The following is a 204,738-nucleotide window of genomic DNA, read 5'->3' as shown; positions in this document are numbered from 1 at the left end:
CTATTTATAAACTCTTTAATTGTAATTACTAGATATTATATCTAAATTTTTTATAAAAGAGCTTCAAATAGAACTAAAGTGCGCAAAAATGTGGAAAATTTAAAGTTATACACATAGTGAATAAGTAGTGAATAATTTTTTTCTTTTAAATAAAATTATATTATGAAAATACGATTATATCGAACTTTATTCTATGTGAATAAAAAATAAACAAAAAGAGTGAAAAGTTGAAAATATTAGGAATTGACCCAGGAACTAGAAACTGTGGATATGCAATTGTTGAAAAGAATGGAAGGGATTTAAAACTTATTGAAGCAGGGCTTATAAAAATCAAAACAAAGATTTTACAAGAACAAATTGTAGAGATGACAGAAGGGTTTGATTTGTTATTTCAAAAACATAAAATTGATGAAGTCTCAATTGAAGATATGTTTTATGCCTTTAATCCAAAAACGGTAATTAAACTTGCACAATTTAGAGGAGCAATAAGTTTAAAAATTTTACAAGAGTTTGGAAATTTCGCTGAATATACACCTCTTCAAGTAAAACAAGCAGTAACAGGAAATGGAAAAGCTACAAAAGAGCAGGTGGCATTTATGGTTAAAAGACTTTTAGGAGTTAAAAAAGAGATAAAACCTCTTGATATAACAGATGCAATTGCAATTGCTTTAACCCACGCCCAAAGATTGTAAACTAATTTTAGTTATAATCCAAATTTTAAAAAGATTAGGATAAATGATGACAAAAAAAATTGGAATTTTAGCTTCATATAATGGTAGTGGATTTGAGACAATTCAAAAAGCTATTGAAAATAAAATACTTGATGCAAAAGTTGTAGTTGTTATAACAAACAATACAAATGCAGGAGTTTTAGAAAAAGCAGAATCTTATAATATTCCATATTTTATTATAAATGATAAAAGATACCCAGGTCAGGATATTGATGACAAAATCACAAGATTACTTTTAGAGTTTGGTTGTGATTATATATTTTTATCTGGATATATGAAAAAAATCGAATCAAAACTATTAAATGCATATCCAAATAAAATAATAAATACTCATCCCGCAATTCTTCCATCTATTTATGGTGGAGTTGGAATGTATGGTAGATTTGTACATGAAGCTGTAATTAAAAACGGTGAAAAAGAATCAGGTGTAACAATTCATTATGTAAATGAAGTTTACGATGAAGGTGAAAAGATTTTAGTAAAAAAAATAAGTTTAGATGAAAATGAAACAGTTGATAGTTTAGAAGAAAAAATTAAAAATTTGGAAAAAGAGGCTATTGTTGAGGCATTTAAAAAACTATTAGCTTAAAAGCTAATAGTTTTTATTTAAAAGTAGCAGCTAAATCTTCAGCTGTTTTAATAAATTTTACATCAGTAATTTTAGAGTTATCTAAAGTAATGATTGTAATTTTATCTTCTTGCACAGGAAATAAAGCTTTGTTATCTTCATCAATTAATAAAATTGGGAAAGAGTAATTTTTCATTTTTGGAAGAGCAACAAATTTAGAAATCAGACTTGGCATTCCTGTAATATCTGCAACATAAGCAATATTATTTGTTGTTAAAAAATCATTTCCTTTAGAGTTTAAAAACTCTTTGATTGTATTACTTTCTTCTTTTGTTGCACTAAAAATTATAGTTTTAATTTTTGCATCAACAGTGTGGTCTTTTTCAAATTGATCTTTGATTGTAAGAACTGGAAGATTGTTTCCAACTGTTAAAGAATTAGCAAAAGCACTTAATCCTAAAAATATTGTAAGTAGTAATTTTTTTATCATTTTTTTCCTTTGGTATTAAAATTGTGAGATTCTATCTATAAAAAGTAAACAAAAAGTTAAGAGAGTTTTGGCAAGTGCCATTTTCTATAATATGCAAGTAATCTTAAAGCAACTCCAAAAATAAAAACAATTGTAATTGTTCCTAAATTTCTTAACTCAAGAACTTCTAAAATAAACATAATAGAAGCGATAATTAGTGCAACAGTGGCATAAAATTCTGAAACTAAAATAGATGGAACTCTATTTATTAAAATATCTCTTATTGTTCCCCCACCAACTGCTGTTAAAAAAGCAAGAATTAAAACACCTAAGAAGTTAAATTCATTTTGAATAGCAACAATTGAACCTGTAATTGAAAAAGAGACTAAACCAATTGCATCAGAGATTATAAAAGCAGTTTTCCCTTCTAAATCATCAATTTTATGAAGTTTAAAAAGTAAAGCAATTAAAACAGTAAAAACAACTAAAATAACAGGTAGATTTGTAGTAAAAACGTAAGGAGTTCTATCTGCAAGTACATCTCTAATCATTCCACCACCAAGGGCAGTTAAAAATGAAGAAATAAATACACCTAAGATATCAAGTTTGTAGTGAACAGCAATTAAAAAACCACTCAGTGCAAAACAAATAATTCCTATAATATCAGCTATTTCCAATGCACTCATAAATTAAATTCTCCAAAAATTGATATAAATTTTGGGATTATACTCTATTTGAGTTAAAAGATTGAAAGACCAGTTTTTGTAGTAAATAACTCTAAAGCTTTTGTTCCAATAAGTGAGTTTCCTTGACTATTTAATCTTGGAGAGTAAACACAAATTGCCATTTTTTTAGGAACAATGGCAACAATTCCTCCACCAACTCCACTTTTTCCTGGAAGTCCAACTTTATATGCGAAATCACCACTTGCATCATAGTGACCACAAGTAAGCATTAAAGAGTTAATTCTTTTTGCTTTTGATTCAGTTAAAATAGTTTCATTTGTAAGAGGATTTACTCCATGATTTGCCAAAAAAAGTACAGAACGTGCAAGTTGAGCTGGACTCATCATAATAGAGCATTGTTTAAAATAAGTTTCTATTACATCATCTATTTGATTATAAATATTACCAAAACTCTTTATCATATTTATAAGTGCATAATTTCTAAACCCATGCTCTAATTCAGAGTGAAAAATCTCTTCATCAAAATTTATTGTGTCATCATTTGCAACAGTTCTTATAAATTCTAAAATTTGATTAAAAGTATTATCTTTATAAATTGAAACTAAACTATCAGCTGTAACTATTGCACCTGCATTTATAAATGGATTTCTAGGGATTCCATTTTCATATTCAAGTTGAACTAAAGAGTTAAAGGGATTTCCAGAAGGTTCATGACCAACTCTTTTATATAACTCTTTTCCATAATAGTTTAAAGCTAGTGTAAATGTGAAAACTTTTGAGATACTTTGGATAGAAAACTTTTTATTCACTTCTCCAACTCCAAATGATGTTCCGTCAAACATTTGGAGTGAGATTGAAAATTGATTAGGATTTACATTAGCAAGAGCTGGGATATAATCAGCAACTTTACCTTCACCAAAAAGAGGTAAGATTTCTCTTTCTATTTCTTCTAAAATTGCTTGATAATTCATTACTCTCCTAATAATTCTTTCATTGCCTCTGCTGTTTTTCTAATTTCCCATTGAGCATGAGAATCAAGTCTTAATTTGAAATAATTTTCAAGTTGAGTTGGTTGGAAACCTCCCCAAATTTGTGAATATCCAGCTTGTGGAATTATTCTTCTTGCTTCTTGAGGTTTTACACCATCTTCTAAAGCTTTATAATAGTGTTCTAAACAGATATCTAAAATCTGCTCAGTTGTTCCACCTTCACTTGTTACATCTTTCATTTTTTCAGATATATAAAATTCAAAAGGTACTCTTTTCCCACTTACATATCTTCTACTTAATTCTTGCCAATTAACTCTATGTCTTACCATTTGGCTTCTTGTTGGGAAATCAACTTTAAATAAAAATACTTTGAAATGTTCTTTGATAATTTTACACTCTTCAGGTGTGTTATAAGTGGTTCTAATATCAAAACTATATGCTTTTGGATTATTTTCAAAATCATAAACTAAAGCTCTATAATTTGTAAGGAGATATTTTCCATCACAAATTAATTCACCAAATTTTTTAGTGTTTGAATATTCTGGTGCTAAAATCTCTTTATGTTTTTCATTTTTTGGGTCAAGTAAAACTGGAACAAATTCAAAAGATGAACTTGGCAATCCTTGAGATTCTGCCATAAGTCTGTTGTATAAAGATTCACTTCCTAATGCTTTTGGTGATTGATAACAAATTGAAGCAACTTGAGTAATAGCTAAGATTCTATTCTCTTCATTTAGGTTTGCAGTTGAAAAATCCCAGTTTTCCACAAAAGCAATATTATCTTCAAAGATATTCTCTTTTTTATTTATAAGTTGAATCATTTTATACCTTTATATATAATTGGGAGGAATTATAAAAAAAAAGTACTTAAATTCATCAATCAAAGGTTTTTGTATATATTTCTGAATATGTTTTTTGATATTATAAACTATTATTTTTTATTAAAATTAGGTGTTAAAGTGAATATAAAAAAAATTGTAAAAATTAGTTTTATAATTATCTCATTTATTGTTTTGCTTATAGGTATGATTAATACAACAATTATTTATCAAATCAGAGAAAATAATCTTACTAAACAATTAATTAATGATTTAGTATCAATGCAAGAAAAAATGAATGAATTATTAAAAGATACAACTTTAGTAACTTCACTTGATGAATTAGAATCTAAAAAAGCAAGTTTTATAAAATATGAATTAGAGTTTGAAGAGATTGAAAAAATTTTTAGTTTAAGAGATGAAAATGATTTTGTAGATTTTTTTATCTCAGATATTCACAAAGATAAAATTATCTCTTCAAAATTACAATTATTGTATGAAAGTGAAAAACAAATTGAAGAGGCATTTGACACAATTTATGAGTTAGAAAAAGAGAAAATCAACTTAAAAAATCAATTTGATATAGATTATCCAATAGAAAATGATATTAGAAAAAGTATTGATTTAAAAATTCAAGAATTAAAAGATTATGAATTATATCGATTATTTAGTGATGTAAAATATTATAGTAAAGAGACACTTTATCAATATAGAAATCAAATAACACTAGATAAATGGCTAAAAAAAATAGAGTTATTTAATGAAAAATATAATCATCAAGAAATAGATGAATATAAACAAATAGTTACTAAAGTAGGAAATCAGGTTGTTTTATTAAAAAATATTGAAGATAAAGAGGATGATTTACGAAGCAAAATTTATAATGTAGTTAACCAAAATAAAATATATAGTTCTGAAATTGAAAAGAAAATAGTAGAACTATCAACGAATTTTATAAATCTTACATATTTTGCAATTTTACTTTTAGTTGTTCTAATCATTTTATTTATAACTATTTTGGGATATAAAGTTTATAAAAATGTTGGTTTATCTGTTGATGAAATTGAAACAAAAGTACAAGAGGGTTTAGAAGAGATAAAAAATCTAAATCAAGAGATTGAAAAAACTCAAAAAGAAGTAGTTTTTACAATGGGTGCTATTGGAGAAAGTAGAAGTAAAGAGACAGGAAATCATGTAAAAAGAGTTGCTGAGTATTCAAAACTTTTAGCTTTATATTATGGTTTAGATGAAAAAGAAGCAGAGATGTTAAAACAAGCAAGTCCAATGCATGATATTGGAAAAGTTGCTATTCCAGATGCAATCTTAAATAAACCAGGTCGTTTTGATGAAAATGAACGAGAAATTATGAATACCCATGCAGCTTTGGGATATGAAATGCTTAAACATTCAAATAGACCATTATTAAAAATGGCTGCAATTGTTGCAAATGAACACCATGAAAAATGGGATGGAAGTGGATATCCAAGAGGATTAAGTGGTGAAAATATTCATATTTATGGAAGAATTACAGCACTTGCAGATGTATTTGATGCACTTGGAAGTGATAGAGTTTATAAAGCTGCTTGGAATGATGAAAAAATATTTAATCTTTTTAAAGAGGAAAGAGCAAAACATTTTGACCCAAAACTTATAGATATTTTCTTTGAACATTTAGATGAATTTTTAAAAATAAGAGAGACTTTTAAAGATAAGTTTTAATAAAGGGAGATACCCTTTATTTTTGTATTAAATATTTAATAGTTGGACCACTACTATCTATATTTAAAACCTTATATCCATGATTTTTTGCATCAATTGGAATATTATTTATACTTTGTGGACAATCACTAATTATTTCTAAGATTTCACCTTTTTGTAAACTTTCCATTGCTTCAAGTGTTTTAACAGCAGGATATGGACAAGGTTCACCTTGCATATCAAGTCTATAATCTGGAATAATATTTTCTTTCATAGATTAATTTCCTTTATTTTTTAGTTTTTGTTTGTAATTTCTTTCTAGTTTTAAAATTAATAAAAATAGTAAAAATAGCAAAATATAATTCATAAATAATCCGCCATAAGAACCAAATGATTCAAGAAGATTTATTTTTGGCCAAGAAGTTGCAAGTGATATTGAAAAACTATCCCAAGTAAATGCAAGAAAAGTTGCTCCTATTACATTTCCAATTCCAACAATCCAAAAGTGAACTTGTCCTTCAACAGCTCTATACATCCAACCACATTCACAACCACCAGCTAAAACAATTCCAAAACCAAACAATAATCCACCAAGTATTGCATTTGGTCCTGCCCACATAATTTTTGCAGGAGTTCCAATCATAATATAACTAAATACACCAATTGTAGAAACAGCCATTCCAATTACAATTGCAATTGCAAGTTCATTTCTTCCAGTTGTAAAAATATCTCTAAATGCAGATGTAAAACAAATTTGAGCTTTTGCAATCAATAAACCAAAAGCACATCCAAAAAGTACGGCAATACCAAGTTTTTGGCTATTTGCAAAAAATATTAAATATAAAGCCCAAATAATTGCAGCAATAAATACAAAAGTACCAAATTTAAAAAATGAGTTTATTTGTGTTTCATCTTTTTGCAACTCTTTACTACAAGATACCTTTTGAAGTTTGATTTTTGATTGGAAAAAAGGAAGCATAGTTACTTTTGTCCCTAAATAAACACCAACAATCATAGCAATTGTAAAAAACCAAGCATGTACTGAAAATTGAGGAATACCCGTAAATAAACTAGCTAAGTTACAACCCATTCCAAGTCTTGCTCCAAATCCTGCGATTATTCCACCTATTAAAGCTTGAGCAATCCTGATGTTACTTGCAGGCATTCTAAGTTTTACATTATTTCCCCAAAAAGCAGCAGCAATACAACCAGCAAACATACCAATAATCATTACTCCATCAATACGAGTTAGGGAAGTTCCTTCCATCTTCATGATTTTGTAATATCCCCAATTGCTTATATCAACACCAAAAAATTGTAAGATGTGGCCTCCCCATCTTGTAAACTCTCCTGTAACTGCCCAATATGTTCCAGTTATACCAAAATAGTAAGCTGCAAGCACTCCCAGTGCTATAACAGCAGGTGTTGGACGCCAAAAATTAACCATATAGGTTTGTCTAAATTGCTTGAAATAATCCACGCAAAATCCTTTCAACATTATGTTTTGATTTTGAAATTTTTTGGATAATGCTTTTTCTTAAAAGTATTACTATCCGAAGTTTGAGATTAAAAAGTAATTGTCTCTATTTGTACCACAAATCTAAAGGCTGAAATGATAGTTAAAAATTACTTATAATTGTTTGAAATGGTAAAAATTTATTTACCATTAGTGAAATGAATTTTAAAAATATTAAACTCATTTTCATAAGAATATAAAAGTTGGAAATGATGTTTATCAACAATTTTTTTTACAATACTTAATCCCAAACCAAAACCATCTCTTTGAGAGAGTTCTTGAGTAAAGGGTTTTAAATAATATTCAAACTCTTTAGAGAGTGATTTCCCTTTATTTAAAACGCAAATTTCATTTTTATCTACTTTTATTATTATTGGAAATGAAGTTGCATATTTTAGTGCATTGTCAATTAAGTTTTTTAGTGCAATTGAAAGGTAATATAAATCGGCATTTATTTTAAAATCTTCATTTATCTCTATTTGGATTTTTGATTCATCATCTAAATATAGTTTTCCTAAAGATTCTAAAACTAAAGTTTCAGCACTAAATGTTGTTGGATTTAATTTAGTTAGATTTAGTTTTTCAAGTTCAATTAACTCATTTGTCAAAGTTTCTAAATCAGAAAAAATCTTTTTTAGTAACTCTTTTTGAGAAAAATCATCTATTTTTTCAATTGCAAATTTTCCTTTTGCTATTGGAGTTCGCAGTTCATGTCCAATATCTCTTAAAAGTTCTTCCCTTGTTTTTATAGAGTTTTCTAGTGAACTTGCCATATTATTAAAACTATTTGCCAAAGTTCCTATTTCATCATTTGAGTTTATATCTATTCTTGTTGATAAATCACCAGATGCAAAATTTTTTATATCTTTTGTAATAGTTTTTAGAGGTGATAAAAGTTTTAAAATATATAAAAAGATTAATAAAAGAGTAAAAATATCTAAAAATACAAGAAGATTTAAAATAGTTTTATCATTAAGATTTTCTTCATCGGCAGTTTTTAAAATATACTCTTCATCTAAATAGTTTATTTTTATAATAAACTCATCATCAAAAGTTTTTTTTAAAATAAGAATATGTCCAAAAGTATAGTTTTGTTCATAAATTATCTCTTCATTGGAAATTTTGAAATCTTTTAAAAGTTCTAATTGATTTCTTTGAAATATAGTATTTATATAGTTTTTATTTTCAATATTTCTAAAAATATCTTCTATTACTTTTAGGTATTTCTCTTTTACTAAATTATCCATTCTTTTTGAATTTATATTATCAATCCACGAACCAATGGTAATCATCAAAATAAAACTCAAAACAAATAAAATAGATATTTTTTTTAATATTGACATAATTTATCCAACAAACTTATAACCAATTCCCCAAACAGATTTTATATATTTAGGGTTTTTTGAATCATCACCAATTTTAAATCTTATGTTTGAAATATGCATATCAATAGTTCTATTTTTTGTATTTATATCTAAAGAAGTTGCATTTAAAATCTGTTCTCTTGAAGAGATTTTATTTTGATTTTCAATTAAAAACAGAAAAATTTCAAACTCAATTTTTGTAAAGTCAATTGGATAATTATCCATAAATACAGTACGATTTTCCTTATCAATTACAAAATCACCAATATTTATAGTTTTGTTAAAACTTTTTTTCAAAATATGTTCAATTCTTAAAACCAATTCTCTTGGTTCATAAGGTTTTGCAAGATAATCATCAGCTCCAAGTTCAAAACCATGGATTTTATTTCCAATATCTCCTCTAGCACTTGAGATTATTATTGGAGTATTTTTGATTTGTTTTAATTTTTTAAACAGATCAAATCCATCCATTTCAGGAAGCATCAAATCTAAAATTATAATTGAGTAGTCATTTTCTTTAAAATTTTCAATGGCATCTTTTGGTTGGTCAAAAGCAATACAATCAAATCCATAATCTTTTAAATATTCGATTATAAATTTTTGCATTTGTAAATCATCTTCAATCAATAAAACTTTTTTATTCAATTTCCCACTCCTCTAAATAATCAGCAAACTCTTCTTTTTGTTTTTCATTTAAAACTTCATGGATTTTTTTGATTCTTTTTACTTCAAGTTTTGTGGCTTTTGTTTTTAAATCCATAATAGTTCTATAATATAATTCTTCATCAAAATTATCTGCTTTTATAATATCTTCTAAAATATCTTCTTGTTTTTCTTTGTATTCATAAAAATCTTCATAATCTTTTTTTAACTCAACTAAAGCCTTTTTTATAGCTTTTGCTTGTTCATTAGTTAAATCTAAATAATCAAGATTTTTGTATGAGTGTTTATATTTATGTTTATCTTCATCGGCATTTAGAACTAAAAGTAAACTACTTAAAATCAGAAATATCTTTAATATTTTCATTTTCAATTAATCCTTTTTCTATATCACTATGACAAGCTTTGCAGTTTGCTTGGCTTTTAATTTTTTCATTTTCAAAAATCTCTTTTGGAATATTTTTGTGTTTTCTTTTCCAATAATCTGTTTGACTTAAAGCTATTATATCTTTATTATTTATTGAATTCAAAAAATTCCAACTAGCTTTCATAGTTGAAGTTTCAGCACTATTTTTTACTAAAAATGCCAAAATCTCTTTATTTGTTTGCATATCAAGTGAAGCATCATCTCCAAAATGATTTTCTAAATCATTCATTATAAGTTCCCATGATTTTTTAGGCAAAAGATTAGCAGGGTATAGAGTATGGCAACTTCCACACTCGGTTACAAAAACTTCATTTTGTGTCTTATAATCTATTGGTTCAAACTTTGAAGCAATAAGAACATTTTTTGGTTCTATTAAATTAAATATCAAAAATCCTATAAAGAAAATAAACATTAAAAGAGCAAAAAGTTTTTGAAAAATATTTAATTTGATATTTTCACTCTCATTTGTTATTTTATAACCTGTAACTATTGAATTTAATGTTTCATGTTTTTTATGTAAAAATTTATCTACAATCACACCACTTACATGAGCAACAATTAAAGCTATAAGAATATTTGCGAATATTTCATGAATCTCTTTAAATAGTTTCATCTCTTTAAAATAAGAGTTATTTAAAAAAGATAAGATACCTTTTCCTTCTTGTATTCCAAAGGCTAAAATCCCTGTAATAATCGCTAAAAAAGTCACAACTAACATAGTTATCATTACATAAGAAGCAAGAGGATTATGTCCTAAATATTTTTGATTTTCTTCAAAAAGATTATTTAAAAACTCTTTTACATTTTGTTTACCAGTTGGAAAATCTTTAAATCTTGAATATTTAGGTCCAAAAAAGCCCCAACAAACTCTAAAAATCAAAAGAATTAATATTGCATAACCAATAACTGCGTGATAGTTTAATAATTTATCATCATCTGTTAAAAAAACTAATAATATAAAAACTGCAAACAAAGAGTGAAACACTCTTGTTGGCAATGACCAGATATATGATTTTTCCATAATTTATCCTTTAATCATCTTCCCATTTACCAAAATTTGGGATTTTTATATCTCTTTCACTATAAATTCCTTTGTCTGCTGTTGTATGACAAGCTATACAATTAAACAGACCTTTTACCTCTTTTTGAGTAATTAAATCTTTTCTAATTTCTCTATGTTTTTTTATCATATAAGGTGTTGTTGAAATAGAATCAGCAATTTGTCCAGCTGGAATACTTGAAACTATTCTATTACTTCTTTTATATTGCATATTTTTTTCTGCACTATTATCGTTTAAATATTTTGATAAAGTTTGAAAAGTTTTATCATCAAGTGTTGCATCACTATTAAAGTGATTATCTAAATTTGCCATCATTTTTTCCCAAGCATTACTTGGAAGTAATCCTGGTTGATAAGGAAAGTGACAACTTCCACACTCTTTTATATATAAATCATTTTTAACAGGTGCTACATCTGGTGTTGAAGAATATCCTTCAGCAAATAGGGCGTTTATCATTAAACCTAAAAAAATTAAATATTTCATTTTTTATCCTTTATTGATTTATGATGTATGTAGTTACATCACCTTTTTCAAGTGCTGTTCCTTCACGATTGTAAACATCATTGAAGTTTCTTTTCATCCATTTCTCAATAGTAGCAACATCTGTAAATCTCTCTTTATTAGCCTTTGGAGAAAGTGGTTCTATAACTTTTCCTGTAAAGATATTTTCACCAGATTTTTGTAAATTTGTTCCATGACAACTTGTACATGAAATCTCTTTGCCTTTTTTCCCTATATGTTTTGAAGTGAAAATCTCTTCACCTCTTTTTGCATCAAAACCTTTAAAAGATGGATTTTCTTTTAAAACTTCTTGTTTTAGAGAGTTTAAGTATTCATCAACTGTTGCACTAAAACTTAAACTTGCAACTAAGGCTGTAATAATTAAAGCTTTCATAATTCCTCCTAATATTTTTATTATTAGAAGTTTAGAGGAATAGTTTAAATTTTTGTTGTTAAGTTAATTGACAATTTCTTGACAAAGTTTAAAAAATATCTATTAAAATAATAAGCCAAGTAATTACAAAAATAAAAATACTTAAAAACACAATTGCACTACCAACATCTTTTGCTCGTCCTGCCATATCATGATGTTCTAAAGTTACTAAATCAACAACACGTTCAATTGCACTATTTGTTGTTTCTGCTAATATCATACCCATTAAGGTAATAAACATTAAAGCTTTGTTTGTTAGAGTTGTGTCTATAAAGATGATAACTGGTAATAAAATAAGAGTAATAATCAACTCAATTTTAAATGAAGTTTCCGTTTTTATTAAATCAACTAAACCTTTTAATGCGTAAGATGTATTTTTAAAAAAATTATATTTTGGTTGGTTTCTCAAGAATTTGCCTTTGTTTAAATGAAATGAATTTTACAATTATTAGAATAATAATCCAAGCTAAAAGCATAGTGATTATAGTATGACTTAGAAAATGGTCTCCTAAAAGCATTTTATATGTTCCCATACTCCAAGCTAAAATTATTGTTCCAATAAGAGCAATTTTTTGATGTTTTGGTTTTTTAAATAAAAAAAATAGTGACATTAAAGCAAAGCCACCACTTGCATGACCTGCTGGCCAACATTTTGCTTTTGATTTTTGGATAAAATCTTCAGGATATTTATCAAACACTTTTATATCAGGATAAGTTCCTCCAAAATTTATAATATTGCAAGGACAAGGAGTATTTGTAATAGCCTTTAAAGTTCCAACAATACTTGGAATAAAAATAGCTGAAAGTAAAATTATCAAAAGACCTTTTTTATACTCTTGAATAATTTGCTTTTTTCTAAAAAATAGTAAAGCTATTAATATTAAAACATTAAAAATAATAATAGCTTTTTTTAATCCATCATATAAAAAGAGTTTTAATATAGGTTCATTTTTATCTATTAACCAATTTTTTGATTCAAAATCATAAAAAAATGATTGAATAAAAATATCAAGATTTGTAAATTGAAATAGACAAATTACAACTATTAATAAAATAGTTGTAAGTAAAATCTGTTTATTCAGGTTTTCTTGAGTCATTTAAAATATCCATATCTTTTTTATAAACATCTGTTTCTACTTCAAAAAGCCCTAAAAGTGTATGAAATAGATTATCTTGTGAAAACTCTTTGTTTTTGTAAGTGTTTAATTTTTCAATATTATAATCCTCTTTCATTTCTCCATCGCCTAACCATAAAAGTGAAGCTATGTGTTTTTGTTCATTTGGAGCAATCATATATGGCATTCCATGTAGATAAAAACCATTTTCTCCTAAGCTTTCCCCATGGTCACTCATATAAAACATTGCTGTTTCATGAGTATTTGAATATGGTTTTAAGAAGTTGATTACTTTTGATAAGAAATAATCAGTGTATAAAATCGCGTTATCATAAGCATTACTTACTTCTTCTTGTGTACACTCTTCAAGTTGATTTGTTTTACAAACAGGAGTGAATTTTTCAAACTCTTTTGGATATCTTTTATAATAAGCAGGCCCATGATTTCCCATTTGATGAAGAACTATTAATATATCTTTATCTTTGTGATTTTTGATATATTCATCAAGACCTAGTAGCATTCCTTCATCTCTACACTCAACATCATCACACTTTGTATTTGTTTGTGAAGTTCTATAATCTTCAAAATCAACTCTTAATGCAACTCCTTTTGAATCAGAGTTATTATCTCTCCATAAAATGTCTATATTGTTTGTATGTTTTAAAACATCTAAAACATTTTGTGTTGAAATACCTTTTTTATAATCATAATCAGCTTTATCAAAAATAGAAAACATACAAGGAACAGATTGGGCAGTAGCTGTTCCACAAGAGTACATATTAGGGAAATTTATAATCTCTTCTTGTTTTAATAAAGGATTAGTATCTTTTTCATATCCATTTAATGAAAATCTATCAGCTCGTGCTGCTTCTCCTACAACCATAATAATTAACTCTTTTTTTTCTTCCTCTTCAATAGTTTTTTCAGGAATTACTTTGGCATCTGTTCCTATCTCTTTTAAAACAATAGGACCACTATTTAAAGATTTATTTATATAATTACCAACACTATAAATCCAATAAATAGGATTTACATGAAATCTTAAAGGTTTATGTTCTCTAAAAAATGATGTATAAAATTTATTGAAACTAAATAGAATAATTAAAATTACTATGATAGATAAAACAACTGTTTTTAATTTTGAAAATAACTCTTTTCTAAATGGTTTATATTCAATTTTTATTTTATAGATAAAATAACTAGGAAGAATTGCTAAAAAGAATACATATAAAACAAGTTTGAAACTAAATAAATCTGATGATTCAGCTAGATTTGTTTGTAAACTATTTCTAATCATTTCACTATCAATTACAACGTGGTATGTATCCATAAAATAAGCAGTAAATGCTGATATAACCGTAGTGATTAATAAAATAGGTTTTGTTGTATATTTTGAACTTAATATCGTAAAAAATAGAGTTAAAAAACTAATTAATAATATAGCAGTTGATAATACATAGATTTTATTAAAACCTTGAAAACTATATGTGTTTACAACATTTGTAAAAAATGAAAAGTTGTAAAAAAGTGTGAAAAAAAGAGTACTTAAAAAAATAAGCTTATATTGTGAAAAATTTCTCAAAAAATACCTTTATATATAAATTTTTGAAAGTATAAATATAATTAATGAATAAAAGATGAACAAATTATGAATTTTTGTTCATATTCCTAAATTTTTCTAAATATAAGATTTTAAGCTATTTTTTAGTATAATCGCGAAAATTTATAAAAAGAGAACCAATGAGAGACATTAGAAATATCGCAGTAATTGCACACGTTGACCACGGAAAAACAACACTAGTTGATGAATTACTAAAACAATCAGGAACTTTTTCATCACACCAAAACGTTGATGAAAGAGTTATGGATAGTAATGCTATCGAAAAAGAAAGAGGAATTACTATTCTTTCTAAAAATACAGCAATTGATTACGAAGGTGTAAGAATTAACATTATTGATACTCCAGGACACGCCGATTTTGGTGGAGAAGTTGAGAGGGTTTTAAAAATGGTTGACTCTGTTTTACTTCTTGTAGATGCACAAGAAGGGGTTATGCCACAAACAAAATTCGTTGTTAAAAAAGCATTATCTTTAGGACATAGACCAATCGTTGTTGTAAACAAAATTGATAAACCAGCAGCTGAGCCTGATAGAGTTGTTGATGAAGTATTTGACTTATTTGCACAAATGGATGCAAATGAAGAGCAATTAGAATTCCCAGTTATTTATGCAGCAGCTAGAGATGGGTATGCAAGATTTGATGCAAATGATGGAAATATGGATTTAAAACCATTATTTGAAACTATTTTAAAAGAAGTTCCAAAACCTCAAGGTGCTGATGAAAATGGATTACAACTTCAAGTATTTACATTAGATTATGATAATTTCATTGGAAAAATCGGAATCGCTAGAATTTTTAACGGAACAATTTCTCAAGGTGAAACAGTTCTTTTAGTTAAAGCTGATGGTGAAAAAGTAAAAGGAAGAGTTTCTAAACTTATTGGATTTAAAGGTTTAGAAAGAATAGATATTAAAACTGCTGGTGCTGGTGATATTGTTGCTGTTGCTGGTTTTGAAACAATTGATGTTGGAGATTCTTTATGTGATCCATTAAATCCAATGCCACTTGACCCAATGCACATCGAAGAGCCAACTTTATCTGTTACTTTTGCAGTTAATGATTCTCCACTTGCTGGAACAGAAGGTAAATTTGTTACTTCAAACAAAATTGATGAGAGATTAAAAGCAGAGATGAACACTAATATTGCTATGGGTTATGAGCAAATTGGTGAAGGTAAATTTAAAGTAAACGGAAGAGGTGAGCTTCAAATTACTATTCTTGCTGAAAATATGAGAAGAGAAGGTTTTGAGTTCTGTATTGGAAGACCTGAAGTTATTATTAGAGAAGAAAATGGTGTAAAAATGGAGCCATTTGAGCATTTAGTAATCGACTTACCAGATGAATTTTCAGGTGCAATTATTGAAAAACTTGGAAAAAGAAAAGCAACTATGACAAACATGGTTCCAATGGGTGAAGGTTATACAAGACTTGAGTTTGAAATTCCAGCAAGAGGATTAATTGGTATTAGAACAGAGTTCTTAACTGAAACAAAAGGTGAGGGTGTTATGAATCACTCATTCTTAGAGTTCAGACCATATTCAGGAACAGTTGAAAGTAGAAAATATGGAGCATTAGTTTCTATGGAAAATGGAGAAGCTTTAGGTTATTCAATTTTTAACTTACAAGATAGAGGGGTAATGTTCATTAAACCTCAAGATAAAGTTTATGTTGGAATGGTAATTGGACAACACGCAAAAGATAACGATTTAGATGTAAATCCTATTAAAGGAAAAGCTCAATCAAACGTTAGATCTTCTGGTGCTGATGAAGCTATTAAATTAGTTCCACCAAGAACGATGTCTTTAGAAAACGCTTTAGAGTGGATTGAAGATGATGAATTAGTTGAAGTAACTCCTTTATCTGTAAGAGTAAGAAAAAGAGAATTAGACCCAACAGTTAGAAAAAGAACTGCAAAAAAAGAGAAATTCGCTTAATAATAGAATAAATTTTTCTTAAGCGAAACTTGAAGCTTTAGCTTCAATGTTGAGAAAAAAAGAGAAATTTGCATAATATAAAATAGTTTTATCAAAAACTATTCAAAAGGGAGAAGATTATACATCTTCTCCCTTTTTTTATGGTTTATAAATTAAACAAAATAAAATGTTTATTTAATATACAATAAAAAGAAAAAAGAAAGTAATTATTTAGTAATTTTTCAGACAATAAAGACTAGAATTTATTAGTTTAGGAGGTGTGAGTTGCTAGATATAAAAAATGAGAAGAGTGAGTTGTTTTGGGAAATATTTTCAAAACAAGATAGATTGAAGATTGATGAATTTCAAAAGTATATGGACAAGTTTGCAGTAAATTTCAACCTTTATAAAGATGGAAATTTTATTGAAAGATCGCTTCCTTTTGACGTTATTCCAAGAATAATTGATTCAAAAGAGTTTGATAAGATGGATAAAGGTCTATCTCAAAGAATTAAGGCTTTAAATCTTTTTTTAGAAGATTTATATACAGATAAAAAAATTATCAAAGACAAAGTTATTCCAGAAGAATTTATTTTTCAAGCCAAAGGTTATTTAAAAGAGCTTGAAGGTTTCTCTCCAAATAAAAAAATCAGAACACATATAAATGGTATAGATTTAGTAAAAGATACAATCACTGATGATTGGGTTATTTTAGAAGATAATTTAAGAGTTCCAAGTGGAGCTAGTTATCCTTTATCAGTTCGAGATACTTATAGAAAAATTTATCCAGATTTTTTTGAAAAACTAAAAATAAAACCAATAAAAGGTTATCCCTCTATTTTAGAAGAAGCTATGAATTATGTTAGTTGCGGAGGAATAAATGTTGTTTTAACTCCAGGAAGATTTAATTCAGCATATTATGAACATGCTTATTTAGCTAGAAAAATAGGTGCTCAACTTGTAAGAAACGATGAATTAATAGTTAAAGATAAGATTTTATATTTTAAAAATTATAATGGTCAACTAATCAAAGTAGGGGCTGTTTATAGAAGATTGGATGATGAATTTTTAGACCCAAAATTCTTTAATGAAGAGAGTCTAATAGGTGTTCCAGGAATTATGGAAGTATATTTAGCTGGTAATGTAGCGATTATGAATGCACCTGGAAATGGTATTGCTGATGATAAAGGTATTTACTATTTTGTACCAAAAATGATTGAATATTATTTAGGTGAAAAACCAATTCTAAGAAATGCACCAACATATTTACCATATTTTGAAGATGATAGAAAATATGTATTTGAGAATATGCATAAATTAGTTATTAAAGATGTGGCTGAAGCTGGTGGTTATGGAGTTATGTTTGGTCATGCTATGTCAAAAATTCAGTTAGATGATTTAAAAACAATAATTAGTGCAAATCCAAGAAGATTTATTGCTCAAGAGTTAATAGAGTTTTATGATGAAGAGTGTTATATAAATGATGAAATTGTTCCAAGAAAAGCTGATTTTAGGGCTTATGTTGTTATGGCAGAAGAACCAAAAGTTTGGCAATGTGGATTAACAAGATATGCAATGGAAGCTGGAAATTATTTAGTTAATTCATCTCAAGGTGGTGGATTTAAAGATACTTGGGTAATGGAGGATTAAGATGGAGCAATTATTAACTGCAAATGTAGCAAATAATCTTTATTGGTTTGGAAGATATTTAGAGAGAATTGAAGCCACTTTGATTGAAGCTGTTTATCATTTTGATAGAATAATTGATATAGATAAAGATTCTGGAAAAACTTTTTATAAAAAACTTGGAGTTGATTTAGAGTATGAAAATGCTAAAGAATTTTTAAATGTGGCAGTATTTGGAAATCATAGTGCAAATGTTTATAATCTAATCTCTTATGCAAAAGAGAATGCAATTATAAGTCGGTCTAATATGGATACAGAAGCCTTTGGTTCTGTAATTGAATTAGCAGATTTATTAAAACATTCAAGTCATTCAAGTTTTAGTATAGATTGTAGATATATTGATTATGTTTTATCTTTGATTAGTGAAATTTGGGGAGAGTTAACAAGACGTCAAAAAAGAAATAATAGTGATTATTTTATAAGACTTGGAAAGCTAGTTGAGAAGGTTGATTTTCATCTAAGAATAGAAAAAGATAAAGAGTTTTCACTGGTTCTTATGGAAGAAATTGATAAAATCGTAACAAGATTGGCTCCTGATGCTAAATTCAAACAACATGATGAAAATGAGTCTTATGAAACAATTTTGAATTCGGTAAACAATAAAATAAAAAAAATAATAGTTGAGGAATAATGATAATAGAAGAAATCTTCACATCAAATTTACCTGTTGGTGAAAAACTTGCTATAAAAAGAGCTAGATTTGAATCTACAGAAATAAATGATAACAAAAAAGCTAAAAGAATTTCAATTGTTAGTGGTATTCATGGCGATGAATTAGAAGGACAATTAGTTATTTATCTTTTAGCTGATTGGCTAAATAAAAATAGTGAAAAACTAAGGGGAATAGTCGATTTATACCCTGCTGTTAACTCTTTGGGTGTTGATACAATTACAAGAGGATTTCCTTTATATGATGTTGATTTGAATAGGGCATTTCCAGGAAGTGCACAGGAGTTTCTTCCTGGTCAAGTTGTTCATGCCCTTGCAAATGATGTAAGAGGAAGTGATATAGCTATTGATATTCATTCAAGTAATATTTTTTTAAGAGAGATTCCTCAAATTAGAATAAATAAAGAGTTTTCAAAAGATACTTTACCTTTAGCAAAAGAGTTAAACTGTGATTTTATTTGGATACATGATGCGGTAACAGTTTTAGAAGCTACTTTTTCACATACTTTAAACTCAATGGGTACAAAAACACTTGTTGTTGAAATGGGTGTTGGAATGAGACTTACAAAAGAGTATGGAAACCAACTTTTAATAGGTATTTTAAATCTTATGAAAAAAGAGAGAATTATTGAGTGTGAAGAGAATTTTGATGTAAGAGTTCCTTTTAGTTCAGAAATTGGAGATGTTTTTTATCTAAATGCTCCAAGAAGTGGACTTTTTGTTCCTGCTCTTGACCATTGTGCGATTATAAAAGAGGGGAATAAAATAGGAGATATTGTTGACCCATTAAGTGGAACAATATTATCTACATTATTTGCTCCTAATGATGGAATTTTATTTACATTAAGAGAGTATCCAGTTGTTTATGAAGGTTCTTTAATAGCTAGAATTTTTGGAGAAAAAAGTGGAAAAAATTGAGATTTTAAAAATAGAATCACTTAGTCGTGCTCCTTTAGTAGTTGAGGGATATTTATTTAAAGGTTCAAATCCAAAAGCTCCAAGAGTTGCTGTTGTTGGTGCAATGGAAGGAGATTCTATACTTCCTTTATATTGTGCTTCATCATTGGTTGATTTTTTTAAAAATAAAATTGAAGAAGAGAAAATAAAAGGTGATATTTTAATTATTCCTTCAATAAATCATTATGCTTTGAATATTGGGAAAAGATTTTGGCCTTTGGATAATACTGATATAAATATGATGTTTCCAGGATATGAATTTGGTGAAACAACTCAAAGAATTGCAAAAAAAGTTTTTGATGCAATAAATGGTTATGATTATGGAATAATCCTAGAAAGACGTCCAGATCCAGCTACTTGTGTACCATATATAAAACTTTATAAAAGTGGATATGAAGATTTATTAGCCGCAAAAAGATTTGGTTTTAAACTAATTCATCATAGAACTATGAAATCAATAGATACTGTAACTTTACAATATAACTGGCAACTTTGGGGAACAAAAGCATTTTCTGTTATTTGTCCAAGTGATAATCAAGTGGATAAAAAAATAGCAAGCCAAATAAATCAAGCAATTATTAGATTTATGGACAAAAGTAAAATCATTAATTATCATATCTTCAATGGTTATGAATCAACAATAATGGATAGAAATACAATAAGTATAGTAAAATCACCAAAAAGTGGAATTTTTATACCAAAAGAATTAGCTGGGAATTATGTATCAAAAGACCAAATAATAGGGGAAATAGTTGACTCTTTAGAAGGTAATATAATTCACCAATTTTTAGCTCCTTGTAATGGAATGATTACTTGTTTTTACAGCAACTCACTTATTTATGAACATGCAGTTACATTTAGAATAGCAAGAATTGGCTAAGCCAATTTTTCTATTTTTTTAAATAGCTATTGACAAGTTAAAAAAAATAAATTATAATTTCACCAATTTAGTAGGTGATAAATGAAAGTATCAAAAAAAACTGATTATGCATTAAGAGCTTTATTTGCAATTGCAGAACAAAAAAATAGTTCTATTTCAATTAGAGAGTTATCTGAAAGTACAGATGTTCCAAGAAGATTTTTAGAAAACATAATGCTTGAGATGAATAAAGCAGGTTGGGTTAGTAGTATTCCTGGTCGTTATGGTGGATATGTTTTAGCAAAAGCTTCAAATGAAATAACTTTAGGTGAAGTTATTAGGCATTTTGAGGGAATGATAGCAATGATTTCTTGTGTATCAGTTTCTAATTATGAGCCTTGCTCTCAAGAGAGTAAATGTTATTTTAGAAGAGTCTTTTTAAATATAAGAAATTTGACTGCACAAATTTTGGATAAAACAACAATTGCTTCTTGTTTGATGCAAGAACCAATAAAAAAAGAGGATATTTTTAAAGAAGAATTTGTAGGTGGATTAGGAATCTAATCAAAACACCTATATTTTTTTTTGATTTTTAATATTCACCAATTTAATGTATATTATATAGAAGGAGATAATTATGATGTGTGATATGTGTATGAAAATTTTTTTATCAAAATAAGGTGAGATTTTTTAAAAATCTTTAATAGTTCACACATTTAGTGTATGTTAATTAAAACAGAGGAAATTTAAAATGAAAAAAGTAGTAAAAGATATTAAAAAATTAGTTTTAGCAGGTCTATTAATTCCTGCATTTGCGATTGCAAATGATAATTATGATTATAAAGCTGAAGCAGCAAAAAATAAATTAGAGATATTAAATGTTTCTTATGACCCAACAAGGGAGTTATATTCTCAATATAACAAAGATTTTGCAAAATATTGGAAAGAAAAAACAGGACAAGAGATAATTATAAAACAGTCACATGGAGGAGCTGGAAAACAAGCACGAGCTGTGATTGATGGATTAAAAGCAGATGTAGTTACTTTGGCTTTAGCTTATGATATTGACAAAATTTCACAAAGTACAAAATTATTTCCACAAGATTGGCAAACAAGACTTGAAAACAATTCATCTCCTTATACTTCAACTATTGTATTTTTAGTAAGAAAGGGAAATCCAAAAGGTATAAAAGATTGGAATGATTTAGTAAAAGAGGGTGTTGAAGTTATTACTCCAAATCCAAAAACATCAGGAGGTGCAAGATGGAACTATCTAGCAGCTTATGCTTATGCAATAAAACAAGAGTTAGGAGATATTACTAAAGTAGATAGAAACTCTGAAAAGTTTAAAGAGGCTGATAAAAAAGCAATTGAATTTGTAAAAAAAGTTTATAAAAATGTTCCTGTTCTTGATTCAGGTGCAAGAGGAGCTACAAATACTTTTGTTCAAAGACAAATTGGAGATGTTTTACTTGCTTGGGAAAATGAAGCTTTTTTATCTATAAATGAGTTAGGTGTTGGTGAGTTTGAAATAGTTGTTCCAACTGTATCAATTTTGGCAGAACCTCCTGTAACTGTTGTGGATGAAAATGCTAAAAAGAATGGAACTTATGAAGTATCTAAGGCTTATTTAGAATATTTATATTCACCTTCAGGTCAAAAATTAGCAGCTAAAAACTATTATAGACCATATAAACCAGAATTTGCAGATAAAGAAGATATAGCAAGATTTCCAAAACTTGAACTTTTAAAAATCAATGATGTTTTTGTGGATTGGAAAACAGCACAAAAAACACATTTTGATGATGGTGGAACATTTGACGCAATTTACAGATAATAAAGAGTTTGAGATTAATCTTCCAAATAGAAAAGAGTTTTTAGAAGATAACAAAAAAAATAAATTTAATAAAGTAGCTATTTTTGATGTTAATGGTTTTGGAAATATTAATCACTATTATGGATACGATTTTGGAGAAAAAGTATTAAAAATAATCTCTTTAAGATTAGAAAATAGATTTTTAAATAGCAAAATCTATTATTTAGGAGCAGACATTTTTGCGTCTGCTTCAAGTGAAGATATTTCAAAAGATAGGTTTATCCAAACTATAAAATCAATTATTTGGTATTTTGGTTATTCACCTATTGAAGTTGATGGATTTAAAGTTTATATACCTTTGAGAGTTGGTGTTGCTATAAATTATCCTGAACTTTTGTTTACTGCTGAGTTTGCTTTAAAACAAACAAAAGTAGTAAAACATAATCTAGTGATTTACGATGCTGAACAACACCATATTTGTCATCCAAATTCTTTATCAATAGAACAAGATTTGTATTGGGAAGGGCAAATAATAGAAGCAGTAAGAAAAGATAAATTTGAAATTTTTGCACAGTTAATAAGCAATCAATTTGAAAAAAAATATGAGATCTTAGTTCGTATGAAAAACTCAAAAGGTGAAGTAATAAGTCCATATTTTTTTATAAATAGAGCAAAAAAAATCAATTTATATAGTGAAATTACAAAAAAAGTAATTCAAAAATCTTTTGAATATTTTGAAAATAAAAATATAGAGTTTAGTATAAATCTCTCAATTAGTGATATTTTGGAAAAAGATGTTGTAGATTTTCTGATACAGAAAATTTATGAGTTTGATATAGGACATTCTTTAACAATAGAAATTACAGAGAGTGAAGGTATTGATAATATTGAAGAGGTTATCTCTTTTATAAAAATTGTCAAAAATCTTGGGGTAAAAATAGCAATAGATGATTTTGGAACAGGTTATTCTAACTTCTCATATTTAGTTAGATTACAAGCAGATTTCATAAAACTTGATGGTTCTATTATTCAAGATATAAACAAAACAAAATCAGCAAAAGCAGTTGTTGAAGCAATAGTTTTTTTTGCTAAGAAAATAGGAATAAAAACTGTTGCAGAGTTTGTCTCTTCAAAAGAGATTTATGAAACTTGTAAAGAGTTGGAGATAGATTATTTTCAAGGATATTGGTTTGATGAGCCAAAAAATGTTAAAGAATTAAAATAAGGGAGTTTTAAAATGAGATTGAATTTTGGAGTATTAAAAAGACCAAAATCACCAATACCAGGGTTTGGATTAACTATGGGATATACTGTGTTTTATCTTAGTATCATAGTTATCATTCCTTTAATAGCACTTTTTACAGAGGCTTTTAGTTTAGGTTGGGAGGCATTTATAAACGCAACAACAGAAGCTAGAGTAGTTGCAAGTTATAAACTAACATTTGTTACTTCACTAATTGCTGCACTTGTAAATACTTTTTTTGGACTTATCGTTGCTTGGTGTTTGGTTAGATATGAGTTTTTTGGAAAAAGAATTTTTGATGCAATTGTTGATTTACCATTTGCACTTCCAACAGCAGTTTCAGGAATTGCTCTTACAACTCTATATTCGTCACAAGGTTGGTTTGGACAATATTTAGAACCACTAGGAATTAAAGTTGTGTTTACTCCTATTGGAATTACTATTGCTTTGATTTTTATAGGACTTCCTTTTGTGGTGCGAACAATTCAACCAGCACTTGAAGAGATTCAAATAGAACAAGAGGAAGCTAGTGCATCTTTGGGAGCGAGTAGATGGCAAACCTTTTATAAAGTGATACTTCCTACAATTTTTCCAGCACTTTTAACTGGATTTGCTTTGTCATTTGCAAGAGCTTTAGGTGAATATGGTTCGGTTGTTTTTATTGCTGGAAATATGCCATTTAAAACAGAGATTAGTACACTTTTGATTATTACAAAACTTGAACAATACGATTTTGCAGGAGCAACAGCAATTGCAGTTGTGATGTTAGTAATCTCTTTTGTGATGTTGTTATTAATAAATATGCTTCAAAGATGGAGTTCAAGAAGAAGAGGAATGGAGGCTATATGAAAACAAGAAGTAATTCAAAATCATCGTTAGATGAATCAAAAGTTGTTAAATATTTATTAATTGGAACTGCTGTTAGTTTTTTGATGATTATGTTGGTAGTTCCTTTGATTACTATATTTGCAGAAGCTTTTAGAAAAGGTGTAGAAGCCTATTTTGAAAGTTTTAATGATGAATATGTTCTTCAAGCAATAAAACTAACTTTAATTACAGCTGTTATTGCTGTTCCTTTGAATTTAGTTTTTGGAGTATGTGCATCTTGGGCGATAGCTAAATACTCGTTTTTTGGAAAAAGTTTTTTAATCACTTTAATTGATTTACCTTTTGCTGTAAGTCCAGTTATTTCGGGATTTGTGTATGTTTTATTATTTGGAGCGCAAGGTTGGTTTGGTTCTTGGTTAATCGCAAATGATGTTCAAATTATTTTTGCAGTTCCTGGAATTGTGTTAGCAACTATATTTGTAACTTTTCCTTTTGTGGCAAGAGAGTTAATTCCTTTAATGCAAGAACAAGGAAACGATGAAGAACAAGCTGCACTTCTTTTAGGAGCTAGTGGTTTTCAAACATTTTGGAAAGTTACACTTCCTAATATAAAATGGGGACTTCTATATGGAGTTATTTTATGTAATGCAAGAGCAATGGGTGAATTTGGGGCAGTTTCAGTTGTTTCTGGACATATCCAAGGAGTAACAAACACTATGCCTTTACAAGTTGAGATTTTATATAACGAATATAACTTTGTAGCTGCATTTGCAGTTTCTACACTTTTAGCCATACTTGCACTTTTAACTTTGGTTTTAAAATATATTTTAGAGTGGAAAGTTCAAAGAGAATTAGAAAAATTAAAAATAGAAGAATAGACAAGGAATAATAAAATGAAAATTGAAGTAAAAAACTTAACAAAATATTTTGGAAACTTTGTAGCCCTTGATAATATAAATTTAGAAATAGTTGAGGGTGAACTTTTAGCACTTTTAGGACCATCAGGGAGTGGAAAAACAACACTTCTAAGAATGATTGCAGGACTTGAAACAGTAGATGACACAGATAAAGGTGAGATTTTATTTAATAATATTGATGTTTCTAAAAAAGATATAGGTGATAGGGATATTGGATTTGTATTCCAACATTACGCACTTTTCAAACACATGACAGTTTTTGAAAATATCGCTTTTGGTCTTAGAGTAAAACCAAAAAAAGAGAGATTATCAAATGATGAGATAAATAAAAAAGTTACAAAACTTTTACAACTTATTCAACTTGATGGTTTCGCAAACAGATTTCCTTGGCAATTATCTGGAGGTCAAAGACAAAGGGTTGCATTAGCAAGGGCTTTAGCCGTTGAGCCAAAAGTTTTATTACTTGATGAACCATTTGGTGCTTTAGATGCAAAAGTGCGAGCAGATTTGAGAAAATGGTTAAAAGAGTTACAAGAAGAGTTGAAAATAACAACAGTTTTAGTAACACATGACCAAGAAGAAGCACTTGAAGTTGCTGATAGAATTGTGGTTATAAGTAAAGGAAAAATAGAGCAAGTTGGAACTCCTGAAGAGGTATTTCATAATCCAGCAAATGAGTTTGTAATTAACTTTTTAGGAAATGTAAACCTGTTCCATGGAAGAGAGGAAGATGGAAGATTAAATATTGATTCATCTTTAGAAAATCAAGATAATAACTCTAAATTTTTAATCAGACCACATGAATTAGAGATAGTTTCAGTAAATGATAAAGAGGCAATTTTACAAGCAAAAGTAAGATATATCCAACTTGCAGGTTCACAAGTAAAAGTAGAATTAACACATTTGGAAAATGAAACAAAAACAGTATTGGTTGAGATTTCTCACTATGAATTTAAAGAAAAAAATATAAATAAAGGTGACATTGTAGGAATCCGACCAAGAGCATTAAGAACATTTGAAGATGGAGCAGGGATATAAGTTGTACACAATAAAATTATTTTTATATAAAAATGTAATTAAACTACACAAAACAAATAAGAATAAGCCTTATTATGTAAGAATTATGTAGCTTATAATTAATAAAAGAATATAATAACGAAATAATTTGTAAATAAGGAAAACTTATGCTAAAGAATTTAAGTACAAAGATGAAACTTCTATTGTTTCCTTTAATGTTTATAGCAATTGTTATTATTTGTGCAATAATTTACGTAAATAAAAGTAATTTTGCAGAAAAAAGAAATGAAATAGCAATTAAAACTGAAGTATTAATTCAAGAACTTCTAAAAGGAAGAATAGCTGTTTATCAATATATGAGAAATCCAAGTGATGATACAGCACAAAAAGTAAAAGATACTTTTAAATCATTGGATAATGAAGTAACAACATTAAAAAGTATATTAGTAATTGAAAAAAATAAAATCATATGTGATGAGATTCTTGACTCTTCAAAACAATATATTTCAGGTTTTGAAAGTTATTCATCAAAATTTACTAAAGACCCACAAGAAACACCTGAATTAAAAGAGATCATAGCAAATATGGTAAAAGTTGGAGGAGTTTTAGAGAGTAAAATTAAAGAGATAAATAATACTGCAATTGAGTCAAGAATCGCAGCTTATGAGTCTTTAAATACAATTTTAAGTATTGTAGCAATTGTAGCAATTCTTATTTTTATTTTAATCTCTTTATTTATTTCTAAAATAGTTGCTAACTCTTTAGACAACTTCAAATCAGGATTAATATCGTTCTTCTCATACTTAAATAGAAGTTCAAATCAAATCTCTTTATTAGATGATACAGCAAAAGATGAGTTTGGTGAAATGGCAAAATTTGTTAATGATAATATCAAACAAATTGAAAAAACAATCAACCAAGATAACTTATTAATTGATGATGCAAAAGTAGTAATGAGTAGAGTAAATAATGGTTGGTATGGACAATTTATTGAAAAATCAACGTCAAATACTTCATTAGAAGAGTTTAAAAACAATGTAAATAAAATGATTGAAAGTACAAGAAAACGATTTGAAGAGGTTGATGTAATCTTAGAAGAGTATGCAAGATTAGATTATAGAAAAGCATTAAGAATGCATCCAAATGATGAAAAAGGTGGAGTGTTTGAAAGATTAGTTGTAGGTATTAATACTCTACAAACTTCAATTACTCAAATGCTAATAGATAATAAAACAAATGGATTGACTTTAGATGCAAGCTCGGATATTTTACTTGTAAATGTAGATAAATTAAACCAAAGCTCAAATGAAGCAGCAGCCTCTTTAGAAGAAACAGCAGCAGCAATAGAACAAATAACTTCTAATGTAAGAAATAATACAGAGAATATTGCAAAAATGGCTAAACTTTCAACTGAAGTAACAAACTCAGCTAACCAAGGTGAAAAATTAGCAAATCAAACAACTCAAGCAATGGATGAAATCAATAATCAAGTTAACTTAATCAATGAAGCAATTACTGTAATTGACCAAATAGCATTCCAAACAAATATTCTTTCTTTAAATGCAGCAGTTGAAGCTGCAACTGCTGGAGAAGCAGGAAAAGGATTTGCAGTTGTTGCACAAGAAGTAAGAAACTTAGCATCTCGTTCAGCAGAAGCAGCAAAAGAGATAAAAACAATAGTAGAAAATGCAACTTCAAAAGCAAATCATGGAAAAGAGATAGCTGATCATATGATAGATGGATATAAACAATTAAATGAAAATATTTCTCAAACTATAAATTTAATTTCAGATATTCAAAACGCTTCAAAAGAACAATTACTAGGAATTGAACAAATAAATGATGCAGTAAATCAATTAGACCAACAAACACAACAAAATGCAATGGTGGCAAGTCAAACACATGATGTAGCAGTAATAACAGACCAAATAGCAAAATTAGTTGTAACTCATGCAGATGAAAAAGAGTTTAATGGTAAAAATGAAGTAAAAGCAAAAGATATGAATCTAAAAAATACACAAAAAGAGATTTATGTAGCACCAATTAAAAAATCAGTACCAAAACAACATACACAAACAGTATCAACAAATAAAGATACAAAAGTAATCACATCAACAAAATCAAATGATGATGAGTGGGAAAGCTTCTAGGCTTTCCTTACTCTTTTATTGCTTCAACATTTACTTTAACTTTTAAAGTACTTCCTCCACTACTTTGAACAACACCTTTTAGAGGTGAAATATCTAAATAATCTCTTCCATATCCTAAGATTATATACTCTTCATTTGGAATTTTGTTATTTGTTGGGTCAAAATCTACCCAACCAAAAGTAGGAATATAAATAGAAAACCAAGCATGAGAAGCGTCTGCCCCAAAAAGTTTTTCTTTTCCTTCTTCTGGAATAGTCTGAATATAACCACTTACATAACGTGTTGGAATTCCAATACTTCTTAAAGCTGAAATTGCAAATTGTGCAAAATCTTGGCAAACCCCTTTTTTCTCTTTAAAAACTACTTCAATAGGAGTTGTAATATCTGTAAATCCTGATACAAAATCAAAATCATTAAAAATACGTCCCATAAATTCATAAGTAGCATTAAATAGGTTCTTTTCATCACTAAAAGATTCTAAGATATACTCTTTTATTTGTGAAGAAGGTGTTGGAATAGACTCTGTTTCAAATAAAAAGAGTTTTGCAAGAACATCATCTTTATAATATTTATTAAGTCTCTCTTTTGCTTCACCAACTGTAATAGTGATATTTTTTAAAGACTCAAGCTCTTTGTTTATTTCACTCTCTATTCTTTCAACTTTTGATTTTGCAATTACTTTTAGGGTTTTATGTGATTCTCGAATTAACATAAAATTATTAGTATTTTCAAAATAGTCAATAAATTCAGAAGTTTCATATGGTTTTGGCTCAATATGTAATGAATACTCCAATAGTTTTTGAGTTGTTGAATTTTTTGGTTTTAGTCTTGCAATATTATGACTAAAAGTTACAAGTGAGGCATAATCAAATTTTGTTTCGTGGTATATTTCATAAATCATAATTACTCGTTATAGTGTGAAAAATATGTTTTTGTTAACTCTTCAGAAGTTTTGCTTAATAAATCAGAAATTATTGAAAGGAAATTTTCTAACTCTTTATATATAAATTCATCTTCTTTTATCTCTAAAAGTTTATTAGAGTTTGCAAGAGTTATCATTGAAAAGGCTTTAAAAACAGGCTCTTCAAAATTACTTAATCTTGATGAATGACTATTTTTTGGTAGTTCTTTTAAATCTTCTAATAATTGAGTGATAATATAAATTAGTGATTTTGGGTATTTTGTATTAAAAAGTAAAAAATCCAAGACATTTTTTAAATCTAATGATGATTTATAATAGGCTCTATATGAGTTGTAACTCTCATAAGAGTTAAGCATAGAATCTAAAACATCATACTCTAAAAGTTTATCAAGTTTTAAAGTAAGTAATGACCTTAATTTAGAGATTAAAAGTTGAGAAATCTCAATTTTACAGCCGATATCATAAAGAATTAAACCTTGTTCTTTGAAAATACTCTCATCAATCAACTCTTTATATGCCATTAGATAAATTAAAAGTTTATCAAGCTCATTTATATGGTCTTTATATGATAAAACTTCTCTTTTATTATAGTTATTCCACTCTTTTTGCATCTTTTCATAAATACGCCAAGCTTCCATTGTAAGAAGATTTTTTACACTTGCATTTAGGTTTGAAAGTAAACTAAGTGAAAAAGAGAGACTTCCTACTCTATTTTTATCTTTTATTAGTGAAATAATTTCAGCAAGTGGTTGTTTTAACTCTTCATCTAAAAATCCAGGATAACACATTGTTAGGTGAGTAAGTGCTGTATTTAAGATTTTTGTTGTTTGTTTTGAGTTTGTATTATCATCATATCTGTTGATATTTAACATTGATTTTAAATTAAATCTAATCATTCTAGCTGTAGTAATAGCTCTACTTAAATATCTTCCCATCCAAAATAGATTTTCAGCTCTTTTTGTAGAGATATTTTCAAGTCTTGAATCAAAAAAGGCTCGGTTTTTAAAGATATTATTTCCAATAAAATCCTCATCTTTTCCTAAAATCCATAAATCTTTACTTGCTCCTCCCTTTTGATTTGAAACAACTAATGAATCTTTTGATGGCGAAACACGGATTAATCCACCTTGTAAAACTTGATAATCATCTTCATCTAAGTAAGAAAAAGCTCTAATTACAGTATTTCTTGGTTCAATTTTTCCTTTTGAATATGAAGGTGTTGTTGAAAAATCAATAATCTCTTGACCAACGTAATAGTGTGGATTTTTTTTGATTTTTTCACTTAACTCTAATAATTGTTCTTCATCAAATTTATTTGCAAAATATACTTCAATATTGTCAGTTCTATCAATCTTTTTTACTATTAGATTTTTTAGATTTTCTAATACAAAATCCAATTCTTTTTTTTGTCCACACCACCAAGTTGCAATTTGTGGAAGAAGTAACTCTTCATCTAATAAAAATTTTGCGATATTTTTCATAAATGGATTTAAACCAATATTCTCAAGTATTCCTACTCCAATTGGATTAATCATAGATAAATTATCTTCTCGCATTACATTTACAAGACCAGCAACTCCCAAATGAGAGTTGTTTTTTAATTCAAGTGGGTCACAATATTGTGCGTCAACTCTTCTAATCAAAGTATCAACCCGCCTTAAACCTTTTAAACTTTTTAGCCAAAGGTGATTATTTTTTACAAGTAAATCTTCACCTTGAACTAAAGTTAAATCTAAATATGAACTAAGATATGAGTGCTCAAAATAGGTCTCATTTAGTGGACCTGGAGTTAAAAGAGCTATTAAAGGATTCTCTTGATTTGAAGGAGATAAAGATTTAAGCATATTTTTATAACCCTCTATAAATTTAGCCATCTTCTTTATTTCAACATTTGGATATAAGTCATTTGAAATTGAGTTCATTGTAAGACGATTTTCTATTGCATATCCAAGACCTGATGGTGATTGAGTTCTATCATTTATAACCCAAAACTTACCATCTGGACCTCTACTTATATCACTTGCATAAAATCTTAAAGAGTAATAATCTTTGTTTTTAAAGTTAAAAACTTCAGGAATAAAACTTTTATGACCAAAAACTATTTCAGCTGGAACAATTCCTTCTTTTATTAATCTTTGTTCAGTGTATAAATCTTTAAAAATTAGATTTAGAAGTTTTGCTCTTTGTCTTAATCCTTTTGAAACCTCTTCCCACTCTTGGCTTGTTATAACCAAAGGAATAGGGTCAAGATTCCATCTTCTATTATTTCCTTCTGGGTCATTATAAATATTATAAGTAACCCCATTATCTTCAAGTCGCCAATCAATCTCTAGTTGTTTTTGTTCTAATTGTTTGATTCCTGCATTTTCAAGTCCAGCTATAATATCTTTCCAGTGAGGTCTAATATTACATTCATTATCAAACATTTCATCAAATGATGATTCTAACCTACAACTATCAAAAATTGACATCTAATTTTTTATCCACCTTTGTCTTAAATCTAATGTATGAGGATACTCTTTATTTTTTGGCATTTCATGGAAGTATAATTTTTTACTTCCAGTTCTACTTGTCATAACTCTTGCTGCTTCAACTGCAAAAACAGAGTTTGCTTCACCTGTGATTTTTGGCTCATAAGGTGTTACTTCCCCTTGAGAGTGATTAAAATCCCAATATCTGTTTATTCTTCTTGATTCAGCTTCATAAGAGTTTACAGGGAAAGTATCATAACTTCTTCCCCCTGGATGTGTAACAAAGTAGTTAAATCCACCAATTGATCTTGTATTCCATTTATCTATTATATCAAAAGTTAAAGGTGTATCTACTTTAATGGTTGGATGAAGGGCTGACCAAGGTTGCCAAGCCTTGTATCTTACTCCACTTACATACTCTCCTTCAACTTCAGTTTTTGTTAGAGGAACTTGAACACCATTACAAGTTACTACATATCTTTCTTCATTGAAATCTTTTATTTTTATTTGTAGTCTTTCAAGTGAAGAGTCCACATATCTTGCTGTTCCTTGAGAACTTGATTCTTCTCCTAAAACATGCCAAGGCTCAATTGCAGCTCTAATTTCTACATGCATTCCATTTATCATAGTCATTCCATATAATGGGAACCTAAATTCAAAAAATGGGTCAAACCAATCAAGTTTAAACTCATATCCTTCATCATTTAGATACTCAACTACACTTTTTAAATCCTCTTTTACATAGTGTTCTAGTAAGAATTTATCGTGAAGTCTTGTTCCCCAACGAATAAGATTGTGTTTATATGGTCTTTTCCAAAAACAAGAAACTAAAGCTCGAACTAATAACATTTGCAAAAGGGCCATTTGTGAATGTGGTGGCATATCAAAAGCACGTAATTCTAAAATACCAAGTCTTCCACTTGCACTATCAGGTGAATAAAGTTTATCTATACAAAACTCACTTCTGTGGGTATTTCCTGTAATATCCGTTAACATATGTCTAAATAATCTATCTGTTAGCCAATAAGGAACATCTCCACTTTCAGGTATTTGAGAAAAGGCAATTTCTAATTCATATAGATTTTCAACTCTTCCTTCATCAACTCTTGGTGCTTGAGAAGTTGGACCTATAAATGCTCCTGAGAAAAGGTAAGATAAACCAGGATGATGTTGCCAAAATGTGATTAAACTTCTAAGTAATTGAGGATTTCTCAATAGTGGTGAATCACTTGGTTCCATAGCTCCAATAGTTACATGGTTTCCACCACCAGTTCCTGTGTGTCTTCCATCAATCATAAACTTTTCAGTTCCAAGTCTACATAATCTTGCATCTTCATAAAGTGAAAGTAGGTTATCACTTAACTCTTTCCATGAACTTGTTGGTTGAATATTTACTTCAATTACTCCTGGGTCGGGAGTTACTTTGATTCTATCTGTTCTTAAATCATGGGGTGGTTCATATCCTTCAATAATAACAGCTAAGTTTAATCGTTTTGCTGTTTCTTCAATAGAGGCAATTAAATCCAAAAATACTTCTGTTTTTTCAATAGGAGGAAGAAATATACAAAGTTTATTATCTCTTATTTCAACACTTAAAGCTGTTCTTACAAAAGCATTATATTTATTTTTTAAAGTAGTTTTTTTGCTCATTTTTTTAGCACGTTTTTCAACTGCACTAATATAATCTCCTAAAGCAGGATAAGAAGCAAATAAATCAGGTTCAAAATCTTGTTCTAATTCAACTTGAGGTTTAACAATAAGTGATTCAAGTGGAAGTCTAAGTCCAATAGGAGAGTTTCCTGCTCCTAAAAACAGATGACCACGTCTAAACTCCCATTTTGAAGTAATCCATTTTGAGATTCCAAAACTAACAGGAAGTACATATCCTACTTCATTATTTAGTCCATAAGTTAATTTTTGAGCAATAGTTTTTCGCTCTAAAGGGTCTTTTAAATCATATTTTAAAGGGTCAATATCAATAGGAAGTTCAGCTTCTTTCATAATATAATAAATAGGGTCTTCAAAGGCTGGAATTATATTTTCATCACTAATCCCTAAAATTAAAGATAAAGTAGAGATAAATTTTTTTGCATCAGCTATTGAGTAATCATAACTTTTATTCATATCAGCTAATAAATCTGGATTTTTCCAAACAGGTTTTTTATCTTTTCTCCAAAAAACAGTTGTTTGCCATCTAGGAAGAGGCTCTCCTGGATACCATTTACCTTGAGCATGATGTAATAATCCACCATTTGTATTTGTTTCAAGTAATCTTCTTGATAGATTATTTGCTAATTCTCTTTTATGAGGTCCATCTGCTTCACTATTCCATTGAGCTGATTCCATATCATCAATAGATACAAAAGTTGGTTCTCCTCCCATAGTCAAACGAACATCATTTTTTACTAAATCTTCATCAACTTTGAAACCTAAATTATAAATAGCTTCCCATTGCTCATCTTTATAAGGTTTTGTAACCCTTGGTGATTCAAAAATTCTTGTAACAGTGTTTTCAAAGAAAAACTCTGTTTCACATTTATCACTAAATCCTTCAATAGCGTGAGCGCTATTATAGTGTGGTGTACAAGCAAGTGGTATATGACCTTCTCCTGCAAAAAGTCCACTTGTACTATCAAGTCCAATCCATCCTGCACCTGGAATATAAACCTCTGTCCAAGCATGTAAATCCGTAAAGTCATTTTCAGGACCACTTGGACCATCAAGTGATTTTACATCTGCTGTTAATTGAACTAAATATCCTGAAACAAAACGGGCAGCAAGTCCTAAATGTCTTAAAACTTGTACAAAAAGCCAAGCAAAATCTCTACAAGAACCAAGTTTTTTCTCTAAAGTAGTTTTACAACTTTGCACACCAGCTTCAAGTCTAACTGTATAGTTTAAATGTTGATTGATTTTTTGATTAACTTCAACTAAAAAATCGATAATAGGTTTCTCTTTTTTATCTAGTTTTTTAACAAACTCTTTTAGTAATTTACCTTTTTCTTCTATTTTTAAATAAGGTTTTAATTCATGTTTTAAATCTTTTTTATATTCAAAAGGGTAGTTTTTAGCACTATCTTCCACAAAAAAGTCAAAAGGATTTATTGTAATCATATCTGCAATAATTTCTACATCAACACAAAACTCTTTAGTTTTTTCTGGGAAAACTAATCTTGCTAAATAGTTTCCAAAAGGGTCTTGTTGCCAATTTAAGAAATGATTGTCAGGTTTTATTTTTAATGAATAGGCTTCAATAGGTGTTCTACTATGAGGAGCTGGACGTAACCTTATAATGTGTGGAGACAATGAAATGGCTCTATCATATTTATAGTGGGTTTTATGGGAAATTACGACTTTTAAAGACATATTTTAATCCTTTTTTTGAATTAAAATCATTATACAAGAAATAATAATAAGTTAGTTATTAAATTTTGTATATAAGTAATACAATTGTAACTAAAACTTATTGTTTATATTTTAACATTTAATTTTAGCACTATTTGTTAGTTAGTGCTAGATTATAATATCTATATATAAAATTTAATAAAAATATTAGCACTATATATTGACAAGTGCTAAAAAATATGTTAATATTTCACTAACTTGATAAATAATAAGTCAAGTTTATAAGAAATTAAGGAGTTAGAGATGTTAATAACAAAATTTGACCCATTTAAACAATTAAAAGAGCTAGAAAAAAATTTTTATAATCAATCGAAAAATGAAGGTGTTGGTGCTTTCGTCCCAGTTGTAAATACAAGGGAAGGAGAGTTTGCTTATCATGTTGATGTTGACTTACCTGGTGTAAAAAAAGAAGATATTAAAGTTGATATAAATAAAGGTGTTTTAACAATCAGTGGAGAAAGAAAACTAAAAGAGGAAGTTAAAGAAGAGGATTATTATAAAGTAGAAACATATTTTGGTAAATTCTCAAGAAGTTTCACACTTCCTGATAATGCTGATATAGAAAATATTGAAGCAAGCAGTGATAATGGAGTTTTAGAAGTAATTATTCCAAAATTAAAAGATGACAATACTAAAAAAACAATTACAGTAAAATAAGAGGGAGTGAAAACTCCTTCTTTAAAAGGAGATTTCAATGGAAAAGAACAATACAAATAAAATCGATTATATTATTTTGATGAGTATTTATACTTTATCAATTTTAAGTTCATTTTTTATTTTACAAAAGTAAAAACTTAAGAAGATAATTTTAAAATAGTTATCTCACTTGAAGCCCCCAATCTCATGGGTGGTCCCCAAAATCCTGTTCCTTTATTAACATAAACTTGAGTTGAATCACTATGTTGATTTAAACCTTTTACATATGGTTGTTGAAGTTTTACTAAAAAATTAAATGGAAAAATTTGTCCACCATGAGTATGTCCACAAAGAATTAAATCTATATCTTTTGTGTCAATTTCTTCAACAAATTTTGGCTGATGAGCTAATAAAATAGTTGGTTCATTTTGAGTATTTTCTAAAGCTTTTTTTATGTTAGGTTGGAAAGAACCATATCTATTTCCAAATCTATCATAAACACCACAAAGATAAAATCCTTTATTTTTTTCTCCAATATAAACATTTTCATTTTCAAGTGTTTTTATATTTAGAGTATTTACATAATCTATAATTGGTTTAACTCCATGAAAATACTCATGATTTCCAACAATAAAAAAGTTTCCATATTTTGAATTTATGTTTTTTAATTCATCAAGTGCAGGTTTTGCATACTCAAGTTTTGTATCAACTAAATCACCAGTTATCACAACAACATCAGGATTTAGAATATTTACTTTATTTACTAAATTTTTTATAAAATCTTTTGTAATTAATCCACCAATATGAATATCACTTAATTGAACAATAGTGTAAGGTAGTTTTAAATTTTTTATTTTTACATCAACAACTTCAAGTTCAATATCTCTTGCATTATCAATTGCTTTTGCATTTGTTGCAATTACAGCAGAAACTATACCAATATCTAAACTTTTTTTGAAAAATTCTCTTCGGTTTTTTGTATATTTTGTTTTAGATAAACCAAATGAGATGAATTCATGGAATAAAGTGATTATAAATGTTAAAAAAATCACCCCAATTGGTAAAGAAAGGAGAAAATAGAGCCAGTTAGGCACTATTGGGAAGTATCTAGCTATTGGGTACATTAGTACCCCAAAAAATGTAAGATATAGTAAAAAGCTAAGATACTTTTTTGTTTTATAATTAAAATCCAGTTTATTTATAAGACGTTTTTTTATTACCCAAGTTTGGAAAGCAAAAACACTTAAAAAAACTGAAAAAAATATTATAAAACTCATGGGTGAATTGTAGACATTTTAAGTTAATGAACTTTAAATGGAATGTTTACTTTTTGTGTAGTGAAAAAAACTTCGAAAAATAAATAATTGTTACTAAATAATATATAAATAAATGTTTTTATTATAAAAAATAAAGAAAACCTAAAAAATAGTCTTTTATGAGTAATTTATTGGTTAGTATTTCAGCAATAATATGTATTTATACATTATTAAATAATTAACAAGGAAAAAATAATAAGAAAATCATTAGTTATGACAAGTTTAGTTTTAGCAAGTACATCAATGATGGCTATGGACTTACAATACTTTTTAGGTGCAGGTGTTGAAAGAGTAAATGCTGATGTAAAAGGAACATTTGATTATTCTATTGATGGTGAGTCAGGAAGTTTTTCGGGAACAGAAAGTTTTAAAGATACAGGTTTATTATTAAAAGCTGGTGTGATTTTAGACAAAACACATAGAGTATCTTTATCTCATAGAAAATTTTCGAAAGATGAAACAGATGCAACAACAATTTTAGGAAGTTATGATTATTTAATCCCAATGAATGAACAATTTAGATTGTATGCAGGAGCACATTTAGGTAATACAAAAGTTGATTTTAATTATATGGACTTTGATATGTCAGGATTAACTTATGGAGCACAAGTTGGGGCAATTTATGATATTACAAAAAATGTAGAATTTGAATTAGGATTTGCATATTCTAAATACAACGTAGATAAATCAATATCGGTATCAGAAGGAGCAGATTTTTTAGATGCAAATTTAGAACTTGAAGATTCAACATCAATGTTTGCAGGTTTAAATTTCAAATTCTAATTTTTGAAATTCTCCTAGTTTTTAAATCAAAAGGGAAATCGAAATTTATTTTGTTTTCCCTTTTTTATAAACTAATTTACAATTTTTTTAATACTCTCAATCAAATTTTTAATATCTTCTTTTGTTTGTGAAAAATGAATAGAAATCCTAACCCATCCTGGACGATTATTTATATCAAGCTCTTTTATTCCAAGTAAATCATGTCCATAAGGTCCAGCGCATGAACAACCTGCTCTTGTTTGAAAATTATCAGTTGAAGATAAATTATTACATAAATCATAAGGGCTTAAACCTTTTATATTAAAAGAGATTATCCCTATATTTTCAACTTCCTGATTTCCATAGATAATACAATTTGGAATCTCTTTAAGTTCACTAATAAAATACTCTTTTAACTCATTTTTTCTATTTTTTATAAAATCAAAACCTATTTCATTTCTTAGTTGATAAGCTAAGCTAGCTCGAATAAATTGTAAAATAGGTGGAGTTCCAGCATCTTCTCTTATTTCTACATCTTTTTGATAAAGTTGTAAATCTTTATTTACATATTCAACTGTTCCACCACCTGCAAAAGAGGGGGGAATAGAAGTATCTATTAAATCTTTTTTAATGATAAGTAATCCACAACTTCCAGGACCTCCAAGAAGTTTATGTGGAGATAAAACTAAAGCATCATAAAGCTCACAAGGTACATTTATATATGGACTAGAAGCTGCTGCATCAAACAAAACTTTTCCACCATAACGTTTAATAAGTTTTGATATCTCTTCATAAGGAGTTATTATTCCAGATACATTTGAAGCTATACAAAAACAACCAATTATTTCTCTATGAGTATTTTCTTGCAAAACTTCTTTTAATTGAAAAAGGTCAACTAATCCATCATTTGTTAGTTTTATTCTTATAACTTCACACAAAGCTTCTCTATAACTTACTTCATTTGAGTGATGTTCATAAGGACCAACGATGATTAGAGGAAGTTTCTTTTTAGCTACAGTTATTCCAAATCTTTTAACTGTTGCTGGTGGAATATATATTCCTAATAACTCTTGAAATTTTTTTATAGCAGCAGTTGTTCCACAACCACTTGGAAGTATTGCAAACTCATCATTTAATTCCAAAGATTTTGCTAGATTTTTTCTTGCAAGTTCATAATAATTTGATGTGGTATCAGCATTTGAAGCCTCTTTTGAGTGAGTATTTGCATAAGTTTCTAAAACATCAAAAATTCTATTTTCTATTTGTCTAAATGCAAGTCCTGAGGCAGTGTAATCAAAATACTCTTTTTTATTTTTTCCAATTGTGTTGTATCTAATAAAGTCTAAAATATTTGTATTTTCATTGAAAAAAGGTCTAAAAATATTTTTGTTCATAAATTTTTACTCTTTATAATTAGTTATTGTTATTTGTTTTATAATTTTAAGTTATTTAGTATAAGAGTTGGCTTCAATAAAAAGAGCTTATTAAAAAGCTCTTTTTTAAATAAAAGGATTAAAGTTGATTTTTTCCAACTCTTTTGCTAAGTTTTCTGCACTACTTGTTGGAACATCAAGAATGATGATATTTCCTTTGTGTGTGATTTTTACTCTACTTGCTTCATATTTTTCAAGTAAAGAGGATAGGGTATCGATATTTGTACTTTTAATAGTTGAAGAGCCAATTCTGCAACCAATATAACTTTCACCTTCGATTTTGCTTTTATTAATTCCAAGTCTAGGTTTTCTTGGTACGATATTTTCAATTTTATTTATATTTCTTTGAATTTTATAATTTATTGTTGAATTTAAAATATCAGAAAATTTATTGAATCCCCAATTATTTACTAGATATTCAAATGTACTTCTTTTAGGATTTTCTCTATCTCCAAAATCTTTATAAATATTAGCAATTGCTTTTGCTGTATTAATAACTTGTGCAGGAGTTATATATCCAATAATTTTGTCCAAAATTTTAACAGCAAAAATAATTTTATCTTTTTCATCTTTTGTTGCATTAAAACTAACATCAGGAGTAAATCTCACATCACACCCTTCTTCATAACCACTTATTGCAATTTGAAGTTTATTTGGAAGATTTTCAAAATTTTTATTTCCAATAAATGTTTCATTTAACTTATTTGCAAGAGGTTCAACATCCAAAAGTTGAGTATGGTCTATTCCATTTACTGGGCAAGTTAAAACTCTTCTTACTGTATGTCCTGCTTCAAAATAAGTGTTTAATTTTATCTCTTGAAGTAGCTTAAAAATCTCTGGTAAATCAAAAACTTTTAGATTTGTAAGTTCTATTTTTTGTTCATCTGAAAAAATTAAAGTTTCATTACTATATTTTTTAGATATTAAACTAAGAGTTTTTAATTGAATTAAATTTAACTCTCCCATAAACAAAGGAATTCTTAGTTTAAAATAGTTTTGTTGTTCATCTTGCGCATAAAGTCCATACCATTTGAATCTTTCTAAATCTTCAAGACTCATTTTTTCACCAAAAACAGCATAAAAATAGATGTCTGCTAAGACATCTATTCCACTTTTTTCTTTTTTGATTTTCTCAATATTTAATGCTAGGTTATTAGACATTAGATAGCCTTACAATCCCATTCAGGATAGTTTCTTCTAATAAATTCATTTAATTCAATTTCAGCTTTTGAATAAACTTTTTTATTTTCTTCTAGTTTTGCAAAACCTTCAATAGAAGAGATAATCATACCTGCACCAACAGTAGAGTTGTTATATTTATCAATAATGATAAAACTTCCAGTGTATCTATTTTCATGGTATGGATCAACTGCAATTTCTCTATCAAGTGATAATGTACATTTTGCAATATCATTTAAAGCTAATTCACTTGCATCAACTTCATCAAAAGTGTTGATATTTTTCTTAAATTCAATTGCGTTAAATGCACCATTAATTACAGATGTTGCTCTTTTAATCACATAATTTTGATTTAGTTTCATTGGAGTTTCATCCATCCAAACTACCATAACTGAAAGGTGATTTGATACTTTTGGAATATCTCCAGTTTTTACTATCATATCACCTCTACTTATATCAATCTCATCTTCAAGTGTGATAGTTGTAGCCATTGGAGCAAATGCTTTTTCTACTGTTTCAACAGTTTCATCTTTTCCAATTGGTCTTAAATCTTTAATATCATTTGATACTATTGATTTAACTTTAGATGTTTTTCTTGATGGTAATACAGTTATTTCATCACCAACTTTGATTTCACCACTTGCAATTGTTCCACTAAACCCTCTAAAATTTAAGTGAGGTCTTATTACATATTGAACAGGAAGTCTAAATGATGAAGACTCTTGTTTATGAATAGGAATAGTGTCTAATAATGGCATTAAAGGTAAACCTTTATACCAAGAACATTTTGGAGAATTTGTTAAAATATTGTCTCCATCAAGTGCTGAAATAGGTATAAACTCTATGTTTAAGTCATTGTGATGAGGTAAAAATGAAATAATATCATTGTAATCTCTTTTGATTTTTTCAAATACCTCTTGGCTAAAATCAACTAAATCCATCTTATTAATAGCAACGATTAGGTTTTTAATTCCTAAAAGTGATGCAATATATGAGTGTCTTTTAGTTTGAGTTAAAATCCCTTGTCTAGCATCAATTAAAATAATAGCAACATCAGCTGTTGAAGCACCAGTTGCCATATTTCTTGTATATTGTTCGTGACCTGGAGTATCGGCTATGATGAACTTTCTTTTTTCTGTTGAGAAAAATCTATAAGCAACATCAATAGTAATACCTTGTTCTCTTTCACTTGCAAGTCCATCAACTAAAAGTGCTAAATCAATTTTATCACCAGTTGTTCCAACTTTTTTACTATCTTTTTCAATAGCTGCTAATTGGTCTTCAAAAATCATTTTTGAATCGTATAATAATCTTCCAATTAGAGTTGATTTTCCATCATCTACACTTCCACAAGTAATAAATCTTAAAATCTCTTTGTTTTCATGCTCTTTTAAATATTGTTCAATATTTTGCGAAATTAAATCTGACTGATGTGCCATCTTAAAAATACCCCTCTTGTTTCTTTTTCTCCATTGATGCGTCACCATCAGAGTCTATTAATCTTCCTTGTCTCTCACTTGTTGTACAAATAAGCATCTCTTGAATAATCTCAGGTAATGTTGTAGCAGTTGAATTTACTGCTCCAGTTAAAGGATAACATCCTAAAGTTCTAAATCTTACCATCTCTTTTTTAGCTGTTTTTCTTAATTCTTCAGGCATTCTATCATCATCAACCATGATTTTTGTACCCATATATTCTACAACATCTCTCTCTTTTGAAAAATATAAATCAGGAATAGAGATATTTTCTAAATAGATATATTGCCAAATATCAAGTTCTGTCCAGTTTGATAATGGGAATACTCTAATAGACTCACCTTTTGTGTGTCTTCCATTATAGATATTCCATAGTTCTGGTCTTTGATTTTTTGGGTCCCATCTATGGTTTTTATCTCTAAAAGAGTAAATTCTCTCTTTTGCTCTTGATTTCTCTTCATCCCTTCTAGCTCCACCAAACACTGCATCAAACTGTTGGATGTTTAACATATTTTTTAAACCCTCAGTTTTCATAATATCTGTATGAAGTGCCGAACCATGAGTAAATGGAGAGATATTCATCTCTTGCCCTTTTGGATTAGTATAAACAATAAGTTCCATACCAACTTCTTTTGCTCTTTTATCCCTAAACTCAATCATCTCTTTAAATTTCCATGTTGTATCAACATGAACTAAAGGTAATGGAGGAGGAGCAGGATAAAATGCTTTTTGTAAAAGATGTAACATTACAGAAGAGTCTTTTCCAACACTATATAACATTGCTGGATTTGAGAACTCTGCTACAACTTCTCTCATAATATGCATTGATTCAGCTTCTAGTTGTTTAAGATGAGTTAATCTATCTTTACTTATCAATTTTTCTCCTTTTATTTTTTATGTAATCCACACTCTTTATGTTCTGGGTTTTCCCACCACCATCTTCCAGCTCTTATATCTTCACCTTCTTTTATAGCTCTTGTACAAGGAGCACATCCAATACTAGGGAAACCTTTGTCGTGAAGTTTGTTATATGGAACTCTATTTTCTTTTATATAATCCCAAACATCTTTTTCACTCCAGTTAATCAAAGGATTTACTTTTATAACTTTGAAGTTTTCATCCCATTCAACTAAAGGCATATCAACTCTTGTAATACTTTGAGCTGCTCTTAAACCAGTAATCCAAACTTCAACATTTTTTAAAGCTCTTTTTAATGGTTCAATTTTTCTGATATTACAGCAGTTTTTTCTATTTTCAATACTTTCATATTGACCATTTACACCTTGAGTTTGATAAAGCTCTTGTACTTTTTCACTATTTGGAAAAAATACATCAATTTTTACACCATATTTTAAATTTGTTGCATCCATAACATCATAAGTTTCAGGATGTAATCTTCCTGTATCTAATGTAAATATTGTTGCATTCTTATCTTGTTTTAAAATCACATCAGTTAAAACTTGGTCTTCTGCTGCTAAACTTGAACTTAAAGCTACATTTTTAAATTTTGTTAAAAAATAAGATATTACTTCTTGAGTTGATTTATTTTCTAACTCTTTATTTATATTTTCTATTAATTCTTTACTCATTTTTATAACCTAAATTTGATAATCATTTTCTACTGGTTTTACTTTTCCAAAAGATAGTTTATTCCAAGCTCTTTCGTGAAAATAGTATAAAATCATTTTTGTAATAACTTCTATTGAACCAATTGAAGCTGCCATTACTAAGCTTCCAGTTACAAAATATGAAACAATCATTGTATCAAGTGTTCCAACTGTTCTCCAAGAGATAGTTTTAACAACTGACCTATAAGGTTTTTCGTGCATTTATTTCCTTTTTTATATGGATGAAGAGTTCTTACTCTTCATCATAATTGTATAAACCAGAACTTAAGTATCTCTCACCTGTGTCACATAAAATTGTAACTATAGTTTTACCTTTATTTTCTGGTCTAGCTGCTACAAGTGCTGCAACATGAGCGTTTGCACCTGCACTAATTCCTACAAGTAATCCTTCTGTTAATGCAAGTCTTCTTGAACTTTCGATTGCATCATCATTTGATACTTGAATTACTTCATCATAAATTCCAGTATTTAATACTGCAGGAACAAATCCAGCTCCAATTCCTTGAATTTTATGAGGTCCTGGTTTTCCACCACTTAATACAGGTGATGCTTCTGGCTCAACTGCAATAATTTGTACATTTGGATTGTGAGCTTTTAAAACTTCACTTGTTCCTGTAATTGTTCCACCCGTTCCAACAGCTGCAATGAAAATATCAACTTTACCATCTGTATCAGCTAAAATTTCTTTTGCTGTTGTAAGTCTGTGAATTTCAGGGTTTGCAGCATTTGCAAATTGTTGTGGAATGAAAGAGTTTGGAGTTTGTGCATGTAACTCATCAGCTTTTTCAATAGCACCTTTCATCCCTTTTTCAGGAGCTGTTAATACTAAATCAGCACCTAAAGCTTTTAATAATCTTCTTCTTTCAATACTCATTGATGAAGGCATTGTAAGAATTAATTTAATTCCTAAAGCTGCACAAACAGAAGCTAATGCAATTCCAGTGTTTCCACTTGTTGGTTCGATTACTGTTGTCTCTTTATTGATTAAACCAGCTTTTAAAGCAGCGTTTATCATGTTTGTACCAATTCTATCTTTTACTGAATGTGATGGATTCATAAATTCACATTTTCCTAAAACTGTTGCTCCACTTGCATTACTAGCAGCTTGTAATTTTACTAAAGGTGTATTACCAATTAATTCTGTTATGTTATTTGCGTATTTCATTTTTTGCCTTCCTTAAATATTGTAATGTAAAAATTCGTTATATTTATCTTGATATTCATCTAATTTAGATAGCTGAATATCAAAGATTTTTTTCATACTATTTTTTGACTCATCAAAAAAGATATTCAAAATTGGATTATCTGTTTTTGTGTCAATAATTTTTATATCATCTTCTAAAGCTATCAAAATATCAACTACTTTGATCTCTTCTGGACTCTTTGCAAGGGTGTAACCACCTCTTGCTCCTCTTATACTTTTTACTAAATCAGCTCGTCTTAGTTTACTTAAGAGCTGTTCCAAATAATTTTGAGGAATGTTAGCATTTGCAGATATTTCCTTGATTTGCATGGGACTATCTTCTTGATGCTTACTTAACTCGTACATGGCAGTTAAACCATATACACCTTTTGTTGATATTAGAGGCATTTTTTAGTTTAATGCTTGATTTAGATCTTCAATAAGATCAACAGGATTTTCTAAACCAATAGAAAGCCTAACAGTCACAGGATTAACTCCCGCTTTTACTAACTCTTCTGGACTCATTTGAGAATGAGTTGTTGAAGCTGGATGAGTAATTAGTGATTTACTATCTCCAATATTTACAACAACGCTAAACAGTTTAACGCTATCGATAATTCTTTTTGCTTCTTCAAAAGATTCAACATCAAAGGAGATAAGACCAGATGCTTTTCCACCTTTGAAATATTTTTGAGCTTTATCATAATATTTATTAGATTTTAGCCCTGGATAATTTACCGCTTTTACTTTTGGATGTGACTCTAAGAATTTTGCAACTTCTAAAGCGTTATCAGAGTGTTTATCAACTCTTAATCCTAAAGTTTCTAATGTTTGAATTAAAAGCCAAGAGTTAAATGGAGCTTGAGTTGCACCTATATCTCTTAATAATGCTAATCTAATTCTTAAACAAAAGTTTGGAAGAGGAACATCTGTATAAACTAAGCCATGATATGACTCATCTGGTGTTGTAAAATGAGAATATCTGTTTGAATTTGCTTTGAAAAATTCTGCTAATCCATCTCTTTCTACAACGATTCCACCAATTGCAGTTCCTTGACCATTTGTATATTTTGAAGTTGAATGAACAACAACATCAACACCCCAAGAAATTGGGTTAAATAAAGCTGCACTTGCAACTGTATTATCACAAATTGTTAAAACACCATGTCTTTTTGCAATTTCAACTACTTTTTCAACGTCAGTAATTGCAATTTGTGGATTTGATAATGATTCAAAGAAAATTGCTTTTGTTTTATCATCAATTAACTCTTCTAAATTAGAAGCATCATCACTTTTAAATACTTTTGCACTAATTCCAAATCTTTTAATAGTATGAGTTAAAAGTGTAACTGCTCCACCATATAATTTATCAGAAATAATGATATTATCACCAGCTTCTGCAACGTTTGCAATCGCATAGAAAATTGCAGCTTGTCCTGAAGATGTACAAATAGCTGCTGCTCCACCTTCTAGTTGTGCAAATCTTTGCTCTAAAACATCTGTTGTTGGGTTTGTTAATCTTGTATAGATTGGTCCTAATTCTTTTAATGCAAACAGATTTGCTGCATGTTCACTATCTCTAAACGCATAAGCTGTTGTTTGAGAAATTGGAACAGACATCTCTCCGTTACCTTGTTTTTTATTATATCCTGCATGTATTGCAATTGTTTCTTTTTCCATGTATCTTAATCCTTTTTAAATTAATCAACTTTAATTATGTTGAAATTATAGAACATTTTTAAATCAATGTCAAGTAGTTTAATCAAAATTAATATAATTACCTATAAATAAGTGGTGTATAATTAACTTGATTAAATCAATCAAGATTATATCACATCATTATAAGAATTTGGGTAAAATACCAAAAAATCAATATTTTAGGAAAAGATTTTAATGGAAAAATATAACATCTTTGATGAAATCCTAGTAGATAAAAATGAAGAAAAATTTTTTGAAATTTTTAAAAATGAGAAGATAAAAATAGAAAAAATTGTTTCAAATGGTCAAAAATCACCTGAAAATTTTTGGTATGAGCAAGAAGAGAGTGAATATATTTTGTTACTTGAGGGTTTTGCTATACTTGAATTTGATGATTATGAAGTTGAGTTAAAAAAAGGTGATTGTTTAAATATAAAAGCATTTGAAAAACACAGAGTAAAGTTTACAAGCCAAACAGAGCCAACTATTTGGTTTGCAGTTTTTTATTAAAAAATCACAATTGACCTTCCAAAAGGGATTCTATCTTTTCTATTTGATAAAGCCCAAAGAACTTCATACGATGGAGGAATTCTTGGGAAAATCCCATCACCATCAGTAAAATATAAAAGCATACTACTCATTGGAAAGTTCGCATCTATATAGTCAAATACTGGACGATAATCCGTTCCTCCACCACCTTTTAAAACAAAATCAATATCTTGGGCATTTTTAAAACTATAGTGACCTTGTATTTTTGCATCAGCTATTAGAAGTTCTATATTTACTGCTGGAAAATTTTGCATGATTGTTTTAAACTCTTCTACAAAAGCTGCTAAAATATCCTCTTGAATAGAACCAGATGTATCAATAGCAACTATAAGACTAAGTGTATCACTTGTTAGTGATGGCAGAGCAAAACCACGATATAGATGTTTTTTATTTGGTGGCATAAAAGCATAGTTGTTTCTCATGTGTCTATTTATGGCATTGTATAGTTCAAATTTCCAATCGATATTTTTTGCTTCTACTTTTTTTGCTAATCTTTCAAAACCTAAAGGCATAAGTGATTTTCTTATAGCTACCTCTTTTGCTAAAGTTGAAGCATATTCCCACTGTTCTTCGTCTCTTTCATCTAAGTTTTCTTCTATATTTTTTACTTTTGTAAATTTATTTTCATCATTTTGTTCTTGCTCTTTTTCTTTTTCATCTTCTTCATAAGCATCAAGTCCAGCTTCAATTCTCTCTTTTTTCAAATCTTCATAAATCTCTTCAGCGTACATATTTTTGTATTTTTTATCAAAATTTGCACCTTTTGGGATTTTCATTCCATTTTTAAAAAGGAGATTATTTATAGCAAAATCAGTTGCAAGTTGCCAAAGAAAACCTTTTCTTTTTAGTTTTCTTTGTTGGTGAGATAAGATGTGATGCATAACGCAGTTAGTCAAAACAAAAGACAACTCTTCAATACTACAACTTTCTACAAAAGAAGGATTATATAAAAATCGTTTTCCATTACTAGCATATGCTCTTATATTTTCATTTTCTTCATGTTTTAGTCTTGATGCTAACATTCCAAAATATGGATATTTTGTTGTTAGCTGGCTTTTTGCTTTTGTTAGTAAAATATCTGCGTTCATAATTTATCTAAGCAAAGTATTAAATTTTTTCATCCACAAAGGCCAAGATTTTAGATAATCAAGTTCAATATTTCTTTGTCTTAAATCTTGGATTATCATAACCGCAAACTCTCCTGGAAGATTTAAAGAGTAAGTTACTAGATTGTCTAACTCTTTTGTTCTTGTTTCATCATTTACTTTTAGTGTTAAAGCTGTACATAAAATATGTAAAGCAGAAGTATCAGTTGGAGTTTCAGTCGTTGTTCCTTCAAAAATTGCGTTCATATCTGGTAAATCTTTTACCACAGATTTAAAGCCTAAAAATGAAGCAGCTAACTCTTCACCAATTGCTCCACTAATAAGTGGCATAAGCAGGTCATCTTCAGGTGTTGAAAGTAAAATCTCATTTACATAAGCCCAAGTTCTTGGAGTTGCAAAGGCTTTTGAATCACTGTGAGTATTAAATGTAAAAAGCGCATCAGGTCTATATGAGATAAATGAAATTATTGATAAATCAATATTAGAACTAATTGCCCAACTTCTCCAATCATCTACATTTACTTCCATATCAAGGTGGATAAATCTATTTGCAAGTGGTGCAGCCATTCTAAAAACAACACCTTTATCACTTTCTCTATTTCCTGCTGCAACAATTGCCCAACCATCAGGAAGTTTATATTCTCCAATTTTTCTATCTAAGATAAGTTGATAAGCAGAAGCTTGAACCATAGGTGCAGCAGTATTTAGCTCATCTAAAAACAGAATTCCCTCTTTGATACTACCATCTGGTAAAAATGAAGCAGGTGCCCAAATAGCTGTTTGTGCATTTGCATCAAAAAATGGAATACCTCTTAAATCTGTTGGGTCAAGTAGTGAGAGTCTTAAATCTATACAAGCAATACCTTTTTCACGTGCTATTTGAGAGATTATTGATGATTTTCCAATACCTGGAGGTCCCCATAAAAATATAGGTACTTTTCGCTCACATAGGTGTTCAACTGAACGTTTTATCTTCTGTGGATTCATATTTTATCCTTTATTATTGGCTAAAAAGAATGCAATTTATGTTCCTCATATTTTGAAAGAGTCTAAAAGAGTTCATTGGCTATAATCAAAAAAATGATTTAGGAAATAGTATTGAAAATAGCGATTATTGGCTGTGGAGCAGCTGGAATTATGGCTGCAATTACAGCTAAAAGATTAAATAAAAATTTACAAATAGATATGTTTGATGCAAATAAAGGTATTGGGAAAAAAATCTTGGCTAGTGGAAATGGAAGATGCAATATCTCAAATAGCAAGATAACTTCAAAAAATTTTATAGGAGAAAATCCTGATTTTGTAAATTTTGCTTTAAAAGAGTTTGATTTTAAAGCCTTTGAAAAATTTTGTAAAAGTATTGGACTTTTACTTGATGAGAAAGAGAGTGGAAAAGTTTATCCACTTTCAAATGAAGCAAAATCAGTAACAAATCTTTTGGAGTTGGCTTTAAAAAATTTAGATGTTAATGTTTATTTAGAACATTTCATAAAAGATATAGAAAAAGTTGAAGATAAATTTGTAGTAAAAACTCACGAATTTGAATACAAAAACTATGACAAAGTTCTAATCTCAAATGGTTTAGGTGCAGCTCCTCAACTAAATGCAAACGAGAGTGGTTTAGATTTTGCTTCAAAATTTGGACACTCATATAATCCAACTTATCCATCTCTTGTGGGACTTCAAACTGATAATAACTACAATGGAAAACTTCAAGGAGTTAAAAAAGAGTGTTTAGTAAGTCTGTTTGTAAATAACAATTTAGAGCAAGAGATATTTGGAGATGTACTTTTTACAAGTTATGGAGTTTCAGGTTTTGCGATACTTGATATATCCCAACTTGCAGTTTTAAATCTAAGCTCTTATCAAGATGTAAAAATAGCTATCAACTTCTTTCCAAAAATAAATAAAAATGATTTATCCGACCAAATACAAAGTTTACTAAAAACCGTACCAAATCAAAGAGTTGTAGATATTTTAACTGGAATGGTTTCAAATAAAATAGCTCCTGTGTTACTTGATATTTGTAAAATCAATCTTGATACAAAAGCAAATGAAATAAATGCAAAACAGATAAAAGCAATAGCTTATCAACTAAATCAATGGAAGATGAAAGTTGTAGATACTCAAGGTTTCGCTCACGCAGAAGCAAGTGGGGGAGGTGTAAGAACTGTTGAAGTTGATAATAAAACTTATGAAAGTAAGTTAGTGAAAAATCTATATTTTGCTGGTGAAGTTTTAGATATAGTTGGAAATAGGGGAGGATTTAACTTACACTTTGCGTGGGCGAGTGGGTATCTTGTTGGGAAAAGTTTAGCTAAGTAAAATAGTTCTTTTGCTAAATTTCTGCGTTATCGTCAAAATTGAAATAGTCACATACTTTGTAGTATGCTCCTACTTCAATTTCTCCTCTTGCCTTGAACTTTAACAAAATTTACTATTTTACAAATTTTTCTAATATTTGTTTTCTTTCTTCTTCAGATAATTTTTTAATACCATTTTCAAATTTTTCTGCATAAATTTTTAAATGGTTATGTTCTTTTTCTTCACTTAATAAGTCTTCAAGAACAATCATAAAATCTTGCTTTCCAATTCCAATAAAATCTAAATCTTTAGAAAAAGTAGTTTTAGATAATTTAAAAGCACCTAGTTTAATCAAATAATCTGTCCATGAACAAGTATTTGGGTCAATTTTTGTAAGTTCATCTAATTTACTTTCTTCTGCTAGATAATTTTTATTTTCATTTGAAGGTGATTTTAATACGAGCTCAAAAAATTCAATAGCATTGTATTTATGTTCTATATTATCTAATTTGTTTTCTTGTTGCTCTGGACTGTATAAAACTTTTATCATTTCTTCTAGTTTTTCACTTGATGTTTTCAATGTAGTTAACATAAAGTTTGCTGCATTAACTTGTTCTTTTACTTCTCTATTTTTAAGAAATTCAAAAAACATTCCAGCCCATTGTTTTTTAAGATGTATTTCAATTTCATTTGCTGTTTCAAAAGTTTCAAAAGCATTATTTGTTTTAGATTTTCTAACTTGGTCAATAAAATTAAAGATATTTATTGCATATTCTTGATTTTCTATATTTGGAAAATCTATTTTTTCAGCAAATTCTTTATTTTTGTTTGCTTGGTAGGTATGATGATTATCATATACACCTTTTTTATATAAGTAAAAACAGGGATATTTAATTGTCTAGCAGCATCATATTCAGCATTAGTTATCGATTTTTGCTTATCAATATCATAAGTACCACCGAATCTTCCACCAATTATTAAAATAAATAATTGGCAATTTGAAACTTCATGGATACAAGCTTCATGAGTATGTAAATCAGGATGATAAAAAACGTCTCCGTGTTCACTAAGTATTGGTTCAAATCCAAAACTTTTTATAAATCTACTAATAGAATCTCTAACTTCTTTTAAATCAAAACATGTTGAACTAACAAAAACTTTAGGTGTTGCCATTGATAACCTTTTAATAATTTATTTATTATAAAAAAATAATATTTTATCATGGCTTATAATCTATGAAAAATATTATTAAAAGAATAAAGTTTCAAAACCTTTCTTTCAAAATCACCAACTTCCTAATCTTCCCAAACTCAAAAACACCTTTATCACTAAAAAGTCTATTTTCATCGTCTAGTTTCAAAGGTTTTACATTTTTATAACTTTTGTTTTCATAACTAAAATTAATATAGTTTTTATCAGCTATTGCTTTTTGTAAAAATTTGTATTCTATGTTCATTTATAATTTAGCCTTTGATTTTTTCAATATGTTTTAAAAACTTTGGATTCATATGTTGTGCGTATGTTTCTATTGTATGTCCTTCAAAAATCATATCTATATTTGCACCTGATTTTAAGATGTTTAAAAAAGCATTTAGGTCATTGTTTTGTATTGCATATAAAAGTAAAAAATCAATAGGTGTATTTTCACTTCTATTAAGATTTTTTGAAACATAGATTTTTTTTACAAAAAGTGAAATCTTTTTCAAAATATAAAAAGTTAAAAAAGCTGCGATTATCGCTACAACTATTGGTAAATATAATTTTGTTTCATGGATATAAAAAAGTAAATCTTTTGTGCTTGAATAAAATAAAGCAAGATAATCTTTTAGTATCTCATTTAGATAATTTAAGTGATTAAAATTCATAACTAAAAAATAGATTGATAAAACTAAAGAGGCAAAAACTAATATCAAACTAAAATATTTACTAAAAAAAGAGACTTCGATATTTTCAGGCGATTTTTCAATTTTATAAATATGTAAAATCCTATTTATTGTACTTGGATGGGTTGAAAAACTACTATTAAAAGTATTTCCATTTAAAGCCATTAAAGAGTTCAAACAAAGATACATCGATTCCCAACTTAGAGCTTTTGCACTTTGGTAATCTGAACGATGTTCTATTACTCTTCCAAAAAATCTTTCAATAAGTAAATAAAGAGGTTGTAAAATAAAACTATAAATCATATTTAAACAAAATTGTAAAAATAAAAATATATATGTCACTATAACTGCAAAAAGGGATACAATAGGAATTATAGAGATAATTCTTATTACTAGAGTTGAAACAAAAGTTAGGATATTTGATAAAATAACGGCAACAACTTGTCCTGAAAGAAGTATTAGATTTGGAAGAGAATCCCAATTTATAAGATGTGATAATTCGTGTGCGATTAAACCTTGAAATGCTTTATCTTGTGCTTCTTGGGTATCAAAACTTTTTAAAATATGTTCAACCATTTCAGTTGTAATAATCACATATTTTTTTCTCAAACTCAAAACTGCAAAAGCATTTATCTCTTTACTCTCTTGTAATAAAAAAGTTACGTTTTTTAAATCAAAATTTTTTATTGTTTCATCGAAATTTTTTTGAAGAAAATCTAATTCAGGAATAGTCTTTATTTCAAGACAACCTTTAATAATAGTTTTTATGGTAAATCCATAATAAAAATCCAAACACAAATAAATCAAAGTAAAAATAAACATAAAAATCATTGTGTAAATAAAAATATTGTTTGATAGGTCAAAATTGGATTGGGAATCTAAAAAAAGAATCAATGTCACATGAAAAGGCAACAAAATTACTAAAAAGTTTATAAAAGTAAACAGTGTAGCAATAATCACAGATAGTGGATTTACAAGATAATTAGATAAGATTCGCAATTTTTTAACCTCGAATTTTTTAACTAAAATAATATCAAAAGAGATAAATCTTGTAAATAGAAAATAAAGAGTTTAGAAACTTCTTCCCTCTATATTTTCTTCTATATTCTCATTTCCACCAAGTGCGCCATATAAAGTTATTTGGTTTGTTAAATCTTCAAGATAGGTATTTATAAGTGTTTGTTTTGCATTTATTTTTGTTCTTTGATTAATTAAAACTTCTAAATATGTACCAATACCAACTTTGTATGAGTTTAAAGAGATATCATAACTTTTTGATACAGAATCAACCAACTCTTTTTGTTTTTGGATTTGTTCATTTATTGTTGCTTGGGTAATTAGTGCATTATTTACTTCTTTAAAAGCAGTTTGAATAGTTTTTTCATACTCTAAAAGTGCAATATCTTTTTGAGCATAAGAGTAATCTAAATTTGCACTATTTTGACCACCATCAAAGATTGGTAGAGTTATACTTGGAGCAAATGACCAAACACCAGTTCCTCCATCAAAAAGATTTGATAAACTTTTAGTTGCTATTCCACTACTTGCAGTTAAAGAGATACTTGGGAAAAATGCAGCCCTTGCTGCTCCTATATTTGCATTTTTTGCTTTTAGTGTATATTCTGCTTCCATAACATCTGGTCTATTTAATAAAACTTGTGAAGAAAGACCAGCTTTTACTGGAATTAACCAAGTTTGATAATTCTCAAAACCTTTTGGTAAAAGCTCTTTTGGTAAAGGTTGGGCGATTATTAGCTCTAGTGCATTTTTATCTTGTTCTATTTGTTTTGTATATGAAATTTTTGAAATCTGTGCTTCTTTTAAAGAAGCATTTGCACTTAAAACATCAGCTTTTGAAATAACTCCTGCTTTATATTTTTTTTCATTTAACTCATAAACTTTTTGTAGATTTTCTACGGTTTCATTTGCTAGTTTTAGTTGTTCCATATCATTTGCAAGTGTAATCCAAGCAGTTATTGTTTCGTTTATAAGTGTTATTTTTGCGTTATTTGCTGCATATTTTGTTGATAAATAACTGTTTAATGCACTCTCATTTAGGCTTTTTATTTTTCCAAAAAGGTCAATTTCGTAAGAGGTACTAAGATTTGCATTGTAATTTTGTGAGATTGAAGTTGTGTTTGTTGAACCTAAACTTTTTGCTCTTGTTGTATTTGCGTTTGTGTTGATTGTAGGAAAATTATCTGCTTTTGAAACTCTATATGTTGCCCTTGCTGATTCTATATTTAAAATAGCTATTTTTAAATCTTTGTTGTTTTTTATAGCTAATTCAACTACTTTTTTTAGAGTTTCATTTTGAACAAAATTTTCCCAAGAGGGTTTTATCTCATTAATATTTGAGGTTGAATTATTTTCTATTTTTGTATTCCACTCTTTTGGAATTACATTTGAATCAACAGGTTCTAACTTTGGCTCTAAAGAGGCACATCCATTAAAAATAAGGATTGAAAGAAGTATTGAAATATTTGTTTTTAACATCTTAAATTACCTCATTTTTTAATTGTTTTTCATTCGATGAAAATATTTTTTTGATTAGAACATAAAACAGAGGAACAAAAAATATCGCTAAAATGGTTGCACTTAAAGTTCCACCAACAATTCCAGTTCCTATTGAAATCCTACTATTTGCTCCAGCTCCCGTTGATATTGCCAAAGGTGTAATTCCAGCAATAAATGCAAGAGAAGTCATAATTATTGGTCTTAGTCTTAAAGTTGCTCCTTCGATTGCTGAACTAATAAGAGGTTTACCATTTTTATAAGCAGTATCAACAAACTCAATAATCAAAATTGCATTTTTTGAAACCAATCCTATGGTTGTTAAAAGTGCAACTTGGAAATAAACATCATTATCTAAACCTCTAAAATAAACAGCCATAACTGCACCAACAACTCCTAAAGGAACAACAAAAAGAATTGAAAATGGCACAGACCAGCTCTCATAAAGTGCAGCTAAACATAAAAATATAATCAAAATAGAAACAGTATATAAAAGTCCTGATTGACCAGTAGAAAGTCTTTCTTGATATGAAACTCCACTCCATTCGTGCATTGTTCCTGATGAGTAGTTATTTGCTATTTTTTCTATCTCATCCATAGCAACTCCTGAACTAACTCCAAGTGCTGCTGAACCTTGGATTTGATATGAAGCAAAACCATTATAACGAGTTAGTTCTTCTGGACCAAAATCCCATTTTATATTTGAAAATTCTTCAAATGAAACCATATCTCCATTTGAGTTTCTTACATTCCAAGCATATAAATCTTCAGGTTTTGACCTAAATGGTGCATCACCTTGAATATAAACTCTTTTTACCCTTGACCTATCAATAAAATCATTTACATAAACTCCACCCCAAGCAGCACTTAAAGTATCATCAATATTTGATAAAGAAAGACCTAATGTTAAAGCTTTTTGTATATCATAATCGATTTTTAGTTGTGGTGTACTGTTTGTTCCATCTGCTCTTACTGAACTAATTTTTTCATTTTTTGAAGCATCTTCTAAGATTTTTTCTTTTATTTCATTTAGCGCTGTTCTTGAAGTCATAGCATCTGCTTGAAGTTGAAACTCAAAACCATCTGTTGAGCCTAACCCTTGAACAACAGGAGGATTCATAGAAATAACTCTTGCGTCTCTTATAAAATAAGGAGATTTTGGATTAGAAAAAGTTTTCATGGCTCTTTGTCCTATAACTTCTGAACGATTTTCTTCACCTTTTCTTAAATCCCAATTTTTTAAAGAGATAAAAGCTGTTCCAACATTTTGACCACTACTTCTACTACTAAAACCTGAAATTGTAAAAATATTATCAACATTTGAAGCTTCTTCTTTTAAAAAATAATCTTTAATAGTTTGGGCAACTTCAACTGTTCTTGAAGTAACTGCACCTTCAGGAAGTGTGTATTGAATCATTAGTGAACCTTGATCCTCTTTTGGTAAAAAACTTGTTGGCAGTTTTATAAAAACATATGCCAAAGCACCAATAATAACACTATAAAAAACCATCCATTTTATAGGATTTTTTAGTATGCTACTTAAACTATTTTTATATCTTAAAGTAAAAGTTTCAAAGAGATTCCCAAACCAAGAGATAAAACCTTTTGAGTTCTCTTCTTTATGTGGTTTTAAAATTGTTGCACATAAAGCAGGTGTTAAAGTTAAAGCAACAACAACTGATAAAACCATAGAAGAGATAATAGTTATTGAAAATTGTCTATAAATAACTCCTGTTGAACCACTAAAAAATGCCATTGGTAAAAATACAACAGATAAAACAGTTGCAACTCCAATTAAAGCACTAGTGATTTCTTGCATGGCTTTTATTGTTGCTTCTTTTGGTAAAAGATTATACTCTTTCATATTTCTTTCAACATTTTCAACTACAACAATAGCATCATCAACTAAAAGACCAATAGATAAAACCATACCAAACATAGTAAGAGTATTTATTGAATAACCCAAAATATTTAAAATTCCAAAAGTTCCAAGTAAAACAACGGGAACAGCAACCGCTGGAATAAGTGTTGCTCTATAATTTTTTAGGAAAATATACATAACTAAAACAACTAAAATAATCGCTTCGATTAGAGTTTTTACAACCTCTTTTATAGAAGCTTGTATAAAAGCTGTTGTATCTCTTGGATATGTGATTTCATATCCTAAAGGAAGATTTGGTTCATATTTTTTTAAAAACTCTTTAATTCTATTTGAGGTTTTAATAGCATTTGCACCTGATGCTAATTGAATTGCAATACCAGTTGATGGAAATCCATTTAGATTTGTGATATTACTATATGATTGACTTCCTAATTCAATCCTTGCAACATCTTTTAGTTTTACAAATGAACCATCACTATTGTTTTTAACTATTATATTTTCAAATTCACTTACAGTTTTAAATTTTGATCTAGCTGTTACAGTTACAGCTAATTGTTGGTCACTAACAACTGGTAAACCTCCTAAACGACCTGCTGAAGCTTGTGAATTTTGAGTATTTATAGCTGATTGTATATCTGAGGGCATTAATTTAAAGTTTTCAAGTTTTTTAGGGTCTAGCCAAATTCTCATGGCATATTGTCCACCAAAAACTTGAACTTCTCCAACACCATCAATTCTTGAAATACTATCTTGTAAATTACTTACTAAAAAGTCTGCAATATCCTCTTTATTTGCTTTTCCAGTTGAATCATATAAAGAGGCTAAAAGTAAAAAATCTGATTGTGATTTAGTTACTCTTACTCCTTGTCTTTGTACGTCATCAGGTAGTCTTGAAAGTATTTGTTGCACTTTATTTTGAACTTGAACTTGAGCAATATCAGGGTCTGTTCCTTGCTCAAAGGTAACACTTATTTTTGAATTTCCCGAAGAACTACTACTTGAAGAAAAATAAATCATTCCATCAAGACCTGTTAGTTGTTGTTCAATTATTTGAGTTACACTATTTTCAACCGTTTGAGCAGATGCTCCGGTGTAAGTTGTTGAAATATTTATTTGAGGAGGAGCAATATCAGGATATTGTTCCACTGGAAGTGTATATAAAGAGACAGTTCCAGCTATCATAATAACTAAAGAGATAACCCAAGCAAAAATAGGGCGATTAACAAAAAAACGAGCTATCATTTTATTAATCCTTTTTTATATCTATATATTTTGTAGTTACATCAATAGGATTAACTTTACTTTTTGCAGTTATTTTATTTAAACCTTCAATAATGATTTTATCTTCACTTGAAATACCATTTGTAACTAACCATTTATTCCCAACAGCTCTTTCAATAGTAATTATCTGTTTTTTTACACTATTGTCATTTTGAATAATTGTAATAACTGGATTTGCTTTTTCATCTCTTGAAACAGCTTGTTGTGGAACTAAAAATGCTTTTGTATCAATAGCTGAATCAATAACTGCTTTTACAAACATTCCAGGAAGTAAAATATTTTTTTCATTTGGAAAAGTTGCTCTTAATGTCACACTTGCTGTACTCTCATCTACAAAAACCTCTTGAAGTTGTAAAGTTCCTTTATGTTCATAAGTTGTGTTATCACTTAAAATCAGGCTAACATCAGAACTCCCTTGTATTACATTATCTTTAGTTAGTAATTTTCGTAAAGTTAAAAGTTGAGCTTGTGATTGACTTAAATCCACAAAAACACTATTTGTATCTCTAATTGTTGTTAAGGCTTCAGTTTGATTTGATGATACAAGTGAACCTAAAGTTATAGTTGAAACACCAATATATCCAGAAATAGGTGCTTTTATATTTGTTCTTTCAAGGTCGATTTTTGCACTTTCTAGTGCTGCTTTTTTCTCTTCAACATTTGCTATTGCTTGAAGATATGAAGCTTTTGCATCATCAAGTTCTTGTTTTGAAATACCATCAAATTTTAATAACTCTTCATATCTTTGCACTTTTAATTTAGAACTCTCTATTTGTGCTTTTGCACTTTCAAGTGATGCTTTTGCTTGATTGTAAGAGGCTTGATAAGAAGTAGAATCAATTTTATATAAAATATCCCCTTGTTTTACCTTTGAACCTTCTGTAAAAAGTTGCTTTTTTATAATTCCACTAATTTGTGGTCGAATTTCAGAAACAAATTTGGCTTTAACTCTTCCTGATAACTCTTGTTGTAAGGCAATAGATTGCTCTTTTAGTGAAATATATCCAACTTCAACAGCTTGAGGTTGAGTATTTGTAGGAGTTTTTTTTTCACAGGCTGTAAATATAAAAAGAGTTGTTAGAGTAAAAATAATGAAATGTAGTTTTTTAAACACAAAAAAATCCTTGAAAATAAATTATAAGATTTTAATGTATGAAGTTTAATTGAATATTAATATAACAAGTAGAATAAGAGAGAAAACTCTCTCTTATATAAAAATTGGTAATTATTTATCCATAACTTTTTCAGAGCAAATAGCAATAGCTTCTTTTACAATTGTGCTATCAATATTTGCGATTGATTGAACAGTTGAAGCTTGAGAACATAACTCTTTTGCTTTATCCATAGAAGAAACAGTAGTATTATTTGATTTTACAGTTGTTGCTAATTTTTCTCCTAAAGCTTCAGAAGTTAATCCAGCTGAACCAGCAGCAGTTTTTGAAAGTGATTTTACATCTGTATCACCGTTTAATGCAGCAGTTCCAGCAGCTGTACCAGCATTTTTTAAAGCACCACCAATATCAAAAGCTAATAATGTGCAAACAGATAATGCAGATGCTAAAATAATTTTTTTCATAATAATAATCCTTAAAATAAAGTGTGAGATTGTATTATTTTATTATAAAAATAAACTAAATTGATTTTGCCCAAGTTATGATTTTTCTATCTTCTTGAATAATATGTTGAACAAGTGCAATATCAATAAGTTTTGCAAGCTCTTTTTCAAATAACTCTTCATTTAAACTAGGAAGTCTTCTTACTAAACTATTTATATCTTCAATTATTTTATGATGAAGTTTTTTATGCTCTTTTATATTTGGATAATTAATCTCTTGCATATACTCCTCTTCATGTTTAAAATGAGTTTTCATATAATCATAGAGTTTAGTTAAAACATTTTTTATTTTTTGTGCTTTTTGCTGAGGTTCAACTTCTATAAACGCTTCTTGTGCTATATCAAATAGTTTTTTATGCTCAGCATCAATTGCAGGATTTTGTACACTATAAATCTCTTTCCACCCAAAGTTTTTCTTTAAATCATCAAGATTAGTATTCCAAAGTTGGATTTTTTTATCTTCTAAAATAATATGTTTTATAAAATATTCTTCAATAAAGTTATATAAAGATTTTTGTATTTGTTCTAATTCCATAGTGTTTAGTTCAGAGACTAAGTTTGTTAGCATATTTAACATATTTTTATGTAAAAATTTATGTTCTTCAATATCTGGATAACTTATATTTTCCATATATTTTTGTTCATTATTAAAATGAGTTCCAACATAATCAAAAAGTTTTGTAATAACTTTTTTTAGTTTATCGATCTGGTCTTTGTCATTTTTTAGTTTTGAAGTATTTAAAGCTTCCCTTGCAATAGAAAATAGATCTTGATGTTCTCTATCTATTGTAAAGTTGTTTATATTGTATTCAGATTTCCAAATAATAGAAATATTATTAGTTTCTTGTTTCATAATCTACCTTCTGTTAGTGAAAATATTATATAAGATTAAATATTAAATATAAGAATAAAAAAGATTTTATTATTTTATTGAAACTTAAAAAATAGCTAAAATAAATTTGTTTATATAAATATTACAAGTTTTATTTTAAAAAAGTTGAATATAATACGAAAAAACTAGGAAAGCATTTAAAAATGAGCAATATAAATTTAATAGAAAAACCAATAACAACTGAACAAGAAAAATTAGTTCAATCAGAATTTAATACAAATGTAGCTTTTTATGTACACTTAAAAGCATATGATAATAAAGTAAGAGAAGAGTTAGAAAAAAGAATTACAGAAGTTTTCTTTTTTACAAGAGGAATTGACTGGAAATTTGATAGTTTTGGAATAGAAAAAGCAGGTTCAAGAGGAACTGAAGTTTTAGGATATTTTATTTTTAGAGCAGTAGAAACTGAAAAATTACAAAAACTTTTTGTTGAAGAGTTTAAAGATTATGATAATGCGATAAAAATTACTTGTTCTGTTGCAAAATATCAAAAAGTTGAAGAATCATTTTTTGATTTAGAAGTGTAAAGATTAGGAAAACTCCTAATCTTTCAATAATTTATGAACTAAAAATTTCACCAAAGGTGAAATAATAGTAATAACTGGAAAAGCTACAAAAAAGGCTTTAACCCAAGCTTCGAGCCAAATTAATATAAATCCATCAATAAAACCTAAATTTATAAATGTAATTACAAAACTCATGATGAAACTCATTATAAAACTCATTACAAAAGCAAAAACTATTCTTTCATATTTTCTTTTTATTATCATTAAAATCCTTTTATTTATATGTTCTAATAATCAAAAATGAGATTATAGAAATGAATGTTATACTTAAAGCAATAGGTAAAAAAGTATCATTGTGATAACTTAGTGCTATTGAAGAGATAATCGCTCCCAATCCAAACTGTAAAACACCAATTACTCCAGAAGCAACTCCTGCATTTTTAGGAAAGTGTTCTAAGGCTAATGCCATACAATTTCCAAAAATAAATGCCATCATACTCATATAACTTGCAATTAAAATTACAATTAAAATCAAACTAATATTTTCTTGAGTGAAGATAAATATGATTCCAACAACTATTTGTACGAAAATAGCTGTCTTTAAAATAAGTAAATCATTATATTTTTTTAGTAAGTTTACATTTACTTTTATCATTAAAACCAATAAAATAAAATTTATTCCAAAGAAAAAAGGAAAATAATCTGTTGGGATTTTAAAATGCTCAATATAGATAAATGAAGTCTTTGCAATAATAATAAAAAATCCACCAAAACTAAATCCAAGTGTTAACATAGCTTTCATTGCTGTTTTATGGGTTAATACTATTTTATATGATTCAAAAATATTTTGTTTCACATATGTATAACTTTCAGGTAAATCTTTATATATAAAAAATGCAACTACTAAAGCATAAAGTGTTAAAAATATAAATACAGCTTCCCAAGAGAAAAAGTGAATAATAAACGCTCCAATAGCTGGTGCTAAAAGTGGAGCTAAACTTCTTACAATTCCAATTAGTGAAAATACTTTTGCAGCTTCTGCTCCATGAAATCTATCTCTTACCGCAGCAGCTGCATTTACAACTACAATTCCTCCAAAAAATGCTTCAAAAAATCTATAAATCCATAACTCATAAATTGTTGTACTAAAAATTATTATAAAACTAAAAAGGGCATAACCTAAAAGACCAAAAATTGAACTAAGTTTTCTTCCATATTTATCAGAAATTGGTCCACCAAAAATTTGTCCAATTGAAAAACCTATTAAAAAGATTGATAAAGATAACTCTATTTTATCAATACTAACATAAAGTGATTTTGCAATTTCAGGAATCGAAGGTAAATAAGTATCAATTCCCATTGGTGCAACAGATGATAAAATGGACAATAAAACTATTAAATATAAATGATTAATTGATTTTCGCATTATAACTCTTCAACATTTGATGCAACTTTTTCAAGTAAATTAACAAGTACATTTACTTCTTCATTTTCTAAATTTGAAAATAGGGTAGTTCTAAACTCTTTGACTTGAGTAGCACTTTTTTCTAAAATCTCATTTCCTAGTTTTGTAAGTTCAATTAAATTTGTTCTTTTATCTATTTGTTTTTTTAAAATAAACTTCTTTTTTTCTAAAGTAGCAAGAGTTCTACTTATAGTTGTTTTATCTTTTCCTAAAATATGTGCGATTTTTGTTTGATTTACATCTTTTTCATATTTAATAATTTCAAGTGTTGCCCTTTGTTCAGGGGCAATATCAAATTGATTTAATAAGTGTGTAAATTTATTATTGATTTTATTTGCTGCTTGGTTTATTTTAAAACCAAGAGATTTTTGTAATTCATAAGCCATAATTATTCCTTTAATTGTATATGCAATAGTTGCATATACAACCTTTAAGAATAATTAATTTTCTAGTGTAATAATCTTATCAAGTCTAATTTCGATTCCATTTGCAAGTATCAAAAACTCTTCTTTATTTTTTGTTCTAAAATCTACAATAAAATCCTCAACAACTTTTTCTTCATAATAATCAAGATAAGTAATTTTTGTTTTAACTTTTTTTACAGCTAATTCTTCAAGTTTATCGTATAATTGACATGCAATTGGAATATATTTATCTGCCACGTAAATCCTTTATATTTATAAAACTTTTATTTTTTTACAATTTCTAAAATATCCAAAGGGTGTTTTACTATAAAATCAGCTCCATGTTCATTTAGTTCTTTTTCATCTCTAAATCCCCATAAAACACCAATAGCTTTCATATTAGCACTTTTTGCAGTTTTCATATCAACTAAAGTATCTCCAACAAAAAACACTTCTTCACAAGGAACATTTAAAGCCTCAGCAATAGCTATCGCTCCAATTGGATGTGGTTTTCTTGGAACTTCAACTTTTTGTCCATGAACCTCTTTGAAACCATAATCTTTAAATAAATAATCTACATATTGCACTGTAAAATCATGAGGTTTATTTGATAAAACAGCAAGATTATAATCAAGCTTTTTAAGTTCATCTAATAACTCATAAATGCCTTCATAAGGTTTAGTATTTTCATGAAGTTTTTGGTCATACTCTTTTTTAAATCTTTTTAAAACTTCATTTTTTATCTCTAATGAATGACCTTTTAATGCATTTTCAACTAAAACATCAACACCACTTCCTACGAAATATTTATAATCATCAATTTTGTGAATAGGAAGATTTAACTCTTCTAAAACTTTATTCATACATACTGCAATATCTTCTAAAGAGTCTATTAATGTTCCATCTAAATCAAATATAATTGTTTTTTTACCAGCCGCCACTTGCGCCTCCTCCTCCAAAACTTCCTCCGCCACCAGAGAATCCACCAAATCCACCACTTGAAGATGAAGATGAGCCAAAACCACCAAATCCTGATGAACTGTTTGAGCTATTTGTATAATTCTCTTTTGCAAGTTTATCAAAATCTACTTTTTTTGAGATTATAAAATTAAATACAAAAACCATTACAAAAATAATAAGTGCAACTAAGAAGTTATAAGTTGTAAATGGTTGAGAACTTACATAAGCAAAAAATCCAAAGAAAGATGAAGGGATAGATGATTTAGTAACTTTATATAAAAACTGACTTCTTAAGGCTTTTGAGATACTATTTGCAATCATTGAAAGAAATATCAAAGCAAAAAAAGCTAAAGGAATAATTGCGTTAAAAACAGAGTTAAAGTCATCTCCTGTTTTAGCTTTTGCAACATATTCGCCTTTTATTGCAGCTTTTATCTCATTTAAAGCTTTTAAAATCCCAAGTTCATATTGATTTGCTTTAAAATTTGGTTTAATTGTGTAATTGATAATTTCATGGGAAATTTTATCAGTTAAAGCACCTTCAAGTCCATAACCAACCTCTATTCTAATTTTTCGTTCAGCCATAGAAATCACAAGTAAAACACCATTGTTTTTATCTTTTTGACCAATTCCCCAAAATCTTCCAAGTTGATATGAATACTCTTCGATTGTATATCCGTTTAAAGAGTTCAGAATTACAACAACAATTTGATTTGAGCTTTTCTCTTCTTCCTCTTTTAAAATTAAATCTATATCTTTTTTAACCAAAGGAGATAAAAGATTTGCTTCATCAACAACTCTTCCCTCTAATTTTGGGAAATATTGTGTAATATCTGCATTTAAGAAACTGAAAATAAAAAGTAAAATTAATATAATTTTTTTCATTTTAACTCAATTACTTCATTTGATAATTCATTTTTATCATTTTCTTGAATTGGAAAATGTTGAATTAAAATAGCTTTTGATGTTTTTAGGGCTTTTAAATATCCATTTAAAAAATCTTCTTTTTTTACATCATCTATAAACTCTTGTACCAATTGTTGCCAAAATTCATCAGGTATTTTTTTTGAAATCTCTTTATCAGTAATAATCTCAACATATTTTTCATCAAGACTAACAAAAAACATAATAGCTTGTTTTGTTTTTGTTCTATTTAGTCCTAAATTATTAAATTGTTCTTTTGCATATAAAGAAGCTTTTTGATGTTTATAATTTTGAGGTAAGATTTTTAAAACCAATTTTTTATAATTTTCAAATAATAAATTTATTCCTACAAAAATCAAAAGTTGATATTGAAGTAGTTCTAAAATTGATAACTCTTTTAAAAAATATAAAATAAAAGAAGAGAAAAAAACAAAAAATATTGAAATTAATAATCCTGCATATTTATAGTTTGAACTTTTTTGAGTTATAACAGCAACTAATTCAGCAGAAGAAAATCTTTCAAGATTTTCTATCTCCTTTGAAATTAGTTCTTGTTCTTTTTCATTTAAAATCATTAGAATTTTACTTTTGGAGCTTCTTGCTCTGTTGGACTTGCTGTAAAAGTCTCTTTTAACTCTGCTTCTGGATGAACTATTGCAGCTACAAGTTTTCCAGGCATAGTTCTTAATTCTAAATTATAAAGTTTAACTGCTTCAATAAAATCTTTTCGTGCTACAGAAATTCTATTTTCTGTGCCTTCAAGTTGTGATTGAAGTGCTTGAAAATTTTGATTTGCTTTTAATTCAGGATATTTTTCAACTACAACCATAAGCTTTGATAAAGCACTACTTAATCCTGCTTGAGCACTATCAAATTGTTGTAAAAGTGCTGGATTATTAAGTGTATTTTCATTGATATTTATAGCAGATACTTTACTTCTTGCTTCTGTAACTTCCACAAAAGTACTTTTTTCATGTTCTGCATAAGCTTTTACTGTTTCCACAAGATTTGGTATTAAATCAGCTCTTCTTTTATATTGGTTTTGTACTTGTGACCACTTTTCTTTTACATTTTCATCTAGTTTTGGAATGTTGTTATAATTTGTAACAATCAAATAGAAAAAGGGTAAGACTATTACAAGTAACAAAATTAGTAAAATTTTCTTCATAATGTAACCTTTTGTTAAATATTGAATTATAGTATACAAAATATTATTAATATTATCTAAACTATATGGGGTAATATGGTTATAATATTAAGTGTTAATCAACTATAATTCGCGAGTTGTATAATAACAATACAAAGTATCATATTCAAAATAAAATATTAGCGTGATTTAATAAGAATTAAATAGATATAGAATGTGATTATCAATTATTATTTTTAAAAATTAATGGAGACTAAAATGAATGCATCAGAATTATTCATAAAAGCATTAGAAAACGAAGGTGTTGAGTATATTTTTGGAATTCCAGGTGAAGAAAATCTTGATTTTCTTGAAGCCTTAAGAACTTCAAATATTAAACTAATTTTAACAAGACATGAGCAAGGTGCAGGATTTATGGCTGCAACTTATGGAAGATTAACAGGAAAAGTTGGAGTTTGTATCTCTACACTTGGACCTGGAGCTACTAACTTTGCTACAAGTGCTGCTTATGCACAACTTGGTGGTATGCCAATGATGATGATTACAGGGCAAAAACCAATCAAAAAATCTAAACAAGGTAGATTCCAAATCGTTGATATCGTTGGTATGATGAAACCAATGACTAAATATGCTAAACAAGTTGTAAATGGAAACAACATTCCATCAATGGTAAGAGAAGCATTTAAAATCGCAACTACTGAAAGACCAGGTGCTGTACATATTGAATTACCAGAAGATATTGCAGCTGAAGAAGTTGAATTTAATATCTATCCAGTAAAACCTTTCAAATATCCAACTGCTTGTGAAGCAGCTGTTGCTGATGCAATTAAAATGATTGAAGGTGCAAAAAGACCATTATTATTAATTGGAGCAGGTGCAAATAGAACAAGAATTGGTACAGCTTTAACTGATTTTGTAAACAAAACTGGAATGCCATTCTTCTCTACTCAAATGGGTAAAGGTGTTATTGATGAAAATCACCCATTATGTTTATCAACTGCTGCATTATCTAAAGATGACTTTATTCACTGCGCAATTGAAAGAGCAGATTTAATCATCAATGTTGGTCACGATGTAATTGAAAAACCACCATTTTTTATGGAAAATAAACCAGATGCTACAAAAGTTATTCACGTTAACTTCTTCCCAAGTGAAGTTGATGATACATATTTCCCTCAATTAGACGTTGTTGGTGATATTGCTGGAAGTATCCAAGAAATTACTCAAGCAATTACTCCTCAAGCTCACTGGGATTTTGATTACTATGCAAGATTAGCAGATGAAATCAGAACAAGATTATCAAAATATTTTGGTGATAATAGATTCCCAATTTTACCTCAAAGAGCGGTACGTGCAATTAGACAAACATTAAACCCAGAAGATATCGTTACACTTGATAATGGTGTTTATAAAATCTGGTTTGCAAGAAATTATAGATGTGCACAACCAAACACATTATTACTTGACAATGCATTAGCAACTATGGGGGCTGGACTTCCTTCTGGAATGGCAGCTAAAATGATAAATCCAGAGAAAAAAGTTGTTGCTGTTTGTGGTGATGGTGGATTTATGATGAACTCTCAAGAGTTAGAAACAGCTGTAAGATTAGGATTAGACCTAACAGTTATTATCTTAAATGATAATGCATACGGTATGATTAAATGGAAACAAACAGGAATGGGATTCGAAACATTTGGTTTAGATTTAGGAAATCCTGATTTCGTTAAATACGCTGAATCATATGGTGCAACAGGACACAGACCAACTTCAGTTGAAGAGTTTGAAAAAACTTTAGATGCTTGTGTAAATGGTAAAGGTGTTCACTTAATTGATTTAGCAGTAGATTATTCATTAAATCACGCTATTTTAAATGAGCTTTTAGCAAAAAAACAATGTTTAATATAAAAATTTGAAAGGGAAATTATGAGTACAATAGAAGTAACATCACCATTTGACGGAAGAGTTGTTGGATCAGTTCCATTTACAACAGTTGAAGGAGTTCAAAAAGCTATCGATACTGCTTATGAGAGATTCTTAGATGTAGATAACTGGATTCCAAAATACAAAAGAATTGAAATTTTAGAAAACTTGATGAAGATTATGTCTTCTCAAGTTGAAGAATTAACAATTCTTTGTGCAAGTGAAGGTGGAAAGCCATATATTGACTCTAAAGTTGAAATTCAGAGAGCTATTAATGGTGTAAAAATTGCTATTGAACAAATTGGATTACAAGAAGGTCAAGAAATAGCTATGGGTCATACTGCTAGTTCAGCTAACAGAATGGCTTATACTATGAAAGAACCAATTGGTGTAGTTGCTGCAATTTCAGCTTTTAATCACCCATTTAACTTAGCAATTCACCAAGTAATTCCTGCAATTGCTGTTGGTTGTCCAGTTATTATTAGACCAGCAACTCAAACTCCAATGAGTGCATTAAGACTTGTTGAATTATTAAAAGAAGCTGGACTTCCTGAAGGTTGGGCACAAGCTGTTGTTTGTGATAGACAAGGTGGAGAACTTTTAGTTACATCTCCAAAAACTGCATTCTTTACATTTATTGGTTCAGGACCTGTTGGTTGGTACTTAAACTCAAAAGCAAGTGCTGGTACAAGAAGTGCGTTAGAACATGGTGGAGTGGCACCAGTAATCGTTGAGCCAGATGCTGATATTGAAGCTATGATTCCAGACTTAGTAAAAGGTGGATTCTACCACGCTGGTCAAGTTTGTGTTTCTGTTCAAAGAATTTTTGTACATGAATCAATTGCTGATACTGTAGCTTCTGAAATTGCCCAAAAAGCTTCAAAATTAGTTGTTGGTGACCAATTAGACCCAAAAACTGAAGTTGGGCCATTAATTAACCACAATGAAGTAAATAGAGTTGAAGAGTGGGTTAATGATGCAGTTGCAAAAGGTGGAAAAATTTTAACTGGTGGAAAAAGAATAGGTGATTCTTGTTTTGAACCAACTGTTATTGTAAACCCATCTGATGATGCAATTATCTCTCAAAAAGAGATTTTTGGACCAGTTGTTTGTGTATATTCTTATAAAACTTTAGATGAAGCAATTAAAAGAGCAAATCAATTAGATGTTTCATTCCAAGCAGCGGTATTTACAAAAAATCTTGATACAGCTTTAAAAGCAGTAAAAAGATTAAATGCAACAGCAGTTATGGTAAATGACCATACAGCATTTAGAGTTGACTGGATGCCGTTTGGTGGAGCTAAAACTTCTGGTTTAGGATTAGGTGGAATTCCTGATTCTATGAGAGAAATGCAAAATCAAAAAATGATGGTTATCAAATCACCAGTTTTATAATAAATAATTTTTGATTTTTTCAAAGCTAAGGTTTTAAAGCCTTAGCTTTTTTTATTTTTAAATATTAGGAAGTACGATGACTTGGGAAGATGTAATAAATTTAGAAAAAGAAAAAGAGTATTATGAAAAGCTAAAAAATGAGATTGATAAAAGATATGAAACATCTACAGTTTTTCCAGAAAAACAAAATATCTTTAAAGCTTTTAGTTTAACAAAACTTGAAAATCTAAAAGTTGTAATTTTAGGACAAGACCCATATCATGGTTTTGGACAAGCACAAGGTTTAGCATTTTCAACTCCAAGTAATATTAAAAATCCTCCTTCTATGGTAAATATTTTAAAAGAGATAAATGATGATTTAGGTAAAAAATCTATTTGTGAAGATGGAGATTTAACATCTTGGGCAAAACAAGGAGTAATGCTTTTAAATACTATTTTAACAGTAGAAGAAGGCAAACCAAAATCCCATCATAATTTGGGTTGGGAAATATTTACAGATAATATCATTAAATATATTAGTGATAACAAAGAGAATGTAATCTTTATTCTTTGGGGAAGTCCAGCAATTGCTAAAACAAAATTGATAAATAAATCAAAACACCATATTTTAACAGCTCCACATCCAAGTCCACTTTCATCTTATAGAGGTTTTTTTGGGTGTAAACATTTTTCTAAAACAAATGAAATTTTGACAAATCTGAAAAAAGAGGCAATCAACTGGTAATTAATTAAAAAGATTAATTACCCTTGATTTTATTTTTCCCAAAGATAATTTAATTGCCGAGTATTTCATAACTCTTGCTGTCTCTTTCCAATTTTCTTTTTCATAACAAGGATTTGGACATTTTCTACATCTTGGTTTTATTTCGTGTGGACAAGCTTGCAATTTTTCAAAAGAGTAGTTGATATTTTTAAAACAATTTTCACAAAGATTTAATTTTATTGAAAATATTTTATCTTTATAGATTAATTCAAAAGATTTTTCTTCTAAATCTTTATGTTTATCTTTACAATAAAGTTCATAAAATTTTTTAAGTGTATTTATTTCAATTTCAAATTTTTCAGTATTCATAATTCTTCTTTTAATAATTAGGATAAAATTTATCTTATTTAATTTACTTTTTTGAAATTTTTGCATAAAATACGAAATTAAACCTTGACGACTGTCAATAAAAGAGTAGATATGACAAAGAATACCATAGATGATTTTTATTTTTTTAATTTCTTAAAAGAAGAAGAAAAAACAAGATTAAAAGAGATTTCAATAAAAAAATTTTTTAATAAAGATGAAATTCTGTTTTACAAAGGAGATGAGCCAAAATATCTTCATTTGTTGTTAAAAGGAATTGCAAAACTTTATACTTACGACCATAAAGATAATGAAGTTGTAATTCATAATCTAATGGCACCTTCATTAATAGCTGAAATAGTTAATTATGAAGATTTGAGATTTCCTGCAAATTGTACCTTTGAAACAAATGCAGAGGTATTATTGATTGATTATGAAAAATTTAAAAATGAGTTTTTATTAAAACCTGAAGTTTCAATGTTTTTTATAAAATCTTTAACAAGAAAAATAAAGGCTTTAGAGAGTTTTATAAATTATAATGTGAGTTCAAATAGTATAGAAAAGATTGCGAAGTTTTTATATGACAATGAATCAATTTTAATAAATCTAAAACAAGTAAAAATTGCACAACTATTAAATATAACACCTGAAACATTTTCAAGAAAATTAGCGAAATTAAAAAAAGAAAAAATTATTCAAAATGACAAAGGTTATATAAAAATCTTAGATTATGCAAAACTAAAAAGTTATATAACAGAATAAAAGAGTTAAATTATTTTTTTAACTCTTTTAGTAAAGCTAGTGTATTTCTTTTGTTTATTTTGTCAAGTTGAACATAAATTATTGCAACAATAATCACATTTAGATGAATCATAGCATCTGAAACAGGAAGATAAATAAATAAAATACCTACTGCTAAAATAAAAATAGGATTTAGTATTTTCACAAGATTATCTGCTTTTTCACTTTTTTCTTTAAACTCATTTATATTTTCATCAATATAATTGATATCTTCTGGAGTTAAACTATTTTCTGTTTTTAAAGAATCAAGTTTTTTGATTACTTCAATTCTTTTTTTCTGTTTTAGATAAGAAATAACAAGAACTATAACTAAGATTATAGAAGCAAGATTAGATAAAATCTCTAATGGAAGTTGAAACATTCAGAACCTTTAATTTTATTTATAGATTAGCATAAAATTCTATAAGAATTAATTTAATAAATAATTAATTTAATAACTATATAAATTATCTTTAAATATAATAAATTAAATTATTTTAAGGAGTTGAAGGATGAAAAAAGTTTTTGCATTTATTTTGTTATGTGGAAGTTTATTATTTGGAGCAATTAATTTGCAAACAGCTACTAAAGAAGAGTTGATGGCTATAAAAGGAATAGGTGAGAAAAAAGCTGAACAGATAATTGAGTATCGAAAAACTAATAAAATAAATTCAGCTGAAGATCTTAAAAACATTAAAGGTTTTGGAGATAGTATTGTTGCAAATGTAAAAGCAGAAAATAAAATCAATGAGAAAAAGATAGATAATAAAGTTTTAGATAAAGCTTCAAAAAACTAAACAAAAGCGAGATTTACTCGCTTTTGTTTTTACTTCATTTATGATAAAATCAGCAAAAATTTTATAAAGGTAAATTTTGAAATTTTCTGTAAATGAAAGCTGTCCTTGTGGAAGTTTAAAAAAATATAAAAAATGCTGTAAACCTTTTCACGATAAAATTACTTTCCCTAAAACTGCATTAGAACTTATGAAATCAAGATATAGTGCATTTGCTGTAGCAAATAGTGATTATATAATTTTTACAACTCATCAAAATAATCCAGATTTTACAACTGATTTAAAATCTTGGACAAATGATATTTTAAATTTTTGTAAAAATACAAGATTTGAAAAGCTTGAAATTCTAGAATTTATTGATGGAGACCTTGAGAGTTTTGTTACTTTTAAAGCAACACTATTTCAAAAAGAAAATGATATTTCATTTATTGAAAAAAGCAGATTTTTAAAAGTTGAAGGAATTTGGCTTTATGTTGATGGAAAATTTATAGATTAAGGATAAAGATGAAAATACTTTTTTCTCCAAGTGAAACAAAAAATTCTGGAGGTATTGAAAAACCATTTGATAAAAATAGTTTTATATTTCCAGAATTATTTGAAAAAAGAATGGAAATAGCAACTCAATACAATGAATTTGTTAAAAATGCCTCAAAAGATGAGTTATCAAAAATCTTTGGAACAAAAAAAGAAGATGTTATAAATCAATATAAAAAAGATATTTTTAATTCACCAACAATGAAAGCAATACAAAGATATGAAGGTGTTGCTTATGATTATCTAGAATATAATAATTTAAAAGAGAATGAAAAAGAGTATATTGATGAGAATGTACTTATTTTTTCAAATATCTTTGGAGTGATTAAATCAGGTGATAAAATTCCAGATTATAAATTAAAGCAAGGTGAAACCTTTAATAATTTAAAAATAGAAAAGTTTTATATGGATAATTTTTCAAAAGTTATAGACGAATATTTAAAAGATGAAGATATTATTGATTTAAGAGCTGGATTTTATGAAAAGTTTTACAAAATAGAAAAACCATATGTAACAATGAAATTTATAAAAGATGGAAAAGTTGTAAGTCATTGGGCAAAGGCTTATCGTGGAATTATTTTAAAACTATTAGCAAAAAATTCTATTTCATCAATTGAAGAATTAATGAGTATGCAAATAGAAAATCTAAAAATTGAAGAGATAAAAAAACAAAAATTAAAAACAGAAATAGTTTACTCAATAATATAAAGGATAAAAATGCAAAAAAATCATCCAGTTAGAGCATTTTTACTTGATAAAAAAGGTTCTGCTTTAGAATTAACTTATGAAGAATTAGATGGAATTGATAGAATAGATAAAATTTTATGGGTACATTTTGATTATTCAAGTAAAGAGGCAATTGAGTGGATTAGAAATAAAAGTAATATTGATTCAGTTGCTATTGATGCACTTTTAACTGAAGAGACAAGACCAAGAACAACGGTTTTAGGTGAAGCCTTACTTATTGCGTTAAGAGGTGTAAACTTAAATCCAAATTCAAAACCTGAAGATATGATATCTATTCGATTATATATTTCGCCAAATATGATAATTAGCACAAGAAAAAGAAATCTTTTATCTGTTACAGAAATAATAGAAGATTTAAAATCAGGAATTGGTCCAAAGAGTTCTTCTGAATTTTTAGTTCAATTAACGCTTAGAGTTACTGATAGAATGGATAATGTTATTGATGAAATTCAAGATAGAACAGATTTTTTAGAAGAAAATTTAATAGATTCAACAACTACAGAGTTAAGAAATGAAATTTTATCAATAAGAAGAGAAACAATAGTTTTAAAAAGATATCTAACTCCACAAAAAGAGGCCTTAGTAAAACTTTATAATGAAAAGATTCCTTGGATAGATGAATATCAAAGAATAGAATTACGTGAGACAAATGACCAATTGATGAGACATATTGAGGAACTTGATACTATTAGAGATAAAGTTATATTAATTCAAGAAGAGTTAGCAAATAGTATGAGTGAACAGATGAATAGAAAAATGTATGTTTTATCAATTATTTCAGCAATTTTTTTACCACTTACTTTTTTAACTGGACTTTTAGGAATAAATATTGGTGGAATTCCAGGAGCTAATAATGAAAATGCTTTTTTAGTATTTTCATTATTATTGGTAATTGTTGTAACTATACAATTTATAATATTTAAAAAGAAGAAATGGATTTAACTTCTTTTTAAATGAACATCCATTTGAGGGAAAGGTATTTCTATATTATTCTCTTGTAGAGTTTTATAGATAAATATTAAAAAATCTGACATATTAGATGAACCAACTCCATTTTCATCTGGATTTTCACTAATCCAAACAAGTAACTCAAAATCAATTGAACTTGCACTCATGGCTGTCATTCTTACTTTTGCAGCTTTTTCAGGAAGATTTCTTAGATAAATTAAATCACTATTTCTTAAAGAATCAAGAATAGTTTTTATAACTTCATCAATATCTGAACCATAAGCTACTCCAAATGGAACATTTAATCTTCTTATGTCATCTGAAAAAGTTAGATTTATTACATTATTTTGAATTAAAGTTGAGTTTGGAATAATAATATCAATATTATCAAAAGTCGTAATAACACTACTTCTCATATTTATTTGAGTAACTTTTCCTCTAAGTCCAGTTCCAATTTCAATTATATGTCCAACTTGAATTGATTTTTCAAATATTAAAATGATTCCTGAAATAAAGTTTGAAACAATATTTTGTAAACCAAACCCGATACCAACTGATAAAGCCCCAACTAAAATTGTAAGAGAAGATAAGTCAATACCAACAGATTTTAGACCAAAAACAAAAGTTATTGCAACTAAAAAATAGTATCCAAGATTTGCAAGCATAGTTCTTGTTGCAATAGTTGTATTTTTTAAATAATGAACTGTTCCATTTGTGATTTTTTTTCTATAAAAAGTTGCAATAGAAAAACCAATAATAAAAATAAGAAGGAATTTTGTAATTGCTAAAATAGAAATTCCTTCTCCAATAGGAATAATTGGATTGTTTATCTCTTGCCATGTGTATTTTAAAATATCTAAAAAACTCTCTTTAGTATCTGCAAAAGTTGTTTTCGTAACTCCAAGATGTTCTCTTGATAAATATTTTAATAGTTCAATTAAAGAGTTATAATCTTCATTATTAGATTGAATAAACTCTTGTAAACTTTTACTATAATCAAAATATTTTGATTTTTTATCTTTAAGTGATGGTAGAAGTTCTTCAATTTTTGTATAAATTATATTTTCTATTACTTTAGATTTTTCATTTTTTAATTGAGTTATATCATTTCCTAAAGATGTAATTTTTGACTGATTTTCACTTATTTGAGCTTTATCTAAAGCTAGTAATAATCTTTTTTCATCTTTTAATATCTGTTCATAACTATTTTGAAGTTTAGTTAGTTTTGTTGTTAAATCCTCTTTTGTAGAGATTTTTAAAGTTTCTAAACTTGTCAGAAGTTTTTTCTTGAAATTCTCTTGGAATTTTGCATATTCATCTAATATTTGTCTATTTTCTTTATTTTTCAAAATATAGTAAGCATAAAGTAATTGAGAATTTATTGTTGAGAAACTCTCTTTTTCTGTTAATTTACTAATTTGTTCATCTAAAATTTCAATTTTTTTATTTGTTTCTTCAAACTCTGTTTTTTTATTTGAAAAATCAATTTCAGTTTTAAGATACTCTTTGATTTTTTTTATGTAATCATCTAAATCTTCAATTTGTGTTACTTCTTTTAGAGTAAATTGATTATCTTGTTTTATAAAATTTGAAAGCTTTTTTAAAAGAAGAAGTTGATAATCTAACTGCTCTTTTTCTTCTTGTGATACATTAGCTTTTAATGAATCAGCTTTTTTTATCTGTTCTTGATATAATTTTTCTAAATTCTCATTAGTTCCTTCATACCAGTTTTTGTCTATTGCTATTGCAAAAATATTTGAAATTAAAAATAAAATCAAAAATACTATTCTCATCATAATCCTTTTAAAAAATTGAATTTTACTATTTTTTTATAAAATATAGTGAAATAAAAGATAACAGAGCAAATAATGCACTATATAAAAATAAAAACTCTCCATAAACTGCACCTGCTATAAAAGCACCAATAAATCCACCTAATCCATATGCCACACCATACATAAATTGTTGAGCCAGTTTTTTATTTTCATAAAGAGTATATAAATAAATTATCACAGTGCTATGATAAAGTCCAAATGAAAAGGCATGAAGTGATTGAGTAAAGAATGTAATACCTAATGAATCAGGATATAAATATAATAAAAACCACCTAAAAATAGTAATCCCTACACAAATCTTTATAAGATTTAAAAGATTGTTTTTTAGTAAAGGTGCTTGAAAATATAACATTAAAATTTCACAAATCACTCCAAATGACCATAAATATGAGGTCATTTCTAATGAGATATTGTGTTCAGTTTCATAAATAGTGAAGAAGTTGTAAAACCCTCCAAAACTCATTTGCATAAAAAATAGACTCATCCAAAATGGCCAATATTTCAAAAATGAAAATGGTTCATTATTTTCATTTTCGATTTTTTGTACATCATATTTTAAAAGTAAAAGAGCAAATATAACTGTTAAAATATTTAAGACTAAATAATAATGTACAGCAATAAATGGTTGAGTTAAAAATTTTGCTAAAACTAAAGAGATAATCATAAATCCAATAGAACCATAAAGTCTTGATTTCCCATACTTTTCTTTTCCTAATGTAGAAATTGCTGTAACTTCAAGATATGGTAAAATCAAAGATAAACAAGCTGCTAAAATAGCATTATTTATCATAAAAAGGAAAAAGTTCTCAATAGTTAAATAAAAACAAGCAGATGAAAAAACAGAGATATAAAGAGCTGATTTAAACATCTTTTGGTCAAGTTTAATATGTTTTAAAAATAAAAAAGGAGTAATAAATCTCATTAAAGGAGCAAGAGCAAAAATAATACCTATATCAAAAGTACTATATCCAATATCATGAAGTACCTTTGGTAAAAATATTATATAAACACCAACAGCAGCAAAATAAAAAAAATAAAATGCTGAGAGATTAAAAAATAGCATTATTTTTCGTTAATAATTACAGTTTTTGAAATAATATCTTGAAATGTTTTTTTCTCTTTATTAAAAAATGGAACAAAAAGTAAAAAGAATGAAATCATCGCAAAAATAGTCGCAAAGTACCTAATTATTGCTTGAAAAAAAGAGATTCTATTAAAATCATTATTAACAATTTTTAAAGAGTAAGCTTTCATTCCAGGAGTTTGAAATTTAACATACCAAAAAAATGTAATTATAAATGCAGTTGAACCAAGAATTAGGCTCCATCCAAAAACTCTATTATCTGCAAAAGCAGTTCCTCCACCTAAAATCAGGTACATTACAATATAAGTAATTGGAGTAGTGATTAAAAAAGAGTCAGTTAGAAAGGCTTTAAATCTCGAGGGAAGAGATGCTAAATCATTTTTTTTTGATTTAACATTTGATTCAAAACTTTTTTCATTTTGAATTCTACTTTGTTTAACATCTCTCCATTTAGCCATTAGTTTCCTCTGCTTCCTGGTTTATAGGCTATGCTTCCTTCTTTGCACATTGGGCAATCTTCAGGAGAATACATTTCAAATGCAAAATCTTCTAATGCAAAAAGTGGTTTATCAAGTGGTAATTTACAATTGTCTTTTCTTTCAATTGAACTTCCAACTCTTTCACAGAAACCTCTATTTGCTAAAGCAGCATAAGCAACTACAATTCCACCAGCTTTTTCGATTTCACGTGCTGCTTCAAGTGCGCTTCCACCTGTTGTGATAATATCTTCACAAACGATATAAGTTTCACCTTCTTTTACTTCAAAACCTCTTCTAATCGTCATTTCACCATCAGCTCGTTCAGCAAAAATAAATCTTACATCAAGTGCAGTAGCAAGTGCAAATCCAGCGATTAATCCACCAAGTGCAGGAGAACAAACAGCATCAACTTTGATACCTGAGTTTTTAATTTGTTCTGCAAGTGCATCAGCTAATAATTTAGCTGTTTTAGGATCTTCTAAAACTTTCGCAGATTGTAAATAAAATTTCGAATGATTTCCACTACTTAATTTAAAGTGACCTTCAAGTAGGGCAGAAGCGTCTTTATATATTTGTTCTACGTTCATAATTATACTTTTAAGATTTCTGCTTCTTTAGCTTTGAATGTATCATCAGCTTTTGAAACATATGAATCAGTAATTTTTTGAATTTCATCTTGAGCTTTTTTACTTTCATCTTCAGTAATAGCTTTATCTTTCAAGAAATTTTTTATTTTTGTATTAGAATTTTGTCTGATATTTCTAATTGCAACTTTTGCATTATCAGTCATCCCTTTAGCTTGTTTAGCTGTTTCTTGTCTTTGTTCAACAGTCATTGGTGGGAAGAATAGTTTTATTATAACTCCATCATTATTTGGATTAACACCAATATTTGCAGTTTGAATAGCTTTTTCAATTGGTCCTAAAAGATTTTTTTCCCAAGGGCTGATAGTAATTGTTGTAGCATCTGGTGCTAAAACAGAACCAACTTGACTTAAATCAGTAGGTGTTCCATAATAATCAACTTTAATACCATCTAAAATATTTGTGCTAACTTTACCTGTTCTTAAAGATTTGTAATCTCTTTTTAAAGCATCGATAGCTTTGTCCATATGTTCTTTAGTTTGAGCATATAATTCTTCTAACATTTATTCTCCTTTATTTGATTAGTAACTTATTTGAAATAGTGTAATAGTCAGTACTTATGGCTATTCTATTTCTGTTTAGATTTAGTTTTTTATCTAATTTGATATCTATTATACCATTTTTAACTTTGATATCTTGCCATCCATAAGTTGATATAAACAATTTTGCATTTTTTATATCTTTATTTACTTCAACTTTTATATGTTTTAGTATTCCATCTTTTGGATAAACTTGTGGTTCTATCCAATTTGCTTCAAGTGTTTTATATTTTATTTTTTCTTCTAAATTTATTTTTCCAACAAGTGCAATTCTGTTTAAATCAAATAAATCACTTTTTTCATTTACTGAACCATTATTTTGATTCATTATATATTCAAAACCAAAGTTTTTTATCTCATTTTTTACTCTTTCATCATATTCACCATAAGGATAAGAGTAAGCTTTTGGTTTAAAGCCTAAGTTCTTTTCAAATATTTCTAATGCTAAGTTAGTATCTTTAATAATCTCTTCATTAGTTAATTTTACAAGTTGTTTATGTGAATATGAATGAAGTTCAATCTCTCCATATTTAGATGACTCTTTAATCTCATCCCAAGTCATAAAATCAGGATATTTTTTTTGAGTTGCTTCAACATAAACAAAAAGATTAAAAGGATAATTATACTTTTTAAATAGTTCTAAACCATTTTGATAAAAACTTTTATAGGCATCATCAATTGTAAATGCAACCCAATTATCTGGTATTTCTTCTTTGTTTTTTAGTTTCTCAACTATTTTTGAAACAGTAACAACTTTATAATTATTAGCTTTGAAATATTCAAACTCTTTTTCTAATTCTTGTAAAGATGTATTTGTACTTTCATGTTTTGAATCACCAAATCTATGATAAACAAAAATGTGAGCATTTGCATTTAGATAAAGATATGATAAACAAAGAAGTAAGAAATACTTCATATTTCTTTATTCTTTGTAATTATTTATTTTCAGGAACTGTAGGTGTTGGAGTAGCTGTTGGAGCAGCTGGAGCTGAATCCGTTGTAGTTACTGGAGTAGCTGGGATTAAAGAATCAGTTTTAATTGAGTCAACAGCACTTTGATTTCTTTGTTGATTATATAAATATCCTAATGCAACAGTGTTTATAACAAAAACTAATCCTAAAGCCATTGTAGCTTTTGTTAAGAAATTTGCTGGACCTTTAGCACCAAATAATGAATCATTACTTCCACTATATGCCCCAAGACCTATGCTTGAACTTTTTTGAAGTAATACGATTATAGTTAATAAGATTGCTAAAACAAACTGAACGATTAAAAGTGTAGATGTCATTATCTATTTCCTTTTTAAAAAATGGTAATCATTTTATCTAATACTTATTAAAATTAAGTTAAAATGAATTTTAAAACATGATTTCAGTCATTTTATAAAGAGTAAAATTGTCAGTAAAAAATCAATTCTCAAAATATGCAAAAGAGTATAAAAATCACAATATAATCCAACAAATTGTTGCAAAATCACTTGTTCGTGAATTAAAATTTCAACCAAAAAGAATTTTAGAATTAGGTTGTGGTTCAGGTCAAGTTTTTAATCACATTTCATGGGAAGTAGAGTTTTATAAAGCAATAGATGCTTCAGCATCAATGTGCGAATTACACCCAAAATCAGTAAATATAGAAGTAAAATGTCTAAATTTTGATACACAAGATTTTATAAATGAGATTAAAAATGATAGTTATGATATTGTATTATCATCATCAGCTTTACAATGGTCAAATGATTTATCAAAGATTGTACAACATCTTTCATATATTACAAAAGAGATAAATGCAGTTTTATTTACTTCTAATACATTTAAAACAATTCAGGAAATTACTAAAACTAAATCACCTATTTTGGATGAAGATTCTATAAAAGAAGCTTTTTTAAAATTTTTTAATTGTGAATTTGAAACAATTTTATACAAATTAGAATTTGATAATAAAAAAGATTTATTTGATTATATAAAAAAATCAGGTGTAAGTGGAGAAAAATCTCTTTCTTATAGTGATTCTAAAAAACTCTATAAAGAGTATCCTTATAATTATTTAGAATTTGAAGTTATTTTTGTTAAAACAATTTCTAAATTATAAAGTTCATATCTTATATATTTGAAGTTTTCACTATCTTTTATTGAAGTTAGTTTTGTAAATTCTTCTAAGACTCTAGCACTCTCTTGTGCTCTTTTGAAGTTTGCTATTAATATAGAGTATAAATCTGTTCGATTTTGTTCACTTTTTATTGAACTTCTTAAAACATCATTTTTTACATCTCTTGTTTCAAGTAATTCTATATAGTTGTCTAATCTTGCTAAGTGTCTAAGTGATTTTAATTTTAAGGCAGTTTCTTTGTCATTGTACATATATCTAAAAATATCTTCAATTACACGAATTCCTTCCCGTAATCTATTTAGATTTGCATCAATAAGTCTTAAAGTGTTATTCATTTAAAAAAGTGGAGTAAGACTAAAAGTCTTACTCTTTGTCTCCACTATTCATAATTCCAAGAATTTGTAATAATGAAATAAATAGATTAAAGAAATCTAAATATAAAGATAATGCAGCTTCAATTGGAGAATCATAGTGACCTTTAATTATATTTTGTGTGTCATATAATATGAACGCAGAGAATAATAAAGCACCAACACTTGCTATTGCTAATTGCATCATTGAAGATTGAATAAAGATATTTGAAATACCAGCAACAATCATAATGATTAAAGCAATGAATAAAAATTTCCCCATTGAAGAGAAATCTCTTTTAGTTGTCATAGCAAACATTGAAATTCCACCAAATGCAACTGAAGTCATTAAAAAAGCTTGTCCAACAATAGAAGCACCACTAGGCATCGCAAATATTGAAGCTAATAAAGGAGCAATTGTTAATCCTGTAATAAATGTAAATGCAAATAATACAGCTAAGTTAACACCTGGAGTATGTTTTACTCTCGGAATAACAAAGAATATTAAAGCAAGTTCAACAGCAAATAAAACCCATTTAACTGGTCCCATTAATATAGATACAATTCCTAATCCAATATAAGCACCAGCAGTAGCTGCTAATAATGAACCAGCAAATAATTGATAAGTCGCTTTCAAAAAGCTCATTAATTGAACTTGAGATGATTCTTGTGCATATTGAGACGACTGATTTGATAGATAATCTCTATTATACATTTTTCTTTCCTTTTTATAATTTACTAATAATATAACATAATTATGAAATATTATAGTTATATTTAAGTTCATATAATAGACAAAAAAAGTAAATAGAAGATTAATAATATAAAAAAGACAAAACAATACAATAAAAACCTAGTAAAAGAGAAAATGGGAGAGAAAAAGGCAATAAAAGAATAGTAAAAAGCATAAATTTAAAAATTTTAGCTAGATTTAAGCTGTAAGGTATTGACAAGTAAATAAAAATCTATTATAATTCCCGTCCAATTTGACTGGAACGCTTCAAACGAAAAGCTTGAAGAGAAACGATTCAATCGAGTCTGGAATGATCTTTAAAAATGAATGAAAGTTTGTAAAGTAATCTTTATAAACCGAATATAGAACTCTTATAAAAAATCTATGTTTATTTAGATTAAAAATAAGAATAAATGTTAAAAAATATAAAAACAAGAAAATTTGGTAAAACAAATACTTGTCTATAAAATTTGAGTGATAATTTTGTAATTGAAGAGTTATAAAATTTGTCAGTTTCAAAAACTCTATAATTTATGGAGAGTTTGATCCTGGCTCAGAGTGAACGCTGGCGGCGTGCTTAACACATGCAAGTCGAACGAGAACGGATTATAGCTTGCTATAATTGTCAGCTAAGTGGCGCACGGGTGAGTAATGTATAGATAACCTGCCCTTAAGAAAGGAATAACAGTTGGAAACGACTGCTAATGCCCTATATGCCTTTAATACATAAGTATGCAAGGGAAACGCTTTAGTGCTTAAGGATGGGTCTGTATGGTATCAGCTTGTTGGTGAGGTAATGGCTCACCAAGGCTATGACGCCTAACTGGTTTGAGAGGATGATCAGTCACACTGGAACTGAGACACGGTCCAGACTCCTACGGGAGGCAGCAGTGGGGAATATTGCACAATGGACGAAAGTCTGATGCAGCAACGCCGCGTGGAGGATGACACATTTCGGTGCGTAAACTCCTTTTATATAGGAAGATAATGACGGTACTATATGAATAAGCACCGGCTAACTCCGTGCCAGCAGCCGCGGTAATACGGAGGGTGCAAGCGTTACTCGGAATCACTGGGCGTAAAGAGCGTGTAGGCGGGTATATAAGTCAGAAGTGAAATCCAATAGCTCAACTATTGAACTGCTTTTGAAACTGTATACCTAGAATGTGGGAGAGGTAGATGGAATTTCTGGTGTAGGGGTAAAATCCGTAGAGATCAGAAGGAATACCGATTGCGAAGGCGATCTACTGGAACATTATTGACGCTGAGACGCGAAAGCGTGGGGAGCAAACAGGATTAGATACCCTGGTAGTCCACGCCCTAAACGATGTACACTAGTTGTTGTGAGGCTCGACCTTGCAGTAATGCAGTTAACACATTAAGTGTACCGCCTGGGGAGTACGGTCGCAAGATTAAAACTCAAAGGAATAGACGGGGACCCGCACAAGCGGTGGAGCATGTGGTTTAATTCGACGATACACGAAGAACCTTACCTGGACTTGACATAGTAAGAACTTTCTAGAGATAGATTGGTGTCTGCTTGCAGAAACTTATATACAGGTGCTGCACGGCTGTCGTCAGCTCGTGTCGTGAGATGTTGGGTTAAGTCCCGCAACGAGCGCAACCCTCGTCCTTAGTTGCTAACAGTTCGGCTGAGAACTCTAAGGAGACTGCCTACGCAAGTAGGAGGAAGGTGAGGACGACGTCAAGTCATCATGGCCCTTACGTCCAGGGCTACACACGTGCTACAATGGGGTATACAAAGAGCAGCAATACGGTGACGTGGAGCAAATCTCAAAAATATCTCCCAGTTCGGATTGTAGTCTGCAACTCGACTACATGAAGTTGGAATCGCTAGTAATCGTAGATCAGCTATGCTACGGTGAATACGTTCCCGGGTCTTGTACTCACCGCCCGTCACACCATGGGAGTTGAACTCATTCGAAGCGGGGATGCTAAAGTAGCTACCTTCCACAGTGGATTCAGCGACTGGGGTGAAGTCGTAACAAGGTAACCGTAGGAGAACCTGCGGTTGGATCACCTCCTTTCAGAGAGAGAAGTAAGATTCGTTTCTTACTTCCAGAGATTTTATATTCGGTTTATAAAGATTATTTAAATAGGTAGTAAAGGGGCCTATAGCTCAGCTGGCTAGAGCGCTCGACTGATAATCGTGAGGTCTCAGGTTCAAGTCCTGATAGGCCCACCATTAAATAATCTAGTAAAGATTAATTTAGGTTGGGGAATTAGCTCAGCTGGGAGAGCGCCTGCTTTGCACGCAGGAGGTCAGCGGTTCGATCCCGCTATTCTCCACCACCTATAACTAATAAGTTCATCAGATTTAAGAAGTTAAATATAAGTTCAATAAGAGATTGAATTTATATTTGATTTTCAAAATCAAAACGATATTTAAAAATATAATGTTAAAGTCTTTAATTTTTTCGTAAGAATTAAATAATAGATATAAAAAGAGATTTTTATATAGATTAAATAATTTAAAACAAAAAAAATTTCATATCTAAGAAATTAGATAGAACACAACATTATTTTATTGGATATATTTTAAATAATATGTTTAATAAGATAGTAGCCAAAGAATATTATCAAAAATGCGATAGAGTTTAACTCTATTTATTAATAAGCTATTAAGGGCTAATGGTGGATGCCTAGACTGTAAGAGGCGATGAAAGACGTATTAGGCTGCGATAAGCCTCGGGGAGCTGCCAAAGAGCTTTGATCCGGGGATTTCTGAATGGGGCAACCCAGCATATAGAGATATATGTTACCCTACGGGGAGCTAACCTGGTGAAGTGAAACATCTCAGTAGCCAGAGGAAGAGAAATCAAACGAGATTCCGTCAGTAGCGGCGAGCGAAAGCGGATTAGGACAAACCCAATGCTTGCATTGGGGGTTGTAGGACCATAACGTGAGACTAAAGAGGATAGATGAAATACTTGGAAAAGTGTAGCATAGAAGGTGAAACTCCTGTAATTTAAATTCTCAATAGCTCTAATGGTATCCTGAGTAGGTCGGAACACGTGATATTTTGACTGAAACCGGGGGGACCACCCTCCAATCCTAAATACTACTTACAGATCGATAGTGAACAAGTACCGTGAGGGAAAGGTGAAAAGTACTCCAGCGAGGAGAGTGAAATAGAACCTGAAACCATTAGCTTACAATCATTCAGAGCCCTATGATTTATCAGGGTGATGGACTGCCTTTTGCATAATGAGCCTGCGAGTTGTGGTATCTGGCAAGGTTAAGTCAAGTACGAAGCCGTAGCGAAAGCGAGTCTTAATAGGGCGATTTAGTCAGATGCTGCAGACCCGAAACGAAGTGATCTATCCATGAGCAGGTTGAAGCTGGTGTAAGAGCCAGTGGAGGACCGAACCGATAGGCGTTGAAAAGTCTCCGGATGACTTGTGGATAGGGGTGAAAGGCCAATCAAACTTCGTGATAGCTGGTTCTCTCCGAAATATATTTAGGTATAGCCTTGTGTTGTAGCATATGGGGGTAGAGCACTGAATGGGCTAGGGCTGCTTACCGCGGTACCAAACCCTATCAAACTATGAATACCATATGTGGAATCACAGGAGTCAGGCGGTGGGTGATAAAATCAATCGTCGAGAGGGGAACAACCCAGACTAACAGCTAAGGTCCCTAAGTTACATCTAAGTGGAAAACGATGTGGAGTTACTGTGACAACCAGGAGGTTGGCTTAGAAGCAGCCATCCTTTAAAGAAAGCGTAACAGCTCACTGGTCTAGTGATTCTGCGCGGAAAATATAACGGGGCTAAGATGTACACCGAAGCTTTAGATTCAATTTTAATTGAGTGGTAGGAGAGCGTTCTATTCAGCGTAGAAGATGTACCGGTAAGGAGCGTTGGAGCGGATAGAAGTGAGCATGCAGGCATGAGTAGCGATAATTGAGGTGAGAATCCTCAACGCCGAAAACCCAAGGTTTCCTACGCGATGCTCGTCATCGTAGGGTTAGTCGGGTCCTAAGTCGAGTCCGAAAGGGGTAGACGATGGCAAATTGATTAATATTTCAATACCAACATATAAGCGCGATGTGGGGACGCATAGAGTTAATCGAGGTCACTGATGGAATAGTGGCTCGAAGGACGTAGGCTGTTACTTAGGCAAATCCGGGTAACGTTAGGCCGAGATCTTACAGGCTCTTGACACTCTTCGGAGGAGATGGAGAATCGATGATACTGTCGTGCCAAGAAAAGCCACTAAGTATATTATATGTTGCCCGTACCGTAAACCGACACAGGTGGGTGGGATGAGTATTCTAAGGCGCGTGGAAGAACCCTGGTTAAGGAACTCTGCAAACTAGCACCGTATCTTCGGTATAAGGTGTGCCTACTTTTGTATATGAACTTGCTTCAAAAAGCGAAAGAGGTTGCAACAAAGAGTCCCTCCCGACTGTTTACCAAAAACACAGCACTTTGCTAACACGTAAGTGGATGTATAAGGTGTGACGCCTGCCCGGTGCTCGAAGGTTAACTGATGATGTCAGCGCAAGCGAAGCATTTGATTGAAGCCCGAGTAAACGGCGGCCGTAACTATAACGGTCCTAAGGTAGCGAAATTCCTTGTCGGTTAAATACCGACCTGCATGAATGGCGTAACGAGATGGGAGCTGTCTCAACCAGGGATCCAGTGAAATTGTAGTGGAGGTGAAAATTCCTCCTACCCGCGGAAAGACGGAAAGACCCCGTGCACCTTTACTACAGCTTGACACTGTAGCTTGGATATTCATGTGCAGGATAGGTGGGAGGCTATGATGACTAGACGCAAGTAGAGTCGGAGCCATCCTTGAGATACCACCCTTGAATATTTGAGTTACTAACTGCGTACAATTATCTTGTATCAGGACAATGTCTGGTGGGTAGTTTGACTGGGGCGGTCGCCTCCTAAAAAGTAACGGAGGCTTACAAAGGTTAGTTCATGGCGGATGGAAATCGCCAGTTGAGTATAATGGCATAAACTAGCTTGACTGTGAGACATACAAGTCGAACAGAGACGAAAGTCGGTCATAGTGATCCGGTGGTTCTGTGTGGAAGGGCCATCGCTCAAAGGATAAAAGGTACGCCGGGGATAACAGGCTGATCTCCCCCAAGAGCTCACATCGACGGGGAGGTTTGGCACCTCGATGTCGGCTCATCGCATCCTGGGGCTGAAGTAGGTCCCAAGGGTATGGCTGTTCGCCATTTAAAGCGGTACGCGAGCTGGGTTCAGAACGTCGTGAGACAGTTCGGTCCCTATCTTCCGTGGGCGTAGGAAAGTTGAAGAGATTTGTCCCTAGTACGAGAGGACCGGGATGAACGTACCACTGGTGTACCAATTGTTCTGCCAAGAGCATCGTTGGGTAGCTACGTACGGATGTGATAAGAGCTGAAAGCATCTAAGCTCGAAGCCAACTCTAAGATTAACTTTCCCTGAAGTTCCCAGCAAGACTAGCTGGTTGATAGGCTGGATGTGTAAGCGTTGTAAGGCGTTTAGCTGACCAGTACTAATAGAACGTTTGGCTTATTTACAAATTCTTTGGTTTACTATCTTATTAAATGTATATCTTATATATTTGATAGACAAAAATTGTGAAAGACTTTAACATTATTTTTTCTTAACTCCTTACGAGTTGAGTATTAAGTTTATTTTTTTTAGATTTAATACTCAACTTTGCTGGTGGCTATAGAGAAGTGGAAATACCCAGTCCCATTCCGAACCTGGAAGTCAAGCACTTCATCGCCGATAATACTGCCGGGTCCCCTGGTGGAAACGTAGGCCGCTGCCAGCTCTTGAGTTTTTTACACACAAAGCTTTTTCCAATTTGAACTCCTTACTCAAGTTCTTCTTGGAAGAAGCTTTTTTTTTTACACCTAACCTTTTTTTGCTTTTATTTCTTTTGCTTTTTTATTAAATAGTATTTAATATCCAATACTTTACCTTTTTAGACTTTTTTATTTATATTTGAACTAATATTATATATTTTCATTCTTTTACTCTTTTTGAGCTATCTATTGGAGATATATAGGTTTGTTTCTTGGAAATGGATTAATTATTTTTATCAAAAATATATTTAACATTAATAGTGAAAGTTTTTGGGCATAAAAAAAGGTTCGATTTCTCGAACCTTTAAGCGATATGCTTTAATACTACAGTCTTGATTCGTATCTTCTAAGCATATATAATCTTTTAAGCATTTTCTTTCTAGCAGAAATTTTTTGTTTTTTTCTGATTTCTGTCATAGGTTCAAAATATCTTCTTGCTCTTGTTTCAGTAACTATTAAGTTTCTGTCACATTGCTTTTTAAATCTTCTATACGCTTCATCGAAAGATTCAGTATCTTTAACTTTAATACCAGGCATGTAATCACCCTCTTTCTTTTTAAATTTGAACACTGATTATATTTAAAGTTTACTTAATTCTTATTTAACTTATATTTTAATAAAATAAACTTTTAAAATAAAGGAAAACTTTGGAATTAACTCATTTAGACAATAATAATAGACCTAAAATGGTTGATGTATCAGATAAAAATGAAACGAAAAGAGTAGCAATTGCTTCTGGTGAAATAAAAATGTCTCAAGACGCTTATGATGCGATTATTTCTAACAATACTAAAAAAGGTCCAGTTTTACAAACAGCGGTTATAGCTGCAATTATGGGTGTAAAAAAAACATCTGATTTGATTCCTATGTGCCATCCTTTATTATTAAGTGGAATAAATTGTGATATTGAAGAACAACCAAGTAAACCAGGTTTTAAATTAATTGTTACGGCAAAGTTAAATGGTCAAACAGGAGTTGAAATGGAAGCTTTAACAGGTGTTTCTGTCGGATTATTAACTATTTATGATATGGTTAAAGCAATTGATAAATCAATGGTTATCTCAAATATTCAATTAGAGAGTAAATCAGGTGGCAAAAGTGGAGATTTTAAAAGAGAGCAAATATGATAGATTTAAGTAAAGAAAAATTAGAACTAGATTATCCATGTAATTGGGAATATAAATTAATAGTTTTAGAGCATATAAATATTAAAACTACTGTTACTGAGGTTATTTCAAATAGAGAACATAAAGTTAAAGAATCAAAAGTGAGTAGTAAAGGTAAATATAAAAGTTATACTTTAGAAATGTTGGTTCATAATGAAGATGATAGAAAAGAAATTTATAAAATGTTAGGTGACCACTCTCATATTAAAATGGTTTTATAGGTTTAGTATCTTTTATTCAAAAGATACTAACTCTTTTTTAATTTTTTCTTGATTTAACTTCTTTTTTGCAACTTTGTAATGCTCATTGATTTTTTCTTCATCTTCTTTTGTTAAAGCTTTTATTTCATCAAGTGATTTTCCATCTTCAAAAGCTACAAAAACTTTATACTCTTTTTTTGTAAATTTTCTTTTTAAAACTTCTTGTAATTCATCTTCTGGTCTTAAAGTACCAACAAGTTTATCAATATGTTTTAATAAAGATTCTGTAAAATTCATAAAATTCCCTTTTATTTAGTTAACCAATTTTCCATTGATTTTATATCGTTATAAGAAGTCATATCAAGCATAATTGGTGTAATTGATACATAATTTGCTTTAATTGCTTCAAAGTCACAATCTTTATTTTGTGATTCTCTCCAAATTAGTGGATGTAATCCAATCCAATAATACTCTTCACCTCTTGGATTTAAGTGTCTATGAGTGTCATTTCCATATTCTCTATATCCAGCTTTTGTAACTTTTATCCCATTACATTCATTGGCTTTGATTGGTGGAATATTAACATTTAAAAACTTTCTTTCATCTAATGGGAAATTATTATCAAATATTTTTGTTACAAGTTCTACAATAGTCTTTTTGGCTAATTCAAAATCCCAATTATTTTGTATATCTTGACATCTATCACGACATACTTGAGAAATTGCAATTGCTGGTATTCCATGAATTACAGCTTCCATCGCTCCAGCTGCTGTTCCACTGTAAGTTATATCTTCACCCATATTTGCACCAATATTTATTCCACTTATTACTAAATCAGGTTTATAACCCTCTTTAAATAGATTACTAATAGAAATAAATATACAATCAGTAGGACTACCATCATCAATTTTATAAAAATCATCTTTTAAACAATCCATTCTAAGTGGTTTATCTAAAGTTAATGAGTGACCACAAGCTGATTTATTTTTGGCAGGTGCTACAACTATAATTTTTGCAATAGGAGTTAAAGCTTCAATTAAAGCTTTTAATCCAACTGCATCAAATCCATCATCATTTGTTAGTAGTATCTGTTTCATCTACTATATAAGCTCCTTCTATTTTATGTATTAAATTTTCTATATTTGATGTTACTTTAAAACCTGTTTCAAGTTCTAGGTCCGCTAATTTTGATTTTATTAGAAGTTTTAATTCTCTTTTTCCTTGATTCTCAACTACTATTTCTAAAAGTTTGTACATTATGTTTTCATCATTTGAAAAATGTAATGCAATTGTTAACGGTGGTTCTTGAATCTCTTTTTGTTTTGTTTTTACTTTCTCTTTTTGTGCATCTAAAATAGTTTCAATTTTCAAGATATTCATTCTTGTAAAATTTTCATCTTTTGAAATTCGTACTTTAAATGCAATAGGTTCTTCTAAATTGTACTCTTCTTTTAACTCTTTTAACCTATCTTCAAAAAGCATAAGTTCAATTGTTCCATGGAAATCCATGATAGTTGCAATCCCAAATTTATTACCTTTTTTAGAGATTTTTTCAGTAATATTTTCAATTTTTCCTACAAATAAAGCCTGACTTCCATCATCAAGTTCATCAATTTGAGAAGATAAAGTATAATTGATTTTATCAATTTGTTCTCTATATTCATCAAGTGGATGTCCAGAAACATAAAAACCTAAAGAGGCTTTTTCAAGTTCAAGTATATCTTTTGAATCAAATTCAGGAAGATGCTCAAGTTCAATATCTATTTTTGTTAACTCATCACTATCTCCAAAAAGTGAACCTGTCGCCATTTTTTTTGCTGTTGCTGCTTTACCTACTGTTTCAACAATTTTTTCAATTTGTTCAAGTAAAGCACGTCTTGAGTAACCAAAACTATCAAAAGCTCCAGCTTTTGTAAGTGATTCAATTACTCTTTTATTTACTTTACTTCCATCAATTCTTGAAATAAAATCAGCTAAATCAGCAAATAATCCACCTTCATTTCTAGCTTTTAAAATAGAATTAATTGCCACATCTCCAGCACCTTTAATAGCACCCATTCCAAACATAACAACTTCTTTTCCATCAATTTTTTTAGCACTAAAAACTAAATCTGATTTATTTATATCAGGTGGGAATAAATCAAGTCCTAGTCTTTTTACTTCATCAACATATTTTACAACTTTATCTGTATTATCTTTTTCAAGTGTTAAAAGTGCTGCCATAAATTCAGCTGGATAATAACATTTTAAATATGAAGTATAAAATGTTACAAGGGCATAAGCTGCTGAATGAGATTTATTAAATCCATATCCGGCAAATTTTACAATCAGGTCAAATAGTTCTTCACAATGTTCTTTAACAAAGCCTTTTTTAACTCCACCATTTGCAAATTCGCCTTTTAGTCTATCCATCTCTTCTTTGATTTTTTTACCCATTGCCCGTCTAACTAAGTCGGCTCCTCCAAGTGAGAAACCTCCAATAGATTGTACGATTTGCATAACTTGCTCTTGATAAACAATAACTCCATAAGTTGTTTCAAGAATTGGTCTAAGTGGTGCATCAAATTCATCATAAAAATAGCTAATTTCTGCTCGACCATGTTTCCTATCAATAAAGTCATCAAGCATTCCTGATTCCATCGGACCTGGTCTATAAAGTGCAAGAACGGCGATAATATCCTCAAAATTTGATGGTTTTAATCTTTTACATAAATCTTGCATACCATCAGACTCTATTTGGAATAATCCAATTGTATTTCCTGTTTGAATTAGGTCATAAACACCTTTGTCATTTACATCTGTTGTAATAAAATTTACACGTTTTCCATGACGTTGTTCTATTAGTTTATTTGCTTCTTCAATTACTGTTAAAGTTTTTAGACCTAAAAAGTCGAATTTGATTAAGTCAACATCCTCTACATATTTTCCATTATATTGAGTTGCAAGTGTATCAAGTCCACTTGGTTTAAAAAGAGGAGTTTTTTTCCATAAAGGTTCATTTGAAATTACAACTCCAGCTGCGTGAGTTCCTGCATTTCTATTTAATCCTTCAAGTGCTAAAGCATATTCCCAAACCCTTGCAGCTTGTGGGTCAGCTTCACAAAGCTCTTTTATTTTTGGTTCTTTCTCCCAAGAGTTTTTTAAATCTATTCCTAATTCATCTGGAATTAACTTTGCCATGGCATCAGCTTTTGCATAAGGCATATCAAGAACTCTTGCAACGTCTCTAATAACCCCTTTTGCTAAAAGTTTACCAAAAGTGATGATTTGTGCAACGTTGGCTCTTCCATATTGTTGAACAACATAATCGATTATTTCACCCCTTCTACTTTGACAAAAGTCCATATCAATATCGGGCATTGAAACCCTTTCTGGATTTAGGAATCTCTCAAAAAGTAGTCCATAAGGAATGGGGTCAATATCGGTAATTTTTAAAGAAAAGGCAACTAAACTCCCTGCTGCTGAACCCCTTCCTGGACCAACTGGAATACCCATTCTTTTTGCAACAATAACGAAATCCCAAACAATTAACATATATCCTGGGAATTTCATATTATTTATAATTTCAATTTCAACTTCAAGTCTATCTCTATACTCTTGATGTCGTTCTGGAGGAACAATTTTTAATCTATCTTCTAATCCTATTCGGCATTCATGTATAAATAAAATTTTGTCATTTTCAAGAGAATATTCAAGTTCTGGTTCAGGAAGTGTTAAACCAGCTTCTGCAGATTTTTGTCTTGTAAATTTAAAATTTGGAGGAGTAGGATTTCCTAGTTTGATTGTTAGATTGCATTTATCTGCTATCTCTTGTGTTGCTTCAATAGCTTCAGGAATATCTGCATAAAGTTTTGCAATTTGTTCTGGAGATTTTAAATAAAACTCATGAACACTATGTCTTAATCTATTTGGGTCATCATAAAGTTTATTCATAGCAATACACATAAAAGCTTCATGTGCATCAGCATCTTTTTGTTCTAAGTAGTGTGTATCATTTGTAGCAACAACTTTTATTCCAGTCTCTTTTGAGATTCTTAAAATTTGGTCATCAACAAAATGTTGGTCTGAAATTCCATGACGCATGATTTCTAAATAAAAATCGTCACCAAAAATCTCTTTATATTCTAAAGCAATTTTTTTTGCTTCTTCATAACCTTTTGCACCATTTTTTACATTTCTTTCGTTTTGTGTGTTTAGATGCCAGTTTACTTCACCTTGTAAACAAGCAGCACTACAAACTAAACCTTCAGAGTTTTCACGTAAAAGCTTTTTATTGATTCTTGGATAGTAGTAAAAACCATGCATATAAGCTTGAGAGCTTAAAAACATAAGATTTTTGTATCCAATATCATTTTTTGCATATAAACATAAGTGATACCTTTGTCTATTGGTTTTATCACCAATATCATCACTATTATGAATGTATGCTTCCATTCCAATGATTGGCTTTATTCCTTCATCTCTCATAGCATTATAAAAAGCAATGGCTCCAAACATGTTCCCATGGTCTGTCATGGCAACACTTGTCATTCCCATTTTTTTAACTTTTTTAGCTAGTGGTTTTATCTTATTTGCACCATCAAGTAATGAAAATTCTGTATGTAAATGTAGATGGGTAAATTGAGGTATTTGTGACATAATATAAATCTTTATAATTTTTTATTTATAGTATATCTAAAAAATGTTTTTGAGCCTCTTTAAAGCCAAGTTGGAAACACTCTTGCAACTCTTTAAAAGTAAAAAGTGAAAACTCTTTTATGTGGTGTGTTCCTATATAATGATTAGTGTTTTCTATTGTATATTTATGATTTGTGTGTAGTTGTTTAAATAAAATCTTTTTTGCATTTTTTATTGGATTAATTCTTTTTTTTACATTCTCTATATTTTTTGCAAATAAATCTAAAGTATGAATTTCATAACCTTTATTTTCAAGTGGTTTTATTGGCAAATTATCAAATAAGCCACCATCAATTAAATACATATTTTCATAAGTAACAGGTTTGAATAAAGGAATTAATGCACTTGATGCCATACATAAAATGATTGTATCTCCACTGTTAAAATAGTGAAGTTGATTTTTTTTTATATCATAAGCACAAACATAAACTGGTTTTGGAATATCTTCAAGTCTTTCAATAGGAAGAAGTTCTTTGATGATTTTATTTGAAGAGTCAATTTTTAATAGACCATTTCTAAAAAAATTAAATTTTAGAGTTTGTTTTATATCTTTTGATGAGAAGATTTTTAGTTGTTCTTTTGCTTTTATTCCACTTGCATGAGAAGCACTTATAATTGCACCAATTGAAGAACCACTGTATGCTTTTATATCAATATTATGTTGTTCACAAAAATCTAATACTCCTAGATGAAAAGCTCCACGTGCAGCTCCTCCACCTAAAACAAATGCAATATTATTTTGATTCATGTTTTTCTAACCAATCAATAATTTTAAATTCTCCCTCAAAGGTTTCAACAATTGCAGTACAAGATTCAACCCAGTCACCACAATTTAGATATTCAATTTCATCGATATATCTTATTTCAGCTTTGTGAATATGTCCACAAATAATACCATCAAAACCTTTATTTTTTGCATGGCTTGATAATACTTGCTCAAAATCATTAATAAATGAAACGGAAGATTTTACGCTATCTTTTACATATTTTGAAAGTGACCAATATTTTTTTATCCCAAATTTTTTTCTAAAGAAATTTAAGACTGAATTTAAGTGAAGAAGTAAATCATAACCATAATCACCTAATACAGCTAACCATTTTTTGGTCATTGTAATAGAGTCAAAAAAGTCTCCATGGGTTATGTAATATTTTTTTCCATTAATACTTTCATATTCAAGTTCATTTGAAATATTTATAGAATTTCCTAAAATCAAAGGAACAAAGGGTCTTAAAAATTCATCATGGTTACCTGTAATAAATGTGATTTTTGTACCTTTTCTTGCTTTTTTGAGAATTTTTTGAATAACATCTGAGTGTTCTTGTGGCCAGATTAATTTCCTTTTTATTGCCCAGCCATCTATAATATCACCTACTAAAATCAGGTGCTCGCATTCATTATGTTTAAAAAAATTTAGAAGAACTTTTGCTTTAGAGAAACGAGTTCCCAAGTGTATGTCGGAGATAAAAATGCTTTTATATTTCATAAAAGCATTTTAAATCCTTTTAATTACAATTTGATTTCTTAAACTGCTAATAAACCATTTTTTACATTTAGATATGTCTCTTCTCCACAAAGAATATTTACAATCTCTAATGCAAAACTCATAGCAGTTGCTGGACCTCTGGAAGTTATTACATTATCATCAATAACAATCGCATCATTTTTATGGTAGCCATTTATTCTTATTTTTTGTTCAAAACTTGGATAACAAGTGTAATTTTCATTTAAAACACCTGCTTCATGAAGAGCAAATGGAGCTGCACAAATTGCTCCAATATGTTTATTTTTATCTTTAAACTCTTTTAGTAATTTTTGCACATTTTTATCTTTTGCAAGAGTGTAAGCATTTGGAAGACCACCTGGTAAAACTATCATATCAAAATCATCAGAATTTATATTTTCGATTTTACAATCAGCTTCAATTTTTATATTATGTGCTCCAATAGTTTGGATATTTTCAACACCAGCTATTGTAACTTCAATATTTGCACGTCTACAAATATCAATAATTGAAATTGCTTCAATTTCTTCAAAACCATTTGAAATAGGAACTATAATTTTTGCCATTTAATTACCTCTTTTTAAATTATTGTAAATATTATATACAAAGAAATTTAAAATAGTAAAGAAATAATAATTTTAAAGCTTTTAAAAAGCTGATTATTCAAGGATATATAAGCAAACTTTAAATAAAATCTAACCAATTATAAAAAGGGGTTTTTATGTTTAAAAATGTTTCTAGAATAAGTATTTTAGCAACTTTACTAATGCTTTTTATGTCAGGTTGTTCATATAAAAAGATAGTTTCAAATACTGCGGTTAGTGATGATGTTATTAGAGAATACAGTAAAGTACAAACAGCAAAACAGCATTTAGAAGTTGCTGAAGATATGCAAAAAAATGTAACTACACAAAATTCTTTGGAAGCTACAATTGCATCTCTTTCAACTCAAATCGCTCAAAATAAAAAACTTGATACTAATAAACCAGTACTTATTACTTCATTTGTTAGATTAGATAAGTTAAAAGAAACATCAGAATTTGGTAGAATTATTGGTGAAAGTTTAATCAATGAATTATCAAATAAAGGTTTTAATATCATCGAATATAGAGGACAGATGGCTGTTTCTATAAATGAACAAGGTGAATATTTTATTTCAAGAAAACCCCACGAAATAAAAAATCAAGCACTTAGTACATATATTGTTGTAGGAACATATTCAAGACAAAATGGAAGAGTGATTTTAAATGCAAGAGTAATTGATAATATTACTGGTAAAATTATTTCAAGTGCAAGATCAACATATCATCATGGTTTAGTAAATGATTGTATGATGTTTGGTGATTGTGCACCTGCAAGAACTGTAAAAATTATTAAAGAGCGATAATATATGGCTTACAAATTATTAGGAATTTTGAAACTTTCTTTTGTTTCAATTTTCTTAACACTTTTTTTTAACTCTTGTGCTTATAAAAATCCAATAAGTGGTTCTACAAATTTTCATTCATTAATTTCTGGAATGGTTGATGATTCAGCAAATAAAATCAAAAAGAATGTCTCTGTTGGAGAAGTTGTTTTAGTTTCAGATTTTGTAAATCTTGATAAATTAAAAAATAGATCACAACTAGGCTTTTTACTTTCAAGTATGTTAAAAGATAAATTATCTTCACTAGATATTATTGTAAAAGAGATTGAATTAGGAAAAGAGTTTGAATTTGGGCCATCTGGATTTAATCTATTAACAAGAGAAAAAGAGAGAATTATAACAAATAAAGTTAAATCTAAATATGCTGTTGTTGGGACATATTCTATCTCATCTAGAAGTTTAAATGTATTTATAAGATTGATAGATATTCAAACAGGAAATATTTTATCTTCTTCGTATGGAAGAACAGATATTGATGATGAAATTTTAGGTTTGGAAGGAAGTAGTGGAGGGGTAAATCAAAAATCATCACCTCCTGCACAAAGACCTTTTTTAGTTTTATAAAATATCTTGTATTAAAAATTGAGGAGTAACTTCTCCTCTAAACTCATTTTTTGCTACTGAAACTATTAAATCAAAATTTTTAGAAAAATTAATATTTGAGTCATTAAATTTTAAAGCTTCAAAAACAACTCCATCACTATTTAGAGTTAATTTTAAATGATTTTTATCTTTTCCAATTAAATCATACTTCACTAAAGTTGTATTAGAAATTTTAAAAATAGGTCGATGATTTTCTAAACCATAAGGTTCAAATTGTTCAATTATAGATAAAAACTCTAAATCAACAGAAGCAACATCAAGTTCACCTAAAGTAATAGGTTCTATGTGTAAACTCTCTTTATAGTTCTCTAACTCTTTATTTATAATAGATTTGAACTCTTCTAAATTCTCTTCTTTTAAAGATAATCCAGCAGCATTTTTATGTCCACCATAACCTAATAATAAGTGATTGGCTTTTGTAATTAAATCATAAAGATTAACATCAGCATTTGCTCTTGCACTTCCTTTTGCAATTCCATTATGAATAGACAATATAAAAGCTGGTTTTTTATGTGAATTTGAGAGTTTAGAAGCAACAATTCCAATCACACCTTCATGCCAATTTTCTCCCCAAACTACAACTGCATTATCATCTTTATTTGTTTTAGAGTCTGCTTTTTTAGAAATCTCTTCTTGTAGGGTTTTTCTATAATTATTTAGTTCTTCAAGTAAAGATAAAGTTTCGTTTGCATTTTGTGAATTTTCTGATAATAAAAATTCTAATGCAATACTTGCATCATCCATTCTTCCTGCGCTATTTAATTTTGGTGCAATAAAAAATCCTATATCATCTGAAACCAAAGATTTTTTAGCCATTATTTCATTTAATATTTTGAATGCTTCTCTTGATGATGATTTAATTTTTTTTAAACCTTGTTTTACTATTGTATAATTTAGTGTTGTCATAGGCATAATATCAGCAATTATTGCAACACAAAGTAAATCAAGATAATCACCCATATTTACATCTAAATTCATCTCTTTTTTTATGGCTGCACATAAATACCAAGCAACTTGCGCTCCACAAATATCTTTGAATTCAAAATTACAATCTTTTTGTTTAGGATTTATAATTGCAAGTGCAAGGGGAATTTTATCTCCAACTGTATGATGGTCTGTGATAATTAAATCAATGTTTTTTTCTTTTAATTTCAAAGAGGCTTCATAAGCTGAAATTCCATTATCAACAGTTATTACTAAACCTTCATTAATCATATCAACAATTTTTGTAGATAATCCATATCCATGTTCAAATCTATTTGGAATAATATGATTAACTTTTACATTGATAGTTTTGAAAAAATCAAGCATAATAGTAGTTGAAACTACCCCATCAACATCATAATCTCCAACAATTGTGATAGTCTCTTTTTCTAGGATTGCTTTTTTTATTCTTTTGCAGGCTTTATCAATATCTTTGAAATTTGTAGGACTTGGAATATCTGCAAGTTTTGAATAAGGATTATTCAAATGCCTTGCAGAAAGTAGTTCAAGAAGTCTATTTTTTGTTATTTTAGACATTATTTTGATTTATTTGCTTGTTTTACAAACTCTAAAATAATTGGATTTGGCGTTTCTAAGTGTGAAGTAAATTCTGGGTGGAATTGAACTCCAACAAACCAAGGATGGTCTTTTAATTCAACTGCTTCAATCAATCCATTTGATTGTCCTGAAATAATCATACCAGCTTCTTCTAATTGTGCTTTATATTTTGGATTTGCTTCGTATCTATGTCTATGTCTTTCATAGTAAACTTCATCATTTCCATAAGCTTTTTGTAATTTTGAACCTTTTAGTGGTTCAAATGGATATTCACCTAATCTCATAGTTCCACCCATTGGTGATTCATGAGTTCTTAGTTGTTTATTTCCACTTTGGTCAATAAATTCATCAATTAAATAGATTAATGGATTTTTTGTTTCAGGATCAAATTCAATTGAGTTTGCATCTTCAATACCTAAAACGTTTCTAGCATACTCAATGATAGAAAGTTGCATTCCTAAACAAATTCCTAAATAAGGGATTTTATTCTCTCTTGCATATCTAATAGCTTCAAGTTTACCTTTAACACCTCTGTGTCCAAATCCACCAGCTACTAAAATACCATCAGCATTTCCAATTATGTCAAAAACACCTACATCTTCAATTCTTTCACTATCGCACCAGTGAATATTAACTTTTGTATTTAAGTGAGCTCCGGCGTGAATTAAAGCTTCAATAAGTGATTTATAAGACTCTTTTAAACCTAAATATTTTCCAACAAATGCTATTGTAACTTCATCTTGAGGAACTAAAATATTTTTTACTAAAGTATCCCATTTTTCCATATTTGGTTTAATTTTGATATTAAAATGGTCTGATAATGGAGTTAAAATTCCCTCTTTTATAAAATGAAGTGGAACTTGATAAATTGATTGTGCATCGCCAGCTTCAATAACTGCATTTCTATCAATATCACAAGATAAAGCTAATTTATCTTTTAAATTTTTTGGTAACTCTTTTTCTGTTCTGCAAACTAACATATGAGGAGTAATACCAATTCTTCTTAACTCTTGAACAGAGTGTTGAGTTGGTTTTGTTTTTAATTCACCAGCTGCTTTGATATATGGAACTAAACTTACATGAATATTCATTGTATTAGTTTTTGGTTGTTCATGTCTAATTGCTCTAATTGCTTCCATAAAAGGTAAACCTTCGATATCTCCAACTGTTCCACCAAGTTCAATGATTAAAAAATCATTTTCATCAGCTGCTGCGTAAATTCTATCTTTAATTTCATCAACAACATGAGGAATAACTTGAATAGTTTTACCTAAATATCCACCTTCTCTTTCTCTTTTAATTACGCTTTGGTAAACTTGACCTGTTGTAAAACTATTTTTTGCAGTTAAAGTTTTATCAATAAATCTTTCATAGTTTCCTAAATCAAGGTCTGTTTCAGCACCATCAGCAGTAACAAAAACTTCTCCATGCTCAAGTGGACTCATTGTTCCTGGGTCTACATTTAAGTAAGGGTCAATTTTTAGCATACTCACTTTAAAGCCTGATTGTTTTAATATTGTTGCAATAGAAGCAGAAGTTATACCTTTTCCTAGTGAACTAAGAACTCCACCCGTTACAAAAATGAATTTTGTCATAAAAATTACTCCATAAAATTGTTAATAAATATATAATCGCGATTGTATCTAAGTTTTGTTGATAAGTAAGTTAATTGGATGAGATAAGAAAAACTCTTATCTCATAGGGATTTATTTAAGTTTATCTAATCTTGGATAGATAAATACAGCTTTTCTAAATACTTTAACTTTTTCTGGGTCTTCTTTAGCGTAAGCTTTTAAAGTTATAGTAATAGGTGTATCTTTTGTATTATCACTAACTAAAACTTTGTCTGTTTCAAGAACAAGAACTTTTTTAGCAAGTTTTCCAGGACTTAATGTAAATGGTTCAAATCTTTCAATTCTAATATCTGGATTATCTACAATTTCTAATACATAAGTTAGAGGAACTGATTCTGTATTTTGGAAAAGTAATACAAAATTATTTGCAACAACTTTATTTTCTTTTACTTTGTATAATTCAGTAGTTTTATTAACATTTAAAAGCATGTTCTCTTTTTCACCACCCATAACAAATAAAAGACCAATAACAACTAATAATGCAACAAAATACATAACAGTTGATTTTCTAACCATTTTTGTTGGAATATTGTTTTTAATAGCATTTGTACTAGACCATTGAACAAGTGAAGGTTTACCTAATTTTCCCATAACAGTTGTACAGGCATCAACACACTCTAAACAGTTAATACATTCAAGTTGTAAACCTTTTCTAATATCAATATGTGTTGGACAAACCGTCACACAAGATTCACAAGTTGTACATTCATTTGAGGCTTGCGGTAAATCTTTTGCTTTGAAAATGATTTTTTCTTTATTTTCATTATAGATTTCTCCACCTCTGTTTGTAGAGTAAATTGCTTGATATGTATCATTATCATATAAAACAGATTGAACTCTTGAATAAGGACAAATATAAACACAAAAATCTTCTTTAAGAAAAATTACGTCATAAACTAAAAATGCAGCTATACATAAAACAAAACCAATTAAAAACATATGCTCAGTTGGATTTTGTAAATAGGCAAAAAAGTCTTCAGGAGGAACAAAATACCACATAAAATCAGATGCTGCAATTAGTGCTAAACATGTCCAAATAATAATACCAATAACTTTTTTAGTTTTATTTTCTGCTTTTGATAAATCAGGTTCTTTTTGTTTGTTTTTGATTCTTCTTAAACCTAAAAGTTTTGATTCGATTAAATCTCTGTAAATTACCCTAAAAATAGTTTGTGGACATGCCCAACCACACCATGCTCTTCCACCAAGTGAAGTAACTGCAAAAATTCCTAAGAATAATAACATCAATAAAAATGGCATTAAATAAAGTTCTTGCATATCAAATGCAATACCTAATAGATGTAATTGTTTTTTATCAAATGACAATAAAAAAATATGATTTCCATCAATTCTAATAAATGGTAATCCTAATGCAACAATAGTTGCAATCACATATCCGTAATATCTTTTAATTCTAAATGGAGTTTTTTTTAAAAACTCATTTTCCTCTTTCATCTTAAAACCTTTGTGATTTTTTTAAAATTTTATATAAATCAACCTTATAATTTGCATAATTAATTATAAGATTTGATTATATATAAATATTTAAGGTTTTTATGATTGAGTTAATTTATTAAATAATTCTACTTTTTGTTTTATTTCCAAAATAACATTATCAAGAGGAGTTATTTCAAAATTGTTAATTGTTGGATAATCTTTTATAAGATTTTCAAAGTTAGAAATTAATTCATTTATATTTGTATATTCAATTACTGGAATATTGTATTTTGATATTAGTTCCTCATTGTACTCTTTATCAATCCTTTTAAATAAAACTGGATAATTTCCACATGCTAAAGATTCAAAAGCTGTTTGTAAAGAAGCTGTTAAAAGATATTTTGAATTTTGAATAGTTGAAACATAATCTTCTTCATCAATAACTTCTGAAAAATGATTTTTAAATATTTTTTCATTTCCTAAGAAAAAGTAGTGTCCCATCAAAAGAGAGATATTATTATTTGAATCTTTTACTAAATCTAAAAGTAAGTTGTAATAATCATCATCACCAAAGAATAAGGTTTTTTCAATTGTTGGATTAGTAACTTTTGTATATAAAGTTGTATCAACAATAACTTCTTTTATATCTGTTCCAATTTCATAAAGTAATGAACAAAACTGTTTCATTTCGGATTTCATATCCTCATTTGCTTCTTTTGAATCAAAAATTAAGATGTCTTTTCTTTGCATAATATTTGTAAGATTTCTTAAAACATCAATATTTACATATTTTTTAACTTCTAAATTCTCTTTAGCAAAAGCTCCAGCTCTAAAATCACTTGTACATAAAATAGGATTAAACTCTTTTAGTGCATTTGCAATTGCTGCACATCTTTTTGTTGACTCAAGACCAACTGTATGCCCACTTTTTGCGTATAAATAAACTTGCATATTATAAACCTTTAAAAAAAATAAATTATTAAAATTAGTTTTATTTTATAAAAATAAAATAAATAAAAGCCTTAAAATTACAAAATTGTATCTAAAAGAAAAGAATAAAAATAAATTTATTAAATTTATAGATATTTTTGAGATATTAATGTTTAATTAAATAGAATTTATAAAAATAAAATAAGGAAAAATTATGAAAGTATCATTTAAAAGAGTTATTATACTTTTATTTATAAGTGTATTTTTTAATATGAGTATAAATGCTCAAGAAGGGAAAATCGTAGGTGGTTCAATGCATGAAATACCAAGTTGGTTTAAAGAGAGTTTTTTGGATATCAATGAAGATATTGAAGAGGCAAAATCTAAAAATAGACATTATATGATATTTCTTGATTTAGAAGGTTGCCCTTATTGTGCAAAAATGTTAAAAGAAAATTTTATAAAAGAGAATAAAACAAGTGAATTTATAAAAAAATATTTCGACGTAATTGAATTAAATGTAAAAGGTAGTAGAGAAGTTACTTGGATTGATGATACTACATTAACAGAAAAAGAGTTAGCAACAAAATTAGAAATCCAATATAGTCCAACTATTTTATTTTTTAATGAAAATAAGGAAATAGTTGTAAGAGTAAATGGATATAGAAGTCCAAGTGATTTTAAATATATTTTAGAATATGTTCAAGGTGAACATTATAAAAACATGAGTTTAACAGAGTATGTAAACAAAATAGAGAAACAAACTCTTTATACATTTAAAGAGAATAAAATGTTTAAAAATATTAATGATTTATCAAAAATAACTTCACCACTTGCAGTAATTTTTGAAGATGGGAGTTGTACTCAATGTGATTATTTTAATGATAAAGTTTTGAAAAATAAAGATGTAATAAATGAATTTAAAAAATTCACAGTTGTAAGATTAGATGCAAATAGTACAAAAGAGATTATTGATGTTGATGGAAATAAAACAACACCTAAAGAGTGGGCTCAAAAAATCAATTTAGATTATAGACCAGGCGTTTTACTATACGATAATAAAAAATTAATATCAACAATAGATGCACTTTTATATTCATTTCATTTTAAAGAAGTGCTTAGATATGTAAGTGGTAAATTTTATGAAAAATATCCAAAAAGCTATTTGGATTATTTAAAAGTTAGACAAGATGAACTTTTAAAACAAGGTATAAATATAGATTTGGCTGAGTGAAAATAAATAACACTTCAAAAGAAGTGTTATTTTATGCTTTTTTATTAAATATGTCATATTCATTAAAATTTGAGAATGTATTTTCATATTAAGTTTGCCTTTTATTGCGATTATATATTGTTATTGTACGATATAATAAGTTAAATTTTCTATATTAATATGTATACTAAAAAATGATAATATGATTTATCCTAAGTTAGCAGAGAATTTTATATAAAGTACAGGTAATAAAATTAGAAAATATTCATTATTAAATTAAGTATTGATAGAATTGTCTGTCTCTATTGAAATAAAGGTATTTAATAAATGCAAAAAACATCATGTGAATTAAAATTAGCTATTAGTTATATTTTAAAAATTTTAATTGAAAATATTGTTAGAAACATTAATTCATATCAACATAATAGATTTTCGGAAGAATATTTAGTGATTTCTCAGTTAGAAGAAGTATTACATCATAGATATATTTGTGAAAATAGATGTAAAGGATGCTTAGACTATCAGTTAGTTAATAAAATTATTCTTAATTTCTCTGATGAGATCATTCGTATAAATGATTTGTATAAAACATTTATTGAAGATGTTCTAAAAGAATTAAATTTGAGTGATTTAGTTCATCATATAGAAATAGCAATAAACCTAGTTTCCAATCCAGAACATGTAAAAAAGCACTTAAACAATAGTAAAATAAATGTATATAATAAATATTTTTCTGAAATAAGTAGTAGTATCACATTTTTAAAACTTGCTTTTTATAACCATAAAATCATAGAACTTCATGATGTGATTTTAAATCATTCTGAATTACCTCAAAAGCAAAAACTATCACAAAATATGGTAGTATTTGCAGAAGAATATACAACTTTTTATATAGACCAAAATTTTATAGGTGAGTATATTAAAAATAATAGTTTAAAAAAACAAATTAAAAATATTAAGGAAAAAGCTAAGTACCAATTTATTTTTAGCCCTTATCTCATTGAAGATGGAATAAAAATGAATAAAGTTTTTTTAAAAGAATATTTTGAACATATTAGTTGTCTAACAAATAATATTTTATTAGCTAAATATAAAGATAAATTAAGTTATGTATCTGAAGAAATAGATTCTATAGTTAATCGAGTACTTTTATGGCAAGAAGTAACAAGAGCTGCTGAAAGTTTAAAGCTCTATTGGTTTTTATATAATCAAAATGCATATCCAAATTTCAGGAGAAATGAAAAGAATCCATTTTATCAAAAAATAAATGCTAATTTAAAAGCCTTTTTTGAGAATATTGATATTAAATCTTTAAGTTCAAGAAATAGAAATGAAAAGACAATTGAAGAAGAATTATCTAGTTATATTAAATTTAAGAATTATTCTTTTGGCTTAGAAGAATTAATATCAGGTTATATCAAAACAAATAATGATTTTGATTGCATTGATAAAATAGATAATTTGTGTGAAATATTAGATTTTATCAATTTTGAGACGGATACTGAAGAACAAAAAATAAAAAGTAGCTATCAAGATACTGAGCATTTAAAACACGCTTGGAAATGTAAGTATTTTATTACAAATGATAAGAAATTAATCAAACGTGGAAAATTTATTTATTCTTTATTAAATATTGATACAGAATTTCTTACTATTTCTGAATTTAAAGAAATGATAATTAGTCCATATAAAAAATGAATTAATTTTATGTTGATTGTTTAAGTATTTCTACAAATAATATTTAAATTTATTTATCCTATTATAAACTTATTAGATATAAAAATACTAGTTTATAAAATTCTGGATTTTATTTTACATGAAATTAATTTTCTTTTAACTTTTCTAATAATTTATTCAATTCTTCTAACAAAAAAATTGTATTTTCACATTCTTCTTTATAGATTTCTGTCTCTGAATCATTATGTGAACTAGGGTTCATTAAAATATTTTTATAAAATTCGGTTCTTTTCAATAAGTGGTAACTTTTCTCAGTACCATCTTCTATTTTGAATGTAATTTTATTATTTTTAATAGCATTTATTTTATTTTTGATTTGGCGGATTTTTGCATCATCGGGTTGTTGAGTATTTTGAAACATATTTTCAAAATCTTTAATCAATGTTTCTAATACTTCATGTGGAGTATCATAAAAATAAGAATCGTCATTCTCTAGCGCTTCCAATACTTTTTGCAATCTTTCCACTTTTCCAATTTCTAATAGTTGTTCAAATTCATTTACAATACCTTCAAATGCTTTTCGTAATAAGTTACCTGCAATTGCTAAATCATAATTAGGAGTATTTATAAAATTTTTTGCTTCTTCAATATAATTATCATTTTTATCTTTTACTTTTGCAACAATTAAATCATCTTCTTTCATTGTAAATAAAATTTTTGTATCCCAACGTGTAGGGTTAATCATCTTTTTTAATAAATTATTAAATTGTATATTATGAGTTAAAATAATAATTTGATATTCTTCAAAATCATCAATAATAAAACGTGCAATCTTTTTTCTATTTGCCATATCTAAACTAGTAAGAAAATCATCAAGTATTAAAAGTTTTAATTCATTTTGTGTTTGGTTCTTTTTTACAAGTGCAAAATAAACTGCAATAGAAATTAGTTTTAATTTTGCCTCATTAAAATGATTTCTGAAATCTCCTCTATCATCAATATTCATAATCTTAAAATTTATAAGAGGTGAATGAAATTTTTTATTTATGTCTATATTTGATTCTTTAAAAGAATATTCAATTTTAAAGTCACATAATAAATTATTCTCTAAAATACTATTAATTAAAGTAAAAGGAATTAATTCGTTTAATTTAGTCTTACAAAGCTCATCTGCTTCTTGTCTTTGTTTTATAATTTCTTCATTAATTTGCTCGGCATCTTTTAATAAACTTAAAGACTTATTTACATCTTTATAGCAAGAGATAACTTTAGATAATTCTGGAAAATGTATTATCAATTCATTTTCAATAATATTGAAAAAATTGTCATCAGTTATATTTCGTAATACTTTTTCATTTGCAAAATAAACATTTGCTTTACCTTGTTCAGGATTACTTTCTGGTTCCAATAAAAGAGTGTCATTACTTAAAGTTTCATCTGTTCTATTAAAATTAATTGAATTATTAAATAAAATGTTTACTTTAAAATTTCCTGATGGAAAATCTCTATGTAAAAAAGTATCTCTAATCTTAATTATTCCATTAGCTATTTTTTTATTTTTGTAATAATAGAAATTTGAGTATAATGCTTCATAAATTGAACTTTTACCAGAACCATTTTCACCATAGATTAAGCAATTGTTATTGTTTCTAATTTCAAATTCTAAATGATGATGAAATTTAAAATTTTCTATTATTATTTTTTTAATTTTCATTTTGATTCTTTAAAAAATTCAATAAATCTATTTTTTAATATTTCTTGACGTTCTATGTGATTATTAATATTCCAATCATTAAAATTATGTCTTAACTCATTAATATCTTCAAATTTAGATGTTTTATCACTATCTAGTATTTCTTTAGGTGTTAAATCTGTTGCTATAATATTACCTATAGTGTCAAAATTCCAATAATCTTCATTCCAAAAATTAACAATATCTCTCATCCTTTTTAAATTATATGGATAAACAGATTTCTGGTTAGGATTTAAATATGACCCCAATAGACCAAATCCTTTATATAACCTACCCAAATATTTATAACTTCTATCATTTAAATTACTAGGATAATATTCTTCCCATTCATTATGAATAACTTTTATAGTTAAATCATAAATATATTGTTTAATATTTGTAGTTGCTCCTTGAAAGTAACAATACCTTACAAGACTTTTAGAAAAACGTATAGTATCATTAACAAAATTATCTGTATTTATTTTATGTGCAAGATAAACAATCATTAAATCTTTTGGATAGTTATTTGTATAAATATCAATTAATTGGAACCATTTTGGCAGTTCATTTAATCCTTCAGTTCTTTTAGTTGTATTGAAAAATTCGACTGCTTTAACTATACTAAATAAGTCATCCATAATTTCATTATATTTTTTATATTTAAATGGGGTATATTCAGTTTTTTTAAAAAAATCTCTTAATCCTATTTCTGAACTTTTTATTCCTCGTTGACCTCTTATTTGATATGAATAGATTTTAAAAATTCTCTCTACATCATAACCAATATTATCACAATCACTATCAAGTCTTTTCCATCTATTAATAAATTCATCTTGCTCTAAATTATTTAATGCCATAGCGTATAAATTCGCTTTAAATATATCTGAATTTGAAAGATCTTTACCTCTATTATTAATTGTTTCAAAGATTTTCAATGCTTTTTCTCTAGCATTATCTTGATTAGTGTCTTCTGATTCTATTGGTAATAGGGATACATTATCTAATAAGAAATCTGAAAAATCTTCTATATTGTTTGCTTTTGAAAATTTTGTAATTTCTGAATAAAAATATAATATATTTTTTTTAAAATTATTGTCCTTTGTATCATCAAATTCATAGATTTTATCTAATGGAGTTTCTATAACATTTTTAAGAAATAAAGAATCTTTTTCCTCAAATACATTTGTTTTTAATCTTGTTTCTGGAATATCATTTGATTTTTTACCAGATATGTAAATTGCTTCTTTTAAATAGGTGCTATCAGGATTAAAATGAAGTAATACTTTTATAAGTAAGGTAATAGAAATTAATCTTTGTTGACCATCTATAACTTCTAATCTATTTTTTTCTTCTCTACTTTTTGCGATTACTATATTCCCTAAAAAATAACCTTCATCTTTATTCGTTAAATAGGCATTTTTTAAATCTTCCCATAAAGCTTCACATTGCTCTTCTTCCCATGAATATGCTCTTTGATAAGGTGGAATAACATATTGTTCTTTACCGCTTAATATTTTTGTAATTTCTTTTTGTTCTGCATTTAATGAAAGTGCCATATCTCTCCATTTATGTAGTAAATTATTATTGGTTAATTTTAACCAAAAAATTCAATCTTTTAGCTTTATTTAATATAAATCAAGAATACGAAGAAATATTTTAATATTTATATAAAAGACTATTTATACTATAATTTATCAAAATTACTTTGGATACAAAAAATGTATGATGATGCAATAACTTTTGGACAAAGACAAATTAAAAAAAGCTATCGTTCCGTAACAGGACATTTCCCAAGTGTTAAAAATAATAGATCTATTGGGTTTGACTCTTCACTTGAAAAGACACTTTTTCTTTATTTAGAATTTGATGATACTGTAGAAACTTACCAAGAACAACCTAGAATAATGATAATTAAAAATGCTAAACCACAAAAGTATGATGTAGATTGCTTCGTTAGAAGATATAAAAAATCAAATCTAAAAGATGCACTTATCGAAGTTAAATACCTAAGTGAATTTGAAAAATTTAAAGATACATATGAAAAGAAATTTAATGCTGCAAAAATAAGATGTGATGAAATAGGTGTAGATTTTAAATTTTTAACTGAACTTGATTTTAATGAAATTTATATATCAAATATTGATTTTCTATATAGATTTATTCTTCATCCATCTGAAGATAAGTATGATGATATTATATTAGATGTCTTAAAAGATAAAAAAATATCAGCACTTGAACTTGCAAATTTAATTATGAAATCTCAAAGTGAGTATCAAAGAGTTTCGAATAATATCTGGAAACTTGTGGCTCAAAATATTTTAAAAACTGATTTAGAAAATGAGAAAGTCACAATGAAATCTTTTGTGGAGATAAATAATGGGAGTAATTAAATTTAATATAAACTCAAAAATATTTTATGAAGATAATGAATATATTATAAAAAGTTATCCTTCTGCTGATAAAGTTTTATTAAAACAGACTATTAGTCCCTATGAAGAAATAATTGTAAAAGTAAATGATTTAATAAAAAATTCTAAAAATTCAAATGAACCTGAAAAATCACAAGTAGAATATGGAGATAAAGCTCTAGATAAAGCAAAAGAAAAGTACGAAATAATTAAACCTTTACTTGAAATGGAGAATAGAACAGCTAAAGATGTAGAAAAACGAGCTAAAAAATTTAAAAAAAGTATGGCAACTCTTTATAGATGGATTGAAACTTTTGAGAAATATGGAACAGTTAGTTCCCTAGCTGGAAATAGAGAAAATTGTGGAGGTAAAGGAAAATCTAGATTTCCTCAAGAAACAGAGGAAATTATAAATACAATAATTAATGAAGTATATTTAGATGAGCAGCAATTACCATTTTCAAATATTTACAATGTCATTGTTAATGAATGTAAAAAATTTAATGTTCAAATTCCTAAAAAAGGAGCTATAAGAAATCGGCTTAATAACATTAATCCTAAATTAATTGCAAAACATAGAAAAAATCTTAGTGTAAGAGAAACCAGAGGAATGCCTGGAAAATTCCCTGAAGTAAAATTGCCTTTAGATATTATACAAATAGATCATACTAAAGTTGATGTAATTTTAGTTGATGAAGAAACAAGAGAAGAAATAGGAAGACCATTTATTACTGTTGCTATTGATATGTATAGTAGAATGATTTATGGATTTTACATTTCGTTAAATGCTCCAAGCTATTTTAGTGTAGGTCAATGTTTTTTAAATGCAGTATTACCAAAGGATGATTTCTTGAATCAACATGGTGTAAAAGGAGAATGGCCAGTTTATGGGCTTCCACGTAAAATCCATATGGATAATGGAAAAGACTTTAGGTCGATAAGTTTACATAGCTTTTGTAGTGAATTTGCTATTGAGGATATCTATCGTCCAGTTGCAAGGCCTGAATTTGGTGGTGCAGTCGAGCGTGTTATCGGTACTTTTATGAAAAAAACACATCAATTACCAGGAAGTACTTTTTCAAATATATTTGAAAGAGGGAAATATAAGTCTGGTAAAAAAGCAGCTGTAACAGTTTCTGAATTAGAGAAGTGGTATGTTGATTTTATAGTAAATGTATATCATAAAACCGTACATAGTTCTTTGGGAATGACACCTGAAGAAAAATTTTATCAAGGTTTACTTGGAGTTGGAGATGAAAAAGAAATACCATTTTTACCAATAGTACCTGCTGATACTATAAAATTTAGAATGTCATTACTACCAAAAATAAAAAGAAGTGTTCAAAAAAATGGGATAACTATTGATTACATTACTTATTTTTCCGAAACTCTTAGAAAATATATAATTCCAACTCAATATAAAAAATTAAAACCTGATTTAATAAATGAAGTAGAGTGTAGAAGAGATCCAAGAGATATTAGTAAAATCTATGTTTATGATGAAGATATTAAAGATTATATAATAGTACCATATGCAGATATAAGAAGACCAGCTATGGATTTAACAGAACTAAGAAGATCTATAAGTGAAGCAAAAAAAGCTATTACAGGAAGGGAACTTGAACCTCATGATATTTTTGAAGCACATGAAAGATTAAATCAATATATTTTAGATGCTAAAAAAGAAACTAAGTCTGTTAGAAGACAAAAAAGTACAAAAAAACATCAAGAGAAAACAATGGAATATGAATCAAAAGTATTAGATGTCACTCCTAAATCTGAATCTAAATTAAATTTAGAAAAACAATTTAATGAAGACGATGATAGTGATTATGAAATCTATCCAATAGGCTAATTTATGAATGAAAGAAATTTAATACCTGAAGCTTTTGAATATTTAAGTAAAAGTGATGAAGAAAGAATTATATATTGTAAAAAAGACCATTGGATTGGATATGGTTCAGCTGCAAAATTAGTAGAGATTTTAGAAGATAAATTTTTAGACCCACCTCAAATGAGACATGAAGGGCTACTTATTTATGGAGATTCAAATAATGGAAAAACAGCTATTCTAAAAAGAATGTATGAGCTACATAAAACAAAACTTGATTATGTCACAAAAGATGGTGAAGCAATTTATGAAATACCTATAATATATTTTCAAGCACCAACTATTCCAGATGAAAGTAGATTGTATAGTCTTATTTTAGATGAGTTATGTGTACCTCAAAATAGAATAGAAAAAGTTGCTATTAAAGCAAATCTTGCAAAACATTTTTTGAATAAACTTGGTACGAGAATGATTTTAATTGATGAAATACATAGTTCATTAAGAGGAAATCTAAATAAACAAAGAACTTTTATAGATGATTTAAAACAGTTAAGCAATAGTTTATCTCTAACAATTGTTTTAGCAGGTACAAGAGAAGCATATTCTGCTTTATCAATAGGAAATGAAACAAGTACAAGATTTCCAGCACTTGAACTTCCTAGATGGAATAATGATAGAAAATTTAGGTCATTTGTGGCAACTTATGAAAAATGTTTACCTCTCAAAAAAGCTTCAAACATGGCTGATAATACTGAATTATTAAATGCTTTATTTTATCAATCTGAAGGGCTGATTGGTAAGACTGTAAATTTATTAAAAAAAGCAGCTATAAAAGCAATTAAATCTAAAAGAGAATATATCACAGTTGATGATATAGAGTATTTACCAAAGTTGTAACATGGCAAAGAAAAAAAGAAATAATGCTTGGGTTCAAGACTATTTCTTTTTAATAATTCCACAACCTTTAGAAGATGAACTTTTAAGTTCTTGGCTTACTAGAGTTGCTATTGAACACAGAAGACAGCTTCCAATTTTTTTAACTCTTTTTGTAAAAAAAGAAGGAAATCAAGTTTCAAGAAGGGATTTAGATTTTATATTTGATGAAAAGTTTTTAGAAAATTTAGCCAGTAAAAGTAATCTAAAAATAGAAGATATTTTTAAAATGTCTTTACGAAGTGAAGAGGGATACTTATTCTCTTGTAATGAGTGTTTGTATCCACCCTTGCAAATTAGAAAATTAACTGATAAAAGAACACATAATGGTTTGATGTATTGTCCAAAATGTTTATCTGAAGATAAAATTCCATATTTTAGAAAAAAATGGAGATATGAATTTTATAATGCCTGTCCTAAACATAAAGTTTTTTTGACTGATAGATGTTGGAGATGTTATGAAAAAATCAATTTTGCAAAAATAAAACATTTTAAAGAAATATGTATATGTCATAAGTGTGAGAAAGATTTTAGAGAAAATCTTGTTATAAAAATAAATTCAAATTTTGAATATGGATTAAAAGCAATTAGTTGGTTTGAAAAAGGTCTGAATGATGGATATTTTATTATTGATGATGAAAAAATAAATTCACTTTATGTGTTTGAAAGTTTCACAGCTTTGAGAAGTATAGTTGATAAAAAAAATGAATTAAATTTAGTAGACTTTCCTTTAATTGAAGAGTACAAAATTATTTGTGAAAAACTTGAAAAATATAATTCAAAAAAAGCCTTATCTATTCAGAAAGAGTTCTTATTAACTTCTTTAGTTTTTTATCTTTTTGAAGAATTCCCAAATAATTTATTGAAATTTGTTAGTAACAATAAATTAACACATAGAGATTTTATTCATGGATTTAAAGATATAACTTTTTGGTATAAAGAAATCATTGATAAGCATATTCCAATGGAAAATAAAATAGGTAGAGAAATAAATGAAAGTGAAGTTTTAGGAGCTATAAAATATTTAGAAAGTATAGGTGTACGAGTAAATATTATAAATGTTGCTGAAATTGTTGGTTGTCATGCGAGTATTCATAAGGGATTTATACATATTTATAAAAGAATTATTAATAGTTAAATATATTCACTTTTTTTCAATGCTTTTATACATAATTGGGATAAAGACAACCCTTCTTTTTCTGAAATTATTTGTAAATTTAATTTTTGTTTTTCAGTTAAATTTACAAATACTTTTGCGCTCTTTTTTTTATCTTTTGAGCTTGTAGGTCGACCAATTTTATTATTTCCCATTTTAGATCCATTTAATTTTTTACAGTATTTAATTGTATTATAATGTATTTTATAGTAAAATATTATAAAATACCCTTAGGATTTATAATGGATATTATTGAAATTATTGAAAATAATAGAATACAAGCTACAAAAGATGTAGAAATTTCTAAGCAAAAGTTATATGAACAGTATTTCACACCTAGTGACATAGCAAATTATATGAGTAACTTATTTTCTAATTTCGAGAAAGAAAATATATCAATTTTAGATGCGGGTGCGGGTGTTGGTAATTTAGGTGCTATCTGTTCATTAAAATATTTAAATTCAGGGAAAAATTCTTTTGTAAGTTTAACTTCTATTGAATGGGATAAAAATCTTCTTGAATATTTAAAAGGAAATATTCAAGAAATTCAAAATAAATATATAAATTTTCACGCTTCAATTTATAATGAAGATTTTTACTTCATAGCTCAAAAATTATTAACAGAAGGGATTTCTTTTGATAGAATTATCATTAATCCTCCATATAGTCTTATTTCAAAAACGAATAATGAACAATTAGAAATACTAAAAAAATTAGATGTTTCTACTCCTAATACATATAGTAATTTTATTGAATTATGTTATAGACTACTTTCTGATAAAGGTGAGTTAGTAGCTATTGTTCCAAGAAGTTTTTGTAATGGAACAAGATTTACTAAATTTAGAAAAAAGATGTTGAAAAATGTAAAAATTGAGTTTATTCATTTGTTTGAATCTAGAAAAGAAGTTTTTAAAGAATATGGAGTTTTTCAAGAAGTAGTCATAATTAAATTAACTAAGAAAAAAATAAAAAAAACAAAAATATGTATATCTGATAAATTAAATGATAATTGCTGCGAAAAATTTAATTTTGATCAGATTACTTTTAAAAATGATCCATATAGTTTTATTCATATACCATCAAAAACTGATGATTTAGAAATAGTAAATAAGATTTCAAAGTTATCATCTAGTTTAAATGAATTAGGGCTTTCAATTTCAACAGGAAAGGTTGTAGAGTATAGAGAAGAATATTTAACTGAAGAAGATTACATTGAAAATGCAAGAATTCTTTATCAACGACATGTAAGAAGTGATGAAATTGATTTAAGTGTATATAATCCAAGTAAACCCTTTTTAAAACAAAATGAGATAACAAAGAAAAAAATGATTCCTAAAGGAAATTATATAATTATCAAACGTATGAGTTATAAAGAAAATAAAAAGAGAATAAATACTGGTATTCTAAAGAAAGAACACTTTGATAGAACTCATATGACAGTAGAAAACCATTTAAATTATATACATAAGGATAGTTGTGGATTGGATGAGAATTTAATTTATGGACTCAATGCTTACTTAAATTTAGAAATTGTTGATAAATATGTTCGTAGATTTAGTGGACATACACAAATTAATGCTTCTGATATTTGTAGCTTGCCAATGCCAAATATTGAAGTATTAAAAAAAGTTGGAGAAAAAATAATGAATAAAAAAAATAATGATTATTCTATAGAAGAATTATTTTTTAATAAATAAAACAGTAGAATTTGTTATAAAATAATTAGGAATTTATATTATGCCTTCATTATCTTTTACTGTTTCTGCTAGAACAGCAAAGCTTATTGGTCAAGAAAACTTTGCAAATGCTCAAGGTGCTATAATAGAACTCGTTAAAAACTCTTATGATGCTGATGCTACTTTTTGTATTATTATATTTGATAATGATATACTTTATATGATTGATAATGGTTCTGGAATGACACTTGATGTTATAAAAAATGAATGGATGACTATTGGAACAAATTTAAAGCAAAAAGACCATACTAGCACTGAAGGAAGAGTCAAAACAGGAGCAAAGGGCATAGGGCGTTTTGCTTTGGATAGATTAGGTACAAATAGTACAGTATATACTTATTCAAAAAAAACAAATAAACCATTAATTTGGAAAGTTCAATGGAATAACTTTAATAAAGAAAATATTGTAATTAATGATGTAAAAGCACGAATACGTGAAATTGGCTCAGATAATACTTTAAAGGTAACAGTCAATAGAATGTTTCATAATAAACCTGAGTTAATTAGCTTTTTTAATAATATTAATGATGAAGAATTAGTTAATGGAACAATATTAAAAATTGAGAATCTAAAAGATATATGGGATTTTAATGAATTAGAAAATCTTTATAAAAGTTTAGAAGTACTCATGCCTCCTCAAGAATTATCAACAGAATTTGATATAAATTTATTTTCTACAAAATTTTTACAAGATTTTGGTAATGTTAAGAATCCAAATATTGAGGGATATGATTACAAATTAAAGGTTGAATATTCTCCTACTCAAGGAGATAGTTTAAGAGTTACATTAATTAGAAATGAATTAAATAAAGAAAAGGTATTAACAGACTATTCTGAGATTTTTAATGATGAAGTTATGAAAAGAGCTGGCATAACAAAAGAAAAATTCATACAAGAAGAAGATATATATTCAATAAATTTTAGTGAATTAAAAACTTTTAAAAATGTTGAAAAAAGATTAGCTAAAGAAATTGGTGAGTTTTCATTTGTATTTTACTTTTTTAAGATAACACAAGGGGAAGAAAATGAATCCTCTCTAGTTAAATATCCTTATAAAGATTTTATATCAGCTGAAAGAAAAGAATTTTTAAAGAAGTTTGGCGGTATAAAAATTTTTAGAGATAATTTTCGTGTTAGACCATATGGTGAGAATGGTGATGATTGGTTAAATTTAGGGCATAGACAAGCAAGTAATACTTGGGGGGTTGGACAAAAATTAGGTGGATATAAAGTCAAACCAACACAGGTTTTAGGAGTAATTAATATTTCAAGATTAACTAATATTAAATTTGAAGATAAATCGGGCCGAGAAGGAATACAAGAAAACAATACATTTGAATTATTTAAGAATTCTATCATCGATATTATAAGTATTTTTGAAACAGATAGAAATATAATTATGCACAGTTTATATAACTTAGATAAATCACGTAAATCAGATATAAATGCAATGGCTTCGGCAACAAATGCTGCTAAAAGAGTATTAAGAAATAAAACTTCTACTATTACAGAAAAAGAATATAATCATATTGATATTCAAGACAAAGAAACATTAGCAAAAGCTGCTTTAGCATATGAATTAAAAGTAAAAGAACAAGATAGTGAAATACGTATGTTAAGAAACTTAGCAAGTGTAGGTTTAATTATATCTTCTTTTGCTCACGAAGTACATAATTTGAGAATGAGAATAGTCCCTAGACATAGACATTTAAAAAGGTCATTACATAACTTAATTTCAGATGATGTTATAAGTAAATTAAATAAATATGATAATCCTTTTTTTATGATAGATAGTTATGAACAAGATGATATTAAACTTAAACATTGGCTTGATTATTCATTGAATACTCTTCAAAAAGATAAAAGGAAGAGAACAAATATTAATCTTGTTAACTATTTTAACTCTTTTATTTCAAATTGGTCAAGAGCATTAACTCAAAGAGGTATAACTATAAAATTAACTAAAGAAGAAACTTTATCTTTTGAATTAAAGTCATTTGAGGTAGATTTAGATGTTATATTTAATAATTTACTTTCAAACTCTATTAATGCATTAAAACAAATAAAAACTAAAAATAAAGAAATAAATATAGAATTAATAAAAGAGGATAGTGATATTATTATAATATTTAGAGATAATGGTATTGGATTAGGGAAAGAGTATTCTAATAATCCTGATAAAATTTTTAATGCTTTGGAAACCTCAAGAACTGATAAAAATGGTAATTTAATTGGTACAGGATTAGGACTTTACCTAGTGAAAATAACTGTAAGTGAATATAAAGGCTCAGCTGTAAAAATATTGGAAACTAAAGATAGTGGTTTTGCATTATTTTTTAAATTCAAATGTTTTAATTAGTGAGAGAGGAGAAGTATAATGAAATTAGGGTTTGTAGATGATGAAACGAGTTCAATTATTAATTTTAGAGGTTGGTTTGTTGACGATTATATCTTAGAAATATTTGAAGTTGATGATTCTATTTCTGCTGAAGAAATAGCTCAAAAAGTATTATTATCTAATTTAGATATGCTTATTATTGATTTTAAATTGGATGAAAATGGAAACACTTCAATTGATGGCAATAAGGTTGCTACAGAAGTAAGAAAGTTATTACCAAAATTGCCATTAACTATTTTAACTTCTCATGAAAGAGATGCTGTATCTCATGTAGATGATGGTATGTTATTGCGAAGTAAAGATGAATTATCTGAGGAATATATAGATATTTTTAAAATGAAAGTTTTTAATACAATTAACAATTACCAATCAGCAGTTAGAAAAAATAAGGATATTGTAAAGGAGTTATCTGAAAAAAAATTAGAAATATCACTAAATGAAAAAGAAGAAGAAGATTTATTCAATGCTTATCAATTTTTAAATGAGATTTATCCAAATGATCCAACTTTAAAAGGATATTTAACAAGACCTGGAGAATTACATACTTTAGTAGATTTACTTGAAGAATCAAGAAAAATGATTGAGAGTTTAAAAAAATGATTCCTTTTAGAAAAAAGAAACCATTAAGAAGAGATAATGTTCCCATAGTTTCGACATATAAGCAGCATATTTCATTTTTAATGGAAGATTTTAATAATAAATGTGGATATTGTGATGATTCCTATACTTGGCGAACAATGTGGTATGAAATAGACCATTTTATTCCTCAAAAAAAATTCCCACATAGAGATCCAACGGAATATAAAAATTTAGTTTTTGCTTGTCGTTCTTGTAATAATTCAAAAAGAGCTAAATGGCCAACCTTAAATGAAAGTTTATCCCATGATGGAATTCAAGGTTTTATTGATCCTTGTGATGAAGAATATGATAAACAATTTGAGCGAAAAAAAGATGGTTCTATTAAATTTAAAACAAATTTAGGGAAATGGATGTTTCATAATTTAAAATTACATAGGCCTCAACATCAAATCATTTGGCTTATTGAACAATTAGATCAAAATATAAGTGAATTAGAATCTTTGTCAGTTAGTATTTCCGATGAACAAGTAAGAGCTAAAATTCAAGATAATTTAAATAAACTTTTATTGTCATATAGAAAGTATACAAAAAGACTTGGAGAGATATAAAATTATCTAATGCAATTAGAAAGTCTTAAAATCTATTTTCCAAAGAAATTTTTCATACTCATAATTTTTATTAATTTGAGTATGATATCAAATATTGGATTTTTTAATTATTATGAGTATTGTTGTTTTATTTAAAAAAGTTTAGTGATTTTCTCAGATATTTCATTTTAATGTAATAATTTATCTTATAAAGTCATAATCTAATTTTATGAAACTATTTAAATAATATTTTTCTTTTTATTGTTAATTCATTCATTTTATTAAAAAACATAAAAGATAATATTAATATTTTTCCTAATTAACTTTCCCTAACAATCCAGCATACCATTTCCCAAGCTGGATTTCATTTAAATTTTCATCTCTCTCATGATTCTTTTTAGTAAATTTAGGATTAGTTTTAGAATGTTTTTTTAATATATTATCTATTCCTATATCTTCTTTAAAATATAGATTCATAAAAAATTCAAAATGTTCAGTTTCAATTGGTTTATTAGAAATTATTACCCAAGTAGAATTTCCAGAAGAAGGATTGTTTTCTAATTCTAAAAGTCCAACATAATAATTTTCATATTTAAATGTTGCTGTTAAGTATTGTCTAGGTCTTTTTTTTATTTTACATTTTGGATTTATTTTTACTTCACCATTATTATCTTCAAGTGTATATTGTGGTAAATCTTTTTTCTCATTTAAATGAAAATCTTTTATGTCAGGACGTTCTTGTAGAAAGTTTATATATTGATTGAAAACTACAAAATTATCTATTTCAGTTAAAGGTTTAGATGAAGATTCTTTTACAAACTCACTTGAAATAACAACTTTTCTAATAGTACTATTTCCTTTAGAAGATGATTCTGTTAAGCTTTGATCAGTTATATCATCTGTTTGCTGTTCATTGAAAATTTTTAGTAAATCATTTATAATATCTCTAGTTGAAGATTTTTCATCTACTGGAATATCATTTAAACTACCACAACTTTTTTTTCTATCTTTTTGATGATATATTTGAGTATTTCTTTTACTTGCATGTGTTATTTTTAATACTTCAGATGTTTCATTTGGAATGTCTTTTTCTACTTTTGGAAGATTGTCTATATCTCCCAAATTTAAAATAAGTTTATTTTTTTCTATAATTTTTGTTAGTTTTTCAAAACCTATATCTGAATAATCGTTTGTGATTTCATGAATAAAGTAATATTTTTCATTTGTTTTTTTATTTGTAACAAGTGAACTTCTAGTGTCAATTTGAAATTCTTCTTTTGTTGGGAAATTAAATTTTAAATGCATTTTATATAAATCTCTATCATAATTCTTTTCTTGCATATATTTTAGATAATTGTGTATATATCTAACTACATTATCAAACTCTTTAATTGCACTCTTTTGACAAGCATATCTATGTATAAAAGCAGCATCTTCATCTGTTCTATACGTAGGTAAAACTATCTTTGCATTAGTTCTATCATCATCACAAATAATATATAATTCATTTAAAGTAGAATCTAAAACAGCTTCTCTTAATTGTGAAAATCTAAAGTAATAATATATTCCTATAGCAAAGTGAGGGATGATTATTTTAATATCATCTTGCTCAACTAAATAACAATTAATATTTTTGACATCTTTAAGAAATTTATAGCTCCATCCTGATAAAGTTCCAATGCTTTCTTTATCTAGAATATCTTTTAGTTTTTTTTCATTATTTTTATTAATAAATTTTGTATTTATTTTAAAGCTTTTATCTACAATATCTTTATTTAAATATTTTTCAGTTTTTTCTCCATTTTTAAATGATTTACAAAGAGGATAGTGAGTAAATAAAAGTTCGGGAGATACTCTGTAAGTAAATATTTGATTTTTAGACATATTTTTAACAACAACTTCGTAGTGGCTATTACCAAATTTATCTTCATCAAGTACAATTTTTAGGGGAAATAGAAATTGAAAAGTATCATCTGGATTATTAACCATAAATTCAGGAATGATACTTTTCTTCTTTGCCATGTTAGATTAAACTCCCATTATCAAATTTTAATGTACATATTCTCAATTTTTAATGTCCATTCTCATTTTTTAGTGTTTGTGACAAAATAAATTTAAGTTTAAGTGAATAATATCTAAAGCAGCTGGTGTAATTCCAGAAATTAGACTTGCATTAAAAAGTGTAGGTGGTCTGTGCTTTTCTAGCTTTTCAATTACTTCATTTGAAAGACCTGGTAATCCTTTATAACTAAATTCATTTGGAATTGTAGTTTTTAACATTTTTTTCATTTTTTCAATTTGTTTTTGTTGTTTTTGAATATATCTATAATATTTTGCTTCAATGATTATTTGCTCTTTTAAATAATCATCAAGTGATGATAAAGAAGGAACTAATTTATCAAGTTTCGCAATATCAATACTATTTCTTCCAATTAAATCTACAAGTAAAACTTTATCATTGATTTTTTCTTCGCCAATAGATTCAAGTAGTTCTAAAGTCTCTTTTTTTGAAGTAACCCACTCATTTGCCATAAATTCAATTGCATCAGCTAAAACTTTTCTTTTATTTTCAACTTTTGCCATTGTATCATCATCTATTAAACCAAATTCATGACCATATTGGCTTAATCTTAAATCAGCATTTTCTTCTCTTAAAAGAAGTCTATATTCAGCACGTGAAGTAAACATTCTATATGGTTCATTAGTTCCTTTTGTAACTAAATCATCTATTAAAACACCTAAATATGCTTCGTCTCGTCTTAAAATAAATGGTTCTTTTTCATCAATTGCAAGTGCTGCATTAATTCCTGCCATTAGACCTTGGCTTGCTGCTTCTTCATATCCTGTTGTAGCATTGATTTGTCCAGCATGGTATAGATTTTTTACTTTTTTAGTTTCTAAAGTATGTTTTAATTCAGTTGGGTCAACATAATCATACTCAATTGCGTAACCATATCTGATGATTTTTGCATTTTCTAAACCTTTGATAGAATGAATCATCTCTTTTTGTACATCTATAGGTAAAGAAGTAGATAAACCATTTATATAATATTCTGTACACATTTCTGTTTGAGGTTCTAAAAATAGTTGATGTCTATCTCGCTCACTAAATCTATTTACTTTGTCTTCAATACTTGGGCAGTATCTAGGTCCTAATCCTTCAATTTGACCAGTAAATAAAGGTGCTCTATAGAAATTTGATGAAATAGTTTCATGTGTTTTTAGATTTGTATATGTTATGTAACAAGGATATTGAGTTGGTGAAAATTTTGATTTGTCAGTTCTAAATGAAAATGGTGATGGATTTACATCTCCACCATGCATGTCCATAACTGAAAAATCAATTGAATTTGCATCAATTCTTGATGGTGTTCCTGTTTTTAATCTTCCAACTCTTAATCCTAACTCTTTTAATTGTAAAGATAGAGTAGTTGAAGGTAACTCCCATGCTCGACCAGCTTCATATTTATTTTCACCAATATGAACTAACCCTCTCATAAATGTACCAGTTGTTAAAATAACTTTTTTAGCTGTAAATTGTTCTGTTAGTTTTGTTTTTACACCATAAACTTCATTTTCATTTTTTACTAAAAGAGCAGTTACTTCATCTTGATAAACTTCTAGATTTGGAGTATTATGACAAACTTTTCTCATATAAGTTCTGTATTTATCCATATCAATTTGAGCTCGACTTCCTTGAACGGCTGCACCTTTGCTAGCATTTAATATTCTAAATTGAATACCTGCATAATCAGTACAAAGACCCATCTCTCCACCAATAGCATCAAGCTCTCTTACTAAATGCCCTTTTGCTAAACCTCCAACTGCAGGGTTACAACTAGCAGCTCCTATTTGTTCTACTAACATAGTAATTAGTAGAGTTTTTTTACCCATTCTTGCACTTGCTAGTGAGGCTTCAATTCCAGCATGCCCTCCACCAACAACGATTACATCATAATCCATATTATTCCTTATATATCTTTTTCGTGATTTTTATATTTGGGAAATTTCTTAGATAAATGTTTTCTTCCACTTATCTAAGAAATTTACTTAAAGTAGTTAAAATTAGCTTCTTAACAAATTTTAGATATTATACCTAAATTTTAACAAAAGGTTTTTTAAGTGTTTACAGGACTTATAAGAGAAATGGCAAAAGTTGTTAGTTTTAAAAACAATTTTTTAACTTTAAAAGCAAAATATCATCCAAAAATCGGAGATTCAATTGCAATAAATGGAGCTTGTTTAACTGTTGTAAAAGTTACAAGTGATACATTTACTGTTGAATTATCTCCAGAATCTCAATCTATTTTAGCAATGGAAAATTATAAAGATGAGGTACATATGGAACCAGCAATGATGATGGGAGATAGATTTGAAGGTCACATTGTTCAAGGTCATGTTGATTGCTTAGGAATAGTTAAATCAATAAAACAAAATGGAAATTCAACAGACTTTTTTATTAGTTTACCTAGTGAATATTTAAAATACATTATTCCAAAAGGAAGTGTAACAATAGATGGGGTTTCTCTTACTGTTAACGAAGTTTTAAAAGATAGCTTTAGACTTACAATTATTCCTCATACAATTGAAAATACACTGTTTAAAAGATACAAAGTTGGAACAAAAGTAAATCTTGAAACAGATATGTTTGCTAGATATATTTATAATATGTTTAAAGGAAATAAAGAGAAAAAAGATGAATTATCGTGGGGAGATGTAGATAAAATAATGGCTAATTATTAGTTAGCTTTTTCTTTTTCAGATTTTTCTTCGATAGTTTTTTCTTCAAACTTTGAGTTATTTATGTTTTTATATGAGTAAAAGTATTTCTTTTTTAGTACATTTATATAAGGTTTTACGGTTGCTATTTTCATATCTGGAAGATTTGTAATCTCAACAATTTTTCCAACTTTTAAACCTTCAAAAAAGATATTATCCATTCCTGAAGTTATTACTTCATCACCTTTATTTATTTCAGACCAAATAGGGATAAATTTGATTAGTAATTCATCCGGATTATTTCCAGCTGTTATAATTCCAGGATTTTTACCTTCACCAATAAACACAGCATATGAACAATCTTTATTTCCATTTAATAAACCAACACTTCTACCATTTTTATTTACTAAAATTCCAGCAGCATTATTTTCTGTGATTAATCCTAAGATTTTTTCATCTTGAGGAACTTTATCTAACCAAACTTTTGTAAAGTCATTGAAGTTTATATATGAAAGAACTTTAACAAGTTCTATTTCTGGTTTTATTTCATTTACATCAACATGAACTAAAAACTCTTTTATTGCATCAAGTTGTTTTTGTGTTGTATTGTATAAAATTTTATACTCTTTAAGTTCGTTATTTTCAGCTCTTAGATTGTCAATTGTAGATGCTTGATTAAAATGCTTTTCAATACTTGTAGAGATATTTATCACTTTATTTATATATGCAATTTTTAAATCATTAAAAAAAGTAAATTTTTTAACTAATAGTTCATCTACCTCAAAAAGGTAAGATAAACTAGCAATTACAAATAGAAAAATAAAGAGAAATTTACGCATTAGTTATTTGTAATAAGTCTTAATAATTCCGGCTCATCAAGAACTTGGCTTGTTCCATATGCTACTGATAATAAAGGCTCATTAGCTATTTTTACAGGAAGTTTAATTATGTCTGATAGATAAGTATCTAATCCTCTAATTAATGCTCCACCACCTGTTATTATTACACCATTATCAACAATATCACTTGCTAAATCTGGTGGCATATTTTCAAGAACACTTTTAATAGCTGAAACTATTTCTTTTAATGGTTCTTTAAGAGCAGTTCTTACACCTTCACTTCCAAGTTCAATAGTAGAAAGTAATCCTGAATTATCTCTTCCTTTTACTTTCATTTTTAATTCAGTATCAAGTTTGATTGCTGTTCCAATTTCTATTTTGATATTTTCAGCTGTTCTTTCACCAATAAATAAATTATAGTTTTGTCTAACATACTCAACAATTGATCTATCAAATTTATCTCCAGCAACTTTAATCGATTTACATAAAACTAAACCACCTAAAGATGTAACTCCAATTTCTGTTGTTCCACCACCAATATCAACAACAACATAACCAGATGGGTCAGAAACAGGAATTCCTGCACCAATTGCTGCTGCCATTGGCTCTTCAACTAAGAATACTTCTCTTGCTCCTGCACTCATTGCAGATTCTTCAACAGCTTTTTTCTCAACTTGAGTTATTCCATAAGGGATACAAATGATGATTCTAGGTCTAACAAATGATTTTCTTGAATGTGCTTTTTCAATAAAATATCTAATCATTCTTTCTGTCATTTCAAAGTCTGCTATAACTCCATCTTGCATAGGACGAACAGCTTGAATATTTAAAGGAGTTTTTCCTATCATTTGTTTTGCTTCTTGACCAACAGCTAAAATTTTATCTTTACCTTGTCTGTCACTTTGTACTGCAACTACTGATGGTTCGTTGATTATAATTCCTTTACCTCTAACAGAAACGATTGTATTTGCAGTTCCTAAATCAATCGCCATATCATTTGAAAAGAGACCTATTAATTTATCTAAAAACACTTTTATATCCTTTTTATGCTACTTTTGGTTCTTCAGTTTTTTGAACAACTTCTTTTGTGATGGTTACCGTTTTATTTTTATATTTTGGAAGATCAAACATTATGTCAAGCATAATATCTTCTAAAATTGATCTTAATCCCCTTGCTCCTGTTTTTCTAACAATTGCAAGTTTTGCTAACTCTTTTAATGCATCTTTTTCAAATTTAAGAGTTACATTATCCATTTGGAAAAGTTTAATATATTGTTTAATTAAAGCATTTTTTGGTTCTGTTAAAATATGAACCATATCATCTTCTGTTATTTCATTTAATGTTGCAATCATATGTAATCTTCCAATTAATTCTGGAATTAATCCATATTTTACTAAATCATCAGTTTCAACTTTTGAAATAATTTTATCTTGCTCATTTTTTGTTTTTTTATCTTGATTAAATCCAAGTACATTTGCACCTTGTTTTTTCTTGATAATATCTTCTAAACCATCAAAAGCCCCACCACAAATAAATAAAATATTTGTCGTATCAACTTGAAGTGCATCTTGTCCTGGATGTTTTCTTCCACCTTTTGGTGGAACATTTACCACACTTCCTTCAACAATTTTTAATAAAGCTTGTTGAACTCCTTCTCCTGAAACGTCTCTTGTTATACTTCTATTTTCACTCATACGTGCAACTTTATCAACTTCGTCAATAAAAATAATTCCACGCTCAGCTTTTTTGATATCTCCATCTGCTGCTTGAACAAGTCTTGTTACAACATTTTCAACATCATCACCAACATAACCAGCTTCTGTTAAACTTGTAGCATCAGCAATTGCTAAAGGAACATCAAGATATTTTGAAATAGTTTGTGCTAAAAGAGTTTTTCCTGAACCTGTTGGTCCAATTAATAAAACATTTGATTTATTTAATTCAGTATCATCATCAATTTCATTATGTCTAAATATTCTTTTGTAGTGGTTATAAACAGCAACTGATAAAACTTTTTTTGCTCTTTCTTGACCAATAACATATTCATCTAATATTTTTTTTAACTCAGCTGGAGTTTTTATTTTTATCTCTTTTTCTTGAGCAGGATTTTTAGTTTTATCTTCTTCTACTGGAAGGTTACCACTCATTATTTCATGGGCTGCATTTACACAAGCTTTACAAATACAAGCATTATCACCAGCAATTACTGGATTATCTCTTGTATCTGTTGCTCCACAAAAATCACATATTATTTTACTCATTTTTCACTCATTTTATTTTCTATTAAAAGGAATACCTCTTTTTGTATTTAATACAAAACTAGCTAATTCTTTTACATATTTATTATTATCATTTTCAAACAATTCACGAGCTACATCTTGTAGAGGTTTACCTGATTCAAATAGTTCTTTATAAGCATGTTTAATTGCATCTATATCTTCTCTATTATCAAACCTTCTTCTAAGCCCCGTTAAGTTTAATCCCCTTAAAACTGCTTTATTTCCTTCTGCTAAACAAAAAGGAGGAATATCTTGAGCAACAGCACTTGCTCCTCCAATCATAACTTGAGTTCCAATTTTACAAAATTGATGAATTGGAGTTAATCCACCAACTACTACAAAATCATCACACTCAACATGCCCAGCAAGAGTTGCTCCATTTGCAAAAATACAATTATCACCAATGATACAATCGTGTGCAACGTGAACATAACCCATAAACAAATTGTTACTTCCAATTCTTGTTACACTTCCTCCACCGATAGTTCCTGGATTAAATAGAGTATATTCTCTAATTTTATTATTATCTCCAATGATTAGTTCAACATCTTCACCATTGAATTTTAAATCTTGAGGAATAGTACCTATACTTGCATGTGAAAAAATATGGTTGTTTTTACCAATAGTAGTTTTTCCATCAATTAAAGTGTGAGAATCAATAATTGTTCCATCACCAATTTTTACATCTTTTCCAATAATTGTAAATGCACCAATAGTTATATTGTCGCCTAAAATTGCACCATCTTCAATTATTGCTGTTTTGTGAATGTTATTCATTTATTTGCCTATTTATCAACTATCATAGCTTTTAATTCTGCTTCAGCTGTTAGTTTCCCATCAACATAAGCTTTTCCTACTAGAGTCATTAAAGAACTTTTCATTCTAACAACTTCTAGTTCGTAATCTAATCTATCACCTGGTCTTACAGGATTTCTAAATTTTGCTTTATCAATACTCATAAAATAGATTACTTTTTGTTTCATCTCTTCATCTGTCATATCAGAACTTTTTAGCGCTAAAACACCACCACATTGAGCCATACCTTCTAAAATAAGTACACCTGGATAAATTGGATGACCTGGGAAATGTCCTTGAAACGCAGGTTCTGAAATAGAGATGTTTTTAAAACCTTTAATAGATTTTTTTAATTCCATATCTGTAATTCTGTCCACAAGTAATAATGGGTATCTATGAGGAAGAATCTCTTGAATTTGCATAATGTCTAACATATAATATCCTGATTTTTTTATTAAGTGGCAATTATTATATCTAAAATATAATTAGTTTTGAATTATCCGAGCTACATTTTGTGAACTTCCATTTTTTAGATACTCTCTTAAAAATTTTGAATTTTCAAAAAATAATTTTTTATCTAGATTTTTATAATCATTTAAAAGATTTTCCACATTTACATCTTCTTGTAAAAATTCACTATGAAGTGGTTTTTTACCCATTTTTTCAAAGAAAATATTTGCAAGTCCAACAAAATTTAGTTTTACAAACATTTTCCCTATAAAAAAATCAAACTTTTTTGCAATATATGAAAGTGTAAATGGAGTTCCAATTAGAGCTGCTTCAAGTGTAGCTGTTCCAGAACAAATAAAAGCATATTCTGCTTCTTTTAAAGTTTCATGGGTGTTTCTTGAAATAGAAAATTCACTTATATCTCCATAAATCTTTTTTATGTAAGAGTCATCAAATTTTGCAGGAATAATCAAAATATACTCTTTATTTGGTATCTTTTTTACTAATTCTTTAAAAATTGGCATAAGATTTGTAATTTCTGTTTTTCTACTTCCTGGCATAAAAGCAATTTTATTTGTCTCTAAAAATTGTGTTTTAAACTCTCTTATTTCATCTAAAAGAGGATGTCCAACATAAGTGATTTTATTTTTATCATTATAGATTTCACTCTCAAAAGGAATAATTGAACAAAGTTTTGAACAATAAGTTTCAAGTTTTTTAACTCTTCCTTTTTTCCAAGCCCAAGCTTGAGGTAAAATATAATAAATAATCTCTTTATTTGGATAAGTAACTCTTAGTTTTTTAGCAAGTGGAAGATTAAATCCTGAACTATCCATTAGTAAAACTTTGTCACAATCTTTTGCTAATGATACTAGTTCATCACGAAGTTGGAAAAAGAATCTTAATTTTTTTAAAGCATCAACAAATCCCATGATAGCTAATGAAGTTAAATCATAAAGTGGATTTCCAAGCTCTTTATCAAAAACTCCAACAAGTTCAATATCCTCATTTAAATATTTTTTTAACTCTTTTAAATGAACATTTGATGAAGCTTCCATGGCACAAACTAATAGTTTCATATTATCTCTTCTTTTATATCTTCATAAGTTATGGCATTTATTTCTATCTCATATTTTTCATCAATGATTTCATTAAGAACAATTAATGCACTCAAATCATAAGGATTTTTTATAATAAGATTTCTAATTTCTAACTCTTTATAAAAATCAAGTGGTTTGTACATTAACTCTTTTACATCTTTATATGAAGTTCCTGCAAACAGATTAAAAGTTTGTATATCTATAATTTTTACTTCATCACGATTAAGATAATTTATACCATCTTTACTATATTCAATTCTTCCATTTGTGTTGTTTCTATTGATAGTTGAATAACACATAATATATGAAGGAACGATTTTTTTTGCAACACTTACTTTTCCACCCAAAAGTCTATAGTTTAAAAATCTCTGTTTTATAAGTTTATACTTTTCTCCTGCATCTTCTAAATCATTTCTTCTTTGATAAAGTTCAAGTCTCTCTTCTATTGATTCAGGCATTATTTGATTTGAAATTGGATTAAACATCTCATCCATAATCTTTTTTTGAATCTCTCTTTGTGCACTTAATCCAAACAGACAACCACAATAATTTTGTCTATATAAAGAGTTTTCTTTTACACGTTCTCCTTGAACAGCTCCACCATTTCCACTTCTATAATCTCTAAATATAAAATTTACACCAGTTTCTTGTGTCAATTTTTCTCCAATTTTTTCTAATTTTTCTTGAGATTTTTTTGGAGAAATTAAAAGCGAAGTTGTAAATTTATCATGTCCTAATTCTATTGCTTTTTGAACAGAAATATCTAATCTATCATCATAACAAACTGTACATCTATCACCTTTTTCAGGTAAATGTTCCATTCCTTTTACTTTTTTTAACCACTCTTCAAGGTTATAAGGTCCTTCTAAAAGTGGAATTCCTAATTTTTTACACGAGTATTCAACATCTAAATATCTAAGTCTATATTCACTATATGGATGAATATTAGGGTCATAAAAGTAACCAACTAATTTTTCATCGGGAAATTCTTCTTGTATTTTTTCTAAAAAATAGTGACTATCAACTGCACAACAAATATGTACTAACAAAAAATTCCTTTAATTATATAATTTGATATAATTATAGTAAAACTTTTCAAAACAAAGGATTAGCCATAAAAAATTTATTTATTATAATTTTTTCCATATTTATTTTTACAGGATGTTCTAGTAAAAATGAACCACAGCTTAGCTCAAATAGTGCAACAATTTTATTAAAAACACCACAAATGAAGTTTTATGACAAAGGATTTATTTTTAAGTATAAAGAGTACACTCAAGTACAAATTTTTAATGCAGGAACTGCAATTTTAGATATGAAAATTTATGAAGATAAAGTTTGTAGAAGCACTTTTAAATGTCAAGATTTAAAAACATTTAATAAAGAAAACTTAGCTTCGTCTTATCCTGATAATTTTTTAAAAGAGTTATTTGATAGAAATGAAAAGGAAGTCTCTTTTAAAGATAAAGAGAATGGAGTTTTTATAAAAATAATAAGAGATTAGAAAATCTAATCTCTTATTTAAAATTTGATAATTCCTATTTCGTTTAACATCAAAACAAAAATAGCAATTGGTGCAACTATTTTCATAGTAAATAACCAAATTTTGTAGTAAGTTTCTCCCATAAAAGGAATAAGTGCTTTTCTTGAAACTTCTTTATCTAACACATAACCAACAAATAGGGCAATTAAAATTCCACCAATAGGCATTAATATTGCTGAACTTATAAAATCAAACCAATCAAAAAGATTTTTACTACCAAATGTTAAAGCAGTTGAAAAAGATTCTGTATTTGATAATAGTGCTAAAAGTCCTAATACATAAGCAAGTAATGCCACACTATATGTTGCATTTTTTCTTGACATATTTTTTCTTTCAACTAGATACATTACAGTTGGTTCTAAGATTGAAATAGCTGAAGTAATTGCTGCAAAGGCAAGGGCAATAAAAAATAGAAGTGCTAAATAAATACCAATAGTTCCCATCTCATTAAAAATTGCAGGAAGTGTAATAAATACTAAACCAGCACCTTTTCCTGGTTCTTGTGCAGCTGTAAAAACAATAGAGAATATTATAAGACCAGCAACAATTGCAATTAAAGTATCCATAATTACAACTGTAATTGATGCTCTTACAATATCTACATTTTTATCTAAAGATGCAGCATAAGTTAAAATAGTAGCCATACCAATAGATAGAGTAAAAAATGCATGTCCTACTGCAACAATTATTGAACTTGAATGGAATTTTTCAAAGTTGGGATAAAACATAAATTCAACTGCTTTGTAAAATCCATCAAGTTGAATAGAATAAATAAGTAAAAAAGTTAAAATGAATATTAATGAAGGCATTAAAATATTATTCATTTTTTCAATCCCTTTTTTTACACCTTTTGAAATTGTATAAGCTATAAGAACACAAGCAAGTGTGTAATAAAAGATTTGAGACAAAATATCATTTTTCAAAAAAGACATAAAAAGATTTTCTGATTCTTTAAAATTTGAAGGAAGTGAACTAACTGAAACAACCATATAATTAAAAATCCAACCAATTACAACGGGATAAAAAGTTAAAATAAAAATACCAGTTAAAAAGGTAAAACCTGTATATTTCCAATATTTCTTTTGTGGTGGGGATAAAGTTTCAATAGTAGTAACTGCATTTTTATTTGTAAGACTTCCTAATAAAACTTCAGCTATAAATATTGACATTCCTATGAAAAATACAGTTGCTAGATAAACTAGAACAAAGATTCCTCCTCCATTTTCTCCTGTAATATAAGGAAATTTCCAAATATTTCCAAGTCCAACTGCACTTCCTGCAGCTGCAAGAATAAATCCAATTCTAGAAAATCTGTTTTTATGCATAAATACCTCTTTTTTTGAAACTATAATAAGTTAGATTTTATCACTAATCTTTTTAATTTCTGTAATAAAATGTGTAATTTTTATATAATTTATTGAATTTTTTGAAGGATTGGGAAAAAAGACTAATTTAAAGGTGCAAGAATTATCAATTTTTATTGATAATTAACTTTGCCTTTATACTAAAAATTTACATTCTTTTTAGTTTTGCATAACCTTTTTTGATTAATTTAATTAATGGTTTTCTATATGAACTAAATACATATTTCTTAATTTCATAAGCAAGTCTTCCTTTTACAGTTAGTAATCCATAAATATCACCTGCTGCGTATTGTCCACCAAGAGCAATTAAAATACCATCAAGTTTTGGGTCACATTTTTGTAAAGATTTTCCAGAAATTAGATTTAATACATTTTTACCTGCATTTGTTCCACTAATTCTTGCAACAGTTACATTTGGAGGCATTATTTCACCTTGAAGATTTCTAATTTCAGCGATATCTCCAATAGCAAAAATATTTTCATATTTATCTGTTTGCATAAATTCATTTACAATTAGTTGTCCTCTTCCATTTTTTGCAACATCATCAAGTTCTGAAGTGATAGTTGAAGATTCAACCCCTCCTGTGAATACAACAAATGAGTGATTGATTTTTGTTCCATTTGATAAATAACAGTAACCATCTTCAACTTTTTGAAGTTTTGTGTTTGTAATAATATTTATTCCTAAAGCTTTTAATCTTTGTTGAGAAATATTTATAAGGTCTTGTTTTAATCCAGGAAGAATAGATGCTGAACTACTTATTAGTGAAATTTTTAAATTATCACAAGAGAAATTTCCCCTTTCAAAAAATTTATTTGAATAGTAAGCCATTTCAGCTGCAATTTCAACTCCCGAAAGTCCAGCTCCAACTACAACAATATGTGTATCTGCACATTGTTTAGCTTCATCTCTGATTTTTTCAAAAAGTTGTCTTTCAAAACTTTGTTTAAATGTGATAGCTCTATGAAGTTTTTTAATATCATCTGCATTATTAAGACCAGGAATACTTGAAGGGAAAAATGTTCTTGTTCCTGCTGCCATGATTAAATAATCAAATTCTACTATTTCTTGTTCTTCTGTATAAATTTTTCTTGTATGTTGGTCGATTTTTCTTACTTTTAAGTTTTTGAATTCTAAATGGTTATGATTAAATCCTCTACATAAAGTTGTTAAATCGATTGTAACATCTGCAAAAGTTGATTTATTTGCAATTAAATCATAAACTTCAGGTTGTAAGTTATGATATGTATGTTTATCAATCAACGTAATTTTTATATTTTTATTTTTTACTAACTCTCTTAATGCATAAATTCCAGCATAACCACCACCAATAATAACAACTTTCTTCATATAAGATTCACCTTTTAACAATTTTATTTAATTTTACTGCAAAATAATCTATTTTGCATATTTTATTCCCAATAATAACATTTTAAGTATATTCTGTTTGAAATTTTACAAAAAATTTATAGCCTACATATAGCATATAATAAATTAGCATTATTCTATACTTAGCCTTTTTAGGATAATATAAAAATTGAGAAAAGTTGAAAAATTTATTTGCTAATGTTTATAAATGTTACTTTTAAATATAATCACAAAAACTTATGAATATATATTCATCAAAAAATATTAAAAAATCATCAAAAAAAATAGGAAAAATTATGAAATTTGTTGGAGCTCATGTAAGTGCTAGTGGTGGAGTTTATAATGCTCCAATTAATGCAACTCAAATTGGAGCAAAAGCTTTTGCTCTTTTTACAAAAAATCAAAGACAATGGACAGCTAAAGAGTTAGATAGTAAAACAATAGATAAATGGTTTAAAGAGTTAGAAAAATCAAAAATTCAACCAAAACATATCTTACCTCATGATAGTTATCTAATAAATTTAGGACATCCTGAAACTGATGCAAGGGCAAAATCTTTGGATAGTTTTATTCATGAATTAGAAAGATGTGAGATTTTAGGTTTAGATAGATTAAATTTTCATCCAGGTTCACACTTAAGAAAAATATCTGAAGATGAGTGTTTAAATAATATTGCAGATTCAATGAACAGAGCAATTGAAGCTACAAAAGGTGTAAAATTAGTGATTGAAAACACAGCAGGACAAGGAAGTAATCTTGGATATAAATTTGAACATTTAGCTTATATCATAGATAAAATTGAAGATAAAAGTAGGGTTGGTGTTTGTATTGATACTTGTCATATGTTTACAGCTGGTTATGATATAAGAACAAGAGAAGCTTACGATAAAACTTGGACTTTATTTGACGAAATTGTAGGTAGAAATTATTTAATGGGAATGCACATAAATGATTCAAAACCAGAACTTGGTAGTCGTGTAGATAGACATGATAGTTTAGGTGTTGGAAAAATTGGTTGGGATGCTTTTAAATTTATAATGAATGATGAAAGAATGGATGATATTCCTCTTGTTTTAGAAACAATAAACGAAGAGATTTGGGCTGATGAAATTAAAGCTTTATATGATTTAGTGGAAAAATAAATTTAGGGAATAAGAAATGTATAGGCTATTAAAAAACTAAGGTAAAAAATGAAAACAAAAGTTCCTTTTAATCCAAATGATTTTGATAGTTTTATTACAGTTAAAGAACTAACAGAAAAATTTCCACAGCTTTTAACACAAGATTATAAAAAAATAAGTCTTGCGAATGAGATAATATCTTTAAATTATGAAATAATCTCAAAGGATTATGTTGATTTCTTTTCTAGCAACATAAATGACTATTTCCATTTTGAAGTAGATGCTGTAATATAAAAGTAAATTTACTTTTATATTATATTTTTTGAGTAGTATATTGCTTCATCTAAATTGTTTAAATTTGTCAAATATTTTTCATTAAATAAAAAATTTGCTTTTTCTAATTTTCTATAAATTCTATTATTTAAACCACAAAAAATCAGTCTTTTCTTTTGATTTTTAAAATTATCAACAATAGATTTTAAAGCTACAATAGCTGTCATATCAATCATTGTTACATTTTGCATATTTAAAATTACAATATCAATATCTTCATTTGTATTTAAAAGAGTTTTCAAAGCATTTTGAGCAGCTCCAAAAAACATTGGACCATTAATATCATAGATGGAAATATTTTCTGGGATTTCAGGATGGATGTTTAAATTTTTTGTATTAACTAATTCTATAGAATATAAATCAATAGTTCTTTTTATAAATAAAATTGAGGCAAGTCCAATACCAACTGCAACAGCAATTTGCATATCAATCAAAACTGTTAAAATAAAACAAGTTAATAATACATAAACATCATTTTTTGGAGCAACTTTTATAATATTTATGAAGTGTTTAACCTCAGACATATTCCAAGCAACCATTAATAAAAGTGCTGAAAGTGAAGCCATTGGTAAATATGAAAGATATGTTGAAATAAAAGTTATTGATACTAAAATAAATAAAGAGTGAACAATAGATGATTCTTTTGAAGTTGCTCCTGATTTTATATTTACAACTGTTCTTGCAATTGCTGCAGTTGCTGGAATTCCTCCAAAAAAAGGAACTACAATATTTGTTATTCCTTGACCAATTAACTCTTTATTTGGATTTGTTTTATTTCCTGTCATTCCATCACTAATAACAGCACATAATAAAGATTCTAAAGCTCCTAATATTGCAATTGCAATTGCATGGGGAAGAAGTTTATAAATTAAATCAAGATTTATCTCTTCAGGTTTTAAAAAAGACCAAGGAAGAGAAAATTGAAGCGGAATTGGAGGAATTCCATTTCCTTCAAGTTCTCCAATTTTATAATGAAAAGTTGATGAGATAGTTGCAATATCAATATTTGGAATATAAATATTTAAAAAAGTCACAATTAGTGTTGAAAACAAAAGAGCGATTAGTGCTGCTGGAATTTTACTTTTTGTTTTTTGCCATAAAATTAGTAAAAAAAGTGTTAAAGCTCCTGTAAAAAATTCAGCAAATTCTATTGTGTGAAAAGAGTTAAAAATCAAATAGATTTTATCTAAATAGTGACCATCAAAGTTTTCAATTTTTAGACCAAAAAAATCTTTTATTTGAAAAGTTGCAATTACAACAGCAATTCCTGAAGTGAATCCAACCGTTACAGGATAAGGAATAAGCTCTATTAAAGTTCCAAGTTTTAAGACTCCAATAAAAACTAAAATTATTCCAGATAATAATCCACATAATAAAAGACCACTTATTCCAAACTCTTGAACAATTGGTATTAAAATAACTACAAAAGCTGCAGTTGGTCCTGAAATATTTATTTTACTACTTCCAAAAACAGCAGCAACTATTCCTGCAACTATTGCTGTATAAAGTCCAAGTTGAGGAGGAACTCCTGTTGCAATTGCTAAAGCCATTGATAAAGGAAGAGCAATAATTCCTACTGTTAATCCAGATAAGATATTATTTTTCATTTTTTTCTTACTTTCGATTTTCTTGTAGTATTTATCTTATATTTACTATTTTTTAGTTTATCTATCATAGAAGAAGAGATTTTATACATTTTAGAAATATTATCTTTTAAATGGGGATTTTGTTCGTTGTTTCTAGCCATTTCATAAAAACTAAGTAGTCTTAAATAATCAAAGTTTTTTAAAAAAGGATAAAAATCAATACATTTCTCTTCTTCTAAAATCCATTCACTAAGTAGGGATAAAATTATTTGTTCAGGAATCCAAAGAGCACCTTCAATTAGGTGGCTTTCAATTTGTTTTACAAGGGCATTATAATAAAAAACTAAAGCTTCATCATTTGGTAAAAGTTTGTTGTTTTTATTTTTAAATTGTTGATACGAAATAAAAGCTTTTAGTTCATACGCATTGATAATTGTTAAACTCAATTCATTGTTTAGATTTCTTATATTTTCTTCTATCTCTTTATTAAAATCTTCATATCCTAAATCTATTTTATAATCATTTTTTTTTATGTTTTCAAGAAGTTCTTCAACAACTGTTTTAATATAGATTAAAAGAGCATCAGTTTTTATATCTCTTAGAAGTTTTATTTTTATTTGTGGATTTAAGTTCATTATAATCCTAGGTTTTTAAAGTGAAATGGATTTTAAATCAATTATCCTTAATAATGAATTAAGTTCAATTAATTAATTATTGTTCATTTCTTAATTTAATAATAAATAAATTATAATCTCAAAAAAAATATGGATATAAATGAAAAATAAAATAAATGACGAATTAAACAAAGTTAAAAAAGATTTATATTTAAAAGCTGCAGCTGATTATTTTGATAAAAGTGGTTACAAAAATTTTAAGATATCACATTTGGCAAAAGAGTTAGAAACATCGGTTGGAACTATCTATAATCTTTTTAATTCTAAAGATGATTTATATTTAGAGTATTTGATTTTAAAACTACAAAATTTTTTAGAGAAATTAAAAGAGAAAGAGACCTCTAATCCAAAAGAGAATTTAGAAATTTATCTTGAAAGTAAATATGAAATTTTTATTCAGATTGATAAAAATAGAGATGAAACCTTGACAAATGACCCATATTTTTTCCATAAATTAGATATTTCAAATCATAAAATTGTTGATGAGATTTATGATTATTTAATTAGACAATTTAAAAAATTATATCCTAATGAAAATATGAATTATAAACATATAGCAACACTATTTAAAAAGTTATCAGATGGATTTATTGAGAGTTATTTAATTGAAAAATATGATACAAAAAATATAGTAAGTGATACAATAGAGCTTTTTTTCCATGGTTTGGAAAAAAAGTAACTCTAGTTTTTAGAATCTGTAGATTTTGTAGTTAGTATCTTCTACATTTTCTTTGATTTTTTTCTGCCAAAATTCAACTTTTACTTGGTCTTTTACTTGTCCAAATAATCCAGTTTTATAAGTATTTACAAGAATCTCTTGTGCTGGAAGAACATTTTTTGAAGCTGCAAAATTTAGTAATTCAATACCTTTTTCATTATCAATTTTTGTGTTAATACCTTGAAGATAAAATCTTGATAATTGATAAGCTGCAATTGGGTCAATATCACTTGATTCTTTTAATAATTCAAAAGATTTATCTAAATTTTTTGTAACACCTTCACCTTTATAGTATAAAAATGCAATAGGAAGATTTGCATAGATATTTTTATTCTCTTTTGCTTGATTTAGATATTTTAGAGCATCTTTATACTCTTTTTTATTTGCATAATAAGTTCCTAATCTAATTTGAGCAAAACTATTTTTATTTTCAATATTTTTGTAACAGCTTAATTTTGTAGCTTCATTTTCAATTTCTTGACAACTATTTGCTTCTTTTAAAATCAAAGCATACTCATCTGAATCTGAAAAAGAAAACCAATCAAAACTTGGCATTTTAAATGAACAAGCTGTAAATAAAAAAACAGCACTGATTGAAAGGATAATTTGTTTTAACATTTATTATATTCCATATATTTTATTTATAAAATTTTCAGTTCCCTCTTCATGTTGAGTATTCCAATAAGAACTTTTTTCTAAATCTGGTTCAATATATTGACCATTTGAGTAAAGAATAGCTAATTGATTTTGAGCATCTTTTACACCATTTTCAGCTGCATAAGTAAGTAATTCTAAAGCATCTTTAACTTTATCTTTTGATAGATAATAAAATGATAGTTTAAATGCTGCAACTGGGTCAACATTTTTAACATCTTCTAATAAATCAATCATTTTATCTTCATCTTTATTTACACCAAAGCCGTTGTTATATAAATCAGCAATTAGTGAATTAGCATAAAAGTTACCTTTTTCTTTTGCAACATTATATCTTTGTAATGCTTCTTGGAAATTACCTTTATATTGAGCATATAACCCAAGTCTTAATTGGGCAAAGCTATTTTTATAAGAAATTAAATCATAACAATCCATTTCAAATTGTTTATTTGGATTTCTACAATCATCTGCAATAGATAATTCATTTGGCAAAACTTTCATTGCTTCATTATGATTTGAACAACCATTTAGTAAAAAAAGTAGTAGAGAAAATTTTGCTAAATAAGTAATTTGCTTAAACATAACATTCCTTTTCATTAATTTGGATACATTTTAGCATTTTTTTATTCATTTGTAGTTAAGAGATGTTGCTGTATGATATTAAATTTAAAGGAAGTTTAAATGATTTTTATCGGATTGTTTTTAATAATAGCAATTGTTGTCATCTCTTTAAATATTCACAATCACTCAAATTTAGACAAAATTGAAGAATATCTAAATAGTACAAATTGTAAAGAGTATATCTATTCTCGTGGTTCATATAAAGCTTTATGTGAAGATAGTTTAGTTGAAATAGAGAATAGTTTTGTAGTTGATGTGAATAAAAATTTGAAAACTATAAAGTATAAAGATATTAAAAATATAGATACAAAAGAGACAAAACTTATGGTTGATGATTTTGTTTTTGAGTTTAAAGATAAAAATGATTTGAATCTCTTTTTAGAAAAATTAAAAGGGAAATTATAGGAGAAGAATGAAAGAAGTAATTAATTTTATAAAAGCAGCTGATGTCGAAAAAACAAACTTTTTTGCACAATTAAAATGCTCAGTTGAAGAGGCAAAAATTCTACAATTTATGTCAAAAGAGTATGTAAATGGTAGAGATACTTTAGGTGTAATTGATATTTTGGCTGAGTTTTATGATATAAAAAATTATAAACATTTAGAAAAATTGGATTTAATCAAATCTCTTTTAGAGTTTGGATGGTTAGTTCAAGTATCGTTTGACCAAGTAAAACTTAGTGAAGTTTCAAAACTAGAACTTATAAATTCAAGTGTATCACTTTCTAGTGCTTATTTAAAAATGTTAGAAAATGGAAGTAATGATTTTGTTCTTCCTGAAATAAAAAATTATAGTGACCACTTAGAGTATTTACAAGACCAATTTTTTAGAATTGATTTAGCTCAACAATTAAATGTAGTTAGAAAAAATTTTGATGTAAATAGCCCAAGTTCAAATAGATTAAAATCAAAATTAATTTTATTGGAAAATAGAATTAAAGAGAGAATTAAAGTTACAAGTAACTCAATTATGCTTGAAGATTTTTTCAAAGATAATGGTTTAAATGAACAAGAACAAACTCTATTTTTAGCCTTATTAAAAGAGGAATATTCAGGTGGAGATGGTAGTTTAAGAGATATGAACTCTTTGATTGAGTTAATCTCAAGTGATGATTATGAAAAAATAAAATATAGAAGTTTACTTGAAGAGAGTTCAACTTTAGTTTCAAAATCTTTGATTGATTATGATGAGGTTTTAACTCCATTTGGTGGAATAAATAGAAATTTTTATATTCCTGATGAGGTTTTATATAAAATCTCTCATCCAACTAAAAAAAGTGCAAGTGTAGGAAAAATCAAACTTGATACAGTAATAAAAGAACAAGATATGTTTGAATTAATTTCAACAAATAAATCTTTAGATGATGTAATTTTAAATGAAAAAACAAAAGAGACTTTAGATGCACTTTTAAAACAAGTTGATAAAAATGTAATCAATAGATTAAAACATTGGGGAATTAAAGATAAGAAAAAAGGAATTGAAGCAAAAATAATTTTTTATGGTGTTGCTGGAACTGGAAAAACTCTAACTGCTTTAGCTTTAGCAAAATCACTTAAAAAAGAGGTTATTAGTTTTGACTGTTCAAAAATTTTATCTATGTATATTGGTGAAAGTGAAAAAAATGTTAGAAATATTTTTGATAAATATTATGAACTTAGAACTCAAACAAAATCAGAGCCTGTATTGTTACTAAATGAAGCAGACCAATTTTTAAGCTCACGTGCACAAGGTGGAATGAGTAGTAGTGATAAAATGCATAACCAAATGCAAAATATTTTTTTAGAACAAATTGAAAGATTTGATGGAATATTAATTGCAACAACAAATTTATTAGAAAATTTAGATAAAGCATTTTCAAGAAGATTTAACTATAAAATAGAATTTGTAAAACCAAATAAAGCCCAAAGAATTGAACTTTGGAAAAAATTATTACCTTCAAATCTTCCAATTGAAAAAGATTTTAATATTGAAGAGTTGGCTAAATATGAATTAACTGGTGGGCAAATTGAATTAGTTATCAAAAATACTGCTTATAAAATTGCAATTAGTGATGAACCTCTATTTAGATTAGAAGATTTTAAAGAACAAATTACTAAAGAACAAAAAGGTCAATTTGACAGCGAAACAAAAGTTGGATTCTTCTAACTTTTGTTAAAAATATACTCTCTCTATTTTTTATTTTGATTTTATCTTTAAAAGATATAATTACATTTATTTTTTAAATAAATTCTAAGAAAACAAAATCATAAGATATTTCATCTATAAAATTTAAGTTTAGATTTAGTGTTTCTTTTTGTACCAATTTATATTGAATACTTAGAGAAACATTAAGCTTAAAGCTAATTTTTTATTAGGTTTAAATATTATCTATTACATTTTTATGACTATTTTTCTTGTGAAATTATTAATTTTTACAAAAAAACAAAACACTTTTTAGCTTTAAAAGGATAGATTAAATGACACATATGGAATTTGCCCATCCCTATTTTGGTGCATTTGTAATGTTTATTGTGACATTTGGTGCATTTGGTGCAACAGTATGGCTTTCAAGATACATTAGTAGAAAAATTGCAAGACTAGATACTGAGAAATTAAAAACAACTCTTTATGAGTGTGGACCAGAAGTTACAAAACAACCAAATAGAATTTCGGCTCAGTTTTATCTAACTGCTCTTCTATTTATTTTATTTGATGTTGAAATAATTTTTATGTTTCCATGGGCTGTTAATTTTAAGATACTTGGATGGTTTGGTTTTATTGAAATGATTTTATTTATCATTTTATTAGCAATTGGATTTTTATACGCATGGAAAAAAGGAGCGCTTGAATGGCACAGCATAAAATAAATTATTTGCAAGATAATGGTGCTGCTGTTAAATTAACTACAATTGATAAGTTAGTTAACTTTGGTAGGTCTAACTCTTTATGGCCAATGACTTATGGATTAGCCTGTTGTGCTATTGAAATGATGGCAACTGGAGCTTCAAGATATGACTTCGATAGATTTGGAACTATTTTTAGAGCAAGTCCAAGACAATCTGATGTATTAATAATCGCTGGAACTTTAACAAAAAAACATGCTGAGTTTATGAGAAGATTATATGACCAAATGCCTGATCCAAAATGGGTAATTTCAATGGGAAGTTGCGCAAACACAGGTGGAATGTTTAATACTTACGCAACTGTCCAAGGTGCTGATAGAATTATTCCTGTTGATATTTATCTTCCTGGATGTGCTCCAAGACCTGAAACTTTACAATATGCCCTTATGACACTTCAACAAAAAATCAGAAAAGAATCAATTTTTAGAGCACATAAGAAAAAGAGGTTAGTATAATGAGAAAATATACACCAAAAGATAATGTTCAAAGACAAGCTTATTTCTCAGATAGATTTTTTGTTTCTCCTCCAGTTCCAAGATATGAAATAAACGAAGATGAGATTTTTTCAAAAGATTTAGAAAAAATTTCTAAAGAAGTAGAAATTAAAGAAGCGTATATTGAACACACACATTTAGTTTTAATTATTAACAAAGATGAAAATCTAAAAACATTAACTTTTTTAAAAGAAGAGCTAAATTATGAAATGTTGATGGAATTATCAGCAGTTGATTATATAGCTTCAAAAGATGGTTATGAAGTTTTTTATGAGATGTTATCTTTAAGTAAACATAAAAGATTAAGAGTTAAATGTTTTGTGCAAAGAGATGAAGCTATTGAATCAGTTACGTCAATATATAAATCAGCAAATTGGTCTGAAAGAGAAATGTATGATATGTTAGGTGTAAAAGTAGCAAATCATCCTAACTTAAAAAGACTTATTATGCCAGATGATTGGTATGACCATCCACTTAAAAAAACTTATCCATTACAAGGTGATGAAGTTGCATCTTGGTATGAAGTTGATAAGATTTTTGGAAAAAGTGCGAGGGATATAATAGGACCTGAACAAAGAGATCCAGCTGCAATTGATAGATATGATACTACAAGATTTGCAAGACTTGGACATGAAGTTCCATTCGGGATGGATATTTCACAATTTGAACCAGAAACTCCAATTTCTTATGAAGAAGAGGGTGGAAATACTTTAGTTAAAAAATTAAAACCTGAAGAATCAGTTGTTTTAAAAAGAAGAAGGTAAGAAAATATGCAACAACCAAATAGATTAAAACCTTTTTTTGAAAATATTCACTTTGAGCGTGAAGATAATACTATGATGGTAAACTTTGGTCCTCAACATCCATCAGCTCACGGACAATTAAGACTTGTATTGGAACTTCAAGGGGAAGAAGTAGTTAAATCAAGACCAATGATTGGATACCTTCATAGAGGTATGGAAAAAATGGCAGAAAATATGATTTATAATGAATTCTTACCTACAACAGATAGAATGGATTATATTGCTGCAACTTCAAATAACTATGGATATGCTTTAGCAATCGAGCAATTACTTGGAATTGAAGCTCCAAGACGAGCTGAGATTATTAGAACGATGTTACTTGAATTAAATAGAATTATTTCTCATCTATTTTGGCTTGCAACTCACGCTCTTGATGTTGGTGCTATGTCAATGTTTTTATACTGTTTTAGAGAAAGAGAATACGCAATAGATTTAATTGAAGATTATTGTGGTGCTAGGCTTACTCATAGTGCAGTTAGAATTGGTGGAGTGCCTTTAGATTTACCAGCAAATTGGATTGATGATTGTAAATCATTTTTAGAAATTTTAGATAAAGAGTTAAAAACTTATGAAGGTCTTTTAACTGAAAATAGAATTTGGAAACTAAGACTTGAAAATGTTGGAGTAATAACTCCTCAAATGGCACAAGATTGGGCATGTTCAGGTGTAGCTTTAAGAGGAAGTGGTATTAAATGGGATTTAAGAAAAGAGATGCCTTATGGATTATATCCTGAATTAGATTTTGATGTACCAGTTTCAGATACTTGTGATTCATATGGAAGATATAAAATTTGTATTGCTGAGATTAAAGAGTCTGCAAAAATTTTAGAGCAACTTTTCCCAATGTATTATGAATCAGATTCTCAATTAATGGCTCATGCTCCAAATTATATTTCAGCTCCAAAAGAGCAAATAATGACACAAAATTACTCTTTAATGCAACACTTTGTACTTGTAACTCAAGGTATGAGACCTCCTGTTGGTGAAGTTTATGTGGCAACTGAATCTCCAAAAGGAGAACTTGGTTATTTTGTGGTTAGTGATGGAACTCCTTATGCTTATAGATTAAAATTAAGAACTCCAAGTTTCCAACATACGGCAATTTTAGAAGAGTTATTAGTTGGATGTCAATTGGCTGACGTTGTTACAATAATTGGTAACTTAAATATAGTTTTTGGTGAGATTGACAGATGAAAAGATTTGATTTAAGATTTTTAAAAAATGATTTTTACGACAGAATGTTGGAACTTTTGGATAAACAAATTGCTCCTGAAGAGACAGCAATTATTATGTTTGAAATTGGTGATTTTTCAAATATTCAAAAAAGTGCAGATGTGATTTATGAAGCTGGATATACTTTGATGAACTCTATTAAATTCAATGAAGTTGATTGGACTTTAGTGGTTAAAAAAGTAAAACCTGAACCAAGAGTTGTTGAGGAAGTTGCTGAAAGTGGAACAAATGAATAAAATAGAGACTATTTTAAAAAGTGATTTTATATTATCTTTTGGAACTTATTTTGAAGATAATCAAGAGTTAAAAAGTTCAATTTTAAATAATAAATCAAAATTTGTTTATATGTTTCCAATTGATAATCCTAATTTAAAATCAACTTATTCACAATTTATAAAATATGAAGTTGGTAGTGAAGAGGGAATTTGTGCCTTGTTATTAGCAACTTTTGCAAAAAATTGTGATGAAGCAACAAAAGAGTTTATTGAAAATTTAGACTTAGGATATATTTCTGCTGAAAGTAGTGCAGGGGAAGAGGAGTTTGAGGAAGCAAAAGAGGCTTCTTTATCTTCACAATCTAAAGTTTTAATTGTTGGAAATGATATAAAAAATCACGAAAGAGTTGAAAATATCACAAAAATTTTGGCTTTAATCAAAAAATATACAGATTTTAATTTAGTAGTTTTAGATGAAGATTTAGAACAAAAGATAAATTCTCATAAAGATTTAGAACTTGATGAGATTGAAGATTTAAAATCATTTAATGGAACTTTGGTTTATAAATTAGTTGGAAAAAAATGTGAGGAATTAATTGCTAGTAAAACTTTTGCAAATATAGCAAAAGTTTCAAACAATGATGAGATTTACATAAATTCTAAAGATGAAAAAATAAAAAGAGTTTTAAAAGTTGATGAGTCATTAACAGGAACAATTGCGATTTTAGAAGTTTTAAATGAAGATGATATTTTTAGTGGTTATAAATATAAACAAGTGAAAATTGAAAAGGTAGAAGCATAATGAGTGATATGATTACACTAACAATTGATGGAAAAGTTGTTGAAGCAAAAGATGGTGAGTCTATATTAAATGTAGCACGTGCAAATAATGTTTTTGTTCCTGCTGTTTGTTATTTGACAAGATGTTCTCCAACACTTGCCTGTAGATTATGTTTAGTTGAAGCTGATGGAAAACAAGTTTATGGCTGTAATACTAAAGTAAAAGCAGATATGAATATTTCAACTTTAACTCCAAATATTGCACTTGAACGAAGAGCAATTATGGAAGTTTATGATGTAAATCACCCTTTACAATGTGGTGTTTGTGACCAAAGTGGAGAGTGTGAATTACAAAATTACTCTTTATATATGAAAGTTGATTCTCAATCTTACAGTATAAAAGATATTCATAGACCAACTCAACATTGGGGAGTTATGAATTATGACCCAGCTTTATGTATTGTTTGTGAAAGATGTGTAACTGTTTGTGAAGATATGGTTGGTTCAAACGCTTTAGATACTGTAAAAAGAGATTCAGACAATATTGATAAAGTATTTAAAGATGAGATGCCAAAAGATGCATATGCAATGTGGAATAAACTAAATAAATCACTTATTGGTTATGATGCTGATGCCTGTACAAACTGTGGAGAGTGTATTAGTGCTTGTCCGGTTGGAGCATTAGTTTCACATGATTTCCAATATACTTCAAATGCTTGGGAACTTAAAAAAATACCTGCAGCTAATCCTCATTCAAGTGATTGTGCTTTTATGTATTATGAAATCAAACATGATTCAATTGATAACCACAAAACAAAAAGAATTTATAGAGTAACAAATGAACCACACTATTCAACTTTAAATGGTGCTGGAAGATTTGCTTATGACTTTGAAAATAAAGTTCAATCAAAAGATAAAACTAAATTTGAAAAAGCAGTAGAAGCTTTTAAAAATGCAAAAAATATAAAATTTAATTCATTTATTACAAATGAAGAGGCTTTAATTTTACAAAAAATTTCAGAATTTACAGGTGCAAAACTTGTAAATGAAGATGCAAGAAGATACCAAGAGTTCTTAAAAAATTACTCAAAAACTTCTGGGCAAACTTTATACTCTTCAAAATTAGCAGATGTACATAATTCAAACTTTGTAATTTCTGTTGGAGCTTATTTAAAATCAGATTTACCAAATGCAAGATATGCCTTTAATAATTCTGTTGTTATGAATAAAGGTGCGGGATTATATTTTCATCCAGTAGCTGACCCAGTTATGGAAAAAATTGGAAAAATTGGAAAAACAACAGATTTTATTTATCATGCTCCAATGGCTGAAGAGTCAATTTTATATTTCATTTTATATAAATTTGGAAAAAACTTACCAGCAGAAGTTCAAGCATATATAGATTCTAAAAAAGAGACTAAAACAAAAACTGTAACAGAAGTTGTAAAAGAGAATGTTGTTGAGATGGTTGTTGATGAAGCAACAGGAGAAGAAAAAGAGGTTAAAAAAGTAGTTTCTAAAAATGTATCAACAGAAGTTTCATATGAGATGGTTTCATTTGTTGAAGATTTTGGAAGAGATGAAAAGTTCCTTGATTTAGTTGATGAAATGTTAGCTAAAAAAGATGCCTTCTCTTTAATGGTTGGAGAAGATTTAATCACTCATCCAAACGCTGAAAATCTAGCAAAACTGTGTGGATTAATTGATGCTTATACAGATTTTAATGTAGTTATTATTCCATCTCAAACAAATACTTTAGGTGTTGCACAAATTTGTACACTTTCAAGTGAAGTTGATGGCTTTAGTGTTGGATATAACATGAAAGCTGATTTTGAACTTTCTGCTTTAGGTGATGGTGATTTAGATATTCCTGCACTTAATCAACAAGAAGGAACTTTTACAAATATTGATAAAAAAGTAATTCCTACAAATGCTGCTTTAGAGTTTAAAGGTTATACTTTAAATGAAGTTGCAAATGAAGTTTTAGCTTGTGATGTAGAATATACTATTGATTACACAGTTAAACTTCCAATTGATAAAGGTTATAAAACTGTTAAGTTTGATGATTTACCAAATCATTTTGGAAATGACCAAGTTGAATATAGAGGTTATGAAATAAACTCTTTTGAAGTATTAAAAGAAGAGAGTGTAAAAGAAGCAAGTGCTGAAAGATTAGTTTTAGAAGAAAATGAAATTGTAATTTATAAAGCAAATCCAATTAATCAATTTAATGAATTTACTTCTGTTTCACATGAATTTAAAGAAAAACTTCAAGATGGAATATTCTTTTCAAAAGAGTCTTTTGAAAAATTAGCTTTAGTTGAAGGTGATAAAGTAAAAGTAGTAACAAATAATCAAGAGTTAGAGTTAAATGCTTATGTTGATATTCAAATAAAAGGAAATATTGCTTATGTTTCAACTTTTATGAAAAATAGCCCATCAAATGCACTATTTAATACTTACAGATTTAATAAAGCAAAAGTAGCAAAGGTATAAAATGGAAACAAGTATCATAATAGAAACTATTGTAAAAGTAGTAGTTGTACTTGCAGTTTTTTCAGCACTTGCTGGATTTACAACTTATATAGAGAGAAAAATTTTAGCTTTTATGCAAAGAAGATTAGGTCCAACTAATGTTGGTCCTTATGGATTATTACAAATTGCAGCAGATGGAATTAAACTATTTTGTAAAGAGGATATTATTCCTGCAAATGTAAATAAACCAATATTTATGGTTGCACCAATTATAACAGCAGCAACTGCTTTTATAGCAATGAGTGCAGTTCCATTTTTCCCTGAATTTGAAATGTTTGGATATACAGTTCGACCAATTATTTCAGATATTAATGTGGGTGTTTTATTTGTAATGTCAGTTGGAGCAGTTGGACTTTATGGACCACTTTTAGGTGGTATGAGTTCTGCAAACAAATGGGCATTACTTGGAGGTGCAAGAACTGCAATTCAACTTTTATCTTATGAGGTTGTATCAGGACTTTCACTTTTAGCTCCACTTATGATGGTAGGAAGTCTATCTTTAATTGATATTAATAACTATCAAGCAGGTGGAATTTCAAACTGGATTATTTGGTCTCAACCTTTAGCCTTTATTCTATTTTTAATTGCAGGTTTTGCAGAAACAAATAGAACTCCATTTGACTTACTTGAACATGAAGCTGAGTTAGTTGCAGGATATGCAACAGAGTATTCAGGTATGAGATGGGGGATGTTTTTTATTGGGGAGTATGCGAACTTATTTACAATTTCATTTTTAGTTTCACTTATTTTCTTAGGTGGATTTGAGCCTTTATGGTTTATTCCTGGTGGTTTAGCAATTGTTTTAAAAGTTATGTTCTTGATTTTCATTTTCTTATGGACAAGAGCTTCTTGGCCACATGTTAGACCTGACCAATTGATGTGGTTATGTTGGAAAATATTAATGCCACTTGCAGTACTAAATATTTTAGTTACTGGTTTTGTGATGATGGTTTAGGAGTTAGTTATGGAACTAAAAGAGTTTAAAAATAGAAATATTAGTGAAGATTATGTTGTAGTTCAAGAGGATAATTACCCTAAAACTAACTGGGATGCTTTTAAGCAAGTTTTAGCAAGATCTATAAAAGGTGAACTGTTTGTTGGAATGAAAATCACTTTTGGAATAATGTATAGAAGTTTATTCAAAGGTGAAATGGCAACAGTTCAATACCCAAAAGAGAAATTACCAATTGGTCCAAGATATAGAGCAGTACATAAACTTTTAAGACTTTTAGAGTCAGGTGAAGAGAGATGTATTGGTTGTGGACTTTGCGAAAAAATCTGTATATCAAATTGTATTAGAATGGAAACTAGAATTGATGAAAATTCTAGAAAAGAAGTTATGCAATATACAATTAATATGGGAAGATGTATTTTCTGTGGATATTGTGCTGAGGTTTGTCCAGAACTTGCAATTGTTCATGGTGGAAGATATGAAAATGCAAGTGAACAAAGAGCACACTTCTCTTTAAAAGAGGATATCTTAACAAGTGCAGATGGATTAGGAATGCAATTAGAATTCGATGGTTATGGTTCAGTATCTCCTGATGCCGATAAAAAAATTAAAAAAACACCATTATCATACTAAGGAGATTGAATGTTTGAAATTATAGCTTTTATAATATTTTCTATTTTAACTATTGGTATGTTTAGTATTGTAGTTTTAACGAATAATTCACTTTATGCCTTAAGTGCATTGGCATCTGGAATGATTTTTATTTCAGGATTTTTCTTTTTATTAAATGCTGATTTTTTAGGTGCTGTTCAAATTGTAGTTTATACAGGTGCAGTTATGGCTTTATACGCTTTTGGTATGATGTTTTTCGACTCTTTATCTGAGGTAAAAGAGAAAATCAATAATCCAAGATTGGTATTTTTATTATCTGGAATGATTGCAGTTATAGTTGTTATTGTTTTAGTTGCCCCAATTATTGGTCAAAATGTAGAAGCAGAGTTTCCTATTCATCCTGAATATGGAAATACTGTTGATGTTGGAGTTGTTTTATTTACAAAATATTTACTTCCATTTGAACTTGCAGCTTTAATGCTTTTAGTTGCTTTAGTTGGTGGAGTTGTGTTAGCAGGGAAAAAAATGAATATATCATTTTCAGAAATGAAAGAAGACGAGATAGATGAGTTGATGAAAAAAGAAGAATCATCTACAAAGGATATTTAATGACACTAAATGCTTATTTAATACTTTCAACAGTTCTATTTTGTATAGGTTTAATTGGTGTAATTAGAAGAAAAAATGTATTAATGCTTTTTTTCTCAACAGAAATAATGTTAAATGCAGTAAATGTTGGACTTGCAGCGATTTCTAAATTCCATGGGGATTTAACAGGACAAATGTTTGCATTTTTTATTATTGCAGTTGCTGCAAGTGAAGTTGCAATTGGTCTTGGACTTTTAATTCTTTGGTATAAAAGAACAGGGTCTATTAATTTAGATGATATTGCAGGAATGAAGGGATAAAAATGGAAAAATTTATATATATTGCACTTTTTGCCCCTTTAGTTGGTTCTTTAATTGCAGCACTATTTTCAACGCAATCAAAAATGGCATTTACAGGTTGGTTTACTTCGTTTATGTTAGCTGTTTCAATGTATGCTTCTTTAAACTTATTATATTTTGTTTATACAGAAGATGTAACTTTACATGTAAATCTATTTGATTGGATAGTTATAGGAAATTTAGATATTCCTTTTGGATTTGTTGTTGACCATGTAAGTGTTGTAATGATGAGTGTTGTTACAATAGTTTCAACAATGGTTCATATTCATTCAATTGGATATATGGAACATGATGATGGATTTAATAGATATTTTTCATATCTATCTGCTTTCGTTTTTTCAATGTTAGTTTTAGTAATGAGTGATAACTTTGCTGTTTTATTTATAGGATGGGAAGGAGTTGGAGTTTGTTCTTGGCTATTAATTGGATTTTGGTATAAAAAAGAGTCTGCAACTTGGGCAGCAAATGAAGCCTTTATAATGAATAGAGTTGGAGATTTAGGATTATTACTTGGAATGTTTTTGATTTACTGGAATATTGGAAGTTTACAATATGATATAGTATTTGCACAATTTTCAACACTTGAAAATTCAACACTTATTTGGATTGGAGCTTTATTATTCTTAGGAGCTATGGGTAAATCAGCACAATTTCCATTACACACTTGGCTTGCAGATGCAATGGAAGGACCAACTCCTGTTTCAGCTTTAATTCATGCTGCAACAATGGTAACAGCTGGAGTTTATTTAGTAGTTCGTTCAAATGAATTATATACATTAATTCCAGAAGTAGGTTATGCAATTGCTTGTTTAGGAGCATTTGTTGCAATTTTTGCTGCAACTATGGCATTAGTAAATAATGATATGAAAAGAATCATTGCGTATTCAACTCTATCTCAATTAGGATATATGTTTGTTGCTGCTGGTCTGGGAGCTTATTGGGTTGCACTATTTCATCTAGCAACTCATGCTTTCTTTAAATCAGTATTATTCCTTGGAGCTGGAAATGTTATGCATGCAATGCATGATGAACTTGATATTAGAAAAATGGGTGGACTTCATAAAGAGATGAAAGCAACTTCATATATTATGATTATTGCTTCTTTAGCATTAGCAGGAATTTTCCCACTTGCAGGATTCTTCTCAAAAGATAAAATTTTAGAAGCAGCATTTAATGCAGATGCAACAATTTTATGGGCAATTTTATGGATAACAGCAGGTTTAACAGCATTTTATTCATTTAGACTTGTGATGAAAATTTTCTTTGGGGAAGCAAATTACAATAAAAATTCACATCCGCATGAAGCAAAAAGTTTTGTTATTGCAGCAATGATTCCACTTGCTGTTTTAGCTGTAATTGCTGGTTGGTTTGAACACTCATTTATAGAGTTTGTAACTCAAATTTTACCAACTTGGGAAGCATCTAATCTAAATCATTCAACAGCTTGGATTTTAATTTTAATCACAAGTGGCGTTGCGATTTTTGGTATTTTATTTGCAGTTTATAAATATAAAAATGGTGGATTTAGTAAATCATGGGAAGATACATTTGTTTATAAATTATTAAGTAATCAATACTATATTCCAAAATTTTATGAAGTTTGTATTTCAAAACCATATTATGCAATTTCAGTATGGGTATGGAAAGTAATTGAAATCAAATTAATTGATGCTTCAATTGATGGTTTAGCTCATTTTATAAATAAATTGAGTGTAAAAGCAAGACCAATTCAATCTGGAAATTTATCATCATCTTTAAGACTAATGAGTTTAGGACTAATTTTAGGATTAGTTTTTGCCTTAGTTTTATCGGTACTTTAAGGGGTTATGTAAATGGAAAATATTTTAGCGATGTTGATATTTTTCCCTGCTGCAGCTGCGGTTGTTGGATTTTTAATTCATAAAGATTCAATGAGACAATTCGGGGTTGTGGTAACGGTTGTTGAATTTGTGTTATCACTTTTAATGTGGTATCACTTTGATACAAATGTAGCAGGAATGCAGTTTAGTCAGAACTTTCCACTTATTAGTGCCTATGGAATTAATTATATAGTTGGAATTGATGGTATTTCATTGTTTTTGGTTGTTATGATTACATTTATGACAATGATTGCAGTAATTGGACTTACTGAGAAAAAAGATATAAAAAATCTAATTATTACTATGTTGTTCCTAGAAATGACAATGGTAGGTGTTTTCGTCTCATTAGATGTGATTATGTTCTATGTTTTCTGGGAATTAACTCTTATTCCAATGTTTTATGTTATTGGATTTTGGGGAGCAGAAAAAAGATTTTATGCTGCAATTAAATTCTTCTTATATACATTTACAGGTTCTTTAATCATGTTAATTGGTATCTTGTATTTTGGATATGTATATTTTCAAACAACAGGTGTTTGGAGCTTTAGTTTGATGGATTGGAATTCAATAGTTTTACCATTTGATTTACAATTATGGTTATTTATTGCATTCTTTATGGCATTTGCTGTAAAAGTTCCAATGTTCCCATTCCATACTTGGTTACCACTAGCTCATGGACAAGCACCAACAATTGGTTCTATTATGCTTGCAGCTGTGTTATTAAAAATGGAAACATATGGATTTATAAGATTCTCTTTACCATTATTCCCTGATGCTTCTGTTTATTTTGTACCATTTATGGCAGCACTTGGATTAATTGCAATTATTTATACAGCAATGGTAGCTTATGCACAAGAAGATATGAAGCAGATGATTGCATATTCATCAGTTTCTCACATGGGTGTAATTATTCTTGGAGTATTTGCTTTAAATATTGAGGGAATTTCAGGTGGAGTTTTCCTAATGATTGGACATGGCTTAGTTTCAGGTGCATTATTTATGTGTGTTGGAGTTTTATATGATAGAAGACATACAAAAATGATAAAAGAGTTTGGTGGATTAGCTCATAATATGCCAGTTTTTGCTGTTGTTTATGCAGTTGTTTTAATGGCATCTATTGGTTTACCTTTAACAATTGGATTTATTGGGGAGTTTTTATCACTTTTAGGATTCTTTAAATTCTCTCCTGTATTGACATTTATTGCAACTTTAACAATTGTTTTAAGTGCAGTTTATATGTTATCAATGTATAAAAGAACATTTTATGGAAAATTAGTAAAACCTGAAAATAAAACAATTAAAGATATCTTTGGAAGAGAGTTAGTTGCTCTTGGTTCATTGGTTGTTTTAATTATAGCTTTAGGAATTTATCCAAAATTGATTTTAGAACCATTAAATGGGTCAGTAACACAAGTAATAAATGTTATGGAAATAAAAGCTGTTAATGATGATACAAAAGAGAAATTAAAAGCTTTAAATTCTATAGGGGAGGTTAAATAATGCTTGAACCTATTAATATAAGTTTAGAATCTCTAAACCTAGGAACAATCGCACCAATGTCAATCGCAATTATTGGTGCATTAGGTATTTTATTAACAGATATTTTTAATAAAAATAAACACAAATCTCTTTATGTGATATTAGTTGTATTATTTTTAATTTTTGACTTATTTACTCTTTTAGCATTCAATGGTGATGAAAGAGGAATGTTTGATGTAATGTTAGTAGATGGAATTGCTATTTTATCTCAATGTATCATAATAGTTGGTTCAATAATGTTCGTTTTATTGGGCTTATCAAAACTAAGATTCCAAGAGTTTAGATATGCAGAATATTTTGCTTTATACTTACTTGTAGTTGCAAGTTTACAGTTTATGGTAAGTTCTGATTCTTTAATTTTGATTTTTGTTGGACTTGAAACATCATCTTTATCTTTGTACACAATGATTGCAATGCATAATAGAATGGTTTCTATTGAAGCTGCTGTGAAGTATTTTACAATGGGAGCGTTAGCTGCTGCATTTTTTGTATTTGGAGCAATGATTTTTTATGCAACAACAGGAACATTAGAATTAGCACAAATGGCTCAAGTATTATCACAAGAGGGATATTTAACTACATTAAATTATTCTAATTATGTTTTAATCTTAGTTGGATTTGTATTTATGTTTGCTGCAATTGGATTTAAACTTTCTTTATTCCCATATAATATTTGGGTTCCTGATGTTTATCAAGGTTCAACTTCAGCAATGGCAGGATTTTTATCGGTTATTCCAAAAATGGCAGGATTTGTTGTAGCTTTAAGATTTTTTGAGATTTTTATTCATCTAAATGACCCAATAATTCAAACTTTACTTTATGTTACTGTAATTTTAACTATGACTATTCCAAATTTAATTGCTTTACAACAAAAAGATATAAAAAGAATGTTGGCTTATTCATCAATATCAAATGCTGGTGTAGCAATGGCTGCAATTGTAATTGGAACACATCAAGCAACAGAAGCTCTGTTTTTATATTGGATTTTATTTACAATAACAAACTTTGGAGCATTTGGAATGCTTTGGTTAAATAGAGGAAAAGAGTATGCAGATTATAACTCTCCATATACTTTCAAAAAATTCTCTGGATTGGCTCAAATTTCACCATTTACAGCTTCAATTTTAGGATTATTCTTTTTTGCATTAACAGGTCTTCCTCCATTTGCACTATTTTGGGGAAAAATGTACATAATTGGAAGTGCTGTAAATGCAGGTCATATTGCTTTGGCTGTAATTATTGCATTAAACTCAGTAATCTCTGCGTACTATTATTTAAGACCAGTTTCATATATGTTCTTAAGAAACCCAGAAGAGGGAATGAATACTAAATTTATGCAAAATGCAACAACTCCAATGAAATCAATGATTGGATTAGCTGTATTTTTAACAATTATTTCTATTTTATTAATCGAGCCTTTATTAAATATAATAAATATGTATGTATCTAATTCTGGTTTTTAAACTAAAAAGTTCTAATCATTTTGAAAAATGATTAGAATTTTAGTAAACTTCTTTTATGAAAAAAATTCTACTTCTAATTTTATGTATTTATAATCTTGCTTTTTCAAACTCATTAGGATTAACAAATACAGATTTAATCATATTAAAAAAGATTAAATCTCTAACTGATGATAAAATGATGAAATATACTTTAATGGCAATTGCCATAAAAGAGTCTTCAGTTGGGAAAAAACAAATAAATTTTGAAAGTAATGATTATGGACTTTTTCAATCAAATATAAAAAGTGTGTTAAGAAGACAATATGTGGAAGATAACTATTATAATAGAAGATATTTTGCTTATAAACTTTTAAATGATGTTGCTTTTTCAACGGCAAATGCAATTGTTGAAATAGATTATTGGCGAGAAATTCATAAAGAGAATTGGGTAAAGGTTTGGGCTAGTTATAACGCTGGCTGGCGATATAATAGTAATGTTGGAGTTTTATATGCAAACTCAATATTTGATATTATAAAAAAACTAAGATTTGAATATAACTTATAAATTTAAAGTTTATCTCGCTAAAATCCCCAAAGAATTAATAAAGGAATTATTTTGAAAAATATTAGTGTAGGACATTCACCTGATGCAGATGATATATTTATGTATTATGCAATTAAATTTGGTTGGGTGACTCCAGATGATGCAAAATTTGATAATATAGCTTTAGATATAGAGACATTAAATCAAGCTACATTAAAAGGTGAATATGATATTTGCGCAATCTCTTTTGCTTTGTATCCTTTTGTTAAAGATGATTACGCACTTTTAAAAACAGCAGTATCTTTTGGTGAAGGTTATGGACCAAAACTTATAAAGAAAAAAGGAACAGTTCTTAAAAAGAATTTTAAAGTAGCTCTTAGTGGAGAGTTTACAACAAATGCACTTTTGTTTAAAATCGCTTATCCAAATGCAAGAATCACATATATGAATTTTTTAGATATTGAAAATGCTGTTCTTGATGGAACAGTAGATGCAGGTGTATTAATTCATGAATCAATATTAACTTATGACAATGAGTTAGAAGTTGAACGTGAAATGTGGGATGTTTGGTTAGAACTTAGTGGTGGAGGTTTACCATTACCACTTGGTGGAATGTGCTTACGTCGTTCAATTCCTCTTCATAGTGCAATAAATTATGAAAATACACTAATAAAAGCTGTTGAAGTTGCAAATAAAAATAGAAAAGTTTTAGCTCCAATGCTTTTAGAAAAAGGTTTAATTAGAGTTGATGCGCCAACACTTGATAAATATTTAGATTTATATGCAAATGATAATTCAGTAAAAATGAGTGAAATACAATATAAAGCGCTTGATAAACTATTTGAACTTGGATATAAAAATGGTTTTTATCAAAATTTGATTAAAGCAGAAGATTTTTTAATCCCTAGTGAATATGAAGAGTTAAGAGCAAGATAATAGATGCAAAATAGTATTAGAACAATAGATTTTACAAGATATTCATCAATAAGAATTGGACCAGTATTAGATGTTTTAGTAATTAATGAAATAGGTGATTATAGTGATTATCAAATTATAGGTCGAGCAAATAATTTATTAGTTTCACAAAATACAAATAAAAAATTTGCAATTTTGGGTGAAGAGTTTGACTATATAAAACAAGAAGGTAATAAACTTTATGTTGGTTGTGCAACAACATCAGGAAAACTTTTAACATATACTAGAAAAAATGATATAAAAAATTTAGAATTTTTAGCAAAACTTCCAGGAAATTTAGGTGGTTTGGTAAAAATGAATGCAGGATTAAAATCTTGGGAAGTGTTTAATTATATTGATAGTATAAAAACAAAAGATGGTTATATCAAAAAAGAGGATATAGATTTCTCATATAGAGAAACAAAAATTGATACTATAGTTTATGAAGTGGTTTTTAACATTGAGTATGGGTTTTCAAATGAAATGTTAAAAGAGTTTACTAAAATGAGAGATAATCAACCAAGTGTTGCAAGTGCAGGAAGTTGTTTTAAAAATCCAAAGGGTGATTTTGCAGGAAGATTAATAGAAGCTGTTGGTTTAAAAGGAATCAAAAAAGGTGATATGAGTTTTTCTGAACTTCATGCAAACTTTTTAGTAAATTACGGTAATGGAACTTTTGATGATGCAATTTATTTAATAGATTTAGCAAAACAAAAAATAAAAGATGAGTTTAATATAGATATAGAAGAAGAGATTATAATTTACAAGTAAAATTAATTTATTTATGTTAGAATGCAAACTCAAAAAAATGTTAAGGTACTTTTAGTGAAAAATTTAGTTATAGTGGAGTCCCCAGCAAAAGCAAAAACAATATCAAAATTTTTGGGTAATGATTTTACCGTTATGGCTTCGATGGGACATGTAAGAGATTTACCAAAATCTAGTTTAGGGTTTGACCCAGATGATAATTTTAAACCAAAATATATGGTTACTGCTGATAAGAAAAAAGTTATAAGTGATTTAAAAAAACATATTACTAAAGATACCACAATTTACCTAGCAGCCGATGAGGATAGAGAGGGAGAAGCCATAGCTTGGCACTTAATTCCCGCACTAAAAATAGAAAAAAATCCTATAAAAAGAATTGTTTTTCATGAAATTACAAAAGATGCAATTTTAAAAGCCTTAGAAAATCCAAGAGATGTTGACCAACATTTAGTTGATGCTCAACAAGCAAGACGTATTTTAGATAGAGCAGTTGGTTATGAACTTTCTCCTTTATTATGGAAAAAAGTAAGATATGGTTTAAGTGCAGGAAGAGTTCAATCTGTTGCTGTTAGAATTATAGTTGATAGAGAAAATGAAATAAGAGCATTTATTCCTGAAGAGTATTGGAAAATAAAAGCTGATTTTATAAATCCAGAATTAAAATCTGAACTTGTAAAAGAAAATGGAAAAACTGCAAAAATTGAAAATGAAGAACAAGCTTTAAAAATTGAAGCTTCTTTAAAACAAGGTATTTATAAACTTGTTGATATTGAAGAAAAAGAGAGCACTAGAAATCCAGCAGCTCCATTTACAACTTCTACTTTACAACAAGAGGCTTCAAGAAAACTTGGGCTTTCAGTAAAACAAACAATGGTTATTGCTCAACAACTTTATGAAGGAAATGTGGGAAATATTCCAAATCATACAGGTGGTTTAATCACTTATATGAGAACAGATTCTTTAAATCTTTCAACAGTTGCTACAACAGCTGCAAAAGCTGTAATTGAGGAAGAGTATGGAAAAGAGTATTCTTTGAGTAAACCAAGAGTTTACAAGTCAACTGCCAAAGGTGCACAAGAAGCTCACGAAGCAATAAGACCAGTTAATTTAGCATTAAAACCAAGTATGATTAAAGAGTTTGTTGAACCAGCTCAATATAGACTTTATAGTCTTATTTGGAAAAGAACACTTGCAACTCAAATGGCACAAGCAAAAATCGCAAATACAACATATAAAATTGAAGCTGGACGTAATAAAGAGTTTGAATTTCAAACTAAAGGTCAAAGAATTATTTTTGCTGGGTTTATGAAAGCTTATACAGAAGGTAGTGATAATCCAGAAGCTGCACTTGATAGCACTGAAAAAATCTTACCAAATATTAAAGTTGGAACGGTTTTAGAGTTAGAAAAATTAGAAAGTGAACAAAAATTTACACAACCACCTGCAAGATATACAGAAGCTTCTTTAGTTAAAAAATTAGAGAGTGAAGGAATCGGAAGACCTTCAACTTACGCTCCAACTATTTCAACTATTCAAGCAAGAGAGTATGTAACAAAAACAGAGGATAAAAAACTAATTCCTACTCAAACAGGTGAAATTGTAAATAGCTTTTTAGTTGACCATTTTTCTGATATTGTAGATTTAGGTTTTACAGCTAAAATTGAAGAAGAGTTTGATGAAATTGCCCTTGGAAAAATAGCTTGGGAACAAGTAATGAAAGATTTCTATGGGAATTTCAAAAAAACAATTGATGAAAAAGAAAGTAGTGTCCAAAAAGAGGATTATTTACAAGTAAGAGAAATCGGAATTGACCCAAAAAGCGGAAAACCAGTTAGTGCAAGAGTTGGAAGATTTGGTCCTTTTGTTCAAATTGGAACAAAAGATGATGAAGAAAAACCAAAATTTGTAGCAATTCCAGACCATCTTAATATGGATACAATTACTTTAGATGAAGCTTTGTTTTTATTTACACTTCCAAGGGTTGTAGGCGTTGATAAAAATGGAGATGAAATTAAAGCAAATATTGGAAGATTTGGACCATATTTACAAGTTAAATCAAAATATTACTCTTTAAAAACAGATGACCCATATACAGTTGATTTAGCTAGAGCAGAAGAGATTATAAAAGAGCTTGATGAAGCTAAAGAAAAATCAACAATTAAAACTTTTGATAAAGAAAAAATCCAAATTTTAGTTGGTCAATATGGACCATATATAAAACAAGGTAGAAAAAACTTTAAAATACCAAAGGGAATTGAAGCAAATGATTTAACACTTGAACAATGCCTTGAAATTATTGAAAAAGATTCAAAAGGTACAACAAAAAGAACTACTGTTAAAAAAGCTTCAACAGAGAAAAAAACAACAGCTAAAAAAACTACTAAAAAGAGCACTGAGAAAAAGTGATTAAAATTGGTATTTTGTCGGATAGTCATTTAAAAAGTGACTATACGAAAGAAGTTATTGATTTTTTAAAAGCACAAAAGTGTGAATATTTAATTCATGCAGGTGATTTATGTATAGAAAAGAATCTTCAACTTTTAGAAGAATCAGAACTTAAATATATAGCAGTTTTTGGAAATAATGATAGAGCTTTACTCTCTTTATCCTCAAAATATAATATAAAAGCTGAGCCATATTACTTTAAAATTCAAGATTTAAAATTTAAACTTATGCATTTACCTTATCATTTAACTCCTGATAGTGATATTGTGATTTTTGGGCATACTCACGAATTTGAATGTGATTATAAAAACAAAACGTTATTCCTAAATCCAGGTGAAGTTTGTGCACGAGAAAAGCCACTAATTGAATGTGCGAAACTAGAGATTAATGAAAATGAGTATATAATCACACGCTATTATAAAAATAAAAATGAAGAAAATTTTAAAAAAGAAGAGATAATTTATGAAAAATAATGATGAGATTTTTTTATGTGCTATTTGTAATATTGAAAGTGGTACATGTAATGAAGACTGTAAATTCTGTACACAAAGTGTAAAGTATAAAGCAGATATCCAAAGATATAAACAAAAAGAGATAGCTCAAATTGTTGAAGAAGCAAAAAGAGCAAGAGCAAATAATGCAAATGGTTTTTGTTTAGTAACAGCTGGAAAAGGATTAACTCCAAAAAGATTAGAGTATGTTTGTGAAGCAGCAAAGGCAATCAAAAAAGAGAATTTAGGTTTAATTTTAATTGCATGTAATGGTATTGCAACAGTTGAAGACCTTCAAACTTTAAAAGACGCTGGAGTTGATGCTTATAATCATAACTTAGAAACAGCAAGAGATTTTTATGATGAAATCTGTACAACTCACCCTTGGGATGATAGATATCAAACTTGTTTAAATGTAAAACAAGTTGGTTTAAGACTTGTATGTGGTGGAATTTTTGGAATGGGGGAGACTCAAGAGCAAAGAATTTCAATGCTTGAATCAATTGCTTCTTTAGAGCCTATGAATGTTCCTTTAAACTTTTTCCATCCAAATGAAGCTTTACCAATTGTAAAAAATACAATTACAAGAGAAGAGGCTTTTGAGCTTATAACACTTGCAAGAAAGATGATTCCAAATGCAATGAAAATTATGGTTGCAGGTGGACGAGAAGTTATGTTTGGTGATGAACAATATAAAATCTTTGAAAAAGGTGCAAATGCCTTTGTTATTGGTGATTATTTAACAACACAAGGAAAAACACCTGCTGATGATATTGCTGAACTTGAAAAACATGGATATAAAATAAAAAGAGAAAGAGATTAATAAGGTAGATTATGAGTGAAGAAATATTAATAATTATCTCAATATCTTTAATAATATTTACTTCACCATTACTCTCAAAATTTTTAAAACTTCCTACAATTCCTGTAGAAATTATGCTTGGAGCAATTGCTGCATACTTTGCTTTTATTGTAGAACATCCAATTTTTCACCTTGTTGCTGAACTTGGATTTTTATATTTGATGTTTTTAGCAGGTCTTGAAATAGATTTGAAAAAACTTTTTTCTATTTCTCCTACAATGCTTAAAAAATCACTTTTATACAATGTTGTGCTTTTTTCAACTTCATTTTTTGTTACTTTATATTTTGATTTATCAAAAATATTTATTGTGATTTTCCCTCTTATATCTATTGGTGTATTAGCTGCACTTAAAAAAGAGTATGGTGATACAGAGTGGATAAAAATGGCATTTATTGTAGGATTAATTGGAGAAATAGTTTCAATTTTTGCTTTAACAACAGTTTCTGCAGTTTTGGAATATGGACTAGGATTTGATTTTTATAAGATTATGGTTCTGTTTTTATTATTTATAGTTACAATGATAATAATTTACAAACTTTTTCATAATCTTATTTGGTGGTTTCCAGAAATTAAAAACTATTTAATGCCAGAAGTTGACCATCAAGAACAAGATATAAGAATTTCAATGGCAATATTTTTCTTAATGATTACAGTTATGATGTATTTACATTTAGAGATTGCTTTTGGAGCTTTTATAGCTGGAATTTTTATTACAACTTTCTTTGAAGAACATAATAAACAACTACCACATAAACTAGAACATTTTGGTTTTGGTTGGTTAGTTCCTATATTTTTTATTTCAGTTGGAGCATCACTTGAAATCGATGCTTTATTGGATTTAGATTTGATTATAAAAGCCTTACTAATTACATTTGTTATGATAATTATTAGATTATTGGCATCTTTATTATTTGTAAATGAAATGGGATGGAATAGATTTTTTATGTTAGGTTTATCTCATGCAATGCCATTAACACTTTTAATTGCAGTTACAACTATTGGATACAATAATCATTCAATTTCACAAGAGTATTATTATGCGCTGATTTTAGCAGCGATATTAGAAGTATTACTTGTTATGGTAATAATTAGAGTAATTACTACTCTAATTAAGTTTAGAAATAGTAATTAAATTATCTTTATAAGTTACATTATAATTTGTAGGTTTTGTAGTAACTTCAATTGCAACTCTAAAGAAACCTTCACTTTTATGATTTCCTACAGCAATTTTTTTGAAGTTTTTAGAATCAATATTCTCATTTTTAGTATTAAAATTTAGTTTTGCTTTATAATCAATTACGATTTTATTCTCTTTTATAATATTAAATTTTTTAGAAACACTATTATCTGTGTGAATAATCAATTTATTATCACTATACTCTATTTTTAAAAATGGAAGAATCTCTTTTGCAACTAATGCATCTTCTTCACTAATATCAGCTCTTGGTTTTACATATACAATTTGTTCAGGTTCTGCAACTTTTGTATTTGCTAACTCTTTTTTTACTATCTCTTTAGTTTTTTGTTCAGTTTGTTTTTTTGTTTTTTGGATTAATGAATCAACTTCTTGTTTTGAATAAGTTTTTGTTACAGGCTTTGTTTCTTTTGGAGTAGTTGTATCAACACTATTTCTATTTGCATTTGACATTTTTTGTTGCATTTCTCTTATATATTGAGCTTCTTGCAACTCTTCAGGTGTTGTTGGTCTTTCATTTGGTTCAATCATTCTTCCTGTTTCTTCTTCAAAAACATCTGTCATAGAAAAAGGATTTTCTCTAGCACTAAGATTTAATGCTAAAACAACTGATAATGTAAATAAAAATAAAGTTTTCATTCTTCTGGCTCCAAATTTTTTAATTCAAAATACTCTTTTTGTAAATAAGCATTTTCCCTTTGCAGTCTCGATATTTCATTTTCAAGATACTCTTTTTTATATTTTAATGAATTATAAACTTGTAAAGAGTTATCTCCAAAAAGAACAATAACTGCATGATAAGATAAAAATATAGTAGCAATCAAAGATATGATTACTACTAATATGAATTTCTTATATGCGTTTAGGTGTTTCATTTATTACTTATTTTTTAGAAAAAGGTTGTTTCCCTAAATATTCAGCATAACCGATTTCAGCTCCAATTTCAAGAAGTCTGTTATATTTTGCAATTCTATCGCTTCTTGCTGTTGAACCTGTTTTAATTTGACCACAATTTAATGCTACAGCAAAATCTGCAATAAATGCATCTTCACTTTCACCTGATCTGTGAGACATAATACAATTGTAGTTGTTTCTTTGTGCAAGTCTAATTGTTTGCATTGTTTCAGAAACTGAACCAATTTGATTTGGTTTAATTAATACTGCATTTGCAATACCTTTTTTAATACCTTCAGCAACAATTGATGCGTTTGTAACAAATAAATCATCTCCAACTAATTGAACAGTTGAACCTAATCTATCAGTTAAAATTTTCCATCCATCCCAATCATCTTCACTTAATCCATCTTCAATAGAAACGATTGGATATTTTGAACATAAATCAGCATAATATTCAACTAATTCAGCTGAAGTTAATTCTCTATTTTCTGAATGTAATTCATATAAACCTTTTTCATTTATTAATTCAGAAGCAGCAACGTCTAAAGCAATAGAGATTTGTTCACCTGCTTTATATCCAGCTTTTTCAATAGCTGTCATAATAACTTGAATTGGTTCTTCATTTGATTTTAAGTTTGGAGCAAATCCACCCTCATCACCAACTGCTGTACTTTCACCCATTGCATCAATAACTTTTTTTAAGTTTTGATAGATTTCTGCAACAGCTCTTAATCCATCATTGAAGTTTTCAAATCCAGTTGGCATAATCATATATTCTTGGAAATCAACAGAGTTATTTGCGTGCTCTCCACCATTAATGATATTAAACATAGGTACAGGCATAGTCATAGCATTTGCTCCACCTAAATATCTATATAATGGAATTTGTAAAGAGTTAGCAGCAGCTCTTGCTACAGCCATAGATACCCCTAAAACAGCATTTGCACCAAGATTTGAATAGTTATGAGTTCCATCAATATCTTTCATTGTTGCATCAACTTCAGCTTGATTAAATGGACTTAATCCAATTAATTCATTTGCAATAGTTGTATTTACATTTTCTACAGCTTTTAAAACGCCTTTTCCTAAAAATCTATTATCACCATCTCTTAATTCTAAGGCTTCTCTTTTTCCTGTACTTGCACCACTTGGTACAATTGCACTTCCTTTTGTACCATCACTTAATATTACAGTTGCTCTTACAGTTGGATTTCCTCTTGAGTCTAATACTTCATCAGCGTAAACATTATCAATAAATACCACTTAGGTCTCCTATTTTCATAATTTGTAAGATTATAGCTAAAAAAGATTTGTTATTTGCTTTTGTGTTTTTTGTTGAAGGAAATTTTGTAGTATTTGTAATCAAAGGAAAAGTTTCCTTTGATTTTTTATGTTATTAATCGTCTAATTCTGTCATATCATCCATATCATCAGCACCACCACTAATGATTGAATCATTTATTCCCATAGATTCAAGAATTTTATTTTCTATTTCACGTGCTATTTCTGGATTATCTTTTAAGAATACTTTTGCATTTTCTCTTCCTTGACCAATTTTTTGGTCACCATAACTAAACCAAGCTCCAGCTTTATCAACAATATCAAGTTTTACACCATAATCAACAAGTTCTCCAGTTTTAGAGATACCTTCTCCAAACATAATGTCAAATTCAGCTTGTTTAAATGGTGCAGCAACTTTATTTTTTACAACTTTTACTTTTACTCTGTTTCCAATTGAATTTTCACCTTGTTTTAGTGTTGCAATTCTTCTAATATCAAGTCTTACAGATGAGTAGAATTTAAGTGCATTTCCACCTGTAGTTGTTTCTGGACTTCCATAACCTGTCATTCCAATTTTCATTCTTATTTGGTTAATAAAAATTACTGTACAGTTCATTTTATTTAATAAACCAGTAATTTTTCTAAGAGCTTTAGACATAAGTCTTGCTTGAACACCCACTTGTTGGTCATCCATATCACCATCAATTTCAACTTTTGGAGTAAGAGCAGCAACTGAATCCACAACGATTAAATCAACAGCACCACTTCTAATAACAGTTTCTAAAATCTCTAAAGCTTGCTCTCCAAAATCTGGTTGAGAAACTAATAAGTTATCAGTATCTACTCCAATATCTTTTGCATATTTTACATCTAAAGCATGTTCTGCATCTATAAATGCACAAACTCCACCAGCTTTTTGTGCTTCAGCAATTGCATGAAGTGTTAAAGTAGTTTTTCCTGAACTTTCAGGTCCATAAATTTCAATAACTCTTCCTTTTGGAAGTCCTCCAACACCAAGTGCTAAATCAAGTCCTAAAGAACCTGTGCTAATTGTTTCTGTTGGAATAACAACTTTATCTCCTAATCTAATAAGAGTTCCTTTCCCAAAAGTTTTGTCAATTTGTTTTATAGCTAATTCAAGTGATTTTTTTTGATTCTCATCCATATTATTTCCTATGTTGATTTGTTTTGTTATATTTTATGTTGGGATTTTAGCAGATATTTTTTAAAGTTCTAATTTTTATTACAATTTGTAATATTTTTTATTTTAAAATATCATCAATCCCATCTTTTTCTATCTTTTCGATAGTTTCAATTGTTTTTATGTGAGCATTTACTCTTTTTTTCATTGTATGTGATTTGATATGTTTTGCAAGTATTTTTGTATATTTTTTATAATTTCTTGAATCTTTCTCAAAAGAAGCAAGTTTTTTTTGTATTTTGATTATGTCTTCTGGAATTGTACTATTTTGCATTTTTTACCTTTAATAAATGAAATAATTTTAACAGAAAATATTTAAAATGATATTATTTAAATATTATCTTTGGTAATATAAAAATAAATTTTTATGGATATCGTATGATGAATACATTAGCACTAATAGGAAGAACAAATGAGTTATTTGTGGAGGATATAAATAATTATGAGAAAGAACTTTCTAAAATAGTATCAAATTCTACATTTTTAGTTATAGGTGGGGCTGGTTCTATTGGTCAAGCTGTAACAAAAGAGATATTCAAAAGAAATCCTAAAAAACTTCATGTTGTTGATATATCAGAAAATAATATGGTTGAATTAGTTCGAGATATTAGAAGTAGTTTTGGTTATATTGATGGAGATTTTGCTACATTCGCACTTGATATAGGAAGCTTTGAATATGATGCTTTTATAAAAGCTGATGGTAAATATGATTATGTTTTAAATCTATCAGCTTTAAAACATGTAAGAAGTGAAAAAGACCCATTTACACTTATGAGAATGATTGAAACTAATGTTTTTAATACAGATAAAACTCTTCAACAATCAATAAAAAATGGAACTAAAAAATACTTTTGTGTAAGTACAGATAAGGCTGCAAATCCTGTAAATATGATGGGTGCAAGTAAAAGAATTATGGAAATGTTTGTAATGCGAAAATCAAAACAAATAAATGTTTCAATGGCAAGATTTGCGAATGTTGCTTTTAGTGATGGAAGTTTATTACATGGCTTTAATCAAAGAATTCAAAAAAATCAACCAATAGTTGCTCCAAATGATATAAAAAGATATTTTGTAACTCCTCAAGAAAGTGGTGAACTTTGCCTTATGTCATGTATTTTCGGTGAAAATAGAGATATCTTTTTCCCAAAATTAAGTGAAAATTTACATCTTATCACTTTTGCAGATATTGCAGTTAAATATTTAAAAAATTTAGGATATGAACCATATTTATGTAAAGATGAAGATGAAGCAAGAGAATTGGTAAAAACTTTACCATTAGAGAGTAAATGGCCTTGTTTATTCACACCTAGTGATACAACAGGTGAAAAAGATTTTGAAGAGTTTTTTACTGATAAAGAAGTTTTAGATATGGCTAAATTTGAAAATCTTGGAATTATTAAAAATGAAGCTTTATTTGATGAAGATAAATTAAATCATTTTGAAAAAACTATTAAAAATTTTAAATCAAATTTATCTTGGACAAAAGAAGATATTGTTAAAGAATTTTTTACGATGATTCCAGATTTTGGGCATAAAGAGACAGGTAAATATCTTGATGGGAAAATGTAATATGCAAAAAACAGTTGATTTTATAAAAGAAACATTTAAAACAAATGAGTTTATACCCTTACATGAACCAAGATTTATTGGTAATGAAAAGAAATATTTAAATGATTGTATAGATTCAACATTTGTATCAAGTGTTGGAAAATATGTAGATACTTTTGAAAAAGAATTTGCCAAAATAGTGGGAAGTAAATTTGCAATAGCAACTGTAAATGGTACCGCTGCTCTTCATATTTCTTTATTATTAGCAGGTGTAAAAAGAGATGATGAAGTTATCACTCAACCACTTACTTTTATAGCAACTTCAAATGCAATAAGTTACCTTGGTGCTAAACCTATATTCATAGATGTTGATTTAGATACGATGGGTTTAAGTCCAAAATCACTTAAAAACTTTTTAGAAACAAATTGTGAAGTAAAAGAGAATATTTGTATAAATAAGACTACAGGAAAAACTATAAAAGCTTGTGTTCCAATGCATACTTTTGGGCATCCATGTAAAATTGAAGAGATAAAAAAGATTTGTGATATTTGGAATATTATTCTAGTAGAAGATGCAGCTGAAAGTTTAGGTTCATTTTATAAAAACAAACATACTGGAACTTTTGGAAAAATCGGTGCATTTTCTTTTAATGGGAATAAAATCATAACTTCTGGTGGCGGTGGTGTTATCGTAACCGATGATGAAGTATTAGCAAAAAGAGCAAAACATATCACTACAACAGCAAAAATTCCCCATCCATATGAATATGTACATGATGAGATAGCATACAACTATAGACTTCCAAATATAAATGCAGCACTTTTAGTTGCACAGTTAGAGCAGTTGGAAAGATTTTTAGTTTCAAAAAGAGAATTAGCAACAAAATATAAAGAGTTTTTTTCAAATTTAGATATAAATTTTATAGAAGAGCCAAAAGATTCAAAATCAAACTATTGGCTTCAAGCTATTTTGTTGAATGATATAAACCAAAGAAATGAATTTTTAGAGTTTTCAAATAAAAATGGTGTTATGACAAGACCTATTTGGAGACTTATGAATGAACTTGAAATGTTTAAAAATTGCCAAAAAGATGATTTAAAAAATGCAAAATATCTTGAAGAAAGAGTTGTAAATATTCCAAGTTCGGTGATTTTATAATGAAAGAAAAAATAGTTCTTATTGGTGGTGGTGGACATTGCCATAGTGTTATTGATGTGATAGAGCAAGAAAATAAATATGAGATTATTGGTATAGTTGATACTAAAGAGAATATTGGTAAAAAAGTTTTAGATTATGAAATTATTGCTTGTGATGATGATTTAGAAACTATTTTCCAAACTTGTAAAAATGCACTCATAACAGTAGGGCAAATTGAATCAAATAAAATAAGAGTTAAAATCTATAATAATTTAAAACAAATAGGTTTTAATTTACCTACAATAATTTCACCTTTAGCATATGTGTCAAAGCATTCATTTATAGATGAAGGCACAATTATAATGCATCAAGCATTTGTAAATACGAATGTAAAAATAGGAAAAAATTGTATAATAAATACAAAAGCTCTTATTGAACATGATTGTGTAATAGGAGATAATTGTCATATTTCAACAGCTAGTGTAATAAACGGTGGTGTTACTGTAAAAGAAAATAGTTTTTTTGGAAGTAATGCGACTTCTAAACAAAGTATAGAAATAGATGGATTTATAAAAGCTGGGAGTCTAGTAAAGTGAAAAATAAATTTGAAAAAGTATTTATAATAGCAGAAGCGGGCGTAAATCATAATGGTTCAATTGAGCTTGCTAAAAAATTGATTGACGTAGCAAGTGAGAGTGGAGCTGATGCCGTTAAATTTCAAACATTTAAGGCTGAAAAATTAGTTTCAAAAAATGCACAAAAAGCAGATTATCAAAAACAAACTACAGATATAAAAGAATCTCAATTTGATATGATAAAAAAACTCGAACTTGATATGGATACCCATAAAGAACTTATGGCTTATTGTAAAACAAAAAATATTATGTTTTTATCAACTCCTTTTGACCATGATAGTATAGAACTTTTAAATGATTTAGGACTTGAAATATTTAAGATACCAAGTGGGGAAATCACAAATTTACCATATCTTAGGCATATTGGAAAACTAAATAAAAAAGTGATTTTATCAACTGGAATGGCTGATATTGGCGAAATTGAAGATGCTTTGGATATTTTGATAAATGCTGGAACAAAAAAAGAAAATATCACAGTTTTACACGCAAATACTATGTACCCAACTCCTATGGAAGATGTAAACTTAAAAGCAATGGTGACTATTGGGAATACTTTTGACATAGCTTTTGGATATAGTGACCACACTTTAGGAATAGAAGTTGATATTGCAGCAGTTGCCTTGGGTGCTTGTTGTATTGAAAAACATTTTACACTTGATTGTACGATGGAAGGACCAGATCATAAGGCAAGTTTAGAACCAGATGAACTAAAAGCTATGGTAAAAGCTATACGAAATATAGAATTAGCTCTAGGAAGTAGTATCAAAAAACCTTCAAAAAGTGAAATGCCAAATATGCAAATAGCTAGAAAATCTATAGTTGCTAAAATGGATATAAAAAAAGGGGATGCTTTTAATGAAAATAATCTTACAATAAAAAGACCAGGAAATGGAATAAACCCTATGCGATGGGATGAAATAGTTGGAAGTGTTGCTACAAAAGATTATAAAGAGGATGAATTAATATGAGTAAATCTTTAGTTTTTAATAAAATACCACTTGAAGAAATCGAAATTGGAATGAGTGTAAGCTATTCTCAAACTATTACAGATTCAGATATAAAATCTTTTGCAGGATTATCAGGAGATAGAAACCCTGTACATTTAGATGAAAATTATGCAAAGAATTCAAGATTTAAAAATAGAATTGCTCATGGTATGATGACTGCTTCTTATTTTTCAGCTTTATTTGGTACTAAAATACCTGGTGAAGGGTGTGTTTATACACATCAATCATTAAATTTTAAAAGACCTGTTTACATTAACGATACAGTAGAAGCTATAGTTACAGTAACAGAAGTCGATATTGAAAAAAGAAAAGTGAGGTTTAAAACTGTATGTAAAGTTGATAACAAAATAGTAACAGATGGAGAAGCAGAACTTTATGTTCCTATTGAATTTAAGAAAATCATGATTAACGATAAAAATGAGTTGCTAAAGTATAAAACTCAAATTTTAGAGTTATTTGAGCATAGTTTTGGTACTCAAATGGATGAAAAACTTTGGAATTGGGCATATATCGATAATCCTAATGGAAATCCAATAATTTCACTTTATTTTGATGATGAAAGATTAGTTGGGCACTATGCTGTAATTCCCATAAAGTTTATACACAACCAACAAAATTTAAATGCTGTTCTTTCAATGACAACTATGGTTGATTCTACTTATAGAAAATATGGTGTTTTTATTGAACAAGCAAATGAAGTTTATCATAAAGCAAGTGAATTAGGTTATAAATTTGTATGTGGTTTTCCAAATAAAAAATCAGCTCCAGGATTTAAAAAACGATTAGATTGGATACTTGAAGAAGATTTGTATGTAGCTAACTTTTCTTATGATGAACTGCAACAAATAGAAAAAAAGAGTTATCTAAATGCAATATCTTTTAATACAGAGGATAAAGAAAATTTAAAATGGAGACTCGGTAAACCAAATCAAAATTACTTTAAGAAGAGTAACCATATTCTTAAAGAGTTTGAAGGGAATTTTGACATAGTTTTTAGTGGAATTGATTTTACAAATCTAGAAAGAGATAAAAAATATAACTTATTGTTAGACCATAGTTTAGTTGAATATTTAGATAAAAAAGAGTTTGATTATATATTTGGTTATAGGTTGTTTGATGCTTCTTTAGATGGTATTGAGTTTAAAAAAGATTTGATTATGTCGGATGTATTTTAATGAAAAAGATATTAGCTTTTAGTTCCATTCGGTCTGATTACGATTTAATGTCACCTCTTTATAGATTACTTCATGAAGATAAGGATATAGATTTTAAAATCATAGTTAGTGGAACTCATTTATCTCATAGCTTTGGTTATAGTGTGGAGCAAATTAGAAAAGATGGTTTTGATATTATACTTGAAATAGAAACTCTTTTAAGCTCAGATACTGGATTATCGAGAGTAAAGAGTGCTAGTTTTTTACTTCAAAATAGTTTAGAAACTATTGCAAAGTTTAATCCAGATTTGATGATATTTGCAGGTGATAGAGAAGATGTACTTATGTATGCGATGATTGGAGGATATTTAAATATTCCAACTATTCATGTATTTGCAGGGGATCATGTGGAAGATGGATATATTGATAATCCTATTCGACATGCAACTTCAAAGCTCTCATCAGTTCATTTTGTAACACTAGAAGAACATAAAAAAAGATTAATTCGGATGGGAGAAGATAAAAAAAGAGTTTTTGTGACGGGAAATATTTCTTTGGATAAATTTGTTCAGTTTCAACCATTAACAAAAAGTGAACTTAAAAATCATTTTAACTTACAAGATATATTTGAAGAGTTTGCTTTGATGATTTTTCACCCTGTTACAGAAGAGATGCCTAATGTTGATACATATTTTGAGAATATTTTGAAAAATTTAGAACAACGAAATATTAATACTTTTGTAAGTTATCCAAATGTAGATCCTGGAAATCAAAAGCTTTTAAAAGTAATAGATAAGTATAAAGAAAATAAAAATTTTATTTTTTATAAAAATCTTGATAGAGATATCTTTATGTCAATTTACAAACATTCAAAATTTATTATTGGTAACTCATCATCTGGAATATGTGAAGCTGCAAGTTTAAAAATACCCGCTATAAATGTTGGGCTTAGACAAACAGGAAGATATGCAGATAAAAATGTAATCTTTTGTGATACAAGTTATCAAGATATAAGTGATGGTATAGATAGAGCTTTATCAAGAGAGTTTTCGAAGAATTTGAAAGATTTAAAAAATTCTTATGGAGATGGAAATAGTGCAAAAAAAGCTTATGAGATAATAAAATTAACTGATTTTAAATCTATGATTGCAAAAGTTGAAGACCCATTAAAGGTAGAATTAATATGAAAAATAAAGTCTTAATAGTTGCAGTTCATCCAGATGATGAAACTTTAGGATGTGGCGGAACTTTATTAAAGCATAAAGCAAATGGTGATGAAATTCATTGGCTTATTTGCACAACTATTGATAAATCAAATAATTATTATGAAATAAGAGAAAAAGAGATAGAAGAAGTATCAAACCTATATAATTTTGATAGTGTAAATAATTTAAGATTAAAAACTATGCAAGTAGATGAATATACTATGAGTGAGCTTGTAGGAAGAATATCAAAAGTGATAAATGAGGTTCAACCAAATATTATCTATCTTCCTTTTAAAGGAGATGTACATAGTGACCATAGAAAAATATTTGAAGCAAGTTATAGTTGTACAAAATCATTTCGATACTCATTTATAAAAAAAATATATATGATAGAAACACTAAGCGAAACAGAGTTTGCTCCAAGTACTAAAGAAGATAGTTTTATTCCAAATGTATTTGTAGATATTGGTGAATATTTTGATAAAAAAATAGAGATTATGAAAATTTTTCAAAGTGAAATAGCAGAGCATCCATTTCCCCGAAGTGAAAGAAATATAAAAGCACTAGCAACTTTTAGAGGAGCTATAAGTGGATGTGAATATGCTGAAAGTTTCATGTTATTAAAGGAAATTTTATGAATATAAATACATTATTGATTACTGAAAATACAAAAATAAAAGAAGCTTTAAAAGTAATTGATAAAGGAGCTATTAGAATAGCTTTAGTTGTAGATGAAAATAATAAACTTTTAGGGACATTAAGTGATGGAGATATTAGAAGAGGGCTTTTAAAAAATTACACATTAGATGATTCTATAAAAGATTTATATTTTAAAAATCCTACAGTTGCATCAAATAGTGAGTCGAAAGAAAAGATAATTCAAAAAGCTATAAAAAATCAAGTCTATCAAATCCCAATAGTTGATGAGAATAATTGTTTAGTAGATATTGTAAATTTAGCAACTTTATTAAATGTGAGTAAAAAGAGAAATAGGGTGATTTTGATGGCAGGAGGACTTGGAACAAGACTTAGACCTCTTACAGAAGATCTACCAAAACCTATGTTAAAAGTTGGGAATAAACCAATTTTGGAAACTATCATCAAAAACTTTGCCTCTCATGGTTTTGTAAATATTACAATAAGTTTAAACTATAAAGCAGAAATCATAAGAGAATATTTTAAAGATGGTAGTGATTTTGGAGTTAATATTGATTATGTAGAAGAAAATACAAGACTTGGAACAGCAGGAGCATTAAGTCTTTTAAAAGAGCAACCAAATGAGCCATTTTTTGTGATGAATGCTGATTTATTGACAGATGTAAATTTTTCAAATTTATTAGATTTTCATTGTTTTGGAAATGCAAATGCAACTATGTGTGTTAGAGAGTATGAATATCAAGTTCCTTATGGAGTTATTGAAATAGAAAATAGTAGCATAGTTTCAATCGTTGAAAAACCTATTAAAAAGTTTTTTGTAAATGCAGGAATTTATGTTTTATCTCCAAATATTTTTGAATTTATTCCAAAAAATGAGTTTTTTGATATGCCAACACTATTTAATATTTTAATAGAAAAACAGAAAAAAGTTTTATCGTTTCCTATTCATGAGTATTGGCTTGACATTGGAAGAATGAGTGATTTTGAACAGGCTCAAAGTGAATATTTTAGGATATTTAATGAATAAAACTTTTTTAGCAATAATTCCTGCTCGTGGTGGAAGTAAAAGATTGCCTCGAAAAAATATTTTAGATTTATGTGGCAAACCACTTATTTCCTATAGTATTGAAGCAGGACTAAAAAGTAAATATATATCTAAAGTAGTAGTTACAAGTGATGATAATGAGATTTTAACTATATCGAAAGAATATGGTGCTGTAACTATTAATAGACCTGAATATTTAGCAAATGATACGGCAACAACTTTTGATGCCCTTGAACATACTATAAATAGTTTAGAAAAATATGACTATATTGTTCTTCTTCAACCAACAAGTCCATTGAGAAATGAAAAGCATATTGATGAAGCAATAGCGTTATTAAATGAAAAAGATGCCAATGCTGTTATAAGTGTTTGTGAAACTGAACACTCACCATTATGGTGTAATACATTGGATGAAGAGTTAAATATGTCAAATTTTTTATCAAAAGAAATTTTAAACAAAAGAAGTCAAGATTTACCCAAATATTATAGAATTAATGGCGCTATTTATATATGTAAAACAGAGGAATTATTGAAAAATAAAGGTTTCTTTTTAAAAGATAAAGTTTTTGCATATATTATGGATAAAAAAGATTCAGTTGATATTGATGAAGAAATAGATTTTATTATAACTGAAAAACTAATGTATATGGATGAGATCAATTAATCATATCTTTATGGCTTTGATAAATTTTGATTAATTGATCAGAAACAAATTCTTGATTTGAACCAATATATGGGTGTCCTATTACAGAAGAACAAACTAAATAAAAAAAAGATTCCATTAATAATTTGGGTTCCATATTATTTCGTGTATAATTATTTATATTTGCTTCAAAAATTAAAAAAAAGTATTTAAGAGTTAATCTAAAAAATAAACTTATGAATAAGCTTATTTTTTCTCCATCAGTTTTTAAGTTTGTAAATTCAACAGCTTGTTGAATAGCATCTCTAAAAGATAAGAATTGATTTACTCTTTCTCCGTAACCATATAACCCAATATGTGCAGATGCAACTTTTGAACTTCCATTTTCAATTAATGTTTGTTCTGCATGACGCTCTAAAACGGATACTTTTGAAGTTGTTATAGCATCAAATTTTGCAGATACTAATAAATCAAAATAAACATGAGGATATGCTTTATGTGAAACAATATTTTCACCTAAAATAGTTAATAAATTACTTTTTTTAATAAGATCTAAATTGTAAATTACACCTGAGATATAATTTCCGATAAATGAAAAACCATTTAAGGCAGAACCTCCAGCTAAAAAATAATTATTTGGATAAATTACACTATTACCTGGATTTTTTAAATCTTTATGAGGTGCAATTGATGGTCTACATACACCAACATTTTTATAATTATTTAAATCAATTAATATAGATTCTAATCCATCAAAATTAACAAAATCCTCATCACTTAAAATCATAATATATTGTGATTTTGCGTAATAAAAACAAGATTTAAAATTACCATGAACTTGAAGATTAGTTTCGTGTTTTATATAGAATAATTGATCATTAGTTTTTGATAAAAGTTCAATTTCCTTATAATCTTCTGTTCCAATAGTTGAGCCATTATCTAAAACTAATACGCACCAATTATGTCTAATGTTTTCTAAAATATTTTTAACATTTTCTAGCGCTCTGTTACCTCTATTGTATGTGATTATACATATTGAAATTTTAAAATTCATAAAAAACCTTTCACAAATATTTACACTTATAGTTAAATATATTATAATTGAAATATTATAAAATGAAAGTTAAAGGTTAATCAATGAAGGTGCTTATTTTAGCAGGAGGATTAGGAACGAGATTATCTGAGGAAACAGAATTAAGACCAAAACCAATGGTTGAAATCGGGGGTAAGCCTATTATTTGGCATATTATGAAAATTTATTCGAAATATAATTTCAATGAATTTGTTATATTACTTGGGTATAAAGGTTATTATATAAAAGAATATTTTATGAATTATTTTCTTCATCAAAGCAATATAACTCTTGATATTCAAACAGGAAAAATGGAAATTTTGGATAGTTCAAGTGAACCATGGAAAATTACACTTCTTGATACTGGAATTAATACTATGACTGGTGCTAGAATAAAAAAAGCTGAAAAGTTTATTGGAAATGAATCTTTTATGTTAACTTATGGTGATGGCGTAGGTGATATAAATATTGAAGAGTTAGTAAAATTTCATAAATCACATGCTAAAACTATTACTATGACTTCTGCTCAACCTGAATCAAGATTTGGAGCGTTAAATATTGGTAAAGAAAACAATGTAACAAGTTTTCAAGAAAAACCAAGAGGAGAAGGAGGTTGGGTGAATGCTGGATTTTTTGTATGCGAACCGAAAATCTTTAATTATCTAACAGAAGATGATAATTTAATATTTGAGCAAGAACCACTGCAGGATTTAGCAAAAGATGGTGAACTTTTTACATATAAGCATCATGGTTTTTGGAAACCTATGGATACTTTAAGAGATAAACATTCGCTTCAAAATATGTGGGAACAAAATAATGCTCCTTGGAAAGTATGGTAATGGATAATCTTTTTTCTGGTATTTATAAAAATAAAACAGTCCTTCTAACTGGACATACTGGTTTTAAAGGTTCATGGCTTAGTTATTGGTTAATACAAATGGGAGCAAAAGTAGTTGGATATTCGCTTGAAGCTCCAACTTATCCAAATCATATAGAACTTTTAAATCTTGATATGATTTCTATTACTGGGGATATAAGAGATTTAGAAAAGTTAAAGCAAACATTTAAAATTTATAAACCAGATATAGTGTTTCATTTAGCTGCACAAGCACTGGTGAGAATGTCTTATGAAAATCCTATTGAGACATATGAAACAAATATAATAGGAACTTTAAAAGTATTTGAAGCTTGTAAAATTGCTAATGTAAAGGCAGTAGTAAATATTACAAGCGATAAAGCTTATGAAAATAAAGAATGGATTTGGGGTTATAGGGAAAACGATCCATTGGGTGGGTATGATCCTTACAGTTCTTCAAAAGGTTGTGCGGATTTGCTTGCAAATTCTTATAGAAATACATTTTTTAATTTAAAAGAATATAAAAAATCACATAATACACTACTTGCAACCTGTAGAGCTGGAAATGTAATTGGTGGAGGTGATTGGGCAAAAGATAGGCTTATATCTGATATTATGCTTTCAGTTTCTAAAGGTAAAAAAGTAAGTATTAGAAATCCAAAAGCGACAAGACCTTGGCAACATGTACTTGAACCATTAAGTGGTTATTTACAAATTGGACAAAAACTTCTTGAAGAAAAAGTTGAATTTGCAGAAGCTTGGAATTTTGGTCCAGCAGATGAGGGTAGTATTACAGTAGAAGAAGTGGTAAAAAATGTCAAAAAACATTGGAATAAAATAGATTATGAGATTGATAGTGACCCAAATCAATTACATGAAGCAAATCTTCTTAAACTTGATTGTTCAAAAGCACATATTCTTTTAAAATGGAAAGATGTTTGGGATAGTGAAACTACATTTGAAAAAACTGTAAAATGGTATAAATCTTATTATGAAGAAGATAAAAATATTTTAACTAAACAAGATTTAGAAAGTTATATTAAAGATGCAAAAATTAGAAATATAGTATGGACAAAATGAATATATTAATCGTTGGTACAAGTTCTATATTTGCAAAGAGACTTATTTCCGCGTTAGAATCAAAAAAGAATTATAATACTTTTTTAAAAAAACATAATATAGAAGATATTTTTGATAAAAGTGGTAAATATTATTCAATTAATTCGATAGATATTGATATCTTAATAAATATAAGCACTTTGAAAAAAGGACTTGATAGTGAAATTTATTATTCTAATATAATATATCCATTAAGAATAATAGAAAAACTAAATTCTAATTTATTAATCATAAATATTGATACAACAGCTTATGAATATAGATATAATTCTTATTCCCATTCAAAAAAAGTTTTTAAGGATTTATTAAAAATTAAGAAATGTAAGTCAATAAATTTAAGAATTGAGCATATTTATGGCTATTATCCTTCAGAAAATATAACATCTTACTTAATAAAAAAAATGATAAAGAATCAAGATATTGACTTATCTTCTGGTGAACAAATTAGAAATTTTATTTATATTGATGATGCGGTTTCGGCAATTATTAGATGTATAGAAAATATTAATCAATTAAATTATAATTCAACTATTGACATTGCTTCGGATGATTATATATCAATAAAAAAATTGGCTAATTTAATAAAAAAATTAATAGCCTCTAAAAGTACTTTGAATTTTGATAGAATTATTATTGATAAAAATGAATTTAAACCAATTACTTTTAATAATACAATATTAAAAAGATTAGAATGGGAACAAAAAATTGGTTTAGTTGATGGTATAAAAAAAGAAATAGATGAGGTTAGAAATGAAATATTCAAAAGATAGATATATATTAAATATAAATGATTTAATAAAATTAAAAGAAATATATATCTATGGTACAGGAGTCAGCTCTAGAAAGTTGAAAGATTTAATTGAAAAAAACAATATTGATTTAAAAATACTAGGATTTGTAGATTCATATAAAGAAACAAGTATATCTGATGATATAAAAATTTACAATATTAAAGATTTTAAAGATTTTAATAAAACAATTGTAATTTGTACTTATTATGAGGAATGGATTGATGAGATAGTTAATTTATTGAAGAATATGAATTTTAATAATTATTTTATAAATATGATTATATTAGATTCTATGTATTACTTAAATCAAGAAAATTATATATTATTTAAAGATAAAATAAAATTTATAAATGAACATTTACAAGATGAAATAGATCGTGAGATTTGGAATTCAACAATTAACGCACTTAAAAATAATATGGATAATCTTCTTCTTTTTGAAAATTATTATTTGTATGGAAATGAACAATATTTAGATTGTATTAAAATTAATAAAAGTGATATTGTTATAGAAGGTGGTGTTTTTGATGGTATTACATCTTTAAAAATAGCTGATTATTTAGGTAGTGATGGAAAATTATATGCATTTGATCCATTAATAAGCAATGAAAAGAATGAGTTATTTTGTAATGATAGAATAGAAATAATAAAAGAAGCACTTTGGAGTGAAAATAAAGATTTATATTTTATAAATAATGGTGCTGGTTCATATGTATCTGAGAATTATAGTGAAAATTTATCTTTTGAAGATTGTATTTTAGTAAAATCTTTAACTGTAGATTATTTTATTAAAAGAAATAATTTAGATAAATTTGATTTCTTAAAGTTAGATGTGGAAGGAGCTGAATTAAATGTATTGCTTGGAGCAATAGATTCTATTAAAAAATATAGACCTAATCTTGCAATATCAATTTATCACTCATTGGAAGATTTTTTTAATATTCCATTTTATTTAATGAGTGAGCTTGATGATTATGATTTTAATATTAGATTGTATTCTGGAGCATTAAAGGATACAGTTTTATATGCTATTCCAAAAAAATATAAGGAAAAATTATGACAGAAGCACAAATAGAGTTACAAAATGCACTTACAACAACTTTCTTAGCAAATCTTGTCTTTTTAAGTGAATATGATAAAGAGCTTTATCTTAAAGTAAATGAACTATCAAAAATGATAGAAAATGGTACCTATAAAGAGAAATATGCATTAGAGTTTATTATGAAAAGTGGAGATTTTGATATATATGATATTGTAAATGATAAATATTTATATAATAAAAAACCAAAGAAAGTAAATGATGATTTAGTAAGAAAAGTACAATTTGATGAAAAGTATTCTATTTTTGATTTACCTGAATATTTTCTTTTTAGAGAACAAACAAAATTAGATTTAGATAAATTTAATCATGAAAAGGGAAGTGATTCTATTTTGACAACTAAAAATAAGATGTGGGAATATTCAAATGTATTAAATGATTTTCTTGATAAAAAGAAAAGAAAGTTAAAGAAAATAAAAAAATTTGTATTCCTTGGTACTTTGTTGGGGAGACATATACCTAGAATAGCAGAAAAAATTGATGCAGAGATGTACTTAGTATTAGAAAGAAATCTTGAAATATTTAGATTGTCTTTATTTACTGTAGATTATACAATACTTGCAAATAAAGGAGTGATTTTTTCTATTATGGATAATTCTTTGATAGAGGAAAATAAGATACTAAAATTTATTAATCTAGAGAATTTAGAAAATTATTTAATTAAAATTTCATCTACAGGATTTAATATTGATCGTTATATAGATATTTTATTGAGTTCTTTGCATTCAGTTAGACCTACGGCATATGATTATATAAGAATGCTATATATTCATGTTAATAGAACAACAAAGATTTTAAGTAATGATTATAAAATATTACATTTAAATAAAATAAATAAAAATAAAGAAATATTTAAAGATATCCCAATTTTATATCTTGCAGCAGGTCCATCGTTAGATGAAAATCTTGATTGGATTAAAAGAAATCAAGATAAATTTTTTATAGTAACAATAGGTGCAGCATATAAAAAATTGTTATCAAATGATATAAAGATTGATTTAATTTCTACTATTGATGAGAGTGATATTTTAGAGAAATTACAATTTGATGATGAAAGTGTTTCTAAAATAAACAAAAAAACAATAATTCTTGCTTCAGTAATGACTAATGAAAAAATATTAAAGAAATTTAATCAGGAAAAATTATTTTTATTTGAAATATTTACACCATTTGAGATTAATAACATTGTTTATGATGGATATAGTGTAGGTGAAATTACTTTAGCAATTTTGATGAATATGAATCCTAAAAAGATATATTTAATAGGATTAGATTTAGCTTTGAATCAAATTACTGGTGAGTCTCATTCTAAAGCATCAAATTCTATTATACAAGTAATTGATTTGAATAAAGAAGAGAGTAGAGAAACATTTAGTCTTGATGAAAGTTTGATTAAAGTAAAAGGTAATATGAAAGAGGAAGTTTTTACTACGTCTTTATTTTATAGTTCAATTAAGAGTACTGAAATTAAGATTGCAAAAAAAGAGGATAATTTAGAAATTTATAATTTATCTTCTCATGGTTCATATTTTGAAGGAACAATACCAAAAAAAATAAATGACTTAAATATTAAGGAATTTACTAAATTAAAGTTAAAAAGAGATGAGTATATTTCTTTTTTGACAGAAAATTCATTTAAAGAATTATCTTTAGAATCAAAAGAGTATTTTAGTAAACAAATAGATTTTTTAAGAAATGATATTAAAAGTATTTTGATGGAATTAAAGAACGATAAAATTGAATTTTATGAAGAATTTTATGAAAAAGTATTTCTAATACCATCTAAAATTTCCCAAAATAATGCACCAATTTTATTTCAAATATTTGCAAATTATTATCAAATGGTAATACCATTTTTATCTTATCATTTTAATAATCTAAGAGTTAAAAATGAAAAGAATAAAGTGAAAAAGATAAAAGAAATTTTTACAAAACAAATTGAAGAAATAATTGACGATTATATAAAATGTCTACAAAGAGTTATATAAAGAGGGTCTAATCCCTCTTTATATTCTTCAACGTTATTGTAATAATCTCAATACATTTTGCTGTACAGCATTTGCTTGGCTGATTGCATAAGAACCAGCTTGAGAAATAATGTTTTGTTTGTTGAAGTTTGCAGATTCTTGTGCATAATCAACATCTCTAATAATAGACTCTGCCGCCTTTACGTTAGTAGACTGAGTCATCAAGTTTCTAACAGCAGATTCAACTTGATTTTGGGTAGAACCAATATCTCCTCTATAACCATTTAATTTTGAGATGGCATCATCAACTGATTTTTGTGTAGCTGAGATAATAGTTTTTCCAAAATTAGTTTTAATCGCCCCTGCAGTTGTAGCGGCTGCAGCACTAACCTTTGTTTTAAGTGTAGTTAATTTAAGACCTGTTGTATTAGCTTGAATAGTTTTAGTTTTAATTAAATCTTGTCTATCTTCACCAACTTGGAAAGATAATCCTTTTTGCCCTTGAGCACTTCCCCTACCTGCTTGTAGCAAACTTGTTCCATTATAATTTGTTTGTTTAGCAATATTATTTAACTGATCTAAAAGTTTATTAACATCCTTTGCAATAGATAATTTACCATCATTAGAAGTAGTATCTGTATTTGCTTGAATTAATTTAGCCTTTATTGTATCTAAAATGTTTGATTGTTCAGCCATTGATTTATCAGCGATTTGTAATAAAGAAACAACAGAGTTACCATTTGCAATACCTTGATTAATTGATGTTGCCTGAGTTCTTAATTTATCTGCAATTGCAAGACCAGAAGCATCATCAGAAGCTTTGTTTATTCTAAGACCAGTAGAAAGTTTTTCCAACGAATTAGTTAAAGTTTTAGTTGTATTTTGTGCAGCTTCTTGAGCTGTTAAAGATGAAACGTTTGTATTAATTCTCATAATAAATCCTTTTTAATTATGACACATTGTGACCTAATGAAATTAAATCACAGCCTACAACATTCTTGTATCACCAAGCATAGAGAGGAAAGTTTTTCATCTCTTCGGAATCCATTGATCCCTAATCTTTATATTGAAATTATGACACTGCATTTCTTAAAATTAGATTAAATTATCTAATCTTTTTCAAAATTACACCACTTTCAATATGATTTGTAAAAGCAAATTGATCAAATAGTGCAAATCTTACGATTTCATGGGTTTTTGTTAACTCTTCTAAGTCTCTATGTAAAGTTTCTGGATTACATGAAATATAGATAATGTTAGGAAAATCTTTTGCTAAAGCTCTTGTTGTATCATCAAGACCTGAACGTGGTGGGTCCATAAAAATAGTGTCAAATTCATAATCATCTAAATTTATATCTTTTAATCTATTAAAAGCTCTTACTTTATTTAATCCTTGAACAAACTCTTCAGCACTCATTCGAATGAAGCTAATAGTTGAAATATCATTTAACTTACAGTTTCTTAAAGCTGATTTTATAGAAGTTTTTGAAATTTCTGTAGCTAAAACTTTTCTAAATTTTGTAGATAAAGGAATTGTAAAATTTCCACCACCACAATATAACTCACATAAATCTTTTGATGAAGCTTGAGTGTTATTTAAAACCCATTGAATCATTTGAATATTTACTTTTGTATTTGGTTGAGTAAAACCATTTTCTTCATAAGCAAAAAAGAAATCTTGATTAGCAATATTTAAAGTTTCATTTATATAATCATTTGTTAAAACAATTTTTTGTTTTCTACTTCTTCCTATGATTTTTATGTTTAATTTTTGTTCAATTTCTTTTGCTTTTGTTAGCCAACTCTCTTCAAGTTTTTTATGATAAATCAAAGTTACCAACATATCATTTGTTGAACTTCCCAAAAATTCAACGGCAAAAAGTTTATAAGAGAGTTCTAAATCACTTTCTAACTTAGTTATAAGTTTTGGCATAAGCTCTTTTATATGAGGGCTTACCATTTCACATGAATCAATTTTTAAGATATTTTTTTTGAAGTCATTCATAGCATAAGATAAAATCTCATTTCCATCTGCATCTTTTTCCCACCAAATTCTAAACTCTGCACGATTTCTAAAATTTGACTCACTACTTTTGATAATATCAAATTCCATTGTTGTAAAGTTAGAAAATCTCTCTTTTTCCCTTTGAATTTTGTAGTTTAGTTGTTCTTCATAAGTTTTATCAAAAAGTGTACAAGATGCACAAATGCCAAAATATTTACAATTCATTAATGTCCTTCAGTTATTTAAACTTGTATTATATTCTATTGTATATAATACGCCTATGAAAGAAAATTGGCAAGAACAACTACAAACCTTATTAAACTGTGATTTAAAAACTTTATATCCATTAGCAAGAAGTCTAAATCGAAAACTAGAGTTTTATGTAGGACCTACAAATAGTGGGAAAACATATAATGCAATGCAAAAATTAAAAGAGGCAAATTCTGGACTTTATTTAGCACCTTTGCGACTTTTGGCACTTGAGGGATATGAGGATTTAAAAGAATCAAATATCAATGCTTCATTAATTACTGGTGAAGAACAAATGCTAAATGAAGAAGCAGCACATGTTTGTTCAACTATTGAAATGTTAGATTTTGATTTAGATGTGGATGTTGCTGTTATTGATGAAGTTCAAATGTTAGAAGATGCTGATAGGGGTTGGGCGTGGGTAAATGCGATTATTGGAGTTCCTGCTAAAAAAGTGATTATGACAGGAAGTGTAAACGCCCTTGATGCAATAAAAAGAATTGCAACTTATTTGGGTGAAGAGTTAGAAATCATAAAACATCAAAGAAAAAATGAGTTAAAAGTTTTACCCAAATGGACTCCTTTAGAAAAACTTGAAGATGGAACAGCCTTGATTGCATTTTCAAGAAGTGATGTTTTAAAATTAAAACAAAAACTGCAAAAGAAATACTCTGTTTCTGTTATTTATGGAAATTTATCTCCTGAAGTAAGACGAGATGAAGCAAAAAGATTTAGAGAGAAAAAAAGTCAAATCTTAATAGCAACAGATGCAATTGCTATGGGATTAAATCTTCCAATTAAAACTATTTTATTTACAACAGATGAAAAATTTGATGGAAAAAGTAGAAGAAAGATAACAGTTAATGAAATAGTTCAAATAGCAGGTCGAGCAGGAAGATATGGACATTTTGAAGCTGGTTATTTAGGTGCAACAAGAAGAGATGTTTTAGCTTATATTTCTCAAGAGTTTGAAGCCCCTATTAGAACTATAAAACCACCATTTAAAGTAAAAATAAATAATAATCAACTAGAAGCTTTAGCAAGTCACATAAAAACAAACTCTTTAACAAAAGTATTAAAATTTTTTGCTGATAATATGTATTTTTCAGGACCTTTTAGAGCTGCGAATATTTCATCTATGCTTGAAGCAGCAAAGATAGTTGATACACGATTTAATCTAAAACTTGAAGATAAATATCTTCTTGCACAAGCTCCAATTACTACAAAATCAACAATTATTTTACAAGCATATGAATCATATATTGCAAGTGTAATTAAAAAAAGAGTTTGTCATTATAAACCATCTATTACTTTGCCTAAAAAAGCAATCACTCAAAAAGATTTACTTTTGGTAGAAGATGAAGTTAAAAAAATCTCTTTGTATCTTTGGCTTTCATATAAAATGCCTGAACTTTTCCCTGACCACGATAAAGCTTATATTTTAAGAAATTCTTTTAATAGTTTTATTGAAAAATCTTTAAAAGGGAATTTGGTAGAGGAGGATAACTCTGAAAAAACTTTTAGAAAAAGAAAACCTTTTGGAGAAAAAAAAGAAACAGAAAGTAAAAAAAATTTCAAACCAAGAAGGCGAAAAACAATTTAATCAAAAATTAGCTAAAATGTATAGTTTAACAAAAGTCATAATATATAAAGGAATGTTTTAGTGTTTAATCTTTTTAAGGTAAATGAAGACCTTTTTTATAAAGAGTTATTCTCTGAAAATTTAGATGTAAATAAAATCCAAAGATATATAAATAGAGGTATTGATTTAAACAAAAAAGATGAAAAGGGAAGAACAGTCCTTTTTTCTTTATCTGCAAAAAAGAAATTAGACGCAATTAGAATCTTATTAAAGAATGGTGCTAATTTTTATATTGAAGACAACTATGGAAAAACTGTTTTAGATGATGCTTGTGAAAGAACTGATGGGATTATGGTTAGATTTTTCCTTGAAAATGGTTTTGACATAAATAGAAAAAATAGTTCAGGAAGAACTATTTTACAAGATATAGCTTTGCTTGCTAACTTAAGAATGTTCCAAATTCTAATGACATATAATCCAGATTTTAATATAAAAGATGGTTATGGAAAAACTGTTTTATTTGATGCTGTTGAAGGCGAAAATTTAACTATTTTAAAAGATGTTGTTAATAATTTAGATACTTTAAATACTTTAGATGAAAATTATCAAACAGCACTTTTCAGAGCAGTTTTAAAAGAAGATATAAATATTGCTCTAACTCTTATTTTAAATGGAGCAAATGTAAATTTTTTAGATAAAAATGGACAAAATATTCTTTTTAATGCTATTTTACAAGGTTCTAAAGCTATTCCATTAATAGAGCTTTTACTCAAAAAAAATATAAATATAAATCTTGTTGATAATTTTAATAAAAATATAATTGATGAACTTTTACATATAGTGGATTTACAAAAAAATGAACAAAAAGAGTTAGAGGGGAAATATAAACTTATCACTTCTGATAAGGATTATTTGCCTTTAGCACTTTTATTTATTGATAATGGTTTAGAAATAGATAAAATTCATGAAGATGGTAAAACTACATTACAAAGAGAAATAGAAAATAAAAATTTCTCAAATGCAGAATTTTTGATAAACTGTGGTGCAAATCTAAATTTTAGTGATGAAGATAATAAAAATATCATTTATAAAGAGATTTTAAAAGGTTATTCAAACTATAAAATGATAGATTTTTTAGTCTCTAAAGGTGCAAATCTTGACGCAAGAGATTTAGATGAAAGAAGTGTTGTTGATGATATAGTTGAGATAATTGCGATTAATAAAGGATTTAAAAAAGCAAATCCAAGATTGACTCTTTTGATAAAAGAGGATGAAAAATATGATGTTTTATTAAAAAAAATATTGAGTTATAGACCAAATATTGAAACTCAAAGATTAGATGGAAAAAATATTTTATTTGATATTGTTTTATACAATGATTTTGAGACATTAAGAACAATTATAAATTATGGTGTAAATCTGAATATAACTGATAAAAATGGTTGTACACCTTTGATGTATATGGTTGAAGAGGGTTTGAAATTAAAAGAAAAAAGAGAAAGAGAAGCTTTTATTGAAAGATTGGTTAATTTTTTAAAATATAGAGTAAATATTGATATCCAAGATAATGACGGAAGAACAGTAATTCATAAAGCTGTAATTGCAGATGATTTGGTTGTTGTTGAAAAACTTTTGACAAAAAAAGCTGATTTAACAATAAAAGATATTCATGGAAGAACAGCTCTTCATCATACTCAATGGCATGGAAATTATAAAATAGCAAGATGGCTTATCTCTGCTGGTGCTGATATGAATCAACCTGATAATTCAGGATTTACTTTATTAAATTATGCAGCAATTTTTGGTCATGCAAGATTGGTAATTGCTTTAGTTGCATCTGGAGTTTTAATGTATAATAGAAATCCAAAAAATAGAAAAGTTGCACAATTTTTCAAAGATAGAGAAAAAAATTTGGATAAATTATTAAGTGCAAATGTAAATGATAGTAAGATGAAAAATGCCTTGGAAGAGGTTGTTGAAAATTTAAAAAAAGAAGTAAATGAAGTATTAATTTAGAAGGAAAAAAATGTTTAATAAATCAATAATTATACTTGCAGCTGGGCAAGGAACTAGAATGAAATCAGATACTCCAAAGGTATTACATAAGATTTCTGGAAAACCAATGTTATATTATTCAATAAAAGAGGCTTTAAAATTAAGCGATGATATTACAGTGGTTTTATTTCATCAATTTGAAAAGGTAAAAGCTGAAATAGAAAAATATTTCACAAATATAAATTTTGTAATTCAAGACCATAAAAACTATCCAGGAACTGGTGGGGCTGTTATGGGAATTACTCCAAAATATGAAAAAGTTTTAGTTTTAAATGGAGATATGCCTTTAATTCAAGCAAGTGAGTTGGAAAAATTTGAAATTGATGCGACAATTGTTATGTCAGTTTTAGAATTAGATAGTGCTGATGGTTATGGAAGAGTAATTATTGAAAATGGTAATGTTAAAAAAATAGTTGAACAAAAAGATGCAACACCTGAAGAGTTAGCAATAACAACTGCAAATGCAGGGATTTATCAATTTGAAACAAAATTTTTACTTGAAAATCTTCCAAAATTAGACAATAACAATGCACAAAAAGAGTACTACATCACAGATTTAGTTGAAATGGCAATAAATCAAGGATTAGTTTTAAAACCTCTTGTTGTAAATGAAGAGAATTTCAAAGGTGTAAATTCAAAAGTAGAACTAGCTGATGCTGAAGTAATTCACCAAAATAGAATTAAAAAAGAGTTTATGAAAGCTGGTGTAATCATGAGATTGCCTGATACTATTTATATAGAAGAAGGCGTTGAAATTGAAGGTGAATCTATCATTGAAAATGGTGTTAGTTTACTTGGAAATTCAAAAATTATAAACTCTCATATCAAAACAAACTCTGTTGTTGAAGACTCAATCGTAAAAGATAGTGATGTTGGACCAATGGGAAGAATTAGACCAGGAAGTGAATTAAATAAAACTCACATAGGAAACTTTGTTGAGACAAAAAAAGCTATTTTAAATGGAGTAAAAGCAGGTCATTTATCATATCTTGGTGATTGTTCAATAGATGAGGGAACAAATATTGGATGTGGAACAATTACTTGTAATTATGATGGAGTGAATAAACATCAAACAATAATTGGAAAAAATGTTTTTGTTGGAAGTGATACACAGTTTGTTGCTCCAGTTAATATTGAAGATGATGTTCTAATAGGAGCTGGTTCAACAGTTACTGGAAATGTTAAAAAAGGTGAGTTATATCTTACACGTGCAAAAGCAAAAACTATTGATGGTTATTTTTATAAACATTTTTCAAGTAAAAAGAAGTAAATAATGCTTTTAAAAAATAAAAAAATATTGGTTGGGGTTACAGGTTCAATTGCTATTTATAAAACTTTGGAACTAATTAGACTTTATGTAAAAGCAGGTGCACAAGTTAGAGTTATTATGACAGATGGTGCAAAAAAGTTTATAAATCCAATTACCTTTGAAGCAATTTCACAAAATAGAGTTTTAGATGAAAGTAGTGAAAATTGGGACAAAACTCAAGATTATAATCACATAGATATTGGAAAATGGTCTGATATTTTTGTGATTGCACCAGCGAGCGCTAATACAATAAATGCTTTAGCAAATGGTTTAGGAAATAATTTACTTTTACAAACTGCGCTTGCATATCCAAGAATCAAATTAATCTCTCCAGCAGCTAATACAAATATGCTAAAAAATCCTATAACTCAAGCAAGTCTTAAAATGCTAAAACTTTGTAATTATGAGATTATCTCTTCACAAACAAAAGAGTTAGTTTGTAAAGATGTTGGTGATGGTGCAATGGCCGACCCTGTTGATATTTTTGATGCTACTTGTAAAGAGTTACTAAAAGATGAGTATTGGATAAATAGAAGAGTTGTTTTAAGTGGTGGTGGAACAGTCGAGAAAATTGATGATGTTAGATATCTTTCAAATTTTTCTTCTGGAAAAATGGCTTCAAATTTGGCAAAGGCTTTATATTATAAAGGTGCAGATGTTTGTTTGATAAGCACTAGAGGTTATGAAAATTTACCAAAAGATATTCATCTAATAAAAGTTCAAAGTTCAAATGAAATGTATGAATATTTGGTTGATTCTCTTAGAGTTGCTAAAAAAGGAGTTCTTACAAAACCAACTTTGATGGATAATTCAACTCCAACTTTGATATTAAAAAAACCATTTTTATTTATGGTAGCAGCAGTTAGTGATTATGTTCCAGCCTTTCCCCAAGAAGGAAAATTAAAAAAAGAGTTGATTGGAACTTCTTGGAGTTTAGAGTTAAAACAAAATATGGATATTTTAAAATCACTTGATAAAGAGGGGATTGTATCGATTGGTTTTAAAGCTGAAATGGATGAAACAACAGCAATGAACAGTGCCTCAAGAATGTTAGAAAATAAAAATCTTGATGGAGTTTGTCTGAATATTTTAAATGAAGAAAATAGTTTTGGAAGTGAAAATAACAATATAGAACTGATTTTAAAAAATAGTTCTTATGAGTTTAAAGGAACAAAGTTAGAAGTTTCATTAAATATTTTAGAAAAATTACAAGATGAGTTTAATCAATATGAGTGATATAAATATTCCTTCACATATTGCTATTATTATGGATGGAAATGGAAGATGGGCAAAAGAGAGAGGTTTAAATCGAACAGCAGGACATGAAGAGGGTGCTAAAACGGTTCGAAAAATTACTTCATATTGTGCAGATATAAAAGTTAAATATCTGACTTTATATGCATTTTCAACAGAAAATTGGCAAAGACCAAAACTTGAAGTTGAGTTTTTGATGAAATTACTTGATAAATATTTAAAAAATGAGTTAAATGTTTATTTAGAAAATAATATTAGATTTAAAGCTATAGGTGATTTAAGTAGATTTTCAAAAGCTTTACAAAAAACTATAAAAGAGACAGAAGAAAAGACTTCAAAATGTAGTGGTTTAACTCAAGTTTTAGCTTTAAACTATGGTTCAAAAGATGAAATAATACGAGCCATAAAAAAGTTAAATACTTTAAATCTTGAAGTTACGGAAGAAAATTTAGAATCTTGTCTTGATACAGCAGGAATGCCAGATGTTGATATTTTAATTCGTACAAGTGGAGAGGTGCGACTCTCTAACTACTTATTATGGCAAAATGCTTATGCAGAGATGTTTTTTACAAAAACTTATTGGCCTGATTTTAATGAAGCTGAACTAGATGATATTTTAAGTGATTTTACAAAAAGAGAGAGAAGATTTGGAGGTATTTAGTTTTATTTTTGGTGCTTTTATTGGCTCATTTTTAAATGTTTTGATATTAAAACTTCCTTTAAATGAACCGATATTTACAAAAAATAGAAGTAAATGCCCCTCTTGTAATCATACAATTTTTTGGTATCACAATATTCCACTTCTTTCATATCTTTTTTTAAAAGCACATTGTGCTTATTGTGGAGTTAAAATTTCTAGTTTATATTTTATTGTAGAGTTAATTAGCGCAATTTTAACACTTTTTATTTTTTTAAAACTTGGATTTTCAAAAGAGTTTTTTTTGATGAGTTTATTGGTTTATGTGTTAATAGTTTTATCTTTTATAGATTTTAAATATAAAGCTGTACCTGATTATTTACTTTTGATAGTTTTGGTTTTATCATTTTTTGTAACAAATTTTTCTATTGCAGAAGCTTTGAAAAATGCTTTTTTATTTAGTGGAGCAGTTGTTTTATTAAATTTTATAGTTACATTTTATATTCAAAATATAAAATCAAAACTTTTAAAAGATGAAAGTTTAAAAACTCAAGTGGCTTTAGGTGAGGGAGATATTCCTATTATTGCAATGATTGGAGTAGTCTTAGGATCAACAGGTGGAATATTAGCTATATTTTTAGGTGCTTTTTTTGCTATAATACCTTCAATCTATTCAAATTTAGTAAAAAAAGATATTCAAACTCCATTTATTCCTTATTTAGTTTTAGGTTTTTTAACTGAATATTTTTTTAAATTAGAAACATTTATAAAGGTCCTTTATTGAAATTAAACCAATACTTATATTCTCAATTAGCAGTTACATTTTTTCCTATATTTTTAGGACTATTTTTTATTACTTCAATCGTTTTTTTAGTAAAAATCGCTTCTTTAACATCTGTAATTACAATGGATTTTTTTGAATTATTTAAACTTTATGCTTATGTAATTCCTCAAATTATATTTTATACTATGCCAATATCTTTTTTTATCTCATTGGTTATTACTTTAGCAAAACTTGCAAGTGAGTATGAATTAACAGTTATTACATCATTTGGACTAAATCCTGTAAAAATTTTAAAAGTTTTTTTACCTATAACTTTTTTATTATCGATTTTACTTTTGATTATTTCAGTAGGATTAATTCCAAAAACGAAGTTCTTAACAAAACAATTTTTAGATGTAAAAACAAAAGAAGCAAATTTCAATATAAAAGCTAGTGAATTTGGACAAAAGTTTGGAGATTGGCTTATATATATTAGTGGAAAAGATGATAAAGTTTATGAAGATGTAAAACTATTTAAAACTGATAAAAAAAACGACCAATTTATAGTTAGTGATACAGCGATTTTAAACAATGATAACGGAAGTCTTAGTTTTAAATTATTAAATGGAAAAGCTTTTATTATTGATGAAAAAGAGTTTAATCAAATCGATTATGAATCAATGTATATAAACGATTCAATAGCTGATAGTAAAATAGGAATTTTTACAAATACATATGAATATTGGAAAAATAATATCAAAAAGAATATTGATATTGATGATTTAACATTTTTTATTTTAACTTCACTTTTTCCACTAATTTCACTATTTTTAGTGATTACTTTTGGATATTTTAATCCAAGATATGAAAAAAATAGAGCAGTTCTTTTCTCTTTAGTAGCGGTTGTTTTATATTATGTTTTAATAAAAGCAATTGGAGATAAAATACTTTTACATGCTTTATATGTAATTCCAACTATTTGGCTAATTGGAACTTATATTTTATACTCTAAAACAATCAAAAAAGAGTATTAAATTTTATGAATCTAAAATTTACTGTTGCTTATGATGGAAGCCTTTATTTAGGAAGTCAAAAGCAACCAAATAAAAATACAATTGAAGATGAACTTCTAAAAGCTTTTAAAACTCTAAACATAGAAACTTCTATTGTTTTAAGTGGAAGAACTGATAAAGAAGTTCACGCAACAGGGCAAGTTTTTAACTGTATAATTCCAGATTTTTGGACAGATTTTTTTAAACTACAAGAGATTTTAAATAAAAGATTACCTAGTTCTATACAAATTAGACATATAGTAAAAGTAGATGAAAATTTTCACTCAAGATTTCATGCAAAAAAGAGAGTTTATAGATATTTAATCACCACAAAACCAACAACTCCATTTAATGATAAATTTATTACTTATGTAAAAAGTGTAGATGAAAAACTTTTAAAAGAAGCAATAAAAGAGTTTATCGGTGTTTATGATTTTAAATATTTTCATAAAACAGGAAGTGATAAAGATATAACAATAAGAGAAATATTTGAAACAGCTTTTTATAAACATAAAGATATTTATGTTTTTAAATTTGTTGCAAACTCTTATTTACGTTCGCAAATTAGATTGATGGTTGGATTTTTATTGGCAATTAATGATAAAAAGTTAACTATTGAAGATTTAAAAAAACAGTTAAGATGTGAGAAAAATATATTTAAAATACCTATTAAAGCAAATGGATTGTATTTAGCTAAAATTAAATATTAAGGGTAAAAATGTTTTTTAAAAAAAAGAAGTTTTATACACTTTTAGATATAAAAAATAAGATAATTTATACCCCTTTAATATTTGTTTTAATACTTTCTATTATCTCATTTATCTCTATTTTTTTATTTTTAGAATATGAGAAAAAGAATAGAATAAATACGCTTATTCAAAATGAAAATTTTTATAAAAACGATGTTTTAAAAACTTATATTTCAAGTATTAAATACAATACAAGTGTAAATTTTGATGATATAGAAAATGATTTAAGTAACTCAATTTATGAGATTATTGGATTTATAAAAGCAAATCTAAAAGCTGGAAACTCTTTTAATATGAGTTTTTTAGAGCCATATTTAAAACAAATAGAAAAAGAGAAAAATATAAATTTTTTACTTTTTGATAATATAAATTACAAATTATTACATGGTGAAAAACTTCTAAATAGTCTAACTGAACTTACAAATTCTGAAAATAGAACTGCAAAATTCAAATATTATATGCTAAGAAATATTGAATATATTGGCGATAATAATCTAATGTATAGTATTGATAATCAAAAAAGAAGTATTCAATTAAGTTACATAAAATATATTGATTTCTTAAATATTTATATTGGGGCATATTCAAAAATTGATGATATGAAAGTTCTTACAAAAAAAGCAATTCTTGATTCCATAATTGCAAAAAGTAAAACTTTGAACAATTCACATTTTTATTTTTATGATGTTCATGAAAATAGTGTATTCAATTATAAAATGAGTGGAAAAATCCAAAACATAGAAGAAATAGATGATTTTAAAGAGAAAAGTTCAAATGATTTTTCATATACATTTCCTAAATATCAATACAAAATTTTTATAAGAACAAATGAAAATAATCAAGAGAAGAAAAAAATTGAAGAGGAGTATGAAACAAAACTTATAGGTTTTTATCTTTTAGTTACTTTTATTGCTTTATTACTTATTACCTCTTTTAATATTTTTGGAAAATTTATAAACACAATTTTTAATAGATATAACAAAAGATTAGAGAGAAAGAATTTTTTATTTAAAAAGTGGAAAGAGAGATATGAACTTGCCATTATTGCTTCAAATGATGGTTTGTGGGATATGGATTTAGAGACAAAAAAAATCTTTTTTTCAAATAAATGGCTTGAAATGTTTGGATACAAAAGAAATGATATTCAAACTTTTGATGAATGGTTAAGTTTAATCCATGAAGATGATAAACAACGAGTTTTAGATGAGTTTGAAAGACATATAAATAAACAAAGTGAACATTTTATTTGTGAATATAGATTAAAAGATAAATGGAATAATTTTAAATGGATTTTGGTTAGAGGAAAAGAGTTTAATTCAAATAGAATTTTGATGATGTCAATGAATATTGATGAAAGGATTAAATTAACAAAAGAGTTAAGAGATGTTGAATTATTAACTGAATATGGAAGAATAGTTGTTTTTAGATGGGAAAATGATGAAAACCTAACTGTAAAATTTGTTTCAAAAAGTATTAATGGTTATGGGTATGAAGTAAATGATTTTGAAAATAAAAAGAACTTTTTTAATTTTGTTTATAAAGATGATGTAAAACCATTAAAAGAGATTATCAAAAAAGCTATACAAGATGATAAAGACTCTTTTAACTATATTTATAGAGTTTTAGATAAAAAGAATAATATAAAATGGGTTTATACAAGAGCTATTTTAATTAAAGATGATTATTCAAATGTAATAGGTTTTTATGGTTACTTAAATGATGTTACAAAACTTAAAATGAATGAAGAGGAACTAAAACAAAAAGTTCAACAACAACTTGAAAAAAATCTTGAAAAAGATAGATTATTAGTTCAACAAAATAAACTAGCTTCAATGGGAGAAATGCTTGGAAATATTGCCCATCAATGGAGACAACCACTAAATAATATAAATCTTTTAATCTATTATATCCGTGATTCTTATGGATTAATCTCAAAAGAAGAGTTAAATGAAACAATAAAAAATGCAAAATTACAAATAGATTTTATGTCTCAAACTATTGATGATTTTAGGAATTTTTATAAACCTTCAAAAGAGAAAAAACTATTTAATATAAAAGATTCAATTATTCAAAGTTCAAAAATTGTCAAATCCTCTTTGGAAAGAAATTCAATTGAGTTGAAAATTGAAGCAATAGAGATTGAAATAGAAAATTATGAAAATGAGTTTGAACAAGTAATAGTTAATATTTTAAATAATGCAATTGATGCAAAAATTATAAAAGATAAAACTACAAAATTTAAAGCAAAAATAGAGATAAAAATTTATAAAGAAAATGAAAATATATTTATCTCTATTTTTAATAATTGTGGAAATATAGATGAAACAATAATTGAAAGAATTTTTGAACCATATTTTACAACTAAATTTGAAAATCAAGGAACAGGAATAGGACTTTATATGACAAAAGTAATCATAGAAAAGAATATGAAAGGTAAAATCGAAGCAACAAATAAAGATGATGGAGTAGAGTTTCTAATAAAATTAAATGCTTAAAATCATTTTAGATATAATCAAATAGAATAATATATTTAAAAGAGAAGAAATGCAGAATTTTAAAACAAAAGTTTTATTAGTAGAAGATGAAGAATTAGCAAGAAAAACGTTGGCTTTTTATCTAAATACAATTTTTGATGAAGTTGTTGTTGCTTGTGATGGTGCTGATGCACTTGAAATTATTAAAAAAAGTTTTGATAAAAAAGAGAATTTTGATTTGATAATCACTGATTTGAATATGCCAAATGTAAATGGTATGCAGATGATAGATGAGATTTTAAAACTAATTCCTAATCAAAGATTTATAATTGTAAGTGCCCATAAAAACGAGGAAGATTTACTTAAACTAATTAATTTAAGAGTTAGTGGATATTTTGTAAAACCTTTAAATATTGATAATATGATGGAGATGCTTCAAAAAGCAAAAGAGGAAGTTCTTTTAGATAAACAACCAAAAATTCAAGAAAAAACAAATAAACTTTTAAAATTAAATAATAGTTATACTTTTGATTTAGAGACTAATAAATTGTATAACAAAGGAATAATAGTAAAACTTTCAAAAAAAGAGTCGGAAGTTTTAGAAATACTTATAGAAAATCTTGGTGTATTAATTTCAGTTGATAAATTTAAAGAATTGATTTGGAATGATATAACAATAAATGATTCTTCTTTTAGAACAGTTATGAAAAGATTAAAAGATAAAATAAAAGATGATGATTTTATAATTTCCCATAAAGGTTATGGATACATAATCGAAAAAGTCTTAGAAAAATAAAAGAGAAAATTCTCTTTTATTTTTTATATTAAAGCCTCTTTTTTTGCTCTTAGTTTTTGAATAAAATATAATCCACCAAGTATAGCAATACCAATTAAATATGAAATATAGTGATTTGTAACAAAAGGTAAATTTGCTTCAATTACTTTTGGTAAGAACATAAATGGAATTGGAACTAAGAACAGTAATCTTTCAATAATTGTTGTTTTAGTTACGCAATAACCAATCATTGCACAAGAAAATGCTATCATACCTATAAATGCTGTTGTGAAAATTACTGCAATTTCAAATGGATTTGTAATCCAAACCCAACCATGAGGATCACTTGGATTTAAAGGGTCAACTGCTGAAATCAATAATAACTCTGGATTAAAGAAGAACATAAATGGTAAAATTGCTGTTCTAATATTGTACATAAATCCAATTATTCCCGTTTTTATAGGGTCTGCTTTTGCAATACCAGCTGCTGCATAAGCTGCAAGTCCAACAGGTGGTGTAACATCAGCTAAGATACCAAAGTAGAAAACAAATAAATGGGCTGCAATTGCAGGAATTAAATAACCATTATCAGCAGCAAGTGTTAAAATAACAGGTGCCGTTAATGAAGCCATAACAATATAATTTGCAGTTGTTGGAAGTCCCATTCCTAAAATCAATGAAATTAAAGCTGCTAAAATTAGAATTGCAAAAATATTACCATTTGATAATGTTTCAACAACATCAAGTAAAACTTGTCCTAATCCTGTAAGTGTAATTGAACCAACAACAATCCCAGCTAATGCAGTTGCAATTGCAATTGGAATCATATTTTTAGCACCACTTATCATTCCAGCTAAAATATCAACAAATCCTGAAAGCCAAATCTCTTTTGTAATTTTTTCTTTTGCTAAAAAAGCTCTAAATGGATGTTGAACAACCATTAAAATCATTAAAAGCATAATTGCATTAAACGCAGCACTTGCAGCACTCTCTCTTAATACAACTAATGTATATAATAAGAAGAAAATAGGAATTAAATAGTGAATACCTTGTAAAAAAGTTTTTAATTTTTCAGGTAAATCCTCTTTTTTTAGACCTTTTAAACCTAATTTTAAAGCTTCAAGATGAACTATATAAAATAGAGCAAAATAAGAAACAAATGCAGGAATAAAGGCACTAATTACAACATCTGTATATGCCATACCTAAAAATTCTGCCATAATAAAAGCAGCAGCTCCCATAATTGGTGGCATTAATTGTCCAATAGTTGAACCAGCAACTTCAACAGCACCTGCTTGTTCAGGTTTAAATCCCGTTCTTTTCATAAGTGGAATTGTAAATGTTCCTGTTGTTACAGTATTTGCAATAGAACTTCCACTCATAATTCCCGTAAATCCAGAAGCAACAATAGCAGCTTTAGCTGGTCCTCCTCTATATTTCCCAAGCATAGAAAAAGCTAAATTAATAAAATATTCTCCAGCTCCTGCTTTATCTAAAAGTGAACCAAAAAGTACAAATAAAAATACAAATCCAGCAGATACTCCAAGAGGAACACCAAATATCCCTTCAGTTGTTAGATACATATGACCTGCAAGTTTATTTAAACTAGCACCTTTATGAACAATTAGTTCAGGCATATAAGGTCCAAGTAAATCATAAGCTAAAAAGAAAATTGCAATAACACTAAGTGCAAGTCCTAAAACTCTTCGACCTGCTTCAAGTAAAATAAATACAGCAATAATAGCCATTACAATATCTAAAGTTGTATAATCACCAGGTCTTAAAGCTAACTCTTCGTAAAAAAATGCAATATAACCAGCTGTTACTAAACCAACTGTTGCAAAGGTATAACCAAACCATCTAATTTTTAATAAAAAGTATGGTTTTTTTATCATAGGATAGATTAAAAATGCTAATACCATCGCAAAAGATAAGTGAATCGATCTTGATATTGTTGAGTTTGTCGGTTCAATAACAATATAAAGTTGATATAATGACCAAGCAAGAGCAATAATAGAGATAATCCAAAATTCATAATGTTCTCTTCCAAAAACTCTTTGTCCTTCCATCTCATTTAAAACAACTTCAGTCTCTTTTGCTTGTTCGACTTCTAGTTGGGAAATGTTATGGGGTTTTTCTTCGTAAATCGCCATAGATGTAAATCCTTTGTAGTTATAAAAATAGTTGTTCTCATACTTCATTCAAATAACTTTAAATGAAGTATAAAAAGATTTACTAAGGAGAAATTCCTTAGTAAAGTTATTTAATTAAACCAATTTCTTGGTAATATTTTTTTGCACCTTCATGTAAAGGAGCAGATAATCCTTCTAATAAAGACTCTTTTGTAATATTGCTATATGCTGGGTGTAATTGTTTAAATTCATCAAAGTTTTCTAAAATTGCTTTAACAACTGCATAAACTGCATTTGAACTTACATCATCACTTGTAACAAGAACAGCTTTTACACCAAATGTTGGAGTATCAACATCATTTCCTTTGTACATTCCACCAGGAACATTTGATTTTGCAAAATATGGATATTTTTTGATTAAAGAATCAACATTTGCACCTTCAATTGGAGTGATTTTTACATCAACAGAGTTTGAAGCATCTTTGATATTTGCAGTTGGGTGTCCAACCATATAAAAATATCCATCAATTTTATTATCTCTTAATGCATCTGGCATTTCAGAAGCTTTTAATGCACCTGCAAATTTTAAATCAGTTTTTTTGATTCCACTTTCATCAAATAAAGCTAAAGCTGTTGCTTCATTTCCACTTCCTGGATTTCCAAGGTTAATTCTTTTCCCTTTTACATCTACTAAAGAGTTGATATTTGCATCTTTTCTAGTAACTAAAGTAAGTAATTCAGGATAAATAGCCATAACAGATTTTAATTTAGGAATAGCAGCACCTTCAAAAGCACCTTCACCTTTACTTGCTTGATAAACAATATCAGATTGAACAATACCAAAATCTAATTCACCATTTTTAATAGTATTAACATTATAAACCGAACCACCAGTTGATTCAACAGAACATCTAAGTTTTGTCTCTTTTTTATATTGGTTTACTAATCTACAAATAGCTCCACCAGTTGGGTAATAAGTTCCTGTTACTCCACCTGTTCCAATAGTTACGAATTCAGCTCCAAAAGCTGGAATAGATAACATTCCAATTAAAGTAGCAGTAGCTATTTTTTTGCCATTAAATTTCATAATTTACTCTCCTTAATTTATTTTTTTTGTAAGTAAATGATTATATCAACAAAATATAACATTTGGTTTACAAATAATGTATAAATTATATATAAATTACATAAAAATTGCAAATATTTTATTTTAAAGATTAAAAATTTTCTAATTGATTGGGAAGATTTTATTTTTTTCTATAAATTTTTAATAATTCATAAAAAATACTTGACAAAAAAAGACTCAATAGGTTATAATTCTTTAGCAGTTTAAGATATAGAGTGCTAAAATTTAAAAGTGGTTGTTTTTATGATTGATAAAAAAGAGTTTTTATTACAATCTATTATTAAAGCTTACATAGAACATTTAGAGCCAATTGGTTCTACACAATTAAAATCTATGTACGATATTACTTATTCACCTGCAACTATTAGAGGTTACTTTAAAAAGCTAGGTGAAGAAGGGTATCTTGCACAAGAACATATAAGTAGTGGAAGAACACCAACAACTGAAGCTTTAAAACAGTATTGGCAATCAAAGCTGAGTTTTAAACTAAAGGGTATAAATTTAAGAGCTTTAGAATATTTTGCCTCAAATATTGGACTGTCTGTTTTTATAAAAAAAGAGAAAGCTGATAAATTAAGAAATATTTTAAATGTTGAAAATAGATATATGATATTAGAATTTTCTTCATTTGCTATAAATGTTAGATATTCAGATGCATTGTATAGATTTTTGAAAGATATGATAGATTTGGATTTAAAAGATATCATAAAAATCTCAAAAGATGTTGGTGCATATGAAGTTTATGAATCTATAAATCAGAGTTTACAAAATTCAGATTTTCAGATTTTTAATTATAAAGAGTTTTTAACATTAGCTTTAAATTACAATTTTGATGAATATACAATAAATAGCTTCTTAAAGGGTCATATTTTAGATGATTTAAAAGAAGGTTTATATTTTGAAAAATTATTACCAAATAATTATATAGGTATCTGTAATTATTGTAAAATAAACAATGAAGATGTAAAGATGTTAGTTGTTGGTGAATTACCAAAAGATTATGAATTTTTTTATGAAAAAATTACAACTTTTTAGGAGATAAATGTGAGTGAACAAACAAAAGAAGAATTAGTAGAACAAGAAACAGCTCAAGAAGAGACAACAACTGAAACAACAGAAGAAACAGTTTCAAAAGAAGAGAGTTTAGAAGAAAAAATTGCTAGACTTGAAGAAGAGTTAAAACAAAGTGAAGAGAAATATTTAAGAGTTCATGCGGACTTTGAAAATATTAAAAAAAGATTGGAGAGAGAAAAATATCAAGCAATTGATTATGCAAGTGAAAAATTTGCAAAAGATTTATTAACTCCAATTGATACACTTGAAATGGCTTTAGCTTCTGCAAATGCAGATATTGATGCTAGTGAATTATTAAGAAAATTAAAAGAAGGAATTGAACTTACTATTAAAAATTTCAATACTACTTTTGAAAAACATAATATTACAAAAGTTGAAACTGATGGAGAATTTGATCCAAATGTTCACAATGCAGTTATGCAAGTTGATAGTGAAAACCACGAATCTGGACAAATTGTTCAAGAGTTACAAAAGGGTTATAAATTAAAAGATAGACTTTTAAGACCTTCTATGGTTAGTATAGCTAACTAGTCTTAGTAATTTTCTGACCGTGATGTCATAAAACTAGATAGATTTGAAAAATTATAAATAAAATTAAAACAAAACTTTGATAAAGGATTAAAAATGAGTAAAGTAATAGGAATAGATTTAGGAACAACAAACTCTTGTATAGCAGTTTATGAAAATGGGGAAGCAAAAATTATCCCAAATAAAGAGGGAAAAAACACAACTCCTTCAATTGTTGCATTTACAGACAAAGGTGAAGTTTTAGTTGGAGATCCAGCAAAAAGACAAGCAATCACAAATCCAGAAAAAACTATTTATTCTATTAAAAGAATTATGGGTCTAATGATGGATGAGCCAAATGCAAAAGCTGCTCAATCTAAAGTTGGATATAAAATTGTTGACAGAAGTGGAGCAGCAGCAGTTGAAATCGCTGGAAAAGTATATACTCCACAAGAAATTTCAGCAAAAATTTTATCAAAATTAAAAGCTGATGCAGAAGAATATTTAGGACAAACTGTAACTGATGCAGTTATTACAGTACCTGCATATTTCAATGATGCGCAAAGAAAAGCTACTCAAGAAGCTGGAACAATTGCAGGATTAAACGTACTAAGAATTATCAATGAGCCAACAGCTGCTTCTTTAGCTTATGGTTTAGATAAAAAAGGTGAAGAAAAAGTTCTAGTTTACGATTTAGGTGGAGGAACTTTTGACGTTACTGTTTTAGAAATTGGTGATGGTACATTTGAAGTTCTTTCAACTGATGGAAATGCATTCTTAGGTGGAGATGACTTCGATAACGCGATTATTGATTGGTTAGCAAAAGAGTTCAAAGATGAAAATGGTTTTGATATTAAAAACGACAAAATGGCGTTACAAAGATTAAAAGATGCAGCTGAAAATGCTAAAAAAGAGTTATCATCTGCTGAATCAACAGAGATTAACTTACCATTTATCTCTATGGGAAATGCAGGACCAATTCACTTAGTTAAATCTTTAACAAGAGCAAAATTTGAGTCTATGACTGAACATTTAATAAATGAAACTTTAGACCACATCAAAATTGCATTAAAAGATGCTGGATTAAGTAAAGATGAAATTCAAGAAATTATTATGGTTGGTGGATCTACAAGATTACCAAAAGCTAATAAAGTTGTAAGAGATTTCTTTGGAAAAGACTTAAATAAAGGTGTAAATCCTGATGAAGTAGTTGCAGCTGGTGCCGCTGTTCAAGCTGGAGTTTTAAAAGGTGATGTTAAAGATGTATTATTATTAGACGTTACTCCATTATCTTTAGGAATTGAGACTTTAGGTGGAGTTATGACTAAATTAATTGAAAAAGGTACAACAATCCCTGTTAAAAAATCTCAAGTATTTAGTACAGCTGATGATAATCAACCTGCTGTTTCTATTCACGTATGTCAAGGTGAGAGAGAATTTGCTAAAGATAACAAATCTTTAGGTATGTTTGAATTATCAGATATTCCAGCAGCTCCAAGAGGTGTTCCTCAAATTGAAGTAACATTTGATATTGATGCAAATGGTGTTTTAAATGTATCTGCTAAAGATAAAGGAACTGGAAAAGAGAACAAAATTACTATTTCTGGTTCATCTGGATTAAGTGATGCAGAAATTGAAAAAATGGTTCAAGAAGCAGAAGCAAACAAAGAAGCAGATGCTAAGAAAAAAGCTGTAATTGAAGTAAGAAATCAAGCAGATGCATTATTACACTCTACAAGAAAAACTTTAGAAGAAAATGAAAATGCAATTTCTGAAGATGAGAAAAAAGCAATTATTGATGCAGCAGCTGATTTAGAAGAGACTTTAAAAGATGAAAATGCTACAAAAGAGCAAATTGAAGAAAAATTAAAAACTTTAACTGAAAAATCTCACAAATTAGCAGAAGCTATGTATAAAAAAGAGGGTGGAGACCAAGCTGGTGCTCAACCAAACCAAAAAGCAAAAAAAGATGACGATGATGTTATCGATGCTGAAGTAGAGTAAAACTCTGCTTCATGCAAACTATAATTTTCCTGCTTATAGCCTTTCTTATTTCAATATTTTCTGTCCTTTTATATTTTAATACCAAAAAAAATAGATTAAGTTTACTTCTTAGTGGAGAGTGTCCAACTTGTAAACAAAAAACAAAAACTTTTTTTGATAAAAACAGCAATACAACTTTTACCCATGAAATAATTAGCAGCCGAGTTTTAAAAGACCATGGTTGTTCAGGTGTTAAAGAAGTTGAATTTTCTTGTTCTAATTGTGGTTTAAAAGAGATTCATCCTATAAATTCATCTTCATATTGTAATTAATGAAAAATATATTATTTATTCTTTTTGTTTTATTTTTTGTAACAGCTTGTTCAAGTAAAAAAGAGTTAATTGAAAAAAGTGAAATTAAAAAAGAGACAGCAATAGAAGAAAAAGAACAAATAAATAGAATGGAATTAGTCTCTTTTCCTCAGATTGAGGGATTTTTTGAAGATGATTTAGATTATGCTTTAGAAGTATTTAAAAAAGATTGCAAAAGATCAAAAAGAT

197 protein-coding genes, 2 tRNA genes and 3 rRNA genes (1 of these 202 running past the window's edge) are annotated in these 204,738 nt (G+C 27.8%); 105 read left to right on the top strand and 97 right to left on the bottom strand.

Features of this window, described 5'->3' with window-relative positions:
- The first annotated feature begins 227 nt into the window (after window positions 1-227).
- Window positions 228-692 carry a crossover junction endodeoxyribonuclease RuvC gene (gene ruvC / locus AELL_RS14210; protein ID WP_118918585.1) on the top strand — a complete coding sequence of 155 codons (465 nt, stop codon included), beginning with the start codon at window positions 228-230 and terminating at the stop codon, window positions 690-692.
- 43 nt (window positions 693-735) lie between these two features.
- Window positions 736-1,320 carry a phosphoribosylglycinamide formyltransferase gene (gene purN, locus AELL_RS14205; protein WP_429697860.1) on the top strand — a complete coding sequence of 195 codons (585 nt, stop codon included), beginning with the start codon at window positions 736-738 and terminating at the stop codon, window positions 1,318-1,320.
- 13 nt (window positions 1,321-1,333) lie between these two features.
- Here the strand turns inward: purN and AELL_RS14200 are convergent, their stop codons facing one another.
- Genes AELL_RS14200 through AELL_RS14185 form a run of 4 tightly spaced genes read right to left on the bottom strand, consistent with a single transcriptional unit; the run spans window position 1,334 to window position 4,264 of the window.
- A complete protein-coding gene (locus tag AELL_RS14200; RefSeq protein WP_118918583.1) occupies window positions 1,334-1,789 on the bottom strand; it encodes a hypothetical protein in 456 nt (151 codons plus the stop codon).
- 56 nt (window positions 1,790-1,845) lie between these two features.
- Entirely contained in the window at window positions 1,846-2,454 is a 609-nt protein-coding gene (locus tag AELL_RS14195) for a trimeric intracellular cation channel family protein (RefSeq protein ID WP_118918582.1), read from the bottom strand.
- Window positions 2,455-2,507: 53 nt separating this feature from the next.
- Window positions 2,508-3,425 (bottom strand): glutaminase, encoded by a 918-nt coding sequence (locus tag AELL_RS14190; protein WP_118918581.1) that lies wholly within the window; start codon window positions 3,423-3,425, stop codon window positions 2,508-2,510.
- Window positions 3,425-4,264 carry an FAD-dependent thymidylate synthase gene (locus tag AELL_RS14185; protein ID WP_118918580.1) on the bottom strand — a complete coding sequence of 280 codons (840 nt, stop codon included), beginning with the start codon at window positions 4,262-4,264 and terminating at the stop codon, window positions 3,425-3,427. The genes AELL_RS14190 and AELL_RS14185 overlap by 1 nt, the downstream gene beginning before the upstream one ends.
- Window positions 4,265-4,402: 138 nt before the next feature.
- On the opposite strand from AELL_RS14185, the gene AELL_RS14180 reads away from it, so the two are divergent.
- A complete protein-coding gene (locus AELL_RS14180; RefSeq protein WP_118918671.1) occupies window positions 4,403-5,980 on the top strand; it encodes an HD-GYP domain-containing protein in 1,578 nt (525 codons plus the stop codon).
- Window positions 5,981-5,996: 16 nt separating this feature from the next.
- On the opposite strand, the gene yedF is transcribed toward AELL_RS14180, so the two are convergent.
- The 11 genes from yedF to AELL_RS14125 all read right to left on the bottom strand — a co-directional run bounded on the left by yedF (window position 5,997) and on the right by AELL_RS14125 (window position 14,618).
- Window positions 5,997-6,233 carry a sulfurtransferase-like selenium metabolism protein YedF gene (gene yedF / locus AELL_RS14175; RefSeq protein ID WP_118918579.1) on the bottom strand — a complete coding sequence of 79 codons (237 nt, stop codon included), beginning with the start codon at window positions 6,231-6,233 and terminating at the stop codon, window positions 5,997-5,999.
- Between the two features lie 3 nt (window positions 6,234-6,236).
- Window positions 6,237-7,457: a selenium metabolism membrane protein YedE/FdhT gene (gene yedE, locus AELL_RS14170; protein ID WP_192941203.1), complete on the bottom strand. Its 1,221-nt coding sequence runs from the start codon at window positions 7,455-7,457 to the stop codon at window positions 6,237-6,239.
- Between the two features lie 158 nt (window positions 7,458-7,615).
- Complete coding sequence (locus AELL_RS14165) at window positions 7,616-8,818, bottom strand: ArsS family sensor histidine kinase (protein ID WP_118918577.1); 1,203 nt, start codon at window positions 8,816-8,818, stop codon at window positions 7,616-7,618.
- A 3-nt stretch (window positions 8,819-8,821) separates the two neighbouring features.
- A complete protein-coding gene (locus tag AELL_RS14160) occupies window positions 8,822-9,484 on the bottom strand; it encodes a response regulator transcription factor (RefSeq protein ID WP_118918576.1) in 663 nt (220 codons plus the stop codon).
- The gene (locus AELL_RS14155; RefSeq protein ID WP_118918575.1) at window positions 9,477-9,866 is read right to left on the bottom strand and encodes a hypothetical protein; all 390 of its coding nucleotides are present in this window, start codon (window positions 9,864-9,866) and stop codon (window positions 9,477-9,479) included. The genes AELL_RS14160 and AELL_RS14155 overlap by 8 nt, the downstream gene beginning before the upstream one ends.
- Complete coding sequence (locus AELL_RS14150) at window positions 9,832-10,947, bottom strand: cytochrome b/b6 domain-containing protein (protein ID WP_118918574.1); 1,116 nt, start codon at window positions 10,945-10,947, stop codon at window positions 9,832-9,834. Before AELL_RS14150 ends, AELL_RS14155 begins: the two co-directional genes overlap by 35 nt.
- A gap of 10 nt (window positions 10,948-10,957) precedes the next feature.
- The gene (locus AELL_RS14145) at window positions 10,958-11,470 is read right to left on the bottom strand and encodes a diheme cytochrome c (protein WP_118918573.1); all 513 of its coding nucleotides are present in this window, start codon (window positions 11,468-11,470) and stop codon (window positions 10,958-10,960) included.
- Between the two features lie 10 nt (window positions 11,471-11,480).
- Entirely contained in the window at window positions 11,481-11,882 is a 402-nt protein-coding gene (locus AELL_RS14140; protein ID WP_118918572.1) for a DUF1924 domain-containing protein, read from the bottom strand.
- Between the two features lie 88 nt (window positions 11,883-11,970).
- Complete coding sequence (locus AELL_RS14135) at window positions 11,971-12,330, bottom strand: diacylglycerol kinase (protein ID WP_118918571.1); 360 nt, start codon at window positions 12,328-12,330, stop codon at window positions 11,971-11,973.
- Complete coding sequence (locus AELL_RS14130; RefSeq protein WP_118918570.1) at window positions 12,308-13,018, bottom strand: phosphatase PAP2 family protein; 711 nt, start codon at window positions 13,016-13,018, stop codon at window positions 12,308-12,310. Before AELL_RS14130 ends, AELL_RS14135 begins: the two co-directional genes overlap by 23 nt.
- The gene (locus AELL_RS14125; protein ID WP_118918569.1) at window positions 12,996-14,618 is read right to left on the bottom strand and encodes a phosphoethanolamine transferase; all 1,623 of its coding nucleotides are present in this window, start codon (window positions 14,616-14,618) and stop codon (window positions 12,996-12,998) included. The genes AELL_RS14130 and AELL_RS14125 overlap by 23 nt, the downstream gene beginning before the upstream one ends.
- Window positions 14,619-14,776: 158 nt before the next feature.
- Here AELL_RS14125 and typA point away from each other — a divergent pair, with 158 nt between their 5' ends.
- From typA to AELL_RS14065, 12 genes are all read left to right on the top strand, one after another.
- Window positions 14,777-16,591: a translational GTPase TypA gene (typA, locus tag AELL_RS14120; protein ID WP_118918568.1), complete on the top strand. Its 1,815-nt coding sequence runs from the start codon at window positions 14,777-14,779 to the stop codon at window positions 16,589-16,591.
- Between the two features lie 264 nt (window positions 16,592-16,855).
- On the top strand, window positions 16,856-18,220 hold the full coding sequence (locus AELL_RS14115; protein WP_118918567.1) for a circularly permuted type 2 ATP-grasp protein: 1,365 nt from the start codon (window positions 16,856-16,858) through the stop codon (window positions 18,218-18,220).
- A 1-nt stretch (window position 18,221) separates the two neighbouring features.
- Window positions 18,222-18,887 carry an alpha-E domain-containing protein gene (locus AELL_RS14110; protein WP_118918566.1) on the top strand — a complete coding sequence of 222 codons (666 nt, stop codon included), beginning with the start codon at window positions 18,222-18,224 and terminating at the stop codon, window positions 18,885-18,887.
- The gene (locus AELL_RS14105; protein ID WP_118918565.1) at window positions 18,887-19,843 is read left to right on the top strand and encodes a M14 family metallopeptidase; all 957 of its coding nucleotides are present in this window, start codon (window positions 18,887-18,889) and stop codon (window positions 19,841-19,843) included. The genes AELL_RS14110 and AELL_RS14105 overlap by 1 nt, the downstream gene beginning before the upstream one ends.
- Window positions 19,830-20,762: a M14 family metallopeptidase gene (locus AELL_RS14100; RefSeq protein ID WP_118918564.1), complete on the top strand. Its 933-nt coding sequence runs from the start codon at window positions 19,830-19,832 to the stop codon at window positions 20,760-20,762. Before AELL_RS14105 ends, AELL_RS14100 begins: the two co-directional genes overlap by 14 nt.
- A gap of 81 nt (window positions 20,763-20,843) precedes the next feature.
- Window positions 20,844-21,305 carry an RrF2 family transcriptional regulator gene (locus AELL_RS14095; RefSeq protein WP_118918563.1) on the top strand — a complete coding sequence of 154 codons (462 nt, stop codon included), beginning with the start codon at window positions 20,844-20,846 and terminating at the stop codon, window positions 21,303-21,305.
- 187 nt (window positions 21,306-21,492) lie between these two features.
- Window positions 21,493-22,578 carry a sulfate ABC transporter substrate-binding protein gene (locus tag AELL_RS14090; protein WP_118918562.1) on the top strand — a complete coding sequence of 362 codons (1,086 nt, stop codon included), beginning with the start codon at window positions 21,493-21,495 and terminating at the stop codon, window positions 22,576-22,578.
- Window positions 22,559-23,782, top strand: a complete 1,224-nt coding sequence (locus tag AELL_RS14085; protein ID WP_226805996.1) for an EAL domain-containing protein — start codon at window positions 22,559-22,561, stop codon at window positions 23,780-23,782. Before AELL_RS14090 ends, AELL_RS14085 begins: the two co-directional genes overlap by 20 nt.
- Window positions 23,783-23,794: 12 nt before the next feature.
- Window positions 23,795-24,649: a sulfate ABC transporter permease subunit CysT gene (gene cysT / locus AELL_RS14080; RefSeq protein WP_118918561.1), complete on the top strand. Its 855-nt coding sequence runs from the start codon at window positions 23,795-23,797 to the stop codon at window positions 24,647-24,649.
- Window positions 24,646-25,506, top strand: a complete 861-nt coding sequence (cysW, locus tag AELL_RS14075) for a sulfate ABC transporter permease subunit CysW (RefSeq protein WP_118918560.1) — start codon at window positions 24,646-24,648, stop codon at window positions 25,504-25,506. Before cysT ends, cysW begins: the two co-directional genes overlap by 4 nt.
- A gap of 15 nt (window positions 25,507-25,521) precedes the next feature.
- A complete protein-coding gene (locus tag AELL_RS14070; protein WP_118918559.1) occupies window positions 25,522-26,583 on the top strand; it encodes a sulfate/molybdate ABC transporter ATP-binding protein in 1,062 nt (353 codons plus the stop codon).
- 146 nt (window positions 26,584-26,729) lie between these two features.
- Window positions 26,730-28,712, top strand: coding sequence for a methyl-accepting chemotaxis protein (locus AELL_RS14065; RefSeq protein ID WP_118918558.1), 1,983 nt, complete (start codon window positions 26,730-26,732; stop codon window positions 28,710-28,712).
- Between the two features lie 7 nt (window positions 28,713-28,719).
- Here AELL_RS14065 and AELL_RS14060 read toward each other — a convergent pair whose 3' ends face one another.
- From AELL_RS14060 to AELL_RS14050, 3 genes are read right to left on the bottom strand one after another with little or no spacing between them, the layout of a single operon-like run.
- A complete protein-coding gene (locus AELL_RS14060) occupies window positions 28,720-29,613 on the bottom strand; it encodes a transglutaminase family protein (protein ID WP_118918557.1) in 894 nt (297 codons plus the stop codon).
- Between the two features lie 2 nt (window positions 29,614-29,615).
- Entirely contained in the window at window positions 29,616-32,105 is a 2,490-nt protein-coding gene (locus AELL_RS14055; protein WP_118918556.1) for a circularly permuted type 2 ATP-grasp protein, read from the bottom strand.
- The gene (locus AELL_RS14050; protein WP_118918555.1) at window positions 32,106-35,471 is read right to left on the bottom strand and encodes a transglutaminase family protein; all 3,366 of its coding nucleotides are present in this window, start codon (window positions 35,469-35,471) and stop codon (window positions 32,106-32,108) included.
- Window positions 35,472-35,753: 282 nt separating this feature from the next.
- Here AELL_RS14050 and AELL_RS14045 point away from each other — a divergent pair, with 282 nt between their 5' ends.
- On the top strand, window positions 35,754-36,167 hold the full coding sequence (locus AELL_RS14045) for an Hsp20/alpha crystallin family protein (RefSeq protein ID WP_118918554.1): 414 nt from the start codon (window positions 35,754-35,756) through the stop codon (window positions 36,165-36,167).
- 137 nt (window positions 36,168-36,304) lie between these two features.
- On the opposite strand, the gene AELL_RS14040 is transcribed toward AELL_RS14045, so the two are convergent.
- Window positions 36,305-37,198, bottom strand: a complete 894-nt coding sequence (locus AELL_RS14040) for a metallophosphoesterase (protein ID WP_226805995.1) — start codon at window positions 37,196-37,198, stop codon at window positions 36,305-36,307.
- 477 nt (window positions 37,199-37,675) lie between these two features.
- Between AELL_RS14040 and AELL_RS14035 the strand changes: the two genes are divergently transcribed.
- Window positions 37,676-38,245 carry an outer membrane beta-barrel protein gene (locus tag AELL_RS14035; protein ID WP_118918552.1) on the top strand — a complete coding sequence of 190 codons (570 nt, stop codon included), beginning with the start codon at window positions 37,676-37,678 and terminating at the stop codon, window positions 38,243-38,245.
- 71 nt (window positions 38,246-38,316) lie between these two features.
- Here AELL_RS14035 and AELL_RS14030 read toward each other — a convergent pair whose 3' ends face one another.
- The 9 genes from AELL_RS14030 to AELL_RS13990 all read right to left on the bottom strand — a co-directional run bounded on the left by AELL_RS14030 (window position 38,317) and on the right by AELL_RS13990 (window position 46,803).
- Complete coding sequence (locus AELL_RS14030; protein ID WP_118918551.1) at window positions 38,317-39,618, bottom strand: aminotransferase class V-fold PLP-dependent enzyme; 1,302 nt, start codon at window positions 39,616-39,618, stop codon at window positions 38,317-38,319.
- Window positions 39,619-39,723: 105 nt separating this feature from the next.
- Window positions 39,724-40,818, bottom strand: a complete 1,095-nt coding sequence (locus AELL_RS14025; RefSeq protein WP_118918550.1) for a sulfite reductase — start codon at window positions 40,816-40,818, stop codon at window positions 39,724-39,726.
- Window positions 40,818-42,275 carry a sulfate adenylyltransferase subunit CysN gene (cysN, locus tag AELL_RS14020; protein WP_118918549.1) on the bottom strand — a complete coding sequence of 486 codons (1,458 nt, stop codon included), beginning with the start codon at window positions 42,273-42,275 and terminating at the stop codon, window positions 40,818-40,820. Before cysN ends, AELL_RS14025 begins: the two co-directional genes overlap by 1 nt.
- 1 nt (window position 42,276) lies before the next feature.
- Window positions 42,277-43,188: a sulfate adenylyltransferase subunit CysD gene (gene cysD, locus AELL_RS14015; protein ID WP_118918548.1), complete on the bottom strand. Its 912-nt coding sequence runs from the start codon at window positions 43,186-43,188 to the stop codon at window positions 42,277-42,279.
- 11 nt (window positions 43,189-43,199) lie between these two features.
- Window positions 43,200-43,901: a phosphoadenylyl-sulfate reductase gene (locus tag AELL_RS14010; protein ID WP_118918547.1), complete on the bottom strand. Its 702-nt coding sequence runs from the start codon at window positions 43,899-43,901 to the stop codon at window positions 43,200-43,202.
- A gap of 9 nt (window positions 43,902-43,910) precedes the next feature.
- Window positions 43,911-44,141 (bottom strand): DUF2061 domain-containing protein, encoded by a 231-nt coding sequence (locus AELL_RS14005; RefSeq protein ID WP_118918546.1) that lies wholly within the window; start codon window positions 44,139-44,141, stop codon window positions 43,911-43,913.
- Between the two features lie 31 nt (window positions 44,142-44,172).
- Entirely contained in the window at window positions 44,173-45,105 is a 933-nt protein-coding gene (gene cysK / locus AELL_RS14000; protein ID WP_118918545.1) for a cysteine synthase A, read from the bottom strand.
- 12 nt (window positions 45,106-45,117) lie between these two features.
- Complete coding sequence (locus AELL_RS13995; RefSeq protein WP_118918544.1) at window positions 45,118-45,531, bottom strand: RrF2 family transcriptional regulator; 414 nt, start codon at window positions 45,529-45,531, stop codon at window positions 45,118-45,120.
- A gap of 3 nt (window positions 45,532-45,534) precedes the next feature.
- A complete protein-coding gene (locus tag AELL_RS13990) occupies window positions 45,535-46,803 on the bottom strand; it encodes an O-acetylhomoserine aminocarboxypropyltransferase/cysteine synthase family protein (RefSeq protein WP_118918543.1) in 1,269 nt (422 codons plus the stop codon).
- Window positions 46,804-47,016: 213 nt separating this feature from the next.
- Between AELL_RS13990 and AELL_RS13985 the strand changes: the two genes are divergently transcribed.
- Window positions 47,017-47,331 (top strand): cupin domain-containing protein, encoded by a 315-nt coding sequence (locus AELL_RS13985; protein WP_118918542.1) that lies wholly within the window; start codon window positions 47,017-47,019, stop codon window positions 47,329-47,331.
- Here the strand turns inward: AELL_RS13985 and AELL_RS13980 are convergent.
- Window positions 47,328-48,458 carry a vWA domain-containing protein gene (locus AELL_RS13980; protein WP_118918541.1) on the bottom strand — a complete coding sequence of 377 codons (1,131 nt, stop codon included), beginning with the start codon at window positions 48,456-48,458 and terminating at the stop codon, window positions 47,328-47,330. The two genes, AELL_RS13985 and AELL_RS13980, sit on opposite strands and share 4 nt — an antisense overlap.
- Before the next feature lie 3 nt (window positions 48,459-48,461).
- A complete protein-coding gene (locus AELL_RS13975) occupies window positions 48,462-49,463 on the bottom strand; it encodes an AAA family ATPase (protein ID WP_118918540.1) in 1,002 nt (333 codons plus the stop codon).
- A 111-nt stretch (window positions 49,464-49,574) separates the two neighbouring features.
- Here AELL_RS13975 and AELL_RS13970 point away from each other — a divergent pair, with 111 nt between their 5' ends.
- Window positions 49,575-50,801, top strand: coding sequence for a BaiN/RdsA family NAD(P)/FAD-dependent oxidoreductase (locus AELL_RS13970; protein WP_118918539.1), 1,227 nt, complete (start codon window positions 49,575-49,577; stop codon window positions 50,799-50,801).
- A 112-nt stretch (window positions 50,802-50,913) separates the two neighbouring features.
- Here the strand turns inward: AELL_RS13970 and AELL_RS13965 are convergent, their stop codons facing one another.
- The 9 genes from AELL_RS13965 to AELL_RS13925 all read right to left on the bottom strand — a co-directional run bounded on the left by AELL_RS13965 (window position 50,914) and on the right by AELL_RS13925 (window position 60,808).
- Window positions 50,914-51,432, bottom strand: a complete 519-nt coding sequence (locus AELL_RS13965; protein ID WP_118918538.1) for a hypothetical protein — start codon at window positions 51,430-51,432, stop codon at window positions 50,914-50,916.
- A 146-nt stretch (window positions 51,433-51,578) separates the two neighbouring features.
- The gene (locus AELL_RS13960) at window positions 51,579-51,953 is read right to left on the bottom strand and encodes a DUF4062 domain-containing protein (RefSeq protein ID WP_118918537.1); all 375 of its coding nucleotides are present in this window, start codon (window positions 51,951-51,953) and stop codon (window positions 51,579-51,581) included.
- A gap of 91 nt (window positions 51,954-52,044) precedes the next feature.
- Window positions 52,045-52,236 (bottom strand): hypothetical protein, encoded by a 192-nt coding sequence (locus AELL_RS13955; RefSeq protein WP_118918536.1) that lies wholly within the window; start codon window positions 52,234-52,236, stop codon window positions 52,045-52,047.
- Between the two features lie 7 nt (window positions 52,237-52,243).
- On the bottom strand, window positions 52,244-53,485 hold the full coding sequence (locus tag AELL_RS13950) for a M48 family metalloprotease (RefSeq protein WP_164967196.1): 1,242 nt from the start codon (window positions 53,483-53,485) through the stop codon (window positions 52,244-52,246).
- Between the two features lie 249 nt (window positions 53,486-53,734).
- Window positions 53,735-55,159, bottom strand: coding sequence for an efflux transporter outer membrane subunit (locus tag AELL_RS13945; protein WP_118918534.1), 1,425 nt, complete (start codon window positions 55,157-55,159; stop codon window positions 53,735-53,737).
- 1 nt (window position 55,160) lies between these two features.
- Complete coding sequence (locus tag AELL_RS13940; protein WP_118918533.1) at window positions 55,161-58,301, bottom strand: efflux RND transporter permease subunit; 3,141 nt, start codon at window positions 58,299-58,301, stop codon at window positions 55,161-55,163.
- A gap of 4 nt (window positions 58,302-58,305) precedes the next feature.
- Window positions 58,306-59,454, bottom strand: coding sequence for an efflux RND transporter periplasmic adaptor subunit (locus tag AELL_RS13935; protein WP_118918532.1), 1,149 nt, complete (start codon window positions 59,452-59,454; stop codon window positions 58,306-58,308).
- A gap of 111 nt (window positions 59,455-59,565) precedes the next feature.
- Window positions 59,566-59,916 carry a hypothetical protein gene (locus tag AELL_RS13930; RefSeq protein WP_118918531.1) on the bottom strand — a complete coding sequence of 117 codons (351 nt, stop codon included), beginning with the start codon at window positions 59,914-59,916 and terminating at the stop codon, window positions 59,566-59,568.
- Between the two features lie 55 nt (window positions 59,917-59,971).
- Window positions 59,972-60,808: a bacteriohemerythrin gene (locus tag AELL_RS13925; protein ID WP_118918530.1), complete on the bottom strand. Its 837-nt coding sequence runs from the start codon at window positions 60,806-60,808 to the stop codon at window positions 59,972-59,974.
- Between the two features lie 182 nt (window positions 60,809-60,990).
- Here AELL_RS13925 and AELL_RS13920 point away from each other — a divergent pair, with 182 nt between their 5' ends.
- Complete coding sequence (locus AELL_RS13920; RefSeq protein ID WP_118918529.1) at window positions 60,991-61,374, top strand: hypothetical protein; 384 nt, start codon at window positions 60,991-60,993, stop codon at window positions 61,372-61,374.
- A 15-nt stretch (window positions 61,375-61,389) separates the two neighbouring features.
- Here AELL_RS13920 and AELL_RS13915 read toward each other — a convergent pair whose 3' ends face one another.
- The 8 genes from AELL_RS13915 to AELL_RS13880 are packed head-to-tail and all read right to left on the bottom strand — an operon-like array spanning window position 61,390 to window position 66,274.
- Window positions 61,390-61,617 (bottom strand): DUF2798 domain-containing protein, encoded by a 228-nt coding sequence (locus AELL_RS13915; RefSeq protein WP_118918528.1) that lies wholly within the window; start codon window positions 61,615-61,617, stop codon window positions 61,390-61,392.
- A 10-nt stretch (window positions 61,618-61,627) separates the two neighbouring features.
- A complete protein-coding gene (locus tag AELL_RS13910; RefSeq protein ID WP_118918527.1) occupies window positions 61,628-62,779 on the bottom strand; it encodes a multidrug effflux MFS transporter in 1,152 nt (383 codons plus the stop codon).
- Window positions 62,779-63,204 carry a MarR family winged helix-turn-helix transcriptional regulator gene (locus AELL_RS13905; protein WP_118918526.1) on the bottom strand — a complete coding sequence of 142 codons (426 nt, stop codon included), beginning with the start codon at window positions 63,202-63,204 and terminating at the stop codon, window positions 62,779-62,781. The genes AELL_RS13910 and AELL_RS13905 overlap by 1 nt, the downstream gene beginning before the upstream one ends.
- Before the next feature lie 54 nt (window positions 63,205-63,258).
- Window positions 63,259-63,480: a hypothetical protein gene (locus AELL_RS13900; RefSeq protein WP_118918525.1), complete on the bottom strand. Its 222-nt coding sequence runs from the start codon at window positions 63,478-63,480 to the stop codon at window positions 63,259-63,261.
- A gap of 26 nt (window positions 63,481-63,506) precedes the next feature.
- Window positions 63,507-64,163, bottom strand: coding sequence for an HAD family hydrolase (locus tag AELL_RS13895; protein WP_118918524.1), 657 nt, complete (start codon window positions 64,161-64,163; stop codon window positions 63,507-63,509).
- Window positions 64,150-65,067, bottom strand: a complete 918-nt coding sequence (locus tag AELL_RS13890; RefSeq protein WP_118918523.1) for a TPM domain-containing protein — start codon at window positions 65,065-65,067, stop codon at window positions 64,150-64,152. Before AELL_RS13890 ends, AELL_RS13895 begins: the two co-directional genes overlap by 14 nt.
- Window positions 65,064-65,681: a TPM domain-containing protein gene (locus tag AELL_RS13885; RefSeq protein ID WP_118918522.1), complete on the bottom strand. Its 618-nt coding sequence runs from the start codon at window positions 65,679-65,681 to the stop codon at window positions 65,064-65,066. Before AELL_RS13885 ends, AELL_RS13890 begins: the two co-directional genes overlap by 4 nt.
- Entirely contained in the window at window positions 65,681-66,274 is a 594-nt protein-coding gene (locus AELL_RS13880) for a LemA family protein (protein ID WP_118918521.1), read from the bottom strand. Before AELL_RS13880 ends, AELL_RS13885 begins: the two co-directional genes overlap by 1 nt.
- A gap of 237 nt (window positions 66,275-66,511) precedes the next feature.
- Between AELL_RS13880 and AELL_RS13875 the strand changes: the two genes are divergently transcribed.
- From AELL_RS13875 to ung, 3 genes are all read left to right on the top strand, one after another.
- Window positions 66,512-68,158: an acetolactate synthase large subunit gene (locus tag AELL_RS13875; protein WP_118918520.1), complete on the top strand. Its 1,647-nt coding sequence runs from the start codon at window positions 66,512-66,514 to the stop codon at window positions 68,156-68,158.
- 18 nt (window positions 68,159-68,176) lie between these two features.
- The gene (locus AELL_RS13870) at window positions 68,177-69,568 is read left to right on the top strand and encodes an aldehyde dehydrogenase family protein (RefSeq protein ID WP_118918519.1); all 1,392 of its coding nucleotides are present in this window, start codon (window positions 68,177-68,179) and stop codon (window positions 69,566-69,568) included.
- 76 nt (window positions 69,569-69,644) lie between these two features.
- Window positions 69,645-70,292, top strand: coding sequence for a uracil-DNA glycosylase (ung, locus tag AELL_RS13865; protein ID WP_118918518.1), 648 nt, complete (start codon window positions 69,645-69,647; stop codon window positions 70,290-70,292).
- On the opposite strand, the gene AELL_RS13860 is transcribed toward ung, so the two are convergent.
- Entirely contained in the window at window positions 70,293-70,640 is a 348-nt protein-coding gene (locus tag AELL_RS13860) for a nitrous oxide-stimulated promoter family protein (RefSeq protein ID WP_118918669.1), read from the bottom strand.
- Window positions 70,641-70,751: 111 nt separating this feature from the next.
- Here AELL_RS13860 and AELL_RS13855 point away from each other — a divergent pair, with 111 nt between their 5' ends.
- The gene (locus AELL_RS13855; RefSeq protein ID WP_118918517.1) at window positions 70,752-71,399 is read left to right on the top strand and encodes a Crp/Fnr family transcriptional regulator; all 648 of its coding nucleotides are present in this window, start codon (window positions 70,752-70,754) and stop codon (window positions 71,397-71,399) included.
- A 10-nt stretch (window positions 71,400-71,409) separates the two neighbouring features.
- Here AELL_RS13855 and AELL_RS13850 read toward each other — a convergent pair whose 3' ends face one another.
- Window positions 71,410-71,799 carry a hypothetical protein gene (locus AELL_RS13850; RefSeq protein ID WP_118918516.1) on the bottom strand — a complete coding sequence of 130 codons (390 nt, stop codon included), beginning with the start codon at window positions 71,797-71,799 and terminating at the stop codon, window positions 71,410-71,412.
- Between the two features lie 130 nt (window positions 71,800-71,929).
- Here AELL_RS13850 and AELL_RS13845 point away from each other — a divergent pair, with 130 nt between their 5' ends.
- From AELL_RS13845 to zntB, 4 genes are all read left to right on the top strand, one after another.
- Entirely contained in the window at window positions 71,930-72,214 is a 285-nt protein-coding gene (locus AELL_RS13845) for a ComEA family DNA-binding protein (protein ID WP_118918515.1), read from the top strand.
- A 76-nt stretch (window positions 72,215-72,290) separates the two neighbouring features.
- Entirely contained in the window at window positions 72,291-72,707 is a 417-nt protein-coding gene (locus AELL_RS13840; protein WP_118918514.1) for a YchJ family protein, read from the top strand.
- An 8-nt stretch (window positions 72,708-72,715) separates the two neighbouring features.
- Window positions 72,716-73,453, top strand: a complete 738-nt coding sequence (locus AELL_RS13835) for a YaaA family protein (RefSeq protein WP_118918513.1) — start codon at window positions 72,716-72,718, stop codon at window positions 73,451-73,453.
- Window positions 73,454-73,462: 9 nt separating this feature from the next.
- The gene (gene zntB / locus AELL_RS13830) at window positions 73,463-74,434 is read left to right on the top strand and encodes a zinc transporter ZntB (protein ID WP_118918512.1); all 972 of its coding nucleotides are present in this window, start codon (window positions 73,463-73,465) and stop codon (window positions 74,432-74,434) included.
- Here zntB and AELL_RS13825 read toward each other — a convergent pair.
- The 7 genes from AELL_RS13825 to secG are packed head-to-tail and all read right to left on the bottom strand — an operon-like array spanning window position 74,431 to window position 80,310.
- Complete coding sequence (locus AELL_RS13825) at window positions 74,431-76,233, bottom strand: mechanosensitive ion channel family protein (protein ID WP_164967195.1); 1,803 nt, start codon at window positions 76,231-76,233, stop codon at window positions 74,431-74,433. The genes zntB and AELL_RS13825 overlap by 4 nt on opposite strands.
- 28 nt (window positions 76,234-76,261) lie before the next feature.
- Window positions 76,262-77,338 carry an MFS transporter gene (locus AELL_RS13820; RefSeq protein ID WP_118918510.1) on the bottom strand — a complete coding sequence of 359 codons (1,077 nt, stop codon included), beginning with the start codon at window positions 77,336-77,338 and terminating at the stop codon, window positions 76,262-76,264.
- Window positions 77,338-77,817 (bottom strand): RDD family protein, encoded by a 480-nt coding sequence (locus AELL_RS13815; protein WP_118918509.1) that lies wholly within the window; start codon window positions 77,815-77,817, stop codon window positions 77,338-77,340. Before AELL_RS13815 ends, AELL_RS13820 begins: the two co-directional genes overlap by 1 nt.
- The gene (pyrE, locus tag AELL_RS13810; protein ID WP_118918508.1) at window positions 77,817-78,425 is read right to left on the bottom strand and encodes an orotate phosphoribosyltransferase; all 609 of its coding nucleotides are present in this window, start codon (window positions 78,423-78,425) and stop codon (window positions 77,817-77,819) included. Before pyrE ends, AELL_RS13815 begins: the two co-directional genes overlap by 1 nt.
- Window positions 78,426-78,427: 2 nt before the next feature.
- Window positions 78,428-78,985, bottom strand: coding sequence for a ribosome recycling factor (gene frr / locus AELL_RS13805; protein ID WP_118918507.1), 558 nt, complete (start codon window positions 78,983-78,985; stop codon window positions 78,428-78,430).
- A 10-nt stretch (window positions 78,986-78,995) separates the two neighbouring features.
- Window positions 78,996-79,937: a polysaccharide deacetylase family protein gene (locus AELL_RS13800; protein WP_118918506.1), complete on the bottom strand. Its 942-nt coding sequence runs from the start codon at window positions 79,935-79,937 to the stop codon at window positions 78,996-78,998.
- A 19-nt stretch (window positions 79,938-79,956) separates the two neighbouring features.
- Entirely contained in the window at window positions 79,957-80,310 is a 354-nt protein-coding gene (gene secG / locus AELL_RS13795) for a preprotein translocase subunit SecG (RefSeq protein WP_118918505.1), read from the bottom strand.
- Window positions 80,311-80,417: 107 nt separating this feature from the next.
- Here secG and AELL_RS13790 point away from each other — a divergent pair, with 107 nt between their 5' ends.
- Window positions 80,418-81,110: a methyltransferase domain-containing protein gene (locus AELL_RS13790; protein ID WP_118918504.1), complete on the top strand. Its 693-nt coding sequence runs from the start codon at window positions 80,418-80,420 to the stop codon at window positions 81,108-81,110.
- On the opposite strand, the gene AELL_RS13785 is transcribed toward AELL_RS13790, so the two are convergent.
- On the bottom strand, window positions 81,062-81,463 hold the full coding sequence (locus tag AELL_RS13785) for a thiamine-phosphate pyrophosphorylase (RefSeq protein WP_118918503.1): 402 nt from the start codon (window positions 81,461-81,463) through the stop codon (window positions 81,062-81,064). The genes AELL_RS13790 and AELL_RS13785 overlap by 49 nt on opposite strands.
- A gap of 28 nt (window positions 81,464-81,491) precedes the next feature.
- A complete protein-coding gene (locus tag AELL_RS13780) occupies window positions 81,492-82,193 on the bottom strand; it encodes a Bax inhibitor-1/YccA family protein (RefSeq protein WP_118918502.1) in 702 nt (233 codons plus the stop codon).
- Window positions 82,194-82,741: 548 nt separating this feature from the next.
- On the opposite strand from AELL_RS13780, the gene AELL_RS13775 reads away from it, so the two are divergent.
- From AELL_RS13775 to rrf, 5 genes are all read left to right on the top strand, one after another.
- Window positions 82,742-84,259: ribosomal RNA gene (locus AELL_RS13775) — 16S ribosomal RNA — on the top strand.
- A gap of 81 nt (window positions 84,260-84,340) precedes the next feature.
- Window positions 84,341-84,417: transfer RNA gene (locus AELL_RS13770), tRNA-Ile, on the top strand.
- Window positions 84,418-84,448: 31 nt separating this feature from the next.
- Window positions 84,449-84,524 (top strand) — tRNA-Ala (locus AELL_RS13765).
- A gap of 319 nt (window positions 84,525-84,843) precedes the next feature.
- A 23S ribosomal RNA gene (locus AELL_RS13760) occupies window positions 84,844-87,756 on the top strand.
- Between the two features lie 144 nt (window positions 87,757-87,900).
- Window positions 87,901-88,016, top strand: a 5S ribosomal RNA gene (gene rrf / locus AELL_RS13755).
- Together the 16S, 23S and 5S rRNA genes with 2 tRNA genes alongside form the textbook arrangement of a ribosomal RNA operon.
- 358 nt (window positions 88,017-88,374) lie before the next feature.
- Here rrf and rpsU read toward each other — a convergent pair.
- Window positions 88,375-88,587, bottom strand: a complete 213-nt coding sequence (rpsU, locus tag AELL_RS13750; RefSeq protein ID WP_118918501.1) for a 30S ribosomal protein S21 — start codon at window positions 88,585-88,587, stop codon at window positions 88,375-88,377.
- Between the two features lie 110 nt (window positions 88,588-88,697).
- On the opposite strand from rpsU, the gene moaC reads away from it, so the two are divergent.
- A complete protein-coding gene (moaC, locus tag AELL_RS13745; RefSeq protein ID WP_118918500.1) occupies window positions 88,698-89,177 on the top strand; it encodes a cyclic pyranopterin monophosphate synthase MoaC in 480 nt (159 codons plus the stop codon).
- Window positions 89,174-89,437 carry an HP0495 family protein gene (locus AELL_RS13740; RefSeq protein WP_118918499.1) on the top strand — a complete coding sequence of 88 codons (264 nt, stop codon included), beginning with the start codon at window positions 89,174-89,176 and terminating at the stop codon, window positions 89,435-89,437. The genes moaC and AELL_RS13740 overlap by 4 nt, the downstream gene beginning before the upstream one ends.
- Before the next feature lie 12 nt (window positions 89,438-89,449).
- Here AELL_RS13740 and AELL_RS13735 read toward each other — a convergent pair whose 3' ends face one another.
- From AELL_RS13735 to AELL_RS13710, 6 genes are read right to left on the bottom strand one after another with little or no spacing between them, the layout of a single operon-like run.
- Entirely contained in the window at window positions 89,450-89,713 is a 264-nt protein-coding gene (locus AELL_RS13735) for a hypothetical protein (protein ID WP_118918498.1), read from the bottom strand.
- A gap of 11 nt (window positions 89,714-89,724) precedes the next feature.
- Window positions 89,725-90,513, bottom strand: a complete 789-nt coding sequence (surE, locus tag AELL_RS13730; protein ID WP_118918497.1) for a 5'/3'-nucleotidase SurE — start codon at window positions 90,511-90,513, stop codon at window positions 89,725-89,727.
- Entirely contained in the window at window positions 90,488-94,054 is a 3,567-nt protein-coding gene (dnaE, locus tag AELL_RS13725; RefSeq protein WP_118918496.1) for a DNA polymerase III subunit alpha, read from the bottom strand. The genes surE and dnaE overlap by 26 nt, the downstream gene beginning before the upstream one ends.
- 25 nt (window positions 94,055-94,079) lie before the next feature.
- Window positions 94,080-94,841, bottom strand: a complete 762-nt coding sequence (locus tag AELL_RS13720; RefSeq protein WP_118918495.1) for a patatin-like phospholipase family protein — start codon at window positions 94,839-94,841, stop codon at window positions 94,080-94,082.
- Window positions 94,828-95,577, bottom strand: coding sequence for a UDP-2,3-diacylglucosamine diphosphatase (locus AELL_RS13715; protein ID WP_118918494.1), 750 nt, complete (start codon window positions 95,575-95,577; stop codon window positions 94,828-94,830). The genes AELL_RS13720 and AELL_RS13715 overlap by 14 nt, the downstream gene beginning before the upstream one ends.
- Before the next feature lie 38 nt (window positions 95,578-95,615).
- On the bottom strand, window positions 95,616-96,161 hold the full coding sequence (locus AELL_RS13710; RefSeq protein WP_118918493.1) for a DJ-1 family glyoxalase III: 546 nt from the start codon (window positions 96,159-96,161) through the stop codon (window positions 95,616-95,618).
- 155 nt (window positions 96,162-96,316) lie between these two features.
- Here AELL_RS13710 and AELL_RS13705 point away from each other — a divergent pair, with 155 nt between their 5' ends.
- On the top strand, window positions 96,317-96,982 hold the full coding sequence (locus AELL_RS13705) for a FlgO family outer membrane protein (protein WP_118918492.1): 666 nt from the start codon (window positions 96,317-96,319) through the stop codon (window positions 96,980-96,982).
- A 3-nt stretch (window positions 96,983-96,985) separates the two neighbouring features.
- Complete coding sequence (locus AELL_RS13700; RefSeq protein ID WP_118918491.1) at window positions 96,986-97,585, top strand: FlgO family outer membrane protein; 600 nt, start codon at window positions 96,986-96,988, stop codon at window positions 97,583-97,585.
- On the opposite strand, the gene recJ is transcribed toward AELL_RS13700, so the two are convergent.
- The 4 genes from recJ to AELL_RS13680 form a co-directional block, all read right to left on the bottom strand.
- Entirely contained in the window at window positions 97,580-99,145 is a 1,566-nt protein-coding gene (recJ, locus tag AELL_RS13695; protein WP_118918490.1) for a single-stranded-DNA-specific exonuclease RecJ, read from the bottom strand. The two genes, AELL_RS13700 and recJ, sit on opposite strands and share 6 nt — an antisense overlap.
- On the bottom strand, window positions 99,145-100,761 hold the full coding sequence (gene pyrG / locus AELL_RS13690; RefSeq protein WP_118918489.1) for a CTP synthase: 1,617 nt from the start codon (window positions 100,759-100,761) through the stop codon (window positions 99,145-99,147). The genes recJ and pyrG overlap by 1 nt, the downstream gene beginning before the upstream one ends.
- 111 nt (window positions 100,762-100,872) lie before the next feature.
- Window positions 100,873-102,255, bottom strand: a complete 1,383-nt coding sequence (gene ccoG / locus AELL_RS13685) for a cytochrome c oxidase accessory protein CcoG (RefSeq protein ID WP_118918488.1) — start codon at window positions 102,253-102,255, stop codon at window positions 100,873-100,875.
- 99 nt (window positions 102,256-102,354) lie between these two features.
- Window positions 102,355-103,188 carry a hypothetical protein gene (locus AELL_RS13680; protein WP_118918487.1) on the bottom strand — a complete coding sequence of 278 codons (834 nt, stop codon included), beginning with the start codon at window positions 103,186-103,188 and terminating at the stop codon, window positions 102,355-102,357.
- Between the two features lie 193 nt (window positions 103,189-103,381).
- On the opposite strand from AELL_RS13680, the gene AELL_RS13675 reads away from it, so the two are divergent.
- On the top strand, window positions 103,382-104,401 hold the full coding sequence (locus tag AELL_RS13675; protein ID WP_118918486.1) for a thioredoxin family protein: 1,020 nt from the start codon (window positions 103,382-103,384) through the stop codon (window positions 104,399-104,401).
- A 306-nt stretch (window positions 104,402-104,707) separates the two neighbouring features.
- Window positions 104,708-106,078 carry a hypothetical protein gene (locus AELL_RS13670; RefSeq protein ID WP_118918485.1) on the top strand — a complete coding sequence of 457 codons (1,371 nt, stop codon included), beginning with the start codon at window positions 104,708-104,710 and terminating at the stop codon, window positions 106,076-106,078.
- A 124-nt stretch (window positions 106,079-106,202) separates the two neighbouring features.
- Here AELL_RS13670 and AELL_RS13665 read toward each other — a convergent pair whose 3' ends face one another.
- Both AELL_RS13665 and AELL_RS13660 read right to left on the bottom strand, forming a co-directional pair.
- A complete protein-coding gene (locus tag AELL_RS13665; RefSeq protein WP_118918484.1) occupies window positions 106,203-107,771 on the bottom strand; it encodes an AAA family ATPase in 1,569 nt (522 codons plus the stop codon).
- Window positions 107,768-109,345: a DUF262 domain-containing protein gene (locus AELL_RS13660; RefSeq protein ID WP_118918483.1), complete on the bottom strand. Its 1,578-nt coding sequence runs from the start codon at window positions 109,343-109,345 to the stop codon at window positions 107,768-107,770. Before AELL_RS13660 ends, AELL_RS13665 begins: the two co-directional genes overlap by 4 nt.
- Before the next feature lie 162 nt (window positions 109,346-109,507).
- Here AELL_RS13660 and AELL_RS13655 point away from each other — a divergent pair, with 162 nt between their 5' ends.
- Genes AELL_RS13655 through AELL_RS13640 form a run of 4 tightly spaced genes read left to right on the top strand, consistent with a single transcriptional unit; the run spans window position 109,508 to window position 114,099 of the window.
- Window positions 109,508-110,179 carry a TnsA endonuclease N-terminal domain-containing protein gene (locus AELL_RS13655; protein WP_118918482.1) on the top strand — a complete coding sequence of 224 codons (672 nt, stop codon included), beginning with the start codon at window positions 109,508-109,510 and terminating at the stop codon, window positions 110,177-110,179.
- Window positions 110,166-112,052, top strand: a complete 1,887-nt coding sequence (locus tag AELL_RS13650) for a Mu transposase C-terminal domain-containing protein (RefSeq protein WP_118918481.1) — start codon at window positions 110,166-110,168, stop codon at window positions 112,050-112,052. The genes AELL_RS13655 and AELL_RS13650 overlap by 14 nt, the downstream gene beginning before the upstream one ends.
- Window positions 112,053-112,055: 3 nt before the next feature.
- Window positions 112,056-112,925 carry a TniB family NTP-binding protein gene (locus AELL_RS13645; RefSeq protein WP_118918480.1) on the top strand — a complete coding sequence of 290 codons (870 nt, stop codon included), beginning with the start codon at window positions 112,056-112,058 and terminating at the stop codon, window positions 112,923-112,925.
- 1 nt (window position 112,926) lies between these two features.
- Window positions 112,927-114,099 carry a TniQ family protein gene (locus AELL_RS13640; RefSeq protein ID WP_118918479.1) on the top strand — a complete coding sequence of 391 codons (1,173 nt, stop codon included), beginning with the start codon at window positions 112,927-112,929 and terminating at the stop codon, window positions 114,097-114,099.
- Here AELL_RS13640 and AELL_RS14345 read toward each other — a convergent pair.
- Window positions 114,096-114,272: a hypothetical protein gene (locus tag AELL_RS14345; RefSeq protein WP_164967207.1), complete on the bottom strand. Its 177-nt coding sequence runs from the start codon at window positions 114,270-114,272 to the stop codon at window positions 114,096-114,098. The two genes, AELL_RS13640 and AELL_RS14345, sit on opposite strands and share 4 nt — an antisense overlap.
- A gap of 87 nt (window positions 114,273-114,359) precedes the next feature.
- Here AELL_RS14345 and AELL_RS13635 point away from each other — a divergent pair, with 87 nt between their 5' ends.
- Genes AELL_RS13635 through AELL_RS13620 form a run of 4 tightly spaced genes read left to right on the top strand, consistent with a single transcriptional unit; the run spans window position 114,360 to window position 119,438 of the window.
- Window positions 114,360-115,814: an Eco57I restriction-modification methylase domain-containing protein gene (locus AELL_RS13635; protein ID WP_164967208.1), complete on the top strand. Its 1,455-nt coding sequence runs from the start codon at window positions 114,360-114,362 to the stop codon at window positions 115,812-115,814.
- Window positions 115,815-115,854: 40 nt separating this feature from the next.
- Window positions 115,855-118,212, top strand: a complete 2,358-nt coding sequence (locus tag AELL_RS13630) for an ATP-binding protein (RefSeq protein WP_118918477.1) — start codon at window positions 115,855-115,857, stop codon at window positions 118,210-118,212.
- A gap of 18 nt (window positions 118,213-118,230) precedes the next feature.
- Window positions 118,231-118,851, top strand: a complete 621-nt coding sequence (locus tag AELL_RS13625) for a hypothetical protein (protein WP_118918476.1) — start codon at window positions 118,231-118,233, stop codon at window positions 118,849-118,851.
- Window positions 118,848-119,438 (top strand): HNH endonuclease, encoded by a 591-nt coding sequence (locus AELL_RS13620; RefSeq protein WP_118918475.1) that lies wholly within the window; start codon window positions 118,848-118,850, stop codon window positions 119,436-119,438. The genes AELL_RS13625 and AELL_RS13620 overlap by 4 nt, the downstream gene beginning before the upstream one ends.
- 294 nt (window positions 119,439-119,732) lie before the next feature.
- Here the strand turns inward: AELL_RS13620 and AELL_RS13615 are convergent, their stop codons facing one another.
- Both AELL_RS13615 and mnmG read right to left on the bottom strand, forming a co-directional pair.
- Window positions 119,733-121,439 carry a hypothetical protein gene (locus AELL_RS13615; RefSeq protein ID WP_118918474.1) on the bottom strand — a complete coding sequence of 569 codons (1,707 nt, stop codon included), beginning with the start codon at window positions 121,437-121,439 and terminating at the stop codon, window positions 119,733-119,735.
- Between the two features lie 69 nt (window positions 121,440-121,508).
- Window positions 121,509-123,380 (bottom strand): tRNA uridine-5-carboxymethylaminomethyl(34) synthesis enzyme MnmG, encoded by a 1,872-nt coding sequence (mnmG, locus tag AELL_RS13610; RefSeq protein WP_118918473.1) that lies wholly within the window; start codon window positions 123,378-123,380, stop codon window positions 121,509-121,511.
- 159 nt (window positions 123,381-123,539) lie between these two features.
- On the opposite strand from mnmG, the gene ribE reads away from it, so the two are divergent.
- The gene (gene ribE, locus AELL_RS13605) at window positions 123,540-124,160 is read left to right on the top strand and encodes a riboflavin synthase (protein WP_118918472.1); all 621 of its coding nucleotides are present in this window, start codon (window positions 123,540-123,542) and stop codon (window positions 124,158-124,160) included.
- On the opposite strand, the gene mreC is transcribed toward ribE, so the two are convergent.
- The 7 genes from mreC to AELL_RS13570 are packed head-to-tail and all read right to left on the bottom strand — an operon-like array spanning window position 124,157 to window position 130,649.
- On the bottom strand, window positions 124,157-124,975 hold the full coding sequence (gene mreC / locus AELL_RS13600; RefSeq protein WP_118918471.1) for a rod shape-determining protein MreC: 819 nt from the start codon (window positions 124,973-124,975) through the stop codon (window positions 124,157-124,159). The genes ribE and mreC overlap by 4 nt on opposite strands.
- Complete coding sequence (locus AELL_RS13595) at window positions 124,975-126,006, bottom strand: rod shape-determining protein (RefSeq protein WP_118918470.1); 1,032 nt, start codon at window positions 126,004-126,006, stop codon at window positions 124,975-124,977. Before AELL_RS13595 ends, mreC begins: the two co-directional genes overlap by 1 nt.
- 13 nt (window positions 126,007-126,019) lie before the next feature.
- Complete coding sequence (clpX, locus tag AELL_RS13590) at window positions 126,020-127,237, bottom strand: ATP-dependent Clp protease ATP-binding subunit ClpX (protein WP_118918469.1); 1,218 nt, start codon at window positions 127,235-127,237, stop codon at window positions 126,020-126,022.
- A gap of 12 nt (window positions 127,238-127,249) precedes the next feature.
- The gene (gene lpxA, locus AELL_RS13585; protein ID WP_118918468.1) at window positions 127,250-128,032 is read right to left on the bottom strand and encodes an acyl-ACP--UDP-N-acetylglucosamine O-acyltransferase; all 783 of its coding nucleotides are present in this window, start codon (window positions 128,030-128,032) and stop codon (window positions 127,250-127,252) included.
- Between the two features lie 8 nt (window positions 128,033-128,040).
- The gene (fabZ, locus tag AELL_RS13580; RefSeq protein ID WP_118918467.1) at window positions 128,041-128,484 is read right to left on the bottom strand and encodes a 3-hydroxyacyl-ACP dehydratase FabZ; all 444 of its coding nucleotides are present in this window, start codon (window positions 128,482-128,484) and stop codon (window positions 128,041-128,043) included.
- Window positions 128,485-128,535: 51 nt separating this feature from the next.
- Entirely contained in the window at window positions 128,536-129,579 is a 1,044-nt protein-coding gene (lpxB, locus tag AELL_RS13575) for a lipid-A-disaccharide synthase (protein WP_118918466.1), read from the bottom strand.
- Entirely contained in the window at window positions 129,576-130,649 is a 1,074-nt protein-coding gene (locus tag AELL_RS13570; protein ID WP_118918465.1) for an epoxyqueuosine reductase QueH, read from the bottom strand. Before AELL_RS13570 ends, lpxB begins: the two co-directional genes overlap by 4 nt.
- A gap of 179 nt (window positions 130,650-130,828) precedes the next feature.
- Here AELL_RS13570 and AELL_RS13565 point away from each other — a divergent pair, with 179 nt between their 5' ends.
- Window positions 130,829-131,104, top strand: coding sequence for a hypothetical protein (locus AELL_RS13565; RefSeq protein WP_118918464.1), 276 nt, complete (start codon window positions 130,829-130,831; stop codon window positions 131,102-131,104).
- Window positions 131,105-131,121: 17 nt separating this feature from the next.
- Here AELL_RS13565 and AELL_RS13560 read toward each other — a convergent pair whose 3' ends face one another.
- Both AELL_RS13560 and AELL_RS13555 read right to left on the bottom strand, forming a co-directional pair.
- Window positions 131,122-132,468 carry a sodium-dependent transporter gene (locus AELL_RS13560; RefSeq protein ID WP_118918463.1) on the bottom strand — a complete coding sequence of 449 codons (1,347 nt, stop codon included), beginning with the start codon at window positions 132,466-132,468 and terminating at the stop codon, window positions 131,122-131,124.
- A 187-nt stretch (window positions 132,469-132,655) separates the two neighbouring features.
- Window positions 132,656-133,858 (bottom strand): NAD(P)/FAD-dependent oxidoreductase, encoded by a 1,203-nt coding sequence (locus AELL_RS13555; RefSeq protein WP_118918462.1) that lies wholly within the window; start codon window positions 133,856-133,858, stop codon window positions 132,656-132,658.
- Between the two features lie 314 nt (window positions 133,859-134,172).
- Between AELL_RS13555 and nfo the strand changes: the two genes are divergently transcribed.
- Complete coding sequence (nfo, locus tag AELL_RS13550; RefSeq protein ID WP_118918461.1) at window positions 134,173-135,018, top strand: deoxyribonuclease IV; 846 nt, start codon at window positions 134,173-134,175, stop codon at window positions 135,016-135,018.
- Window positions 135,019-135,066: 48 nt separating this feature from the next.
- Window positions 135,067-135,291: a hypothetical protein gene (locus AELL_RS13545; protein ID WP_118918460.1), complete on the top strand. Its 225-nt coding sequence runs from the start codon at window positions 135,067-135,069 to the stop codon at window positions 135,289-135,291.
- Between the two features lie 14 nt (window positions 135,292-135,305).
- Here AELL_RS13545 and dauA read toward each other — a convergent pair whose 3' ends face one another.
- Together dauA and AELL_RS13535 are read right to left on the bottom strand one after the other, a co-directional pair.
- On the bottom strand, window positions 135,306-136,937 hold the full coding sequence (gene dauA, locus AELL_RS13540) for a C4-dicarboxylic acid transporter DauA (RefSeq protein ID WP_118918459.1): 1,632 nt from the start codon (window positions 136,935-136,937) through the stop codon (window positions 135,306-135,308).
- On the bottom strand, window positions 136,934-137,551 hold the full coding sequence (locus AELL_RS13535) for a hypothetical protein (RefSeq protein WP_118918458.1): 618 nt from the start codon (window positions 137,549-137,551) through the stop codon (window positions 136,934-136,936). The genes dauA and AELL_RS13535 overlap by 4 nt, the downstream gene beginning before the upstream one ends.
- A gap of 139 nt (window positions 137,552-137,690) precedes the next feature.
- Between AELL_RS13535 and AELL_RS13530 the strand changes: the two genes are divergently transcribed.
- Entirely contained in the window at window positions 137,691-138,269 is a 579-nt protein-coding gene (locus tag AELL_RS13530) for a TetR/AcrR family transcriptional regulator (RefSeq protein ID WP_118918457.1), read from the top strand.
- 9 nt (window positions 138,270-138,278) lie between these two features.
- Here AELL_RS13530 and AELL_RS13525 read toward each other — a convergent pair whose 3' ends face one another.
- Together AELL_RS13525 and AELL_RS13520 are read right to left on the bottom strand one after the other, a co-directional pair.
- Window positions 138,279-138,926: a tetratricopeptide repeat protein gene (locus AELL_RS13525; protein ID WP_118918456.1), complete on the bottom strand. Its 648-nt coding sequence runs from the start codon at window positions 138,924-138,926 to the stop codon at window positions 138,279-138,281.
- 3 nt (window positions 138,927-138,929) lie between these two features.
- On the bottom strand, window positions 138,930-139,544 hold the full coding sequence (locus AELL_RS13520; protein ID WP_118918455.1) for a tetratricopeptide repeat protein: 615 nt from the start codon (window positions 139,542-139,544) through the stop codon (window positions 138,930-138,932).
- 99 nt (window positions 139,545-139,643) lie between these two features.
- On the opposite strand from AELL_RS13520, the gene AELL_RS13515 reads away from it, so the two are divergent.
- From AELL_RS13515 to AELL_RS13405, 23 genes are all read left to right on the top strand, one after another.
- Window positions 139,644-139,988 carry a hypothetical protein gene (locus AELL_RS13515; RefSeq protein WP_164967209.1) on the top strand — a complete coding sequence of 115 codons (345 nt, stop codon included), beginning with the start codon at window positions 139,644-139,646 and terminating at the stop codon, window positions 139,986-139,988.
- Between the two features lie 7 nt (window positions 139,989-139,995).
- Complete coding sequence (locus tag AELL_RS13510; protein ID WP_118918454.1) at window positions 139,996-141,729, top strand: ATP-binding protein; 1,734 nt, start codon at window positions 139,996-139,998, stop codon at window positions 141,727-141,729.
- 311 nt (window positions 141,730-142,040) lie between these two features.
- On the top strand, window positions 142,041-142,430 hold the full coding sequence (locus tag AELL_RS13505) for an NAD(P)H-quinone oxidoreductase subunit 3 (RefSeq protein ID WP_118918453.1): 390 nt from the start codon (window positions 142,041-142,043) through the stop codon (window positions 142,428-142,430).
- Window positions 142,412-142,921, top strand: a complete 510-nt coding sequence (locus AELL_RS13500; RefSeq protein WP_014475415.1) for a NuoB/complex I 20 kDa subunit family protein — start codon at window positions 142,412-142,414, stop codon at window positions 142,919-142,921. The genes AELL_RS13505 and AELL_RS13500 overlap by 19 nt, the downstream gene beginning before the upstream one ends.
- A complete protein-coding gene (locus tag AELL_RS13495; protein ID WP_192941202.1) occupies window positions 142,921-143,724 on the top strand; it encodes an NADH-quinone oxidoreductase subunit C in 804 nt (267 codons plus the stop codon). The genes AELL_RS13500 and AELL_RS13495 overlap by 1 nt, the downstream gene beginning before the upstream one ends.
- 6 nt (window positions 143,725-143,730) lie before the next feature.
- Window positions 143,731-144,957, top strand: coding sequence for an NADH dehydrogenase (quinone) subunit D (gene nuoD, locus AELL_RS13490; RefSeq protein WP_118918451.1), 1,227 nt, complete (start codon window positions 143,731-143,733; stop codon window positions 144,955-144,957).
- A complete protein-coding gene (locus AELL_RS13485) occupies window positions 144,954-145,232 on the top strand; it encodes an NADH-ubiquinone oxidoreductase subunit E family protein (protein ID WP_118918450.1) in 279 nt (92 codons plus the stop codon). The genes nuoD and AELL_RS13485 overlap by 4 nt, the downstream gene beginning before the upstream one ends.
- On the top strand, window positions 145,225-146,013 hold the full coding sequence (locus AELL_RS13480) for a hypothetical protein (RefSeq protein WP_118918449.1): 789 nt from the start codon (window positions 145,225-145,227) through the stop codon (window positions 146,011-146,013). The genes AELL_RS13485 and AELL_RS13480 overlap by 8 nt, the downstream gene beginning before the upstream one ends.
- Window positions 146,013-148,487, top strand: coding sequence for an NADH-quinone oxidoreductase subunit G (locus AELL_RS13475; RefSeq protein ID WP_118918448.1), 2,475 nt, complete (start codon window positions 146,013-146,015; stop codon window positions 148,485-148,487). Before AELL_RS13480 ends, AELL_RS13475 begins: the two co-directional genes overlap by 1 nt.
- Before the next feature lies 1 nt (window position 148,488).
- Entirely contained in the window at window positions 148,489-149,481 is a 993-nt protein-coding gene (gene nuoH, locus AELL_RS13470) for an NADH-quinone oxidoreductase subunit NuoH (RefSeq protein WP_118918447.1), read from the top strand.
- Window positions 149,482-149,490: 9 nt separating this feature from the next.
- Window positions 149,491-150,111, top strand: a complete 621-nt coding sequence (gene nuoI / locus AELL_RS13465) for an NADH-quinone oxidoreductase subunit NuoI (protein WP_118918446.1) — start codon at window positions 149,491-149,493, stop codon at window positions 150,109-150,111.
- A gap of 9 nt (window positions 150,112-150,120) precedes the next feature.
- On the top strand, window positions 150,121-150,699 hold the full coding sequence (locus AELL_RS13460; protein ID WP_118918445.1) for an NADH-quinone oxidoreductase subunit J: 579 nt from the start codon (window positions 150,121-150,123) through the stop codon (window positions 150,697-150,699).
- Complete coding sequence (gene nuoK / locus AELL_RS13455) at window positions 150,699-150,998, top strand: NADH-quinone oxidoreductase subunit NuoK (protein ID WP_118918444.1); 300 nt, start codon at window positions 150,699-150,701, stop codon at window positions 150,996-150,998. The genes AELL_RS13460 and nuoK overlap by 1 nt, the downstream gene beginning before the upstream one ends.
- 2 nt (window positions 150,999-151,000) lie before the next feature.
- On the top strand, window positions 151,001-152,857 hold the full coding sequence (gene nuoL / locus AELL_RS13450) for an NADH-quinone oxidoreductase subunit L (RefSeq protein WP_118918443.1): 1,857 nt from the start codon (window positions 151,001-151,003) through the stop codon (window positions 152,855-152,857).
- A 12-nt stretch (window positions 152,858-152,869) separates the two neighbouring features.
- Window positions 152,870-154,396 carry an NADH-quinone oxidoreductase subunit M gene (locus AELL_RS13445; RefSeq protein WP_118918442.1) on the top strand — a complete coding sequence of 509 codons (1,527 nt, stop codon included), beginning with the start codon at window positions 152,870-152,872 and terminating at the stop codon, window positions 154,394-154,396.
- On the top strand, window positions 154,396-155,898 hold the full coding sequence (gene nuoN, locus AELL_RS13440; protein WP_118918441.1) for an NADH-quinone oxidoreductase subunit NuoN: 1,503 nt from the start codon (window positions 154,396-154,398) through the stop codon (window positions 155,896-155,898). Before AELL_RS13445 ends, nuoN begins: the two co-directional genes overlap by 1 nt.
- A 55-nt stretch (window positions 155,899-155,953) precedes the next feature.
- Entirely contained in the window at window positions 155,954-156,442 is a 489-nt protein-coding gene (locus AELL_RS13435) for a transglycosylase SLT domain-containing protein (RefSeq protein ID WP_118918440.1), read from the top strand.
- Between the two features lie 48 nt (window positions 156,443-156,490).
- A complete protein-coding gene (locus AELL_RS13430) occupies window positions 156,491-157,357 on the top strand; it encodes a menaquinone biosynthesis family protein (protein ID WP_118918439.1) in 867 nt (288 codons plus the stop codon).
- A gap of 3 nt (window positions 157,358-157,360) precedes the next feature.
- On the top strand, window positions 157,361-158,146 hold the full coding sequence (locus tag AELL_RS13425) for a UDP-N-acetylmuramate dehydrogenase (protein ID WP_118918438.1): 786 nt from the start codon (window positions 157,361-157,363) through the stop codon (window positions 158,144-158,146).
- A gap of 54 nt (window positions 158,147-158,200) precedes the next feature.
- Window positions 158,201-160,549, top strand: a complete 2,349-nt coding sequence (gene topA / locus AELL_RS13420) for a type I DNA topoisomerase (protein ID WP_118918437.1) — start codon at window positions 158,201-158,203, stop codon at window positions 160,547-160,549.
- Window positions 160,549-161,061, top strand: coding sequence for a YfcE family phosphodiesterase (locus tag AELL_RS13415; RefSeq protein ID WP_118918668.1), 513 nt, complete (start codon window positions 160,549-160,551; stop codon window positions 161,059-161,061). The genes topA and AELL_RS13415 overlap by 1 nt, the downstream gene beginning before the upstream one ends.
- A complete protein-coding gene (locus tag AELL_RS13410; RefSeq protein ID WP_118918436.1) occupies window positions 161,051-161,902 on the top strand; it encodes a biotin synthase in 852 nt (283 codons plus the stop codon). Before AELL_RS13415 ends, AELL_RS13410 begins: the two co-directional genes overlap by 11 nt.
- A gap of 11 nt (window positions 161,903-161,913) precedes the next feature.
- The gene (locus AELL_RS13405; RefSeq protein ID WP_118918435.1) at window positions 161,914-163,074 is read left to right on the top strand and encodes a cation:proton antiporter; all 1,161 of its coding nucleotides are present in this window, start codon (window positions 161,914-161,916) and stop codon (window positions 163,072-163,074) included.
- Here AELL_RS13405 and AELL_RS13400 read toward each other — a convergent pair.
- The 5 genes from AELL_RS13400 to AELL_RS13380 all read right to left on the bottom strand — a co-directional run bounded on the left by AELL_RS13400 (window position 163,048) and on the right by AELL_RS13380 (window position 166,790).
- Window positions 163,048-163,776 carry an AMIN domain-containing protein gene (locus AELL_RS13400; protein WP_118918434.1) on the bottom strand — a complete coding sequence of 243 codons (729 nt, stop codon included), beginning with the start codon at window positions 163,774-163,776 and terminating at the stop codon, window positions 163,048-163,050. The genes AELL_RS13405 and AELL_RS13400 overlap by 27 nt on opposite strands.
- Window positions 163,773-164,012: an FtsB family cell division protein gene (locus AELL_RS13395; RefSeq protein WP_118918433.1), complete on the bottom strand. Its 240-nt coding sequence runs from the start codon at window positions 164,010-164,012 to the stop codon at window positions 163,773-163,775. The genes AELL_RS13400 and AELL_RS13395 overlap by 4 nt, the downstream gene beginning before the upstream one ends.
- Before the next feature lie 7 nt (window positions 164,013-164,019).
- Window positions 164,020-165,297 (bottom strand): phosphopyruvate hydratase, encoded by a 1,278-nt coding sequence (gene eno, locus AELL_RS13390; RefSeq protein ID WP_118918432.1) that lies wholly within the window; start codon window positions 165,295-165,297, stop codon window positions 164,020-164,022.
- Window positions 165,298-165,430: 133 nt separating this feature from the next.
- A complete protein-coding gene (recA, locus tag AELL_RS13385; RefSeq protein ID WP_118918431.1) occupies window positions 165,431-166,480 on the bottom strand; it encodes a recombinase RecA in 1,050 nt (349 codons plus the stop codon).
- 97 nt (window positions 166,481-166,577) lie between these two features.
- A complete protein-coding gene (locus AELL_RS13380; protein ID WP_118918430.1) occupies window positions 166,578-166,790 on the bottom strand; it encodes a hypothetical protein in 213 nt (70 codons plus the stop codon).
- Between the two features lie 104 nt (window positions 166,791-166,894).
- Between AELL_RS13380 and AELL_RS13375 the strand changes: the two genes are divergently transcribed.
- Genes AELL_RS13375 through AELL_RS13335 form a run of 9 tightly spaced genes read left to right on the top strand, consistent with a single transcriptional unit; the run spans window position 166,895 to window position 175,569 of the window.
- Window positions 166,895-168,085 carry a UDP-N-acetylglucosamine 4,6-dehydratase gene (locus tag AELL_RS13375; RefSeq protein WP_118918429.1) on the top strand — a complete coding sequence of 397 codons (1,191 nt, stop codon included), beginning with the start codon at window positions 166,895-166,897 and terminating at the stop codon, window positions 168,083-168,085.
- A gap of 1 nt (window position 168,086) precedes the next feature.
- Window positions 168,087-169,223, top strand: coding sequence for a LegC family aminotransferase (locus tag AELL_RS13370; protein WP_118918667.1), 1,137 nt, complete (start codon window positions 168,087-168,089; stop codon window positions 169,221-169,223).
- Window positions 169,223-169,798 (top strand): NeuD/PglB/VioB family sugar acetyltransferase, encoded by a 576-nt coding sequence (locus tag AELL_RS13365; protein ID WP_118918428.1) that lies wholly within the window; start codon window positions 169,223-169,225, stop codon window positions 169,796-169,798. Before AELL_RS13370 ends, AELL_RS13365 begins: the two co-directional genes overlap by 1 nt.
- A complete protein-coding gene (gene neuB, locus AELL_RS13360; RefSeq protein ID WP_118918427.1) occupies window positions 169,795-170,805 on the top strand; it encodes an N-acetylneuraminate synthase in 1,011 nt (336 codons plus the stop codon). Before AELL_RS13365 ends, neuB begins: the two co-directional genes overlap by 4 nt.
- Entirely contained in the window at window positions 170,802-172,019 is a 1,218-nt protein-coding gene (locus AELL_RS13355) for a GNAT family N-acetyltransferase (RefSeq protein ID WP_118918426.1), read from the top strand. The genes neuB and AELL_RS13355 overlap by 4 nt, the downstream gene beginning before the upstream one ends.
- A complete protein-coding gene (gene neuC, locus AELL_RS13350) occupies window positions 172,019-173,185 on the top strand; it encodes a UDP-N-acetylglucosamine 2-epimerase (RefSeq protein WP_118918425.1) in 1,167 nt (388 codons plus the stop codon). The genes AELL_RS13355 and neuC overlap by 1 nt, the downstream gene beginning before the upstream one ends.
- On the top strand, window positions 173,182-173,841 hold the full coding sequence (locus AELL_RS13345; RefSeq protein ID WP_118918424.1) for a PIG-L deacetylase family protein: 660 nt from the start codon (window positions 173,182-173,184) through the stop codon (window positions 173,839-173,841). The genes neuC and AELL_RS13345 overlap by 4 nt, the downstream gene beginning before the upstream one ends.
- Window positions 173,838-174,887, top strand: coding sequence for a nucleotidyltransferase family protein (locus tag AELL_RS13340; protein ID WP_118918423.1), 1,050 nt, complete (start codon window positions 173,838-173,840; stop codon window positions 174,885-174,887). The genes AELL_RS13345 and AELL_RS13340 overlap by 4 nt, the downstream gene beginning before the upstream one ends.
- Window positions 174,880-175,569, top strand: a complete 690-nt coding sequence (locus tag AELL_RS13335; RefSeq protein ID WP_118918422.1) for an acylneuraminate cytidylyltransferase family protein — start codon at window positions 174,880-174,882, stop codon at window positions 175,567-175,569. Before AELL_RS13340 ends, AELL_RS13335 begins: the two co-directional genes overlap by 8 nt.
- On the opposite strand, the gene AELL_RS13330 is transcribed toward AELL_RS13335, so the two are convergent.
- Window positions 175,562-176,602, bottom strand: a complete 1,041-nt coding sequence (locus AELL_RS13330; protein ID WP_118918421.1) for a glycosyltransferase family 2 protein — start codon at window positions 176,600-176,602, stop codon at window positions 175,562-175,564. The genes AELL_RS13335 and AELL_RS13330 overlap by 8 nt on opposite strands.
- A gap of 83 nt (window positions 176,603-176,685) precedes the next feature.
- Between AELL_RS13330 and rfbF the strand changes: the two genes are divergently transcribed.
- The 5 genes from rfbF to AELL_RS13305 are packed head-to-tail and all read left to right on the top strand — an operon-like array spanning window position 176,686 to window position 182,473.
- The gene (gene rfbF / locus AELL_RS13325; protein ID WP_118918420.1) at window positions 176,686-177,459 is read left to right on the top strand and encodes a glucose-1-phosphate cytidylyltransferase; all 774 of its coding nucleotides are present in this window, start codon (window positions 176,686-176,688) and stop codon (window positions 177,457-177,459) included.
- Window positions 177,459-178,556 carry a CDP-glucose 4,6-dehydratase gene (gene rfbG, locus AELL_RS13320; protein ID WP_118918419.1) on the top strand — a complete coding sequence of 366 codons (1,098 nt, stop codon included), beginning with the start codon at window positions 177,459-177,461 and terminating at the stop codon, window positions 178,554-178,556. The genes rfbF and rfbG overlap by 1 nt, the downstream gene beginning before the upstream one ends.
- On the top strand, window positions 178,553-179,365 hold the full coding sequence (locus AELL_RS13315; RefSeq protein WP_164967210.1) for an NAD-dependent epimerase/dehydratase family protein: 813 nt from the start codon (window positions 178,553-178,555) through the stop codon (window positions 179,363-179,365). Before rfbG ends, AELL_RS13315 begins: the two co-directional genes overlap by 4 nt.
- Window positions 179,346-180,446, top strand: a complete 1,101-nt coding sequence (locus AELL_RS13310) for an FkbM family methyltransferase (protein WP_164967211.1) — start codon at window positions 179,346-179,348, stop codon at window positions 180,444-180,446. The genes AELL_RS13315 and AELL_RS13310 overlap by 20 nt, the downstream gene beginning before the upstream one ends.
- Window positions 180,443-182,473, top strand: a complete 2,031-nt coding sequence (locus AELL_RS13305; protein WP_118918416.1) for a 6-hydroxymethylpterin diphosphokinase MptE-like protein — start codon at window positions 180,443-180,445, stop codon at window positions 182,471-182,473. Before AELL_RS13310 ends, AELL_RS13305 begins: the two co-directional genes overlap by 4 nt.
- Window positions 182,474-182,506: 33 nt before the next feature.
- Here the strand turns inward: AELL_RS13305 and AELL_RS13300 are convergent, their stop codons facing one another.
- Window positions 182,507-183,385 (bottom strand): flagellin, encoded by an 879-nt coding sequence (locus AELL_RS13300; protein ID WP_118918415.1) that lies wholly within the window; start codon window positions 183,383-183,385, stop codon window positions 182,507-182,509.
- 172 nt (window positions 183,386-183,557) lie between these two features.
- Window positions 183,558-184,682 (bottom strand): tRNA (uridine(54)-C5)-methyltransferase TrmA, encoded by a 1,125-nt coding sequence (gene trmA, locus AELL_RS13295; protein ID WP_118918414.1) that lies wholly within the window; start codon window positions 184,680-184,682, stop codon window positions 183,558-183,560.
- A gap of 55 nt (window positions 184,683-184,737) precedes the next feature.
- Between trmA and AELL_RS13290 the strand changes: the two genes are divergently transcribed.
- The 10 genes from AELL_RS13290 to AELL_RS13245 are packed head-to-tail and all read left to right on the top strand — an operon-like array spanning window position 184,738 to window position 197,377.
- Window positions 184,738-186,309 carry a helicase-related protein gene (locus AELL_RS13290; protein ID WP_118918666.1) on the top strand — a complete coding sequence of 524 codons (1,572 nt, stop codon included), beginning with the start codon at window positions 184,738-184,740 and terminating at the stop codon, window positions 186,307-186,309.
- Between the two features lie 60 nt (window positions 186,310-186,369).
- Window positions 186,370-188,304 (top strand): ankyrin repeat domain-containing protein, encoded by a 1,935-nt coding sequence (locus tag AELL_RS13285; protein WP_118918413.1) that lies wholly within the window; start codon window positions 186,370-186,372, stop codon window positions 188,302-188,304.
- Window positions 188,305-188,314: 10 nt separating this feature from the next.
- The gene (gene glmU, locus AELL_RS13280) at window positions 188,315-189,613 is read left to right on the top strand and encodes a bifunctional UDP-N-acetylglucosamine diphosphorylase/glucosamine-1-phosphate N-acetyltransferase GlmU (protein ID WP_118918412.1); all 1,299 of its coding nucleotides are present in this window, start codon (window positions 188,315-188,317) and stop codon (window positions 189,611-189,613) included.
- 3 nt (window positions 189,614-189,616) lie between these two features.
- Complete coding sequence (gene coaBC / locus AELL_RS13275; protein ID WP_118918411.1) at window positions 189,617-190,888, top strand: bifunctional phosphopantothenoylcysteine decarboxylase/phosphopantothenate--cysteine ligase CoaBC; 1,272 nt, start codon at window positions 189,617-189,619, stop codon at window positions 190,886-190,888.
- A complete protein-coding gene (locus tag AELL_RS13270) occupies window positions 190,866-191,567 on the top strand; it encodes a di-trans,poly-cis-decaprenylcistransferase (RefSeq protein ID WP_118918410.1) in 702 nt (233 codons plus the stop codon). Before coaBC ends, AELL_RS13270 begins: the two co-directional genes overlap by 23 nt.
- Complete coding sequence (locus AELL_RS13265) at window positions 191,527-192,327, top strand: prepilin peptidase (RefSeq protein ID WP_226805994.1); 801 nt, start codon at window positions 191,527-191,529, stop codon at window positions 192,325-192,327. The genes AELL_RS13270 and AELL_RS13265 overlap by 41 nt, the downstream gene beginning before the upstream one ends.
- Window positions 192,324-193,340 carry an LptF/LptG family permease gene (locus AELL_RS13260; protein ID WP_118918408.1) on the top strand — a complete coding sequence of 339 codons (1,017 nt, stop codon included), beginning with the start codon at window positions 192,324-192,326 and terminating at the stop codon, window positions 193,338-193,340. The genes AELL_RS13265 and AELL_RS13260 overlap by 4 nt, the downstream gene beginning before the upstream one ends.
- A 5-nt stretch (window positions 193,341-193,345) precedes the next feature.
- A complete protein-coding gene (truA, locus tag AELL_RS13255) occupies window positions 193,346-194,068 on the top strand; it encodes a tRNA pseudouridine(38-40) synthase TruA (protein WP_118918407.1) in 723 nt (240 codons plus the stop codon).
- 8 nt (window positions 194,069-194,076) lie between these two features.
- On the top strand, window positions 194,077-196,602 hold the full coding sequence (locus AELL_RS13250; protein ID WP_118918406.1) for a PAS domain-containing sensor histidine kinase: 2,526 nt from the start codon (window positions 194,077-194,079) through the stop codon (window positions 196,600-196,602).
- Between the two features lie 49 nt (window positions 196,603-196,651).
- Window positions 196,652-197,377: a response regulator transcription factor gene (locus tag AELL_RS13245; protein WP_118918405.1), complete on the top strand. Its 726-nt coding sequence runs from the start codon at window positions 196,652-196,654 to the stop codon at window positions 197,375-197,377.
- A gap of 23 nt (window positions 197,378-197,400) precedes the next feature.
- On the opposite strand, the gene AELL_RS13240 is transcribed toward AELL_RS13245, so the two are convergent.
- Entirely contained in the window at window positions 197,401-199,509 is a 2,109-nt protein-coding gene (locus tag AELL_RS13240) for a TRAP transporter permease (protein WP_118918404.1), read from the bottom strand.
- Window positions 199,510-199,615: 106 nt separating this feature from the next.
- Window positions 199,616-200,575 (bottom strand): TAXI family TRAP transporter solute-binding subunit, encoded by a 960-nt coding sequence (locus AELL_RS13235; protein WP_192941201.1) that lies wholly within the window; start codon window positions 200,573-200,575, stop codon window positions 199,616-199,618.
- Between the two features lie 282 nt (window positions 200,576-200,857).
- Here AELL_RS13235 and AELL_RS13230 point away from each other — a divergent pair, with 282 nt between their 5' ends.
- The 5 genes from AELL_RS13230 to mltA form a co-directional block, all read left to right on the top strand.
- Window positions 200,858-201,649 (top strand): heat-shock protein, encoded by a 792-nt coding sequence (locus tag AELL_RS13230; protein WP_118918403.1) that lies wholly within the window; start codon window positions 200,858-200,860, stop codon window positions 201,647-201,649.
- A gap of 9 nt (window positions 201,650-201,658) precedes the next feature.
- Window positions 201,659-202,219 carry a nucleotide exchange factor GrpE gene (grpE, locus tag AELL_RS13225; protein WP_118918402.1) on the top strand — a complete coding sequence of 187 codons (561 nt, stop codon included), beginning with the start codon at window positions 201,659-201,661 and terminating at the stop codon, window positions 202,217-202,219.
- Window positions 202,220-202,312: 93 nt separating this feature from the next.
- Window positions 202,313-204,199 carry a molecular chaperone DnaK gene (gene dnaK / locus AELL_RS13220; RefSeq protein ID WP_118918401.1) on the top strand — a complete coding sequence of 629 codons (1,887 nt, stop codon included), beginning with the start codon at window positions 202,313-202,315 and terminating at the stop codon, window positions 204,197-204,199.
- Between the two features lie 11 nt (window positions 204,200-204,210).
- Window positions 204,211-204,510 carry a hypothetical protein gene (locus AELL_RS13215; RefSeq protein ID WP_118918400.1) on the top strand — a complete coding sequence of 100 codons (300 nt, stop codon included), beginning with the start codon at window positions 204,211-204,213 and terminating at the stop codon, window positions 204,508-204,510.
- Window positions 204,510-204,738, top strand: partial view of a murein transglycosylase A gene (mltA, locus tag AELL_RS13210; RefSeq protein ID WP_118918399.1) — the 5' portion only. It continues 890 nt past the right edge of the window; 229 of the gene's 1,119 nt are visible here — the first part of the coding sequence; its start codon is at window positions 204,510-204,512; its stop codon lies beyond the right edge, outside the window. Before AELL_RS13215 ends, mltA begins: the two co-directional genes overlap by 1 nt.

This window comes from Arcobacter ellisii (genome assembly GCF_003544915.1).
Lineage (GTDB): Bacteria > Campylobacterota > Campylobacteria > Campylobacterales > Arcobacteraceae > Aliarcobacter > Aliarcobacter ellisii.
The sequence above is the reverse complement of the archived record's forward strand: the minus strand, read 5'-3'. Positions and strand labels throughout refer to the sequence as shown.

Coding starts and splice junctions, on each gene's coding strand:
- purN (WP_429697860.1), top strand. CDS start 736: ATGATGACAAAAAAAATTGGAATTTTAGCTTCATATAATGGTAGTGGA.
- AELL_RS14200 (WP_118918583.1), bottom strand. CDS start 1,789: ATGATAAAAAAATTACTACTTACAATATTTTTAGGATTAAGTGCTTTT.
- AELL_RS14195 (WP_118918582.1), bottom strand. CDS start 2,454: ATGAGTGCATTGGAAATAGCTGATATTATAGGAATTATTTGTTTTGCA.
- AELL_RS14190 (WP_118918581.1), bottom strand. CDS start 3,425: ATGAATTATCAAGCAATTTTAGAAGAAATAGAAAGAGAAATCTTACCT.
- AELL_RS14185 (WP_118918580.1), bottom strand. CDS start 4,264: ATGATTCAACTTATAAATAAAAAAGAGAATATCTTTGAAGATAATATT.
- yedF (WP_118918579.1), bottom strand. CDS start 6,233: ATGAAAGAAAATATTATTCCAGATTATAGACTTGATATGCAAGGTGAA.
- yedE (WP_192941203.1), bottom strand. CDS start 7,457: ATGTTGAAAGGATTTTGCGTGGATTATTTCAAGCAATTTAGACAAACC.
- AELL_RS14165 (WP_118918577.1), bottom strand. CDS start 8,818: ATGTCAATATTAAAAAAAATATCTATTTTATTTGTTTTGAGTTTTATT.
- AELL_RS14155 (WP_118918575.1), bottom strand. CDS start 9,866: ATGAAAATATTAAAGATATTTCTGATTTTAAGTAGTTTACTTTTAGTT.
- AELL_RS14150 (WP_118918574.1), bottom strand. CDS start 10,947: ATGGAAAAATCATATATCTGGTCATTGCCAACAAGAGTGTTTCACTCT.
- AELL_RS14145 (WP_118918573.1), bottom strand. CDS start 11,470: ATGAAATATTTAATTTTTTTAGGTTTAATGATAAACGCCCTATTTGCT.
- AELL_RS14140 (WP_118918572.1), bottom strand. CDS start 11,882: ATGAAAGCTTTAATTATTACAGCCTTAGTTGCAAGTTTAAGTTTTAGT.
- AELL_RS14130 (WP_118918570.1), bottom strand. CDS start 13,018: ATGACTCAAGAAAACCTGAATAAACAGATTTTACTTACAACTATTTTA.
- typA (WP_118918568.1), top strand. CDS start 14,777: ATGAGAGACATTAGAAATATCGCAGTAATTGCACACGTTGACCACGGA.
- AELL_RS14110 (WP_118918566.1), top strand. CDS start 18,222: ATGGAGCAATTATTAACTGCAAATGTAGCAAATAATCTTTATTGGTTT.
- AELL_RS14105 (WP_118918565.1), top strand. CDS start 18,887: ATGATAATAGAAGAAATCTTCACATCAAATTTACCTGTTGGTGAAAAA.
- AELL_RS14095 (WP_118918563.1), top strand. CDS start 20,844: ATGAAAGTATCAAAAAAAACTGATTATGCATTAAGAGCTTTATTTGCA.
- AELL_RS14090 (WP_118918562.1), top strand. CDS start 21,493: ATGAAAAAAGTAGTAAAAGATATTAAAAAATTAGTTTTAGCAGGTCTA.
- cysT (WP_118918561.1), top strand. CDS start 23,795: ATGAGATTGAATTTTGGAGTATTAAAAAGACCAAAATCACCAATACCA.
- cysW (WP_118918560.1), top strand. CDS start 24,646: ATGAAAACAAGAAGTAATTCAAAATCATCGTTAGATGAATCAAAAGTT.
- AELL_RS14070 (WP_118918559.1), top strand. CDS start 25,522: ATGAAAATTGAAGTAAAAAACTTAACAAAATATTTTGGAAACTTTGTA.
- AELL_RS14065 (WP_118918558.1), top strand. CDS start 26,730: ATGCTAAAGAATTTAAGTACAAAGATGAAACTTCTATTGTTTCCTTTA.
- AELL_RS14060 (WP_118918557.1), bottom strand. CDS start 29,613: ATGATTTATGAAATATACCACGAAACAAAATTTGATTATGCCTCACTT.
- AELL_RS14055 (WP_118918556.1), bottom strand. CDS start 32,105: ATGTCAATTTTTGATAGTTGTAGGTTAGAATCATCATTTGATGAAATG.
- AELL_RS14050 (WP_118918555.1), bottom strand. CDS start 35,471: ATGTCTTTAAAAGTCGTAATTTCCCATAAAACCCACTATAAATATGAT.
- AELL_RS14045 (WP_118918554.1), top strand. CDS start 35,754: ATGTTAATAACAAAATTTGACCCATTTAAACAATTAAAAGAGCTAGAA.
- AELL_RS14035 (WP_118918552.1), top strand. CDS start 37,676: ATGACAAGTTTAGTTTTAGCAAGTACATCAATGATGGCTATGGACTTA.
- AELL_RS14030 (WP_118918551.1), bottom strand. CDS start 39,618: ATGAACAAAAATATTTTTAGACCTTTTTTCAATGAAAATACAAATATT.
- AELL_RS14025 (WP_118918550.1), bottom strand. CDS start 40,818: ATGTCTAATAACCTAGCATTAAATATTGAGAAAATCAAAAAAGAAAAA.
- cysN (WP_118918549.1), bottom strand. CDS start 42,275: ATGGCACATCAGTCAGATTTAATTTCGCAAAATATTGAACAATATTTA.
- AELL_RS14010 (WP_118918547.1), bottom strand. CDS start 43,901: ATGAGTAAAGAATTAATAGAAAATATAAATAAAGAGTTAGAAAATAAA.
- AELL_RS14005 (WP_118918546.1), bottom strand. CDS start 44,141: ATGCACGAAAAACCTTATAGGTCAGTTGTTAAAACTATCTCTTGGAGA.
- cysK (WP_118918545.1), bottom strand. CDS start 45,105: ATGAAATACGCAAATAACATAACAGAATTAATTGGTAATACACCTTTA.
- AELL_RS13995 (WP_118918544.1), bottom strand. CDS start 45,531: ATGCCTCTAATATCAACAAAAGGTGTATATGGTTTAACTGCCATGTAC.
- AELL_RS13990 (WP_118918543.1), bottom strand. CDS start 46,803: ATGGAAAAAGAAACAATTGCAATACATGCAGGATATAATAAAAAACAA.
- AELL_RS13985 (WP_118918542.1), top strand. CDS start 47,017: ATGGAAAAATATAACATCTTTGATGAAATCCTAGTAGATAAAAATGAA.
- AELL_RS13980 (WP_118918541.1), bottom strand. CDS start 48,458: ATGAACGCAGATATTTTACTAACAAAAGCAAAAAGCCAGCTAACAACA.
- AELL_RS13975 (WP_118918540.1), bottom strand. CDS start 49,463: ATGAATCCACAGAAGATAAAACGTTCAGTTGAACACCTATGTGAGCGA.
- AELL_RS13965 (WP_118918538.1), bottom strand. CDS start 51,432: ATGTTTTTTGAATTTCTTAAAAATAGAGAAGTAAAAGAACAAGTTAAT.
- AELL_RS13960 (WP_118918537.1), bottom strand. CDS start 51,953: ATGGCAACACCTAAAGTTTTTGTTAGTTCAACATGTTTTGATTTAAAA.
- AELL_RS13955 (WP_118918536.1), bottom strand. CDS start 52,236: ATGAACATAGAATACAAATTTTTACAAAAAGCAATAGCTGATAAAAAC.
- AELL_RS13950 (WP_164967196.1), bottom strand. CDS start 53,485: ATGTTTATTTTTACTTTGATTTATTTGTGTTTGGATTTTTATTATGGA.
- AELL_RS13945 (WP_118918534.1), bottom strand. CDS start 55,159: ATGTTAAAAACAAATATTTCAATACTTCTTTCAATCCTTATTTTTAAT.
- AELL_RS13940 (WP_118918533.1), bottom strand. CDS start 58,301: ATGATAGCTCGTTTTTTTGTTAATCGCCCTATTTTTGCTTGGGTTATC.
- AELL_RS13930 (WP_118918531.1), bottom strand. CDS start 59,916: ATGAAAAAAATTATTTTAGCATCTGCATTATCTGTTTGCACATTATTA.
- AELL_RS13925 (WP_118918530.1), bottom strand. CDS start 60,808: ATGAAACAAGAAACTAATAATATTTCTATTATTTGGAAATCTGAATAC.
- AELL_RS13920 (WP_118918529.1), top strand. CDS start 60,991: ATGAGCAATATAAATTTAATAGAAAAACCAATAACAACTGAACAAGAA.
- AELL_RS13915 (WP_118918528.1), bottom strand. CDS start 61,617: ATGATAATAAAAAGAAAATATGAAAGAATAGTTTTTGCTTTTGTAATG.
- AELL_RS13910 (WP_118918527.1), bottom strand. CDS start 62,779: ATGCGAAAATCAATTAATCATTTATATTTAATAGTTTTATTGTCCATT.
- AELL_RS13905 (WP_118918526.1), bottom strand. CDS start 63,204: ATGGCTTATGAATTACAAAAATCTCTTGGTTTTAAAATAAACCAAGCA.
- AELL_RS13890 (WP_118918523.1), bottom strand. CDS start 65,067: ATGAAAAAAATTATATTAATTTTACTTTTTATTTTCAGTTTCTTAAAT.
- AELL_RS13885 (WP_118918522.1), bottom strand. CDS start 65,681: ATGATTTTAAATGAAAAAGAACAAGAACTAATTTCAAAGGAGATAGAA.
- AELL_RS13880 (WP_118918521.1), bottom strand. CDS start 66,274: ATGAAGAAAATTTTACTAATTTTGTTACTTGTAATAGTCTTACCCTTT.
- AELL_RS13875 (WP_118918520.1), top strand. CDS start 66,512: ATGAATGCATCAGAATTATTCATAAAAGCATTAGAAAACGAAGGTGTT.
- AELL_RS13870 (WP_118918519.1), top strand. CDS start 68,177: ATGAGTACAATAGAAGTAACATCACCATTTGACGGAAGAGTTGTTGGA.
- ung (WP_118918518.1), top strand. CDS start 69,645: ATGACTTGGGAAGATGTAATAAATTTAGAAAAAGAAAAAGAGTATTAT.
- AELL_RS13860 (WP_118918669.1), bottom strand. CDS start 70,640: ATGAATACTGAAAAATTTGAAATTGAAATAAATACACTTAAAAAATTT.
- AELL_RS13855 (WP_118918517.1), top strand. CDS start 70,752: ATGACAAAGAATACCATAGATGATTTTTATTTTTTTAATTTCTTAAAA.
- AELL_RS13850 (WP_118918516.1), bottom strand. CDS start 71,799: ATGTTTCAACTTCCATTAGAGATTTTATCTAATCTTGCTTCTATAATC.
- AELL_RS13845 (WP_118918515.1), top strand. CDS start 71,930: ATGAAAAAAGTTTTTGCATTTATTTTGTTATGTGGAAGTTTATTATTT.
- AELL_RS13835 (WP_118918513.1), top strand. CDS start 72,716: ATGAAAATACTTTTTTCTCCAAGTGAAACAAAAAATTCTGGAGGTATT.
- zntB (WP_118918512.1), top strand. CDS start 73,463: ATGCAAAAAAATCATCCAGTTAGAGCATTTTTACTTGATAAAAAAGGT.
- AELL_RS13825 (WP_164967195.1), bottom strand. CDS start 76,233: ATGAGAATAGTATTTTTGATTTTATTTTTAATTTCAAATATTTTTGCA.
- AELL_RS13820 (WP_118918510.1), bottom strand. CDS start 77,338: ATGCTATTTTTTAATCTCTCAGCATTTTATTTTTTTTATTTTGCTGCT.
- AELL_RS13815 (WP_118918509.1), bottom strand. CDS start 77,817: ATGGCTAAATGGAGAGATGTTAAACAAAGTAGAATTCAAAATGAAAAA.
- pyrE (WP_118918508.1), bottom strand. CDS start 78,425: ATGAACGTAGAACAAATATATAAAGACGCTTCTGCCCTACTTGAAGGT.
- frr (WP_118918507.1), bottom strand. CDS start 78,985: ATGTTAGAAGAATTATATGCTCAAACTAAAGAACATATGGACAAAGCT.
- AELL_RS13800 (WP_118918506.1), bottom strand. CDS start 79,937: ATGAAGTATTTCTTACTTCTTTGTTTATCATATCTTTATCTAAATGCA.
- secG (WP_118918505.1), bottom strand. CDS start 80,310: ATGACATCTACACTTTTAATCGTTCAGTTTGTTTTAGCAATCTTATTA.
- AELL_RS13785 (WP_118918503.1), bottom strand. CDS start 81,463: ATGAATAACACTTTAAGACTTATTGATGCAAATCTAAATAGATTACGG.
- AELL_RS13780 (WP_118918502.1), bottom strand. CDS start 82,193: ATGTATAATAGAGATTATCTATCAAATCAGTCGTCTCAATATGCACAA.
- rpsU (WP_118918501.1), bottom strand. CDS start 88,587: ATGCCTGGTATTAAAGTTAAAGATACTGAATCTTTCGATGAAGCGTAT.
- AELL_RS13740 (WP_118918499.1), top strand. CDS start 89,174: ATGATAGATTTAAGTAAAGAAAAATTAGAACTAGATTATCCATGTAAT.
- AELL_RS13735 (WP_118918498.1), bottom strand. CDS start 89,713: ATGAATTTTACAGAATCTTTATTAAAACATATTGATAAACTTGTTGGT.
- surE (WP_118918497.1), bottom strand. CDS start 90,513: ATGAAACAGATACTACTAACAAATGATGATGGATTTGATGCAGTTGGA.
- dnaE (WP_118918496.1), bottom strand. CDS start 94,054: ATGTCACAAATACCTCAATTTACCCATCTACATTTACATACAGAATTT.
- AELL_RS13720 (WP_118918495.1), bottom strand. CDS start 94,841: ATGAATCAAAATAATATTGCATTTGTTTTAGGTGGAGGAGCTGCACGT.
- AELL_RS13715 (WP_118918494.1), bottom strand. CDS start 95,577: ATGAAATATAAAAGCATTTTTATCTCCGACATACACTTGGGAACTCGT.
- AELL_RS13710 (WP_118918493.1), bottom strand. CDS start 96,161: ATGGCAAAAATTATAGTTCCTATTTCAAATGGTTTTGAAGAAATTGAA.
- AELL_RS13705 (WP_118918492.1), top strand. CDS start 96,317: ATGTTTAAAAATGTTTCTAGAATAAGTATTTTAGCAACTTTACTAATG.
- AELL_RS13700 (WP_118918491.1), top strand. CDS start 96,986: ATGGCTTACAAATTATTAGGAATTTTGAAACTTTCTTTTGTTTCAATT.
- recJ (WP_118918490.1), bottom strand. CDS start 99,145: ATGTCTAAAATAACAAAAAATAGACTTCTTGAACTACTTTCTGCAAGG.
- pyrG (WP_118918489.1), bottom strand. CDS start 100,761: ATGACAAAATTCATTTTTGTAACGGGTGGAGTTCTTAGTTCACTAGGA.
- ccoG (WP_118918488.1), bottom strand. CDS start 102,255: ATGAAAGAGGAAAATGAGTTTTTAAAAAAAACTCCATTTAGAATTAAA.
- AELL_RS13680 (WP_118918487.1), bottom strand. CDS start 103,188: ATGCAAGTTTATTTATACGCAAAAAGTGGGCATACAGTTGGTCTTGAG.
- AELL_RS13675 (WP_118918486.1), top strand. CDS start 103,382: ATGAAAGTATCATTTAAAAGAGTTATTATACTTTTATTTATAAGTGTA.
- AELL_RS13670 (WP_118918485.1), top strand. CDS start 104,708: ATGCAAAAAACATCATGTGAATTAAAATTAGCTATTAGTTATATTTTA.
- AELL_RS13665 (WP_118918484.1), bottom strand. CDS start 107,771: ATGAAAATTAAAAAAATAATAATAGAAAATTTTAAATTTCATCATCAT.
- AELL_RS13660 (WP_118918483.1), bottom strand. CDS start 109,345: ATGGCACTTTCATTAAATGCAGAACAAAAAGAAATTACAAAAATATTA.
- AELL_RS13655 (WP_118918482.1), top strand. CDS start 109,508: ATGTATGATGATGCAATAACTTTTGGACAAAGACAAATTAAAAAAAGC.
- AELL_RS13650 (WP_118918481.1), top strand. CDS start 110,166: ATGGGAGTAATTAAATTTAATATAAACTCAAAAATATTTTATGAAGAT.
- AELL_RS13645 (WP_118918480.1), top strand. CDS start 112,056: ATGAATGAAAGAAATTTAATACCTGAAGCTTTTGAATATTTAAGTAAA.
- AELL_RS13640 (WP_118918479.1), top strand. CDS start 112,927: ATGGCAAAGAAAAAAAGAAATAATGCTTGGGTTCAAGACTATTTCTTT.
- AELL_RS14345 (WP_164967207.1), bottom strand. CDS start 114,272: ATGGGAAATAATAAAATTGGTCGACCTACAAGCTCAAAAGATAAAAAA.
- AELL_RS13635 (WP_164967208.1), top strand. CDS start 114,360: ATGGATATTATTGAAATTATTGAAAATAATAGAATACAAGCTACAAAA.
- AELL_RS13630 (WP_118918477.1), top strand. CDS start 115,855: ATGCCTTCATTATCTTTTACTGTTTCTGCTAGAACAGCAAAGCTTATT.
- AELL_RS13625 (WP_118918476.1), top strand. CDS start 118,231: ATGAAATTAGGGTTTGTAGATGATGAAACGAGTTCAATTATTAATTTT.
- AELL_RS13620 (WP_118918475.1), top strand. CDS start 118,848: ATGATTCCTTTTAGAAAAAAGAAACCATTAAGAAGAGATAATGTTCCC.
- AELL_RS13615 (WP_118918474.1), bottom strand. CDS start 121,439: ATGGCAAAGAAGAAAAGTATCATTCCTGAATTTATGGTTAATAATCCA.
- mnmG (WP_118918473.1), bottom strand. CDS start 123,380: ATGGATTATGATGTAATCGTTGTTGGTGGAGGGCATGCTGGAATTGAA.
- mreC (WP_118918471.1), bottom strand. CDS start 124,975: ATGCGTAAATTTCTCTTTATTTTTCTATTTGTAATTGCTAGTTTATCT.
- clpX (WP_118918469.1), bottom strand. CDS start 127,237: ATGAGTAAAATAATATGTGATTTTTGTGGAGCAACAGATACAAGAGAT.
- lpxA (WP_118918468.1), bottom strand. CDS start 128,032: ATGAATAACATTCACAAAACAGCAATAATTGAAGATGGTGCAATTTTA.
- fabZ (WP_118918467.1), bottom strand. CDS start 128,484: ATGTTAGACATTATGCAAATTCAAGAGATTCTTCCTCATAGATACCCA.
- lpxB (WP_118918466.1), bottom strand. CDS start 129,579: ATGAAACTATTAGTTTGTGCCATGGAAGCTTCATCAAATGTTCATTTA.
- AELL_RS13565 (WP_118918464.1), top strand. CDS start 130,829: ATGAAGTTTTATGACAAAGGATTTATTTTTAAGTATAAAGAGTACACT.
- AELL_RS13560 (WP_118918463.1), bottom strand. CDS start 132,468: ATGCATAAAAACAGATTTTCTAGAATTGGATTTATTCTTGCAGCTGCA.
- AELL_RS13555 (WP_118918462.1), bottom strand. CDS start 133,858: ATGAAGAAAGTTGTTATTATTGGTGGTGGTTATGCTGGAATTTATGCA.
- nfo (WP_118918461.1), top strand. CDS start 134,173: ATGAAATTTGTTGGAGCTCATGTAAGTGCTAGTGGTGGAGTTTATAAT.
- AELL_RS13545 (WP_118918460.1), top strand. CDS start 135,067: ATGAAAACAAAAGTTCCTTTTAATCCAAATGATTTTGATAGTTTTATT.
- dauA (WP_118918459.1), bottom strand. CDS start 136,937: ATGAAAAATAATATCTTATCTGGATTAACAGTAGGAATTATTGCTCTT.
- AELL_RS13535 (WP_118918458.1), bottom strand. CDS start 137,551: ATGAACTTAAATCCACAAATAAAAATAAAACTTCTAAGAGATATAAAA.
- AELL_RS13530 (WP_118918457.1), top strand. CDS start 137,691: ATGAAAAATAAAATAAATGACGAATTAAACAAAGTTAAAAAAGATTTA.
- AELL_RS13525 (WP_118918456.1), bottom strand. CDS start 138,926: ATGTTAAAACAAATTATCCTTTCAATCAGTGCTGTTTTTTTATTTACA.
- AELL_RS13520 (WP_118918455.1), bottom strand. CDS start 139,544: ATGTTTAAGCAAATTACTTATTTAGCAAAATTTTCTCTACTACTTTTT.
- AELL_RS13515 (WP_164967209.1), top strand. CDS start 139,644: ATGATTTTTATCGGATTGTTTTTAATAATAGCAATTGTTGTCATCTCT.
- AELL_RS13510 (WP_118918454.1), top strand. CDS start 139,996: ATGAAAGAAGTAATTAATTTTATAAAAGCAGCTGATGTCGAAAAAACA.
- AELL_RS13505 (WP_118918453.1), top strand. CDS start 142,041: ATGACACATATGGAATTTGCCCATCCCTATTTTGGTGCATTTGTAATG.
- AELL_RS13500 (WP_014475415.1), top strand. CDS start 142,412: ATGGCACAGCATAAAATAAATTATTTGCAAGATAATGGTGCTGCTGTT.
- AELL_RS13495 (WP_192941202.1), top strand. CDS start 142,921: ATGAGAAAATATACACCAAAAGATAATGTTCAAAGACAAGCTTATTTC.
- nuoD (WP_118918451.1), top strand. CDS start 143,731: ATGCAACAACCAAATAGATTAAAACCTTTTTTTGAAAATATTCACTTT.
- AELL_RS13485 (WP_118918450.1), top strand. CDS start 144,954: ATGAAAAGATTTGATTTAAGATTTTTAAAAAATGATTTTTACGACAGA.
- AELL_RS13480 (WP_118918449.1), top strand. CDS start 145,225: ATGAATAAAATAGAGACTATTTTAAAAAGTGATTTTATATTATCTTTT.
- AELL_RS13475 (WP_118918448.1), top strand. CDS start 146,013: ATGAGTGATATGATTACACTAACAATTGATGGAAAAGTTGTTGAAGCA.
- nuoH (WP_118918447.1), top strand. CDS start 148,489: ATGGAAACAAGTATCATAATAGAAACTATTGTAAAAGTAGTAGTTGTA.
- nuoI (WP_118918446.1), top strand. CDS start 149,491: ATGGAACTAAAAGAGTTTAAAAATAGAAATATTAGTGAAGATTATGTT.
- AELL_RS13460 (WP_118918445.1), top strand. CDS start 150,121: ATGTTTGAAATTATAGCTTTTATAATATTTTCTATTTTAACTATTGGT.
- nuoK (WP_118918444.1), top strand. CDS start 150,699: ATGACACTAAATGCTTATTTAATACTTTCAACAGTTCTATTTTGTATA.
- nuoL (WP_118918443.1), top strand. CDS start 151,001: ATGGAAAAATTTATATATATTGCACTTTTTGCCCCTTTAGTTGGTTCT.
- AELL_RS13445 (WP_118918442.1), top strand. CDS start 152,870: ATGGAAAATATTTTAGCGATGTTGATATTTTTCCCTGCTGCAGCTGCG.
- nuoN (WP_118918441.1), top strand. CDS start 154,396: ATGCTTGAACCTATTAATATAAGTTTAGAATCTCTAAACCTAGGAACA.
- AELL_RS13435 (WP_118918440.1), top strand. CDS start 155,954: ATGAAAAAAATTCTACTTCTAATTTTATGTATTTATAATCTTGCTTTT.
- AELL_RS13425 (WP_118918438.1), top strand. CDS start 157,361: ATGCAAAATAGTATTAGAACAATAGATTTTACAAGATATTCATCAATA.
- AELL_RS13410 (WP_118918436.1), top strand. CDS start 161,051: ATGAAAAATAATGATGAGATTTTTTTATGTGCTATTTGTAATATTGAA.
- AELL_RS13405 (WP_118918435.1), top strand. CDS start 161,914: ATGAGTGAAGAAATATTAATAATTATCTCAATATCTTTAATAATATTT.
- AELL_RS13400 (WP_118918434.1), bottom strand. CDS start 163,776: ATGAAAACTTTATTTTTATTTACATTATCAGTTGTTTTAGCATTAAAT.
- AELL_RS13395 (WP_118918433.1), bottom strand. CDS start 164,012: ATGAAACACCTAAACGCATATAAGAAATTCATATTAGTAGTAATCATA.
- recA (WP_118918431.1), bottom strand. CDS start 166,480: ATGGATGAGAATCAAAAAAAATCACTTGAATTAGCTATAAAACAAATT.
- AELL_RS13380 (WP_118918430.1), bottom strand. CDS start 166,790: ATGCAAAATAGTACAATTCCAGAAGACATAATCAAAATACAAAAAAAA.
- AELL_RS13375 (WP_118918429.1), top strand. CDS start 166,895: ATGATGAATACATTAGCACTAATAGGAAGAACAAATGAGTTATTTGTG.
- AELL_RS13370 (WP_118918667.1), top strand. CDS start 168,087: ATGCAAAAAACAGTTGATTTTATAAAAGAAACATTTAAAACAAATGAG.
- AELL_RS13365 (WP_118918428.1), top strand. CDS start 169,223: ATGAAAGAAAAAATAGTTCTTATTGGTGGTGGTGGACATTGCCATAGT.
- AELL_RS13355 (WP_118918426.1), top strand. CDS start 170,802: ATGAGTAAATCTTTAGTTTTTAATAAAATACCACTTGAAGAAATCGAA.
- neuC (WP_118918425.1), top strand. CDS start 172,019: ATGAAAAAGATATTAGCTTTTAGTTCCATTCGGTCTGATTACGATTTA.
- AELL_RS13345 (WP_118918424.1), top strand. CDS start 173,182: ATGAAAAATAAAGTCTTAATAGTTGCAGTTCATCCAGATGATGAAACT.
- AELL_RS13340 (WP_118918423.1), top strand. CDS start 173,838: ATGAATATAAATACATTATTGATTACTGAAAATACAAAAATAAAAGAA.
- AELL_RS13335 (WP_118918422.1), top strand. CDS start 174,880: ATGAATAAAACTTTTTTAGCAATAATTCCTGCTCGTGGTGGAAGTAAA.
- AELL_RS13330 (WP_118918421.1), bottom strand. CDS start 176,602: ATGAATTTTAAAATTTCAATATGTATAATCACATACAATAGAGGTAAC.
- rfbF (WP_118918420.1), top strand. CDS start 176,686: ATGAAGGTGCTTATTTTAGCAGGAGGATTAGGAACGAGATTATCTGAG.
- rfbG (WP_118918419.1), top strand. CDS start 177,459: ATGGATAATCTTTTTTCTGGTATTTATAAAAATAAAACAGTCCTTCTA.
- AELL_RS13315 (WP_164967210.1), top strand. CDS start 178,553: ATGAATATATTAATCGTTGGTACAAGTTCTATATTTGCAAAGAGACTT.
- AELL_RS13310 (WP_164967211.1), top strand. CDS start 179,346: ATGAAATATTCAAAAGATAGATATATATTAAATATAAATGATTTAATA.
- AELL_RS13305 (WP_118918416.1), top strand. CDS start 180,443: ATGACAGAAGCACAAATAGAGTTACAAAATGCACTTACAACAACTTTC.
- AELL_RS13300 (WP_118918415.1), bottom strand. CDS start 183,385: ATGAGAATTAATACAAACGTTTCATCTTTAACAGCTCAAGAAGCTGCA.
- trmA (WP_118918414.1), bottom strand. CDS start 184,682: ATGAATTGTAAATATTTTGGCATTTGTGCATCTTGTACACTTTTTGAT.
- AELL_RS13290 (WP_118918666.1), top strand. CDS start 184,738: ATGAAAGAAAATTGGCAAGAACAACTACAAACCTTATTAAACTGTGAT.
- glmU (WP_118918412.1), top strand. CDS start 188,315: ATGTTTAATAAATCAATAATTATACTTGCAGCTGGGCAAGGAACTAGA.
- coaBC (WP_118918411.1), top strand. CDS start 189,617: ATGCTTTTAAAAAATAAAAAAATATTGGTTGGGGTTACAGGTTCAATT.
- AELL_RS13270 (WP_118918410.1), top strand. CDS start 190,866: ATGAGTTTAATCAATATGAGTGATATAAATATTCCTTCACATATTGCT.
- truA (WP_118918407.1), top strand. CDS start 193,346: ATGAATCTAAAATTTACTGTTGCTTATGATGGAAGCCTTTATTTAGGA.
- AELL_RS13250 (WP_118918406.1), top strand. CDS start 194,077: ATGTTTTTTAAAAAAAAGAAGTTTTATACACTTTTAGATATAAAAAAT.
- AELL_RS13245 (WP_118918405.1), top strand. CDS start 196,652: ATGCAGAATTTTAAAACAAAAGTTTTATTAGTAGAAGATGAAGAATTA.
- AELL_RS13240 (WP_118918404.1), bottom strand. CDS start 199,509: ATGGCGATTTACGAAGAAAAACCCCATAACATTTCCCAACTAGAAGTC.
- AELL_RS13235 (WP_192941201.1), bottom strand. CDS start 200,575: ATGAAATTTAATGGCAAAAAAATAGCTACTGCTACTTTAATTGGAATG.
- AELL_RS13230 (WP_118918403.1), top strand. CDS start 200,858: ATGATTGATAAAAAAGAGTTTTTATTACAATCTATTATTAAAGCTTAC.
- dnaK (WP_118918401.1), top strand. CDS start 202,313: ATGAGTAAAGTAATAGGAATAGATTTAGGAACAACAAACTCTTGTATA.
- AELL_RS13215 (WP_118918400.1), top strand. CDS start 204,211: ATGCAAACTATAATTTTCCTGCTTATAGCCTTTCTTATTTCAATATTT.